The 228,798-nt window shown below is 69.1% G+C and carries 202 protein-coding genes and 9 tRNA genes (2 of these 211 running past the window's edge); 122 read left to right on the top strand and 89 right to left on the bottom strand.

Translation table 11 applies throughout. The features are described 5' to 3' along the window. The 19 genes from msbA to RAB70_RS15520 all read left to right on the top strand — a co-directional run. Positions 1–949, top strand: the 3' portion of a protein-coding gene (gene msbA, locus RAB70_RS15610; RefSeq protein WP_148828429.1) for a lipid A export permease/ATP-binding protein MsbA. 824 nt of this gene lie to the left of the window's left edge; only the last 949 of its 1,773 coding nucleotides appear in the window; its start codon lies off the left edge, out of view; it ends in the stop codon at positions 947–949. After that, complete coding sequence (lpxK, locus tag RAB70_RS15605; protein ID WP_148828428.1) at positions 946–1,980, top strand: tetraacyldisaccharide 4'-kinase; 1,035 nt, start codon at positions 946–948, stop codon at positions 1,978–1,980. The genes msbA and lpxK overlap by 4 nt, the downstream gene beginning before the upstream one ends. 518 nt (positions 1,981–2,498) lie before the next feature. Then, complete coding sequence (kdsB, locus tag RAB70_RS15600; RefSeq protein WP_148828427.1) at positions 2,499–3,275, top strand: 3-deoxy-manno-octulosonate cytidylyltransferase; 777 nt, start codon at positions 2,499–2,501, stop codon at positions 3,273–3,275. Further along, the gene (locus RAB70_RS15595; RefSeq protein WP_043095836.1) at positions 3,272–3,760 is read left to right on the top strand and encodes a low molecular weight protein-tyrosine-phosphatase; all 489 of its coding nucleotides are present in this window, start codon (positions 3,272–3,274) and stop codon (positions 3,758–3,760) included. The genes kdsB and RAB70_RS15595 overlap by 4 nt, the downstream gene beginning before the upstream one ends. Next, positions 3,757–5,178, top strand: a complete 1,422-nt coding sequence (locus RAB70_RS15590; protein WP_148828426.1) for a hypothetical protein — start codon at positions 3,757–3,759, stop codon at positions 5,176–5,178. The genes RAB70_RS15595 and RAB70_RS15590 overlap by 4 nt, the downstream gene beginning before the upstream one ends. Beyond that, positions 5,175–7,034: an excinuclease ABC subunit UvrC gene (uvrC, locus tag RAB70_RS15585; protein ID WP_148828425.1), complete on the top strand. Its 1,860-nt coding sequence runs from the start codon at positions 5,175–5,177 to the stop codon at positions 7,032–7,034. The genes RAB70_RS15590 and uvrC overlap by 4 nt, the downstream gene beginning before the upstream one ends. 9 nt (positions 7,035–7,043) lie before the next feature. Continuing rightward, the gene (gene pgsA / locus RAB70_RS15580; RefSeq protein ID WP_010342633.1) at positions 7,044–7,679 is read left to right on the top strand and encodes a CDP-diacylglycerol--glycerol-3-phosphate 3-phosphatidyltransferase; all 636 of its coding nucleotides are present in this window, start codon (positions 7,044–7,046) and stop codon (positions 7,677–7,679) included. A 36-nt stretch (positions 7,680–7,715) separates the two neighbouring features. Then, positions 7,716–7,791: transfer RNA gene (locus RAB70_RS15575), tRNA-Gly, on the top strand. Between the two features lie 524 nt (positions 7,792–8,315). Further along, positions 8,316–9,323, top strand: coding sequence for a UDP-glucuronic acid decarboxylase family protein (locus tag RAB70_RS15570; RefSeq protein ID WP_051067897.1), 1,008 nt, complete (start codon positions 8,316–8,318; stop codon positions 9,321–9,323). After that, positions 9,310–10,467: an NAD(P)-dependent oxidoreductase gene (locus RAB70_RS15565; RefSeq protein ID WP_223875492.1), complete on the top strand. Its 1,158-nt coding sequence runs from the start codon at positions 9,310–9,312 to the stop codon at positions 10,465–10,467. The genes RAB70_RS15570 and RAB70_RS15565 overlap by 14 nt, the downstream gene beginning before the upstream one ends. Next, positions 10,464–12,584: an NAD-dependent epimerase/dehydratase family protein gene (locus RAB70_RS15560; protein WP_017917318.1), complete on the top strand. Its 2,121-nt coding sequence runs from the start codon at positions 10,464–10,466 to the stop codon at positions 12,582–12,584. Before RAB70_RS15565 ends, RAB70_RS15560 begins: the two co-directional genes overlap by 4 nt. Further along, positions 12,581–13,543, top strand: a complete 963-nt coding sequence (locus RAB70_RS15555; RefSeq protein WP_017917319.1) for a zinc-binding dehydrogenase — start codon at positions 12,581–12,583, stop codon at positions 13,541–13,543. The genes RAB70_RS15560 and RAB70_RS15555 overlap by 4 nt, the downstream gene beginning before the upstream one ends. Further along, positions 13,540–14,553, top strand: a complete 1,014-nt coding sequence (locus RAB70_RS15550; protein WP_148828424.1) for a Gfo/Idh/MocA family protein — start codon at positions 13,540–13,542, stop codon at positions 14,551–14,553. Before RAB70_RS15555 ends, RAB70_RS15550 begins: the two co-directional genes overlap by 4 nt. Further along, on the top strand, positions 14,543–15,706 hold the full coding sequence (locus RAB70_RS15545; protein ID WP_148828423.1) for a glycosyltransferase family 4 protein: 1,164 nt from the start codon (positions 14,543–14,545) through the stop codon (positions 15,704–15,706). The genes RAB70_RS15550 and RAB70_RS15545 overlap by 11 nt, the downstream gene beginning before the upstream one ends. Further along, on the top strand, positions 15,703–16,827 hold the full coding sequence (locus RAB70_RS15540) for a glycosyltransferase (protein WP_148828422.1): 1,125 nt from the start codon (positions 15,703–15,705) through the stop codon (positions 16,825–16,827). Before RAB70_RS15545 ends, RAB70_RS15540 begins: the two co-directional genes overlap by 4 nt. Beyond that, positions 16,820–17,911 carry a glycosyltransferase gene (locus RAB70_RS15535; RefSeq protein ID WP_170268119.1) on the top strand — a complete coding sequence of 364 codons (1,092 nt, stop codon included), beginning with the start codon at positions 16,820–16,822 and terminating at the stop codon, positions 17,909–17,911. The genes RAB70_RS15540 and RAB70_RS15535 overlap by 8 nt, the downstream gene beginning before the upstream one ends. Further along, complete coding sequence (locus RAB70_RS15530; protein ID WP_148828421.1) at positions 17,911–19,026, top strand: glycosyltransferase; 1,116 nt, start codon at positions 17,911–17,913, stop codon at positions 19,024–19,026. The genes RAB70_RS15535 and RAB70_RS15530 overlap by 1 nt, the downstream gene beginning before the upstream one ends. After that, positions 19,013–19,285: a hypothetical protein gene (locus RAB70_RS15525; RefSeq protein WP_148828420.1), complete on the top strand. Its 273-nt coding sequence runs from the start codon at positions 19,013–19,015 to the stop codon at positions 19,283–19,285. Before RAB70_RS15530 ends, RAB70_RS15525 begins: the two co-directional genes overlap by 14 nt. 31 nt (positions 19,286–19,316) lie before the next feature. Then, the gene (locus tag RAB70_RS15520) at positions 19,317–20,096 is read left to right on the top strand and encodes a TIGR04290 family methyltransferase (protein WP_017912651.1); all 780 of its coding nucleotides are present in this window, start codon (positions 19,317–19,319) and stop codon (positions 20,094–20,096) included. 77 nt (positions 20,097–20,173) lie between these two features. Here the strand turns inward: RAB70_RS15520 and RAB70_RS15515 are convergent, their stop codons facing one another. From RAB70_RS15515 to RAB70_RS15500, 4 genes are all read right to left on the bottom strand, one after another. After that, entirely contained in the window at positions 20,174–21,505 is a 1,332-nt protein-coding gene (locus tag RAB70_RS15515; RefSeq protein WP_052250950.1) for a sigma 54-interacting transcriptional regulator, read from the bottom strand. 224 nt (positions 21,506–21,729) lie between these two features. Then, positions 21,730–22,314, bottom strand: a complete 585-nt coding sequence (locus RAB70_RS15510; RefSeq protein WP_017917329.1) for an SOS response-associated peptidase family protein — start codon at positions 22,312–22,314, stop codon at positions 21,730–21,732. A 147-nt stretch (positions 22,315–22,461) separates the two neighbouring features. Further along, on the bottom strand, positions 22,462–23,751 hold the full coding sequence (locus RAB70_RS15505) for an NRAMP family divalent metal transporter (RefSeq protein ID WP_170268118.1): 1,290 nt from the start codon (positions 23,749–23,751) through the stop codon (positions 22,462–22,464). A gap of 192 nt (positions 23,752–23,943) precedes the next feature. After that, positions 23,944–24,017, bottom strand: a tRNA-Cys gene (locus RAB70_RS15500). 385 nt (positions 24,018–24,402) lie between these two features. On the opposite strand from RAB70_RS15500, the gene RAB70_RS15495 reads away from it, so the two are divergent. Continuing rightward, positions 24,403–25,587 (top strand): hypothetical protein, encoded by a 1,185-nt coding sequence (locus tag RAB70_RS15495; RefSeq protein WP_148828419.1) that lies wholly within the window; start codon positions 24,403–24,405, stop codon positions 25,585–25,587. 156 nt (positions 25,588–25,743) lie between these two features. On the opposite strand, the gene RAB70_RS15490 is transcribed toward RAB70_RS15495, so the two are convergent. Together RAB70_RS15490 and RAB70_RS15485 are read right to left on the bottom strand one after the other, a co-directional pair. Beyond that, a complete protein-coding gene (locus tag RAB70_RS15490) occupies positions 25,744–26,085 on the bottom strand; it encodes a TonB-dependent receptor domain-containing protein (RefSeq protein WP_225851590.1) in 342 nt (113 codons plus the stop codon). Continuing rightward, complete coding sequence (locus RAB70_RS15485; protein WP_192578921.1) at positions 26,082–26,264, bottom strand: hypothetical protein; 183 nt, start codon at positions 26,262–26,264, stop codon at positions 26,082–26,084. Before RAB70_RS15485 ends, RAB70_RS15490 begins: the two co-directional genes overlap by 4 nt. Positions 26,265–26,499: 235 nt before the next feature. On the opposite strand from RAB70_RS15485, the gene RAB70_RS15480 reads away from it, so the two are divergent. Then, positions 26,500–26,964, top strand: coding sequence for an STY0301 family protein (locus tag RAB70_RS15480; RefSeq protein WP_017917332.1), 465 nt, complete (start codon positions 26,500–26,502; stop codon positions 26,962–26,964). Positions 26,965–26,973: 9 nt separating this feature from the next. Beyond that, positions 26,974–27,282, top strand: a complete 309-nt coding sequence (locus tag RAB70_RS15475) for a hypothetical protein (protein ID WP_148828416.1) — start codon at positions 26,974–26,976, stop codon at positions 27,280–27,282. Between the two features lie 345 nt (positions 27,283–27,627). Here the strand turns inward: RAB70_RS15475 and RAB70_RS15470 are convergent, their stop codons facing one another. The 3 genes from RAB70_RS15470 to RAB70_RS15460 form a co-directional block, all read right to left on the bottom strand. Then, positions 27,628–29,841: a hypothetical protein gene (locus tag RAB70_RS15470; protein WP_225851589.1), complete on the bottom strand. Its 2,214-nt coding sequence runs from the start codon at positions 29,839–29,841 to the stop codon at positions 27,628–27,630. After that, the gene (locus tag RAB70_RS15465) at positions 29,828–31,024 is read right to left on the bottom strand and encodes a DUF3142 domain-containing protein (RefSeq protein ID WP_265529445.1); all 1,197 of its coding nucleotides are present in this window, start codon (positions 31,022–31,024) and stop codon (positions 29,828–29,830) included. Before RAB70_RS15465 ends, RAB70_RS15470 begins: the two co-directional genes overlap by 14 nt. Positions 31,025–31,122: 98 nt before the next feature. Further along, positions 31,123–32,793, bottom strand: coding sequence for a hypothetical protein (locus RAB70_RS15460; protein ID WP_148828414.1), 1,671 nt, complete (start codon positions 32,791–32,793; stop codon positions 31,123–31,125). Between the two features lie 355 nt (positions 32,794–33,148). Here RAB70_RS15460 and RAB70_RS15455 point away from each other — a divergent pair, with 355 nt between their 5' ends. Beyond that, positions 33,149–33,598 carry a DUF4087 domain-containing protein gene (locus tag RAB70_RS15455; RefSeq protein WP_225851588.1) on the top strand — a complete coding sequence of 150 codons (450 nt, stop codon included), beginning with the start codon at positions 33,149–33,151 and terminating at the stop codon, positions 33,596–33,598. 145 nt (positions 33,599–33,743) lie between these two features. Here RAB70_RS15455 and RAB70_RS15450 read toward each other — a convergent pair. From RAB70_RS15450 to RAB70_RS15440, 3 genes are all read right to left on the bottom strand, one after another. After that, positions 33,744–33,819: transfer RNA gene (locus RAB70_RS15450), tRNA-Gly, on the bottom strand. A 135-nt stretch (positions 33,820–33,954) separates the two neighbouring features. Further along, on the bottom strand, positions 33,955–34,986 hold the full coding sequence (locus tag RAB70_RS15445; protein WP_148828413.1) for a 4Fe-4S dicluster domain-containing protein: 1,032 nt from the start codon (positions 34,984–34,986) through the stop codon (positions 33,955–33,957). Between the two features lie 101 nt (positions 34,987–35,087). Then, on the bottom strand, positions 35,088–35,393 hold the full coding sequence (locus tag RAB70_RS15440; protein WP_051067605.1) for a hypothetical protein: 306 nt from the start codon (positions 35,391–35,393) through the stop codon (positions 35,088–35,090). A gap of 142 nt (positions 35,394–35,535) precedes the next feature. Between RAB70_RS15440 and RAB70_RS15435 the strand changes: the two genes are divergently transcribed. Next, complete coding sequence (locus RAB70_RS15435) at positions 35,536–36,066, top strand: group III truncated hemoglobin (protein WP_017908300.1); 531 nt, start codon at positions 35,536–35,538, stop codon at positions 36,064–36,066. Between the two features lie 44 nt (positions 36,067–36,110). Next, positions 36,111–37,517 carry an oxygen-independent coproporphyrinogen III oxidase gene (gene hemN, locus RAB70_RS15430; protein WP_170268077.1) on the top strand — a complete coding sequence of 469 codons (1,407 nt, stop codon included), beginning with the start codon at positions 36,111–36,113 and terminating at the stop codon, positions 37,515–37,517. Positions 37,518–37,687: 170 nt separating this feature from the next. Here the strand turns inward: hemN and RAB70_RS15425 are convergent, their stop codons facing one another. Continuing rightward, the gene (locus RAB70_RS15425; protein WP_148828412.1) at positions 37,688–37,918 is read right to left on the bottom strand and encodes a hypothetical protein; all 231 of its coding nucleotides are present in this window, start codon (positions 37,916–37,918) and stop codon (positions 37,688–37,690) included. 309 nt (positions 37,919–38,227) lie between these two features. Continuing rightward, positions 38,228–38,314: transfer RNA gene (locus RAB70_RS15420), tRNA-Leu, on the bottom strand. Between the two features lie 190 nt (positions 38,315–38,504). On the opposite strand from RAB70_RS15420, the gene RAB70_RS15415 reads away from it, so the two are divergent. Beyond that, a complete protein-coding gene (locus RAB70_RS15415) occupies positions 38,505–39,197 on the top strand; it encodes an MtnX-like HAD-IB family phosphatase (protein WP_026143941.1) in 693 nt (230 codons plus the stop codon). A 122-nt stretch (positions 39,198–39,319) separates the two neighbouring features. Further along, positions 39,320–40,675 (top strand): aspartate aminotransferase family protein, encoded by a 1,356-nt coding sequence (locus RAB70_RS15410; protein ID WP_199286299.1) that lies wholly within the window; start codon positions 39,320–39,322, stop codon positions 40,673–40,675. A 65-nt stretch (positions 40,676–40,740) separates the two neighbouring features. Here RAB70_RS15410 and RAB70_RS15405 read toward each other — a convergent pair whose 3' ends face one another. Then, complete coding sequence (locus RAB70_RS15405; RefSeq protein WP_148828410.1) at positions 40,741–41,979, bottom strand: beta-ketoacyl synthase; 1,239 nt, start codon at positions 41,977–41,979, stop codon at positions 40,741–40,743. A gap of 6 nt (positions 41,980–41,985) precedes the next feature. Further along, positions 41,986–42,261, bottom strand: a complete 276-nt coding sequence (locus tag RAB70_RS15400) for an acyl carrier protein (RefSeq protein ID WP_010342598.1) — start codon at positions 42,259–42,261, stop codon at positions 41,986–41,988. 112 nt (positions 42,262–42,373) lie between these two features. Here RAB70_RS15400 and RAB70_RS15395 point away from each other — a divergent pair, with 112 nt between their 5' ends. Both RAB70_RS15395 and RAB70_RS15390 read left to right on the top strand, forming a co-directional pair. Next, entirely contained in the window at positions 42,374–43,441 is a 1,068-nt protein-coding gene (locus RAB70_RS15395; protein ID WP_148828409.1) for a GNAT family N-acetyltransferase, read from the top strand. Between the two features lies 1 nt (position 43,442). Continuing rightward, positions 43,443–44,321, top strand: coding sequence for an arginase family protein (locus tag RAB70_RS15390; protein ID WP_148828408.1), 879 nt, complete (start codon positions 43,443–43,445; stop codon positions 44,319–44,321). Positions 44,322–44,467: 146 nt separating this feature from the next. Here RAB70_RS15390 and RAB70_RS15385 read toward each other — a convergent pair whose 3' ends face one another. From RAB70_RS15385 to ptsP, 14 genes are all read right to left on the bottom strand, one after another. Beyond that, on the bottom strand, positions 44,468–45,721 hold the full coding sequence (locus RAB70_RS15385; RefSeq protein ID WP_148828407.1) for a DegT/DnrJ/EryC1/StrS family aminotransferase: 1,254 nt from the start codon (positions 45,719–45,721) through the stop codon (positions 44,468–44,470). After that, positions 45,711–46,109, bottom strand: a complete 399-nt coding sequence (locus tag RAB70_RS15380; RefSeq protein WP_017914161.1) for a multidrug efflux SMR transporter — start codon at positions 46,107–46,109, stop codon at positions 45,711–45,713. Before RAB70_RS15380 ends, RAB70_RS15385 begins: the two co-directional genes overlap by 11 nt. Continuing rightward, positions 46,106–46,468, bottom strand: coding sequence for an EamA family transporter (locus RAB70_RS15375; RefSeq protein WP_148828406.1), 363 nt, complete (start codon positions 46,466–46,468; stop codon positions 46,106–46,108). Before RAB70_RS15375 ends, RAB70_RS15380 begins: the two co-directional genes overlap by 4 nt. Further along, positions 46,468–47,295 (bottom strand): carboxylesterase, encoded by an 828-nt coding sequence (locus tag RAB70_RS15370; RefSeq protein WP_148828405.1) that lies wholly within the window; start codon positions 47,293–47,295, stop codon positions 46,468–46,470. The genes RAB70_RS15375 and RAB70_RS15370 overlap by 1 nt, the downstream gene beginning before the upstream one ends. A 92-nt stretch (positions 47,296–47,387) precedes the next feature. Next, positions 47,388–48,287, bottom strand: coding sequence for an HlyD family secretion protein (locus RAB70_RS15365; RefSeq protein ID WP_148828404.1), 900 nt, complete (start codon positions 48,285–48,287; stop codon positions 47,388–47,390). Continuing rightward, positions 48,284–49,048, bottom strand: coding sequence for an ABC transporter ATP-binding protein (locus tag RAB70_RS15360; RefSeq protein ID WP_017912707.1), 765 nt, complete (start codon positions 49,046–49,048; stop codon positions 48,284–48,286). Before RAB70_RS15360 ends, RAB70_RS15365 begins: the two co-directional genes overlap by 4 nt. Then, positions 49,045–50,178, bottom strand: coding sequence for an ABC transporter permease (locus tag RAB70_RS15355; protein ID WP_017910964.1), 1,134 nt, complete (start codon positions 50,176–50,178; stop codon positions 49,045–49,047). The genes RAB70_RS15360 and RAB70_RS15355 overlap by 4 nt, the downstream gene beginning before the upstream one ends. Further along, the gene (locus RAB70_RS15350) at positions 50,178–51,608 is read right to left on the bottom strand and encodes an efflux transporter outer membrane subunit (RefSeq protein WP_148828403.1); all 1,431 of its coding nucleotides are present in this window, start codon (positions 51,606–51,608) and stop codon (positions 50,178–50,180) included. Before RAB70_RS15350 ends, RAB70_RS15355 begins: the two co-directional genes overlap by 1 nt. Beyond that, the gene (locus tag RAB70_RS15345) at positions 51,605–53,029 is read right to left on the bottom strand and encodes a sensor histidine kinase (protein WP_148828402.1); all 1,425 of its coding nucleotides are present in this window, start codon (positions 53,027–53,029) and stop codon (positions 51,605–51,607) included. Before RAB70_RS15345 ends, RAB70_RS15350 begins: the two co-directional genes overlap by 4 nt. Then, entirely contained in the window at positions 53,026–53,733 is a 708-nt protein-coding gene (locus RAB70_RS15340; RefSeq protein ID WP_017908858.1) for a response regulator transcription factor, read from the bottom strand. The genes RAB70_RS15345 and RAB70_RS15340 overlap by 4 nt, the downstream gene beginning before the upstream one ends. 595 nt (positions 53,734–54,328) lie before the next feature. Continuing rightward, on the bottom strand, positions 54,329–55,597 hold the full coding sequence (locus tag RAB70_RS15335; protein WP_148828401.1) for a carbohydrate porin: 1,269 nt from the start codon (positions 55,595–55,597) through the stop codon (positions 54,329–54,331). A gap of 92 nt (positions 55,598–55,689) precedes the next feature. Continuing rightward, entirely contained in the window at positions 55,690–57,414 is a 1,725-nt protein-coding gene (locus tag RAB70_RS15330) for a PTS fructose transporter subunit IIC (RefSeq protein ID WP_148828400.1), read from the bottom strand. 55 nt (positions 57,415–57,469) lie between these two features. Next, entirely contained in the window at positions 57,470–58,423 is a 954-nt protein-coding gene (gene pfkB / locus RAB70_RS15325) for a 1-phosphofructokinase (RefSeq protein ID WP_148828399.1), read from the bottom strand. Next, entirely contained in the window at positions 58,420–60,930 is a 2,511-nt protein-coding gene (gene ptsP / locus RAB70_RS15320) for a phosphoenolpyruvate--protein phosphotransferase (RefSeq protein ID WP_148828398.1), read from the bottom strand. Before ptsP ends, pfkB begins: the two co-directional genes overlap by 4 nt. Positions 60,931–61,091: 161 nt before the next feature. Here ptsP and RAB70_RS15315 point away from each other — a divergent pair, with 161 nt between their 5' ends. Continuing rightward, positions 61,092–62,072 (top strand): LacI family DNA-binding transcriptional regulator, encoded by a 981-nt coding sequence (locus RAB70_RS15315; RefSeq protein ID WP_148828397.1) that lies wholly within the window; start codon positions 61,092–61,094, stop codon positions 62,070–62,072. A gap of 77 nt (positions 62,073–62,149) precedes the next feature. Here the strand turns inward: RAB70_RS15315 and RAB70_RS15310 are convergent, their stop codons facing one another. Both RAB70_RS15310 and RAB70_RS15305 read right to left on the bottom strand, forming a co-directional pair. Next, positions 62,150–62,326 carry a hypothetical protein gene (locus RAB70_RS15310; protein WP_010341034.1) on the bottom strand — a complete coding sequence of 59 codons (177 nt, stop codon included), beginning with the start codon at positions 62,324–62,326 and terminating at the stop codon, positions 62,150–62,152. A gap of 15 nt (positions 62,327–62,341) precedes the next feature. Then, positions 62,342–62,665 (bottom strand): transposase, encoded by a 324-nt coding sequence (locus RAB70_RS15305; RefSeq protein WP_148828396.1) that lies wholly within the window; start codon positions 62,663–62,665, stop codon positions 62,342–62,344. Between the two features lie 364 nt (positions 62,666–63,029). Between RAB70_RS15305 and RAB70_RS15300 the strand changes: the two genes are divergently transcribed. The 4 genes from RAB70_RS15300 (at position 63,030) to RAB70_RS15285 (ending at position 68,912) form a co-directional block, all read left to right on the top strand. After that, positions 63,030–64,319 carry a nucleotide sugar dehydrogenase gene (locus RAB70_RS15300; protein WP_148828395.1) on the top strand — a complete coding sequence of 430 codons (1,290 nt, stop codon included), beginning with the start codon at positions 63,030–63,032 and terminating at the stop codon, positions 64,317–64,319. Positions 64,320–64,469: 150 nt separating this feature from the next. Further along, the gene (locus RAB70_RS15295; RefSeq protein ID WP_148828394.1) at positions 64,470–66,092 is read left to right on the top strand and encodes an FMN-binding glutamate synthase family protein; all 1,623 of its coding nucleotides are present in this window, start codon (positions 64,470–64,472) and stop codon (positions 66,090–66,092) included. A 17-nt stretch (positions 66,093–66,109) separates the two neighbouring features. Further along, positions 66,110–66,586 carry a GNAT family N-acetyltransferase gene (locus RAB70_RS15290; protein WP_148828446.1) on the top strand — a complete coding sequence of 159 codons (477 nt, stop codon included), beginning with the start codon at positions 66,110–66,112 and terminating at the stop codon, positions 66,584–66,586. Positions 66,587–66,725: 139 nt separating this feature from the next. Beyond that, positions 66,726–68,912 carry a diguanylate cyclase domain-containing protein gene (locus RAB70_RS15285; RefSeq protein ID WP_148828393.1) on the top strand — a complete coding sequence of 729 codons (2,187 nt, stop codon included), beginning with the start codon at positions 66,726–66,728 and terminating at the stop codon, positions 68,910–68,912. A 31-nt stretch (positions 68,913–68,943) separates the two neighbouring features. Here RAB70_RS15285 and RAB70_RS15280 read toward each other — a convergent pair whose 3' ends face one another. From RAB70_RS15280 to RAB70_RS15270, 3 genes are all read right to left on the bottom strand, one after another. Further along, positions 68,944–70,401 carry a serine hydrolase gene (locus RAB70_RS15280; protein WP_148828392.1) on the bottom strand — a complete coding sequence of 486 codons (1,458 nt, stop codon included), beginning with the start codon at positions 70,399–70,401 and terminating at the stop codon, positions 68,944–68,946. Positions 70,402–70,541: 140 nt separating this feature from the next. Further along, the gene (locus RAB70_RS15275; RefSeq protein WP_148828445.1) at positions 70,542–71,801 is read right to left on the bottom strand and encodes a TIGR03862 family flavoprotein; all 1,260 of its coding nucleotides are present in this window, start codon (positions 71,799–71,801) and stop codon (positions 70,542–70,544) included. A 13-nt stretch (positions 71,802–71,814) separates the two neighbouring features. Then, a complete protein-coding gene (locus RAB70_RS15270) occupies positions 71,815–72,258 on the bottom strand; it encodes an FKBP-type peptidyl-prolyl cis-trans isomerase (protein WP_148828391.1) in 444 nt (147 codons plus the stop codon). 67 nt (positions 72,259–72,325) lie between these two features. On the opposite strand from RAB70_RS15270, the gene RAB70_RS15265 reads away from it, so the two are divergent. Together RAB70_RS15265 and RAB70_RS15260 are read left to right on the top strand one after the other, a co-directional pair. Further along, the gene (locus tag RAB70_RS15265) at positions 72,326–72,691 is read left to right on the top strand and encodes a DUF6164 family protein (protein ID WP_148828390.1); all 366 of its coding nucleotides are present in this window, start codon (positions 72,326–72,328) and stop codon (positions 72,689–72,691) included. 96 nt (positions 72,692–72,787) lie between these two features. Next, positions 72,788–73,525: a sulfurtransferase gene (locus RAB70_RS15260; RefSeq protein WP_148828389.1), complete on the top strand. Its 738-nt coding sequence runs from the start codon at positions 72,788–72,790 to the stop codon at positions 73,523–73,525. 119 nt (positions 73,526–73,644) lie between these two features. Here the strand turns inward: RAB70_RS15260 and RAB70_RS15255 are convergent, their stop codons facing one another. Further along, positions 73,645–74,451, bottom strand: a complete 807-nt coding sequence (locus RAB70_RS15255; RefSeq protein ID WP_265529400.1) for a glucose 1-dehydrogenase — start codon at positions 74,449–74,451, stop codon at positions 73,645–73,647. Between the two features lie 606 nt (positions 74,452–75,057). Between RAB70_RS15255 and RAB70_RS15250 the strand changes: the two genes are divergently transcribed. Then, positions 75,058–76,056, top strand: a complete 999-nt coding sequence (locus RAB70_RS15250) for an LLM class flavin-dependent oxidoreductase (protein WP_148829895.1) — start codon at positions 75,058–75,060, stop codon at positions 76,054–76,056. Between the two features lie 201 nt (positions 76,057–76,257). Further along, positions 76,258–76,446 carry a hypothetical protein gene (locus tag RAB70_RS15245; protein WP_148829894.1) on the top strand — a complete coding sequence of 63 codons (189 nt, stop codon included), beginning with the start codon at positions 76,258–76,260 and terminating at the stop codon, positions 76,444–76,446. A gap of 32 nt (positions 76,447–76,478) precedes the next feature. Here RAB70_RS15245 and RAB70_RS15240 read toward each other — a convergent pair whose 3' ends face one another. Next, the gene (locus tag RAB70_RS15240) at positions 76,479–77,141 is read right to left on the bottom strand and encodes an exopolysaccharide biosynthesis protein (RefSeq protein ID WP_148829893.1); all 663 of its coding nucleotides are present in this window, start codon (positions 77,139–77,141) and stop codon (positions 76,479–76,481) included. After that, positions 77,125–78,468, bottom strand: coding sequence for a hemolysin family protein (locus RAB70_RS15235; RefSeq protein WP_017911077.1), 1,344 nt, complete (start codon positions 78,466–78,468; stop codon positions 77,125–77,127). The genes RAB70_RS15240 and RAB70_RS15235 overlap by 17 nt, the downstream gene beginning before the upstream one ends. Before the next feature lie 258 nt (positions 78,469–78,726). On the opposite strand from RAB70_RS15235, the gene RAB70_RS15230 reads away from it, so the two are divergent. Together RAB70_RS15230 and RAB70_RS15225 are read left to right on the top strand one after the other, a co-directional pair. Further along, a complete protein-coding gene (locus tag RAB70_RS15230) occupies positions 78,727–79,353 on the top strand; it encodes a DUF47 domain-containing protein (protein WP_017911076.1) in 627 nt (208 codons plus the stop codon). Positions 79,354–79,438: 85 nt separating this feature from the next. Beyond that, positions 79,439–80,560, top strand: coding sequence for an inorganic phosphate transporter (locus tag RAB70_RS15225; RefSeq protein WP_148829892.1), 1,122 nt, complete (start codon positions 79,439–79,441; stop codon positions 80,558–80,560). Positions 80,561–80,817: 257 nt separating this feature from the next. Here the strand turns inward: RAB70_RS15225 and RAB70_RS15220 are convergent, their stop codons facing one another. After that, the gene (locus RAB70_RS15220; RefSeq protein WP_295933272.1) at positions 80,818–82,275 is read right to left on the bottom strand and encodes a S10 family peptidase; all 1,458 of its coding nucleotides are present in this window, start codon (positions 82,273–82,275) and stop codon (positions 80,818–80,820) included. A 195-nt stretch (positions 82,276–82,470) separates the two neighbouring features. Here RAB70_RS15220 and RAB70_RS15215 point away from each other — a divergent pair, with 195 nt between their 5' ends. Further along, entirely contained in the window at positions 82,471–83,289 is an 819-nt protein-coding gene (locus RAB70_RS15215; protein ID WP_225851716.1) for a CDP-diacylglycerol diphosphatase, read from the top strand. Between the two features lie 265 nt (positions 83,290–83,554). Here the strand turns inward: RAB70_RS15215 and RAB70_RS15210 are convergent, their stop codons facing one another. Beyond that, entirely contained in the window at positions 83,555–84,577 is a 1,023-nt protein-coding gene (locus RAB70_RS15210) for an IS5 family transposase (RefSeq protein WP_148829423.1), read from the bottom strand. Positions 84,578–84,785: 208 nt separating this feature from the next. Further along, positions 84,786–86,675: a DNA topoisomerase IV subunit B gene (parE, locus tag RAB70_RS15205; protein ID WP_148828203.1), complete on the bottom strand. Its 1,890-nt coding sequence runs from the start codon at positions 86,673–86,675 to the stop codon at positions 84,786–84,788. A gap of 165 nt (positions 86,676–86,840) precedes the next feature. Here parE and RAB70_RS15200 point away from each other — a divergent pair, with 165 nt between their 5' ends. The 10 genes from RAB70_RS15200 to truD all read left to right on the top strand — a co-directional run bounded on the left by RAB70_RS15200 (position 86,841) and on the right by truD (position 94,510). Continuing rightward, the gene (locus tag RAB70_RS15200; protein WP_010343426.1) at positions 86,841–87,095 is read left to right on the top strand and encodes a hypothetical protein; all 255 of its coding nucleotides are present in this window, start codon (positions 86,841–86,843) and stop codon (positions 87,093–87,095) included. Between the two features lie 137 nt (positions 87,096–87,232). After that, on the top strand, positions 87,233–88,897 hold the full coding sequence (locus RAB70_RS15195; protein WP_017912623.1) for a CTP synthase: 1,665 nt from the start codon (positions 87,233–87,235) through the stop codon (positions 88,895–88,897). Next, a complete protein-coding gene (locus RAB70_RS15190; RefSeq protein ID WP_148828202.1) occupies positions 88,894–89,181 on the top strand; it encodes a hypothetical protein in 288 nt (95 codons plus the stop codon). Before RAB70_RS15195 ends, RAB70_RS15190 begins: the two co-directional genes overlap by 4 nt. Further along, positions 89,178–90,008, top strand: a complete 831-nt coding sequence (kdsA, locus tag RAB70_RS15185; protein WP_010343429.1) for a 3-deoxy-8-phosphooctulonate synthase — start codon at positions 89,178–89,180, stop codon at positions 90,006–90,008. Before RAB70_RS15190 ends, kdsA begins: the two co-directional genes overlap by 4 nt. A gap of 85 nt (positions 90,009–90,093) precedes the next feature. After that, a complete protein-coding gene (locus RAB70_RS15180; protein WP_026143441.1) occupies positions 90,094–90,438 on the top strand; it encodes a hypothetical protein in 345 nt (114 codons plus the stop codon). Positions 90,439–90,525: 87 nt separating this feature from the next. Next, the gene (gene eno, locus RAB70_RS15175) at positions 90,526–91,818 is read left to right on the top strand and encodes a phosphopyruvate hydratase (RefSeq protein ID WP_148828201.1); all 1,293 of its coding nucleotides are present in this window, start codon (positions 90,526–90,528) and stop codon (positions 91,816–91,818) included. 3 nt (positions 91,819–91,821) lie between these two features. Continuing rightward, positions 91,822–92,184: a cell division protein FtsB gene (gene ftsB / locus RAB70_RS15170; protein ID WP_043095785.1), complete on the top strand. Its 363-nt coding sequence runs from the start codon at positions 91,822–91,824 to the stop codon at positions 92,182–92,184. Further along, positions 92,184–92,885 (top strand): 2-C-methyl-D-erythritol 4-phosphate cytidylyltransferase, encoded by a 702-nt coding sequence (gene ispD / locus RAB70_RS15165; RefSeq protein WP_148828200.1) that lies wholly within the window; start codon positions 92,184–92,186, stop codon positions 92,883–92,885. Before ftsB ends, ispD begins: the two co-directional genes overlap by 1 nt. Before the next feature lie 81 nt (positions 92,886–92,966). Beyond that, positions 92,967–93,458 carry a 2-C-methyl-D-erythritol 2,4-cyclodiphosphate synthase gene (gene ispF / locus RAB70_RS15160; RefSeq protein ID WP_148828199.1) on the top strand — a complete coding sequence of 164 codons (492 nt, stop codon included), beginning with the start codon at positions 92,967–92,969 and terminating at the stop codon, positions 93,456–93,458. Between the two features lie 44 nt (positions 93,459–93,502). Next, positions 93,503–94,510: a tRNA pseudouridine(13) synthase TruD gene (truD, locus tag RAB70_RS15155; protein ID WP_230979383.1), complete on the top strand. Its 1,008-nt coding sequence runs from the start codon at positions 93,503–93,505 to the stop codon at positions 94,508–94,510. A gap of 40 nt (positions 94,511–94,550) precedes the next feature. On the opposite strand, the gene RAB70_RS15150 is transcribed toward truD, so the two are convergent. The 5 genes from RAB70_RS15150 to RAB70_RS15130 form a co-directional block, all read right to left on the bottom strand. Beyond that, the gene (locus RAB70_RS15150; protein WP_225851571.1) at positions 94,551–96,863 is read right to left on the bottom strand and encodes a TonB-dependent receptor; all 2,313 of its coding nucleotides are present in this window, start codon (positions 96,861–96,863) and stop codon (positions 94,551–94,553) included. 176 nt (positions 96,864–97,039) lie between these two features. Continuing rightward, positions 97,040–98,008 carry a FecR domain-containing protein gene (locus tag RAB70_RS15145; protein ID WP_148828197.1) on the bottom strand — a complete coding sequence of 323 codons (969 nt, stop codon included), beginning with the start codon at positions 98,006–98,008 and terminating at the stop codon, positions 97,040–97,042. Then, positions 98,008–98,556, bottom strand: coding sequence for an RNA polymerase sigma factor (locus RAB70_RS15140; protein WP_017917498.1), 549 nt, complete (start codon positions 98,554–98,556; stop codon positions 98,008–98,010). Before RAB70_RS15140 ends, RAB70_RS15145 begins: the two co-directional genes overlap by 1 nt. 48 nt (positions 98,557–98,604) lie before the next feature. Further along, positions 98,605–99,672, bottom strand: coding sequence for a DUF535 family protein (locus tag RAB70_RS15135; RefSeq protein ID WP_148828196.1), 1,068 nt, complete (start codon positions 99,670–99,672; stop codon positions 98,605–98,607). Positions 99,673–99,996: 324 nt separating this feature from the next. Continuing rightward, positions 99,997–100,530 (bottom strand): Smr/MutS family protein, encoded by a 534-nt coding sequence (locus RAB70_RS15130; protein ID WP_017911056.1) that lies wholly within the window; start codon positions 100,528–100,530, stop codon positions 99,997–99,999. A 204-nt stretch (positions 100,531–100,734) separates the two neighbouring features. Between RAB70_RS15130 and surE the strand changes: the two genes are divergently transcribed. Genes surE through RAB70_RS15110 form a run of 4 tightly spaced genes read left to right on the top strand, consistent with a single transcriptional unit; the run spans position 100,735 to position 103,616 of the window. Next, positions 100,735–101,514 (top strand): 5'/3'-nucleotidase SurE, encoded by a 780-nt coding sequence (surE, locus tag RAB70_RS15125; protein ID WP_148828195.1) that lies wholly within the window; start codon positions 100,735–100,737, stop codon positions 101,512–101,514. Then, positions 101,511–102,188, top strand: coding sequence for a protein-L-isoaspartate(D-aspartate) O-methyltransferase (locus tag RAB70_RS15120; RefSeq protein WP_026143980.1), 678 nt, complete (start codon positions 101,511–101,513; stop codon positions 102,186–102,188). Before surE ends, RAB70_RS15120 begins: the two co-directional genes overlap by 4 nt. A gap of 19 nt (positions 102,189–102,207) precedes the next feature. Continuing rightward, the gene (locus RAB70_RS15115) at positions 102,208–102,822 is read left to right on the top strand and encodes a YqaA family protein (RefSeq protein WP_017917495.1); all 615 of its coding nucleotides are present in this window, start codon (positions 102,208–102,210) and stop codon (positions 102,820–102,822) included. Further along, on the top strand, positions 102,801–103,616 hold the full coding sequence (locus tag RAB70_RS15110) for a peptidoglycan DD-metalloendopeptidase family protein (RefSeq protein ID WP_408068841.1): 816 nt from the start codon (positions 102,801–102,803) through the stop codon (positions 103,614–103,616). The genes RAB70_RS15115 and RAB70_RS15110 overlap by 22 nt, the downstream gene beginning before the upstream one ends. A 627-nt stretch (positions 103,617–104,243) precedes the next feature. Here the strand turns inward: RAB70_RS15110 and RAB70_RS15105 are convergent. Both RAB70_RS15105 and yhbY read right to left on the bottom strand, forming a co-directional pair. Beyond that, entirely contained in the window at positions 104,244–104,618 is a 375-nt protein-coding gene (locus RAB70_RS15105) for an Mth938-like domain-containing protein (protein ID WP_017910617.1), read from the bottom strand. Positions 104,619–104,636: 18 nt separating this feature from the next. After that, on the bottom strand, positions 104,637–104,942 hold the full coding sequence (gene yhbY / locus RAB70_RS15100) for a ribosome assembly RNA-binding protein YhbY (RefSeq protein WP_010341321.1): 306 nt from the start codon (positions 104,940–104,942) through the stop codon (positions 104,637–104,639). 66 nt (positions 104,943–105,008) lie between these two features. On the opposite strand from yhbY, the gene rlmE reads away from it, so the two are divergent. From rlmE to RAB70_RS15020, 16 genes are all read left to right on the top strand, one after another. Continuing rightward, positions 105,009–105,641: a 23S rRNA (uridine(2552)-2'-O)-methyltransferase RlmE gene (gene rlmE, locus RAB70_RS15095; RefSeq protein ID WP_017910618.1), complete on the top strand. Its 633-nt coding sequence runs from the start codon at positions 105,009–105,011 to the stop codon at positions 105,639–105,641. A 71-nt stretch (positions 105,642–105,712) separates the two neighbouring features. Then, complete coding sequence (gene ftsH / locus RAB70_RS15090) at positions 105,713–107,650, top strand: ATP-dependent zinc metalloprotease FtsH (RefSeq protein WP_017910619.1); 1,938 nt, start codon at positions 105,713–105,715, stop codon at positions 107,648–107,650. A 271-nt stretch (positions 107,651–107,921) separates the two neighbouring features. Then, complete coding sequence (gene folP, locus RAB70_RS15085; protein ID WP_148828193.1) at positions 107,922–108,827, top strand: dihydropteroate synthase; 906 nt, start codon at positions 107,922–107,924, stop codon at positions 108,825–108,827. Continuing rightward, positions 108,827–109,777: a tRNA (adenosine(37)-N6)-dimethylallyltransferase MiaA gene (gene miaA / locus RAB70_RS15080; RefSeq protein WP_148828192.1), complete on the top strand. Its 951-nt coding sequence runs from the start codon at positions 108,827–108,829 to the stop codon at positions 109,775–109,777. The genes folP and miaA overlap by 1 nt, the downstream gene beginning before the upstream one ends. 119 nt (positions 109,778–109,896) lie before the next feature. Next, a complete protein-coding gene (gene hfq / locus RAB70_RS15075; RefSeq protein WP_010341316.1) occupies positions 109,897–110,172 on the top strand; it encodes an RNA chaperone Hfq in 276 nt (91 codons plus the stop codon). A gap of 26 nt (positions 110,173–110,198) precedes the next feature. After that, a complete protein-coding gene (hflX, locus tag RAB70_RS15070) occupies positions 110,199–111,524 on the top strand; it encodes a ribosome rescue GTPase HflX (protein WP_026144705.1) in 1,326 nt (441 codons plus the stop codon). Between the two features lie 166 nt (positions 111,525–111,690). After that, on the top strand, positions 111,691–112,185 hold the full coding sequence (locus RAB70_RS15065; RefSeq protein WP_017914255.1) for a CinA family protein: 495 nt from the start codon (positions 111,691–111,693) through the stop codon (positions 112,183–112,185). Between the two features lie 34 nt (positions 112,186–112,219). Next, a complete protein-coding gene (gene ubiB, locus RAB70_RS15060; protein WP_148828191.1) occupies positions 112,220–113,896 on the top strand; it encodes a 2-polyprenylphenol 6-hydroxylase in 1,677 nt (558 codons plus the stop codon). 333 nt (positions 113,897–114,229) lie between these two features. Then, positions 114,230–114,865, top strand: coding sequence for a transcriptional repressor LexA (gene lexA, locus RAB70_RS15055; RefSeq protein WP_017910626.1), 636 nt, complete (start codon positions 114,230–114,232; stop codon positions 114,863–114,865). A 196-nt stretch (positions 114,866–115,061) separates the two neighbouring features. Further along, positions 115,062–116,099, top strand: coding sequence for a recombinase RecA (gene recA / locus RAB70_RS15050; RefSeq protein WP_148828190.1), 1,038 nt, complete (start codon positions 115,062–115,064; stop codon positions 116,097–116,099). 116 nt (positions 116,100–116,215) lie between these two features. After that, positions 116,216–116,710 carry a recombination regulator RecX gene (recX, locus tag RAB70_RS15045; protein ID WP_148828189.1) on the top strand — a complete coding sequence of 165 codons (495 nt, stop codon included), beginning with the start codon at positions 116,216–116,218 and terminating at the stop codon, positions 116,708–116,710. A gap of 106 nt (positions 116,711–116,816) precedes the next feature. Next, positions 116,817–119,468: an alanine--tRNA ligase gene (gene alaS / locus RAB70_RS15040; protein WP_148828188.1), complete on the top strand. Its 2,652-nt coding sequence runs from the start codon at positions 116,817–116,819 to the stop codon at positions 119,466–119,468. A gap of 136 nt (positions 119,469–119,604) precedes the next feature. Then, a complete protein-coding gene (csrA, locus tag RAB70_RS15035) occupies positions 119,605–119,817 on the top strand; it encodes a carbon storage regulator CsrA (RefSeq protein ID WP_010341308.1) in 213 nt (70 codons plus the stop codon). 81 nt (positions 119,818–119,898) lie between these two features. Beyond that, a tRNA-Ser gene (locus tag RAB70_RS15030) sits at positions 119,899–119,991 on the top strand. A gap of 69 nt (positions 119,992–120,060) precedes the next feature. Beyond that, the gene (locus RAB70_RS15025; RefSeq protein ID WP_265529335.1) at positions 120,061–120,192 is read left to right on the top strand and encodes a DUF6538 domain-containing protein; all 132 of its coding nucleotides are present in this window, start codon (positions 120,061–120,063) and stop codon (positions 120,190–120,192) included. A gap of 611 nt (positions 120,193–120,803) precedes the next feature. Next, positions 120,804–121,358, top strand: coding sequence for a DUF3592 domain-containing protein (locus RAB70_RS15020; protein WP_225851570.1), 555 nt, complete (start codon positions 120,804–120,806; stop codon positions 121,356–121,358). A gap of 191 nt (positions 121,359–121,549) precedes the next feature. Here RAB70_RS15020 and RAB70_RS15015 read toward each other — a convergent pair whose 3' ends face one another. From RAB70_RS15015 to RAB70_RS14995, 5 genes are all read right to left on the bottom strand, one after another. Further along, a complete protein-coding gene (locus RAB70_RS15015; RefSeq protein ID WP_170268098.1) occupies positions 121,550–122,116 on the bottom strand; it encodes a hypothetical protein in 567 nt (188 codons plus the stop codon). A 563-nt stretch (positions 122,117–122,679) separates the two neighbouring features. After that, positions 122,680–122,850, bottom strand: a complete 171-nt coding sequence (locus RAB70_RS15010) for a CsbD family protein (protein WP_017914264.1) — start codon at positions 122,848–122,850, stop codon at positions 122,680–122,682. Between the two features lie 287 nt (positions 122,851–123,137). Continuing rightward, positions 123,138–123,689, bottom strand: a complete 552-nt coding sequence (locus tag RAB70_RS15005; RefSeq protein ID WP_192578918.1) for a CPBP family intramembrane glutamic endopeptidase — start codon at positions 123,687–123,689, stop codon at positions 123,138–123,140. Between the two features lie 340 nt (positions 123,690–124,029). Beyond that, positions 124,030–126,165: a glycogen debranching protein GlgX gene (gene glgX / locus RAB70_RS15000; RefSeq protein ID WP_148828185.1), complete on the bottom strand. Its 2,136-nt coding sequence runs from the start codon at positions 126,163–126,165 to the stop codon at positions 124,030–124,032. 229 nt (positions 126,166–126,394) lie between these two features. Continuing rightward, positions 126,395–127,096, bottom strand: coding sequence for a pirin family protein (locus tag RAB70_RS14995; protein WP_148828184.1), 702 nt, complete (start codon positions 127,094–127,096; stop codon positions 126,395–126,397). Between the two features lie 149 nt (positions 127,097–127,245). On the opposite strand from RAB70_RS14995, the gene RAB70_RS14990 reads away from it, so the two are divergent. From RAB70_RS14990 to RAB70_RS14980, 3 genes are all read left to right on the top strand, one after another. Further along, entirely contained in the window at positions 127,246–128,181 is a 936-nt protein-coding gene (locus tag RAB70_RS14990) for a LysR substrate-binding domain-containing protein (protein ID WP_148828183.1), read from the top strand. 140 nt (positions 128,182–128,321) lie between these two features. Next, a complete protein-coding gene (locus RAB70_RS14985; protein ID WP_148828182.1) occupies positions 128,322–129,311 on the top strand; it encodes a DedA family protein/thiosulfate sulfurtransferase GlpE in 990 nt (329 codons plus the stop codon). A 389-nt stretch (positions 129,312–129,700) separates the two neighbouring features. Further along, positions 129,701–130,495: an SDR family NAD(P)-dependent oxidoreductase gene (locus RAB70_RS14980; RefSeq protein WP_148828181.1), complete on the top strand. Its 795-nt coding sequence runs from the start codon at positions 129,701–129,703 to the stop codon at positions 130,493–130,495. Positions 130,496–130,729: 234 nt separating this feature from the next. On the opposite strand, the gene RAB70_RS14975 is transcribed toward RAB70_RS14980, so the two are convergent. From RAB70_RS14975 to RAB70_RS14935, 9 genes are all read right to left on the bottom strand, one after another. After that, positions 130,730–130,806: transfer RNA gene (locus RAB70_RS14975), tRNA-Arg, on the bottom strand. Positions 130,807–130,976: 170 nt separating this feature from the next. Further along, positions 130,977–131,053, bottom strand: a tRNA-Arg gene (locus RAB70_RS14970). A gap of 62 nt (positions 131,054–131,115) precedes the next feature. Beyond that, the gene (locus RAB70_RS14965; RefSeq protein WP_148828180.1) at positions 131,116–131,985 is read right to left on the bottom strand and encodes an alpha/beta fold hydrolase; all 870 of its coding nucleotides are present in this window, start codon (positions 131,983–131,985) and stop codon (positions 131,116–131,118) included. Then, positions 131,982–132,791: a bifunctional hydroxymethylpyrimidine kinase/phosphomethylpyrimidine kinase gene (gene thiD, locus RAB70_RS14960; RefSeq protein ID WP_148828179.1), complete on the bottom strand. Its 810-nt coding sequence runs from the start codon at positions 132,789–132,791 to the stop codon at positions 131,982–131,984. The genes RAB70_RS14965 and thiD overlap by 4 nt, the downstream gene beginning before the upstream one ends. Before the next feature lie 47 nt (positions 132,792–132,838). Continuing rightward, complete coding sequence (locus RAB70_RS14955) at positions 132,839–133,507, bottom strand: YoaK family protein (RefSeq protein ID WP_148828178.1); 669 nt, start codon at positions 133,505–133,507, stop codon at positions 132,839–132,841. Between the two features lie 84 nt (positions 133,508–133,591). Further along, positions 133,592–134,053 (bottom strand): hypothetical protein, encoded by a 462-nt coding sequence (locus RAB70_RS14950; protein ID WP_051067627.1) that lies wholly within the window; start codon positions 134,051–134,053, stop codon positions 133,592–133,594. Positions 134,054–134,082: 29 nt separating this feature from the next. Next, on the bottom strand, positions 134,083–135,483 hold the full coding sequence (locus RAB70_RS14945) for a PhoH family protein (protein WP_026144466.1): 1,401 nt from the start codon (positions 135,481–135,483) through the stop codon (positions 134,083–134,085). A gap of 82 nt (positions 135,484–135,565) precedes the next feature. Then, positions 135,566–136,045 carry a peroxiredoxin gene (locus RAB70_RS14940; RefSeq protein ID WP_148828176.1) on the bottom strand — a complete coding sequence of 160 codons (480 nt, stop codon included), beginning with the start codon at positions 136,043–136,045 and terminating at the stop codon, positions 135,566–135,568. A 65-nt stretch (positions 136,046–136,110) separates the two neighbouring features. Next, positions 136,111–136,686, bottom strand: coding sequence for a glycine cleavage system protein R (locus RAB70_RS14935; RefSeq protein ID WP_087943489.1), 576 nt, complete (start codon positions 136,684–136,686; stop codon positions 136,111–136,113). A 166-nt stretch (positions 136,687–136,852) separates the two neighbouring features. Between RAB70_RS14935 and dapA the strand changes: the two genes are divergently transcribed. Beyond that, the gene (gene dapA, locus RAB70_RS14930) at positions 136,853–137,761 is read left to right on the top strand and encodes a 4-hydroxy-tetrahydrodipicolinate synthase (RefSeq protein ID WP_148828175.1); all 909 of its coding nucleotides are present in this window, start codon (positions 136,853–136,855) and stop codon (positions 137,759–137,761) included. A 17-nt stretch (positions 137,762–137,778) separates the two neighbouring features. After that, a complete protein-coding gene (locus RAB70_RS14925; protein ID WP_048489026.1) occupies positions 137,779–138,303 on the top strand; it encodes a hypothetical protein in 525 nt (174 codons plus the stop codon). Between the two features lie 450 nt (positions 138,304–138,753). Here the strand turns inward: RAB70_RS14925 and fdxA are convergent, their stop codons facing one another. The 5 genes from fdxA to RAB70_RS14900 all read right to left on the bottom strand — a co-directional run bounded on the left by fdxA (position 138,754) and on the right by RAB70_RS14900 (position 142,768). Continuing rightward, entirely contained in the window at positions 138,754–139,077 is a 324-nt protein-coding gene (gene fdxA / locus RAB70_RS14920; RefSeq protein ID WP_017913166.1) for a ferredoxin FdxA, read from the bottom strand. 98 nt (positions 139,078–139,175) lie between these two features. Then, positions 139,176–140,075, bottom strand: coding sequence for a 2-dehydro-3-deoxygalactonokinase (locus tag RAB70_RS14915; RefSeq protein ID WP_148828174.1), 900 nt, complete (start codon positions 140,073–140,075; stop codon positions 139,176–139,178). Then, positions 140,072–140,995 carry an SMP-30/gluconolactonase/LRE family protein gene (locus tag RAB70_RS14910; protein WP_148828173.1) on the bottom strand — a complete coding sequence of 308 codons (924 nt, stop codon included), beginning with the start codon at positions 140,993–140,995 and terminating at the stop codon, positions 140,072–140,074. The genes RAB70_RS14915 and RAB70_RS14910 overlap by 4 nt, the downstream gene beginning before the upstream one ends. Before the next feature lie 4 nt (positions 140,996–140,999). Beyond that, positions 141,000–142,151: a galactonate dehydratase gene (gene dgoD / locus RAB70_RS14905; RefSeq protein ID WP_148828172.1), complete on the bottom strand. Its 1,152-nt coding sequence runs from the start codon at positions 142,149–142,151 to the stop codon at positions 141,000–141,002. Next, entirely contained in the window at positions 142,148–142,768 is a 621-nt protein-coding gene (locus RAB70_RS14900) for a 2-dehydro-3-deoxy-6-phosphogalactonate aldolase (protein ID WP_017909521.1), read from the bottom strand. The genes dgoD and RAB70_RS14900 overlap by 4 nt, the downstream gene beginning before the upstream one ends. Positions 142,769–143,050: 282 nt before the next feature. Between RAB70_RS14900 and RAB70_RS14895 the strand changes: the two genes are divergently transcribed. The 9 genes from RAB70_RS14895 to folE2 all read left to right on the top strand — a co-directional run bounded on the left by RAB70_RS14895 (position 143,051) and on the right by folE2 (position 160,408). Continuing rightward, positions 143,051–144,013, top strand: a complete 963-nt coding sequence (locus tag RAB70_RS14895) for a LysR substrate-binding domain-containing protein (protein ID WP_148828171.1) — start codon at positions 143,051–143,053, stop codon at positions 144,011–144,013. Between the two features lie 366 nt (positions 144,014–144,379). Beyond that, positions 144,380–147,238, top strand: coding sequence for a TonB-dependent receptor (locus RAB70_RS14890; protein WP_148828204.1), 2,859 nt, complete (start codon positions 144,380–144,382; stop codon positions 147,236–147,238). Positions 147,239–147,323: 85 nt separating this feature from the next. Further along, a complete protein-coding gene (locus RAB70_RS14885) occupies positions 147,324–149,258 on the top strand; it encodes a sialate O-acetylesterase (RefSeq protein WP_148828170.1) in 1,935 nt (644 codons plus the stop codon). Between the two features lie 17 nt (positions 149,259–149,275). After that, a complete protein-coding gene (locus tag RAB70_RS14880; RefSeq protein WP_148828169.1) occupies positions 149,276–150,961 on the top strand; it encodes a DUF5597 domain-containing protein in 1,686 nt (561 codons plus the stop codon). A gap of 53 nt (positions 150,962–151,014) precedes the next feature. Beyond that, positions 151,015–153,897 carry a TIM-barrel domain-containing protein gene (locus tag RAB70_RS14875; protein WP_148828168.1) on the top strand — a complete coding sequence of 961 codons (2,883 nt, stop codon included), beginning with the start codon at positions 151,015–151,017 and terminating at the stop codon, positions 153,895–153,897. A 756-nt stretch (positions 153,898–154,653) separates the two neighbouring features. Further along, positions 154,654–156,147 carry a xylulokinase gene (gene xylB / locus RAB70_RS14870; RefSeq protein ID WP_148830045.1) on the top strand — a complete coding sequence of 498 codons (1,494 nt, stop codon included), beginning with the start codon at positions 154,654–154,656 and terminating at the stop codon, positions 156,145–156,147. A 34-nt stretch (positions 156,148–156,181) separates the two neighbouring features. Then, on the top strand, positions 156,182–157,522 hold the full coding sequence (gene xylA / locus RAB70_RS14865) for a xylose isomerase (protein WP_148830044.1): 1,341 nt from the start codon (positions 156,182–156,184) through the stop codon (positions 157,520–157,522). 90 nt (positions 157,523–157,612) lie between these two features. Then, a complete protein-coding gene (locus RAB70_RS14860; RefSeq protein WP_043091887.1) occupies positions 157,613–159,040 on the top strand; it encodes a sugar porter family MFS transporter in 1,428 nt (475 codons plus the stop codon). Between the two features lie 417 nt (positions 159,041–159,457). After that, positions 159,458–160,408, top strand: coding sequence for a GTP cyclohydrolase FolE2 (gene folE2 / locus RAB70_RS14855; protein WP_192578977.1), 951 nt, complete (start codon positions 159,458–159,460; stop codon positions 160,406–160,408). Positions 160,409–160,652: 244 nt separating this feature from the next. On the opposite strand, the gene RAB70_RS14850 is transcribed toward folE2, so the two are convergent. Then, positions 160,653–160,727 (bottom strand) — tRNA-Glu (locus RAB70_RS14850). Positions 160,728–160,756: 29 nt separating this feature from the next. Between RAB70_RS14850 and pcnB the strand changes: the two genes are divergently transcribed. The 7 genes from pcnB to RAB70_RS14815 all read left to right on the top strand — a co-directional run bounded on the left by pcnB (position 160,757) and on the right by RAB70_RS14815 (position 166,993). Beyond that, complete coding sequence (gene pcnB / locus RAB70_RS14845; RefSeq protein WP_026143854.1) at positions 160,757–162,175, top strand: polynucleotide adenylyltransferase PcnB; 1,419 nt, start codon at positions 160,757–160,759, stop codon at positions 162,173–162,175. Then, positions 162,172–162,681, top strand: a complete 510-nt coding sequence (gene folK, locus RAB70_RS14840; protein WP_148829695.1) for a 2-amino-4-hydroxy-6-hydroxymethyldihydropteridine diphosphokinase — start codon at positions 162,172–162,174, stop codon at positions 162,679–162,681. Before pcnB ends, folK begins: the two co-directional genes overlap by 4 nt. 31 nt (positions 162,682–162,712) lie before the next feature. Then, entirely contained in the window at positions 162,713–163,531 is an 819-nt protein-coding gene (gene panB, locus RAB70_RS14835) for a 3-methyl-2-oxobutanoate hydroxymethyltransferase (protein ID WP_017911688.1), read from the top strand. Further along, positions 163,528–164,367, top strand: coding sequence for a pantoate--beta-alanine ligase (panC, locus tag RAB70_RS14830; RefSeq protein ID WP_148829696.1), 840 nt, complete (start codon positions 163,528–163,530; stop codon positions 164,365–164,367). The genes panB and panC overlap by 4 nt, the downstream gene beginning before the upstream one ends. A gap of 176 nt (positions 164,368–164,543) precedes the next feature. Next, positions 164,544–164,924, top strand: coding sequence for an aspartate 1-decarboxylase (gene panD, locus RAB70_RS14825; protein WP_017909999.1), 381 nt, complete (start codon positions 164,544–164,546; stop codon positions 164,922–164,924). After that, on the top strand, positions 164,921–166,435 hold the full coding sequence (gene pgi / locus RAB70_RS14820) for a glucose-6-phosphate isomerase (RefSeq protein WP_148829697.1): 1,515 nt from the start codon (positions 164,921–164,923) through the stop codon (positions 166,433–166,435). The genes panD and pgi overlap by 4 nt, the downstream gene beginning before the upstream one ends. 108 nt (positions 166,436–166,543) lie before the next feature. Beyond that, positions 166,544–166,993 (top strand): hypothetical protein, encoded by a 450-nt coding sequence (locus RAB70_RS14815; RefSeq protein WP_148829698.1) that lies wholly within the window; start codon positions 166,544–166,546, stop codon positions 166,991–166,993. On the opposite strand, the gene RAB70_RS14810 is transcribed toward RAB70_RS14815, so the two are convergent. After that, positions 166,990–168,045 carry a cytochrome-c peroxidase gene (locus RAB70_RS14810; RefSeq protein WP_192578975.1) on the bottom strand — a complete coding sequence of 352 codons (1,056 nt, stop codon included), beginning with the start codon at positions 168,043–168,045 and terminating at the stop codon, positions 166,990–166,992. The genes RAB70_RS14815 and RAB70_RS14810 overlap by 4 nt on opposite strands. Positions 168,046–168,158: 113 nt before the next feature. Here RAB70_RS14810 and RAB70_RS14805 point away from each other — a divergent pair, with 113 nt between their 5' ends. From RAB70_RS14805 to RAB70_RS14750, 12 genes are all read left to right on the top strand, one after another. Continuing rightward, on the top strand, positions 168,159–173,093 hold the full coding sequence (locus RAB70_RS14805; RefSeq protein WP_148829700.1) for an IPT/TIG domain-containing protein: 4,935 nt from the start codon (positions 168,159–168,161) through the stop codon (positions 173,091–173,093). A gap of 63 nt (positions 173,094–173,156) precedes the next feature. Next, positions 173,157–178,478, top strand: coding sequence for an RHS repeat-associated core domain-containing protein (locus RAB70_RS14800; RefSeq protein ID WP_265529294.1), 5,322 nt, complete (start codon positions 173,157–173,159; stop codon positions 178,476–178,478). A gap of 2 nt (positions 178,479–178,480) precedes the next feature. After that, entirely contained in the window at positions 178,481–178,912 is a 432-nt protein-coding gene (locus RAB70_RS14795) for a hypothetical protein (protein WP_148830103.1), read from the top strand. A 74-nt stretch (positions 178,913–178,986) separates the two neighbouring features. Then, positions 178,987–181,236, top strand: coding sequence for an RHS repeat-associated core domain-containing protein (locus RAB70_RS14790; protein ID WP_265529290.1), 2,250 nt, complete (start codon positions 178,987–178,989; stop codon positions 181,234–181,236). Continuing rightward, positions 181,233–181,733 carry a hypothetical protein gene (locus RAB70_RS14785; RefSeq protein WP_148829924.1) on the top strand — a complete coding sequence of 167 codons (501 nt, stop codon included), beginning with the start codon at positions 181,233–181,235 and terminating at the stop codon, positions 181,731–181,733. Before RAB70_RS14790 ends, RAB70_RS14785 begins: the two co-directional genes overlap by 4 nt. A gap of 284 nt (positions 181,734–182,017) precedes the next feature. Continuing rightward, complete coding sequence (locus tag RAB70_RS14780) at positions 182,018–182,224, top strand: hypothetical protein (RefSeq protein WP_148829923.1); 207 nt, start codon at positions 182,018–182,020, stop codon at positions 182,222–182,224. A 112-nt stretch (positions 182,225–182,336) separates the two neighbouring features. Then, positions 182,337–183,143, top strand: a complete 807-nt coding sequence (locus tag RAB70_RS14775; RefSeq protein ID WP_225851718.1) for an RHS repeat domain-containing protein — start codon at positions 182,337–182,339, stop codon at positions 183,141–183,143. Further along, complete coding sequence (locus tag RAB70_RS14770) at positions 183,127–183,576, top strand: hypothetical protein (RefSeq protein ID WP_148829921.1); 450 nt, start codon at positions 183,127–183,129, stop codon at positions 183,574–183,576. The genes RAB70_RS14775 and RAB70_RS14770 overlap by 17 nt, the downstream gene beginning before the upstream one ends. 1,283 nt (positions 183,577–184,859) lie before the next feature. Continuing rightward, complete coding sequence (locus RAB70_RS14765) at positions 184,860–185,069, top strand: hypothetical protein (RefSeq protein ID WP_148829920.1); 210 nt, start codon at positions 184,860–184,862, stop codon at positions 185,067–185,069. Positions 185,070–185,256: 187 nt separating this feature from the next. Next, on the top strand, positions 185,257–185,715 hold the full coding sequence (locus tag RAB70_RS14760) for a hypothetical protein (RefSeq protein WP_148829919.1): 459 nt from the start codon (positions 185,257–185,259) through the stop codon (positions 185,713–185,715). A 423-nt stretch (positions 185,716–186,138) separates the two neighbouring features. Continuing rightward, positions 186,139–188,757 (top strand): exo 1,3/1,4-beta-D-glucan glucohydrolase, encoded by a 2,619-nt coding sequence (locus tag RAB70_RS14755; RefSeq protein WP_170268171.1) that lies wholly within the window; start codon positions 186,139–186,141, stop codon positions 188,755–188,757. Positions 188,758–188,853: 96 nt separating this feature from the next. Beyond that, on the top strand, positions 188,854–190,416 hold the full coding sequence (locus RAB70_RS14750) for a sodium/sugar symporter (RefSeq protein WP_026143574.1): 1,563 nt from the start codon (positions 188,854–188,856) through the stop codon (positions 190,414–190,416). 28 nt (positions 190,417–190,444) lie between these two features. On the opposite strand, the gene RAB70_RS14745 is transcribed toward RAB70_RS14750, so the two are convergent. The 3 genes from RAB70_RS14745 to RAB70_RS14735 all read right to left on the bottom strand — a co-directional run bounded on the left by RAB70_RS14745 (position 190,445) and on the right by RAB70_RS14735 (position 194,103). Then, on the bottom strand, positions 190,445–192,238 hold the full coding sequence (locus RAB70_RS14745; protein WP_192578988.1) for a bifunctional diguanylate cyclase/phosphodiesterase: 1,794 nt from the start codon (positions 192,236–192,238) through the stop codon (positions 190,445–190,447). Positions 192,239–192,316: 78 nt separating this feature from the next. Continuing rightward, positions 192,317–192,883 carry a response regulator transcription factor gene (locus RAB70_RS14740; protein WP_017909993.1) on the bottom strand — a complete coding sequence of 189 codons (567 nt, stop codon included), beginning with the start codon at positions 192,881–192,883 and terminating at the stop codon, positions 192,317–192,319. After that, positions 192,880–194,103, bottom strand: a complete 1,224-nt coding sequence (locus RAB70_RS14735; RefSeq protein WP_043091040.1) for an ATP-binding protein — start codon at positions 194,101–194,103, stop codon at positions 192,880–192,882. The genes RAB70_RS14740 and RAB70_RS14735 overlap by 4 nt, the downstream gene beginning before the upstream one ends. 124 nt (positions 194,104–194,227) lie before the next feature. Here RAB70_RS14735 and ispG point away from each other — a divergent pair, with 124 nt between their 5' ends. Together ispG and RAB70_RS14725 are read left to right on the top strand one after the other, a co-directional pair. Further along, positions 194,228–195,493: a flavodoxin-dependent (E)-4-hydroxy-3-methylbut-2-enyl-diphosphate synthase gene (gene ispG / locus RAB70_RS14730; RefSeq protein WP_017909991.1), complete on the top strand. Its 1,266-nt coding sequence runs from the start codon at positions 194,228–194,230 to the stop codon at positions 195,491–195,493. Then, a complete protein-coding gene (locus RAB70_RS14725) occupies positions 195,474–196,184 on the top strand; it encodes a phosphatase PAP2 family protein (protein WP_148828463.1) in 711 nt (236 codons plus the stop codon). The genes ispG and RAB70_RS14725 overlap by 20 nt, the downstream gene beginning before the upstream one ends. Before the next feature lie 557 nt (positions 196,185–196,741). On the opposite strand, the gene RAB70_RS14720 is transcribed toward RAB70_RS14725, so the two are convergent. From RAB70_RS14720 to RAB70_RS14685, 8 genes are all read right to left on the bottom strand, one after another. Beyond that, the gene (locus RAB70_RS14720) at positions 196,742–197,899 is read right to left on the bottom strand and encodes a YgcG family protein (protein ID WP_148828462.1); all 1,158 of its coding nucleotides are present in this window, start codon (positions 197,897–197,899) and stop codon (positions 196,742–196,744) included. A gap of 2 nt (positions 197,900–197,901) precedes the next feature. Beyond that, positions 197,902–198,591 (bottom strand): aspartate/glutamate racemase family protein, encoded by a 690-nt coding sequence (locus RAB70_RS14715; RefSeq protein WP_017909988.1) that lies wholly within the window; start codon positions 198,589–198,591, stop codon positions 197,902–197,904. Positions 198,592–198,721: 130 nt separating this feature from the next. After that, positions 198,722–199,591, bottom strand: a complete 870-nt coding sequence (locus tag RAB70_RS14710) for a DMT family transporter (protein WP_051067887.1) — start codon at positions 199,589–199,591, stop codon at positions 198,722–198,724. Positions 199,592–199,623: 32 nt separating this feature from the next. Beyond that, complete coding sequence (gene murB / locus RAB70_RS14705; RefSeq protein WP_148828461.1) at positions 199,624–200,667, bottom strand: UDP-N-acetylmuramate dehydrogenase; 1,044 nt, start codon at positions 200,665–200,667, stop codon at positions 199,624–199,626. Beyond that, positions 200,664–201,719 (bottom strand): quinone-dependent dihydroorotate dehydrogenase, encoded by a 1,056-nt coding sequence (locus RAB70_RS14700; RefSeq protein WP_148828460.1) that lies wholly within the window; start codon positions 201,717–201,719, stop codon positions 200,664–200,666. The genes murB and RAB70_RS14700 overlap by 4 nt, the downstream gene beginning before the upstream one ends. An 8-nt stretch (positions 201,720–201,727) precedes the next feature. Then, a complete protein-coding gene (locus RAB70_RS14695) occupies positions 201,728–202,501 on the bottom strand; it encodes a class I SAM-dependent methyltransferase (RefSeq protein WP_148828459.1) in 774 nt (257 codons plus the stop codon). Then, positions 202,498–202,779: a DUF4190 domain-containing protein gene (locus RAB70_RS14690; RefSeq protein ID WP_148828458.1), complete on the bottom strand. Its 282-nt coding sequence runs from the start codon at positions 202,777–202,779 to the stop codon at positions 202,498–202,500. Before RAB70_RS14690 ends, RAB70_RS14695 begins: the two co-directional genes overlap by 4 nt. Before the next feature lie 66 nt (positions 202,780–202,845). Beyond that, on the bottom strand, positions 202,846–204,378 hold the full coding sequence (locus tag RAB70_RS14685; protein ID WP_017913404.1) for an aldehyde dehydrogenase family protein: 1,533 nt from the start codon (positions 204,376–204,378) through the stop codon (positions 202,846–202,848). 170 nt (positions 204,379–204,548) lie between these two features. Here RAB70_RS14685 and RAB70_RS14680 point away from each other — a divergent pair. From RAB70_RS14680 to RAB70_RS14665, 4 genes are all read left to right on the top strand, one after another. Then, positions 204,549–204,625 (top strand) — tRNA-Arg (locus tag RAB70_RS14680). Positions 204,626–205,041: 416 nt separating this feature from the next. Further along, a complete protein-coding gene (locus RAB70_RS14675; protein ID WP_225851595.1) occupies positions 205,042–205,374 on the top strand; it encodes a hypothetical protein in 333 nt (110 codons plus the stop codon). A gap of 463 nt (positions 205,375–205,837) precedes the next feature. Next, complete coding sequence (gene thrA, locus RAB70_RS14670; protein WP_408068840.1) at positions 205,838–208,363, top strand: bifunctional aspartate kinase/homoserine dehydrogenase I; 2,526 nt, start codon at positions 205,838–205,840, stop codon at positions 208,361–208,363. Positions 208,364–208,368: 5 nt separating this feature from the next. Continuing rightward, entirely contained in the window at positions 208,369–209,328 is a 960-nt protein-coding gene (locus RAB70_RS14665) for a homoserine kinase (RefSeq protein ID WP_170268142.1), read from the top strand. A 7-nt stretch (positions 209,329–209,335) separates the two neighbouring features. On the opposite strand, the gene RAB70_RS14660 is transcribed toward RAB70_RS14665, so the two are convergent. Continuing rightward, on the bottom strand, positions 209,336–209,545 hold the full coding sequence (locus tag RAB70_RS14660; RefSeq protein ID WP_170268141.1) for a hypothetical protein: 210 nt from the start codon (positions 209,543–209,545) through the stop codon (positions 209,336–209,338). A gap of 563 nt (positions 209,546–210,108) precedes the next feature. Here RAB70_RS14660 and thrC point away from each other — a divergent pair. Further along, positions 210,109–211,410 (top strand): threonine synthase, encoded by a 1,302-nt coding sequence (gene thrC, locus RAB70_RS14655; RefSeq protein ID WP_148830381.1) that lies wholly within the window; start codon positions 210,109–210,111, stop codon positions 211,408–211,410. A gap of 37 nt (positions 211,411–211,447) precedes the next feature. On the opposite strand, the gene RAB70_RS14650 is transcribed toward thrC, so the two are convergent. Both RAB70_RS14650 and RAB70_RS14645 read right to left on the bottom strand, forming a co-directional pair. After that, positions 211,448–211,762 (bottom strand): hypothetical protein, encoded by a 315-nt coding sequence (locus RAB70_RS14650; protein WP_148830380.1) that lies wholly within the window; start codon positions 211,760–211,762, stop codon positions 211,448–211,450. 300 nt (positions 211,763–212,062) lie between these two features. Then, the gene (locus tag RAB70_RS14645; RefSeq protein WP_017912245.1) at positions 212,063–212,818 is read right to left on the bottom strand and encodes a Crp/Fnr family transcriptional regulator; all 756 of its coding nucleotides are present in this window, start codon (positions 212,816–212,818) and stop codon (positions 212,063–212,065) included. Between the two features lie 111 nt (positions 212,819–212,929). Between RAB70_RS14645 and hisS the strand changes: the two genes are divergently transcribed. Continuing rightward, positions 212,930–214,330 carry a histidine--tRNA ligase gene (gene hisS / locus RAB70_RS14640; protein ID WP_148830379.1) on the top strand — a complete coding sequence of 467 codons (1,401 nt, stop codon included), beginning with the start codon at positions 212,930–212,932 and terminating at the stop codon, positions 214,328–214,330. Between the two features lie 117 nt (positions 214,331–214,447). Here hisS and RAB70_RS14635 read toward each other — a convergent pair whose 3' ends face one another. Then, on the bottom strand, positions 214,448–215,698 hold the full coding sequence (locus RAB70_RS14635) for a hypothetical protein (RefSeq protein WP_249042239.1): 1,251 nt from the start codon (positions 215,696–215,698) through the stop codon (positions 214,448–214,450). 189 nt (positions 215,699–215,887) lie between these two features. On the opposite strand from RAB70_RS14635, the gene RAB70_RS14630 reads away from it, so the two are divergent. The 10 genes from RAB70_RS14630 (at position 215,888) to RAB70_RS14585 (ending at position 225,006) form a co-directional block, all read left to right on the top strand. Further along, on the top strand, positions 215,888–216,214 hold the full coding sequence (locus tag RAB70_RS14630; RefSeq protein ID WP_017908286.1) for a YerC/YecD family TrpR-related protein: 327 nt from the start codon (positions 215,888–215,890) through the stop codon (positions 216,212–216,214). A 9-nt stretch (positions 216,215–216,223) separates the two neighbouring features. Then, complete coding sequence (gene hisG, locus RAB70_RS14625; RefSeq protein ID WP_017908285.1) at positions 216,224–217,138, top strand: ATP phosphoribosyltransferase; 915 nt, start codon at positions 216,224–216,226, stop codon at positions 217,136–217,138. Further along, positions 217,135–218,430 carry a histidinol dehydrogenase gene (hisD, locus tag RAB70_RS14620; protein WP_148830378.1) on the top strand — a complete coding sequence of 432 codons (1,296 nt, stop codon included), beginning with the start codon at positions 217,135–217,137 and terminating at the stop codon, positions 218,428–218,430. The genes hisG and hisD overlap by 4 nt, the downstream gene beginning before the upstream one ends. Further along, positions 218,427–219,527: a histidinol-phosphate transaminase gene (gene hisC, locus RAB70_RS14615; protein WP_148830377.1), complete on the top strand. Its 1,101-nt coding sequence runs from the start codon at positions 218,427–218,429 to the stop codon at positions 219,525–219,527. Before hisD ends, hisC begins: the two co-directional genes overlap by 4 nt. After that, positions 219,524–220,597, top strand: a complete 1,074-nt coding sequence (gene hisB / locus RAB70_RS14610) for a bifunctional histidinol-phosphatase/imidazoleglycerol-phosphate dehydratase HisB (RefSeq protein WP_148830376.1) — start codon at positions 219,524–219,526, stop codon at positions 220,595–220,597. Before hisC ends, hisB begins: the two co-directional genes overlap by 4 nt. 31 nt (positions 220,598–220,628) lie before the next feature. Next, positions 220,629–221,231: an imidazole glycerol phosphate synthase subunit HisH gene (gene hisH, locus RAB70_RS14605; RefSeq protein ID WP_148830375.1), complete on the top strand. Its 603-nt coding sequence runs from the start codon at positions 220,629–220,631 to the stop codon at positions 221,229–221,231. Continuing rightward, positions 221,228–221,962: a 1-(5-phosphoribosyl)-5-[(5-phosphoribosylamino)methylideneamino]imidazole-4-carboxamide isomerase gene (gene hisA / locus RAB70_RS14600; RefSeq protein ID WP_148830374.1), complete on the top strand. Its 735-nt coding sequence runs from the start codon at positions 221,228–221,230 to the stop codon at positions 221,960–221,962. Before hisH ends, hisA begins: the two co-directional genes overlap by 4 nt. After that, the gene (gene hisF / locus RAB70_RS14595; protein ID WP_148830373.1) at positions 221,956–222,732 is read left to right on the top strand and encodes an imidazole glycerol phosphate synthase subunit HisF; all 777 of its coding nucleotides are present in this window, start codon (positions 221,956–221,958) and stop codon (positions 222,730–222,732) included. Before hisA ends, hisF begins: the two co-directional genes overlap by 7 nt. Continuing rightward, positions 222,722–223,345 carry a bifunctional phosphoribosyl-AMP cyclohydrolase/phosphoribosyl-ATP diphosphatase HisIE gene (hisIE, locus tag RAB70_RS14590; protein WP_148830372.1) on the top strand — a complete coding sequence of 208 codons (624 nt, stop codon included), beginning with the start codon at positions 222,722–222,724 and terminating at the stop codon, positions 223,343–223,345. Before hisF ends, hisIE begins: the two co-directional genes overlap by 11 nt. Before the next feature lie 77 nt (positions 223,346–223,422). Further along, a complete protein-coding gene (locus RAB70_RS14585) occupies positions 223,423–225,006 on the top strand; it encodes a calcineurin-like phosphoesterase family protein (RefSeq protein ID WP_211352214.1) in 1,584 nt (527 codons plus the stop codon). 242 nt (positions 225,007–225,248) lie between these two features. Here RAB70_RS14585 and RAB70_RS14580 read toward each other — a convergent pair whose 3' ends face one another. The 5 genes from RAB70_RS14580 to RAB70_RS14560 all read right to left on the bottom strand — a co-directional run. Next, on the bottom strand, positions 225,249–225,770 hold the full coding sequence (locus RAB70_RS14580; RefSeq protein ID WP_225851685.1) for an STY0301 family protein: 522 nt from the start codon (positions 225,768–225,770) through the stop codon (positions 225,249–225,251). A gap of 350 nt (positions 225,771–226,120) precedes the next feature. Beyond that, complete coding sequence (locus RAB70_RS14575) at positions 226,121–227,224, bottom strand: C13 family peptidase (protein WP_408068839.1); 1,104 nt, start codon at positions 227,222–227,224, stop codon at positions 226,121–226,123. Positions 227,225–227,232: 8 nt separating this feature from the next. Further along, the gene (gene mtnC / locus RAB70_RS14570; RefSeq protein WP_148830369.1) at positions 227,233–227,931 is read right to left on the bottom strand and encodes an acireductone synthase; all 699 of its coding nucleotides are present in this window, start codon (positions 227,929–227,931) and stop codon (positions 227,233–227,235) included. Between the two features lie 3 nt (positions 227,932–227,934). Then, positions 227,935–228,501 carry an acireductone dioxygenase gene (locus tag RAB70_RS14565; protein WP_017907269.1) on the bottom strand — a complete coding sequence of 189 codons (567 nt, stop codon included), beginning with the start codon at positions 228,499–228,501 and terminating at the stop codon, positions 227,935–227,937. Between the two features lie 93 nt (positions 228,502–228,594). Next, positions 228,595–228,798, bottom strand: the final stretch of a protein-coding gene (locus RAB70_RS14560) for a methylthioribulose 1-phosphate dehydratase (RefSeq protein WP_017912143.1). 438 nt of this gene lie beyond the right edge of the window; only the last 204 of its 642 coding nucleotides appear in the window; its start codon lies beyond the right edge, outside the window; it ends in the stop codon at positions 228,595–228,597.

The raw sequence follows: 228,798 nt of genomic DNA, 5'->3' as shown, positions 1-228,798 counted from the left end.
CCACGAGGCGCTGGCCGGGCGCCTGACCGCCGGCGAGTTCGTCTCGCTGATGACCGCGATGATGGCGATCATCCCGGCGCTGAAGAACCTCACCAATGTGCAGAACATGCTGCAGCGGGGCGTCGCCTCGGCGCAGCGGCTGTTCGTGGTGCTGGATGCGCCCGAGGAACAGGACAGCGGCACCCGCCGCATCGAGCGCGCGCAGGGGCGGATCGAGTTCCGCGAGGTCACCGCCGCCTATCCGGGGCAGGCGCGGCCGGCGCTGGCCGAGGTCAGCTTCGTCGCCGAACCCGGCACCGTCACCGCCATCGTCGGCCGCTCCGGCAGCGGCAAGTCGAGCCTGGTCAAGCTGATCCCGCGCTTCTACGACCCGCAATCCGGGCAGATCCTGCTCGATGGCCACCCGCTGCAGGAGTACCGCCTGGAGGATCTGCGCCGGCAGATCGCCCTGGTCGGCCAGCAGGTGATGCTGTTCGATGGCAGCATCGCCGAGAACGTCGCCTACGGCGAGATGCGCGAGGCCGGCCCTGCGCAATTGCAGCAGGCGATCGCCGATGCCAACGCGATGGAGTTCGTCGAGCACCTGCCGGACGGCCTGCAGGCGCAGGTCGGGGCCAAGGGCGGACGCCTGTCCGGCGGTCAGCGCCAGCGCCTGGCGATCGCCCGCGCCATGCTCAAGGACGCGCCGATCCTGATCCTCGACGAAGCCACCGCGGCGCTGGACAACGAATCCGAGCGGCTGGTGCAGGACGCCTTGCACCGGCTGATGCCCGACCGCACCACGCTGGTCATCGCCCACCGCCTGTCGACCATCGAACACGCCGACCAGGTGCTGGTGATGGACCACGGCCGCATCGTCGAGCGCGGCACCCACCACGAGCTGCTGGCGCTTGGCGGGGTGTATGCGCACCTGCACAGCATGCAGTTCCGCGAAAGGCAGTTCGGATGAGCGAGCGCGGGCCGCACACCCCCGCCTATTGGTACGGCACGGGTTCGCCGCCGCTGCACGCGCGCGTGCTGACCCCGCTGTACGCGGCGGCGATCGCGCTGCGCCGCGCGCTGTACCGGCGCGGCTGGCGCAAGCGCCACAGCATCGCCGCGCCGGTGGTGGTGGTGGGCAATCTGACCGCCGGCGGCACCGGCAAGACGCCGCTGACCATCGCCCTGGTGCAGCGCCTGCGCGACGCCGGCTGGAGCCCGGGTGTAGCCAGCCGCGGTTACGGTCGCAGCCAGCCGCAGGAGCCGCGCTGGATCGAGCCGGGCACCTCGGCCGAGCAGGGCGGCGACGAGCCGGTGCTGATCGCGCGCAAGACCGGCGTGCCGGTGCGGGTGGACCGCGACCGCGTGGCCGCGGCGCGCGCGCTGCTGCAGGCCGGCTGCGACATCGTGGTCTGCGACGATGGCCTGCAGCATTACCGGCTGCAGCGCGACATCGAGATCGAGGTGGTGGACGGCCAGCGCCGCTACGGCAACGGCCGCCTGCTGCCGGCCGGGCCGCTGCGCGAGCCGGTGGCGCGCGGCAACGAATGCGATTTCCGGGTCATCAATCTGGGCCAGGCCAGCGACAGCGGCGCGCTCGAAGTCGGCTTCGGCGAATGGGCGATGCGCCTGCGCATCGACAGCGCGCAACCGTTGCGCGGCGGCCGTGCGCGGCCATTGCGCAGCTTCGCCGGCCAGCGCGTGCATGCCGTCGCCGGCATCGCCCATCCGCAGCGCTTCTTCGACATGCTGCGCGCGCAGGGCATCGGCGTGGTCCCGCATGCCTTTCCCGACCACCACCAGTACCGCGCCGCGGACCTGGCCTTCGGCAGCGAACTGCCGGTGCTGATGACCGAGAAGGACGCGGTCAAGTGCGCCGCCTTCGTCAACGACTGGTGCTTCAGCGTGCCGCTGGTCGCCGAGCTGCCGGCGGCGTTCTGGATCGGCCTGCTGGACCGGCTGGACAAGCTGCGCGGCCGCGCGGGCGGGACCGGCGACTAGGCGGGTCACCAATTCCCGAGTATGCCGCGCCGCGGTTGGCCTGCAGGAGCGCCATCGGCGCGCGTGGCGTAGCCTGGCCATTGGTCGCATCCAAGCTGCGGCCCCAGCGGTGCGTCCGCCATCTTCAGCCCCCAGGGCACTGGTGCTGCGCGCACGACGCCGTGTCATCGCTACGGGGTGAGGGGCGAACCACCTCCTCGCGCTTCCTCGCCACAGATGGGCGCCAACACGGCGCGCGTGCGGCGCGCGCGACGTGAGCGCAAGCCGCAGCACGCCGACGCTTTCCGCGCCGCGGGGCAAGGCGCGCGTGCGGTCGCCGGCCGGCGCCACCACCTGCACACCGGCGATCCCGGCGCGGTCGATACAATGACCCTCAGTGCCGTTGCGGCGTGCGGCGGCCACCGGGCCGCTGCCCGGCGCCCACCAGGCCGTTTCGGCCAACCATGCGGAGAGCTTTCGATGACGGTCTTCTCGCGATATCCCCGGCGCACGCGCGCCGCTGCCGGCGCCACCCGCGCATGAGCGCCGCCGTGCCGCCGTTCGTCGTCGCCATCCCGGCCCGCTACGCCGCCTCGCGGCTGCCGGGCAAGCCTTTGCGTGCGCTCGGCGGCGAGCCGCTGGTCCGCCACGTGGCGCGGCGTGCGCTCGCCGCCGGTGCCACGCAGGTGTGGGTAGCCGCCGACGATGCCCGCATCGCCGCCGCCGTGGCCGACCTGGACGGCGTGCATGTGGCCAATACCTCTGCCGACCACGCCTCCGGCACCGACCGCCTGGCCGAGTGCGCCGACATCGCCGGCTGGGACGATGCGACCCTGGTGGTCAATCTGCAGGGCGACGAGCCGTTCGCACCGGTCGCCGGCATCGTCGCGGTGGCCCGGACCCTGGCCGACAGCGGCGCCGAGATGGCGACCCTGGGCACGCCGGTGGACGCGGCCGAGCACCTGTTCGATCCCAACGTGGTCAAGCTGGTGCGCAGCGCCGCCGGCGATGCGCTGTACTTCAGCCGCGCGCCGATCCCCTGGCACCGCGACGCCTTCGCCTCGCAGACGCAGTTGCCGCTGCCCGGCCCGTGGCTGCGGCATATCGGCATCTACGCCTATCGCGCCGGCTTCCTGCGCCGGTTCGCGGCGATGCCGCCGGGCACGCTGGAGCGGATCGAGTCGCTGGAGCAGTTGCGGGTGCTGGAAGCCGGGTTCCGCATCGCGGTGGCGTTGTCGCCGGCGCCGTTCCCGCCGGGCGTGGACACGCCCGAGGACCTGGCGCGCGCCGAGGCCTACCTGCAGGGGCAGGCATGAAGCTGCTGCTGGTGTGCCTGGGCAACATCTGCCGTTCGCCGATGGCCGAGGGCGCGCTGCGCCACCACCTGCAGCGCTCGCCGCTGGCGAGTGTGGTGGAGGTCGACTCGGCCGGCACCGGCGACTGGCACCGCGGCGAGCCGCCGGACCGGCGCGCGGTCGCCTGCGCCGCCGCCCATGACGTGGACATCGCCGGCCTGCGCGCCCGGCAACTGCGCGACCGCGACTTTGCCGAGTTCGACTGGATCCTGTGCGCCGACGCGGCCAACCTGCGCGACGTGCGCCAGCGCGCCCCGGCGGCGGCGCACGAGCGCGTGGCGCTGTGGCTGCCGTGGGCCGGGGTGCACGGCCACCGTGAGATCCCGGATCCGTACACCGGCGGCAGCGCCCAGTTCGAGCAGGTCTGGCAACTGGTAGACGAAGCCGCCGCCGGCAGCGTGGCGCGACTGTCCGCCGACCTCGGCTCCGGCATAATCGGCCGATGAATTCCATCGCCGCCCTGGAACTCCCCGCGTCCGGCGCCTGGCTCAACGCCGAGCCGATCCGCCTGCGCGATCTGCAGGGGCGGGCGCTGGTGCTGGCCTTCGTCAATGCCGCCTCGGTGTGGTGCGCGCAGCGTCTGGCCGAACTCGGCCAGTGGCAGGCTCGCAATCCCGGACGGCTGCAGGTGATCGTGGTGCAGGTGCCGCGCTTCGACAGCGAGCGCGAGCCGCAGCGGGCGCTGAAGCTGCTGCGCAGCCAGGGCGTGTCCGCGCCGATCCTGCTCGATGCCGATTGGGCCGCCTGGCAGCGCTTCGACATCCAGGCCTGGCCGACCCTGGTGCTGATCGACGCCGGCGGCGTGGAGCGCGAGCGCCTGGTCGGGATCGGCGGCGCGGAACTGGACAAGGCGCTGCACGCGCTCTGCGCCGGGCAGCCGCTGCCGCTGGACGAGGACCTGCGCGACGCCCGCGAGACCCAGCCGGAGCCGCGCCTGCCGCTGCGCTTCCCGACCGGCCTGGCGGTGGCCGAGGATCGCCTGTACGTCGCCGACAGCGGCCATCACCGCATCCTCGAATGCAGCACCAGCGGCCGCGTGCTGCGCCAGTTCGGCATCGGCACCGCGGATTTCATCGACGGCGCGATCGGCGAGGCGGCGTTCCACCGCCCGCGCGGGCTGGCGCTGGAGCGCGGCGTGCTGTACGTGGCCGACACCGGCAACCATGCGCTGCGCCGGATCAACCTGCTCACCGGCCAGGTCGACACGCTGTGCGGCAACGGCCGCGCCGGCGAGCCGGTCGAAGGCCCGGTGGAGCAACCGCTGCTGGCGCCGCTGAACCATCCGCAGGACGTGGTGATCGCCGACAACCAGGTGCACCTGGCGATGGCCGGCGATAACCGCATCTGGAGCTACGACCTGGGCAGCCGCAGCCTGCGCTGGCGCGCCGGTGCAGGCGCGCTGGAGCTGCGCGACGGCAGCGGCCACCTGGCCGCGTTCGCGCAGCCGTGCAGCCTGGCCGCGGTGCAGCAGGTGCTGTACGTGTGCGATGCGCTGGGCTCGGCGGTGCGCTCGATGCAGTTGCGCGGCGACCTGGTGCAGACCCTGCTCGGCGGCCAGGGGCCGTGGGATTTCGGCAATGAGGACGGGCCGCGCAGCCGCGCCCGCCTGCAGTTCCCGCAGGCGATCGCGCTGAGCCCGGACGCGCCGCTGCTGTGGATCGCCGACAGCGGCAACGGCAGTCTGCGCAGCCTGCGTCTGGGCGGCGGCGAACTGTCCACCGCGGCCTTGCCGCGGCGCCTGCATGGCCCGGGCGGGTTGGCGGTGAGCGCCGGCACGGTGTGGATCGCCGAGACCGATGCGCATGCGGTGCTGCGCTACGACATCGCCAGTGGCGAACTGCACGACGTCGCGATCGGCGAATGAGCACCCCCGCATTGCCCGCGTTCGACGGCAAGGCCTTTGCCGCCAACCTCAGTACCGCGCCCGGCGTCTACCGCATGTACGCCGCCGACGACACCTTGCTCTACGTCGGAAAGGCCGGCGCGCTGCGCAAGCGCGTGTCCAGCTATTTCAGCGGCTCGCCGAAGAATGCGCGGACCATGGCCATGCTGGCGCAGGTGGCGCGCATGGACGTCACCGTCACCCGCAGCGAGGGCGAGGCGCTGCTGCTGGAAAACCAGCTGATCAAGTCGCTGTCGCCGCGCTACAACGTGTCGCTGCGCGACGACAAGAGCTATCCCTACGTGCTGCTGACCCGCGAGGAGTGGCCGCGGATCACCCTGCACCGTGGCCCGCGCGCGGTGCCCGGCCGCTATTTCGGGCCGTATCCCGGCGTCACCGCGGTGCGCGAGACGCTGAACCTGATGCACAAGCTGTTCAAGCTGCGCAGCTGCGAGGACAGCGTGTTCCGCAATCGTTCGCGGCCGTGCCTGCAGTACCAGATCGGCCGTTGCAGCGCGCCGTGCGTGGCGTTGGTGGCGGCCGACGAGTACGCCGAGGCGGTGCGCCGCTCCACGCTGTTCCTGGAAGGGCGCAGCGACCAGCTCGGCGAGGAATTGGTGCAGGCGATGCAGGCCGCCAGCGAACGTCTGGAGTTCGAACGCGCCGCGCGCCTGCGCGATCTGCTGGGCTCGCTGCGCAGCATGCAGAGCCGGCAATACGTGGACGGCCGTGCCGCCGACCTCGACGTGCTGGCCTGCGCCACCCAGGGCGCCAACGCCTGCGTGCTGCTGCTGGCGTTCCGCGACGGCCGCAACCTCGGCACCCGCGCGTTCTTCCCCAAGACCAACGGCGAGGACAGTGCCGCCGAGGTGCTGGGCGCGTTCGTGTCGCAGTACTACGTCGAGCACGCGCCGCCGCGCGAGGTGCTGCTGGACCGCGAGATTCCCGACGCCGAGCTGATCGAGGCGGCGCTGAGCTCGGCCGCCGAGCGCAAGGTGCAGCTGAAGTGGAACGTGCGCGGCGAGCGCGCCGGCTACCTGGAGCTGGCCAGCCGCAACGCCCAGGCCACCCTGGTCACCGAACTGACCAGCCGCAACGCCCAGCACGCGCGCAGCGAGGCGCTGCGCGAGATGCTCGGCCTGGCCGAGCCGGTCAAGCGGGTGGAGTGCTTCGACATCAGCCACACCATGGGCGAGGCCACGGTGGCCTCGTGCGTGGTGTTCGACGCCAGCGGCCCGGTGCGCAGCCAGTACCGGCGCTACAACATCAGCGGCATCGAGCCGGGCGACGACTACGCGGCGATGCGCCAGGCGATCGAGCGCCGCTTCCGTCGCGCCGCCGAAGGCGAGGGCAAGGGCGACGTGGTGCTGCCGGACGTGTTGCTGATCGACGGCGGCGCCGGACAGCTGGCGCAGGCCACCGGGGCGCTGGCCGACCTGGGCGTGGACGGGGTGCTGCTGATCGGCGTGGCCAAGGGCGCCGAGCGCCGCGCCGGCCACGAGACCCTGGTGATGCCGGACGGGCGCGAACTGCGCCCGGGCGCCGCTTCGCCGGCGCTGCAGTTCATCCAGCAGGTGCGCGACGAAGCCCACCGCTTCGCCATCACCGGCCACCGCGGGCGCCGCCAGAAGGCGCGCATGACCAGCAAGCTGGAGGATATCCCCGGCATCGGCCCGCGCCGCCGCGCCAGCCTGCTCAAGCACTTCGGCGGACTGGCCGGGCTCAAGTCCGCCGGCGAGGCCGAGATCGCGCGGGTGGAAGGGATCAATGACGCACTGGCTGCACGAATCTACGCTAACCTGCACGGGCTGCCGGTACCCGATCCGGCAGGCGAGTAGAGCAGCGCAATGAAGTTGACCATCCCCACCTGGCTCACGCTGCTGCGGATCGTGATGATCCCCGTGCTGGTGCTGGTGTTCTATCTGCCGTACACCTGGACCAACTTCGCCTCGGCGGCGATCTTCGGCCTGGCCGCGTTCACCGACTGGCTGGACGGCTGGGTGGCGCGGCGCTACCACCAGTACTCCGCGTTCGGTGCGTTCCTGGATCCGGTGGCCGACAAGCTGATGGTGGCGGTGGCGCTGTTCCTGATCGTGCAGGGCCACCCGACGCCGTGGATGGCGTTCTGGGCGGCGGTGATCGTCGGCCGCGAGATCGCGGTGTCGGCGCTGCGCGAATGGATGGCCGAGATCGGCCAGCGCGCCAAGGTGCGCGTGGCGATGATCGGCAAGATCAAGACCACCGCGCAGATGGTGGCGCTGCTGTGCCTGCTGTACTCGGTGATGCCCGACGGCTCGCCGCCGGAGAGCGTGTGGATGGGCCTGTTCGTCTTCCACGTCGGCGACTGGACCCTGGCGATCGCCGCGATCCTGACCCTGTTGTCGGGCATCCAGTACCTGCATGCGGCCTGGCCGAGCCTGCGCGACGACGAGCGCGCGGCGGTGGCGGAAAAGAACGCGAAAAAAATCGAAGGCAACGGTTGACAGGCTGCGTGGTCCCGGTAGAATTCGCGGCCTCAAGCGGGAATAGCTCAGTTGGTAGAGCGCAACCTTGCCAAGGTTGAGGTCGCGAGTTCGAGTCTCGTTTCCCGCTCCACATTCAGCAGTACCGACATCCAGTGCAGATGCACAGGATGTCCGAAAAAGGGCTTCGGCCCTTTTTTCATGCCCGCATGCCGGCCGAAGCCACGGCGCTCGCCTGACCCGGGGCATGGCGCATCGCCGGTGCGGATGCGCCGTCCCGATTGTCGTGCCAGCCGCGCGGAGGCGAGAACGTCCCGCCTCCCTCACTGCGGCCCCGTTGGCCGAGCATTCGCGACCGTTGCAGCATGGGCCGCGCCGCTGGCGCAGGTTACGCGCTGACGCGGCCCCAGCCCGGCAATTTTTTCCTTCGCGCCTTGCAGGCGCGCGGCTGACTTCACGTCACGCCCACGCGCGCATGCACGCATTGCGTACGCGTCGGTCACAGAACGGGACAGGCCGTCGCCGAAACGTCCGCGGCATCGCGCGCAGCGACGCCGTCCGCCGCATTGCGCTGCGGTTTCGCCGGTACTTGGCACGCGATTTGCGCTGAGTCTCCCACGCCAGGCGATGACGCCCGGCCTCTGCGAGGAGTCGATGATGGATGGCGCAATTCCTTCCCCTACCACCCAAGCGCCACCGCGCGCGTTGGTCGCCGGCGGTGCCGGCTTCGTCGGCGCGCATCTGTGCGAGCGTCTGCTGGACGACGGTTACGACGTCACCGTGCTGGACAACCTGCTGACCGGTTCGCTGGACAACATCGCGCACCTGCTGGCGCGTCCGCGTTTCCGCTTCGTCGCCCACGACGTAGTGCAGCCGTATCAGGCCAAGGTCGACTGGGTGTTCAACCTGGCCTGCTGCGCTTCGCCGGTGCATTACCAAGCGCGTCCGCTGCATACCCTGCAGACCTGCCTGGAAGGTGCGATCAACCTGTTGGAGGTGGCGCGCAGCAATGGCGCGACCATCTTCCAGGCCTCCACCAGCGAGGTCTACGGCGAGCCGGAAGTGCATCCGCAGCGCGAGGACTATCGCGGCGCGGTCAGCCCGATCGGCCCGCGCGCCTGCTACGACGAGGGCAAGCGCTGCGCCGAAGCGGCGTTCTTCGACTATCACCGCCTGTATGCCACCGACATCAAGGTCGGGCGCATCTTCAACACCTACGGGCCGCGCATGCGCAACGACGACGGCCGGGTGGTGTCCAACCTGATCGTGCAGGCGCTGCGCGGGCAACCGCTGACCCTGTACGGCGACGGCAGCCAGACCCGCTCGTTCTGCTACGTCTCCGATCTGGTCGAGGGCATCGTGCAACTGATGCGCAGCCCGCGTGGCTGGACCGGTCCGGTCAACCTCGGCAACCCGCACGAGATCACCGTGGCCGAACTGGCGCAGCGCATCCTCGCGCTGACCGGCTCGTCCTCGCGCATCGTGCGCCGGCCCATCCCCAAGGACGATCCGACCCGGCGTTGTCCGGACATCGGCCTGGCGCGGCGCGAGCTCGGCTGGGAACCGCGGGTGGCGCTGGACGAGGGCCTGCGCAGCACCATCGCCTGGTTCCAGGCGCATCTGCACGACATCCCGGACCTGGAGGTGGAACGTGACTGTGCATGAACTCAGGAGCAGCGCCAGCCGCGCGCAGGCCGGCAAGCGCGTGCTGATCACCGGTGGCGCCGGCTTCGTCGGCTCGCATCTGGCCGACGAACTGCTTGCCCACGGCTACCGGGTGCGGGTGCTGGACAACCTGTGCGCGCAGGTGCACGGCATGCAGGCCGCGCGACCGGCGTATCTCGCGGAGGACGTGGAGCTGATGGTCGGCGACGTCTGCGATCCGGTGGCGGTACGGCTTGCGCTGCGCGATGTGGACGGGGTGTTTCACCTCGCCGCGGCAGTCGGCGTCGGCCAGAGCATGTACCAGATCGCGCACTACACCCATACCAACAATCTCGGCACCGCGGTGCTGCTGGAAGCGCTGGTGGAGCGGCCGGTGCAGCGGCTGGTGGTGGCGTCGAGCATGAGCATCTACGGCGAGGGCGCCTACGTCGATGCCGACGGCACGCCGGTGCCGGTGCGCGAGCGCCCGCTGGCGCAACTGCGCCGCGCGCAGTGGGAGCCGAGCGTGGACGGGCGCCCGCTGCAGCCGGTGCCGACCGACGAACGCAAGCCGGCCGAACCTTCCTCGGTGTACGCGCTGTCCAAGCTGGACCAGGAACGCCTGTGCCTGATCGTCGGCCAGGCGTATGCGATCCCGACCACCGCGTTGCGCTTCTTCAACATCTACGGCACGCGCCAGGCGCTGTCCAATCCCTACACCGGTGTGCTGGCGATCTTCGCGGCGCGGTTGCTCAACCGCAAACCGCCGGTGATCTTCGAGGACGGTGCGCAACGCCGCGATTTCGTCCATGTCAGCGACGTCGCGCGCGCCTGCCGCCTGGCCTACGAATGCGAAAGCGCCGCCGGCCTGGCGCTCAACGTCGGCAGCGGCCAGGCGGTCAGCATCAACGAAGTGGGGCAGCGCATCGCCGCGGCGATGGGCATCGACGATCTGCCGCCGCAGGTCTCCGGCAACTACCGGGTCGGCGACATCCGCCACTGCTTCGCCGATATCGCGCTGGCCCGCGAACGCATCGGCTATGCGCCGCAGGTGGACCTGCAGCAGGGCCTGGAAGAACTGGTGGAGTGGCTGCGCGAGCAGACCGCCGCCGACGGCGTGGAGGCGGCCAATGCCGAGCTGGCGCGGCGGGGGTTGCAGGGATGAGCGCACAGGCACGCGAACGGCTGGCCGAGATCGGCCTGATCGAATGGTTGCGCATCGGCGACGAGGATGCGGTGCATGCGCTGTTGCGCGACATGCGCGAGCTCGGCGTGCGCCGGCTGCGCACCCAGTTCTCCTGGGCCGACTGGCACACCGCCGAAGGCGAGCGCTGGTACGCCTGGCTGATGCCGCTGCTGAGCGCCCACTGCGAGGTGCTGCCGTGCTTCTGCTACACCCCGCCATCGCTGGGGCTGGAGCCGCGCACGGCGTCGCCGCCGCGCGACAGCAAGGCCTTCGCCGATTTCATCGACCAGGTGGTGGGTCGCTTCGGCGCCGGCTTCGAGTGGATCGAACTGTGGAACGAGCCGAACAACCTCAACGACTGGGACTGGCACCTGGACCACGACTGGCAGCGCTTCGCCGAGATGATCGGCCAGGCCGCGCACTGGGCGCACCAGTTGGGCAAGAAGACCCTGCTCGGCGGCATGTGCCCGACCGATCCGAACTGGCTGGCGCTGATGGCGCAGCGTGGGGCGCTGGCGCACATCGACGCGGTCGGCGTGCACGGCTTTCCCGGCACCTGGGATTTCCGCCGCCGGCCGTGGGCGGAGGTGCTCGGCGACGTCCGCGCGGTGCTGGCCGCGCACGGTCTGCAGCCGCAGGTCTGGCTCAGCGAGACCGGGTATTCGACCTGGCGGCATGACGAGATCGAGCAGGTACGGCAGTTGCGCGAGACCCTGGATGCGCCGGTGGAGCGGCTGTACTGGTATGCCGCGCGCGACCTGCACGGCAGCATCAGCCACCAGGACGGTTTCCACGAGGACGAGCGCCACTATCACTTCGGCCTGCGCGACGAGCGCGGCCGCGCCAAGCTGCTGTACCGGCTGTGGGCCGAGCAGGGCTACGACGGCATCCAGGCGCTGGCGTCGCTGCACCACGAGCACGGCGCCAACCTGTCGCGCGCGCCGCGCCCGGACCTCGCGCCGGCGCCGACGGTCGCGCCACGCGCCGACGCGCACGCGCCGATCCACACCCTGCCGCGGTCGCGTGGGCAGGATGCGGTGCTGATCACCGGCGGCGCCGGCTTCATCGGCACCAATCTGGCCGCGCGCCTGCTCGACAGCGGACGCCGGGTCATCGTCTACGACAACCTGTCGCGCCCGGGCGTGGAGCACAACCTGCAGTGGCTGCGTCGCCACTATCCCGGCGAGCGTCTGCAGGTGGAAGTGGGCGACGTGCGCGATCGGCATCTGCTCGGCGATGCAGTGGCGCAGGCGGCGCAGGTGTTCCACCTGGCCGCGCAGGTGGCGGTGACCTCCAGCCTGGAGGATCCGTCGCACGACTTCGAGGTCAACCTGCGCGGCACCTTCAACGTGCTCGAGGCGATCCGCGGCGCGCGGCGCCCGCCGCCGCTGCTGTTCACCTCCACCAACAAGGTCTATGGCGCGCTGGACGACGTCGCTCTGGAAGCCGACGCGCAGCGCTACCAGCCGAGCGATCCGCTGCTGCGCGCGCGCGGCATCGACGAGCGCCGCGCGCTGGATTTCCACAGCCCCTACGGCTGCTCCAAGGGCGGTGCCGACCAGTACGTGCTGGACTATGCGCGCAGCTTCGGCCTGCAGGCGGTGGTGCTGCGGATGAGCTGCATCTACGGCCCGCACCAATGCGGCAACGAAGACCAGGGCTGGGTCGCGCATTTCCTGATCCGCGCGCTGCAGGGGCAGCCGATCACCGTATACGGCGATGGCCGCCAGGTCCGCGATCTGTTGTTCGTGGACGACCTGGTCGAGGCGTTCCTGCAATGCCAGGCGCAGATGCCGCGGCTGTCCGGGCGGGCGTTCAACATGGGCGGCGGCCCCGCCAACGCCGCCAGCCTGCGCGAGGTGCTGCGCCGGATCGAGTCGCTGGTCGGCCATCGCCTGGAACTGGCGCACGCGGCGCCGCGGGTCGGCGACCAGCGTTATTACGTCTCCGACACCCGCGCCTTCGCCGCGGCCACCGGCTGGTCACCTCGCGTCGGCGCCGAGGCCGGCATCGCCCGGCTGCACCGCTGGCTGCACACGCAGGCCGAGCGCGCCGCACCTGTTTCCCCACCGCAACGGAGGATCCACGCCGCATGAACAGCATGCATGCCGCCGTGTTCGAAGGCCCGGGCCGCATCGTCACGCAGCGCCAGTCGCGTCCCGAACCCGCCCCGCAGCAGGTGCGGGTGCGCCTGCAGGGCTGCGGCGTGTGCGCGTCCAATCTGCCGGTGTGGGCCGGCCGGCCCTGGTTCGCCTATCCGTTCGAACCCGGTGCGCCGGGCCACGAAGGCTGGGGCGAGATCGACGCGGTCGGTGCCGAGGTGCAGGGCTGGGCGCCGGGCGACCGAGTCGCGCTATTGTCCGGCCGGGCCTACGCCGAGTACGACCTGGCCGAGACCGATGCGCTGGTGCGGTTGCCGCCGGCGCTGGACGGCCGCGACCTGCCTGGCGAGCCGCTGGCCTGTGCGATGAACATCCTGCGCCGCAGCGACATCCGCCCCGGCCAGACCGTGGCGGTGGTCGGAGTGGGCTTCATCGGCGCGCTGTTGATCCAGTTGGCCACCGGCCTGGGTGCGCAGGTGATCGCGCTGTCGCGGCGCGACTACGCCCTGCAGGTCGCGCGCCAGTGCGGCGCCAGCGCCACGCTGGCCACCGAGGATCGCTACGCGGCGATCGGTGCGGTGCACGAACTCACCGGCGGCAGCGGCTGCCTGCGGGTGATCGAGGCCGCAGGCGAGCAGGTCACCCTGGATATCGCCAGCGCGCTGTGCGGCGAGGGCGGGCGCCTGGTCATCGCCGGCTACCACCAGGACGGCCCGCGCCAGGTCGACATGCAGCAGTGGAACTGGCGCGGCCTGGACGTGGTCAACGCGCACGAACGCGATCCGCGGGTGGCGTTGCGCGGCTTGCAGGAGGCGGTGGAGGCGGTCGCCGACGGGCGCCTGGATCCGTTCCCGCTGTTGACCCATCGCTACGCGCTGGACCAGTTGCCGCAGGCATTCGCGGCAATGGACGCGCGCCCGGATGGGTTCCTCAAAGCCGTGGTGCTGGCATGAACGCGTACGCGCAACCGCGCTGGCGCGCGCCACGGCTGGGCTTCCTCGGGGTCGGCTGGATCGGCCGCGCGCGCATGCGCGCCCTGGCCGACAGCGGGCTCGGCGAGGTGGTGGCGATCGCCGATGCCAGCGCGACGGCGCTGCACGACGCACGCCAAGACGCACCGGCCGCCGACCTGCTGCCCGACCTGGAGGCGCTGCTGGCGCGCGAGGACCTGGACGGCCTGGTCATCGCCACGCCCAGTGGCGCGCACGCGGCGCAGGCCGCCGCGGCCTTGCAGCGCGGCCTGGCGGTGTTCTGCCAGAAGCCGCTGACCCGCACCGCCGCCGAAGCCGAGCAGGTGCTGGCGCTGGCGCGACGCCACGACCGCCTGCTCGCGGTGGATTTCAGCTACCGCTTCGCCAAGGGCATGGCGACGCTGCGCGAGCAGATCGCGCAGGGCGCATTGGGCGAGGTGTTCGCGATCGACCTGCTGTTCCACAACGCCTACGGCCCGGACAAGGACTGGTTCTACGACATCGCCCGTTCCGGTGGCGGCTGCGTGATGGACCTGGGCATCCATCTGCTGGACCTGGCGATGTGGCTCACCGGCAGCGGCGGCCATCACGAGCTGCAGGCGGCACTGTACGCGCAAGGCCGGCCGCTGACCCGGCCGGTGCGGCAGGTGGAGGACTACGCCAGCGCGCAGTGGCGCATGGACAACGGCGCCAGCGTGCGCATGGCCTGCTCGTGGCGGCTGCCGGCCGGTTGCGACGCGGTGATCCAGGCCAACGTGTACGGCACCGGTGGCGGCGCGGCACTGCGCAATGTCGACGGCTCGTTCTTCGACTTCACCGTGGACCGCTTCGACGGCACGCGCTGCGAGCGCCTGGCTTCGCCACCGGACGCCTGGGGCGGGCGCGCCTTGCTGGACTGGGCCGAGCGCCTGGCCACCGACCCCGGTTTCGACCCGGCGGCGCTGCATCTGCTCGAGGTCGCCCGCACCGTGGACGCGCTCTATGGACGCTGAGCGCCCGCTGCGGATCCTGATGACCGCCGACACCGTCGGCGGCGTGTGGCAGTACGCGCTGAGCCTGTGCCGGGTGCTGACCGCGCAGGGCGATCGCGTGGAACTGGCGACGATGGGCGCGACCCCCACGCCGGCGCAGTGGCGCGAGGCCGCGGCGATCCAGGGACTGCGCGTGCATGCCAGCGGCTACCGGCTGCTGTGGATGGACGATCCCTGGGCCGACGTTGCCGCCGCCGGGCGCTGGCTGCAGGCACTGGCGGCGCAGGTGCGTCCGGACGTGGTGCATCTGAACGACTATGCGCACGGCGCCCTGGCGTGGCCTGCGCCGGTGCTGATGACCGCGCATTCCTGCGTCGGCTCCTGGTGGCAGGCGGTGCGCGGCGAGGCGCTGCCGCCGGAGTGGGATCACTACCGCGCGACGGTCGCTGCGGGCCTTGCGGCGGCCGATCACGTGGTCGCGCCGACCCAGGCGATGCTGGCGGCCTTGCGCGCGCAGTATCCGCTGGACGTGCCGTGCAGCGTGATCGCCAATGGCACCGCGCCGCTGTCGCGGCCGGTGCCGGCCAGCGCCAAGCGACCCCTGGTGCTGGCGGCAGGACGGCTGTGGGACGAGGCGAAGAATCTGCGGACGCTGGCCGCGGTGGCGCCGCAGCTGCCGTGGGCGCTGCGCATTGCCGGCGAAGCGGCGCATCCGGACGGCGGCACCGCGGCGATCGCGCCGGCGCTGCGGCTGGGCCAGCTGTCGCCGTCGCGCCTGCGCCGCTGGATGGCCCGCGCCAGCGTGTATGCGCTGCCGGCGCGCTACGAGCCGTTCGGGCTGTCGGCGCTGGAAGCGGCGCAGGCCGGCTGCGCCCTGGTACTGGGCGACATCCCCAGCCTGCGCGAGGTCTGGGGCGATGCGGCGCTGTACGTCGCGCCGGACGACGCACGGGCGCTGACGGCGCAGTTGCAGCGCCTGATCGGCGATCCGCTGCTGCGTCAGCGCATGGCCCGGCGCGCGGTTGCGCAGGCGCGGCACTACACCGCCACCGCCATGGCCGCGGCCTATCGCCAGCGCTATCGGGCGCTGATCGCGCATCGCGGCACGCCCCGCGTTGCCGGACGCGCCGGCCCGCCGGTCCCCTTGCTTTCCTCGATCGGAGTCGGTGCATGAAATTCGTGCTGTTCTATCACTCGCTGGTGTCGGACTGGAACCACGGCAATGCGCATTTCCTGCGCGGCATCGTCGCCGAACTGCAGGCGCGCGGGCACGCGGTGGCGGTGTACGAGCCGCACGACAGCTGGAGCCGTGCGCAACTGCAGGCGGAGGAGGGCGAAGCGCCGTTGCAGGCCTTCGCCGATGCCTTTCCGCAGCTGCGCAGCACGCGCTACGACCTGGCCACGCTGGATCTGACGCAGGTGCTGGATGGTGCCGACGTGGTGCTGGTACACGAATGGAACGCGCCGGCGCTGATCGCGCGGGTCGGCCGCGAGGCGCCTGCCGGATGTCGCGTGTTGTTCCATGACACCCACCACCGCTCGGTCAGCGCCCCCGACGAGATGGCGCAGTTCGACCTGTCCGACTACGACGGCGTACTCGCCTTCGGCGAAGCGGTGCGCCAGCAGTATCTGCGCCATGGCTGGAGCGCGCGCGTGTGGACCTGGCACGAGGCGGCGGATCTGCGCGTGTTCCAGCCGCAGCTCGGGCAGGCGCAGCAGGGCGACCTGCTGTGGATCGGCAACTGGGGCGACGACGAGCGCGCGCAGGAACTGGATACCTTCCTGATCCAGCCGGTGCGGCGCCTGCGCCTTCGCGCGCGCATCCACGGCGTGCGCTATCCGCCGCAGGCCCTGCAGGCGCTGGCCGCGGCCGGCATCGACTATGCCGGCTGGCTGCCCAACCATCGCGCGCCGCAGGCGTTCGCGCATTTCCGCGTCACCGTGCACGTGCCGCGGCGGCCCTACGTGCGCGCCTTGCCCGGCATTCCCACGATCCGCGTGTTCGAGGCGCTGGCCTGCGGCATTCCGCTGGTGTGCGCGCCGTGGGAGGACGCCGAACAGTTGTTCGCGCCCGGCCGCGATTACCTGGTGGCGCGCGACGGTGCGCAGATGCAGCGCCACCTGCACGACGTGCTGCACGACGCCGAGCTGGCCGCGGCGCTGCGCATGCACGGTCTGCACACCATCCGCACCCGCCACAGTTGCGCGCACCGCGTCGACGAACTGCTGGCGGTCCTCGCCGAACTCGACGCGCCCGCCGCGCGCCACGACCACCGGAGCCTCAGTCATGCCTAGCCCGTTGCAGATCGCCTTCTTCGGTTCCAGCCTGGTGTCCTCGTATTGGAACGGGGCGGCCACCTACTACCGCGGCCTGCTGCATGCACTGGCGCAGCGCGGCCACCGCATCCACTTCTTCGAGCCCGATGCGTTCGGGCGCCAGCAGCACCGCGACATCGACGATCCGGAGTGGGCGCAGGTCACCGTGTATCCCGGGGCCGCCGAGGCCGATGCGGCGCGCGCGCTGGAGCAGGCGCGCGGCGCCGACGTGGTGGTCAAGGCCAGCGGCGTCGGCGTGTTCGATGCGTTCCTGGAGCGCGAAGTGCTGGGCCTGCGCTCGCCGCGCACCCAGGTGCTGTTCTGGGACGTGGACGCGCCGGCGACGCTGGAGCGGGTGCAGGCCGATGCGGACGACCCGTTCCGCGCGCAGATCCCGCGCTACGACCTGGTGCTGACCTACGGCGGCGGGCCGCGCGTGGTCTCTGCCTATCGCGCACTGGGCGCGGCCGAATGCGTGCCGATCTACAACGCGCTGGACCCCTCGAGCCACCATCCGTCGCCGGCGCAGCGGGATTTTGCCGCCGACCTGGGCTTCCTCGGCAACCGCCTGCCGGACCGCGAGGCGCGGGTGCGGCAGTTCTTCCTGGAACCGGCGCGGCGCCTGCCTGACGCGAGATTCCTGCTCGGCGGCAGCGGTTGGGACGCAGACCTGCCGGACAACGTGCGCACGCTCGGCCACGTGTCCACGCGCGACCACAACGCCTTCAACTGCAGCGTGCGCATGGTGCTCAACGTCAACCGCGACAGCATGGCGCGCTTCGGCTGGTCGCCGCCGACGCGGGTGTTCGAGGCGGCCGGCGCCGGCGCCTGCCTGATCGTCGATGCCTGGGAAGGGATCGAGGCGTTCCTCGAACCGCAGCGCGAGGTGCTGGTCGCGCACGACAGCGAGCAGGTGGCGCATTACCTGCAACGCATCGACGCCGCGCAGGCGCAGGCGATTGGCGCGCGGGCACGGCAACGCCTGTTGCGCGACCACACCTACACGCACCGTGCGCGCGAGGTGGAAGCCTTGCTGGACGCGCGGCAGCGGGAGGCGGCGTGATGGCCGCGCGCGATATCGTCATCCTCGGCCTGAGCCTGCGCTCGTCCTGGGGCAACGGCCATGCCACCACCTACCGCGGACTGATCGCCGCGCTGCAGGCGCGCGGCGACCGCGTGCTGTTCCTGGAGCGCGACGTGCCTTGGTACGCCGAGCACCAGGATCCGCCGGCGCAGTTGCCGTGCGCGCCGGTGCTGTATGCCAGCCTCGAGGAACTGCAGGATCGGCACGCCGCCGCGATCGCCGCGGCGGACCTGGTGATCGTGGGTTCCTACGTGCCCAACGGCATCGCCGTGGGCACGTGGGTGCAGCAGACCGCGCGCGGCGTGGTCGCGTTCTACGACATCGACACCCCGGTGACCCTGACGGCGCTGCAGCGCGGCGACTGCGCCTACCTGTCGCCGGCGCTGATTCCGCACTATGACCTGTATCTGTCCTTCACCGGCGGCCCGACCCTGCAACGCTTGGAACGCGTCTACGGCGCGCCGCGCGCGGTGCCGCTGTACTGCGCGTTCGATCCGGAGCAATACCGGCCGCAGCCGCAGGCGCATCGTTACGACCTGGGCTACATGGGCACCTACAGCGACGACCGCCAGCCGCCGCTGGAGCGGCTGTTGCTGCAGCCGGCGCTGGCCTGGCCGCAGGGCCGCTTCGTGATCGCCGGTCCGCTGTATCCGCCGCACATCGTCTGGCCGGACAACGTGCAGCGCTGCGCGCACCTGCCGCCGGCGCAGCATATGGACTTCTACAACCAGCAGCGCTTCACCCTCAATCTGACCCGTGCCGACATGGTGCTGGCCGGCTGGTCGCCCAGCGTGCGCCTGTTCGAAGCGGCGGCCTGCGCCACGCCGATCATCTCCGATCCCTGGGAAGGCCTGGAAACGCTGTTCGCGCCTGGCAGGGAAATCCTGATCGCACGGCGTGCGGCCGACGTACTGGGCTGGCTCCGCGAGCTGCCGGAAGCGCAGCGCATGGCGATCGGCGAGGCGGGGCGCCGCCGCGTGCTCGCCGAACACACCGCCGCGCATCGCGCGCAGGCCCTGCACGATGCCCTCGACCGCGTCGCCGACGCGGCGCCATCCACCTCCGCCAGGAGATCCTCGCATGCCCTCGCATGACGCCAAGACCACCACCGATCACGACGAGATCCGCCGCTGGGCCGAGGCGCGCAGCGGCCGTCCGGCCAGCGTGCGCGGCACCGAAGCCGACGAGGATGCCGGCGTGCTGCGCATCCTGTTCCGCGACGATGCGGCGCTGGAAGAAATCAGCTGGGACGACTTCTTCGACAAGTTCGAAGAAGAAGAGCTGGCCTTCCTGTATCAGGAGAAGACCAGCGACGGCAGCCAGAGCCGCTTCTTCAAGTTCGTCAACCGCTGAGCCGCGCTCGGCGCCTTCCCGGGAGACCGCCATGCAATCCGCCGTTCCGTCCCTCGACCCGGTCGATCCGATGCAGGCGCTGGGGCCGTGGTTCCACAACCTGCACCTGCCCGATGGCCGGCAGACCCTGCCGACGCATCCGTACGGCGATTTCCCGGCCTGCAAGTGGCGGCAGATCGCGCCGCATGTCCCGGCCGATCTTCGCGGTTGGCGGGTGCTGGACATCGGCTGCAACGCCGGCTTCTACAGCTTCGAGCTGGCCAGGCGCGGCGCCGAGGTGGTGGCGATCGACATGAATCCGCACTACCTGCGGCAGGCGCAATGGGCAGCGGCGCAGTTCGGGCTGGAGCGCCACGTGCGTTTCCGGCAGATGCAGCTGTATGCGCTGGCGCGCGAAGCCGAGCAGTACGACCTGGTGTGGATGATGGGCGTGCTGTACCACCTGCGGCATCCGCTGCTGGCCCTGGACATCGTGCGTCGCCTGTGTCGCCGCATGCTGGTGTTGCAGACCATGACCATGCCCGGCGAGGAGGTCTATCCGGCGCCGCGCGACATCGGCATGCTAGAGCGCGGGCGCATGTGCGAGCCCGGCTGGCCGAAGATGGCCTTCATCGAGCATCGCCTGGCCGACGATCCCACCAACTGGTGGGCACCGAACCATGCCGGCGTGGAAGCCATGCTGCGCAGCGCGGGGTTCGCGGTGGACGCGCGCATCGCCGAGGAAACCTACCTATGCCGGCCGCAGCAGCGGCCGCCCGGCCAGGTCGCACCGATCGAAGAGGAACTGCGCGCGGCCTGCGGCCTGGACTGATCCGCCCGGCCGCGCACTGACCGCCGTGGCTGCAGATCGCCCGGCAGGGCGCGCCGCGACGGCGCGCCCTGCCGCGCTCAGTTGACGTCACGGTCGCCGCGCGACATCAGGTTGTAGATGGTACGCACGCTGATGCCCAGGCTGCGCGCCGCCGCGGACTTGTCGCCGCCGGTGATGCGCAGGGTGCGCACCAGCATCTCCTGTTCGATCTGCTTCAGCGGCGTGCCCACGCGGAACGTCACCGCGTCGCCGGTGTTGCCGCAGTGGCAAGGCACGTCTTGCGCCATGGGCACCTCGCCGTGCAGCAGCGGCTCGATGGTCACCACCTCGCCGTCGGCACGGTAATAGCCGCGCGTCACTGCGCTGGAGAGTTCGCGCACGTTGCCCGGCCAACGGTGCCGTCCCAGCACGGTCCGCGAGAACGTGTCGAACTGCTTGCTGGTCCCATAGCGACGATTGAGCGTGTCCAGCAGCGTGTCGGCGATCAGGTGCACGTCGTCGCCGCGCTCGCGCAGCGGCGGCAACTCGATGACGTACTGCGACAGCCGGTAATACAGGTCGCGGCGCAAGGTGCTGGCCTCGCCCAGCAGGTCGCGGTGGGTGGCGGCGACGATGCGCACGTCGAGGCGGACTTCCGCGTCGCTGCCGACGCGGGTGATCGCGCCGGTTTCCAGGCAACGCAGCAGGTACACCTGCAGTTCCGGCGCCATCTCGCCGATCTCGTCCAGGAACAGCGTGCCGCCCTGCGCCTGTTCGAAATAGCCGGCGTGGCGCTGGTTGGCGCCGGTGAAGCTGCCGCGCTCGTGGCCGAACAGCTGGCTGGCGAGCAGTTCCGGCGGAATCGCGCCGCAGTTCACCGCGACCAGGCGCCCGCTGCGGCCGCTGGCCTCGTGGATGGCCTTGGCCAGCAGTTCCTTGCCGGTGCCGGTTTCGCCGGCGACCAACACCGAGATGTCCAACGGCGCGACGCGGGCGATGTCGCGCTGCACGCGCGCGATCGCCGCGCATTCGCCGACCAGGCCGAAGCGTGCCATCCCGCGCCGCGGCGGCAGGCGGCACAGGATCTGATCGAGCAGGCCGTCGAACTGCGTCCACGGCAGCGGCCGCTGCAGCAGCTCCACGCTGTCGCCGGCCAGCCCGCGCCATTTCGGCATCTGCGCCTCGGTGGCCAGCAGCACCACGCGCGCGTCCGAGCGGCCGGCCAGGCCGTTGATCAGGTCCATCGCCGCGCCGCGCTCGGCGTCGCCGTCGAGCAGCAGCAGGTCGGCGCGTTGTTGCTGCAGCCAGTGCCGCGCGTGTTCGAGCGAGGGCAGGCGGGTCAGCGCCAGGCCGCGGCGCTGGGAGAAGGTGGACACATGGTCCGACAACGAACTGTTGCCATCCACGATCGCAAGCAGGGGTTTGGTCATGCGGGTTGTACTCCGCGAATCAGGTCATTCCATCGTCCTCCGCATGTGTGAGCGCAAGGCGAAAACGTCCTGATTCGAGCCCTCATCATGCTGAAGCGGATTCGGGTCGCTTCAGCAATGTGTGCAACGCGCGTGTCCATGGAGCAGCTCTGCAGCACCGCCTGTGCGCGACGCCGTATCCTGCCTGCGGCATCCGGCACATTCCCGACCGCGCGCGGCTGCGCTCAATGCATGCGCTCGGGTGGCAACGGACCGCGCAGCAGGGCATCGACGCTGACGAAGCGCCGCTGCTGCGCGACATCCAGTCGCCGCAATGCGTCCTGCCCATCCAGGTACAGCCATTCGATGACGTCGTCGGCGCCGATCAGGACCGGCACTTCGTCCGGCAGTGCGGGCACTGCAGGTGCCTCGGTGAGCAGTGAGAAGCAGGAGAGATGAAAGCCCTCCTGGGTCTGCATGCTGCTGCGCAACCCGGCGGCGAACAGCGGACCCGGGTCTTCGCAGATCCAGGGGCCGCCACGCGCGGCGTCGGCGCTGCGGAAGCCGGCGATCGGCACCAGGCAGCGCTGCGTTTCCCACACCGCGGTCTGCGCGCCCTGCCAGGCGCGTTCGCGACGTTCGCTGGTGATCAGCGGATCCTGCGGCGCATCGCGGCGCCCGAACAGGGCGCGCTCGTTGCGCACTTCGCCGCCCCACAGCACCAGGATCTGCGCTTGCTGGCCGGCAGCGATCTCGCTGGTACGTCCGGCGGTGACGGGATCCTGCACCGGCCAGGCGGGCAGGCGGGATTGCAGAAAGCTGAGGATCATCGCGGTGCGGCCGAAAGCGGATGCCTTGTGGACGCAGGACGCGTGCCAGCATCTTCTTCTTCCCTCCCAGTGCGTCGTTGCGCCCTGCGCCGCGCAGCCAGCGGCGCGCGCCAGCGAAAGTTTTTCAGTCGCGCAGCTTTTGCGCGCCTACCGCAGCAGCGTGACCAGCAGGCAGGCGCCGGCGGCGAAGGTCACCGTCACGGCGATCCAGCCGAGCGCGTTGGTGAGGCGGCTGTTGACGCGGCCGCGCATCAGCGTGCGGTCGTTGCTCATCCGCATCATCAGCAACAGCAACGGCGGGACCGTCATGCCTTGCACGATGCCAGACAGCACCAGCGCCTTCATCGGGTTGACGCCGAGGAAGTTCAGCCCCACCGCGATCGCCGTGACCAGCGCGATGGTCGCGTAGAACAGCTTCGCCTCGCGCGGCTGTGCGTGCAGGCTGCCCTTGTGGCCGATGCCCTGCACCAGGTCGTAGGCAGCGCCGGTGGTCATCACCGGGACCGCCAGGAAGCCCACCCCGACCACGCCCAGCGCGAACAGCCACTTGGCCGCGGGCCCGGCCAACGGCTCCAGCGCGGCCGCGGCCTGTGCCGCCGTGGCGATCTCGGTCTGGCCGGAGCGGTGCAGGGTGGCGGCGGTGGAGAGCAGGATGAAGTACAGGATGATGTTGGAGAACAGCATGCCCACCAGGACGTCGCGACGGGTGCGGCGCAGTTCGCCGGCGCTGGCGCCCTGGCGCGCGGCCACGCTGCGCCGTCCGGCGGCGATCTGTTCTTCCACTTCCTGGTTGGACTGCCAGGTGAAGATATAGGCCGACAACGAGGTGCCGATGCAGGCGACGATCATCGACAGATACTCCCGGCTGAACTCGGCGTACGGCACCAAGGTGCCGCGCAACACCTGGCGCAGGTCGGGGCGCGCCAGCAGCGCAGCGGCCACGTAGGCGAACAGCGCCAGCGCCAGCCAGCGGAAGATCCGTTTCAGCAGGCGGTAGGACCCGAAGAATTGCAGCAGGAAGATCGCCAGCGCCGCTGCGACCACGATCGCCGGCACCGGCAGCGGGATCAGCAGGTTCAGCGCCGCGCCGATGCCGCCGAGATTGGTCGCCGCTTCGATCACGTTGCCGGCGAAGGCGAACCCGACGGCCGGGTACAGCACCCAGCGCGGATAGCGGTCGCGGATGATCGCGAACAGCCCCTTGCCGGTCACCCGCCCCAGCTTCGCCGACAGGTAGACCACCAGGTACATCATCGGCAACAGCACCGGCGCGATCCACAGGAACGCGAAGCCGTAGCGCGCGCCGGCGCTGGCGTAGGTGCCGATGGCGGACGGATCGTCGTCGGCGGCGCCGGTGACCACGCCGGACCCCAGCAGACGGAACAGCACGCGCCGCCGGGTAGGCGCGGGCTCGGCATGCGCGGCGGGTGGGGTCATCGCGATCGGCAGGTCGGGCGGAACATCGACCCTATGCAGGCCGGTCTAAATGCGGCGTCGGCGGTACTGCGTACGCGAAGTGAAGGCGGGCAGGTGCAGCGCGATCGCGGCGCCTGCGTGGGGCAGGCGATCGCACCGCAAGCCACCAACGCAAATGGGCCGCAGCAAGCGGCCCATGGCGTCGAAACAAGATGGAGGCCTGGGTCGGAATTGAACCGGCGTACGCGGATTTGCAGTCCGCTGCATAACCACTCTGCCACCAGGCCGGTGGACTGACGTCTCGCCGCAACGCCTGTGGCGTCCGACAAAACAAAGCCCCGCTGCCGGGGCCCTTGCGGCGGGAACCGGACGATGCCTTGCGGCTCTCGTCCAACGCATTGATTCAAAAGATGTTTTTGAACCAGCCCGGCGCACAACGGACTGCATTGTGTACCAAGCTCCCCGGCTTGGCAACCCTGGATTGCGCGCGCGCAGGCGTTGCCGGGATCCTGATGCGCGTCTCGCGTGTGCATGTGGCGTCGCGTCGTCACTGGAATGCCGACCACAGCGCCACGCCAGCGGCCGTAGACAAGCGCCGCATCGTGCGGATCCACGCACGATGGGCGTGCTGCCGCGCTCTAGCATGGCGCCACACCCAAACGAGACATCGCCATGAACCGATGGACACGCTGGAGCGGGACCGCGCTGTGCCTGGCCGCGAGCGCCACCGCCGCCGCGCAGACCTGCGCGCTGCAGACGCAGACGGTGGACCTGCCGTTGGCCTCCAAGGCCACGCCCAAGTTCGCTTACCAGGTGCGGGTGCAGCTCGGCAGCGATGCCGACGGCCGCAGCAAGGGGAGTCAGGTGCTGGAGGTGGATACCGGTTCCACCGGCGTTGTGGTGCCGCTGAGCGACGCGTTGCGCAGTGCCTGGGACGCGTCCAGCACGCCCGGCCACATCTTTTACTCGAGCGACAGCAAATATCACCCCGGCAAGTACGTGGACGTGCCGATGCAACTCGGTGTCTCGCCCGACGGCAAACGCGCCGCCGCGCGGGTGGACCGCATCACCGTGCTGGCCGCGCAGTGCACCTGCGATGTCGCCAGCGTGGCCCGGCCACCCAAGCCGCTGGCACAGGTGCCGGCCACCTGCGCCGGCTACGATGGCAGCCCCGCGTTGAGCAGCAGCACCCAGGTGCTGCGCAACTGCAGCACCATCTCGCCGACCTTCGGCATGATGGGCGTGGGCTATGACCGCGTCGTCGACGCCGCGCGCAATCCGTTCCTCAACCTGGCGCAGATGCGCGCGCAGCGCATGAGCCCCGGTTACATCGTCAGTGCCAAGGGCATCACCCTGGGCGTCAGCCAGCCGGCGCTGAAGGGGTTCGCACTGGTGCCACTGCAGCGCGGCGCCGCCACCGCCGACGCGCCGGGCGACTGGCAAGCGCCCAGTGCCTGCGCCAGCTTTCCCGGCAGCGGCAGCGACTACCGCGTCTGCGGCAAGTTGCTGCCCGATACCGGCGTGTCCTACATGATGCTCAACCCGGTGGTGCCGCCCGCCACGCCCACCAGCCTGCAACAGACCGTGGAGATGGCGGGCCATCCCACGCGCGTGGTGCCGGATGCCACCCAGCTGCGGCTCGACGTCGTCGACGCGAAGGGGCAATCGGTGTTCGGTTACAGCTTTGCGGTCGGCGATGGCAAGGCGGCGACCCCGGACAGCGTGCAGTGGCGCGGTCCGCTGAAGACGCCACCTGCGCAAATCAACAGCGGCCGTCACCTGCTCGCCGCGGGCGACTACGCCTACGACGCGGCCTGCGGGCATGCGGGTTTCAGGGCGACGCAACCGGGCGATTGAGGGGCTGCGTCGCGCCCGCAGTCGCCGGTTGCCGGTGGCAGACCTGTCTGCCTGGCATGCAATGCCGCCAGCGGCACCCGAGGCGCAGCCTGCGCATCGACCTGCAGCAGACGCGGGCGCGATGGCACAGGCTGCCATCGCGCCCGCGCTGCCTCATCAGCGATACGTGGCCGTGGCCATGACGCGTCGCTGCTCGCCGTAGTAACAGTTGTCGTAGGCGTCGCAGTTGCTGAGGTAGGTCTTGTCGGCGAGATTGTGCACGTTCAAGGCCAGGCTCCAGCGGTCGCGGTCGTAGCCGAGCAGCGCGTCGAACAGGGTGAACGCCGGCACTTCGGCGCGTGCGGCGTCCAGGTCGCCACGGTTGGCGCCGGTATAGCGCGCGCCCAGGCCGAGCCGGATGCCGCTGTCGAAGCGGTAGTCGGCCCACAGTGCCGCGGCGTGGCGCGACACCGCCGACAGCGGCTTGCCTAGCTCGCGCGGGTTGCTGCTGGCGGTCACTTCCACGGTCGGTGTGCAGCTAACGTGGGTGACATCAGGCGACTCCTTCGCTGCGGCGGCGGACCGATGCGCATGCAAAACGATGTGGGCGGGATCGGTTGCCAGCGGATGCCTTCGAACGGGTTCCAGCTGGTGCTGCCCTTCACCTCGTCCAGGTAGTAGGCGTAGTTGGCGGTCATGCCGACCGGCATTTGCGGGTGATGAGGCGGGGGGGGACGCAGAGAATGGCGCCAGCGCGCGCGATGACGTCGGCTGCGCGTCGTGTCGTCGCGTTGACCTTTGGCGATGTCGGAGGCACCGTATGCGCGGCCTGGCGATGTGGCCTGCAGCAGTGGTCGGCTGTGCCGCCGGGCGTGCGAGGCGAAGGCCGAGGTCTTTGCCGGTCTCGATCCTGCAGTCGACAGGGAGCGTGTGATGGTGTCGAAGGGAATGTCTGCCACGGCGCGCTGCGCGCTGCCGCTGCTCATCGCCGTGTCCGCTGCGCCCGCCGCGGCCAGGGAGATGCTGCAGTGCCCCGAACGCCTGCGCATCGCCGAGGCACAGCTGCAGAGTCCCGACGTGCCAGCCGATGTCCGCGTCGATCTCGCCGCCGCGCCGCCGATGCGGCTGTTCTCCAGCAATGTCTATTCCGGGCCGCCGCGCGAGATGGCTGCGCTGGTGCCGAGCAACGAGGACGCGCGCCGCCCCGGCGATGCGGGCGTGTCGGTCTGGCGCTTCGATGCGCCCGATCCGCATGGCCTCTATCTGGTGTGCGGATACGGGCCTGACGGCAGGGTGCAGGTCTCGCGGCGTGTCGGCGACGTCGCGCGCTGCGAAGCGAAGCCGCTGCGTCCGAGCAGTGCCGATCCGGTTGCCGGCACCTTGTTCGTCTGCGAGTGAGGCCGCGCGATGGCAGCTGCGCGCAAGGCCGTGGCGATCGCCGCGCAGGTGCTGTCCTGGAGCGGCTATGCGTTGGGCATGCTGCTGCTGTATGCCGTGTCCGGTAGCCCGTACGCATGGGTAGACGGTGCCGATCCGCAGTTGTCCTCGGCCAACTTCCAGGACAGCGGCAACGGGCGGTTGGTTGGCCTGTGCGTGCTGGCGGTGCTGGTGCTGTTGCAGGGCGTGCACGCGCTGCTGAGCCGCCGCCGCAGCGTGCGCCTGTGCTGCCTGGTTGCGCTGGCGATCGCCTGCCTGGCCTGGTACTGCTGGAACTGAGCGCAGGCTCCAGGCCGCGTGTCTGCGGGACTGACGCAGGCACGTGAACGCCACGCGGCGCATGCTGCGAGCGATGACGTCCTTGTCGCGCGTGGTGCGGTGCTGCATCGGGAGAACGGTCGTCCAGGACGACAGAGCGGCCGGCGCCGCGTGCATCGACGCGATTCCAGCGGTAAACAGGAAAGTCCTGTTGAAGAGACGAGCGGGGGCGGCGATCCCTACCTTCGGGATTGGGGAGTCGGGATTGGGGATTGGTCGGGGCGGCGCAGTGCGGGCCTGACGGTTTCGCCGGTGGTGGCAAGCAGTGCGCTCGTGCGCGGATCGCGGCCGACCCGCGCCGCAGGCTCAGTCCTGCGGCGTTTGCGCTGCGACTGTCCGCGCCTTGCGCTGCATGCGCAGGCGCACCAGCCAGCCTGCCGCGGCCAGCAGCGCCAGGCCGGCCGCGCACAGGGCGAGCCGATGCTTGTGCACGAACTGGCGTACGGCCTGGCCGCGCTCGATCCACAGGCGCCGCCGCGCGCCCTCGAAATCCGGCGTCTCGCAGGCGCCTACGCCGAACACATAGGCCTTGCCAGGCACCGGATTGAGTGCGCCGTGCGCGACATAGCGCTGGTAGGACCGACGCGCCTGCGCGGGGTCGAGGGTGATCAGCCAGTCGGTCGCCTGGCACAGCGCGGCGGCGTAGGCCTGGCTGCGTGCGGGCAGGTCGTCGGCGGCGCGATCGGCCAGGGCGGCGGCGATCCAGCGGTAGTGGTAGCGGCGGTAAGGCTGCGCGGCGGTGGCGTTCCAGCGCTGCGCTTCGGCGGCGGCGATCAGGCCGCCGGGGCGCAGCTGCGCATGCGCCGTGGCTTCGGCATAGTTGCCTGCGTAGACCCGGTTGTCCGGCCCCAGTTCGTAGCCCAGCAGTTCCATGCCCTGGCGGCGCGCGATCAGGGCGGCCCGGTAATTGCCCTCGGCGCGGCCGATGCCGGTCCAGGCCGATGTGCCTTGCTGCCGCGCATCGCGATAGCGGCGCGCCGCCTCGCGCAATTCGGGCTGGGCGAAGTAGGGCAGCGCCGCGTCGTAACGGCCGTCGCGCATCAGCCGGCGCGCCAGCAGTTCGCGCAGTTTCAGGGCCGGCGTCCGTTCCCAATACTCCTGTGCCGCGTTCGCGGTGGACGGCGGCGTGCCGGGCACGTGGCGATCCACGTAGTCCTGCAGTTCCGGCACGGTGAGGACGCGCTCGGCGACCGCGGCGGCGTCTTCCCAGTAGAGGTCGCCGCTGCGGTACAGCTGTGCGAACGCCTCCACGTAGCTGCCGCGTTGCAGCGCCAGGATCGCCGCTTCGCCCTCGATGCGGCACTGCGGTTTGAGCGTCTCGTTGCTCCAGTCGCCATTGCGGCGCGTGCCCCAGTTCTCGTTCGGCGGAAAGCGCCGGGATGCCTGCGCGTAGGCCTGTGCGGCACGCGCGGCGTCGCCGTCGCGCAGTGCCATCTTGGCGCGCAGCCACCACGCCAGGCCGCTGTCGCTGGCATGCGCGAGCAGGCGCGCGGTGCCGGGGTAATCGCCCTGGCGATAGGCCAGCGCGGCCAGGCGGTCGGCGTCTTCCATCGGATCGCCCGCGGCGTCCTGCAACAGGTTCAGGAAGCGCGCCGAGGTCAGCACGCTGCCGGAGTCGGCATCGAAGGCGTGGCTGTCGCTGAGCAGCCGGGCGATCAACAGCCGCCGCACCGCCTGCTGTCGCAGCAGCGGCGCCAGTTCGGCATCGCTGCGGCGGGCGAGATCGGCGGCCACCTGCTTGAGCGAACTCATGCCGGTGTCCGAGCCCTGTGCCGCCTGCACCGCGTACAGGCCGATCGCGCCGTTCCAGTCGCCGCTGGCGAGCAGCAGACGCGCCTCCTCGCCGAGGCTGGCGATGCCCAGCTCCAGCGGATCGTCGAATCCGGCCAGGCGCAACGTGCGGGTCTGCTGGAAGGCCTGCCGCGCCTGCTGCCGGTACGCCTGCCGCTGCGCCACGGCATCACCGGCCAGCGCGCCGTCGGCGGCCAGCGCCAGGCTGCGTCCCAGCGAATAGGCGGCCCACGTGCTGCGCGCCCGGCGCTGTGCCTCGGGCAGGGCCAGCACCTGGCGAAAGTAGTCCGTTGCCTGTGGATAATGCCTCTGCGCGAACGCCACCGCGCCGGCGGTGTACAGGCGCAGTTCCGGTGGCAGGTCGGCGCCGTCGCGCTCGGCCTGCTGCGCGTCGTCCAGCGCGCGCAGTTGTTCGATCCGGGCGAACCGCGCGGTGCCCACTTGCCGGCGTTCGACGTCGTCGCGCTGCTGCGGGAACTGCGCGCTGGCGTCCCAGTAGCGCGGCAGGGTCGCGGTGCCGGCGCGGCCGAGGCCGTCGATCGGTGCGCCCAGGCGCTGCACTTCGCGAGCGAAGCTGCCTTCGGGTAATTGCGCCAGCGCGCCGGCACGGTCGTCGAGCAGGCGGTACGGGAACTCCGGGCCGCAGGCGCGGGCGCCGCCCAGCGGCAGCAGGAGCAGCATCAGCGCGGCGGCAAGCGTGGCCGCGGGTCGGGGATCACGGCAGGACATCGATGGCACCTGTGTGCAGGCGGCGGCAGCGGACCCAGCCGAGCGCACGGCGTTCTCCGGCGGCCAGGGGGTGGGATGCGCGAGTGCGTTCGAAGCGGGGCGACGGTGCCGGCCATTGCAGCCGGTAATCGCCGAGTGCGTCGCCGGCTTCGCAGGCGCTGCCGCGCAGGACCACGCGCTGCGGCGGCGTGGCGGCGGTCGTGCCATCGTTCGCGAGCGTCAGGTCGTAGACCGGGCCGGTGCCGCTGGCCTGCACCTGCACGGCCGCCTGCAACGGACGTCCGTGCACCACCGCCTGCAGCGTCGCCAGCGGCCAGGCGCGGCGGTCGCCCGGCAGCGGCAGGCGGAACCAGACGATGCCGGCCAGGTGTGGCGGGCGGTGGGCGCGCAGCGCATCGACGAAGGCAGCGAGCTGCTGCGGCGACACCTGCAGTTCGCGGCGTGCGCCGCTCGCCGCCAGCGGTACCTCGCTTTCGATCAGCGGTGCGGCGTCGGCGTCGGTGCCGTCGATCAGGGCGACGCCGTAGGCGGGCAGGGCCAGCCAGAACGGCGTGGCGCTGCGCTGGGCGTAACGGTCGGCCCAGCGTCGCGCCTGCACCGGATCGAACAGGCCGGCCGTCGGTGCATTCACCGCATGCACCTGCAGCACCGAGCTGTCTACCGTGCGCAGTAGCGACGTCAGCGCGGGGCTGTCCAACCAGGCGGGCAGGGCGGTGATGCTCAGCGCCAGGTCGGCCGGCAGCGCGCCGCGCAGTTGCCGCAGCAGGGCGACATAGGCGGGCAGGCGCGCGGTGGCGCAGTCGTGGTCGATCTCCACGCCGCGCAGCGCCACGCCGGCGGCGCGCCAAGTGCGCACCACGTGCAGCACCTCGGCGTCGATGCGCGTCGCGTCCAGTTGCGGCAATTGCCCGTCCAGCCGCACCACCGCGATCACCGGGCGGCCATCGGCGGCGAGCTGCCGCAGATCCACCGCGGCGGGGCCCCAGCCGGCGCGCGGATGCGCCTGCAGCGCGAGTACGCGCAACGTCGAGAAGTCCGCGCGGGTCTGTGCCAGCGCCACCGCGTGCGCGCCACTCCATTGCCGCTGCCAGACGTAGACCTGGTGTTGCAGCGGCGTCGGGGCCGATGCCGCACAGCCACCAAGCAGCAGACTCAGCCCGAGCAGCGCGCAGCGCAGCGACACGACGGCCGGGTCAGGACACGCGCGGCCACACGCGGCCGCAGCGTTGCCACTGCACCTTCGCGCGAGCAGTGTGCGAAGCGTGGCTCATGCGCTGGCGATCACGAGAACAGCCCAAACAGCCGCTTCTTCGGCTTGGCGGCCAGTTGCCGGGCCAGCTCGTAGCTCTCGCGCACGTCCGCACGTTCGTGCAGCGCCAGCGAGCGCTCGAAGGCGGCGATCGACGCGGGATAGGCACCGAGGTTCATGTGGCAATTGGCTTCCATCATGTACAGCTGCGCCGCCGAGCCGGGGTCCGCCTGCACCACGGCGTCGTCGAGCAGGGCGCGTGCCGCGTCGCAGGCCGGCAGTGCGCTGCGGTAGTCCTTGAGCACGTAATGGCAGTTGGCCTGGTAGTAGTGCGTGTAGAAGTCGTCCGTGCCGTCGCGCTGCACGGCGAGGAAGTCCTGCAGTGCGGCCTTGGCGTCGGGCAGATGGTACAGCAGCAGGTAGCCGCGTCCGTGCCGAGCGCGCTTGAGCGCCTGCAGGTCCTGCTGCTGCGTGGCCTCGGCGATCACAGAGGCGTAGGCATCGACCGCGGCCGGGTAGTCGCGCGCCTCGCCGAGTGCGCTGGCGTGCACGAACAGCGTGTCCAGGTCGTGCGGATTCGCCTCCGCTGCCGCCTGCGACAGGGCGGTATCCACATGCTCCGGCTGCAGCCGGCCCAGCGCACGCGCCGCGGTGAGACGGTGGTGCGCCTGCACCAGCGCATACATCCGCAGCAGTTCCCGATCGGCCTGGGCCTGGTCGGGCAGCGCTTCGAACTCTTCCTGCGCCGCATCGGCGATTTCCAGCACGTCGGCATGGCGGCCGACGCGGTTGAGATGGCTGCATGCCGCCTGCGCGCAATCCAGGAACAGCGGCGTGTCCAGTTCGTAGTCCATCATCAGGGTCAGCGCCATATCCGCAGCCTCGGCGCGCATGCCCTGCTGGCGATAGGCCCCGCGCAGGTTCTGGTACAGGAACTGGAACTGGCTGTGGCGCAGCCCTTCTTCGAGGATGGCCTGCGCCTGCGCGTACAGGCCCCGGTCCAGGTACAGCAGACCGAGGTTGTTGCAGCACATCGCGAAGGTATGGGGGTCGGTATTGCAGGTGGCGGCCTCGCCCAGTTCCAGGGCTTGCCGGAACAGCGTGGTGCCGTGCTCGTAGAGGGCGAACTGCACCGCGTCGACGTAGCCGGCATCGGCCGGCTCCATCCCGGCGTGTTTCCATTTGCCGATGGAGACGCCGGCGCTGTAGTAGTGGCAGGCGTTGCTGTCGCGGAAGTCCAACTGCAGCAGCTGCGGCGACTGCCCGGCAGGCAGCGATTCCATCTCGAACAGCCGGACCTGCAGGTCCACCTGCGGCTGCAGCGCGTGGGCGTTGCGGTAGGCGCTGATCGCCGATGCGGGTTCGTCCAGCCAGTAGTGCGCGCTGCCGAGCAGGCGGTGCGCCTCGGCGTCGTGCGGGACCAGGCCGATCGCGCGTCCGGCCCACTCGGCGACGGTGCGCAGCGCCTGCCGGCGGTCGCTGGTGAAGTGCGCGCTGCGGTCGAGGTAGATCAGGCACTTCAGCCGCCATGGCGCCGGGTCGCCCGGCGCGGCCTGGATCCGGGCGTCGCAGCGCTGCATCAGCACATCGAGGTCGGCCTCCTGCAGATGGTTGAGCACGGTCGTGCCGGACCACAGTCTGTACAGGCCGTCGACGTCGTCCTGGCGAAGGGCGGCCATGCCGCGTTGGATCAGGGTCTGCATGCAGCGGATGCTCTGGAAAGACGGTGCGGGACCCGGCAGCAGCGCGCGGCAGCGTCTCCCGCAGGGCGACGTTGCGGTAGATAGACGAGCCAGCTGCGGTTTTCCCTACCGCGACCGCGGTGCGCCCGGCGCCGGCGACGCTGCGTCGCCGCTACGGCGCCGCCGCCCAGAAGCGCTGCTTGTACTGCACGAACCGCTGGCGGCCGACGGTGTCGAACCAGGACAGGGCGTAGAACGGCTACACGACGGCACTACGATCGCGCGGCGGCATCGCATCGAACAGGAGAGGCGGCATCGGCGCTGTGCCTTGCCGCCTGCTGGGCCTCCCGGCAGCGCCGGCGGGCGCCGATTTGCGATGATGCCGGTCTCGTCCCTCGATCCTGATGTCATGAATCCATCGCGACCTGTTTTGCGTTTCGCCAGCGTGTTCGGTGCGGCCCTGGTTGCCATGACCGGCCTGTGCGCTGTCGCCGATGCCACGCCGCCTGCCGGTGCCGTCACGCGTTGCGGCTGGTTCGACAATCCCTCGCCAGGCAACGCCACGCTCGTGGACAAGGACGGCGAGTGGACGGTCGGCCAGCAGGGCGGGCACCAGGCCGAGGGCACATGGCCGACGTTCTCCCAGGCGCGCTGGGTGGCGACCGGGACGGGCAGCGCCGGCTACGGCTGCGCCTGCCTGAAGGTGCATGCGCGCGACGACACCCGCGAGGTGACCGCGATCGAGTCGGCGACGGCCCAGCCCTTGAAGACCTGCCGGCAGGACAAGGCACTGCGGGGCAGGGAGCCGGAGAATCCGCTGAAGTGAGAGGTTCGCTGCGCGGCGGATTGGCGGATCGGCGCTGATTCGGGCAGCGTCGCTGTCGAGTCCGCAGACCGCGAAAACGAAAAAAGGAGCCTGGGCTCCTTTTTTCGGTGGTTCACTTGCATCGTAGAAAGCAAGTGACGCTATTTGGAGCGGGAAACGAGACTCGAACTCGCGACCTCAACCTTGGCAAGGTTGCGCTCTACCAACTGAGCTATTCCCGCTTGGGAGCCGCGCATTCTACACGCCTGCCAGCAGGTGCGCTAGCCCTTCGTTGCAAAAAAATGTCCGTCGCTGCCCCAGGGGGCGGCAGCGGTTCCGCCGCGCCCAATGAGTCGCCACGGTCGACTCGGCCCGGTTCACGCCGCCAGCCACCACCACGCCAGCGACGCCGCCAGCAGCGTGGCGGCGCCGCCCAGCAGCCGCGGCCGGCGCCACCAGTGCCGCGGCTGGCGATCGATGGCATTGGCACCGGCCAGGCGCAACAGGCCGCGGGCGAAACCGTGGCGATCCATGCTGCGGTCGCAGGCCTCGACGCACGCGCCGCAGGCGGTGCAGGCGTAATGCGCACCATTGCGCGGATCGATGCCGGCCGGGCAGGCCTGTACGCAGGCGTCGCAGGCCACGCAGTCGCCGAGTTGTTCGGCGCTGAACTTGGGCAGGGTGCCGGCATACGCGGCCAGGGCCTCGCCGCGGCTGCCGCCCTGGCCGGCGAGCTGGGCGATGCTGGCGCGCACGGCATAGTCGCGGGCGGTGACGGGGTCGAGCAGGCGCCGCCCGCGCTGGGCGATGCTGCCAGTGCCGCAGGCGCGGGCGCCGCGCGGTTCGCCGCGCATCGCGTCGTAGCCGACCAGTGGCGTGTCGCGGTCGCACAGCAGCGGCTGCAGGCGCGCGTACGGGCACAGGTAGCGGCAGACCTGGCTGCGCAGGAAGCCGGCGTTGCCCCAGGTGGCCAGTGCATAGAACAGCACCCAGAACGTCTCCCCGCCGCTCCAGGCGAACGGATGCAGGCGCGCGACCAGGTCGGCGATCGGCACGAAATAGCCGACGAAGCTGACCCCGGTCCACAGCGCCACGGTCGCCCACAGCAGGTGCCGTGCCGCGGCCGGCCAGTCGGCGAAGCGCCGTTCGATCCAGGCGAAGGCATGGCTCCATACCGTCTGCGGACAGGCGAAGCCGCACCACAGGCGCCCGGCCAGCGTGGTGAGCACCGCCAGCGAGGCCGCGGCGGCGCCCAGCGCCAGCAGCAGCCAGCCGACGTCGTGCGGCCACAGGGTCCAGCCGAACACGTCGAAGCGCCGCGCCGGCAGGTCCAGCAGCAGCGCCTGTCGGCCCTGCCAGCGCAGCCACGGCAGCAGGTAGAAGGCGGCGAACAGCAGCCACAGCACCACGCGTCGGAACTGCGTGTACCGATGTGGCGGCGCCGGTCCTGCCGTGGCTGCGGGCGAGGCGACGACATGCAAGTGGATCGGGCGAGGCATCGGCAGCCGGCTCAGGACAGCGGCGCGGCGTCGCCGTGCGGCGCCGGACGCAACAGGAAGCCGGTCAGCAGGCTCGAGGCCAGCGTCGCCAGCCAGAACATGAAGAAGCCCACCGTATAGCCCAGCTCGCGGCTCAGCTGGCGGCCGGGGAAGGTGATGTCGCGCAGCGCCAGCGGATCGACCAGGGCGAAGAACAGCACGCTCATCGCGCCGGCCACCAGGAAGCTCGGCCACAGGATCACCCCCAGCCGCTGCACCAGCGGGCGTGGCGTACCGGGATCGAGCGGGTCGAGCAGCGGATCGTCGGGAGAGGCCATGACGGTGGATTCCATCGCGAAAGGAGGATGCGGCATGCGCCAAGGGGGCAGCGCCACACACGTCGCCGCGCCTGCCAGCCGCCTGGCCGCCGATCCCCCGTCGACACCGGCGTCGGCGCATGCCGCAGCGGCAGACTAGGCAGTGCCGGCCGTGCCGACATTGATCCTGATCAAGGCCGCCGCGGTGGCGGCGTGGAGACTGTCCGCGTCGAGCGACGTGGAGCGGACCATGCAGGACCAGATCGAGGGCATGCCCTTGCCGGGGCCGGACCTGTGCAGCGAGGCCGAGGTGCAGGCGCTGGTGGAGACGTTCTACCGCCGCGTGCGCGCCGACGCCGATCTGTCGGCGGTGTTCGCCGCGCGCATCGAGGACTGGGACGCGCACCAGCAGCAGCTGTGCGATTTCTGGTCGGCGATGCTGCGCGGCACCCGCCGCTTCCGCGGCGCGCCGATGCCGCGGCACATGGCCATGCGCGAACTCAGCGCACTGTTGTTCCAGCGCTGGCTGGGCCTGTTCCGCGCCACCACCGCCGAGCTGCCCAACACGCCGATGCGGCTGCTGGCCGACGACATCGCCCAGCGCATCGCCGAGACGTTCTGGCGCCGCCACCAGATGAGCTGGCGCCCGTTCGAGCCGGCATCGCCGCTGCCGCCGGCTGCGTGCGCGGATTGATCCAGGTCAAGGCGGCCGTGCCGGGCGCCGCGCATGCTCGGGGCATGGACATCCTGACCGCGCCCGATCCCTCCGCCGCCTGGACCTTCGACGCCGACCTGCTGCGCCGCTACGACCGTCCCGGCCCGCGCTACACCTCGTACCCGACCGCGCCGCATTTCCAGACCGGTTTCGGCCCGGCGCAGTTGTTCGCCGCGGTCCAGGCCAGCGATCCGCGGCGGCCGCTGTCGCTGTACGTGCACGTGCCCTTCTGCCGCAATCCCTGCTTCTACTGCGGCTGCCATCGGGTGATCACCCGCGACCCGCAGCGCGGCCGCACCTACGTGCAGCGGCTGCTGCGCGAGGCCGCGATGATGGCCGCGTGTTTCGAGGGCGAGCGCGAGGTGGTGCAACTGCACCTGGGCGGGGGTACCCCCAACTTCCTCGCTCCCGAGTTGCTGGGCGAACTGGTGCATGGCCTGCGCGGGCTGTTCCGCTTCAGCCAGGCGCCGGACCGCGAGATGTCCATCGAACTGGACCCACGCACGGTGACGCCGCAGGACATCGCCGCATTGGCCGAACTGGGCTTCAATCGCGCCAGCCTGGGCATCCAGGATTTCGACCCGCTGGTGCAGCAGGCGATCAACCGCCGCCAGGGGGTGCACGAGACCCTGGACATCCTGCGCGCCTGCCGCGTGCACGGCATGCGCTCGGTCAACGTCGACCTGATCTACGGCCTGCCGCGGCAGACCCTGGCCGGGTTCGAACAGACCCTGGAGACGGTGATCGCGGCGCGCCCGGACCGCCTGGCGGTCTATGGCTACGCGCACATGCCGCAGCTGTTCAGGGCGCAGCGGCGTATCGCCGACGCCGATTTGCCCGACGCCGAGCAGAAGCTGGCGCTGCTCGGCCTGGCGGTCAGCAGGCTCTCGGCGGCTGGCTACCAGTACATCGGCATGGACCACTTCGCGCTGCCGCAGGAAGACCTGGCGCGCGCGCAGCGGCAGGGCAGCCTGCACCGCAACTTCATGGGCTACACCACCCACGCCGACACCGACCTGCTGGGCATGGGCGTCAGCGCGATCAGCCGCATCGGCGCCAGCTACAGCCAGAACCAGCGCGACCTGCCGGCCTGGGAAGCGGCCGTGGACGCCGGCGACAGCCCGGTGTTGCGCGGCCTGCAGCTCAGCGCCGACGACGCCCTGCGCGCCGAGCTGATCCAGCAACTGATGTGCCAGGGAAGCGTGGACGTGGCGGCGGTGGCGCGGCGCCACGGCATCGACTTCGCCAGCTACTTCCGCGAGGAACTGCGCGCACTGGCGCCGCTGTGCGCGGACGGCCTGGCCGACTACCGCGACGGCGTGGTCCAGGCCACCGCGCGCGGCCGCCCGCTGCTGCGCCTGATCGCCATGTGCTTCGACCGCTACCTGCGCCAGCCCGACCAGCCGGCGCGCTACTCGCGCGCGATCTGAGCGCCGTGCGTCATGCTTGCCGTTGGCATCCCCGGTGCCGCCGTGGCGGCGGTGCCGGGGACTTTTCGGTGGCGGGGGCGCGATATCCAAGGCCATTCCGCGGGAGGGCCTGGAGATCTTGTGTCTGGCACTCCAGCTGCCCGGCGCCCGTGCGGGCGCCGGGTTCGATCTCAATCAAATGACCAGCGGATGCCCAGTTCGTCGGGATCGATATCCTTCTCTCTGAGCGCGCCGATGATGATGGACTCCAGGCTGTCGCGATCCGGTGCTCCATCCACTTCGTCCCGGATTTCCTCGCCCAGCTGTTTCTTTTCGTCGCGGGAAAGCGGGCCACTCCACGTGTCCCTGATGTATTGGGCGAACGTACGCGCGCGCTTTTCTCTCTCGTAGGTCTCGTTCACTCGCTTCTCCCCAAGCAGCCGGCGCGGCTGGTGTGGCAATGTTTCTAGCACGATGTCGTCCGGGGGCGATGCAGTGCCTGTCGCTTGCGTTCGGACAGTTTGCGGGTCATCCCACAATGGATGCGCTTTCCCGGCGCTTTCCGCCGACTGGCCGTGGGGCAAACGCTGCGCTCGGCCAGCGAACAGCCTGGGCGTCAAACACCACCGTGCATGCGGCGCATCTGTGGTGATCGGGATGATTGGCGTGCCGAGGCGGTAGAGCTGGGGGGCCGTGCCTGATGTGGCCTGTCGGTTCCGCCTGCCAATACGTGGTGCCCGGAGCCGGAATCGAACCGGCATGGGGTCGCCCCCGGCGGATTTTAAGTCCGATGCGTCTACCAGTTTCGCCATCCGGGCCTGGTAGGAGTAGGTTGCCCGATCGCGGTCGAATTGGGAACTGTGCGACCGATCCAGGCTCCTTGCGAGGAGGTGCGGTGGCGCCCGACCTACCACGCCCAATGTGAACGCTCCGCTTTCTTTCACCTCGCCGAAAGGAGTGCGAAAGACAGCGTGCCTAGGCTCTGCCCCCATCAGCCGGAGAGCCACCTTGCGCGCCCAATGGAACATCCTTTGCGATTTTGACGGTACCGTGTCCCTGCAGGACGTGACCGACAGCCTGCTCGAGCACCTCGGGCGCCCCGGTTGGCAGGAGCTGGAAGACGACTGGGTCGCCGGTCGGATCGGGGCCCGCGAGTGCATGAGCAAGCAGGTCGCGCTGCTCGACGGCGACGTCGATGCGTTGCACCGGGTGCTGGATGCGGTGCGGATCGACCCGGCCTTCGTGCGCTTCGTGGCGCTGGCCGAACGCCTGGGCATCCCGCTGAGCATCGTCAGCGACGGCCTGGACTACGGCATCGCCCGGATCCTGGCCCGCCACGGCCTGCACCACCTGCCGATCATCGCCAACCGCCTGCTGCGTACCGACGCGGGCGAATGGCGCATGGCCTCGCCGCATGCGCGCCCGGACTGCCCCAGCGGCACCTGCAAGTGCGCGGTCATGGCGCAGCAGCCGCCCGAGCGCGCCACCTTGCTGATCGGCGACGGTCGTTCCGATTTCTGCCTGGCCGGCAAGGCCGACCTGGTGTTCGCCAAGGACGGTCTGCTGCGCCATTGCCGCGCCAACGGGATCGCCCATTGCGCGATCACCGGTTTCGACGACGCCATCGCCCTGCTGCCCGACCTGGCGGTGCCGGCGACCACCACCGTGTCCTTCCCGCTTCCCGTCACCCAACGAGCCTGATCCCGATGAACCGGAATGTTTCGCTTTCCTCGCTCGCACCGCTGCATGGCGATGCCGCGCCCGATCCGGAGGCGCTGCTGCGCACCGGTGCCGACCACCAGCGCGCGCTGACCGATGCGCAGATGCTGGCCGACGAGTCCCAGTACTGCTCCTACGGCGACACCGTGCACTACAGCGAGCCGCCGCGCATCTTCGGCCGCTGCGACGGCAGCTACCTGTACGACACCGAAGACGTGCCGTACCTGGACCTGCAGATGTGGTACTCGGCGGTCAACTTCGGCTACGCCAATCCGCGCCTGAACCAGGCGCTGACCCGCCAGATCGAGACCCTGCCGCAGGTCGCCAGCCAGTACCTGCACCCGACCAAGATCGAGCTGGCCAAGACCATCGCGGTCGACGCCGAGCGCAAGTGGGGCCGCAAGGGCCGCGTGCACTTCAACGTCGGCGGCGCGCAGTCGGTGGAAGACTCGCTGAAGCTGGTGCGCAACGCCAGCGCCGGCAAGAGCCTGGTGTTCGCCTTCGAAGGCGGCTACCACGGCCGTACCCTCGGTGCCTCGGCGATCACCTCGTCGTACCGCTACCGCCGTCGCTTCGGTCATTTCGACCGCGCCCAGTTCATCGAATTCCCGTACCACTTCCGCGGCCCCAAGGGCATGTCCAAGGAAGAGTACGGCGAGCAGTGCGTGGCCAAGTTCGAGCGCCTGTTCGAGACCGAGTACAACGGCGTGTGGGATCCCAAGGCCGGGCAGTGCGAGTACGCGGCGTTCTACGTCGAGCCGATCCAGGGCACCGGCGGCTACGTGATCCCGCCGCCGAACTTCTTCACCGGCCTGAAGCGGGTGCTGGACAAGTACGGCATCCTGATGGTGGTGGACGAAATCCAGATGGGCTTCTTCCGCACCGGCAAGCTGTGGGCGATCGAGCATTTCGGCGTGACCCCGGACGTACTGGTGTTCGGCAAGGCGCTGACCAACGGCCTGAACCCGCTGGCCGGCATCTGGGCGCGCGAGGAGCTGATCAACCCGACCGTGTTCCCGCCGGGTTCGACCCACTCCACCTTCGCTTCCAACCCGCTGGGCACCGCGGTCGGCCTGGAAACCATGCGCATGCTGGCCGAGACCGACTACGAGTCGATGGTGATGGCCAAGGGCGCGCACTTCCTGGACGGCCTGCGCGACCTGCAGAAGCGCCACCCGGAAATCGGCGACGTCGACGGCCTGGGCCTGGCCCTGCGTGCGGAAATCTGCCAGGCGGACGGCTTCACGCCGAACCGCAAGCTGCTCGACACCATGGTCGACATGGGCCTGGAAGGCGAACTGCGCCACAACGGCAAGCGCATCGGCCTGATTCTGGACGTGGGCGGTTACTACAAGAACGTGATCACGCTGGCGCCGTCGCTGCACATCAGCCACGAAGAGATCGACCTGGGCCTGTCCTTGCTGGACCAGTTGCTGACCCGCGCCAAGCAGGTCGCATGAGCCGGGCGGGAGACGACGCGCGCGGTTCGCGTTGCCTCCCGCCGTTGTTTGCGGCGGCGGGCGCTTCAGCCCGCCGCGCGCAGCGCGATCACCGCATTGAGTCCGCCGAAGGCGAAGGAATTGCTCAGCACCGCCTGCACGTTGCGGGCGCGCGCCTGGTTGGGCACGTAGTCCAGATCGCATTCGGGATCGGCATCGAGGAAGTTGGCCGTGGGCGGCACCACCTGCTCGCGCAGCGCGCCGATCGCCGCCACCAGTTCCAGCGCGCCGGCCGCGCCGAGCGCATGGCCGTGCACCGCCTTGGTCGAGCTGACCGCCAGCGCCTCGGCGTGCGCACCGAACACCTGACGCAGCGCCTGGGTTTCGCAGCGGTCGTTGGCCTGCGTGCCGGTGCCGTGGGCGTTGACGTAATCGATCTGTTCCGGCGCCAGGCCGGCGTCCTGCAGCGCCAGGCGCATCGCCGTGGTGGCGCCGTCGACGCTGGGCGCGACGATGTCGCCGGCATCGGAACTCATGCCGAATCCTGCCAGTTCCGCCAGCGGCAGCGCGCCGCGGGCGGCCGCGTGCTCGGCGCTTTCCAGCACGAACATGCCGGCGCCTTCGCCCAGCACCAGGCCGCTGCGCTGCGCGCAGAACGGCCGGCAGGTGTCGTCGCTGACCACCCGCATCGCTTCCCAGGCGCGGATCAGCGCCAGGCTCAGGCAGGCTTCGCTGCCGCCGGCGATGGCCACATCGGCCAGGCCATGGCGGACCATCAGCGCGGCCTGGGCGAAGGCGTGATTGGCCGAGGCGCAGGCGCTGGAGACGGCGAAGGCCGGGCCGCGCAGGCCGAAGGCGATGCTGATCTGGCTGGCCGGCGCGTTGGCCATGCTGCGCACGATGGTCAGCGGATGCAGGCGTTCGGCCTGGTCGCGGTACAGCCGGCGCGATTGTTCGTCGCGGCTGAGTTCGGCGCCGACGCCGGTGCCGACCACCACCGCGCAGCGCGCGCCGAGCGCGGCATCGCCGTGCGGCAGGCCGGCCTGGGCGATCGCCTCGCGGGCGGCGACCAGCGCCATCTGGGTCATGCGGTCGAGTTGGCCGGGGGCGATGCCGCCGGTCTGCGTGGCATCCGGAGCGAACCCTTGCAGGGTCGCGGCCACGCGCATCTTCAACGTGCTGAGCGGATCGGGCGAGGGCAGGGCGGCGATGCCGCTGCGGCCCTCGCGCATCGCGCTCCACAGCGCCTCGGCGCCCAGGCCGAGCGCGCTGACCGCGCCCATGCCGGTGACCACGACGCGCCGCGCGTGCGGGGAGGCGCCCATGGCGCGTCAGTGCGCCGGTTGCGCCGCGCCGGCCGCCGCCTTGGCCGCCAGCGCGTCCTCGACCGCCTGCACCAGCTTGCCGAGCGAACCGTCGTCCAGGTTCGGGTCGCGCTGCGGGAAGGTGATGTCGAAGTGTTCTTCGATGTCGAACAGGATTTCGATGGCCTCGAGCGAATCCACGCCCAGGTCCTGCAGCTTGGCATCGGGGGTCAGGCGCGCCGGGTCGATCTCGCCATGCTTGGCGACGATGCTGTGGATTTGCGACTCGATGGACGGGGTCATGGCAGTGCTCCGCGAAATGAAGGGCCACCGCGCGGCGCCCGCCGCCGGTGGATCGCACGCTGCGGCCTGGGCCGCAGCATCCATTCTCCACGCTAGACGATCAATCTTGCAGATGCCTTTCGTCAACCAACTCGAGCCGCAGGCCTTGCAGCGGCAGTTCCTGCAGCACCCGCCAGCCGGTTTCCTGATCCAGCCCCTGGAGCACGGGGTGCCGGCCTTCGAGGCCGATTTCGACCTGCTCACCACCGCCGAACCCGCGCTGCGCGCGAAGGTGGCGCGGCTGCCGCTGCAGCGGCTGTGGCAGCGCCTGCTGCGGCCGCGCACCAGCTTCGTCGGCAGCACCGTCAGCGAATACGCCTGGCTGCCGCGCGCGGCCGACCCGGTGCAGTTGCCGCGGCAGTGGCGTACGCAACTGGGCCGGCGCCGCGCGCTGATGATCGTCAAGGACGTGCCGCAGCGCTCGCCGCTGCTGGATGAGGCCGACAACGCCTGGGCGCAGGCGTTCCTGGACGCCTGCGAGCGCAACGGCTACGTGCTGCTGCGCGGGCAGGCGCTGGCCTGGGTGCCGATCGACTTCGCCTCCACCGACGAGTACCTGGCGCGGCTCTCGCGCGGGCGCCGGCGCAACATCCGCCGCAAGCTGCGCTCGCGCGCCGATCTGGAGATCGAGGTGCTGCCGACCGGCCCGGCCTTCGCCGATCCGGCGCTGCGCGCGCACTGCTATGCGCTGTACCAGGAGGTGTACGCGCAGAGCGAGATCCATTTCGACCTGCTGACCGAACCGTTCTTCGACGCGCTGCTGACCGACGCCGACTCGGGCGGGCAGGTGTTCGTGTACCGGCACCAGGGCCGCATCATCGGCTGGAATCTGTGCTACGTGCACGAGGGTCGGCTGATCGACAAGTACATCGGTCTGCACTACCCGGATGCGCGCGACCACAACCTGTACGCGCTGAGCTGGATCGAGAACCTCGACTATGCCTGCCGCCATGGCCTCACCGCCTACGTCGCCGGCTGGACCGATCCGGAGGTGAAGGCCCAGCTCGGCGCCAGCTTCACCTACACCTGGCATGCGGTGTACCTGCGCAATCCGCTGCTGCGCGCCGTGCTGCGGCGGCTGCGGCCGCTGTTCGAATCCGACGACGTCGGGCCGGCCGCCGATGCCGCCGAGGAGGACTGAGATGCGCACCCCGGTCCTGCTCGATCTCGACGCTTCGCTGGGCGCAGTGCCCGACGCCGTGCGCCTGCCGTTGCGCGACTGGTGCGACGGCCTGCGCTTCGCCTGCTCGATGGCGCGGCTGCGCCGCTTCGGCGCGGCGCTGGAGCAGGCGCTGCCGGCGCAGTACGGCACCGTGCTGCTGGGCAGTGGCGATTTCCATCACCTGAGCCTGCCGTTGATCGTACGCCTGGCGCAGCGCGCGCAGGCGCCGTTGCGGGTGGTGGTGTTCGACAACCATCCGGACAACATGCGCTTCCCGTTCGGCGTGCACTGCGGCTCGTGGGTGCGCCGCATCGCCGCGCTGCCGCAGGTGGCGCAGGTCGAGGTGGCCGGCATCACCTCCGGCGACGTCGGCCCCGGCCATGCCTGGGAAAACCATCTGCTGCCGCTGTACCGCGGCAAGCTGCGCTACTGGTGCAGCGGCGTGGACGTGGGTTGGGCGCGGCGGCTGGGCCTGGGCCAGGCGGTGCGCGGTTTCGACAGCGTGAGCGCGCTGAGCGACGCGTTCGTCGAGCACCTGCGGCGCACGCCGATGCCGACCTATCTGTCGCTGGACAAGGACGTGCTGGATCCGCAGGACGTGCGCACCAACTGGGACCAGGGCCAACTGCGCATACCGCAGTTGCTGCAGGCGATCGAGGCGCTGCGCGGGCAGGTGTGCGGCAGCGACATCACCGGCGAAGTCTCGCTGGCCCATTACCCGCAATGGTGGAAGCGAAAACTGGCGGCGCTGGATGCGCAACCCGAACCGTCGCCGGCGGACCTGTCGGCGTGGCAGGCGCAGCAGCACGCGTTGAACCTGCGGCTGCTGGCGGCGCTGGATGCGGCCAGCGTCGGCTAGCGCGGCCCGTTTCTGTGGGCGCGGCTTCAACCGCGAGGGCATGACCGGTATCGCTTCTCGCGGATGAAGCCGCGCCTGCAGGATTTTGTCGTCGTTACGACCGGCGCGTTGTCATCGCGACGCTGGCGAAGTCGCACGTCGCCCGATCAAGCGCTCGGCGCAGCGGCGTGCACCAGGTCGACATCCAGCGGCGCCGGCCCGACCGCGCCGGCGCAGGCCGCCTGCAGCGTGGCCACGATGGTCTCGAAGCGCGCCTCGTCCAGCCAGGGGCTGTTGCTGATGCTCAGGCAGCGCGCGGCGAAGTCGCTGGCGTTGGGCATGGGCGTGCGTTCGACGATGCCGTCCAGGTAGTCGTAGTCGGGCAGGGCATGCACGAACGGCACCGCCACCCCGAGTCCGCGCGGCCACAGCGCATCCAGCACCGATTCGCGTGCGGCGGCATCGGGCAGCAGCACCATCAGGATCGGCCAGCTGCCCTGGGCGCCGGGGGTATCGGCGATCACGCTCAGGCCGGGGATGCTGGCCAGGCGTGCGCTGCGGCGCCGGCCCTGTTCGCGGATCTGCGCAAGAAATGCCGGCCAGCGCGCGCTGGCGCGCACGCCGACGCCTTCGCGCCAGGCGCCGACCGCGTGCTGGGCGATGGCCGTGCCGAAGCGGTCGCCGGCCGCGCCGATGCGGTCGCCGCGGCGCAGCGCGCGGCGCACCGGTGCGCCGTACGCCCAGCGCAACTGCTGCGGCCGGTACAGCGCGGCGTAGCCGAGCAGTTCCAGGCTGCGCCGCAGTTCCCAGCGCCAGTCGCGCTGGCCCAGGCGCGCGGCGGTGTCGGCCAGACTGCGCTGCAGCGGCGCATGCCGCGACATCAGCAGCCCGCCTTCGTACAGCGTGAGTCCCTTGCCGGCGGCCAGGCTGCAGAAGCCGATGTCGCCGCCGAGGCCGGCCGGGCGGCCGTCGGGATGCACGCCGCCCAGCGCCTGCGCCGCGTCCTCGATCAGCAGCGCGCCGCAGCCTTCGGCGGCGCGGCGCAGCGGCGCCAGGTCGATCAGGCGCCCGCCCAGATGGGTGGCGATGATGGCCAGGGTGTCGCTGCCGCAGCGCTGCGCCAGCTGCACCGGGTCCAGTTCCAGCGAGCCGGGCAGCAGATCGCACAGCACCAGTTGCAGGCCGCAGTGCGCCACCGCCAGCGCCACCAGTGGGCAGGTATAGGCCGACACCAGCACCTGCCGGCGCCGGTTGGCCGCGGTCAGGGTGCGCAGGGCCACGATCAGCGCGGCGGTGCCCGAGCAGGTCAGCAGCGCCTGCGGCAGGCCGAGCGCGCTGGCCAGGCGTTCGCGCGGCCGACCTGGCCACAGGTCGCCCCACTGCAGCGGCAGGCCGGCGGTCGGTGGGATTTCAGTGCGCATCGGCGGGGTCCGCGCGCTCGCCGATCGCCAGGCAGACGATGCCGCCGACGATCAGCGCCGCGCCCAGCGCCTGCAACAGGCCGATGTGTTCGTTGAACCACCAGGCCGACAGCAGCATCACGCTGACCACTTCCAGGTGCGAGGCGGCGAATGCCGGGCCGATCGGCGCGTGCTCGAGCAGCTTCATCCAGGTGAAGAAGGCGCCGATGTAGCCGAGCAGCGCCGCGTACAGCCATGGGCTGCCGAGCAGGCGCAGCACCCAGGCCAGTTCGGCCTGCGGCGGGAACGCGTGCGTGCCGGCCAGCTTGAAGCCGATCTGCGCCAGGGTGTCGAAGCTCAGCAGCAGGGCGAAGCCCACCGCGTAGCGATGCAGCGGCGGCCGGCTCATGAGCCCAGCCCCACCACCGCCACGCCGGCGCTGACCAGGCAGATGCCGGCCACCTGCATGCGCCCGAGGCGTTCGCCGAACAGCCAGCGCCCGGCCAGCATGATCGCCACGATGTTGATCGAACCCAGCAGCACGCCGCGGCCCAGCGGCACCAGCGACAGGAACGCGGTCCAGGCGAGGAATTCGAGCACATAGCAGGCCATGCCGAACCACAGCTGCGGCTGCCGCGCCATGCGCTGCCAGCGCGCCATGCCGGTGCCCTGCGGGTGGCTGGCCACGTACTTGAAGGCCAATTGGCCGGCGGTGTCGAGCGCCACCGTCGCCAGCCAGATGCCCACTACCGAGCCGGTCATCGCCATCAGGCGGCGGCCTGCTGCGGCACGCACAGGGCGGCGAAGAACTGCGCCAGGCGCGCGCCGAGCACGCGCCGTTCGCGGTCCAGGGTGATCATGTGATAGCTGTCGTGCAGCAGCAGCAGCTCCGTCGGCCCGGACACGTTGGCGATCACCAGCCGCGCATTGCGCAGGTCGGCGATGTCGTCCTCGGTCGCGTGCGCGACCAGGCATGGCGCGACGACCTTGGGCAGGTCGCGGCGCACCGCGCGCGCGAGCAGGTACATCTCGGCCAGGGCGTGCCAGGGGTTGCCAGGCAGGCCGGCGGCGCTGCTGTCGCCGCCGAGCATCGCGCTGCTGATTTGGGCGCGGATGCGCTCGTCGCGCAGGCCGTACGGCGGCTCTTCCAGGAACATGCGGCGCTTGCCGATGCCCAGGCGCTTGAACCAGGGCAGCAGGAACGCCAGCCGCGCGCGCTTGGGGATGTTCCAGCCGTCGTAGCGGAAGGTGGCGCCGAGCACGCCGACCCCGTCCACCCACTGCGGACGCTCCTGCGCCAGGCGCAGCGCCAGCACCGCGCCCATCGACAGCCCGGCCACGAACAGCCGGTCGACCTGTGGGCGCATGCGCGCGGCCGCCGCCTCGACGCTGGCGTACCAGTCGCGCCAGTTGGTGGCGAGCAGATCGTCCTCGTCGCCGCAGTGGCCGGCCAGTTGCACGCCGTGGACGCTGAAGCCTTCGCGGTTCAGGCTCCTGCCGAGCAGGCGCATTTCGCTGGGCGTGCCGGTCAGGCCGTGGATCAGCAGCACGCCATTGCGGCCGCCTTCGAAGTGGAACTCGGCAGATTGGATCATGTGAATGGGCGCGGCTGCGCAGTCTCGGCAATCCGTGCAGGGTCGCCGCTGCGCGTTTCAGCAGCCTTTCGCCGCCGCGGCGGCGTGCAAGCTCAATGCTTGGCCGCAGCCGGGTTGCGGAAGCGCACCAGCACGCGCTGGCCCAGGCGCAGGGTCGAGGGCTGGGTGAAGGCCAGCACGCAGGCCACGCTGCGGTCGTTGCCGGCGGGCGTGGCGTCGTCGTGCAACTGGGTCGGGCCGTAGGCCGGCGCCAGCCAACGCACCACCGCCTGGCCGAGCACGGTCTGGCGGCCGTCGTCGCTGATGACCTCGGCGGCCATGCCCGGGGTGACGCTGCCGGCATAGCTTTCGTTCAATTCGGCGCGGACCAGGCGCGGCGCGTCCGGCAGCAGGGTCAGCAGCGGCGCGTTGGCCTCGCTGCGCGCGCCGACCGCGGCCGACAGCTGCAGGACGCGGCCGGCGACCGGCGCCTGCAGCCGGTACTGCGCGCGCTGCAACTCTGCCGCCCGTACCTGCGCGTCGGCCAGCGCCGCGTCGCTGCGTGCGGTGTCCAGCGCGTCGGCCAGGCTCTGCACCGCGTCGCTGGCGTCGTCGGCGGTCTGCCCGTCGCCGGCGCCCAGGCGCGCAGCCTCGGCCAGCCGCCGCTGCTTCTGCTGGGCGCTTTGCAGGCGCTGCTGCAGTTGTTTCAGGTGGGTCGCCGCGGCCTGCGCGCGGGTACGGGCGATGTCCAGCTCGACCGCGGCGGCGCGGTCGTCGCCGGCGACCAGCACGGCGCCTTTCTGCACCGCGTCGCCCTCGTGCACCGGCACCTCGCGCAGGGTCGCGGCGACCGGCAGGCCGAGCTTGAGCACGCCGCCTTCCACATCGATGCGGCCGCGCGCCACCGCCAGGTAGGCCGGGGTGGCGGCCGGCGCCGGGGCCGGCGTGCGGTCCGAGGGCGCGCATGCGGCCAGCAGCAGGCTCAGCAGGGGCGCGGCGGCGAACGCTTTCATGGTGCGGGATTCCGTGAGGGCAGGGGCGAGGGCGGCGCGTTGACGCGGCGGTCGTCGAGGATGCGGCCGTCCTCCATCGACAGCACGCGGTCGGCATGGCGGATCAGGCGCGGGTCGTGGCTCACGCACAGCACCATGGTGTTGTGGCGGCGCGCGATGCGGTGCAGCAGGTCGATCACGATCTGGCCGTTGCCGGCGTCCAGCGCGCTGGTGGGTTCGTCGGCAAACAGCAGCGCCGGGTGCTTGGCCAGCGCGCGGGCGATCGCCACGCGCTGCTTCTCGCCGCCGGACAGTTCGGCCGGGCGCAGGTGCTGGCGGTGGGCGATGCCGACCTCGGCCAGCGCCTCCTCCGCACGGCTGCGCACTTCGGCCGGGGCCAGGCCCATGTACTGCAGCGGCAGCCGCACCTGGTCCAGCGCGCACAGCGCCGGGAACAGGTTGAAGCCCTGGAAGATGAAGCCGGTGTGGCGCAGCCGGAACTGCTCCAGCGCGGTGGCGCCGAGCGCACCCAGTTCCTCGCCCAGCGCCAGCACCTGGCCGGCGTCGGCGCGCTGCAGGCCGCTGAGGATCGACAGCAGGGTGCTCTTGCCGCAGCCCGACGGGCCGGAGATCAGGGTCAGCTCGCCCGGCCACACCTGCAGTTCCACGTCGCGCAGCACCGGCGTGCGCAGGCTGCCGGAGACGAAGCTCTTGCACAGTCCGCTGCCGCTGAGGGTGGCGGCGGCCGGATGCAGCGCGGCGGGGGCGACGATGCGGCTCATCGCAGCAGCAACGCCGGATCGGCGCGGCGCAGGCCGCGCAGCGCGGCCAGGGCCGAGACCACGGTCAGCAGCATCACCGCACACACGCACAGGCCCCAGCCGCTGGCGTTGAACGCCACCGGCACGTCGTGCGCGCGGGCCAGCGCGACCAGCGCCGCGCCCAGCGCGCTGGCGCCGATCAGGCCCAGCGCACCGACCCAGGCGGCCTGTTCCAGCACCACCCAGCGCAGGTTGCGCATGCTCACGCCCAGCGCGTTGAGCGTGGCGTACTCGCGCGCGGCGCCGAGCACGGTGCCGAGCAGGGTCTGGCTGGTGATGGCCACGCCGACCAGCAGCACGATGCCGCCGAGGAACAGCACGCCGGAGCCGGCGCCTGTGTCGAACATCCAGAACAGGATGCTGCGCCGGGCGAAATCGTCCGCGCTCCAGGCTTCCACGCGCGGCCGCGTGACCGCGCTGTCGATCGCCTGCGCCACCGCCTGCGGGTCGGCGCCGGGGCGCAGCCTGGCCACCATGTAGGTCGGCCAGTCCGGATGCGCAGTGTCGCTGTTGAGCGCGCGCGCGGTGTCCAGCGAGGCGAGCACGTTGACCCCGCCGAGCGCGCGCAGGCCGCGGCCGACCCCGATCACCCGCACGCGATGACCATTGATGCGCGCGCTGCTGCCGACGCCGACGCCGAGCTTGTCCAGTTCCGCGCGGTCCACCACCACGGTGTCCGGTTCGCGCAGCGCCGCGCGCAGGGCGGGGCTGAGCAGACGGGAGAACATCAGCCCGCCGTCGCGGGTGTCGATGCCGGAGATGTAGACCGACACCGCGCCGGTGTCGCCGGGGCCGCGCCAGTCGCCGTCGAACCAGATGAACGGCTCGACCTGCGCCACCCGCGGGTCCAGGTACAGCGGCGCGGCCGCGTCCGGATCGATGGCGCGGCCCTGGTCCACGCTCTGCGTGCCGGGGTAGCCCAGCCACAGGTCGGCGTCGGAGCCGGACACATAGACGCTGGCACTGCCGAAGATGCCCAGCACCAGTGCGGTCTGCAGCAGCAGCAACAGGCTGGCGAAGCCCACGGATACCACCACCGGCAGGAAGCGGCGCCACTCGTAGCGCAGGGTCTGGCGGGCCAGCGCGACCATCAGGGCTGCGCGCCTTCGTGGTTGCTGACGGCGCCGGTGCCGGGGATCGGCGCAGTGGCGCTGCCCAGTGCGGTGTGCAGGGCGACGTAGGCCAGGTCGCGCTGGCGCTGCGCTTCCAGCAGTTCCAGGGCGGCCTGGTCGCGCGCGGCCTGCTGCGTGGCCACGTCCAGGTCGCTGCCCAGGCCCAGCCGCCGGCGCTGCTGCGCGACCTCGCTGGCCTGCTGCTGTGCCTGCAGCACCTGCTGCTGGGTTTCGACGTTGCGCCGCTGCTGTTCCAGTGCGGTCAGCGCGTCCTCGACCTCGTTGACTGCCTCCAGCACGGTCTGCCGGTAGGCCAGGGTAGCCGCTTCCAGCAGGTCGCCGCGCGCCTTGGCCTTGGCATGACGGATGCCCCAGTCGAACAGCGGAATGTCGATCACCGGGCCGAACGAGGCGATACCGTGGGTGGCGGTGCGGCGATGGCTCAGCAGGGTGGTCGACCAGCGGATCGAACCGCCCAGGCCGATGCTGCCGTACTGATCGGCGCGGGCCAGATCCAGCGCGCCGGCCGCGCTCAGCACCTCGGCTTCGCGCGTGGCGATGTCCGGGCGCCGGCGCAGCAGGTCGGCCGGGACGCTGTCGACCGCGGCGATCTGCAACGCCGTCGGCGCGGCGCTGGCCGCGGCCGTGCTCCATGCCGGGTCGGGCGTGTCGCGGCCCAGCAGCACCGCCAGGCGCCGCGCGGCTGCGGCGGCGGCATCGCGCGGCTCGTCCAGGGCGGTTTGCGCCTGCAGTGCGGCGGCCTGCGCCTGCGCCGCGGAAGCCGGCGTGGCCAGATGCAGGTCGACCAGCGTCGCCTGCAGGGTCGCCTGGCGCTGGCGGGCGGCGACGACATCCTGCTGCAGCCGCTCGGCCTGCTGCGCGTGGCGCAGGTCGATCCAGTTGCGGGTCACCTCGGCGATGGTCGCCGCGCGTACCTGCGCCAGGTCGGCCTGGGCATTGTCCAGATCGCCGCGGGCCATGCGCCGGGTCGCCTCGCCGCGGCCGAACAGCGGCAACTCCCATTCCGAGTCGAGCCCGACCACCAGGAACGAGGCGCTGGCGTCGGGGTCGATCGGGTCGAGGGTGCGCGCACGCAGCTGCGGGCGTTGCGATGCGCCGGCCACGGTATCCAGGCGCCGCGCCGCGCGCAGCTTCGCCAGTGCCTGGCCGACGTTGAGATCGTCGCGCAGCGCCTGCGCGACCAGCGCGTCGAGCTGCGGATCGTGGAAGTCCTGCCACCAGGCCGTGCCGGGTGGGCGCGGGACGGCGGCCTGCGGCGTCGGGCTGCTCCATCGCGCGGGCAGCGACTGTTGCGGCAGGTCCGGCAACGGCGTGCTGGCGCAGCCGGCCAGGGCCAGCGCGGCGGCCAGCGCCAGCACGCTGGCCGGGCTGATCCGGATCCGGCTCATGCCTGCGGCTCCGCGCCGGCCGGCAGGTCCAGCTCCGCACGCAGGCCCCCCAGCGCCGAGCGCCGGTAGCGCAGCGTGGCGTGGTGGCGGGCGGCGATGTTGGCGACGATCGCCAGGCCCAGGCCGGTGCCGCCTTCGGGCGCGTCCGGGGCGCGGAAGAAGCGCTCGCCCAGGCGCGGCAGCAGGGCCTCGTCGATGCCGCTGCCGGCGTCGTCCACGGCCATGCGCACGGACAGCGGATCGCGCCGCAGGCTGACCGTGACCACACGGCCGGCGGCGTGGCGGAACGCGTTGTCCAGCAGGTTGTCGAGCAGTTCGCGCAGCGCATAGGCGTCGGCGGCGACCCAGGCCGCAGCCGCGTCGTCGTCGCCGCCGTCGTAGCCCAGGTCCACGCCGGCGTGCAGGGCGTCGGGGATGCGCTCGGCCAGCGCCTGCGGCAGCCATTGCGACAGGTCCAGCGGCAGCAGCGGGCGGATGCTCTCGCGCGGGGCCTGGGTGCGGGTCAGCGCCAGCAGCTGGGTGGAGGTGCGGGTGGCGCGGTCGGTCAGCTGGCGGATGTGCTGCAGCGCCTGCGCGGTGTCTTCCGGGCGCTGGCTGGCCTGGGCGCGCTGCACGTGCATGCTCAGCCCGGCCAGCGGCGTGCGCAGTTGGTGCGCGGCGTCGGCGAGGAAGCGTTCCTGCAGCGCCATCATGTGCTTGAGGCGGCCGAGCAGGCCGTCGATGGCCTGGGTCAGCGGCACGATCTCCACCGGGATGTCGGGACCGGACACCGGGCTGAGGTCGCGCTGGCTGTCGTCGAGCCGCCGCACCGCCGGCTCCAGCATGCGCAGGCCGACCCGCACGCCGTGCCAGACCAGCACCAGCAGCGAGCAGGTGAGCAGCAGTTCGGTCGGCAGCATCAGCACCAGGATCTCGCGGGCGCGGCGGTGACGGTCGTCCAGGGTCTCGGCCACCGACACGGTGAGCCAGTCGCCCGGCTCCAGCGCCGAAGGCAGCAACAGGCTGGCCACACGCACCGGCACGCCGTTGTCCATGCGGTCGTCGTACAGCATCACCCGGCCGACTTCGGCCGGATCCGGATGCGCCGGAATCGGCTGGGTGCTGCCGCTGATCACCCCATGGCGGCGGCTGTCGAGCTTGAAGAACACCCGGCCGTCGCTGCTGTACTCCAGCAGTTGCCGCGCCTGCAGGGTCAGCGGCATGCGCTCGCCGGGGTCGTTGACCGCATTCGCCAGGCCCTGCGTGTCCTCCTTCAGGTCCATGTCGTGGACGTGATTGGTGTACTTGAGCATCAGCAGGTAGAACAGTGCCGACACCACCAGCATCAGCAGCATGGTCGGAATCAGCAGGAACGCCAGCAGTCGCTGGCGCAGGCTGGGGTGGCGGTATGCCGGCGACTGCGCGGCCGCGGTCGCGCTCACTGCGGCATCTGTGCGTGGTCGGCGGCCGGTGAGGCGGCGCGCGACTCCTCCAGCAGATAGCCCAGGCCGCGGATGGTCCGGATGCCGACGCCCGCGCCGTGCAGCTTGCGCCGCAGGCGGTGCATGGAGATGTCCAGGCCGTTGTCGGTGATTTCGTGCTGCCAGTCGCACAGCGCTTCGGTCAGCTGGCTGCGGCTGACCACGCGCCCGCTGCGCAGCAGCAGGGTCTCCAGCAGCGCGAACTCGCGCGCGGTCAGGTCCAGCGGCTGGTCCTGCAGCCATACCCGGCGCCCGGCCAGGTTGATGCGCAGTTGCCCCAGCACCAGTTCCGGCACGCCGCCGCTGCTGCTGCGACGCAGGAGCGCGCGGGTGCGGGCGAGGAACTCGGACAGTTCGAAGGGCTTGATCAGGTAGTCGTCGGCGCCCTGGTCGAGCGCGTGGATGCGGTCTTCCACGGCATCGCGCGCCGTCACCACCAGCACCGGGATCTCGTCGCGGCGCGCGCGCAGGCGCTGCAGCACCTGTAGACCGTCGCGGCGCGGCAGGCCCAGGTCCAGTACCAGCAGTTGATAGCTTTCGCTACCGAGCGCGCGCTCGGCGGCGGCACCGTCGCCGACATGGTCCACTACGTGGCCGCACTCGGCGAGCGAGTCGCGCAATGCAACGGCAATGGACGTATCGTCTTCGGCGACCAGGATGCGCATGATGCGAAATGCTTGCAACGGGGATGTGGGAAAACCGTCGTAATCGGCGGCGGCGAAGTCACTACGTTCACATACGTCGATGTAGCTTCGATGGAGTGTGTATCCAGATTCTGCGATGCGGTGATGACCATTATCATCCATGACATCGCTGCGCGCTCGCCGGTCCTGATCCGCCGGGTAGGAAAAATCCTATAGTCGGCCGCGGCATCCGCCGATCCTCACGCCTTCGGGTCCGCGGCATCATGAACGGGTCGGCAACGTCACCGCTCCCGCGCCAGGGAGACGGCTCGCACGGAATCGAACGGATCTCGATTCGCCGGCCACGTTTCGCTCCCGCAGGCGCCGACGGATCGGCGCAGCGCCACTGCGATCGGAATCGAAGGGAAGAAAACGCACGAGGCCCCGGCATGCCGGGGCCTCGTGCGTTCAACGTGCCGTTATTGAGCGGAGATCATGTCGGCATCATGCGCCGACACGATCGGTTTGCACTGATGCTGTCAGCGCCAGACCGCGCGCCGCGTCTGCACGCAAACTTTCAGGCCGCAGTCCGCCCGCCTTTGCGAATCCCCAATCCCGACTCCCAAATCCCGGCCCCTCAGAGCGCCCAATCCAGCCGCAACCCAGCCACCAATGCATTGGGCAGGTCGCGAGTACGGGCCGGCTCGTTGAACTGGTCCGGGTGCACGATGTAGTGCAGGTTCGGGGCGATGCGCAGTTGCGGGGTGACCTGGATACCGTAGCTCAGTTCCATCATGGTCTGCGACCGGTGCGGGGTGCCGCTGCCGCCGGCTGCGGCGCGGGCCAGGCGCAAGTCTTCCAGGGCGTCGTCGCTGTAGTGTTGCTGGGTGACGACGAAGGCGATGTTGTCCTGCGGGCGGCTGGCGAAAGTGCCGCGCTGGACCAGGCCCAGTTCCAGGAAATGGTCTTCGATCAACTGTCCGGAGGTGCCCTTGAGCACCGAGCCGAACAGCACCAGCCCGCGATTGCTGTCCGGATCGGGGCGGGTGACCTGCTGTTCGAAGCGGAAGAACGCGCCGGAGCGGCCGCTGCGGGTGGCGTAGTCCAGCCCGCTCAGCCGCGCCGGGTTGCCGTTGCGGTCGTTGAGCGGATCGCGGTAGTCCGAATTGTCCTGCCAGCCGCCGAGCTCGTACATCGCCGGCAGGCGCGCGCCGCTGGCCTGGGTGTTGTAGCCGATCGCATACGGCACGATCACCCCGGTGCTGTCGTTGGTGCTCCAGTTCAGGCCGTGCTGGCCGCGTTCGGCCTGGATCGGGTTGACCTCGTAGGCGCCGACGTGGACATACACGTTCGGAGTCACCCAGGCCTTGGCATGCGCGGCCCAGCTGGACACCGGCCAGTAGGTGAAGTTGCTGGTGCGGAACACGAAGGTCGGGTTGCCGCAGGCCGAGTTGCCCTGGAAGTAGCCGCACAGCTCCGAGCCCAGGAAGTGGATGTTGGCCACGCTGCGGCCGGCCTCCAGTTCCAGGCGGTCATTGAACAGCTTCTGGTCGATGGTGAAATTGGCCAGGCGGGTGCCCTGGCCGCCGTAGATTTCCTGCACCGAGGTGCTGTTGCCGATGTTGCCGTTGGCCAGGTTGGTGCCGTGGCGGTTGATGCCGTAGACCTTCAGCGTGGCGCCGTTCCAGCCCATCAGCCGTTGCAGGTCCACGTCGGTGCCGAACATCAGCTGCCCGGCGTAGGCGCTGCCCTCATGCTTGCCGCCGTCCAGCGACACGGCGCCTTCGCCGGTGTAGGCGAGCTTGAGCTTGAAGGCGTCGCTGGCGTCCTGGGCATGGGCCAGCGGTGCGGCGAGCGCCAGCGCCAGGGTGGCCAGGGGCAGGGACGAGACGAGGGGACGGGACATGGCGGAACTCCTCAGCAGGGAAAGGCCGGCGCGCCGCCAGCGGCGACGGGGGGAGGGGCATCGCATGGCGACGCGCCGGCGCATGGACGGGATCAGGCGAGAACCGGCTTCTTCAGCACCCGCAGCGCCACCGCGGTGACCACGGTGCCGGCGAGCAGCGCCACCAGGTACATGCCCAGGTGGCTGACCGCGTTGGGGATCGGCAGCACGAACACACCGCCGTGCGGCACCTTCAGTTCTGCGCCGGCGGCCATCGAGATCGCGCCGGCCAGCGCCGAGCCGAGCATCAGCGCGGGGATGGTGCGCAGCGGGTCGCGTGCGGCGTACGGGATCGCGCCCTCGGTGACGAAGGCCAGGCCGAGCACGCCGGTGGCGGCGCTGCTGCCGCGCTCGTCCTGGGTGAAGCGGTTGCGGAACACCCAGGTGGCCAGGGCGATGCCCAGCGGCGGGGTCATGCCGGCGACCATCGCCGCGGCCATCGGCGTGTACACCTGGCTGGCGATCAGGCCGGTGGAGAAGGCATAGGCGGCCTTGTTGACCGGCCCACCCATGTCGAAGGCCATCATCGCGCCCAGCAGCAGGCCCAGCAGCACCGCACTGCTGCCCTGCATGCCGCGCAGCCATTCGGTGAGCCAGGCCAGCAGTTCGGCCACCGGCTGGCCGACCACGTAGAGCATGGCCAGGCCGACCAGCAGGGTGCCCAGCACCGGCAGGATCAGCACCGGCTTCAGGCCCTCGAGCGTGCGCGGCAGCTTGATCGCCCGGTTCAGCGCGGCCACCCCGTAGCCGGCGATGAACCCGGCGAGGATGCCGCCGATGAAGCCGGCGCCGAGGTTGGCCGCGACCATGCCGCCGATCATGCCGGGGGCGATGCCGGGGCGGTCGGCGATGGAGTAGGCGATGTAGCCGGCCAGGGCGGGCACCATCAGGGTGAAGCCGGCCTTGGCGCCGATCTGGAACAGCGACCAGGCCAGCGTGCCCTTGTGCGCGTCGTCGAAGGCGTAGATGCCGCCGAGCGCGAACGCCAGCGCGATCAGCAGGCCGCCGGCGGTGACGAACGGCAGCATGAACGACACGCCGGTCATCAGGTGCTTGTAGGGGCCGGCGGAGCGGCCGCCCTGGGCCTTGGCCGGGGCGCTGCCGCCATTGCCGGCGGCGTGCACGCTGGCCTCGGCCAGGGCCTTGCGGATCAGTGCCGGGCCATCGTTGATCGCCGGCTTGGTGCCGCTCTTGAACAGGCGCTTGCCGCCGAAGCGGCCCAGATCGACCTCGCGGTCGGCGGCGATCAGCACCAGGTCCGCGGCGGCGATCTCCTCGGCGCTGAGCGCGTCCTGCGCGCCGACCGAGCCCTGGGTTTCCACCCGGATCTGGTGGCCCAGCGCCTTGGCCGCCTGCTGCAGGCCTTCGGCGGCCATGAAGGTGTGGGCGATGCCGGTGGGGCAGGAGGTGATGGCGACGATGCGCTTGCCGGCGCCCTCGGGGCCGCCGACAGCGGCCGCGCCTGCGGTGGCGGTGGCCGCGCTCAGCAGCGGCGCCAGCACCGCGCCGGCATTGGCCAGCACCGCGTCCAGGCTGCTGCGCTGCACGCTGCGGCCGGCGAAGCGGGCGGCATCGACGTCGCTGTCGCCGACCAGCAGCAGCGGCGCGGCGGCGGGGATGGCGGCCAGGTTCAGCGGCGCGATCACGCCCTGCGGCGTGCGCACCTCGGCCTGCAGCGTCGCGCCCCGCAGCGTGGCGGCATGGCGCAGCGCTTCGGCGGCGAGGACGGCTTCGGTACTGCGATCGCCGGCGGCGATCACCACGAGGATCGGATTCATGCGGGCTCCCGATGAGCGCAAGAGGACGCGGCGCATGGCAGCGACGCGGCGGAAGTCATGCCAGGGTCTCCACGCGGACCGCGGCGGCCAGGTCGGCCAGGCGCTCGCGCGGCAGGCGGCGGGCGACGCCGCTGCCCAGGGTGGCCACGGCGAAGGCGGTGGCCTGGCGCGCGCAGGTGGCCAGGTCGGCGTCGGCACGCAAGGCCGCGACCAGGCCGGCGACCATCGCATCGCCGGCGCCGACGCTGCTGCCGCCGGTCAGCTGCGGCGGCTGCGCCAGCAGCGCCTGCTCGCCGCGCACGAACAGCGCGCCATCGCTGCCCAGCGACACCACGACCAGGCCGATGCCGCGCGCCAGCAGCGCGCGCGCGGCGCCGAGCAGCTCGGCGGTGCTCGCCAGCGGCGCGCCGGCCCATTCCTCCAGCTCGTGGCGGTTGGGCTTGATCGCGAACGGCAGTTGCGCGCGCGGCGCATCCAGGGCGGCGTGCAGCGGCGCACCGCTGGTGTCCAGCAGCACCCGCGCGCCGGCGGCGGCGGCCTGCGCCTGCAGGTGCCGCCAGGTGTCCTCGGCCAGGCCGGCCGGCAGGCTGCCGCTGAGCACCACCGGCAGGCCGGGACGCAGCAGCTCGGCCAGGCGCGCGCCGACGGTATCGAGCTGGGCCTGGTCCAGTGCCAGGCCGGGCAGGTTGATATCGGTGGTGGCGCCGCTGTCGGCGGCGACCAGCTTGAGATTGCTGCGGGTGTCGCCGGGCACGCGCAGGCAGCGATCGTCGATGCCGCGGTCGGCGAACAGGGTTTCGAACACCGGCGCATTGCCGGCGCCGAGCACGCCGAGCGCGGCGCAGTACAGGCCGGCATCGGCCAGGCAGGCGGCGACGTTGATGCCCTTGCCGCCGGCGATGGCGTGGGCGCTGCGCGCACGGTGCACCTGGCCCGGTTGCAGCCGGTCGATCGCCACGGTCAGGTCGATCGCCGGGTTCAGAGTGACGGTGACGGCATCGACGCTCATGCGTCGGCTCCGTCGAGCGCGCGCACGTCCGCCGCGCTTTCGCAGTCCAGCGCGCGCTGCGCCAGCGCCTGCAGCGCGTCCAGGCGGCTGCCGCGCAGGCGTGCCTTCACCGCGGGGATGTCGTTGGGGGTCATCGACAGCTCGTGCACGCCCAGGCCGGCCAGCAGGGCCGCGCCGAACGCATCGCCGGCCAGGCCGCCGCACACGCCGACCCAGCGGCCGTGGCGCGCCGCGCCCTCGACGGTGGTGCGGATCAGGCGCAGCACCGCCGGGTGCAGGCTGTCGGCCTCGGCGGCCAGGTCCGGGTTCTGCCGGTCGATGGCCAGGGTGTACTGGGTCAGGTCGTTGGTGCCGATCGAGAAGAAGTCCGCGTGCTTGGCCAGCGCATCGGCCTGGATCGCCGCCGCCGGCACTTCGATCATGATGCCCAGCGGCACCTCCGGCGCCTGCAGCTCCGCGCGCAGGCGCTCGCATTCGGCGCGCAGCGTCAGCAGTTCCGCCGCCGAGGTGATCATCGGGAACATGATCGCCAGGCGCGCGCCGTCCTTGGCCGCGCGGTACAGCGCGCGCAGCTGCGGTTGCAGCAGGTCGGCGCGGCGCAGCAGCAGGCGCGCGCCGCGCACGCCCAGGAACGGGTTGTCCTCGCGCGGTAGGTTCAGGTGCGCGACCTGCTTGTCGCCGCCGATGTCCAGGGCGCGCACGATCAGCGCGCGGCCGTCCAGCGCCTGCGCCATCGCCGTGTAGGTGGCGTACTGCTCGTCCTCGCTGGGGGTGCTGCCGCGCTCCAGGAACAGGAATTCGGTGCGCATCAGGCCCACGCTCTCGGCGCCCTGCGCCAGTGCCGCGGCGACCTGCTCGGGCAGGTTGACGTTGGCGCCGATCTCCAGGCGATGGCCGTCTTCGGTCTGTGCCGGCTGGTTGCGCTGCTCGGCCTCGCGCGCGCGCAGTTGCTGCTGTTCCTCGATGTAGGCGCGGGCCGAGGCCAGGTCGGCCTCCGACGGCGCCAGATATAGGCGGCCGCTGCTGCCGTCGACGATGACGGTGGCGCCGTCCTCCAGGTCCAGCAGGTCGGCGCCGCCGGCGACCAGTGCCGGCAGGCCGAGGGTGCGCGAAAGGATCGCGGTGTGCGAGGTCGGTCCGCCCACGGCGGTGGCCAGGCCTAGCACGCGCGCGGTGTCGAGGTTGGCGGTGTCCGACGGCGACAGGTCGTGGGCGAGCAGGATGCACGGGGCGGCCGGCAACTGCGCCAGGCTGCCGCCGGCCAGGCTCGGATCCAGGTGCGCCAGCACCCGGCGGCCGACGTCGCGCAGGTCGCTGGCGCGTCCGGCCAGTACCGCATTGCCCAGCGCCGAAAGCTTGTTGGCCAGGCGCTCCACCGACTGCTGCCAGGACCAGGCGACGCCGTGGCCCTCGACCATCAGTTGGCAGGCCAGGGTGATCAGGTCGGTGTCGTTGAGCAGTTCGGCCTGGGCGCGGAAGATCGCCGCATCGCCGGCGCCGAGGCGGCGCCGGGTGTCCTCCTCGATGGCCTGCAGTTGCGTGCGGGTGCGCTGCAGGGCGTCGTGCAGCAGGGCGCCGCCGTCGCTCAGCGGCACGGGCGTGTCCGCCACCGCGACGTCGTGGCCGGCCAGCTTGTGCACCACGCCGATCGCCAGGCCGGGGCTGGCGCCGATGCCGACGATGGCCGGCTGCGCCTGCGGCGGGGTCCAGCCGGCGACCGGCGCGGCGCGACGTTGCGCCGCGGCGTCGGCATCGGCCTGCTCCTGCGCGGTCAGGCCGTCGATCACGCTGCGCAGCCGTGCCAGCGCCGCGGCGGCGTCCTGGCCTTCGGCCGAAATGGTCACGGTGTCGCCGGCGTGCAGGCCCAGCTGCAGCAGCGACACCAGGTTCTTGGCGTCGCCGACCTGGTCGCCGGCGCGCACCTGGATGCGGGCCGCGAAGCCGCGCGCGGTTTCCACCCAGCGCGTGGCCGGGCGCGCGTGCAGCCCGGTGGGGTAGCGCACGGTCCAGTCGAAGCGCTCGGCCAGGTCGCTGGCCGGAGCGGCGGGCGCAGTGGCGGCCGCATCCTCGCTCAGGGCGGCGACGATCGCCTGCGGGTCGTTGCTGGCGAACAGCGCCTCCAGCTTGGGCGGATCCTGGATCAGCCGGGTCAGGCGCCGCAGCACGGTGATGTGGGTGTCGGACTGGGCGGCGATGGCGACCACCAGGTGGGTGGTCTGGCCCGGGTTCCACTCCACGCCGTCGCGCAGCTGCAGCACCGCGATGCCGTCGCGGCGCACCAGGTGGCGGTCCTCACCGGTGCAGTGCGGGATCGCCACGCCATGCCCCAGGAAGGTGTTGGCCAGCGCTTCGCGGCGCAGCATGCTGGCCTCGTAGGCCGGCGGCACGCAGCCGGCGGCGACCAGCAACTGCGCCGCCTGGGCGATCGCGTCGGCCTTGTCGTGGGCCTGGGCATCGACCCGGACCAGGTCGCTGGAAACCAGGGAGGAGGAGGGCGTCTGGGACACGCGGAGTCCTTGAAGGTGGGCGACGAGTGGGCGCAGTGTGGGAACGTTCCCAGTCAATCGTCAATGTGCAGTGCACAATTCTTTCGGAAAAGCCTGGTGCTACTATCTGGTGGCGCCACACGACAGGGGGTCGACATGGAAAACAAGCGGGAACGTTGCCAGTGAGCGTCAGCATCCACGACGTGGCGCGGGTCGCCGGCGTCTCGACCTCGACCGTGTCGCGCGCACTGGGCCACGGCCCGGTCAGCGAGGAGGTGCGGGCGCGGGTGGAAGCGGCGGTGCGCGAGACCGGCTACCGCCCCAACCTGATGGCAAGGCGGCTACGCTCGCAGCACTCCGGGGTGGTGGGGCTGATCGTCGCCGACATCCGCAATCCGTTCTTCACCGCGGCCATTCGCGCAGTCGAGGACGTGGCCTACCGCGCCGGCATGCGCGTGATCCTGTGCAATACCGACGAGGATCCGCAGCGCGAGGCGCTGTATCTGCAACTGATGCAGGAAGAGCGGGTCAGCGGGCTGATCTTCGCCCCCACCCGCACCACCCAGAGCCAACTGGGCAAGTTGAGCTTCGATCATCCGGTGGTGCTGCTGGACCGCGCCGGCAAGAGCGGCGCGCACGACAGCGTGGTGCTGGACAACGCCGCGGCGATGGCGGCGCTGGTCGATCACCTGGTCGGCCGCGGCGTGCGCCGCATCGGCGGCCTGTTCGGCAAGACCAGCAGCACTGCCGCCGAGCGTCGCGACGGCTATCTGGAGGCGATGCGCGGGCACAGGCTGACGCCCGATTACCGCGAGGTGGCACCGAGCGCGGAGGCGGCGATCGCCGAGGTCCAGGCTTGGCTGGCGCAGACGTCGCGACCGGACGCGCTGGTGGCCAGCAACAGCCTGCTGCTGATGGGCGCGCTGAAGGCCGCGCGCGCGGCCGGCCTGCGCATTCCGCAGGATCTGGCGCTGGCCGGCTTCGACAACGAAAGCTGGACCGACCTGGTCGAACCCGGCATCACCGTGATCGAACAGCCGGTGGAAGAGATGGGCCGCACCGCGATGTCGCTGCTGCTGGAGCGGATGAACGCGCCGACGCAGCCGACCCGCAAGGTGGTGCTCAGTGGCCGCTGCATCGTGCGCGGGTCGAGCCTGCGCTGACCGTCGGCGTTCGGTGCGGTTGGGCAGGGGTGCCGCTGCGGCGACCGTGGTGTGCCGCAGCGGGAGTCGTGGCGTCCTTACTCGCTGCCGTCCGGCCGCGGATAGTCGTGTTCGGGATCGGCGTGGTCGCGCTTGGGGTCGCTATCGGGTTGGTCGCGATCCTTCCACTGCGCGTCGTCGTTGTGGATCTTGTCCGGCGTGTGGCTGCGTTGCTGGGAGTCGTGGGCGTTGTCGCGGTTGGCGGGCGGGGACATGACGAACCTCCTGGATCAGGCGGCGGTGGGCGCCGGATCCGGATGGCGGTCGTGCTGCTCGGAGCCGTCCAGGCGCGCCCAGCAGGCGACGACCAGGGTTTCGGCATCGCTCCAGGCGATGCGCGGCCAGGGGTGTTCGGCGTCGTAGCGCTGACGCAGGCGCTGCAATCGCACGTCGTTGGATTCGCGCGGCAACTGCAGAAACACATCGCAGGCCATCTTGATCAGGCGCGCATGTTCGCTGAACGACTGCGACCCCAGTTTGCCCGCCGCGTGCAGCGCCTTCCAATGCGCCAATTCGGCTTCGACATCCACGAGCAGGCTCGGAGCGTGACTCACGCGAGTTCTCCTTGAGTGAGAGGAAAGAGGGAGGCGGAGGGTGCCCCCCTGGCAGCCACCGCTCCATCACCCTAGGCCGCGGTGCGTAAAGGTGAGGTGGTGCTCATGTGGTGTGCATGACAAGACGCGCGCTCACACGGCCACAAAGCGTGATGTTGGACGCCGCCTTTCACACGCAGCGTTGTGAAGGAGGCCGACGCGGCGTGTGAATGCGAGGCGCGCATCTGCGACCCTGGCGTTCCGCCGAGCCATCTGGTCCGCGCCGCTGCAGCGGCTTACCATGCACGAGGTCCGCGTCCGCGGGCACCCCGTTTCCCCCTCACGCGCCGACGGCCGCCGCCGCTGGTGCCAGCAAAGGACTGGCATGCCCGTTGCTTCCGTGCTCGATTCCGCGCCGCCGCGCATCGCCGTGATCGGCCTCGGTTATGTGGGCCTGCCGCTGGCGGTGGCGTTCGGCGCCCGCCACGACACGCTCGGCTACGACATCGATGCGCAGCGCGTGGCGCAACTGCGCGACGGGCACGACCAGACCCTGGAACTGGAGGCCGAGGAACTGCGCGCCGGCGTGCACCTGCGCTACAGCGACGACGCGGCGGCGCTGCGCGACCGCAACGTGTACATCGTCACCGTGCCGACCCCGATCGACGCGCACGAACAGCCCGACCTGCAGCCGCTGCGCCAGGCCAGCGAGTTGCTGGCCGGCGTGCTCAAGCGCGGCGACCTGGTGATCTACGAGTCCACCGTCTACCCGGGCACCACCGAGGAAGTCTGCGTGCCGCTGCTGGAGCAGGGCTCGGGATTGCGCTGCGACGTCGACTTCCATTGCGGCTACAGCCCGGAGCGGGTCAATCCCGGCGACCGCCAGCGGCGCCTGGCCGACATCCGCAAGATCACCTCGGGCTCAAACCCGGCCGCCGCCGATGCGGTGGACGCGCTGTATGCCGGCATCATCGCGGCCGGCACCTGGCGCGCGCCGTCGATCCGCGTGGCCGAGGCGGCCAAGGTGGTGGAGAACATCCAGCGCGACGTCAACATCGCCCTGGTCAACGAACTCGCCCTCATCTTCGACCGCCTCGGCATCGATACCCAGGACGTGCTGGACGCGGCCGGCACCAAGTGGAACTTCCTACCGTTCCGGCCGGGCCTGGTCGGCGGCCACTGCATCGGCGTGGATCCGTACTACCTGCTGCACAAGTCCGAGAGCGTGGGCTACCACCCGGACCTGATCCACACCGCGCGCCAGGTCAACAACCGGGTCGGCGCGCATGTCGCCGCGCGGGTGCAGGCACTGCTGGCCGGCAAGGGCGTGGCGATGGCCGATGCGTCCGTGCTGGTGCTCGGCGTCACCTTCAAGGAGAACTGCCCGGACCTGCGCAACAGCCGCGCGCTGGAGCTGGTGCAGGCGCTGGCCGCGGCCGGCGCCCGCGTCGACGCCTGCGATCCCTGGGCCGATCCGCAGGCGGCGCAGGCGCACGGCGTCGAGCTGCTGCCAGAACCGGTGCCCGGCCGCTACGACGCGGTGGTGCTGGCGGTGGCGCACGCGGCCTACCGTGACCTGGACGCGGCGCAGATCCGCGCGCTCGGCACGCCCGATCTGGTGGTCTACGACGTCAAGTCGGTGTGGCCGCGCGCGGCGGTGGACGACCGGCTGTAGCGCAGTTCTCGGGCGCGCGTACCGTCTGGTGTCACCGGTGCATTGGCATGCGCTGGCTGTACCTGCGCCAAGCGGCTCCGACGGCGGTTGCAACGCCATGGCCGCGACACCCTCTACACTCGCCGGCTTACGACGCCTGCGAGGACCGCGATGCACCGCTACCTAGCCTATATCGCCAGCTGCGTGCTGCTGGCGCTGTCCATCGCCCTGTGCGCGATCTGGCCGCTGTGGGGCTGGGGCGTGGCCGCCTTCGCGGTGCTGGCGGTGCTGGGCACCGTGGACCTGCTGCAGACCCGCAGCACCCTGCGCCGCAACTACCCGATCCTGGCGCATTTCCGCTACGGCCTGGAATCGGTCGGCCCGGAGATGCGTCAGTACTTCCTGCAGAGCGACATCGAGGAGGCGCCGTTCTCGCGGCAGCAGCGCGCCCTGGTCTACCAGCGCGCCAAGAACGTGATGGACGTGGTGCCGTTCGGCACCCAGCGCAGCACCTACGCGCCGGACTACGAATGGATCAACCATTCGCTGGCCACCAGCGAGATCGCCGACCACGACTTCCGCGTCACCATCGGCGCCGGCTGCGCGCAGCCGTACGCGGCCAGCGTGTTCAACATCTCGGCGATGAGCTTCGGCGCGCTGTCGGCCAACGCCATCCGCGCGCTCAACGCCGGCGCGCGCCAGGGCGGCTTCTACCACGACACCGGCGAGGGCTCGATCTCGCCCTACCACCGCGAGTGCGGCGGCGATCTGGTGTGGGAGATCGGCTCGGGCTACTTCGGCTGCCGCGACGAGGAGGGGCGCTTCGACCCGCAGCGCTTCGTCGCCAACGCGACGCTGGAGCAGGTCAAGATGATCGAGATCAAGCTCTCGCAGGGCGCCAAGCCGGGCCACGGCGGGGTGCTGCCGGCGGCCAAGGTCAGCGCGGAGATCGCCACCACCCGCGGCGTCGCCATGGGCCAGGACTGCGTGTCGCCGTCGCGGCATTCGGCGTTCTCCACGCCGCTGGAGCTGCTGCAGTTCGTGGCGCGGCTGCGCGAGCTGTCCGGCGGCAAGCCGACCGGTTTCAAGCTGGCCATCGGCCACCCCTGGGAGTGGTTCGCCATCGCCAAGGCGATGCAGGAAAGCGGACTGTACCCGGATTTCATCGTCGTCGACGGCGCCGAGGGCGGCACCGGCGCGGCGCCGGCGGAGTTCATCGACCACGTCGGCGTGCCGATGCACGAGGCCCTGCTGCTGGTGCACAACACCCTGGTCGGGCTGGATATCCGCGAGCGCATCAAGCTCGGCGCCGCCGGCAAGATCACCAGCGCCTTCGACATCGCGCGCACCCTGGCGCTGGGCGCGGACTGGTGCAACGCCGGGCGCGGCTTCATGTTCGCGCTGGGCTGCATCCAGTCGCTGAGCTGCCACAGCGACCGCTGCCCGACCGGCATCGCCACCCAGGACCGTCGCCGCTGGCAGCACCTGGACCCCACCGACAAGGCCACCCGGGTCGCGCACTACCACGCCAACACGCTCAAGGCGCTGCGCGAACTGCTCAGTGCCGCCGGGCTGACGCATCCGTCGCAACTGGGGCCGGAGCACATCCTGCGTCGCATCTCGCAGGTGGAGATCCGCTCGCTGGCCTCGCTGTACCGCTACCTGGAGCCGGGCGAACTGCTGCGCACCGTGCCCGACCATGCGGTCTTCCACGATTACTGGGGCGACGCGCGCAGCGATTCGTTCCAGCCACCGGAACGGATCCGCCGCCTGCGCGACAGCAAGTCGCAATGAGCACGGCGGCGTCGCCGATACGGTTGCGGCCCGGGGTGCCCGAAGACATCCCGACGCTGTGGGCGTTGCGCACCCGCTGTGTGCGCGAGGTCTGCAGCAGCCACTACCCACCGGAGGTGATCGTGCGCTGGTCCGCAGCGCCGCCGCCGGCATCGTATTGCGGTCTGGTGGCTGCGGGCGGCGCGATCGTCGCCGAGGACCGTGAAGGTCGCGTGCTCGGCTTCGGCGTCGTCGACCTGGCCGGTGCCGAGATCGACGGACTGTTCGTGGACCCGGCGCTGCGTGGCAGCGGTCTCGGCCGGCGCCTGCTGCAGGCGCTGGAGCAGCGCCTGGCGCCGTGTCCGCGCATCCATCTCGCCGCGGCGCTGAATGCGGTGGCGTTCTACCTTGCGCAGGGCTATGCCGTGGTAAGCGAGGGAAGCTACCCGCATCCCAGCGGGATCGTCCTCGATTGCGTGTTCATGGAGAAGCGCGCCGCGCCGGCGGTGCCGTGAGGTAGGCATCCCACAACCGATGCGTTCTGACGGCGGCGGGGCAGGGCGTTCGCTTTTTTGCATCGCCGCATCGGTCACGCATGCTCGCCATCGCTGCCGCCGCCCGTTATCGTGCCGGTTCCTTCTCAGCGTGCCGCGCATGAATCAGCCCTCGGTCCCCGACGTCGTTCCCGCGCCGCTGCCCGTCGACGAAGCCGAGCGCCTGCGCGCGCTGGCCGAGCTGGGGATGCTGGACACTGCACCGGAACCGGCGTTCGACGACCTGATCTGGCTGACCAGCCAGTTGTGCGAGGTGCCGATCGCGCTGATTTCGCTGATCGACGAGCGCCGGCAATGGCTCAAGGCCAGTTGCGGCCTGCCTGCCGGCACCACCGGGTATCCGCGCGAGATGGCGTTCTGCACCTATGCCTTGCTGGAGCCGCAGTTGCTGGAGGTGCCGGACGCCACGCTGGATCCGCGTTTCGCCGGCAACCCGCTGGTGTGCGGCGCGCCACACCTGCGTTTCTACGCTGGCATGCCGCTGATCGGCGACCAGGGCTACAGCTACGGCACTCTGTGCGTGATCGACATCCGTCCGCGGCAGTTGGACGCACGCCAGCGCGAAGGTCTGCAGCGCCTGGCCAGGCAGGTCACCGCGCATCTGGAGGCGCGCCGCGATGCGCGCATCGCCCACGACCAGGCCAAGACGCTGAGCCTGCTGCTGGAAACCATGCCCGACGGCGTGGTGTCGTGCCAGGCCGACGGCACGCTGGGCGAGTTCAACCAGGTGGCGCGGCAGTGGCACGGCGCCGATCCGCGCGCCTTGCCGCCCGAGCAGTGGGCGAAGTACTTCGACCTGTTCGACGCCAGCGGCCAGCGGCTGCTGACCAGTGACGAGGTGCCGCTGGTCCGTGCCTGGCGCGGCGAATCGGTGCGCGATGCGGAAATGGTGATCGCCGCCAAGGGACAACCGCCGCGCAGCGTGCTGTGCAATGCGGAACGGCTGGAGGGCCGCGATGGGCGCAGCCTGGGCGCGGTGTGCGTGATGCGCGACGTCAGCGTCGAACGCGCGGCGTCGCATGCGGCGCTGCTGGCCGGGCAGCGTTTCTCCGGCGCGTTCTCGGCGGCCGCGCACGGCATGGCGCTGGTGTCGCTGGAAGGGCACTGGCTGGACGTCAACGACGCCTTGTGCGCGATGCTCGGCTACAGCCGCGCGGAGCTGCTGGAACTGCGCTTCCAGGATTTGACCCATCCCGAGGACCTGGCCGAGGACATGGAACAGGTGGCCGCGTTGATCGCCGGCCGCCGCAGCGACTACCGCAGCGAAAAGCGCTACCGCCATCGCGACGGCCATACCGTGCGTGCGCGTCTGTCGGTGTCGCTGGTGCGCGACGAACAGCGGCGCCCGCTGCATTTCGTCACCCACATCCAGGACATCACCGAGCAGCACCTGGCCGAACACCGCCTGCGCGACAGCGAAGCGCAGCTACGCACCATCGCCGACAACGCGCCGGCGCTGATCGCCTACCTCGACCACGACCTGTGCTACCAGTTCGTCAACCGGCCGTATGCGGAGTGGTTCGGGCTGGCGCCGGAGCGCATCATCGGCCGCCGCCTGCACGAGGTGCTGGATCCGCAGCAACTGGCCCTGCTGCAACCCCACCTGCCGGCGGCGCTGCAGGGCGTGCCGGCGCAGTTCGACGCCGAGCTGTGCGATGCCACCGATGCGTTGCGGATCATGCATTTCAGCCTGATTCCAGACGTGGCCTTGGCGCCGCAGCGGATCGGCCTGCATCTGATGATCAGCGACATCACCGGGCAGACCCGGTTGGCGCGGCTGCTGGAAGAGCGCGCGCTGCGCGACGAACTGACCGGGCTGCCGAACCGCATGGCCTGGAACCAGACCCTGCGGCGGCGCATGAACGAGCGCCGTGGCCAAGGCCAGGTGGCGGTGATGTTCCTGGATCTGAACGACTTCAAGAGCGTCAACGACCGTTTCGGCCACCACGTCGGCGATGCGCTGCTGGTGCACTTCGCGCGGCTGCTGCAACGTTGCCTGCGCGGGCAGGACAGCATCGCGCGGTTGGGCGGCGACGAGTTCGTGGTGCTGCTGGAAGGCCTGGCCGACGCCAGGCGCGAAGTGCTGGCGGCCGCGGCGCGGATCATGGAGGCATGCGCGGACGGCTGCGAGGTCAGTGGTCGGCACCTGCCCTTGCAGCCGAGCATCGGCATCGCCGTGCAGGCCGGGCCCGGTTTCGATCCGGTGCTGCTCACCCAGCGCGCCGACGAGGCCATGTACGTGGCCAAGCGCGATCCGCAGGCGCGGGTGCAGATCGCAACCCTCTGAGCGCGGTCCGCCGGCGCGATGCCGGCGCTGGCTACGGTGCGGTGTCCGCGGCCACGCGCCGGAACGGATAGTGACCGCCATCGGCGTCGAGCGTGCCCTGGTCGGCATCGCCGGGCGTATCGAAGCGGATGACGATGTCCTGCGCGCTCAGGAAGAACGCGTGATCCGACGCGGGAATCAGTGGGTAGGCCTGATCCTTGCGCAGTTCCACCAGCAGGCGGTCCTGCGCTTCGCGGATCCGGAACGTGCCCAGCTCGGGGATGGCGAAGCTGCCGACGAAGCGCCGTTGCGCGGCGATGTCCACGGCGATGGCGGTACGCCGGATCGGCTGGAAGTCCGGCCAGGCATAGGCCGCGGCGACGGCGCGCACGATCTCCAGACCCAACTGGTAGCCCTGGTCGCCGTTACTCAGCACCACGGCGCCATCGCATCCTTGCGGATACACCACCAGCGTGGCCTTGTAGCCGGCGTTGGAACCGTCGTGATAGACGTACTTGCGCGCGCTGGCGCCGCCGATGTTCAGGCCCAGGCCGTAGCCGTCCCGCACCGGGGTCATCATGGCGCGGGCGCTGGCGGCGGACAGCACGCGGCCGCGGCCGGCCTGCGCAGCGCACAGTTCGATCGCATAGCGCGCCAGGTCCTGCGCGTTGGTCCACAGGCCGGCCGCGGCCAGTTCCGGGTAGGTGTGCGGGCCGCCTGCCACCGGCGCGCCATTGGCATCGTGCGGTTGCGCCGCGTGCGCCAGATCGCGTGCGGGCAGCGGTTGGCGGAAACTGCTGGCGCGCATGTGCAGCGGCGCCAGCACGCGCTGCTGCAGCAGCGTTGGAAAGTCCTGCCCGCCGACGTCGATCAGCAACTGCTGCATCACCGTGTAGCCGCCGCCCGAATAGCGGTAGCGCACCCCGACCGGCGCCTCCACCCGCACCGGCGCCGAGTTCGCGGGCGCCTGGCCGTCGAGCACCTGCTGCAGGGTGGGGACGGCGGCGCCGCGGGCGTAGCCATCGAAACCGTGAACGCTGGTGCCGGCGGTGTGCGACAGCAGTTGGCGCAGGGTCACCGGATGGTCGTGGCTGTCGGCGGAATCGGGCAGGGTCCACGAGGTCAGTCGCGCATTGACCGGGGCGTCCAGTGCCACGCGTCCGTCCTGGACCAGGGACAAGGCCGCCATTGCCGCCACCGGCTTGCTCACCGAGCCGGCCTGGAACAGGGTCCTGGCGTCGACCGCAGCGCCGCCGGTGGCGGCGACGCCATAGCCCTTGGCCCAGGCGACGCGGCCGCGATGGATCACCGCGATCGCCACGCCCGGGACGTGCAGCGCGTCCATCTGGCCGCGCAGCGACAGTTGCGCGCCTGCCTGGTTCTGGGTGACCACGGCCGGCAACAGGCCATGCTCGACCTGCCGGATCTTCGGGCTGGCGCTGGGTGCGGCGCTCGCGGCCACGACGTTGCCGGCCAGGCCGAGTGCGCATAACAGGATCGATGGACGCATGCGTCGCTCCAGGCGGGAGGTGAACTGGAACCGGGAGACAGCCGCGGTCGTCACTTCCGTGCAGGGATACGTCGTGCGGCCACGACGACGACAGGCCCGAAGGTCACTGGCCATTCCGGCCAGTCGCGTGCCGGCGCCGCTCAGCGCGTGGCGCGTTGCAGCCAGGCCACCGCGCCGCGCCCCGCGCGCACGCCGCTGGCGAAGCACGCGGTGAGCAGGTAGCCGCCGGTCGGCGCTTCCCAGTCGAGCATTTCGCCGGCGCAGAAGGTGCCGGGCAGCGCCCGCAGCATCAACTGCGCATCCAGCGCTTCCAGGCGCACTCCGCCGGCGCTGCTGATCGCCTCGGCCAGTGGGCGCGGGCGCAGCAGGGTCAGCGGCAGGCGCTTGAGCGTGGCCGCAGCCAGCGCCGGATCCTGGCCGGCCTGCTTGCCGAGGATCTCGAACAGCAGCGCCGCCTTGACCCCGTCGATGCCGGCCTGGCGGCGCAGGTGTTCGCCGAAGCTGCGGCCGCCGCGCGGCTTGCCCAGTTCGGCCTGCAGCCGCGGCAGGTCGCGGCCCGGTGCCAGGTCCAGCCACAGCGTGGCCGGGCCGTGTGCGGCGATGGAATCGCGCAGATCCGCGGCCAGCGCATAGATCAGGCTGCCTTCGATGCCGTGCTCGCCGACCACGCATTCGCCCTGCAGCGACTGCGCCTGGCCCTGCGCATCGTGCCAGTGCGCGACCACCGGCTTCAGCGGCGCGCCGGCGTGGCGTTCGCGGAAGTGCGCGCTCCAGTCCACGTCGAAGCCGCAGTTGGCCGGCTGCAGCGACGCCACCTCCACACCGCGCGCGCGCAGCGTGTCCTGCCAGGCGCCGTCGGAACCGAGTTGCGGCCAGCTGCCGCCGCCCAGCGCCAGCACGCAGGCATCGGCCTGCACGCGCTGCTCGCCGTCGGCGCCGGCGAAGCGCAGCGCGCCGTCCGCGGCCCAGCCCAGCCAGCGCTGCTGCACGTGGAAGCGCACGCCTGCGTCCTTCAGCCGCCGCACCCAGCCGCGCAGCAGCGGTGCGGCCTTGCGATCCAGCGGGAACACCCGGCCGGAGCTGCCCACATAGGTCTCCACGCCCTGCGCCTGCGCCCAGGCGCGCAGCGCGTCGGCATCGAAGTCGGCCAGCCACTCGCCGACCGCCGTCGCGCGCTCGCGATAGCGCGCGACGAAGCGCTCGAACGGATCGGAGTGGGTCAGGTTGAGGCCGCCCTTGCCGGCGATCAGGAACTTGCGTCCCACCGAGCCCTTGGCCTCGTACACATCGACCTCGGCGCCGGCGGCGCGCGCGGTCTCGGCGGCGATCAGCCCGGCCGGGCCGCCGCCGACGATGGCGAGACGGCCGCGCACCGGCGCGGCGTGCTTGCTGGCGGGCATCGGCGCAGTCGACTCAACGCGGCTGGACATCGAGCAGTTCGACCTCGAACACCAGCGAGGCGCCCGGCGGGATCACCCCGCCGGCGCCACTGGCGCCGTAGCCGTAGTCCGACGGCAGCATCAGCAGGCGCTTGCCGCCCACGCGCATGCCGACCACGCCCTCGTCCCAGCCGCGGATCACCTGGCCGGCGCCGAGCACGAAGCTGAAGGGCTGGCCGTGGTCGGCCGAGGCGTCGAACTTCTCGCCGCGCTTGTCCTTGGCGTGCTCGTCGTACAGCCAGCCGGTGTAGTGCACGGTAACGCGGCTGCCGGGGCGGGCCTCGGCGCCGTCGCCGACGCGCTCGTCGGTGGCCTGGAACGCGGCGATGCTGCCGCCGGGCGGCGGACCCGGCGGGGTGCAGCCAATCAGCAGCCACGCCGGCAACGACAGGCTCAACAGCAGCAGGATTCGGCGCATGCGGGACGTCCACGGCGGGCAGGGCGTGCAAGGGTAGCGCATCGCCGCAGCGGCTATCATGCGGTGCATGGCCAAACTGCTGCTCAATCTGCGCCACGTGCCCGACGACGAACGCGCCGACGTGTGTGCGCTGCTCGACGGCGCCGGCATCGGCTACTACGAAACCCGCGCCGGCACCTTCGGCATCTCCGCCGGTGGCATCTGGTTGCGCGAGGACGCCGAGCAGGCGCGGGCCAAGACGCTGCTGGCCGAGTACCAGGCCCAGCGCGGCGAACGCGCCCGCGCCGAGCGTGCCGCGGCGCTGCGCGACGGCAGCGCGGAGACCTTCGCCAGCCTGCTGCGGCAGCGCCCGCTGTTCGTGCTGGCGACGCTGCTGGGCATGTTGCTGGTCGCTTCGCTGGTGCTGCTGCCGTTCCTGCTGCTGCGCGGCTAGCGGCGCGTGCTGCAACACGCGTCGCCGAGGTGCCAGTGTGCGGTGGGGCGGCCGTTTCCTGCAGCGGGCATGCGTCGCAGGCTCTAAAATGCGCCGATGATCGCCAACACCGCCGCTTACCACTTCGTCGCCATCGCCGACCCCGACGCGCTCGCCGCGCAATTGCACGCCTGGGCGCAGGACGGCGACCTGCGCGGCACGGTGCTGGTGGCGGGCGAGGGCATCAACCTGTTCCTGGCCGGCACGCCGGCGGCGATCGACGGCTTCTACGCGCAGCTGCGCGCCGACCCGCGCTTCGCCGATCTGCGCGTCAAGACCAGCCCCAGTGCGCAGCAGCCGTTCGCGCGGCTGAAGGTCAAGGTCAAGCCGGAGATCATCAGCTTCCGCCGCGACGCCGCCTCGCCGCTGGAGGCGGCGCGCGCGCCGGCGGTGGCGCCGGCCACCCTGCAGCGCTGGCTGCGCCAGGGCCACGACGATGCCGGCCGGCGCGTGGTGCTGCTGGATACGCGCAATGCGCAGGAAGTGGCCTACGGCACCTTCGCCGGCGCGCTGACCCTGCCGATCGTCAAGTTCACCGAGCTGCCGGAAGCGCTGGCCCCGCATCGCGCGGCGCTGGCCGACGCCACCGTGGTCAGCTTCTGCACCGGTGGCATCCGCTGCGAGAAGGCCGCGCTGTGGATGCGCGCCGACGGCATGGACAACGTGCTGCAACTGGACGGCGGCATCCTCGGCTACTTCGAGGAGGTGGGTGGCGAAGGCTACGACGGCCGCTGCTTCGTCTTCGACGAGCGCGTGGCGCTGGATCCGCAGTTGGAGCCGATGGTGGGCGGCTGATTGCCGCGGGATTGGGGAGTCGGAATTGGGGATTGGCAAAGGCGGGTTGCTGCCAGCTATGCACGTGGCCCGTCAGGTAAGGCAACACCCGCTTTAACGAATCCCCAATCCCCACGCCCTCAGGCGTACTGCATCTTGCGCGTCATCCCGCCATCGACCACGAACTCCTGGCCGGTGATGAAGCCGGCCTGCGCCGACAGCAGATAGACCGCCAGCGCGCCGATGTCCGGTGGCTCACCGACCCGTCCGGCCGGGTGCTGCGCATGATCCTGGTGCGACAGTTTGGGCGTGCGCCGCGCATTCGGCTTGCGCCAGGCGTCGGTGGCGATCCAGCCGGGGCTGATGCAGTTGACCCGCACCGCCGGCCCGGCGCTGATCGCCAGCGCGTGGGTGAACGCCACCAGCCCGCCCTTGGACGCGGCGTAGGCCTCGGTGTCCGGTTCGGACTGCTGCGCGCGGGTGGAGGCGATGTTGACGATGGCGCCGCCGCCGCGGCTGTCGCGCAACGCCGGCAGGGCATGTTTGCTGCACAGGAACGCACCGCCCAGGCTCGCCCCCAGCCGCCGGTTCCATTCGCGCAGCGACAATTGCGCCAGCGGGCCGGTATGCGGATCGGCGATCCCGGCGTTGTTGACCAGTCCATCGATGCGGCCGAACCGGGTCAGCGCGGCATCGACGAAGCGGCGCACGCTCGCTTCGGCGGCCACGTCGACGCGACGGAACAGCAGGCGTTCGCCAACGTCCAGCTCGGCCACGCAGGCACGCCCGGCATCGGCATCGAGATCGCCGAACACGACGTTGCCGCCAGCGCCCAGCACTGCCTGCACCACGCCGCGGCCGATGCCCTGGGCGCCGCCGGTGACCAGCACCACACGGTCGCGTAAGGGCAGGGCTGGGACGGGGGCGGGCGGCGGAATCAGCGGCATGGCGGCGACCAGGAGAAAGCAGGGGGCGCCAGCGTAGCCGGCGCACCGTGCAACCGGCGTGGTAGCGCCGTAGTGGGGCTCGCCAAAGCCCCTCTCCCCTCGGGAGAGGGGTTGGGGTGAGGGTACGGCGCGCAGCGCTCGCGGGGCTTTGGCGACACGAGGCTTCGCCCGTACCCTCATCCGCCCCTTCGGGGCACCTTCTCCCGAGGGGAGAAGGGAGAAGCCAAAGCCCCTCTCCCACCGGGAGAGGGGGTGGGGTGAGGGTACGGAGCGCGCAGCGCTCGCCTGGATCTGACGATGCGAGGCTTCGCCCGTACCCTCATCCGCCCCTTCGGGGCACCTTCTCCCGGTGGGAGAAGGAAGAGCCAAAGCCCCTCTCCCACCGGGAGAGGGGTTGGGGTGAGGGTACGACCGCCAGCCAAGCATCCTGTCCACACCCACACCCACACCCACACCCACACCCACATCCACATCCACATCCACATCCACATCCACATCCACATCCACATCCACATCCAGCGCAAATCAGCGTTCCGGTCGCGCCCCCTGCAAGCGACGCCGCGCGCCCCCATCTCGTCGGCATCGCCTGCAGGAACCCGCCTCACCATGATGCCGATCTCCATCCTCGACCTCGCCCCGGTCTGCGAAGGCAGCGACACCAGCGCCGCCTTCGCCAACATGCTGGATCTGGCCCAGCACGCCGAACGCTGGGGCTACCACCGCTACTGGCTGGCCGAGCATCACAACATGCCCGGCATCGCCAGCGCCGCCACCGCGGTGTTGATCGGGCATGTGGCCGGCGGCACCAGGCGCATCCGCGTCGGCGCCGGCGGCATCATGCTGCCCAACCATGCGCCGCTACAGGTGGCCGAGCAGTTCGGCACGCTGGCCTCGCTGTATCCCGGTCGCATCGACCTGGGGCTGGGGCGCGCACCCGGCACCGACCAGGCCACGGCACGCGCGTTGCGCCGTTACTTCGACAGTGCCGACCAGTTCCCGCACGACGTGGCCGAACTGCTGCGCTATTTCGAGCCGGCAGTCGACGGACAACTGGTGCGCGCCGTGCCCGGTGCCGGCATCGAGGTACCGGTGTGGCTGCTCGGCTCCAGCCTGTTCAGCGCGCGCCTGGCCGCGGCGATGGGCCTGCCGTTCGCCTTTGCCTCGCATTTCGCCCCGGACGCGATGGACGAGGCGCTGGCGGTGTATCGCCGCGAGTTCCGCGCTTCCACGCGCCTGCAGGCGCCATACGCGGTGCTGGCCCTGAACGTGGTGGCCGCCGCGTCCACGGCCGAGGCGCGGCGTCTGTTCACCACGCAGCAGCAGAGCTTCGTCAACCTGCGCCGCGGCCGCCCCGGGCTGATTCCGCCGCCGATCGACGACATCGAAGCGTTCTGGGCGCCGCACGAGAAGCTGGGTGTGGAACGCGCACTGGCCTGCACGGTGCTGGGCGATGTCGACGCGGTCGCACACGGGCTGTCCGACTTCGTCGCGCGGCACCGCCCGGACGAGTTGCTGCTGACTGCCAATATCCACGATCACGCGGCGCGCTTGCGCTCGTTCCAACTGGCGTCGGAGGCCTGGACGCAGGTCGCCGCGGCCGCGTGATGCGCATATCTGCGCGGGTGTCTACACGCGCAGACGCGCGCGGGCGCTCATTGCCATATTTGCGTTGATGGGCATCACACCGTGCACCGCTTTCACGATGTCTTGATTTTCCCGGGTATGTCATCGTTTCGCGTCGCGCATCAGCGTGGCGTTCGGCCTCGGGACACGGCCGTACAACTGACGCGAACAGGGGGATCGGCAATGAACGCACAGCATCCGATGGCGCCGGTGCACGAATGTGGACTGGAGGCGGCCTTGCAACAGATGAGCAAATGCCTGGAGCGCCTGCGCGCCCAGACGCCGGAACGCCCGGCCAAGGGTGCGTCCGTGCGGCCGTCGCACATGCGCAACGTGTTTGCCAGCGAGACGGAACTGTACCTGGTGAAGTAAGCGGGCAGCGGGCGCCCCACTGCCGCGTGCGCTCAGCGCAGCTTGTGCATCCACTCCCGGCCCAGGTCGACCACCTGGTCCGAGGCCAATCCCAGGCTCAGCGCCACGGCGACGCTGCCCAGCCACGACAGCAGCATCAGTCCGCCGTCCCGTTCCAGCAGCGCCAGCGCGAACAGCAACAGCATCGCGCCGAAGGCGTAGTTGGTGAACGGGATCGGCAGCGACAGCAGGATCCCCAGCACGATCAGCAGCAGCCCACTGAAGGCGCGCGCCGGCAGGGTATCGACCAGCGCCGGCAGGCGCGGCTTGAGCAGTCGGTCCAGGCGTCGCAGCCACGGCGCGATGCGGCCGACGAAGCGCTGCATGGTGCGGCGGCGCGGCCCGCGCTCGCCGATGAAGCGCGGCAGCCACGGCTTGCGCAGGCCGATCAGCATCTGCAGGCCGATCAGCGTCACCAGCGGCCCGCTGATGCCGCCGGCCAGGCCCGGCACCGGCAGGAACGCCGGCAGGATCGCCACGAACAGGAACACGCCGAACGCGCTCTGCTGCAGGTCGGCGAGGATCAGCCGCAGCCGCAGGTGTTCGTCCGGGTCGCCGAGGACGAAGGTGTCGAGCAGGGTGCGGATGCCCTCGGCGCTGTAGCCGTGGTCGCCCTCGTGCGGCGCACCGCCGGGTGCGTCACCCGGTGATGTCATCGCTGTTCTCGTCCTGCAGCTTGCGCAGCAGCAGCTTGTCCACGCGCGCGCCGTCCAGGTCGACGATCTCGATGCGCCAGCCGGCCCAGTCGAAGAACTCGCCGGCGTGCGGGATGCGCCCGAAGTAGTAGATGCACAGGCCGGCCAGGGTGTTGTAGTCGCCTTCCTCGGCGCTGGGCAGCTCGGCGCCGCCCAGCAGTTCGCGCAGGTCCTCGATCGCCAGCGAACCGTCGATCAGCAGCGAGCCGTCGGCGCGGGTCACCACCAGCGCGTCCTCGTCGGCGTTGTCGGCCGACTGCAGGCGCCCGACCACCGCGCCCATCAGGTCGCTGATCGTCACCAGGCCCTGGATCTCGCCGTACTCGTCCACCACCAGGGCCATCGATTGCTGCTCTTCGCGGAAGATCTCCAGCAGCTTCATCGCGTGGGTGGACTCGGACACGAACAAGGTGTCGCGCAGGCTCTGGAACAACTGGGTGGCGTCGCCGTCCATGCGCGTGACCAGCGATTTCACCTCCAGCACGCCGGCGATGTCCTGGTCGCTGCCGCGGTACACCGGGTAGCGCGAGAACTCGTGCTCGCGCATCACCTGCAGGTTGCGCTGCGGCTCGGCGTTGGCGTCGAGCCAGGCGATGCGGTTGCGCGGGGTCATCAGGCTGTCGGCGGTGCGGTCGCCCAGGCGCATGACCCGGTTCATCATGTCGCGCTCGTGCGCGTCGATCACGCCCGCCTCGTGGCTCTCGGCCACCAGCATGCGGATTTCCTCTTCGGTCACCGAGGCCGACTCCTCCTTGCCCAGGCCGAGCAGGCGCAGCACCAGCCGGGTCGAGCGCGACAGCACCCAGACGAACGGCGCGGCGATCCGGGCCAGCCAGCCCATGGGGATGGCGACGAAGCCGGCGATGACCTCCGAACGGGTCAGGGCCAGGCGCTTGGGCACCAGTTCGCCGAAGATCAGCGTCAGGAAGGTGATCAGCACGATCGCCAGGGTCTTGCCGATCAGCGCCGACCACGGCTGCGGATCGCCGAACAGGGTGAAGTTGGCCGCCAGCGCCGGGAACAGCGCCTGCAGCTTGGCCGCGATCGCCACGCCCATGGCTTCGCCGCCGAAGGTACCGGTGAGGATGCCGATGGCGGTGATGCCGATCTGCACGGTGGACAGGAAGTGCTCGGGGTTCTCGGCCAGCGCCAGCGCCTTGGCCGCGCGCGTGCTGGACTGGGCCATCTGCTTCAGCCGGCTCTTGCGCGAGGTCATCAGCGACATCTCGGACATCGCGAAGAAACCGTTGAGCAGGATGAGGGCTGCAACGATCAACAGTTCAAGCATGCGCGCGCTCCTTGGCGCCAAGGAAAGCGGGGACATGGGCGCCGTTGCGGCGCGGGGCAGGGGGTGTGGGGTGGTCGTCCATAGGGTGCGCCCGCGAAGGGCGCGGCGGCGATGGTAACAAACCCGGGCGGGGGCCGCGTCCACGCCGCGCCGACGTCGCCAGGGCCGGCCCGGGGCCGCGACTACCCGCAGGTGTCAGCAAACAGTCATAATTCCGCCCCAGTGCCGTCCTCCCCGCGACGGCGGGAAGCGCGTTGCATGTTTTCGTTGCAGACCATCTTCGGTTCCGGCAAGCAGTTCTACACCCTGCTCGACGAGGCGGCACAGGCCGCCTACGACAGCACCAAGGCCCTGCACGCGATGATGCGCGAGTCCGACCGGCAGCCGGCGCTGGACGGCTTCAAGCTGGCGCGCCTGCGCGAGCGCGCCGCGTCCGACAAGATCGGCCAGGCGCTGGTGGACAGCTTCATGACCCCGATCGAGCGCGAGGACATCGAGGCGCTGGGCTCGGCCCTGTACAAGATCCCCAAGCAGGTGGAGAAGTTCGCCGATCGCTATTCGCTGGCGATCCAGCACCTGGAGCACATCGATTTCGCGCCGCGCTCGGCGATGCTGGAGCAGGCCGCGGCGGTGGTGGTGGAGATGGTCCACGACCTGCGCCACATGAACCTGGACCGGATGAGCGCGCTCAACGACAAGCTGCGCTCGCTGGAGAACGAGGCCGACCGGCTGATGCTGGAGCTGTACCGCGACATCTACTCCGGGCGCCTGGACAACCTGCAGATGTTCCTGCTCAAGGAGTTCTTCGAAATCCTGGAGAAGGCCATCGACCGTTGCCGCGAGGCCGGCGTGGTGGTCTACCAGATCGTGCTGAAGAACTCCTGATGGACGCGCTGCGGAGTTGCTGCCTGCGCGGCCGTGGCGCCCTGCGCGCGCCGGCCGCCGCCGCCGCGTGCGTGGAGGCGCGCCGATGCTGAGCCTGGTCCTGATCGTGATCCTGGCGGCGCTGGTGTTCGAGTTCATCAACGGCTTCCACGACACCGCCAACTCGATCGCCACGGTGGTCGCCACCAAGGTGCTCAGCCCCGGCTGGGCGGTGATGCTGGCCGCGGCGATGAACCTGGTCGGCGCGCTGACCGGCACCGCCGTGGCGATGACCATCGCCTCCGGCCTGCTCAATACCGACGTGGTCGCGGTGACCCCGCACGTGGTGCTGTGCGCGCTGCTCGGCGGCATCGTCTGGAACCTGATCACCTGGTGGAAGGGCCTGCCGTCCTCGTCCTCGCATGCGCTGATCGGCGGCCTGTGCGGCGCCGGCCTGGCCGCCGCGCACAACGACTGGGGCGCGCTGATCTGGTCGCAGAACCTCGGCGACTGGGCCAAGAACAAGGGACTGCTGTGGAAGGTGTTCGTGCCGATGGTAACCTCCCCGATCGCCGGCTTCCTGCTCGGCATCGCGGTGATGCTGTTGCTGTGGGCGGCGATCGCCGGCCTGGCCAAGCTGGGCGGCCCGCTCGGGCGGCTGGCGCGGCCGCGCTGGGTCAATGCCTTCTTCGGCAAGGCGCAGATCGCCTCGGCCGCGTACATGGGCTATGCGCACGGCCACAACGACGCGCAGAAGACCATGGGCATCATCGCCATGACCCTGATCGGCGCGCAGAGCACCGGCGCCCTGGACGACCTGCCGTCGTGGCTGGCGTTCCTGCATCCCGACGCCAGCCAGGGGCAGGGCATCGCCACCTGGATCGTGCTGACCTGCGCGGTGGTGATGGCCGCCGGCACCGCCTCCGGCGGCTGGAAGATCATCAAGACCCTGGGCCACAAGATGGTCAAGCTGCATCCGATCCATGGCTTCGCCGCGGAGACCAGCTCGGCCACGATCCTGACCCTGGCCGCGCACTTCGGCATGCCGGTGTCCACCACCCACAGCATCTCCACCGCGATCATGGGCGTGGGCTTCGCCAAGAACCCGCGCTCGCTGCGCTTCGGCGTCATCGAACGCATCGTCTGGGCCTGGATCCTGACGATCCCGGCCGCTGCCGGCGTGGCGTATCTGATTTTCCGCGGATTCGCCTTGGCTGGGTGGGTGTGAGGGAGCCGGGAATCGGGAGTGGGGAAACGGGAATCGTAAAAGCATAGATTTCCCGCGAACGGTGACGATGTCGCCCTCCGAAAGGAATCTGGATACGTCTTACGTCCTCTTGTCGCAACGAGTGTTGCCTGCGTGGCGACGTCGCGTAGCCAAGTAACTCCATCGCGATAGCACTCCCGAACCACGCAGGTCGGGGTATTGTCTCGACGACTGGGGAACCGCTTTTGCGATTCCCCATTCCCAATTCCCCATTCCCATCAATTCGCCCGATACATCGCCATCACGTCCTGCCGCAGCGCGCGCTGGCTGTCGGCGCGGTTGTAGAACATGTGGCCGCCGGGGTAGTTCTTGACCTGCACGCGGGTCGGGTCGTTGCCCATCACCGGCATCTGGTCCACGGTCAGCACCGAGCCCATGAACGGGCACGACAGGTCGTTCCAGCCGTGCACGATCAGCACGCGCAGCTTCGGGTCGATCGCCACCGACTGGCGCAGTTGCGTCACCGAACCCTTGCGCAGTTCGTCGTCCCAGTCCCACAGCCGGTTCACGTCGTAGTTCAGCGCCTCGTAGCGGGCGTCGACCTTCCAACCGACCACGCGGGTCACGAAATCGACCATCGCGGTGGTGGTGGGGGCGATGATGCTGTCCAGCAGCGGGTCGTTGGCGCGCTGCTCGGGGGCGTTGGGGAACGGGTCGAAGGCGGTGACGTTGGAGTCGTAGCGGCTGCCCAGTTCGCCCTTGTCGCGGAACACCTCGCGCAGGTAGGCCTGGGTCTCCAGGCGGCCGCCGGCGCGGCGCACGAAGGCCGGGTCCAGGCCGGTCATCGCGGTCACCTGCTGGATCATGCGGGTGGTGCCGGCCGGGTCGGAGCGGCCGCGCAGCAGCGCGGTGACGTAGTCGCCGCGGGTGTAGTCGATCACCTGGCGCATCGCTTCCGGGGTCAGCTTGCCCTCGCGTTCCAGGCGTGCGGCGGTGATCGACGGCAGGGTCAGCATCCACGGCAGCGGCGAGACGTCGCCGTTGTCGTCCAGGGTCGGGTTCAGATACGGCGAGACCAGGACCACGCCGTTCATCGCCACGCCGAGCTTGGTCTGCAGGTAGTGGGTGATGCGCGGGCCGCGGAAGCCGCCGTAGCTCTCGCCGACCAGGTACTTGCGCGACTGCAGGCGCTGGTTCTTCAGCAGCCAGTCGTAGATGGTGCGCGAGAGGTATTCGATATCGGCCTGCGGGTTGTAGAACTGCTTCTTGGCCTGCTCGTCGGGCACGCGCGAGCGGCTGAAGCCGGTGCCGACCGGGTCGATGAACACCAAGTCGGTGAAGTCCAGCCAGGTGCCGGGGTTGTCGCGCAGCTGCGCCGGTGCCGAGGCGCTGTCGCCCTCGCTGCCGAACGCCACCACCTTCGGCCCGATCGCGCCCAGGTTGAGGTACACCGAGGCCGCGCCGGGGCCGCCGTTGAGCGCGAAGGTGACCGGACGGTCCTTGCCGTCCATGGTGTAGGCGGTATAGACCACGTCGGCGACGACCTTGCCCTGCTTGTCCTTCACCGGCAGCGTGCCGACCTTGACCGTGTAGCGCAGGGTGCGGCCGTCGAGCTGGGTGGATTGGCTGGTCTGTGCGTCGGCCGGTAGCGGCGCCGGTTCGGCGGCGGCGGGCTTGTCGCCCTTGTCGGCATTGCCCGCATCGGCATCGGCGGCCAGCGCCGCGGTCATCGGCATCGCCGCCAGCAGCACGGCCAGCAGCACGGAAGGGAAGGTCGGCACGGGCGGTCGCTCGCAGGAAGGGAGCCGGCATGCTAGGCCGCGGCGTCGGCGCGGCGGATGTGCACAAAGCCATGGTCGGCGGCGGGCGCCATGCCGGTTCATCGGCACTGGCTACAATCGCCGGTCCGTCCCGTGTCCGGTCCGCTGCGCATGCCCGTCCTTCGTTTTCGCCTGCCGCTAAGCCTGTTCCTGGCGGCGTTGCTGGCCGGCTGCGCCAGCGTGCCTGCGCCGCCGTCCGTGGCCGAGTCGCCGGCGGCGCACGATCCGCATGCCCACGATCGCCAGCGCCTGTGGCGGCTGCTGAGCACGCGCTGCCTGCCGCAGGCGCGCGCCGGCGCCGATCCGGCCCCTTGCAGCGAAGTGCATGCCGAGCCCGGCCAACGCTATGTCTTGATGAAGGACCTGCGCGGCGACTACCAGTACCTGCTGATTCCGACGGTGCCGGTGAGCGGGATCGAAGATCCGCGCGCGCGTGCCGCCGGCGCGCCGAACTGGCTGGGCCTGGCCTGGCAGGCGCGCACCCGGGTCGAGCGGTTGTTGAACCGGCCGCTGCCGCGCGAACTGGCCAGCCTGACGATCAACCCGCCCTCGGCGCGTTCGCAGGACCAGTTGCATGTCCATATCGATTGCCTGGCGCCGCAGGTGCGCGACCAGTTGCAGGCGATGCAGGCGTCGATCGGCCCTACCTGGGCGCCGTTGCCGCAGCCGCTGCACGGTCACGCCTATCGGGCGATGCGCGTGGAGGGCGAAGAACTGGATGCGAATCCGCTGACGCTGCTGGCGCGCAGCCTGCCGCCGCAGCAGAGCATGGTGCACCAGACCCTGGCGGTGGTCGGCGCGGCGTTCGATGGTCGCCCGGGCTTCGTGCTGCTGGCCGCCACCGCGCTTCCCGGCGATGGGGTCGGTGCGGAGGAACTGCAGGATCACGACTGCACCGGCGTGGTACCGGCGGCGCCTGCGCGTGGCTGAGGGCCCAGGCGGCATCAATGCCGCGCAGGCAACTGACGGCATCCGCCGGTCGTGCGGCGCGCAGGCAGGGATGTTGTGGGAGGGACTTCAGTCCCGACGGCATGATGCCCCGGCATCTGCCTGCTTCGCGCGTCGCGACTGAAGGGCACCTCGAACAACCTGCCACGACCTGGAGCCAGGGGTAGCATCTGTCGCAACGGCACCAGAGCGGCGCCTGATCGTGGTGGTTGGGAGGCTGAGGTGGCCGCTGGGCTACCTCAGCCGATCACGCTGGCGCCATGGCCCGCTCCTGTAGCCGTGCCAGCCGCATCACGTTATGGCTGGCGACCTTCAGCCCGATCACCACCTTTGCCCGCGCCAAGCCGATGCAGCGTACGAACTTGCCGCCTTGTTGGGCCAAGCGCGCAAACGGGTGCTCGCCGAACACCCGATCCTTGGCAATTCGACGGTTCCGGCGCTTTGCTGCCTCGCTCAAGGGCTTGCGCGCATGCCCTTGATGTTGGATCGCGGGGCGGTAACCACGCCTTTTCAGGTCTGCTTCCCGCGCTGCATCGGCATACCCGCTATCGGCCCATACCGTGCGGCCGGTGTTGTCCGGGTCCAGCACCTGCTCGAAGTGACGGCTGTCGTGCACGTTGGCCGCGCTCACGTCGTAGCGGCGGATGAAGCCCCAGCGACGGTCCGTGCTGGCGTGCAGCTTGTAGCCGTAGAACGCCACCCCATGCTTCCTGGTCCAACGTGCCTGCATATCCTTCTGCGCACGCTTGGCATCGCTCCAGTCCTGGCCGACGTCATCGCCCTGCTTGATCTGCGCGTTCTCTTCGCGCGTGTTGCGCTGGATCGGAGCGCTGACGATGCTGGCGTCGATGATCTGACCGCCGCGGGCAATGAACCCGGCACGTTGCAATTGCTCACCGATCGCCGCGCTGATGTCGCCCATCAGATCCTTGGTCTTGAGCCGTTCGCGCCACACCCAGATCGTCTTGGCGTCGGGCACCTTGCCGCTGTGTTCCAGTCCGAGGAATTGCTGGAAGCTGCGCCGATCCAGCACCTGGTACTCCAGCGCATCGTCGGAGAGGTTGTACAACTGCTGCAACAGCAGCAGCTTGATCATCACCTGCGTCGGCCAAGCCGGACGGCCACCGCGCTTGCCAGTACCCAAGGACAGCTTCGCGTCTACGACGTGAGCAATCCCGGCAAAGTCGATATGCCGTGACAGCAGAGCCAGAGGATCGCCGATCTGCTGCCGCTTGGCTTCGCGTTCGTGGCCGGCAAACAGGCTGATCATCGTGGCGTCCTCGGCGTGTTCTCCAGACCAATGATGCCAAAGGCGGGGTTTTTAGAGGTGCCCTGAAGTCGCTCCCGCACGATGCTTTCGGGAGCACTCACAACCCGCTAGTGCAAACCCGACACGGCTCTCGCCGAGCCGGCCGGGGAAGCGGCATCTGCACGACCGCGCACGCGCTGACTGGAAGCGCCAGCGCGCGCACCCGGTCTCAGACCTCCAGCGACGCCAGGTCGCCCTTGGTCTCCAGCCACTGCTTGCGGTCGCCGGCGCGCTTCTTGGCCAGCAGCATGTCCATCAGCGAGCGGGTCTGGTCGCCGTCGTCCACGGTCAGTTGCACCAGGCGCCGGGTGTCCGGGTGGATGGTGGATTCGCGCAGCTGCTGCGGATTCATCTCGCCCAGGCCCTTGAAGCGGGTGACGCTGACCTGGCCCTTGATCTTCTCGCGTTCGATCTTGTCCAGCAGCGAGCGTTTCTCTTCCTCGTCCAGCGCGTAGAACACCTGCTTGCCCACGTCCACGCGGAACAGCGGCGGCATCGCCACGAACACGTGGCCGGCGCGCACCAGGGCGGGGAAGTGGCGCAGGAACAGCGCGGTCAGCAGGGTCGCGATGTGCAGGCCGTCGGAGTCGGCGTCGGCCAGGATCACCACCTTGCCGTAGCGCAGGCCGTCGATCTCCTCCTTGCCGGGATCGCAGCCGATCGCGATCGCCAGGTTGTGCACTTCCTCCGAGGCGAGCACGCTGCCGGAGGCCACTTCCCAGGTGTTGAGGATCTTGCCGCGCAGCGGCAGGATCGCCTGGAAATCCTTGTCGCGGGCCTGCTTGGCGCTGCCGCCCGCCGAGTCGCCCTCGACCAGGAACAGTTCGGTGCGCGAGAGGTCCTGGCTGATGCAGTCGGCCAGCTTGCCCGGCAGCGCCGGGCCCTGGGTGACCTTCTTGCGCACGATCTGCTTCTCGGTCTTCAGCCGCGCGCTGGCGCGGTCGATGGCGATCTGCGCGATGCGCGTGCCGGTCTCCACGTTCTGGTTCAGCCACAGGCTGAAGGCATCGTGCGCGGCGCCTTCGATGAAGCCGGCGGCCTGGCGCGAGGACAGGCGTTCCTTGGTCTGGCCGCTGAACTGCGGGTCGGTCATCTTCAGCGAGAGCACGAACGCCACGCGGTCCCACACGTCTTCCGGCGCCAGCTTCACGCCGCGCGGCAGCAGGTTGCGGAAATCGCAGAACTCGCGCAACGCGTCGGTGAGGCCGCTGCGCAGGCCGTTGACGTGGGTGCCGTGCTGCGCGGTGGGAATCAGGTTGACGTAGCTTTCCTGCACCAGCTCGCCTTCCACCACCCAGGCCACCGCCCAGTCGACGATCTCGCGGTCCTTCTTCAGGCTGCCGACGAACAGTTCGGCCGGCAGCAGCTCGCGCTCGGACAGCTCGCCGCGCAGGTAGTCGCGCAGGCCGTCCTCGAAGTACCAGGTGTCCTGCTCGCCGGTGGCTTCGTCGTGCAGCTTGACGGTCAGGCCGGGGCACAGCACCGCCTTGGCGCGCAGCAGGTGGCGCAGCGCGCGCACTGCGAACTTCGGCGTGTCGAAGTACTTCGGATCCGGCCAGAAGCGCAGACGCGTGCCGGTGTTCTTCTTGCCGACGCTGCCGACGATCTCCAGCTTGGAGGCGGCGTGGCCGTCGGCGAAGGCCATGCGGTACTCGTTGCCTTCGCGCTTGATGAACAGTTCCACCCGATTGGACAGCGCATTGACCACGCTGACGCCGACGCCGTGCAGGCCGCCGCTGAAGGTGTAGTTGCGGTCGCTGAACTTGCCGCCGGCATGCAGCCGGGTGAGGATCAGTTCGACGCCGGAGATCTTCTCTTCCGGATGGATGTCCACCGGCATGCCGCGGCCGTCGTCGGACACCTCGCAACTGCCGTCCTTGTACAGCGTCACCTCGATGTGCCGGGCGTGGCCGGCCAGCGCCTCGTCCACGGCGTTGTCGATGACTTCCTGGGCCAGATGGTTCGGCCGTGCGGTGTCGGTGTACATGCCGGGCCGGCGCTTGACCGGGTCCAGGCCAGAGAGAACTTCGATGTCGGCGGCGTTGTAGCGGGTATTCATGCGTCTCAGCAGGTGGCGCGAAGCAGATCCGGAAGTGTGCGGTCTGCGGCGGTTTTTTGCACGTCGCCGGTGTTCAGGGCAGGTGCGGCGGCGTCGCGCTACGCTGGCCCTGGAAAAACCGCGACGTCGCCCACATCTTCGTCGCACGTCCCAAAGGAGTCCGCCATGAACGTTCGCAAGCTGTTGACCCTGGCCGCCCTGGTCGCCGCCGCGGTGGCCGTGCCGGTCGCGATGGCCCAGGCGCAGAGCGCCGATCCGGCCGCCTCCGGTGCCGCCGCCTATGAGGCGCAGGTCGCCAAGGAAAAGGCCGAGGCCGATGCCAAGGCCAAGCGCCGCGCCGCCGCGGCCGCCGAGCACAAGGCCGGCAAGGATGCGGCCGCGCCGAAGAAGGAAGAGGAAGAGGAAGCGCGCAAGCCTTGAGTTTGCGCAGGGTTTCCTGCACACGACGCCCCGGTCGCCCGGGGCGTCGCTTTTTTATGGGGCGGCTGTTGCGCAAAAGCGCTTGGGCAAATCCGCTTCACCCGTTAAACTATGGCTTTCCGGGAGGCCTTTGAGCCATGACCCCCCTGATCTTCGTTACCGGCGGCGTAGTGTCCTCGCTTGGCAAGGGCATCGCGGCCGCTTCGCTTGCGTCCATTCTCGAAGCACGTGGCCTGTCGGTCACGATGATGAAGCTGGACCCCTACATCAACGTCGACCCGGGCACGATGAGCCCGTTCCAGCACGGCGAGGTGTACGTCACCGACGACGGCGCCGAGACCGACCTGGACCTGGGGCATTACGAGCGCTTCGTGCGCACGCGCCTGTCGCGCAAGAATTCGGTCACCACCGGGCGCATCTACGAGAACGTGATCCGCAAGGAGCGCCGCGGCGACTACCTCGGCGCCACCGTGCAGGTGATTCCGCACATCACCGACGAGATCCGTCGCTGCGTGGATGAAGCCACCGCCGGCTACGACGTGGCCCTGGTCGAGATTGGCGGCACCGTCGGCGACATCGAGTCGCTGCCGTTCCTGGAGGCGATCCGCCAGGTGCGCACCGAGCGCGGCGCCGAGAAGGCCATGTTCATGCACCTCACCCTGGTGCCGTACATCGCCGCGGCCGGCGAACTGAAGACCAAGCCGACCCAGCATTCGGTCAAGGAACTGCGCTCGATCGGCATCCAGCCGGACGTGCTGCTGTGCCGCTCGGAGCAGGCGATCCCGGATTCGGAACGGCGCAAGATCGCGCTGTTCACCAACGTCTCCGAGCGCGCGGTGATCAGCGCCGCCGACATCGACGTGCTCTATGGCATGCCGCTGGAGTTGCACCGGCAGGGTCTGGACGAGATCGTCATCGACCAGTTCAAGCTGCGCGACAAGGTCGGCGCGGCCAACCTGTCGGAGTGGGAAGCCGTGGTCGACGCGATCAAGCATCCGCTCGACGAGGTCACCATCGCCGTGGTCGGCAAGTACGTCGACCATCAGGACGCGTACAAGTCGGTCGGCGAGGCGCTCAAGCACGGCGGCCTGCGCCAGCGCACCAAGGTCAACCTGAAGTGGCTGGAAGCGCAGGACCTGGAAGGCAGCGACATGGCGGCCCTGGCCGACGTGGACGGCATCCTGGTCCCGGGCGGCTTCGGCGACCGCGGCTTCGAAGGCAAGGTGCTGACCTCGCGCTATGCGCGCCAGCACGGCGTGCCGTACTTCGGCATCTGCTACGGCATGCAGGCTGCGGTGGTCGACTATGCGCGGCATGTCGCCGGGCTGGACGCGGCCAACAGCACCGAGAACGACCGGCAGTCGCCGTACCCGGTGATCGGCCTGATCACCGAATGGCGCACCGCCACTGGCGATGTCGAGAAGCGCGACGAGAAGTCCGACCTCGGCGGCACCATGCGCCTGGGTCTGCAGGAGCAGCGGCTCAAGCCGGGCACGCTGGCGCGCGAGCTGTACGGCAAGGACGTGGTCGCCGAGCGCCATCGCCACCGTTACGAGTTCAACAACCGCTATCGCACCCAGCTCGAGGACGCCGGCCTGGTGATTGCCGCCAAGTCGATGGACGACACCCTGGTGGAGATGGTGGAGTTGCCGCGCGAGACGCATCCGTGGTTCCTGGCCTGCCAGGCGCACCCGGAATTCCTGTCCACGCCGCGCGACGGCCATCCGTTGTTCATCGGCTTCGTGCGCGCCGCGCGCGAGCGCAAGGCCGGCGGCAAGCTGCTCAAGGAAGCTAGGGCGTGACTGCGACCGGGCGCAGCAGCGAGAGTAGGGTCGCGCGCTGGTTCTTTGCGGCGGCGGTGCTGGTGTTTCCTGCGGCCTTGCTGGTCTATTTCTCCTGGCGCAGCAGCACCGGCTTGGCCGATAGCTATGGGATGGGGCTGATGTATTGCCTGATCGCGGCGGTGGGGCTAGCTGCGCCGCTGGCGCTGATCGGCGCACTCATCTGGGCTGCCGGCAGGTTCGGCGGCGGCTCCGTCCCTGCGCCCCTCCAGCGCCCCTCTGAACCTCCGGAAGGTAATCAATGAAGCTCTGTGGATTCGACGTCGGCCTGGACCAGCCGCTGTTCCTGATCGCCGGCCCGTGCGTGATCGAGTCGATGCAACTGCAGCTCGACGTCGCCGGCAGGCTCAAGGAGATCACCGGCCGGCTGGGCATCAACTTCATCTTCAAGTCCAGCTTCGACAAGGCCAACCGCACCTCCGGCACCAGCTTCCGTGGCCCCGGCCTGGAGGAAGGGCTGAAGGTGCTGGAGGCAGTGAAGACCCAGATCGGCGTGCCGGTGCTGACCGACGTGCACGAGTACACGCCGATGCACGAGGTGGCGGCGGTGGTGGACGTGCTGCAGACGCCGGCGTTCCTGGTGCGGCAGACCGATTTCATCAAGAACGTGTGCGCCGCCGGCAAGCCGGTCAACATCAAGAAGGGCCAGTTCCTGTCGCCGTGGGACATGAAGCCGGTGGTGGAGAAGGCCAAGTCCACCGGCAACGAGCAGATCATGGTCTGCGAGCGCGGCGCCAGCTTCGGCTACAACAACCTGGTCAGCGACATGCGCTCGCTGAGCGTGATGCGCGAGACCGGCTGCCCGGTGGTGTTCGATGCCACCCATTCGGTGCAGCTGCCGGGCGGGCAGGGCGGCAGTTCCGGTGGTCAGCGCGAGTTCGTGCCGGTGCTGGCGCGCGCGGCGGTGGCCGTGGGCGTGGCCGGCGTGTTCGCGGAGACCCATCCGGACCCGTCCAAGGCGCTGTCCGACGGCCCCAATGCGTGGCCGCTGGATCAGATGGAAGCGCTGCTGGAAACGCTGATGGAACTGGACGCGGTGACCAAGAAACACGGGTTCTCGCGCTTCGCGTGAGGCGTGCGCCGCCGCCGCTGCGGCTGTGCCGATCCTGGCCGGGTGCGGGCTGCCGGGTGTTCGTCGCCTTCTCGGAGCCCCGGCGATGACCGCACCCGAGCGCGCCGGCGCCTGGCCTTGGGGGCTGTGTGCCTTGTTGTTGTCGTTGCTGGCGTGGGCGGCGCTGGTCGTGGCGCTGTTCGCCTTCTCCAGTGGGATTGGCACGCCCAGCCACGGCGATCATTTCCTGGCCATGCTGTTTTGGATGGTGATCGCCCTGCTGGTAGTGGCAGTGGCTGCGGTGGGCGCGACGATCGCCGCCGCGCTGAGTTGGACGCAGCGCCGCGGCCGCCTCCTGGCCGGCATCGCCGGCGGCCTGCTGCTGGCGATGCTGGTCTTGATCCTGCTCTTCCTCAGCGGAATCCCGCTGGGCCTGATGGGCGCCGGCTGAGGCGGGATTTGGCAAGGAACCGGCGGCCGGGGATAATCAGCCGGCATTCGTTTCCGCCCCCTCTTCCTACAGGTAACCGGCCCGCCCATGAGTACGATCCGCAGCATCCACGCCCGTGAAATCCTCGACAGCCGCGGCAATCCCACGCTGGAAGCCGATGTCATCCTGGAGGACGGTTCGTTCGGTCGTGCCGCGGTACCCTCGGGCGCGTCCACCGGCACCAAGGAGGCGGTCGAGCTGCGCGACGGCGACAAGACCCGCTACCTGGGCAAGGGCGTGCGCAAGGCGGTGGAGAACGTCAACACCACCATCGCCAGCGCGCTGAAGGGCTTCGACGCCGCCGACCAGCAGGGCCTGGACCGCCGCCTGATCGACCTGGACGGCACCGAGAACAAGGGCCGCCTGGGCGCCAACGCGCTGCTCGGCGTCTCGCTGGCCAACGCCCATGCCATTGCCGCCTCGCGCAAGCAGCCGCTGTGGCAGTCGCTGGCCGCGGGCAACACCGCCAACCTGGCGCTGCCGGTGCCGATGATGAACATCATCAACGGCGGCGCGCATGCCGACAACAACGTCGATTTCCAGGAGTTCATGGTGCTGCCGGTCGGCGCCGCCTCGTTCTCCGAGGCGCTGCGCGCCGGCACCGAGATCTTCCACGCGCTGAAGTCGGTGTTGAAGGGCCACGGCCTGTCCACCGCGGTCGGCGACGAGGGCGGCTTCGCCCCGGACTTCCGCAGCAACGTCGAAGCGCTGGACACCATCCTGGAAGCGATCGGCAAGGCCGGCTACACCGCTGGCGAGGACGTGCTGCTGGGCCTGGACGTGGCCTCCAGCGAGTTCTACGACAACGGCAAGTACCACCTGGTGGGCGAGGGCAAGCGCCTGACCAGCGAGCAGTTCGTCGACTTCCTCGCCGACTGGGCCGCGCAGTATCCGATCGTCAGCATCGAGGACGGCCTGGCCGAGGACGACTGGGCCGGCTGGAAGCTGCTCACCGACCGCATCGGCAGCAAGGTGCAACTGGTCGGCGACGACCTGTTCGTGACCAACCCGAAGATCTTCAAGCAGGGCATCGAGTCCGGCACCGCCAACGCGATCCTGATCAAGGTCAACCAGATCGGCACCCTGACCGAGACCCTGGAAGCCATCGCCATGGCCGACAAGGCCGGCTATGCGGCGATCGTCTCGCACCGTTCCGGCGAGACCGAGGACACCACCATCGCCGACATCGCCGTGGCCACCACCGCCACCCAGATCAAGACCGGCTCGCTGTGCCGCAGCGATCGCGTGGCCAAGTACAACCAGCTGCTGCGCATCGAGGAAGCGCTCGGCAGCGACGCGCGCTACGCCGGGCGCGACGCGTTCGTCTCGCTCAAGCGATAAGCCGTGCGCAACTGGCGCTGGCTGCTGCTGGTGCTGGCGGGACTGCTGGCGTGGCTGCAGTACCGTTTCTGGCTCGGCCCGGGCAATTCCGGCGAAGTGCTGGTGCTCGAAAGTCAGGTCGAGCACCAGAAGCGCGACAACGAAGGTCTGCAGCAACGCAACGCCGCGCTCGCCGCCGAGGTCAAGGACCTCAAGGACGGCGAGGCGGCGATCGAGGAGCGCGCGCGTAGCGAACTGGGCATGATCAAACCGGGCGAAAAGTTCTACCGCGTGGTCGAGAACGCGCCGGTGTCGACCGCGCCGGCCGGTACGGCCGCCGGCGCGCAGCCGGCGCCTGTGACGCCGGCGCCGGGCGAGCAGCCCTGATGGCCACCGTCTGGGCCGTGGTCCCGGCGGCTGGCCGCGGCACCCGTTTCGGCAGCGCCACGCCCAAGCAATATCTGCAGGCGGGTGGGCGCCCGTTGCTGGCGCATGCGCTGGAGGCGCTGCTGGCGCATCCGGCGGTGGCCGGGGCGATGGTGGCGCTGGGCGCGGACGATGCACAGTGGCCGGGTTGGACCGAACTGGCTGGCAAGCCGGTCCTGACCTGCCTGGGCGCCGGCAGCCGTGCCGGCTCGGTGCTGGCCGCGTTGCATGCCTTGCCGGAGTCGGTGAAGGCGGACGACTTCGTGCTGGTGCACGATGCGGCGCGGCCGAATCTGGCGCTGGCCGACCTGGACCGGCTGCTGGAGGCGGGGCGCGGCGATCCGGTCGGCGCGATCCTGGCCGCGCCGGTGCGCGACACGCTCAAGCGCGCCGGCGACGACGGCGGCATCGACGGCACCGAACCGCGCGAGCGCCTGTGGCGCGCGCTGACCCCGCAACTGTTCCGGCGCATGCAACTGAGCCGGGCCCTGGAGCAGGCCGCCGCGGCCGGGGTCGAGGTCACCGACGACGCGATGGCGATGGAGTTGCTGGGGCTGCGGCCGCTGCTGGTCGAGGGCGCCGAAGACAATTTCAAGGTCACCACACCGGCCGACCTGGCGCGTTTCGAGTTCGAACTGTTCCAGCGCGCGCGGCAGTCGTGATGCGCCTGGCGTCGGATGCGGCCGCCGTGGCGCGGCGCGTGCTCCGTCCTTTTTCATTTTTCGTGGGATGTCTCCATGCCAATGTCTGAACTTCCCCGCATCCGCATCGGCCAGGGCTACGACGTCCACGCCTTCGGCGAGGGCGACCACATCATGCTCGGCGGCGTGCGCGTGGCGCACGAGCGCGGCGTACTCGCCCACAGCGACGGCGACGTGGCGATCCACGCCCTGTGCGACGCCTTGCTCGGCGCGCTGGCGCTGGGCGACATCGGCCAGCATTTCCCCCCGTCCGATCCGCGCTGGAAGGGCGCCGACAGTGCGCAGTTTCTCGATCACTGCGTCGGCCTGCTGCACGCGCGCGGCTGGCGCCTGGGCAATGCCGACATCACCGTGATCTGCGAACGGCCCAAGGTCGGCCCGCATGCGCAGGCGATGCGCGAGCGCCTGGCGGCGCTGTTGCAGGTCGAACTGGACTGCGTGAGCGTCAAGGCCACCACCAGCGAGAAGCTCGGCTTCACCGGCCGTGGCGAAGGCATCGCGGCGCAGGCCGTGGCCCTGCTGGTGGCGCTGTGAGCGAGTTGCCGCGTGCGTTCGGCGCCGCGCCGTTGCAGGCGCGCATGCGCAGCACCGCCGAGGATTTCCAGGTCGACGAGCTGCCCGCGTTCGCGCCCAGCGGCGAGGGCGAGCACCTGCTGCTGACCGTGCGCAAGCGCGGCATGAACACCGCCTTCGCCGCGCGCCGCCTGGCGCAGTGGGCCGGGGTGGCGGAACTGGCGATCGGCTACGCCGGCATGAAGGACCGCCATGCGGTCACCACCCAGCGCTTCTCGGTGCATCTGCCCAAGCGTGTGGCGCCGGCGCTGGACAGCTTGCAGGACGCGGATCTGCAGGTGCTGGAAGCGCACTGGCACAACCGCAAGCTGCCGCGTGGCGCGCTGGCCGGCAACGGCTTCGTGCTGGTGTTGCGCGAGGTGCGCGGCGAGCGCGGCGCGATCGAGACGCGGCTGGCGCAGATCGCCGCGCGCGGCATTCCCAACTGGTTCGGCGAACAGCGCTTCGGCCGCGATGGCGGCAACGTCGGCGCCGCGCTGGCGATGTTCGGCGGCCGCCGCGTGCGCCGCGAGCAGCGCTCGCTACTGCTGTCGGCGGCCCGTTCGGAGCTGTTCAACCGGGTGCTGGCCGCCCGCGTGGCCGCCGGCAACTGGGACAGCGCGCTGGACGGCGAAGTGTGGATGCTCGACGGCAGCCGCAGCGTGTTCGGTCCGGAGCCGTGGTCGGAGGCGCTGGCCGAGCGCTTGCAGCGCTTCGACATCCATCCGTCCGCGCCGCTGTGGGGCGCCGGCGAGCTGCGCAGCGCCGAGGCGGCGCGTGCGCTGGAGCTGGCGGTGCTGGACGAGGCGGTCGCGCAGCGCCTGCGCGACGGCCTGGAGCGCGAGGGCCTGAAGCAGGAGCGGCGGGCGACCCGCCTGCGCGTGGCCGACCTGCAATGGCGCTGGCTGGACGGGCAGGACGACGCGCTGGAACTGCGCTTCGCATTGCCGCCGGGCAGCTACGCCACGGCACTGCTGCACGAACTCGGCCAGGTCGAAGAGGCGCCGCAGCCGCAGGCCTCCACCGAGGCCTGAGCGCGGCCGACGCCTGCCGCGTCGGTCGCGACGACGCGCGCTAGAACCGATAGCTGCCGGTCAGCAGCAGGCTGCGGCCGTCCGGCAGCGGCACGAAGGTTTCGTCGAACTCGTCGGCGTACAGTCGCCGATCGAAGACGTTGCGCATGCCCACGGTCACGCCCCAGGTTTCGGTGCGATAGGACACGTTCGCGTCCACGCTGGCCTGCCCGGGAATCTTGAAATAGCCGCCGGCCAGGCGGCGGCCGAGGGTGTGATCGCGCGCCAGGATGCCGCCGGCCACGCCCCAGCCGCTCCAGCGGCTGTCCTGGAACTGGTAGCTGCTCCACAGGGTGAAGCGGGTGCGCGGCACGCCGAGGGTCGGCGTACCGTCGCGCCGGCCGATGCGGGCCAGCGCCAGGCTGCTGCTCAGTTCCAGGCCGGTGGCGAGGGCGCCGACGAAGTCGAGATCCAGCCCGTGGTTGCTCTGGCTGTCGATCGGTCTGGCGAAGTACGACGGATGCGCCAGCACCAGGTCGAAGCTGCGGTCGACGGTGATCTGGTAGTAGGCGGCGCTGAGCCGCGCCCGGTGCTCGAACAGATCGATCTTCGCTCCCACCTCCACCTGCCGCGACAACGCGGGCGGCAACGGCCGGCCGTTCTTGCCGAGCACGGCACTTGGCGCAAAGCCGTTCATGGTGCTGGCGTACAGCGACGCCTCCGCGGTCAGCTTGTAGACCACGCCGACGTTGGGCACCCAGCGGCGCCGGCGCAACTGGCGCAGTTTGCCCTTGGCATCGTAGCTGGAAATCTCGTACGCCGAGCGGCGCAGCGCCAGCAGTACGTCCCAGCGTTCGCCCATGCTGATCTGGTCCTGCAGCAGGATGCCGCTCCGGCTCGACCACGGGCTGCCGGGGTAATGCAGGATCCCGCGCCGCGAATGCGGCCAGTGCACCGGACCCAGCCGCTCGTCGCCGAACACGTCGTAGCGGTTGCGGTGCATGCGGATGAAGTAATCGCTGCTGCCCAGCCGCGTGCGCGTGTAATCCAGGCCCAGGGTCACGGTCTGCCGCAGCGGCCCGTCGCCGAAGCTGCCGACCAGGTCGTTCTGGATGGTGTAGTACGCCGTCGTATTGCGGTACGCCTCGGCATAGGCGCGCACGGCGCCCTTCGGCGAAGGCGACAGCATGCCCCAGTTGCGCGCGTCGATCGCCTGGGTCACGTACTGGCCGCGGCTGCGCAGTTGCCAGCGGTCGCTGAGCCGCTGATCGAACAGGTAATAGGCGCGCTGGGTGCGGTAGGCGGTGTGGTCCTGTGCGTTGCCCAGCCGCAAGCTCCTGGGCGTCATCGCCGACACGCGGTTGCGCAGCAGCAGGGCATGGTCGGCGGCAGGCTGCCGATCGGTCACGCGCTGCACGCCGAGCACCAGGCGGTTGTCGTCTCCCTGCCAGGCGATGGACGGCGCCAGGTAGGCGGCATTGCGCGGGCCGTAGCCTTGCGCCGTGGAATCGGCATGCTGGCCGGAGACGACGAGCCGATAGCTCAGCGGCGTGGCGCCGATCGGTCCGGTCGCATCGAGCCCGGCCTGCACGTCGCCGCGCTCGCCGAGGACGTAGCTCAGTTCGCGCTTCGGGGTGCGCAGCGGTTGCTTGGTGACGACGTTGATCAGTCCGCTCATGTCGCCGCCGTTGCTGTCGCCGAGGATCGATTCCGGGCCCTTGAGCACTTCGACCCGCTCCACGCCGATCATCGGCGGGTAGCCGCCGAGGCCGACGAAGCTGTTCGGCATCCCGTCGGTCATGCCGTTGCCGGTGTAGATGCCGCGGATCTTGAACAGCGGCGCGCGCAACGGATTTTCGATCTGCTGCACGCTGGCCACGTTGCGCAGGGCGTCGGCGACGGTGCGCACCTGTTGCGAGGCCAGCAGATGCGGAGCGACCACATTCACCGACTGCGGCACGGCGATGGAATCGGCGGCGTAACGCAGCGCGTCGCTGGCATAGGCTGGCACGTCGCCCATGGCGTGATCGGTCAGCGCCGCGGCGTCGACCTGTTCCAGCAGCTTGGCTGGCGCGCCGGCGCGGTGCGCATCGGCGGCATCCGCAGGATCGACCGGCGCCGTGGCGGCGGGGATGACCGCCACCGTGTTCGCATCGAGCATGCGGTACGCGAGCCCACTCGATTGCAGCAGGCGCTGCAGCGCCGCGTCCGGGGTGAACATGCCTTGCAGCCCGTCGCTGCGCATCCCGGCCAGGGTCGGGCTGGCGGTCAGCACCTGCACGTTGGCCTGCTTGCCGTACGCGATCAGCGCCGTGGACAGCGCCTGCGGCGGGATCGAGAACCCGATCTGCCGTGCGTCGGGCGCGAGTGGCACGGCGAGGGCAGGGGGGCAGGGTGCGAGCTGCAATGCCAGGCTGCCGCAGATGATCAGTCGCCTCAGCCCACGCACTGCCCGTCGCCCCCCAGCGGAAGCGCGAATTATGCCACGCGCGGCGACGTCGACGCGGGGGGCGCCCGCCGCCCCTAAGCCCGGGCGGCGCGCGGTATCGCCTAACGGCGGCTCAGCACGATCTCGTCCTTGCCCTGGCGCACCCGCAGCGGGAACACCTGCGGCAAGGCCTCGATCCACTGCGCGGTCGCTTGGGTGTCGACGGTGCCGGTGAAGCTCAGCCGCGCAAGCTCGGGGTCGGCCAGGCGCAGCGGCCGGTCGCTGTAGCGGTTGACCCGCGCGATCACCGTGTCCAGCGGCGTATCGACGAACTCCAGCCGGTGATCGCGCCACGCGGTGGCCTGCGCCACGTCGATCTGGCTGACCTGCAGCGCGGGCTTGGCCGGATCGTAGGACACGCGCTGTCCGGCCACCGCTTCCAGCCCGCCGCTGCCGTCGGCCGGCACCTGGCCGGCGCCGTAGATGCGGACCCGGCCTTCGGTGACCGCGACTTCGACGCGTTCGCCGTCGCGGCTGACGTCGAAGGCGGTGCCCACGTCCAGGATCGACACGCCGCCGGCGTCGACTACGAACGGGCGCCCGGCGTGATGCGCCACGTCGAAGAAGGCCTCGCCGGCGATCAGCTCCACGTGGCGCTGCGCGGCGCTGAAGCGGGTGCTCAACTTCGATGCGCGGCCGAGCGCGATTTTCGAGCCGTCCGACAGCACGATGTCCTGGTGGCGGCTGGTCGCGCTGCTGTAGACCTGGGTGAGCGGCGGCGGGTGCAGCTGCCGCCAGGCCAGGGCGCCGCCGAGCGCCAGCACGCCCACGCAGGCCGCGACCTGCAGCGGCCGCCAGCGCGAACGCGGCGGCGCGAACCTGCGCACCACCTCGTCCCGCGCTGCCGCATCGAGCGTCGCCAGGTCGCCGCCGAGCGCATTGATGCGTTCGAACGCCTGCAGATGCCGCGGGTCGGCCTCCGTCCAGTCCAGCCAGCGCGCCACGGTGTCCTCGTTGCTGTCGGGTTCGCGCAGCAGGGCCCACCAGCGTGCGGCGTCGTCGAGGATGTGTTGGTCGATGCCGCTGTCCATTACGGGATCTCCGCTTCGTCGAAGCGTTTGCGGCAATGCGCGAGCGCGTTGGCCACATGGTAGCGGACCATCCGTTCGCTCACGTTCATCGCCTTGGCGATCATGCCGAAGTCCTTGCCTTCGATCACGTGCAGCACGAAGGCGCGGCTGGTCTTGGCGGGAAGTTCTTGCAGCGCCCGGGTCAGCGCGCGCAGTTGCTCGCTGGCCGTGGCGTGCCGCTCGGGAACCGGCGGGAGCGGCAAGTCGTGCTCCGGCAGCTCCACCGCAGCGTTTTCGCGGACCTTGCGCATGCGCAGCCGGTCCACCGCCAGGTTCGAGGCGACATGGAACAGGTAGGCGCGCGGCGATGCCAGCGCGTCGGGACGCTCAAGCGTCACGATGCGCATGTACGCCTCCTGCGCCACGTCCTGCGCGTCCGCCATCGAGCCGAGCTTGCAGTGCAGGAAGGCGAGCAGGGCGCGGTGATGTTCCTTGAACAGCGCGTCGACCTGGTGCGCAGGCGCCTGCTCCGGCGACGGCGCGCCCTCGGTGTGCTCGGCCCGGCTCACGACTGCTGATGCTCCTGGAGGGAAGCGGCCGCGGCAGTATAGCCAGGCTCACTGGCCGCCACGCGACGCAGCACCGCAAGCGGCCGGCAGCGCCGCGGCCAGCAAGCCTTCCGCATGCGTCCGCAACGCCTCGCGGCGGCGAAACGCCGAGCGGTGCTGGCTGGGTACGTCCGCCACGCTCTTGCGTGCCGGGGTCAGCGGCAGCGCGAACCAGCCATCGACGATGGGTGTACCGCCCTGCTCGATCCAGAACGCGTCGTAGTCGGACAGGAACACGTCTCGCTTGCGCTGCAGCGGATGCGCGCCATTGCAGACGGCGCGGATCGCGTGCGCGCCGAGGCGCTCGGCGAAGGTGCAGGCCAGGGACAGCATCAGTTGCTTGGGCCGCAGCCCGTGCATCTGCTTGGTCAGCGCGCGCACCACGTCGCGGGCGTCGGCACCCTTGGGGCCCTGCAGGCAACCGATCAGTACCGTCGGATGGGCGTCGTCGCCGGTCACGGTCAGCACCAGGCGATACAGTTCGCGTCCCGCCGCGTCGCTGAGCTGCAACCAGAGCTCGCCTTCGCAGCTCATCGGCGCCGGCGGCAGCAGCGACAGCGTCAGCAGGCTGCCATCGTGCAGCGGCAGCGTCCCCAGGTCCGCCTGGCCTTGACGGTAGATGGCGTCGAACAACGCGGCCGGCAGGCGCTCGAGCATCAGGCGATAGTGCTGCCGGAGGTGACGCAGCCGCGCCTTGCTGCTCCAGCGGGTGTTCACGAAACGATGCAGGTGGCGCTCGAGCAGGCGCGGATCGCGCTCGGCGTAGCCGCGCATCCGCGGGTCGCGGCACAGTGCGTCGAGGAAACGCAGATGCGCGGCAGGCATGCGCAGCGAACGCAGCAGGTACTTTGCCGCCTTGATCCCGCGCTGCAGGCGGTTGCCGTGCCAGTCCGTGCGCCGCTGGAACGAGGCCAGGAACAGCGGCCACCACCGTGACGGTGCGGCATCGGCGCTCGGCCGGGGCGGCGGCGCAGGCCGGGCCAGGCGGGTCGGCGCCGTTTCGAACGCTGCGGCGCTCGCGGAAACGTCCACCAGATCAGTGGGTTGCAGGAAGAATTCGGTGGTCGCTTCGGTCACGTTCGGCTCGCAGAGGGACGGTGCTCTCTGACAAGACGTTTCAAGGGGCGAAAATTGAAATGGGTCCGCACGCGCGGTGCTCGGCCGCGTCCGCGGCGTCCCGGCCTGGCCGGATCTGCGTCATGCAGGCAGCGGGCGGGCGCGATAGCCGCGACGGGCGTTCCCGTTCACGCCGGCCGCGGTGAAGCCGCTCTTGCTCGCGAATGACAGATCAGTGGGCGATGCCGGATTCGGCGGCGCCACGATCCGGCGCCCTCCACCTCGGCCAGTGCACAGATTCCCGATGGGGCACGCGAGCCGCGGTGCCCGCGGCTGCGGCGCCGCTCAGCGCCGCGCCAGCAGCACCAGCATCGCGCCGGTGCCGCCTTGCGCGGTCGGCGCCGAATGGAAGGCCAGCACGTCGTTGCGCTGGCGCAGCAGGCGGTCCACCAGGTTCTTCAGCAGCGGCACGCCGCCCGATTGCAGGCCCTTGCCGTGCACGATCCGCACGCAGCCGAACTCGTGCGCGTGCGCCTCGGCCAGGAACTGGCGCAGCAGCGTCTCGGCCTGCGCCGCAGTGGCACCGTGCAGGTCCAGTTCGTCCTGGGCCGAGAACTGGCCTTTGCGCAGGCGCTGGAACACCCGCGCCGGCAGGTGCTCGCGGCGGTAGCTGGCCACGTCGCCGGCTTCCAGTGGCGTGCTCTGCCGCAGCAATTGCTGGAACTCTCCCTGCGCCTCGGCGTCGTCGCGTTCGGCCATGCGCGCGCGCGGCTTGGGGCGCGGCTTGGCATTGGCCGGCGGCGTCGCGTTGAGCGGGGCCACCTTGCCGATGGCCGCGCGGAACAGCGCGGCGGGATCTTCGTCGTCGGAATGCGCCATGCGTACAGCTTAGAGCGTGCGGCGCGGTTTGAGGTGAGTGCGGCGTCGCCGGCAGCGTCTGGCGTGCGGACCACTGCGCTGCGGTCGCACGACGCGACGCCGCTCCAGTGCGCGGCGCGATGGCCGTCACCGCGGTCGTCGTCGCGCTGTCAGCGACCTGGCAGGGCGCATCCGGTATCATGCCCCCGGTTTTCGAGGAGCACCATGCGCGTATTAGTGAGCAACGACGACGGCGTCGACGCCCCCGGCATCCGCATGCTGGCCGAGCAGTTGCGCGGCGCCGGCCACGAGGTGACGGTGGTCGCACCCGACCGCGACCGGTCCGGCGCCAGCAATTCGCTGACCCTGGATCTGCCGATCCGGCTCAAGCGCATCGACCACTACACCTGCAGCGTCGCCGGCACGCCCACCGACTGCGTGCATCTGGCGCTCACCGGCATGCTGGAGTTCGACCCGGACATTGTGGTCTCCGGCATCAACAATTCCGCCAATCTCGGCGACGACGTGATCTATTCCGGTACCGTCTCGGCGGCGATGGAAGGCCGCTTCCTCGGCCTGCCCGCGGTGGCGGTGTCGCTGGTCAGTCACAACCACGATCCCAGGCATTTCCAGACCGCCGCACGCGCCGCGGTGGAGATCGTGGCCCAGCTCAAGGCCGATCCGCTGCCGGCCGACACCATCCTCAACGTCAACGTGCCCGACCTGCCGTGGCAGGAGATCAAGGGCTTCGAGGTCACCCGGCTCGGCAACCGCCACCGCTCCGAACCGTGCCTGCCGCAGACCGACCCGCGCGGCGGCACCGTGTACTGGATCGGCCCGGCCGGGCGCGAGCAGGGCGCCGGTCCCGGTACCGACTTCCACGCGGTACGCACCGGCTTCATCTCGATCACCCCGATCCAGGTCGATCTGACCCGCTATCAGGCATTGGAAAAGGTCGCCAGCTGGGTCGGCGGCCTGACCGCCGCGCTGGGCCGCCCGGCATGACCCCGCGGTTGCGCCTGCAGCCGGAAGCGATCGGCATCGGCATGACCTCGCAGCGCGTGCGCGACCGCCTGGTCGAGCGCCTGCGCGAGGCCGGCATCCGCGACGAGAGCGTGCTCAACGCGGTGCGTACCGTGCCGCGGCATCTGTTCATCGACGAGGCGCTGGCCTCGCGCGCCTACGAGGACACCGCACTGCCGATCGGCCACGGCCAGACCATCTCGCAACCGTGGGTGGTGGCACGCATGACCGAAACGGTGCTGGAAGCGGCGCCGAAGAAGGTGCTGGAAGTCGGTACCGGCTCCGGCTACCAGGCGGCCATCCTGGCCGCGCTGGGTCTGGAAGTGCATACCGTCGAGCGCATCGGCGATCTGCTGCGGCAGGCGCGCAAGCGTTTCCGCCAGCTCGGCATGAACGTGCGCAGCAAGCACGACGACGGCCGCATCGGCTGGCCCGAGCATGGCCCGTTCGACGCGATCGTGGTGACGGCGGCGGCGCCGGCGCTGGTCGACGCACTGATCGAACAACTGGCCCCGGGCGGCTGCCTGGTGGCGCCGGTCGGTGGCCCGTCCGCGCAATCGCTGATCCGCCTGCGCCGCGCCGCCGACGGCCAGATCGAACAAGACGTCCTGGCGCCGGTGACCTTCGTCCCGTTGCTGTCGGGCATGCTGGATTGACTTCCCGGAGCCGCACTGGATGAAGATTTTCGGGCCGTTGTACGAACGCGCCATCGCCTGGTCGCGGCATCGCCGCGCGCCGGCCCTGCTCACCGGTCTCAGTTTCGCCGAGGCCATCGTGTTCCCGGTGCCGCCGGAAGTGATGCTGGCGCCGATGTCGCTGGCACAGCCGCGGCGCGCGCTGTGGTTCGCCACGTTGAGCCTGCTCGGCTCCCTGGCTGGCGCGGTGATCGGTTACCTGCTCGGCCATTTCGCCTTCGCCGCGGTGCAGCCGCTGATCGAATGGCTCGGTTGGACGCAGAAGATCGACGCGCAGGTGAACCACTTGCGCGAGGTCATCGCCGAGTCGCCGTGGCGTGCGTTCTGGCTGCTGGTGCTGGCCGGCTTCACCCCGATCCCGCTGAAGATATTCACCTGGGCCTCAGGCATCGTCGGGGTGCCGCTGCTACCGTTCCTGGCGAGCATGCTGGTGGGACGCGGCAAGCGCGTGTACCTGGTGGCCGGGGCGATCCGACTCGGCGGGCCGCGTGCGGAAGCCGCGTTGCGCCGCTGGATCGAGCCGCTCGGCTGGGTCGCCTCGGCGATCCTGGCGCTGCTGGTGGTGTGGGTCATATGGAGAGCGAAGGTCGGATGAGCGTGGATCGGGTGATGCGGAACGGCCTGCGTTGCGGCCTGGGGGTGCTGGTGGCGGTGGCGCTCGGCGCCTGCAGCAGCGCCACGGTGGTGCGCACGCCGGGCGGCGCGCCGGTGCGCGGCACCGCTGCTGCCTCGGCGCCTCGCGTGTCCGTGCCCAAGCCCGGGATCAGCGCCACCGTTCGGCGCGGCGACACGCTGTACGCGATCGCCCGCGCCAACAACATCACCCCGCAGGACCTGGCCGGTTGGAACGGCCTGCAGCCGCCGTACACCATCTATCCGGGGCAGTCGCTGAAGCTGTATCCGCCGGGTGGGGCAGTCGCCGTGCGGCCCGGTAGCGGCCCGGTGACGCCGCCCGCCTCCGGTGCCGGCGCCGCCGCTCGGCCGCCGTCCGTTCCGGTGCCGGCGCCGGTCAGCAGCGGTTTCCCCTGGCGCTGGCCGGCCGATGGCGTGGTGGTCAGCCGCTTCGTCGGCGGCGAGGCGACCAAGCAGGGCATCGACATCGGCGGCAGCAACGGCGAGGCCGTGCGCGCCGCGGCGGACGGCGTGGTGGTCTACTCCGGCGCCGGCCTGGTCGGCTACGGCGAACTGATCATCGTCAAGCACAACGAACAGTGGCTGTCGGCCTACGGCCACAACCGCAAGCGCCTGGTCAACGAGGGCCAGAACGTCAAGGCTGGCCAGCAGATCGCCGAAATGGGCCACAGCGGCGCGGCGCGCGACATGCTGCACTTCGAGATCCGCTACAACGGCAAGCCGGTCGACCCACTGCTGTATCTGCCCCCGAAGTAATCGGTTGCGTCGTCGCGCGGGCGGATCTCCGGCCCGGCGCAGCGCGCCGGGCGTTCGCCATCGGCGCGGCCCAGTGGGCCGCAAGCGCCGCCGGCTCACCCGCTACAACGGCAAGCCGGTCGACCCACTGCTGTATCTGCCGCCGAAGTAACCGGTTGCGTCGTTACGCGGGCGGATCCCCGGCCCGGCGCAGCGCGCCGGGCGTTCGCCATCGGCGCGTCCCAGTGGGCCGCAAGCGCCGCCGGCTCACCCGCTACAACGGCAAGCCGGTCGACCCACTGCTGTATCTGCCGCCGAAGTAACCGGTTGCGTCGTTGCGCGGGCGGATCCCCGGCCCGGCGCAGCGCGCCGGGCGTTCGCCAACGGCGCGGCCCAGTGGGCCGCAAGCGCCGCCGGCTCACACGGGGTGTCACCGTGCACGCATTCTTTTGTGGGAGGGGCTTCAGCCCCGACGCGCTGTGCTCGCATCGCGCGGCAGACGCCGCGCAGGGATCTGCAAGAGACGACAGGAACGACAGGCGTCCTCTCTGCCTCGATCGCATGTTGTCCGCGGCGCGGCCAGGCCGTGGTTGAGGCCGCTCAGGTCAACGATCAGGAGGTCGCAGTGCCCGGCCCGCGACGCCTGGCTCAGCCTTCGAGCAGAAACCCCACCGCCACGCGCCGGCCTTCGGCGGCCAGCACGTTGTAGGTGCGCGCAGCAGCGGCATTGTTCATCACCTCGATGCCGATGCCGCGGGTCAGGAACAGCGCCATCACCGCCGCGGCGGGAAACACCTGGCGTTCGCCGGTGCCGAGGATGACCAGGGCCGGGTTGAGCTCCAGCAGCGGCTGCAGATGTTGCGGCTGCAGGTCGCCGGCCGGCGGGGCCTGCCAGTCCTCGACCAGGGTGTCCGGCGCGAGGACAAAGCTGCGGGTCAGCAGCCGGTCGTTCACCTTGGCCTGGCGGCCGTCGGCCATGCGCAGGGCATAGGCGTAGTCGGGCAGGTCCTGGGTCAGTTGCATGAGGTCACCGGAGCGCGCTCAGGCGCGCGGCAGCACGATCTGCCGGTCTTCCTTGGCCGGGCGATACAGGATCGCGGTATGGCCGATGCGCTGCACCAGCACGCTGTGCGACTGCTCCACCAGGCTGCCGATGGCGGCGTCGCGGGCCTCGCGGTCGTCGCCGCCAACCTTCACCTTGACCAGTTCGTGGCGCTCCAGCACCTCGTCCAGTTCGGCCAGGAAGGCCGGGGTGACGCCCTTGCTGCCGATCTGCAGCAGGGGTTTGAGGTCGTGGGCCAGGCCGCGCAGGAAGCGGTTCTGGGCCGAGGTCAGGCTGATCGACATGCAGGTGGGAGCAGGGTTGGCAAGGGCGATCAGGGTATCATGGCCGCCCCTCCCGACCGTGCGTCCATGGCCACCCGCAGCAAAAGCAGCCAACGCTGGCTCCGCGAACATTTCGCCGACCCCTTCGTGAAGAAGGCCCAGGCCGAAGGCATGCGCTCGCGCGCCGCTTATAAGCTGGAGGAACTGCTGCAGCGCGACAGGCTCCTCAAGCCGGACATGGTGGTGGTCGATCTCGGCGCCGCGCCGGGCGGCTGGTCGCAGCAGGTGCGCAAGTCGATGGGCGACCGCGGTCGGGTGCTGGCCCTGGACATCCTGGAGATGCCGCCGCTGGCCGGCGTGGAGTTCCTTCACGGTGACTTCAGGGAGGACGCGGTGCTATCGCAATTCGAGGCCATGCTGGGCGATACCCCGGTGGACCTTGTGCTGTCGGATATGGCCCCCAATAAAAGCGGAATGGATGCGGTCGACCAGCCGCGGATGATGCATCTGGCGGAATTGGCGATGGCGTTCGCCGACAGCCACCTGAAGCCGAACGGCGCGTTCCTGATCAAGCTGTTCCAGGGCGTGGGGTTCGACGACTACATCCGCGACATGCGCCGCCGCTATGAGAAGGTGACCATCCGCAAGCCGGCCGCGTCGCGCAAGCGCTCGCCGGAGGTCTACGCCCTCGGACAGGGCAAGCGCGCCCAGATCAAGTAAGCTGAACGCAAGGCTGAATCCGCAATGCCACGCATCGAGACAGAGTTGAAGGGACACCGGAGCCAATGAGGATGAACGACTTGACCAAGAATCTGCTGTTGTGGGTAGTCGTTGCCGTCGTGCTGATGGTGGTGTTCCAGAGCTTCTCGCCGCGGCTCGCCGGCGGCGCGGGCACCGACAACGTGACCTACTCCCAGTTCCTGAAGGACGTGGACGCCGGGCGGGTGAAGTCGGTCGATTTCACCGACGCCACCAACCTGTCGGTCAACGCGATCCGCTTCAAGCGCGCCGACGGCAGCGAGGGCTCGGTGTACGGCCCGAGCGACGGCAAGCTGATCGACGTGCTGTACAGCAAGAACGTGGACATCACCCGGCAGAAGCCCGACAACGGTCCGGGCTTCTGGTCGCTGGTGCTGAACTTCCTGCCGGTCATCCTGATCATCGGCTTCTGGCTGTTCATCATGCGCCAGATGCAGGGCGGCGGCGGTGGCGCCAAGGGCGCGATGTCCTTCGGCAAGTCGCGCGCCAAGCTGCAGGGCGAGGACCAGATCAAGATCACCTTCGCCGACGTCGCCGGCTGCGACGAGGCCAAGGAAGAGGTCGGCGAACTGGTCGACTTCCTGCGCGATCCGACCAAGTTCACCAAGCTCGGCGGCAAGATCCCGCGCGGCGTGCTGATGGTCGGCCCGCCGGGCACGGGCAAGACCCTGCTGGCCAAGGCCATCGCCGGCGAGGCCAAGGTGCCGTTCTTCAGCATCTCCGGTTCGGACTTCGTGGAAATGTTCGTCGGCGTCGGCGCCAGCCGCGTGCGCGACATGTTCGAGCAGGCCAAGAAGCATGCGCCGTGCATCATCTTCATCGACGAAATCGATGCGGTCGGCCGCCATCGCGGCGCCGGCCTGGGCGGCGGTCACGACGAGCGCGAGCAGACCCTCAACCAGCTGCTGGTGGAGATGGACGGCTTCGAGGGCGGCGAGGGCGTGATCGTGATCGCCGCGACCAACCGTCCGGACGTGCTGGATCCGGCGCTGCTGCGCCCGGGCCGCTTCGACCGCCAGGTGGTGGTGGGCCTGCCGGACGTGCGCGGCCGCGAGCAGATCCTCAAGGTGCACATGCGCAAGCTGCCGCTGGCCGACGACATCGAGCCGATGGTGATCGCACGCGGCACGCCGGGCTTCTCCGGCGCCGACCTGGCCAATCTGTGCAACGAGGCGGCCCTGTTCGCCGCGCGCGAGTCGGTCAAGGAAGTGCGCATGGATCATTTCGACCGTGCCCGCGACAAGATCCTGATGGGCGCCGAGCGTCGTTCGATGGCCATGAGCGAGGACGAGAAGACGCTCACCGCCTACCACGAAGCCGGCCACGCCATCGTCGGCCGCCTGGTGCCCGAGCACGACCCGGTCTACAAGGTCACGATCATCCCGCGCGGCCGCGCGCTGGGCGTGACCATGTATCTGCCGGAAGGCGACAAGTACTCGATGAACCGTGTGGCGATCGAGTCGCAGTTGTGCTCGCTGTACGGCGGCCGCGTGGCCGAGGAACTGATCTTCGGTACCGACAAGGTCACCACCGGCGCGTCCAACGACATCGAGCGCGCGACCAAGATGGCGCGCAACATGGTCACCAAGTGGGGCCTGTCCGACGAGCTGGGGCCGATCGCCTACGGCGAGGAGGACGATGAAGTGTTCCTGGGCCGTTCGGTGACCCAGCACAAGAGCGTCTCCGACGACACCGCGCGGCGCATCGACGAAGTGGTGCGGTCGATCCTCGACAAGGCGTATGCGAAGACCACGCAGATCCTCACCGAGAATCTGGACAAGCTGCACACCATGTCGCAGCTGCTGCTGCAGTACGAGACCATCGACGCGCCGCAGATCGAGGCGATCATGGAAGGTCGCGATCCGCCGCCGCCGATGGGCTGGAACAAGTCCGGCAAGGACGGCGGCAACAACGACAAGGGCAATTCGCGTCCGCTGCCGCCGATCGCCGGGCCTGCCGAGCAGGTGTAAGCGCAGGAGCGCCCTTCAAGCGTCGAAAAGCCAGGGAGCGATCCCTGGCTTTTTTGTTGGCGGCGGTGCGGGGCCGGTCGCATCGTCCGATGTCGACTCGCCGCCTGCGTGCGCGTGGGCGACAATGGCACTGCGCTGGCTGCCGCGTCGATGCGGTGTGCGGCGGAAACGTCGCGCACGCCGCTGCCGCCATGCGTGTGTCGCGGATGCCGCATGGCGCTGCGCAGCGCCATTCCGCCGCCGGCCACGGCCACTACCAGGAGACTCACCGATGTTCGACACCTCGCCCAGCCTGCAGTGCGGCGCCCACCGGCTGCTGCTCGATCGCCCGCGGGTGATGGGCATCGTCAATGTCACCCCGGATTCGTTCTCCGACGGGGGCGCGCACGCCAGCGTGGACGCGGCGGTGGCGCACGGCCTGCGTCTGGCCGAGGAGGGCGCCGACGTGCTGGACATCGGCGGCGAGTCGACCCGTCCGGGCGCGATGCCGGTGCCGGTGGAAGAAGAACTGCGGCGGGTGATTCCGGTGATCGAGCGGCTGGCTGCGCAGACCGCGCTGCCGCTGAGCGTGGACACCTTCAAGCCGGAGGTGATGCGCGCCGCGGTCGTGGCGGGCGCCGGCATGATCAACGACGTGCAGGCCCTGCGCCAGCCCGGCGCGCTGGACGCTGCCGCGGAACTGGGGGTGCCGGTGGTGCTGATGCACATGCCCGCCGACGCCTATGCCGCCGGCAGCGCGCCCGGCTACGACGACGTGGTCGGCGAGGTGCACCGGTTCCTGGCCGAGCGCATCTTCGCTGCGGAGATGGCCGGCATCGACAAGCGACGCATCCTGGTCGACCCGGGCTTCGGCTTCGGCAAGAGCACCGCCGACAACCTGCAGTTGCTGGCCCAGTTGGCGCGGCTGGTCGAGCTGGGCGTGCCGGTGCTGGCCGGCTTGTCGCGCAAGCGCAGCATCGGCGAGCTGACCGGGCGCGAGGTGCCGGAGCAGCGGGTGGCCGGCTCGGTCGCCGCGCATCTGCTGGCTGCACAGCGCGGTGCCGCGCTGCTGCGCGTGCACGACGTCGCTGCCACCGTCGACGCGCTGAAGGTCTGGCAGGCGCTGCAGGCCGTGCCGTTGCCGCGCGCCGCCACAGCGTCGGCCGCGGCGACGATCCGCTGGCCGGACGAGGACTGATGGCGGCCGACCGGCGCCCGCGCGCGATCGCACTGATGGGCCCGACCGCCTCGGGCAAGACCGCCGCGGCGATTGCCCTGGCCGAACGCTGCGGCGGCGAGATCGTCAGCGTCGATTCGGCGCTGGTCTACCGTGGCCTGGACATCGGCGCGGCCAAGCCCGATGCCGCCGAGCGCGGGCGGGTGCCGCACCATCTGCTGGACCTGCGCGATCCCTGGCAGACGTATTCGGCGGCCGAATTCGCCGCCGACGCGCGCGCCGCGCTGGAGGCGATCGTCGCCCGCGGCCGCCTGCCGATCCTGGCCGGCGGCACCGGCCTGTACTTCCAGGCGCTGCTGGAAGGGTTGGCGCCGATGCCGGCGGCCGACCCGCAATTGCGCGCGGCGCTGACCGCGCAGGCGCAGGCCGAGGGCTGGGCGGCGCTGCACGCGGAACTGCAGCGGATCGATCCGTTGGCCGCGCAGCGCATCCGCCCCGGCGACGCGCAGCGCATCCAGCGTGCGCTGGAGGTGTACCGGCTCAGCGGCCGGCCGATCAGTGCCTGGCAGGCGGATCCGGGTCCGCCGCGGCTGCCGCTGCGGGTGCTGAAGCTGGTGCTGGCGCCGGCCGAGCGCAGCGTGCTGCACGGGCGCATCGAGGCCCGCTTCGATGCGATGCTGGGGCAGGGCTTCCTCGACGAAGTGCGCGCCTTGCGTGCGCTGCCCGGGATGCAGGCGGTGGCGCAGCCGCTGGCGCTGCCGGCGGTGCGCGCGGTCGGCTACCGCCAGGCCTGGGAGTACCTGGACGGCGTCGGCGATGCGGCGGACTTCCGCGTCCGCGCCATCGCCGCCACCCGGCAGCTGGCCAAGCGCCAGCTCACCTGGCTGCGCGGCGAGCAGGATGCCCGCTGGTTCGACCCGGCGCGCGACGCCGGGCGCCTGCAGGCGGCCCTGGACGCCTTCCTCGGCTGATCGGGCGCGCCGCCGCGCTGTGCTGGCGCCCGCGGTTGTGTAACATCGACGTTCCGGACCACGGCAGGGGAGCTGCAGTGCCGTCCCGGACAATAAAAACAATAATTTGGGAGTGAAGCATGTCCAAGGGGCAATCCTTGCAGGATCCTTTCCTCAACGCGTTGCGTCGCGAACGGGTGCCTGTCTCGGTGTATCTGGTCAACGGCATCAAGCTGCAGGGCACGATCGAGTCGTTCGATCAGTTCGTGGTCCTGCTGCGCAATACCGTCAGCCAGATGGTCTACAAACACGCCATTTCCACCGTGGTGCCGGCGCGCAACGTGCGCGTGGGACCGGGCGGCGGCTATGTGCAGCAGAACGAAGGTGGCAGTGCGGGTGATGATGAAGTCGAGTAGTAACGTAACGAAGTGCGGAGCCGCGGGTGTTTGATCGGTCCCGCCGCGGCGAACATGCACTGCTGATCCAGCCCTACGCGGGCGGTCCGTTGGAAGACGATGTGCTGGAGGAGTTCGCCGACCTGGCGCGCTCGGCCGGTGCCAGCATCGCCGCCACCGTGACCGCGCGCATCGACAAGCCGAGTCCGGCGACGCTGATCGGCAGCGGCAAGCTGGAAGAGGTCAAGGCCGCCGCCGACGCCAGCGGTGCCGACCTGGTTCTGGTCAACCACGCGCTCAGCCCCGGCCAGGAGCGCAACCTGGAGAAATACCTGGAGCGGCGCGTGATCGACCGCACCGGGCTGATCCTGGACATCTTCGCCCAGCGCGCGCGCAGCCACGAAGGCAAGCTGCAGGTCGAACTGGCCCAGTTGCGGCACATGGCCACCCGGCTGGTGCGCGGCTGGACCCACCTGGAGCGCCAGCGCGGCGGTTCGATCGGCCTGCGCGGCCCCGGCGAAACCCAGCTGGAAACCGATCGCCGCCTGCTGCAGAAGCGTGTGGAGCAGTTGCAGAAGCGGCTGGAGAAGGTCGAGGTGCAACACACCCAGATGCGCCGCGCGCGGGTGCGCAGCGAGCTGCCGCGGATCGCGGTGGTGGGCTACACCAACGCCGGCAAGTCGACCCTGTTCAACGCGCTGACCGGCGCCGAAGCCTACGCCGCCGACCAGTTGTTCGCGACCCTGGACCCGACCGTGCGGCGCATCGCGCTGCCCGGCGGCAACGCGATGCTGGCCGATACCGTCGGCTTCGTGCGCAACCTGCCGCATGAGCTGGTGGCGGCGTTCCGCTCGACCCTGTCCGAGGCGCGCGAGGCCGATCTGCTGCTGCACGTGGTCGACGCCGCCGATCCGCTGCGCGAGGAGCGCATCGCCCAGGTCGACGAGGTGCTGCACGCGGTCGGCGCCGGCGAACTGCCGCAGTTGCTGGTGTTCAACAAGATCGACCGCATCGAGGGCGCCGAGGTGCGTCACGATGCGCAGGACGGCGTGCCGGACACGGCGCGGCGCGAGCGGGTGTGGATCTCCGCGCGCGACGGGCGCGGCCTGGACCTGCTGCAGCACGTGCTCGGCCAGCGCCTGGGCCTGCGCCACGTGCAGGGCAGCCTGCGCCTGCCGCCGAGTGCCGGGCGCCTGCGTTCGCAGCTGCATCAGTTGCAGGTGATCCGCAGCGAGCAGGCCGACGAGGAGGGCTGGCTGCTGCAGGTGGACATCCCGATCACCGAGGCCGAGCGCCTGGCCGCCACGGCCGACGGCGCGCCGATCCGCGCGCTGCTGCCGCCGCGCGAGCAGGAGGAGTGGCAGCAGCGCTGAGTGCCGCGTCGACGCCGGCGTCGGCACGCTCGACGCCGATGGGCGGGCCGGCGTGGTCGCGGCCCATGCGCCGCGTTGGCTGACGGCCGGCCATCCGCCGGCACGCGCAGGCGCGACAGCCACGGCGAATTGGGCTACAAAGCGCACTGGTTTCCCGAGCTGTGCCATGACGCTTCCCACCGATTCGGATCTGCTGCAACAGGCCACCGCGCTCAGCGATCGCTTGCGCACCGCGCGCGAGCGCCTGGTCACCGCCGAAAGCTGCAGCGGCGGCTGGATCGCCAAGGTGATGACCGACGTCGCCGGGTCTTCGGCCTGGTTCGACTGCGGCATCGTCGCCTACAGCTACGAGGCCAAGCAGGCCTTGCTGGGCGTGCGTCCGCAGACGCTGGAGCATCATGGCGCGGTCAGCCGGGAGACGGTGATCGAGATGGTGTCCGGGGCGCTGGTCAATTCCGGCGCCAGCGTCGCGGTCGCGGTGACCGGCATCGCCGGGCCGGGCGGCGGCTCGGCGGACAAGCCGGTCGGCAGCGTCTGGCTGGGCTGGAAGCGCCGCGGCGGCTATGCCAGCGCGCAATTGTTCCAGTTCCCGGGCGACCGCGACGCGGTGCGCCGGCAGACCGTGGCGGCGGCCCTGCGCGGCCTGGACGCGTTGCTGTGATCGTGGCCGCGCGCCTTCCCCGAGGATGAGCGCGATGTGGGAGGCGTTGAGCACCGTCCGCGACCTGGGACGCCTGCAGGAAATCGCCTCGGTGCTGATCCGCTATGGGTTCGGCGACGTGGTCCGGCGCATCGGCATGGCCGACGTGCTGGAGCGCGCCGGGCGCCTGCTGCACTGGCACAACGCCGAGGAGATGCTGCGCATGTCGGCCCCGCAACGGGTACGGCGCGCCCTGCAGGACCTCGGCCCGACCTTCGTCAAGCTCGGCCAGGTGCTGGCCACGCGCGTGGACCTGCTGCCGCCGGAGTGGATCGACGAACTGGGCGAACTGCAGAACGCCGCGCCGGCGCTGGACTACCCGCAGATCCTGCCGCAGCTGATCGAGGCGCTCGGCGAGGCGCCGACGGCGATCTTCGCCGAGGTCGAGGAAACCCCGCTGGCCGCCGCCTCGCTGGCGCAGACCCATCGCGCCCGGCTGCACGACGGCACCGCCGTGGTGATCAAGGTGCGCCGCCCCGGCATCCGCGAGGTGATCGAGGCCGACCTGCGATTGCTGGCGCGGCTGGCGGAGATCGTCGAAGCGCGCGCGCCGGACCTGAAGCGCTATCACCCGGCCGCGGTGGTGCACCAGTTCACCCTATCGCTGCGCCGCGAGCTGGATTTCGCCGGCGAGTGCCGCAATGCCGAGCGCATCGCGGCCAACTTCCAGGGACACGACGAGATCGTGATCCCGCGGGTGCACTGGCAATGGACCTGCGAAACGCTCAATGTGCAGGACTTCGTCGACGGCATCGGCGGCCGCGACCTGGCCGCGGTCGACGCCGCCGGCCTGGACCGTCGCCAACTGGCGCGCACCGGCGCCGACATCGTGCTGAAGATGGTGCTGGAGGACGGCTGTTTCCACGCCGATCCGCATCCGGGCAACATCTTCTACCTGCCCGGCGAGCGCATCGCGGTGATCGACTTCGGCATGGTCGGGCGCATTTCCGAACAGCGCCGCTACCAGGTGGTGCAACTGCTGCACGGGCTGGTCACCCAGGACGCCGAGGCGGTCGCCGACATCCTGCTGGAGTGGACCGACGGCGAAGTCGAGGTCGACGAGGCGCGCCTGCACCTGGAGATCGCCGCCTTCGTCGACCAGTACCGCGGCGTGCCGCTGAAGGACCTGCGGGTCGGCGCGATGCTCGGCGACGTCACCGCGCTGCTGCGCCAGCACGCGCTGGCCTTGCCGGCCGACCTGGCGCTGATGATCAAGACCTTCCTGACCCTGGAAGGGGTCGGGCGCCAGCTCGATCCGGATTTCGACATGGCCGGCGCCGCCGCCCCGTACCTGGAGCGGGTGATGCTGCAGCGGTTCGCGCCGCGGGCGATGGCCAGGCGCGGCCGCCGCACCGTGCTGGGCGCGCTGGAACTGCTCGGCGACCTGCCGCGCGACACGCGCCGGCTGCTGCAGGCGGCACGGCGCGGGCGCCTGCAGTTGAACGTGGAGACCGGCTCGCTGAAGGGCTTCGGCGACCAGGTCAACCGCGCCGCCAACCGCCTGACCATGGGCATCGTCACCGCCGCGCTGATCATCGGCTCGTCGATCGTGATGAACAGCGTCGGCGGCATCTCCAGCCGCTGGCTGTTGGCGATCGGCGTCTGCGGCTTCGTCGGCGCGGCACTGTCGGGGGTGTGGATCCTGTTCTCGATCTGGCGCAGCGGGCGCTGAGCGCGGCGCATGCTCTCGAGCACGGTTCGCCGGAAGCTGCGGCGGCTGGTCCGCAGGCAGCGCCCCGCTTCACAGGCGTGTCGGCGCGCACGCGATCCCTTGGTAGGAGGGGCTTCAGCCCCGACGCGATGCACTCGGATCCCCCGGTACACATCGCACTGACGCTGTGCGGGGTCCCAAAAGGCCTCCAGGATCAGAAGCCTCGCGCCTGCCGACGACGGCATTGCGGGCGGTCGCGCGGAGCATCCATCACTGGCGGCAGCGAAGCGCGCCGGCACTCCAGACCCACGCGCCAGTTGCTCGCCAGCTAATTTAGTAGTATTACTACTAACCATGGACCTGACCGAAACCCAGCAGGCGATCCTCGACCTGATCGCCGAGCGCATCGAACACGATGGCGTGCCGCCGTCGCAGACCGAGATTGCCCGTGCCTTCGGCTTCAAAGGCGTGCGCGCGGCCCAGTACCACCTGGAAGCGCTCGAACAGGCCGGCGCGATCCGCCGGGTGCCCGGGCAGGCGCGCGGCATCCGCCTGCTGGGTGGGGCGGCCGCTCCGGCCCCCGCGCCGCAGGTGGACAGCGCCGACGTGCTGCGCCTGCCAGTACTCGGACGCGTCGCCGCCGGCCTGCCGATCGGCGCGGACATCGGCTCCGACGACTTCGTGGTGCTGGACCGGGTGTTCTTTTCGCCGGCACCCGATTACCTGCTGAAGGTGCAGGGCGACTCCATGCGCGACGAAGGCATCTTCGACGGCGACCTGATCGGCGTGCACCGCACCCGCGATGCCCGCTCCGGGCAGATCGTGGTGGCGCGCATCGACGAGGAGATCACGGTCAAGCTGCTGAAGATCGGCAAGGACCGCATCCGCCTGCTCCCGCGCAACCCGGACTACGCACCGATCGAGGTGCTGCCGGACCAGGAGTTCGCCATCGAAGGCCTGTACTGCGGCCTGCTGCGCCCCAACCGCTGATGCCGCGCGTGGAGCAGGGCATGCACTACAGCGCCGGCCGGACTTTTCCGACCCCGGATATCGCCATTCGCCGCTGCCGTCGCCCGGTCCGGACGAATTATTTTCATCTCGCCACGCACTGTCTCAGTCCGTGCGATACCAGGCCCTTACATTGACCTCACTCCGCAAATCCTCCTCACCTTCCAAGGACACCACAATGGACGAGAACAAGAAGCGCGCGCTTGCTGCCGCCCTGAGCCAGATCGAGAAGCAGTTCGGCAAGGGCTCGGTGATGCGGATGGGCGATCGCGTCATCGAAGCGGTGGAAGTGATTCCGACCGGCTCGCTGATGCTGGACATCGCACTGGGCATCGGCGGCCTGCCGAAGGGCCGCGTGGTCGAGATCTACGGTCCGGAATCCTCGGGCAAGACCACCCTGACCCTGCAGGCCATCGCGCAGTGCCAGAAGAACGGCGGCACCGCCGCGTTCATCGATGCCGAGCACGCGCTGGACCCGATCTACGCCGCCAAGCTGGGTGTCAACGTCGACGAGCTGCTGCTGTCGCAGCCGGACACCGGCGAGCAGGCGCTGGAAATCGCCGACATGCTGGTGCGCTCGGGCTCGGTGGACATCGTGGTGGTCGACTCGGTCGCCGCGCTGACCCCCAAGGCCGAAATCGAAGGCGAGATGGGCGACCAGTTGCCGGGCCTGCAGGCGCGCCTGATGAGCCAGGCGCTGCGCAAGCTCACCGGCAACATCAAGCGCTCCAACACCCTGGTGGTGTTCATCAACCAGTTGCGCATGAAGATTGGCGTGATGATGCCGGGCCAGAGCCCGGAAACCACCACCGGTGGCAACGCGCTGAAGTTCTACGCCTCGGTGCGCCTGGACATCCGCCGCATCGGCGCGATCAAGAAGGGCGACGAGATCATCGGCAACCAGACCAAGATCAAGGTCGTCAAGAACAAGCTGGCGCCGCCGTTCAAGCAGGTCGTCACCGAAATCCTCTACGGCGAGGGCATCAGCCGCGAGGGCGAACTGATCGACATGGGCGTGGAAGCCAAGCTGGTCGAGAAGGCCGGCGCCTGGTACAGCTACGGCAGCGAGCGCATCGGCCAGGGCAAGGACAACGCCCGCGGTTACCTGCGCGACAACCCGCAGGTCGCGACCAAGCTGGAAAGCGAGCTGCGCGAGAAGTTCCAGCCCACGGAAATCGCCCCGAGCGAGGCCGAGGCGGAAGACGACGACGCGTAATGGTTTTCTGCCGGGGGAGCGGTGGAGTCAGTGCCGCTCGTCTCCCTCGGCAGTCTTGAGCAAGCCAGGAGGGCGCGCGCCAGGGACGGCGCATTTTGAATGGGGTGGCATCGCCCATGAGCGACGAACGGGCACAAGAAGCACCACGTCGGCGTCGCCGGCAACCGGAACAGACGCCGCTGCAGAAGGCGCTGGGTCTGCTGGTGCGGCGCGAGCATTCGCGCAAGGAGCTGACCCGCAAGCTGCGTGCGCGTGGCGTGGAAGCCGACGCCGCCGCGGAGGCAGTGGAACGCCTGAGCGGCGAGGGCTGGCAGGACGACGGGCGCTTTGCCGAACTGCTGGTGCGCAGCCGCGCCGGGGCAGGGTATGGCCCGCTGCATATCCGTGCCGAGCTTGGGACCCACGGCCTGGACAGTGAGGCCATCGCCACCGCGATGGGGGCCTTCGAGGGCGACTGGACCGAAAACGCGCGCGATCTGGTCCGGCGCCGCTTCGGTACTGCCGGGGCGATGGACCTGCCGCAGCAGCGCAAGGCCGCCGATCTGCTGGCGCGGCGTGGTTTCGATGGGGACAGCATCCGCGCCGCGGTGCGCGACGCTGCGGAGGACTGAGCGGGCCGGGCCTGCTACCCTTGGCGAGTTGTCTTGTCCGGTTTCCGTGGCGCCCTCATCTAGGAGGGAGCGCCAGGACGCCCGTCCGCTCGTCTATAGCCAGCCCATGAACGCACCCGCCAAATTCTCCACCTCCCAGATCCGCAGCGACTTCCTCGACTTCTTCAAGGGCAAGGGCCATACCATCGTGCCGTCCGCACCGCTGGTGCCCGGCAACGATCCGACGCTGCTGTTCACCAATTCCGGCATGGTGCAGTTCAAGGACGTGTTCCTCGGCGCCGAGAAGCGCAGCTACGTGCGCGCGGCGGACGTGCAGCGCTGCCTGCGCGCCGGCGGCAAGCACAACGACCTCGATTCGGTCGGCTACACCGCGCGCCATCACACCTTCTTCGAGATGCTCGGCAATTGGTCGTTCGGCGACTACTTCAAGAAGGATGCCATCGCCTGGGCCTGGGAGCTGCTGACCCAGGTCTGGAAGCTGCCGGCCGAGCGCCTGCTGGTCACCGTCTACCACACCGACGACGAGGCCTACGCCTTGTGGCGCGACATGATCGGCGTGCCCGCCGAGCGCATCGTGCGCATCGGCGACAACAAGGGCGCGCCCTACGCCTCGGACAACTTCTGGCAGATGGCCGACACCGGTCCCTGCGGCCCATGCACCGAGATCTTCTACGACCACGGCGCGCACATCGCCGGCGGTCCGCCGGGGTCGCCCGACGAGGATGGCGATCGCTTCATCGAGATCTGGAACCTGGTGTTCATGCAGTTCGATCGTCAGCCCGACGGCACCTTGGTGCCGCTGCCGGCCCCCTGCGTGGACACCGGCATGGGCCTGGAGCGCTTGGCAGCGATCCTGCAGCACGTGCACACCAACTACGAGATCGACCTGTTCCAGACGCTGATCCGCAAGGCCTCCGAGCTGACCGGCACCGCCGACCTGGAGAACAAGTCGCTGCGCGTGATCGCCGACCACATCCGCGCCTGCGCGTTCCTGATCGTCGACGGCGTGCTGCCGTCCAACGAAGGTCGCGGCTACGTGCTGCGCCGGATCATCCGCCGCGCCCTGCGCCATGGCTGGATGCTCGGCGTGCGCCAGCCGTTCTTCAGCAAGCTGGTGCCGACCCTGGTGGAACTGATGGGCGAGGCCTATCCGGAACTGACCGCCGCCCAGGACACCGTGCTGCGCGCCCTGCAGGCCGAGGAAGAGCGCTTCGCCGAAACCCTCGATGCCGGCATGAAGATCTTCGAGGACGTCGCCGCCAAGGCGCAGGGCGGGATGATCGCCGGCGAGGACGCCTTCCGCCTGTACGACACCTACGGCTTCCCGCTGGACCTGACCCAGGACATCGCCCGCGAGCGCGATCTGCGCGTGGACGAGCAGGGCTTCGAGACGGCGATGGACGAGCAGCGTCGGCGCGCGCGCGAAGCCGGCAAGTTCGGCGGCGGCGTGCAGCTGCCGGCCGACCTGGTGGCGACGCTGGCCCCGACCGCGTTCCTGGGGTACGACAGCCTGCAGGCCGACGGCCTGCGCGTGGTCGCCCTGCTCAAGGACGGTCGCCCGGTGCAGTCCGCCCAGGCCGGCGACGCGGTGATCGTACTGACCGACAAGACCCCGTTCTATGCCGAATCCGGCGGCCAGGTCGGCGATCTCGGCACACTCACTGCCGCCGGCATCCGGGTGACGGTCACAGACACGCAGAAGTTCGCCGGCCAGTTCCATGGCCACGTCGGCACCCTGGAAGAAGGCAGCCTGAAGCTCGGCGACGTGCTCGCCGGTGAGGTCGATGCCGAGCGCCGCGGCGCCACCATCCTCAATCACTCGGCGACGCACCTGCTGCATGCGGCCCTGCGCGAGGTACTGGGCACCCACGTCCAGCAGAAGGGCTCGCTGGTGGCGCCGGATCGGCTGCGCTTCGACTTCTCACACTTCCAGCCGATCGGGGCCGAGGAACTGGCGCTGATCGAGCGCAAGGTCAACCAGCAGGTCCGCGCCAACAACGCCGCCGAAGTGCACCAGATGGGCATGCAGGAAGCGCTGGACTTCGGCGCGATGGCGCTGTTCGGCGAAAAGTATGGCGAGCGCGTGCGCGTGCTCAAGATGGGCGACTACTCCACCGAACTGTGCGGTGGCACGCACGTCGGCCGGACCGGCGACATCGGCCTGTTCAAGATCACCAGCGAAGGCGGCGTCTCCGCCGGCGTGCGCCGCATCGAGGCGGTGACCGGGCAGGGCGCGCTGGACTACGTGGCGGCCGAGGAGGCCCGGCTGCGCGAGGCGGCCGACCTGGTCGGCGGCAACAGCCACGACGTGGTCGACAAGATCCGCCAGCTTGGCGACCGCTACAAGCGCCTGGAGCGGGAGCTGGAGGCGCTGAAGGCCAAGCTGGCGTCCGGCGCCACGGCCGACCTGGCCGGATCGGCGGTCGACGTGGCCGGTGTGAAGGTCCTCGCCGTCCGACTGGAAGGCTTCGATGCCAAGGCCCTGCGCGAGGCGATGGACCGTCTGAAGCAGCAACTGGGCGATAGCGTGATCGTGTTGGCCGGCGCAAGCGAGGGCAAGGTCGCCCTGGTCGCCGGCGTGAACGGCAGCCCAATGGGACGGGTCAAGGCCGGGGAACTGTTGAGCCATATCGCCGGTCAGATTTCGGGCAAGGGCGGCGGCCGCCCGGACCTCGCCCAGGGTGGTGGCGAGGACGGGCCCGCCCTTGCCCCCGCACTCGCCGGCGTCCCCGCCTGGGTCAAGCAACATCTCCCCTGAACATCCGAACGCCGCGCCTTGCTGGCAGGGCGCGGCTTCCCGTAACATCACCCTTCTTTTCACTTTCATTATGGGGCGTGCCGCAGCGCGGGCGCCGTGCCGGTGAGACCCACCGGTTCCCTGGAGAATTCAAAAAATGTTGATCCTGACTCGCCGGGTAGGCGAAACCTTGATGATCGGCGATTCGGTCACCGTGACGGTGCTTGGGGTCAAGGGCAATCAAGTGCGTATCGGCATCACCGCGCCGAAGGACGTTGCGGTGCATCGCGAAGAGATCTACCAGCGCATCCAGCGCGGCGACGAGCCGAACTCCCACGGCGGCGGTCACGGCGATCAATCTGCCGATTGATGCGTCGAAAGGGTTTACCTGAGACCCCACAACCCGGTATTCTTCGCGCCCGGTCGCGGAATATCCGCAGCGCAGAAATCCGGAGTGATGCCCGAGTGGCTGAAGGGGCTCCCCTGCTAAGGGAGTATAGGGTCAAAAGCTCTATCGAGGGTTCGAATCCCTCTCACTCCGCCAGTGTCAAGGAAACGCCCGCAAATCAACGATTTGTGGGCGTTTTTCTTTTCAGCCATCTTGGACACTCGCTTGGACACTTCCATGCGAGTCGCGCACTACCTGACGTGCGGCGAGACCGGCCGCTACTACGTTCGTCTGCGCGTTCCTGCTGACCTGCAGAAACAGTTCGAGCGCAAAGTCTTCAGTGCAGCACTGAAGTGATGTGCAATGGCTTCGTGCAGCTCCAGCGATGTCATGCTTGCCTCCGCGCGTCAGCATGGTGGCACGTGAGCGCTGACGCACCTTGCAGGAGTTCGAGCAGACGGTATCGCGCATGTCTGCGCTCAAGGAGCCGGTGACGAGCGTAGCGGCCTTGACGTGTTGCATGACGAAGCTTGGAGCCTGTTGCTGCGTTCAAGCTTCCCGTGGGCACCCGCCGTGGGCCGTGGAGGATGAAGGCGAGGGCCATCGCTGCCACGCAATGTCATCAATCGCGTAGAGCCAAATCCTGTTTCAGGCAGCGCGGCAGCCATCCTGCCGGTATCGATCGGCCGTCTCTCCGCGGTGTGCCCTTGTTGACGATGTCGCAAGTCAGGTCGCGCTACTGCGTTTGCTTTCCGAGTTCATCTGGACACGCGCGATGACAGTGGCAAGTGTGTGCTGTAGTGCTGCTTCATGTCGCTTTCCAGCGACGCATTGGGGCTACTCATCTTCCGCCCGTCGCGTGTCGCGGTTGCAGGCTTCGCTCAGCAAAGGTTGACGCGACGCCTCATTGGGATCGAAGTGCTTGAGCCAGGAGACAGGACGCCTACGGTGTCATTGAGTTGCAGGGGATGGGCGATCCATCGATTGATTCCCATGCGCTGTCACGAAAAAATGTGCGTCGTCGCTGGATCGCGACGTTTCCTTTTTGCTCCGGTATCGAGATGCAGTCACACAAGATCCGCTTCATCATCATCGCGTTGCTTTGCCTTGGCGTCACGATCGCCAGCGTTGTCACGTTTTTCAGCAGGCCTGCGGCAGTGCCGACACATTTGGCTGAAGCCGATGGGACGGTCGAAAAGGTCGACGCAACGCAGCGAAAGGGACGGCTTCAAAGCGTCAACTTCACCCTTGCGACCGGAGGCGATGCATTCGAGTACTCCAGTGTGCTGCCTGGCATCGATGCGCTGTGGGGGCGTCTCAAGGTGGGATCGCCGGTTCACGTCACCTTCGACGATGCGGACAGCAAGCGATCCATCTGGGGAATGCGCTTGGGCGATGACGTGGTCGTCACGCCTGAGCAGGCGCTCCATGCGCGGCGCAAGAATGGCCAGATTGGTGCCATGATCGGACTGATTGCTTTGCTTGGAGCGGGATACTTTCTGCATCGTGCTCGCAAGGCGTAGAAAGGCGGCCCTGACAGTCTCGGCGCCGCAGCGGCGCGCCGCCGAGTCTTGATCTGCCAACAAGAAAGACAAGCTGGACCAGTGGTCTTCGGCAAGAAACACGTTTTGCCGTGTTTCTGTTGCGGGCGGGCACAGGGAGCGGCCGCCTGACGCCCGAAATGGCATTGGTGGCGCATGACACAGCGCTGATTTCAGCTGTCCGTGTCGAGGGTCATCATGATGTGGATGATTCTTCCATGTTCAAGCTGAAACGAGAGGCGCTTGTTTTTGGTCTCATAGGAGCGCCAGTGCTGGCCATCGCTGTCATCCGTCGTGCCTTGGCCATAGGTGTCGATCAGCACATTCTGCGTGTCGCCGATCGCGATACCTCTGGCCGTTTTGACCGTGGATGCATTGATGGTGATCTGCGCAATGACGTAGCTGTCGATGTCGCGTTGCTGTTTTTGCCAGGAGAGGTTCGCCGTATAGATGTCAAACCCGGCATAGCGATGCTGGTAGTACTTGTAGCTTGTCTCCCCGGCGGGCACGTCTCCTACAAAACTCTCGCTGATCTGGGTGCCTGCCTGCGTCCTGGTTTGCTCGCTCCAGCGTTCACCCAGGGCGAAAGAGTGGTTGTTGATGGCTACGGCGAAGTCGCTTTCGGTCATTTCGACAGGTGCCGCGCGAGCTGCTGCCGCAGCAGTCATATCCGCCTGGGCGGCAGGAAGCAGCAGGAGAAGCAAGAACGCTGCTCTTCTGGGGGAGGTAATCGTGTGCATCGATGCTTTCAGTGGGGGCGGAAATATCAGGGGCGTGTTCGTGGTCGGGAGCCTGTACACATCCGGGGGTTGTCAGATCACACAGTGTGTTGCGCATCGGCGAGTTTGTCGCGATGTAGGCGTAACGTGAGTGTCAGTATGGTGGGATGCATCGAGCGGAGCCATCGCTTCCGGACTGGCATGCGCCAAGCGACGTCAGGGTGGTGCCTGCGCAACAATTCGGCGTCGATCTGATCGGGCGTGTAATTGACTGTGTGCGGGTCGATCCGAGTCCACGGTGCGCAGCGCATCGGGTCGTTTGGGATGCGCCTGGCAGCGCTGTCGGCAAACCGCTCTTGGATGTGCCGTGTTCGATCGCCTTGCTGTCTAGGACTGGTGCCGTGGCAGCTTGTTGAGCGCTGTACTGCGTCTCGCTACTCCAGTCCACCCGTCGGTCATTGCGGAGGCCTGTGTGCACGCCGTTGAGCTGCGCATCAGGAGAATCGACAGCGAGTCGGCGAGGTGCAGGTCGCTTGCAACAACTCCCCTGCCATTGGCGGCAGGGGAGCACGAGAATCTGGAACTCAGCCGCGCGCGTGGTCGCGCGCCTTGCCCACTTCACTCTGTACCTTGCCGGCGTTCTTCTGCATCTTGCCTTCGACTTCCTTCAGCTTGTTGCCGGTGACCTTGCCGGCGACTTCCTTGATGGTGCCCTTGATCTGGTTCTTGGCGCCTTCGGTGCGATTCTTGTCCATCGTTGACTCCGCAGTAGGGATGCCCTCAAGTGGGCATCGCCAAACTGCGCGCGAGCCGGTGGCGTGCAAGTGAAAATTGAGCGGGCGTGCTCTCCATCATTTAGGTAGCGGACGGGTTGTATGCCGAAGCCTGTAGCGGCGATCGCGCGTCCCGTTCGGGCTGAGTGCGCTTGGTGCTTTTACAGCGGGAACACGCGCGCCGCGACATGTCCTTCGTCTGTCTGCTGGCGGCGACGGCGTGGTGCGCATAGGTGCGCCGAGTGGCGACTCTCGACTGCGCTGCCCGCTCAGTACCAGCCCAGATACAGGGTAGTCACACCCCAGGTGTCGATCAGGCCGTGGGCGAGGATCATGGCCCACAGGTTGCGTCTGGAGCGCAGATAGGCATAGCCGAACATCGTGCCGACCACGCCGGTCAGCAGGATGCCGGAGGCGCCTTGCGCGGCGTGCATCAGGCCGAACACCACACCACCGGCCAGTGCGGCGATCCAGCGGCCGCCGCGCAGACGGCCCAGCAGCGCATCGAGCTGGTGCATGAGGAAGGCGCGGAACACCAGTTCTTCGCCGAGCGCCGCGCTCAGCCACGCCGCGCCGATCAGATGGGTCGTCGCCTGGACGTTGCCCTTGAGCGCGCCGTAGGCGCTGTAGTCGGTCTTGTGTCCGGTGATGGTGTCGATCAGCGGTTGCAGCACCGGTGTGATGAAGCCCACGGTCAACAACACGAGCAACGCTGTCCAGCCGATCACGGACGCCAGGCGCGGGCGTGCGACGCCGCACGCCGTGGAGGAACGCGTCTCGACCCAGACCAAACAAAGACCGAGCAGGCCGACCAAGGGCATGCGCCACGGAAACGGGAGCCATGCATAGGACGCCAGCGCGAGGACCGCGGCGCTGAGCGCGATGCGCAGCAGCGGGTGACGCATGAAGGAGGTGTAAGACGTGGCGTGGGTGTTGCCTTGCGCGGAGTGCTGCATGCCTGACCTGGAAGGAAGCGGGCATTCAGCCTAGCGAGCATGCGCCATCGAGCACTGTGCCAAAGGCCATGTAGACCAATGCAATGCGGCGCGTCGTAGAGAGCGTGCAGATGCCAGCATCGCGCGTCGCCCGCGGCAAGCGCTGGCGACGTAATGCAGGCGCGGACGCGTCAGTCCGCGCGCAATCCGAAGTGGCGAGTGGCGACTATGCGCCCGCCGTCTGGCACTCGAACACGCTGATGCTGCGCGGCGGCGCCAGGAACTCGCTGGCGCCGGCCGGCATGCTGTCGACCTGCAGCGCATCGTCGGTGGACAGCACCAGCTTCCAGTGCAATTCCTCTTCCGAGGACGGCAGCACGAAGCTCACGCCCTCGTGGTAGGCGTTGATGACGATCAGCAAGGTGTCGTCGTTGGCCAGCTCCCTGACGCCGGATGTTTGCGCCTTGCCTTCCAGCAACAGCCCGACCGAGCGTGCGCCGGCATCGGTCCAGTGCGCATCGTCCATCTCGGTGCCACCGGGGTTGAGCCAGGTGAGGTCGCGAACGCCGGCTTCTTCGTTGTACTGGCCGTTGAGAAAGCGGCCACGGGTCAGGATCGGGTAACGCTGGCGCAGCGCGCTCAGCGCCTTGACGAACGCGGTCAGGCGGCCCTCGGTGGGGTCGCGCTCCCAGTCGATCCAGGTGATCTCGTTGTCCTGGCAGTAGGTGTTGTTGTTGCCGCCCTGGGTCTGCGCGCGTTCGTCGCCGGCCAGCAGCATCGGCGTGCCCTGCGCGAGTAGCAGCGTGGCCAGCAGATTCTTCATCTGCCGCTCGCGCAGTTGCAGGATGCCGGCGTCGTCGGTCTCGCCTTCGGCGCCGTAGTTGCAGGAGCTGTCGTGGTCCGAGCCGTCGCGGTTGTCCTCGCCGTTGGCCGCGTTGTGCTTTTCGTTGTAGCTGACCAGGTCTTGCAGGGTGAAGCCGTCGTGTGCGGTGATGAAGTTCACCGAGGCCCACGGTCGGCGCCCGCGGCGATCGAACAGGTCGGCCGAACCAGTGAAGCGCGTGGCGAATTCGGCCAGCTTGCCTTCGTCGCCCTTCCAGAACGCGCGGGCGTTGTCGCGGAACTTGTCGTTCCATTCCGACCAGCCGGGCGGGAAGTGGCCGACCTGGTAGCCGCCCGGGCCGCAGTCCCATGGCTCGGCGATCAGCTTGACCTGCGACAGCAGCGGATCCTGGTTGCAGGCGTCGAGGAAACCGCCGCGCTGGTCGAAGCCGGTGGGTTCGCGGCCGAGGATGGTGGCCAGATCGAAACGGAAGCCGTCCACGTGCATCTCGCCGGCCCAGTAGCGCAGCGAGTCGTTGACGAACTGGATCACCCGCGAGTTGCTCAGGTTGAGCGTGTTGCCGGTGCCGGTGTCGTTGATGTAGTAGCGCTTGTCCTCGGCCAGCCGGTAGTAGCTGGCGTTGTCGATGCCGCGGAAGGAGAGGGTGGGGCCCAGCTCGCTGCCTTCTGCGGTGTGGTTGTAGACCACGTCGAGGATCACCTCCAGGCCCTGGCGGTGCACCGCCTTGACCATGTCGCGGAACTCGTCGCGGTGGCCGCTGGCCAGGTAGCGCGACTTGATCGCGAAGAAGCCCAGCGTGTTGTAGCCCCAATAGTTGCGCAGGTCCTTGTCGAGCAGGTGTTGGTCGTCGAGGTAAGCGTGGACCGGCAGCAGTTCCACCGCGCTGACGCCCAGTTCCTTGATGTAGCGCAGCACCGGCTCCTGGGCCAGCCCGGCGCAGGTGCCGCGCACCTCGTCCGGCACCTGCGGGTGGCGCATGGTGTAGCCGCGCACGTGGGTCTCGTAGACCAGGGTCTCGCTCCACGGCGTCATCAGGCGCTGGTCGTCCTCCCAGTCGTAGGTGTCCTCGACCACGACGCACTTGGGCATGAACGGCGCGCTGTCGCGCTCGTCGAAACTGAGGTCGCCGTCCGGGTGGCCGACCGTGTAGCCGTACAGTTCGTCGGCCCAGATCAGGTCGCCCTCGAGTTCGCGCGCGTACGGGTCCAGCAGCAGTTTGTTGGGATTGAAGCGGTGGCCTTCGCTGGGTTCATAGGGGCCATGCACGCGATAGCCATAGCGCTGGCCGGGCTTCACGTCGGGCAGGTAGCCGTGCCAGATTTCGTTGGTGTATTCGGGCAGGTCCAGGCGCGTTTCGGTGCCGGCGTCGTCGAACAGGCACAGTTCCACGCGCGTGGCGTGCGCCGAGAACAGCGCGAAGTTGGTGCCCTGGCCGTCGAACACGGCGCCGCGGGGGAAGGGGCGCCCTTCGCGGATGCGCGAGGGGGTGGCATAGGCGGCGCTGGTCGGGTGGCGCATCGGCAGGCTCTCGGCCGGCACGCCGGCAGTAGGGGAGGGAGAGCGGAAGCATTGACGCGGAGGCCGTGCAGGACGCGTTACGGGGTGCCGAGGATGGCGTGAGGATGCGGGCATTACCGCGAATGCAGCGACCTACGCAGCGACGCCGTGGCGCCGCTGCGTGGGCGGATTTCGCGAGACCGTCGCGGCCCGGTCCAGTGGGCCGCGGGCGCGACCTGGCCTGACCTGCTCAGCGCGGCAGGTCGAACAGCAGGAACTCGCTGTCCTGGGCATCGGCGAACTGCAGGCTGGCCTCGTCGACCGCCTGGACCGCGTCGCCGGCCTGCAGGGTCTGTCCATTGACGCTCAGCGTGCCGCGCACCACCTGCACGTAGGCGCCGCGCCCGGCCGCCAGCGGGTAGTCCAGGCGCGCATCACCGTCGAGGATGGAGGCGTAGATGCGCGCGTCCTGATGGATGCGCACCGCACCGTCCTCGCCCTGCGGGGCGGCGATCAGGCGCAGCTGGCCGCGCTTGCTGTCGGGGGCGAAGTGCTTCTCCTCGTAGCCCGGATCGATCCCGGCGCGCTCGGGCATCACCCAGATCTGCAGGAAGTGCACCGGCTCACTGGCGGAGTGGTTGAACTCGCTGTGGGTGACGCCGGAGCCGGCGCTCATGCGCTGCACGTCGCCGTAGCGCAGCACCGAACCGTTGCCCATGCTGTCCTTGTGCTCCAGCGCGCCCTCGACCACGTAGGACAGGATCTCCATGTCGCGATGGGCGTGGGTGCCGAAGCCCTGGCCCGGCTGCACGCGGTCCTCGTTGATCACCCGCAGCGGCCCGAAGCCCATGTGGCGCGGGTCGTGGTAGTGGCCGAAGGAGAAGGTATGGCGCGAGGACAGCCAGCCGTGTTCGGCGCGGCCACGGGTGTTGGCGGGGCGGATCTGCAGCATGGGAGGCTCCTTGGTGGCGTTGATGTGCAAGTGGATCGAAAGCGCCGGTCGGCATGATTTCGCGAGAGCTCCGGCTTGGAAACAAGTATCGGTGCTGTCGCCGGGTTTGAAAAACGGATAGATTCGGCATCCATCATCGAAAAATTCGAATGCTCAAGCTCAGCCTCGATGCCCTGCAGATCCTCGACGCCATCGACCGTCGCGGCTCGTTCTCGGCCGCCGGCAAGGCGCTGCACAAGGTGCCGTCGACCATCTCCTATACCGTCGCCAAGCTGGAGGAGGACCTGGGCGTGCAACTGTTCGAGCGGATCGGGCCGAAGGCGGTGCCGACCGCCGCGGGGGCCGAACTGCTGCGCGAAGGCCGTCACCTGCTGCGCGCCGCTGGCGACCTGGAACTGCGCGTGCGCCGCGTGGCCTCCGGCTGGGAGACCGAGTTCGCGCTGGGCCTGGATGCGGTGTTCGCGCCGGAATGCCTGGCGCAGGACATGGCGGCGTTCTATGCGGTTGCCGACCAGACCCGGCTGCGGGTGGTGCAGGAATCGCTGTCCGGCACCTGGGAGGCGCTGCTGGACCGGCGGGTGGATCTGCTGGTCGGGGCGGCCGGCGAAGGGCCCAGCGGCGGCGGCTACGTGACCGAGCCGCTGGGCACGCTGCCGTTCGTGTTCGCGGTCGCGCCCAATCACCCGCTGGCGCAGGCGCCGGAACCGCTCAGCCGCAGCCAGCTGAGCGCGCATCGCGCGATCGCGGTGGCGGATTCGGCACGGCGTTTGCTGCCGCGCACGGTCGGGCTGCTGTTCGGCCAGGACGCGCTGACCGTGCCGGACATGCGCAGCAAGTACCGGCTGCAACTGGCCGGGCTCGGCTTCGGCTTCCTGCCCGAGCCCTATGCGCGCGCCGCGCTGGCGCGCGGCACGCTGGTGCGCAAGGCCGTGGAGGAGCCGAAGCCGGACGAGGTGTTCCAGCTGGCCTGGCGCAGCGGCGAGGAGGGCGCGGCGCTGGCCTGGTGGCGTGCACGCATGCGCCAGCCGGGCGTGTTCGCGGCATGGCTGGCGCAGATGGCGGCGCGGCTGGGCGAGGGCGTGTGAGGCACGTCGGGACACCGGCGACGCGTGCTGCAGGGCGACGATGGATGGGTCTGTTCCGCCGGTGATGCCCTGCTGCCTGCGCGCGCGGTGGGCGACGGGAGGATAATGCGCGGCATCTTCTTCTTTCCGCCCGCCACGCCATGCAGGACCTGATTGCGCGCTACGGACTCGGGCTGGTCTTCGTCAACGTCCTGGCCTTGTCGCTGGGCCTGCCGGTGCCGGCGCTGCCCACGTTGATCCTGGTCGGGGCGACCTATGCGCTGCTCGATGGCGCGGCGATGTGGAGTGCGTTGCTGGGCGCCTTGTCGGTGTCGATCGCGGCGAGCTTGCTCGGCGATCTGCTGTGGTTCGGCGCCGGCCGCCGCTACGGCAATCGCACGCTGCAGTCGCTGTGCCGGCTGTCGCTGTCGCGCGACACCTGCATGAAGCGCACCGAACGCTTCTATGCGCGCTGGGGCGTGCGCGTGCTGGCGGTGGCCAAGTTCGTGCCGGGCCTGTCGATGGTGTCGGTGCCGATGGCCGGCGCGATGCGTGTGCGCCCTGTGGCCTTCCTGCGCTACGACGCGCTGGGCGCGGCCTTGTGGGCGGGTGTCGGGTTGTTGCTGGGGCTGTGCTTCGCCGACCAGGTGCAGGACTTGCTGGACTGGCTGAGCCTGCTCGGCAGGCGCGCGGCGCTGCTGCTGGCCGGTCTGCTGGCGCTGTACGTCGGCTACCGCGCCTGGCGCCGGCAGTCGCTGCGCAAGGCGATGGAGATGCAGCGTATCGACGTCGATGAACTGCACGCGCTGTTGCAGGGCGAGGCGCCGCCGCTGCTGCTGGACATTCGCGCTCCCGGCTATCGCACGCTGGAGCCGTTCGCCATTCCCGGTGCGCTGGAAGTGGACGATCGCCAGGTCGACGCGCTCGTCGCGCGCTTGCCGCGCGACCGCAGGATCGTCATCTACTGCGCCTGCCCGAACGAGGTGTCGGCCGCGATCCTAGCCAAGCGTCTGCGCCAGCACGCATTCGAAGGCGTGCTGCCGCTGCGGGGCGGGCTGGATGCGTGGCGTGCGGCGGGCCATCCGCTGGTCGCGCTGGACGCTGCGGCTGCCGTGGCGCCGCCGCCGAAGGGCGACACGATCGCGGCGTGAGTCGGTGTGGCGGAGGCGTCATGCCTGTCGATGGCGCCTGCGATGCACAGCCGTGCGTGCGCGCCGGCTGATGCAGGCGGGTGCGTTGTCCGTGCGCGCGCGCGGGCGGCTGTGCGCGGCGAGGCAAGTTGTGCCGTCATGCGCTTGATCCTGTTGCCTGCGCCGTCTGCGCCTCGCTGATGCGGCGACCTGCTGCAATGGGCGAGGTTCACGTCGTGACGTTCACTTGCCGTTCCTTGCCTTGCGGTTGGAGTCGCACATGATGAATCGACACAACGAATCGACAGAGCGACCGGCGCGGCCAGCGTGTGTCTGCGGCGACGACCTCGTAGGGCGTGCGCCGAAGCGGATCCTCACCCTCATTCTCGCCCCCATCCTTGGAGACAGCCATGCACATCGATCTATCCGGTAAAACCGCCCTCGTCACCGGCTCCACCGCCGGCATCGGTTTCGGCATCGCCAAGGGCCTGGCCGCGGCGGGCGCCGAGGTCGCGCTGAACGGCCGCGACCAGGCCCGCACCGATGCCGCTGTGGCTGCCCTCAAGCGCGACGTCGCCAATGCCCGCGTGCGGGCCGTAGTGGGCGACGTGGCGACCGCGGCCGGCTGCGAGGCGATCGTCGTGGCGCTTCCTGCCGTCGACATCCTGGTCAACAACGCCGGCATCTTCGGCATGCAGGACTTCTTCGACACGCCCGACGCGGAATGGGAGCGCTTCCTGGCGGTGAACGTGCTGTCCGGTGTGCGGCTTTCCCGCGCGTATCTGCCGGCGATGGCGGACAAGGGGTGGGGGCGTGTGCTCTTCGTCTCCTCCGAGTCCGGGCTCAACATTCCCGTCGAGATGATTCACTACGGCGTGACCAAGACCGCCGATCTCGCCCTGTCGCGCGGGCTGGCCAAGCGCATGGCCGGCACCGGCGTCACCGTGAATGCCATCCTGCCCGGGCCGACGCTGACGGAAGGCGTCGCCGCCATGTTGTCCGACCAGGTGAAACAGTCCGGCAAACCTCTGGACGAGGTGGCTGCCGACTTCGTCAAGGCGCATCGCGCCAGCTCGATCATCCGCCGCGCCGCGACGGTGGAAGAGGTCGCCAATCTCTGCGTGTACGTCGCCTCGCCGCAAGCGTCCGCGACCACCGGTGCGGCGCTGCGCGTCGATGGCGGCGTGGTGGATACCATCGCCTGAGCCGGGCAGGGGTCTCTGCATTCGCGTACGCGAGGCCGAGGCGGCGCGCGCCGCCGCCGCCTCGCAATGTCTGGCGGATCGCCGGCGCTGGAGTTGAAGTGCCGATGCGCGAGGCGGTGCCGTGATCGGCACATCTTCCGTGTGCATGCGTCACTCGTCGTTGCGCGCGTCGTGCAATCGGAATCACGCAGGCAAAAAAAACGACAAGCGCTGGCTTGTCGTTTTTGATCTGACTGGTGCGCCCGGAGAGATTCGAACTCCCGACCGCCTGGTTCGTAGCCAGGTACTCTATCCAACTGAGCTACGGGCGCGTTGTCAGGCGCGGGATTATTCACGAGTTGCGGCGATTCGTCTACACCTGCGTGTCGTCGGCATGACGAATCGCGAACGAGTGCGCTCCCGGAGCGGTCTCGATGCGATCGCCTCGCCGCGGCAGGGCAAAAAAAAACGACAAGCGGTGGCTTGTCGTTTTTCATCTGACTGGTGCGCCCGGAGAGATTCGAACTCCCGACCGCCTGGTTCGTAGCCAGGTACTCTATCCAACTGAGCTACGGGCGCGTCGTCAGGAGCGGAATTATGCGGGAGTCGATCGGGCCCGTCAATGCTCTTTCCGAAAAATTTCACCGATCCCCGGCCAGCAACGCCGCGGCCACCGCCGCAGGCCGCTTCATCCAGGCGAAATGGTCGGCGGCCACGCCCAGTTGCGTGGCGTCCAGGCAGCGGATCTGCGGCGCCGGCGTGGCCAGCTTGTCGAGCAGACCGCGCAGCGAACTCTCCGGCGCCAGCCAGTCGTCCTGCAGCACCACGCCACGCGCCGGCAGCGTCAGATGCGCCAGTTGCGCCTCCAGGTCGATCGCCAGGCCGGCCGCGGCGTAGCGGCCGCTACGGCCCACGTGCGCCCAATCGGCGATCAGGCCGCGCGCTTCGGTGCCGCCAAAGCCCAGGCGGCGTCCATGCAGCACGCCTTGCCGCTGCGCCAGCCACGGCAGCAGGCGGTACGCCAACGGCAGCAGATAGCCGCGCGGCGCGGGAAAACGGCGCCAGTACGGCGTGCCGCTGGCGACCAGCCACAGCGCGGCGAAGGCCTGCGGCTGCAGGCTGGCGTAGCAGCAGGCGAGCTGTCCACCGAGGCTGTGGCCGCCGACGAGCAGCGGTGCCGCGATCCCGCACCCGGCGATCGCCGCTTGGCTGGCGGGCAGATCCAGGTGCAGCAGAGCGCGATAGCCCCAGTCGCATTGCCGGGACGGCCGCAGCGTGCTGCTGCCGTTGCCGCGCCATTCGTGCAGGAACACCGCGACGCCGTGCGCGGCCAGCGCTTCGGCGAACGGCAGGTAATGGCGCGCGGCCACGCCCAGCGCCGGCAGCCACAGCAGCGCCTGCCGCGGCGCGTCGGGAACGCGCGCCAGCAAGCTCCAGCGATGGCCGTCGGCCGCGGCGACGGGCAGGGCGTGCTCGGCGATCGCGGACGCGGCGATGGGCGCGGCGCTCATGGGCCGCGGGCTGCGCCGAAGTGGTCCAGCACCGCCACGTCGCTGCGGCCGGGCCGGTAACTGCCGCGCAATGCGCGCGCTACGTAGTCGATCGCCGCTTCGCAAGCGGCCGGCAAGGCCAGGCCCTGGCACAGCTGTGCGGCGATCGCCGCGGCCAGGGTGCAGCCGGTGCCGTGCGCATCCAGCGGCAGACGCGCATGGCTGAACTCGCTGCGGCTGACGCCGTCGTCGTAGCGGTCGATCACCCGCTGGCCTTCCTGCAGGTGGCCGCCCTTGAGCAGCACCGCCTGCGCGCCCGCCTCCAGCAGCGCGGCGGTGGCGCGCTCGGCGTCGTCGGCGGTGTCGATCGGGCGGCCGAGCAGCAACTGCGCTTCCGGCACGTTCGGCGTCACCAGCGTCGCCAGCGGCAGCAGGCGCTTGCGCAGCGCGTCCAGGGCATCGTCCTGCAGCAGCTTGGCGCCGCTGGTGGCCACCATCACCGGGTCCAGCACCACCCACGGTGGGCGATATTCTTCCAGCGCATCGGCGACCAGGTGGATCACCTCGGCGTTGGCGAGCATGCCGAGCTTGACCGCGCCGATGTCGAAGTCGGCGAAGCAGGCATCGATCTGTGCGCGCAGGAACGACAGCGGCGGCACGTGTACCGCGGTGACGCCGCGGGTGTGCTGTGCGGTCAGCGCGGCGGCCGCCGCCAGCCCGTGCACGCGGTGCGCGGCGAAGGTCTTGAGATCCGCCTGGATGCCGGCGCCGCCGCCGGAATCGGTGCCGGCGATGCTCAGTGCGGAGACGACGGTGGGTTCGCTCATGCGCCGATTGTGCAGGGCCGGCGCGGGTTATGCACTCGGCCGCGCCTTCAGCGCTCGCGGCTGCGGTAGTGCGCCTGCAGCGCGTACAGCGTACCGACCGTGCCGGTCAGCAGGGCGGGGCCGAGCAGGGCGTCGAAGCCGACCTGCCGGTAGGCCCAGGCGCCGAGCACGCCGCCGCACAGGAAGCCGCCGATGATCAGCAGGCTCAGGCGGATGCGCCGACGCGGCAGCGGCAGTCCGCGCAGCGCCTGGCCCAGGCCGATGCCCAGATCGGTGAACATGCCGGTGAGGTGGGTGGTGCGCACCACTGCGCCGCTGTAGATGGTGGTGGTGGCGTTCTGCAGGCCGCAGGCGATCGCGGCGAGCACGGCGCCGGCGAGTTGCTGCTGCTTGAACGCCTGCATCGCCGCCAGCAGCAGCAGCGCCTCCAGCGCCAGCGCCACGCCGTAGCGGCGGCCCAGGCGCAGGCGGCTGTCCTGCACGATGAAGCCGCCGAGCATCGATCCGCCGAGGAACGCCAGCACTACGCCGACCAGTTGCGCGATCGCGCGCGCGTCGCCATCGGCCAGCGCCGCGCCGAGCAGGGTAGTGGTGCCGGTGAGGTGGGTGACCGCCTGATGTTCGAAGCCGAGATAGCCGACCACGTTGACCATGCCGGCGACCGCGGCCAGCGTGCCCGCGAAGGCCCAGGCCCAGCGGGGCAGTTCCAGGTTCATGCCGCGCGCGATGCGGCCGCGGCGCGGCGACCGCGGTGCGCGGCCGCCCCGGCACGCCGCCAGTGGCACCTGACCGCAGCCATCTCAACGTGCGCCGTTGACCGCGATCTCGGAGAAGCGGGCGCTCGCCGGGTCGTAGACCGCGCCCCAGAAACGGTTGCCGCCGCCGCAGGCCTTGACCGCGTCGACCGTGGGGTCGCGCTCGCTGCTGTCGTCCGGCGCGAAGGCGTTGACGTAGATCGCCTGCTTGCCGCGGTACAGGATGCCGACGTACTGGCGATCGGACGCGCTGGGGTCGGCGATCTGCGGCTGCAGTTGCGCCAGATGCGCTTCCAGTTGCGCGATCTGTTCCGGGGTCGGAATCCAGTAGCCGGTGACCGCGCCGTCCTGGCGCGCCGGGCTGTCGCGCGAGCAGGTGTCCAGCACCTGCGTCGCGGTGCTGTTGCGGGTGACGATCCACGACTGCCCGGCCTTGACCGCGGTCGGCACCATGGCCGGCCCGCGCGCGGTGGCGCAGGCGCCGAGCAGGGCCATGGCCAGCGCCATGCCTGCCAGGCGCACGCCGGCCGCCGCGTTCACAGGACCTCCGAGGCGTAGTCGGCCAGGCGCGAGCGCTCGCCGCGGCGCAGGGTGATGTGCGCGCTGTGCGGCCAGGCCTTGAAGCGGTCCACCGCGTAGGTCAGGCCGGAGGTGGTCTCGGTCAGGTACGGCGTGTCGATCTGTTCGACGTTGCCCAGGCACACGATCTTGGTGCCGGGGCCGGCACGGGTGATCAGCGTCTTCATCTGCTTCGGCGTCAGGTTCTGCGCCTCGTCCAGAATCAGGTAGCGCGACAGGAAGGTGCGCCCGCGCATGAAGTTCATCGAGCGGATCTTGATGCGGCTGGCGAGCAGGTCGTTGGTGGCCTGGCGGCCCCAGGTGCCGCCTTCCTGGGTGTGGGTGAGCACTTCCAGGTTGTCGGTGAGCGCGCCCATCCACGGCGTCATCTTCTCTTCTTCGGTGCCGGGCAGGAAGCCGATGTCCTCGCCGACGCTGACCGTGGCGCGGGTCATGATGATCTCGCGGTAGCGCTGCTGGTCCATGGTCTGCGCCAGGCCCGCGGCCAGCGCCAGCAGGGTCTTGCCGGTGCCGGCGGTGCCGAGCAGGGTGACGAAGTCGATTTCCGGGTCCATCAGCGCGTTGAGCGCGAAGTTCTGCTCGCGGTTGCGCGCGGCGATGCCCCACACCGCGTGCTGGCCGCTGCGGAAGTCGTCGACCAGCGCCAGCGTCGCCTTGCGCTCGGCGTTGACCTTGACCACGCGCAGTTCCACTTCGTCCTCGCCCGGCAGGTACAGGTACTGGTTCGGATACCAGTCCTCGTCGGCGGCCAGGGCGATCTCGTAGCAAGTGCGGCCCTTGTCGCTCCAACTACGCAGGTCCTGGTTGTGCTTCTGCCAGAAATCTTCCGGCAGTTCGATCGCGCCGGTGTAGAGCAGGCTGAAATCGTCGAGCGCGCGGTCGTTCTCGTAGTCCTCGGCGACCAGGCCGCTGATCGCGGCCTTGATGCGCAGGTTGATGTCCTTGGACACCAGGATCACCGGGATTTCCGGCTGCTCCTCGCGCAGCGCCAGCACCGCGGCCAGGATCTTGTTGTCCGGGGCCACGCTGCCGAAGCTGCGCCCCGGCTCGACCGGGCGCACCTGGAAGTACAGCCGGCCGATGGCGCCGGTGCTCTTGAGCTGGATGCCCTGCGGATGGCTGAGCGGAATGCCGGATTCGATCTGCTCGGCGCCGGCGCCCTCGATCAGCTCGTTGAGGAAACGGCTGACCTGGCGCGCGTTGCGGCTGACTTCGGACATGCCCTTCTTGGCATTGTCCAGTTCCTCGATCACCTGCATCGGCAGGAACACGTCGTGTTCCTCGAACTTGAACAGCGCGGTCGGATCGTGCATCAGCACGTTGGTATCCAGCACGTAGATGCGCTTGCCTCGGGTCATCATGGATTCCTGAAAGAGGAGCAGGGACGCGCCATCGCTGCCTGCGGGGCAGGGCGATGCGGGGTGCGGGAAACGGCGGTGATCACTGCTGGGCGGCGGCCTGCAGTGTGTCGAGCACGGCCTGGGCGTGGCCGGGAACCTTGACCTTGCGCCAGCTGCGGACCAGCTGGCCGGTCGGCGAGAGCAGGAAGGTGCTGCGCTCGATGCCCAGCACCTGGCGGCCGTACATGTTCTTTTCCTTGATCACGTCGAAGGCGCGGCACAGCGCCTCGTCGGCATCGCTGACCAGGGCGAAGCGGAAGCCCTGCTTGGCGCAGAAGTTGTCGTGTGACTTCACTGAGTCGCGCGACACGCCGAGCACAGTGGCGCCAGCCTGCTCGAACTGCGGCAGCAGTGCGTTGAACTCGACGCCTTCGGTGGTGCAGCCGGGCGTGCTGTCCTTCGGGTAGAAATACAGCACCAGCCAGCGGCCGGCGTAATCGCCGAGCGTGGCGCTGGCGCCGCCTGACAGCGCCAGCGGCAAGGCCAGCGTGGTGCGGTCCAGGGTGTCGCCGTCCTTCATGGGGTGTCCTCCGCGTGCATCGCCATCATCTGCGTTCGATTGCGTCGGTGTCCAGCGCGGCGCACTCAGAACTTCATCGGATCCATGATCGCGTCCAGGTTGAGGTGGTCGCAGAACTCGAGGAAGTCGTCGCGCAGCGCGGCGATGTGCATGTTCGCCGGCACCCCGATCGTCACCTGCGCCGAGAACATCTCCGCGCCGGTCTGCATGGCGCGGTAGCGCGTGCTCTGCAGGTTTTCGATGGTGATGCCCTGGCGGTCGAAGAAGTCGGCCAGCTGGAACAGGATGCCCGGTTTGTCGGCGGCGATGACTTCGACGATGTACGGCAGCAGATTGGACTGCGCCTGCTTGGCGCCGGTGCGGTACCACACCAGCTTCATGCCTTCCTCGCGGTCGAGGCGGGTGAGCATGGCTTCGAGCTTGGCCACCGAATCCCACGAGCCGGTCGCCAGCGCGGTCACCGACACGTCGCGGCCGACCGTGGCCAGGCGCGCATCGACGAGATTGCAGCCGCTGTCGGCGATGCGACGCGTCACCGGCAACAAGGGCGACTCCGGATGCGTCGTGTAGGCGTTGATCAGGAGGTGGTTTTCGGTCGGCGCGGGCCGGGGCGTGGTGTCGGTCAAAGGGGCTTCCGGCATTGCGTAAGGCTGAACGGCATCCGGGCGGTCGCCCGGCATGGTGTGCAGCATACTTGCCCGCGCTTTCGGGCCGCAAGTAACATGCGGAGCGACCCTGCCCCGCGTGCGGGGCCGACCCGTCCGCGCAGCCTGCGCGGCCCTCTTCTCCCAGCGAGCACCCGGCATCTTGTCCCTCTCCGGCATCATCACCGCCCTGGCCACGCCCTTCCAGGGCAATGGCGACCTCGACCTCGACGCCTGGCAGCGGCTGCTCAAACGCCAGCTCGACGGCGGCGTGCAGGGGCTGGTGGTGGCGGGATCGACCGGCGAGGCGGCTACGCTGCTGGACGAGGAGTACGACCGGATCCTGCGCGAGGCGGTGCAGACGATCGACGGGCGCGTACCGGTGCTGGCCGGGACCGGCCTGTCCGGCACCGCCAAGACCGTGGCGCTGACCCAGCGCGCCGCCGCCGGTGGCGCGCAGTACGCGCTGGTGGTGACGCCGCCGTACGTGCGTCCGACCCAGGCCGGCTTGATCGCGCACTACACCCAGGTCGCCGAGCAGGGCGGCCTGCCGGTGGTGCTGTACAACGTGCCCGGCCGCACCGGCTGCGACCTGCTGCCGGAGACCGTGGCGCACCTGGCGCAGCATCCGAACATCGTCGGCATCAAGGAAGCCGTGAGCGACCCGCAGCGCATCGCCGCGCTCGCCGCCCTGCGCAGCGATCGCTTTGCCGTGTTCAGCGGCGACGACGGCAGCGCCGCGCAGGCGATGCTGGCCGGCTATGACGGGCTGATCTCGGTCGCCTCCAATGCCTTGCCGCGCGCTTACCGGCGCCTTTGCGACCTGGCGCGTGCGCGCCAGGCCGAGCCGGCACAGGCCTGGGACGCGCGGCTGCAGCCGTTCCATGCGTTCTGCGGCATCGAATCCAACCCGATCCCGGTCAAGGCGCTGCTGCAGCGCGCCGGGATCGGCCAGGGCCTGCGGCTGCCGCTGCTGCCGCTGTCCGCGGCGCACCATGCCACGGCCGACCGACTTGCCGCCGACGCTGCCGCGTTGGAAGACCTATCCAGCCGCGAAACGCTCGCGGCCTGACTCCAGGAGATTGATTGATGCGTGCTTCCGTTCCCTACGTCCGCGTGCTGTCGGCCGCCGTGCTGGCGACCACCCTGGTCGCGGCCACCAGCGGTTGCAGCTGGTTCCACAAGGGCAAGCCGCGCGGCGACTACGCGCTGGCGCCCGACATGCGTCCGCTGGAAGTACCGCCGGATCTGACCTCGCCCGATACCTCGGCGGCGATGAAGGTGCCGGCGCTGGCCTCGGCGCAGCGTCCTGCTGCCCCGGCCGGTCAGGCCCCGGCGGCCTCGAACAGCGGCTTCGTGGTGCCGGGCGCGCGCGACCAGGTGTTCGGCCAGGTCGGCGACGCGCTGGGCGGCATCGAAGGCGTCACCATCGCCAGCCGCGCGCAGCTGCTGGGCTCCTACGACGTGGCCTACGAAGGCAGCAACTTCCTGGTGCGCGTGGTGGCGGTGGATGCCGGCGTCTACGTCTCGGCGGTGGACCCGCGCGGCCTGCCGGCCACCGGCGAAGCGCCGGTCAAGCTGATCGCCGCGCTGAAGGCCAAGCTGGGTCACTGAGCCGAGCCGGTGTGGTCCGGCGCCTGCGCCGGATCTGCTGCAGAACGCGAAACGGGCGCCCAGTGCGCCCGTTTTCGTTCGGCAAGAACACTGCGCTGCTTCTTTGTGGATGCAAGGAGCGGCGTTGGCCGCGATGGGCTCTGCGAGATGCGCGTGGCGTCTGATTCAAACAAGGCAATAAGAGCCGCTCCTTGCTTCTGCGCGCCGTACCCTCACCCCAACCCCTCTCCCGAGGGGAGAGGGGCTTCGGCTTCTTCCTTCTCCCCTCGGGAGAAGGTGCCCCGAAGGGGCGGATGAGGGTGCGGGAGAAGCCTCGTGTCCTACGAGGTGTAACCGGGTGGTCCGGTCGAGCGGCGGCAACGCGAGTTGTCAGAGGCGCCCTGAAGCCGCAGCTTGTCTCTGGTTTTGTAAGGTCTGGCGGGCAGTGCCCGGGCAGAATCCGCGGCGCAGTTACTTCTGCAGCAGCGGCAGCTTGTTCGGCTTGCCGTCCCACTCGGCGGCGTCGGGTAGCGGTTCCTGGCGCGTGGTCAGCACCGGCCAGGCCTTGGCCAGTTCCGCGTTGAGCGCGACGAAGCTTTCCTGGCCGGCGGGCACGTCGTCTTCGGGATAGATGGCGTTGGCCGGGCATTCCGGCTCGCACAGCGTGCAGTCGATGCACTCGTCCGGATCGATCACCAGGAAGTTCGGGCCGGCGTGGAAGCAATCCACGGGGCACACTTCCACGCAGTCGGTGTATTTGCACTTGATGCAGTTTTCGGTGACGACGAAAGGCATGGCGGGATCCGGCGATTAACCCAGTAATTCTAATGCAAAGCGGCCGCCGCCGCCGTGTGTGCGGGGCAGCGGGGCAGGAGACGGGCGGCGCGCGCGGCTCAGCCGGCCAGGCCGCCGTGCTGCTGCGCCAGCCGATACAGGCCGCGTGCGGCCAGGTCCTCCGGATGGGTGCGCACGCGGCTGCCGAGCGCGGCCAGCGCATGCGCGTAGCGCGCCAGCAGGCCGCTGCCGCCGACCAGGTGCACCACCGGCGGCAAGGCGGGGTGCGCGCGCAGTTCGTGGCCGATCAGCAGGCCGGACAGGTAGGACGGTGCCGCGGCGGCGCTCAGGCGTTCGAACAGGCCCAGGCTGCGCACGCCGAACAGATGGTGCAGCAGGCCGCCGGGTTCGCCGCTGCGCTGCACGCCGGCATCGAACGCGGCCGCATCGAAGACGCCGTCGTCGGCGTCCATCAGCCGCGCCAGCAGGCTGTGCGTGCGCAGCAGCGCGTACAACTCGCCGGTCATCATCGTCGCCAGCGAGGCGATGCGCCCATCCTGCAGGGTCACCCACTTGCTGTGGGTGCCGGGCAGGCAGACGTGGTGGATCTCGGTCGTCGGCGGTTCCTGCGCGAGCAACGCGAGCAGGCCGATCAGCTGCGTCTCCTCGCCGCGCATCACGTCCGGCACGGCGTCGGCGTCGCTGGCCACGCCGGGTACGAACCACAGCGTGCGGCCGGGCAGGGCCGGATCCTGTAGCGGCTGCATCGCCGCGGCCAGGGCGGCAGCGTCGGCCGGGCAGGGCGCGTACGGCAGTTCGATCCAGCCGTTGCGGCTACCGATCATCCCGCACAGGACGATGTCGCCGTCCCAGCCGTCGATCAGGGTGGCCAGGGTCGCGGCGAAGCGGCCCTGGCAGGCGGCGATGCCCTGGTCGCTGCGGCGCTGGTCGAGAATGCAGCCGTCGGCGTCGAGCCGATAGCCGCGCAGGCTGCTGGTTCCCCAATCGACGACGATCATGCGCTGGCGATGCGTCCTTCGGGCAGGCCGGCGATGCCGACCGCAGCCACGTACACGCCGCCGGCCTGCGGCGTGCGTGCCAGTTCGTCCTCGCTGTGATCCTGCCGCGAGGTGCTCAGGTACAACGTGCCGCCATCGGCGCCGCCCAGGGCGGGGCAGGTGGGATGCTTGACCGGCAGGGCGACGCGGCGCTCGACGCTGCCGTCGGGGCGGTAGCGCACCACCTGCCAGGCGCGCCATTGCGCGTTCCACAGGTGGCCTTCGGCGTCGACGATGGCACCGTCCGGCTCGGCGCCGGCATGGTCCAGTTCGGCGAACACGCGGCTGTTGGCGGTGTGCGCGCTGTCCGGGTCGTAGTCGCAGCACAGGATGCGCGGCTGCACCGAGTCGCAGTAGTACAGGGTGCGGCCGTCGGCGCTGAAGCAGATCGCGTTGGGAATGGCCACGCCCGGCAACGGCAGGCGGCGCAGGCCGTGGCGCGCCGACCACTGGTAGAAGCTGCCGACCGGCGCCTGGTCCTCGCGCTCGCTCATGGTGCCGAACACGAAGTTGCCGTGGCGGTCGGCGCGGCCGTCGTTGCTGCGGGTGTCGTCGCGTTCCGGCTCCACGTCCGCCAGGTGCTGCAGCGGCAGCGCGCTGTCGGCCTCGGCGGCGGCATCCGGATCGGCGGCGTACACGCCCTTGGCCAGCGCCAGCAGCAGGCGGCCGTCGTCGAACAGGCCCAGGCAGCCGGGACGATCGGGCAGGTCCCAATGCCGGCTGACGTTGCTGGCGGGATTGTGGCGCCACAGGCGGCGGCCGCTGATGTCGACCCAGAACAGCACGCCGCGGCGCTCGCACCACAGCATGCCCTCACCATGCGCACAGCGGCTGTCCACCGCCAGCGTGGCGGTGTGGCGGGGCGGAAGAGAGGTGTTCATCGGCTCACCACTCGGCGATGCTGCCGTCGGCGTGACGCCAGATGGGGTTGTGCCAGTCGGGTGGGTTGGCGTTGGCATGGCGCAGGCGCTCCTCGTCGATCTCCACGCCGAGGCCCGGTTTGGGCAATGCGGCGATGCTGCCGCCATTGTCGCAGGCGAAGTCGTCCTTGTTGAGCACGTAGTCGAGCAGGTCGGCGCCTTCGTTGTAGTGGATGCCGATGCTCTGTTCCTGCAGCACCGCGTTGTGCGAGACGAAATCCACCTGCAGGCAGGCGGCCAGCGCCACCGGGCCGAGCGGGCAGTGCGGCGCCAGGCCGACCTCGTAGGCCTCGGCCATGCTGGCGATCTTCAGGCATTCGGTGATGCCGCCGGCGTGCGAGAGGTCCGGCTGCAGCAGCGAGAGGCCGCCGGCCTGCAGCACCGGCTTGAAGTCGAAGCGCGAGAACATGCGCTCGCCGGCCGCCAGCGGGATCGGCGTGGACGCGGCCAGCCGCGGGTAGTACTCGGCCTGCTCGGGCAGCACCGGCTCCTCGACGAACAGCGGCTTGAACGGCTCCAGTTCGCGCAGCAGCACCCGCGCCATCGGCGCGGCAACGCGGCCGTGGAAGTCGATGCCGAAGTCGATGGCGGTGCCGAACGCCTCGCGGATCTGCGCCACCTTGGCCACCGCCGCATCCACCGCGCGCGGGCCGTCGATCAGCTTCATTTCCTCGGTGCCGTTGAACTTGAAGGTGTCGAAGCCGAGGTCGCGGTAGCCCTGGATCTGCGCGATGGTCGCTGCCGGGCGGTCGCCGCCGACCCAGCGGTAGGTCTTCATGCGGTCGCGCACGCGCCCGCCGAGCAGTTCGTACACCGGCACGCACAGTGCCTTGCCCTTGATGTCCCACAGCGCCTGGTCGATGCCGGCGATGGCGCTCATCAGGATCGGGCCGCCCCGGTAGAAGCCGCCGCGGTAGAGCATCTGCCAGATGTCGTTGATCCGCGCCGGGTCCTTGCCGATCAGGCTGTCGCCGAGTTCGCGCACCGCGGCCTCGACGCTGCGCGCGCGGCCTTCGATGACCGGCTCGCCCCAGCCGGTGATGCCCTCGTCGGTCTCGATCTTCAGGAACAGCCAGCGCGGCGCGGCGTGGTAGGTGGTGAGGCGGACGATCTTCATGCGCGGTCCAGATAGGCGTGGCGGAAGGCGGCGGCGTGCGCCTGGGTCTGTGTCAGCGACTGGCCGGGGCGGTACAGCTCGCCGCCGATGCCGGCACCGATCGCGCCCGCGCCGAGGTAGTCGTGCAGGGTCTCGGTGTTGACGCCGCCGACCACGAACAGCGGCACCTGCGCCGGCAGCACCGCGCGCAGGGCGCGCACGTGGCCGGGGCCGTAGGTGGCGGCGGGGAACAGCTTGAGCATCTGCGCGCCGGCATCCAGCGCGTCGAACGCCTCGGTGGCGGTGGCGAAGCCGGCCACCACCTGCAGGCCGCGCGCCACCGCGTGGCGGATCACCGGCGGGCGCGTGTTGGGGGTGACGATGAAGCGCGCGCCCAGATCGGCCAGGGCGTCGACGTCGCCGATCTGCAGCACGGTGCCGCCGCCGATCCAGCAGCGCTGCCCGAACGCCTGCGCGGCCGGGCCGATGCTGTCGGCCCAGCGCGGCGAGTTGAGCGGGATCTCGATCGCGTCGTAGCCGGCATCGGCCAGCGCCCCGACGTGCGCCAGCGCGTCCTCGGGGGTGAGACCGCGCAGGATCGCGATCAGCGGGAGTCGGAACGGGGAGGCGGCGGACATCGGAATACCTGGCAGAAACGACGGTGACGGAGGCGCCCGGCCAGCGCGGCGCAGCGGCGGGACCGGGCGGCGGGAGGCCACGGTCCGCGCCCGTGCGTCGGCGCGCTGGCGCCAAGCCGGCGGCATCCGCCGCGGCAGGCCGGTGCCCGACGACGGCGACGCCAGCGGGGGCGCGATGGGTCGTAGCCTGCGCGCGTGAGCTATGCTCTGCAAATGAAATTTTAGGCATATTCTATTCCGCCGCCGAATAGGCGGTTTCGCCTTCCAGGACGCCTGCCCACGATGAATGCTTCCGCCAACCCCTGGTTCAACGCCGCGCGCCTGAAGACCCGGCATCTGTTGTTGCTGCTGCAGTTGCACGAGCACCGTTCGGTGCTGCGCGCGGCCGAGGCGGCCAGCATGACCCAGCCGGCGGCGTCCAAGCTGCTGGCGGAAATGGAGGACCTACTGGGGGTGAAGCTGTTCGAGCGCCACGCGCGCGGGGTCGAGCCGACGTGGTACGGGCAGGTGCTGATCCGCCGCGCGCGCGCGGCGATGTCGGAGATCGGCCGCGCCCAGGAAGAGATCGCCGCACTGTGCGAAGGGCGCATGGGCCAGGTCTCGATCGGCACCGTGGTCAATCCGGGTACCAACTTGGTGCCGCAGGCCATCGCCGAGGTCAAGCGCGAGTTCCCCGGCATCCTGGTGCGGGTGGAGATGGACTACAGCCGGCCGCTGGTGGCCAAGCTGCTCGATGGTCAGCTCGACATCGTGATCGGGCGCATCCTCGGGCCCTATGGCGCCGAGGCGCTGGAGTTCGAGCCGCTGGCCGACGAGCCGCACTCGGTGATCGCGCGCGCCGGCCACCCGCTGTCCACCCGCGCCGACCTGCGCCATGCCGACCTGGCCCGCTACGGCTGGGTGCTGCCGCCGGCCGACAGCGTGCTGCGTGCGCGCCTGGACGCGATGTTCCTGGAGCACGCGGTGCCGGCGCCGCAGAACGTCATCGAGACCTCGTCGCTGCCGGTGATGACCAGCCTGCTGCGCGGCAGCGACCTGCTGGCCGCGCTGCCGGCCGAGGCGGTGGCGCCGTATGTACAGGCCAAGCTGCTGACCGTGTTGCCGATCACGCTGGGCGTGCGCATGGAATCGTTCGGCATCGTGCGCCGCCGCGACTATCTGTTGCCGCCTGGCGCCGAACGCGTGTTGCTGGCGTTGCGCAATGCGGCCAAGCGGCTGTATCCCGAGCGCGCGGCGAGCGCTTGAATGCCGTCGCAGGCGCTGCCATGTCGTAGACGGACGATTTCGTAGACATGCCGTGGTGCGCGTCCCGCTAGTCTTGAATCGCATAGCTGGACGGGAATTTTTCATTTGCTTCACGCGAATGTCATTTCTAGTCTCGGCCGATCGCGGTAGCGACCGGCCTGCCACTCTGCGCAGCGGCGCCATCCGATACGGCAGCGGCTGAGACCGACGCCGTCACAACTCGCAGGACGGCGCCCTGGTGCGACCGTCGCCCGTGTCTGTGTGCATGTCTCCTGGGAGGGAAACAGCATGGCATCGCAGCATTCTTGTGGTCCGGCTCTGCCGACCGCAGCGTCACGTCGTCCCCGTGTTTTGCCGCATTCGCTCATCGCGCTGAGCATCGGCCTGCTGCTCAGCGCACAGGCACTGGCGCAGGAGGCGGAGTCTGCGAGCGCACCGCCTGCCGCGCGCAAGAAGGGCGACCCGGTGACCCAGCTCGATGCGGTCGAGGTCAAGGGCGTGCGCGGCAGCCTGATCAAGTCGCAGTCGATCAAGCACGATGCCGAGCAGATCGTCGATTCGGTCAGCGCCGAGGACATCGGCGCGCTGCCGGACCGCAGCGTCACCGAGACCCTGCAGCGGGTCAGCGGCGTGACCATCGATCACTTCATGGCGCGCAACGACCCGGACCACTTCTCGGCCGAAGGCAGTGGGGTGATGATCCGTGGCATGACCCAGGTGCGCGGCGAACTCAACGGTCGCGACAGCTTCAGCGCCGCCAGCGGACGCGGGCTCAGCTTCGAGGACGTGCCGGCCGAACTGATGGCCGGCGTGGACGTGTACAAGAATCCCTCGGCGGAGATCATCGAAGGCGGCCTCGGCGGCACGGTCAACCTGCGCACGCGCATGCCGTTCGACCAGCCCGGCCGCGTGATCGGCTTCACTGCCGACGTCAACTACGGCGACCTGAGCAAGACCTACAAGCCGTCGGGCTCGTTCCTGTTCAGCGATCGCTGGAATACCGGCCTGGGCGAAATGGGCTTCATGCTCGATGTGGCGCACTCGGAGCTGGCCACGCGCAGCGACGGCATCCAGGTGGAACCGTTCGTGCGCCGCACCGATCCCGCGCTGCTGGCCGGCACCAGCTTCGACAAGGTGTACGTGCCCGGTGGCGTCAACTGGCGGCAGCTGGCGTTCGAACGCAAGCGCAAGGGCGTGGCGGCCGCCTTCCAGTGGCGGCCCAGCGATGCCACCGACCTCTACGTGCAATACCTGCGCTCGTCCTACGACATGAATTGGCAGGAGCGCGCTGCGTTCTTCAACGACGACACCAACGCCATCGCGCCGGCGCCGGGCACCACCTTCACCTACGACGACGCAGGCCGTTTCGTCAGCGGCTCGCCGGCGTCCAGTTCCTGGCGCGGCAACGTCACCGGCAACGACGGCGTGCGCTTCTACACCGACAACCGCTACGCCCGGCAGAGCACCACCACCTCCGATCTGTCCGGCGGCTTCACCCATCGTTTGACCGACCGGCTGACCGTGCGCGGCGACATGCAACTGGTGCAGTCGCAGAGCGACACCCTGGATTTCACCCTGTTCAGTTCGATCTATCTGCCGGGCCTGACCTTCGACCTCAGCGGCAAGTATCCCGCAGTGACCCTGGCCGACCCGAGCTACACCGCCGACCCCTCCAACTACTTCTGGAGCGCGGCGATGGATCACCTGGCCAAGAACCGCGGCCGCGAACTGGCCACGCGCTTCGACCTGGAGTACAGCTACGACGACAACCCGTGGCTGCGCACCTTCCGTGTCGGCATCCGCGCCACCGACCGCACCCAGACCAACAAGAATTCCGGCTACAACTGGGGCGTGATCAGCGACAACTGGGCGACCATCCCCGGCGCCGCCACCGGCCTGGCCGACCTGGCCAGCTACATGACCGCGTCCTCGTCGCTGTATTCCTTTTCGAACCTGCTGCGCGGCAAGGTGCGCGTGCCCAACAACCTGTATTTCCCGCGCAACAGCGCGGTCAAGGACTACGCCGGCACCTCGGCGCTGATCGAGCAGATCGTCGCACTGCGCGGTTATGGCTGGGCGCCGGACCAGTATCAGTTGCAGGACACCAACCGCCAGTTCGAACGCACCCAGGCCGCGTACATGGTGATGTACTTCGGCAACGACACCGCGCTGGGCGTGCCGGTGGACGGCAACATCGGCGTGCGGGTGGTGCAGACCAGGACCGAGGCCTCGGGCTACGGCCAGTATCCGGACCTGTCCGCCACCTCGGCCTCGGACGCGCTCAAGGCCCAGTATTACGGGCAGTACTTCCCGAACGACGCGCGCGGCAGCTACACCGACGTGCTGCCGAGCCTGAACCTGCGCTTCAAGTTCTCCGATGCGCTGCAGTTGCGCCTGGCCGCGTCCAAGGCGATGGCGCGGCCGGACTACACCCAGTTGCAGCCATATCTGCTGCTCACCGCCACCGTCAACGACGACGGCTCGCTGAAGGACTGGACCGGCTCCGCCGGCAATCCCAACCTCAAGCCGATGAAGGCCGACCAGTACGACGCCGCGCTGGAGTGGTACTTCGACAGCAGCGACATGATGTACGTGACGCTGTTCTACAAGAGCGTCAAGGACTACTTCTCCAACCAGACCGTCACCGAAAACTATGGCGGCCAGGATTTCCTGGTGACGCGTCCGTACAACATGGACAAGGGCCGCATCCGCGGCTTCGAGTACGGTTACACGCAGTTCTTCGATTCGCTGCCGGGCTGGATGAGTGGCTTCGGCGTCAATGCCAACTTCACCTTCGTCGACAGCAGCGGCGGCGTGAACACGGCCACCGATCCCTACACCAAGACCACCGTGACCGGCGTGGCGCTGCCGCTGGAAGGCCTGTCGCGGCGCAGCTACAACCTCGCCGGCATCTACGAGAAGGGTCCGCTGTCGGTGCGCCTGGCCTACAACTGGCGTTCGCGCTATCTGCTGACCGCCAGCGACGTGTCGACCAAGCTGCCCACCTGGTCGGACGACTACGGCCAGCTCGACGGCTCGGTGTTCTACCGGTTCACGCCGCACCTGCAACTGGGCATCCAGGCCAACAACATCACCAACGCGGAGACCAAGGTGCTGATGGGGCCGACCTCCTACAGCGATGGCGAGGTCGACCGGCATCTGTACACGCGCAGCTGGTTCGTCAACGATCGTCGCTACTCGCTGGTGCTGCGCGCCAACTGGTAGGCGCGCAGCAATCTCCGGCGCGCGGTCCGCCTGCGGCGAGGCGGATGGCTGCCGCCGGTTTTTCCTCCCGACACAGGAACCGCTCATGGCAAGACCGCTGCATCCCACCGTTCGCCTGGCGCTGCTGGCGCTGGCGTTCGCGTCATGGCCGGCCGCGGCGGAACTGCAACTGCCGTTGCTGTTCGCCGACGGCGCCGTCCTGCAGCGCGATGCACCGATTCCGGTCTGGGGTTGGGCTACGCCTGGCGCACGCATCCAGGCGCGCCTGGACGGTGCCAGCGCCAGCGCGGTCGCGGGCCGCGATGGTCGCTGGCAACTGCAGTTGCCGGTGCATGCGGCCGGTGGCCCGTACGTGCTGGAGGTGCAGGGCGACGGCAGCCAACGCCGCATCGGCGACGTGCTGATCGGCGACGTGTGGCTGGCCAGCGGCCAGTCCAACATGGAGTGGCCGCTGGCGCAGGCGCGCGACGGCGCACGCGAAGTGGCGGCGGCCACGGATCCGCAACTGCGCAACTTCAAGGTGCCCAAGGCCTGGTCGGCGCAGCCGCAGCCACGGCTGCCCGGCGGCAGTTGGGTTGCGGCGACGCCCGCCACCGCCGGCGCATTCTCGGCGGTGGCGTATTTCTTCGCGCGCGACCTGCGCCAGCACACCGGCGTGCCGATCGGCATCATCGACAGCACCTGGGGCGGCAGTGCGATCGAGGCCTGGATGGACGCGGCCTCGCCGGGCGTGGACGCGGCGCAGGTGCGCACGCGCATCGCGCAGATGCAGGCCAAGGACGCACAGGACCTCGGCGAGACCCGGCGGCGCGTGGCGCGCTGGCCACAGCCGACCACCGCGGATGCGGATGCCGGCTGGGCCGCTGCCGATCTGGACGACCGCGACTGGGACCGCCAGCCGCTGCCGGGGCTGTGGGAACAGCATGGCTACGTCGGCATGGACGGCGTCGCTTGGTATCGCACCACCTTTACCCTCAGTGCAGCCGAAGCCAAGACCGGCGCCGTCGTGGGCATCGGCCCGGCCGACGATGCCGACACCACCTACGTCAACGGCGTGGAGGTCGGCCACACCGAAGGGCGCTACACCGAGCCGCGCCGCTACCGCGTGCCGCCGGCAGCGCTGCGCGCCGGCGTCAACCACATCGCGATCCGCATCCTGGATACCGGCGGCTTCGGCGGCATTCCCGGCGATGCGACGGCGTTCTTCGTGCAGCCCGACGGTGGCCAGCTGCGTTCGCTGGCCGGCGACTGGCAGTTCCGCCCAGGTCAGGTCACGTTGGCCGCCAACGACGACAAGAACCAGGTGCCGACGCTGCTGTACAACGCGATGATCCATCCCTTGCAGCCGTTCCCGGTCAAGGGCGTGATCTGGTACCAGGGCGAGAGCAACGCCTACCCGTATGGCGCGCTGCGCTACCGCGAGCAGTTCGCCTCGCTGATCGGGCGCTGGCGGCAGGAGCGCGGACAGCCGCAGCTGCCGTTCCTGTGGGTGCAACTGGCCAACTGGAAGGCGGGCAACGACCAGGGCGACCTGAGTCCGTGGGCGCAACTGCGCGAATCGCAGACCAGGACGCTGGCGCTGCCGGCCACCGGGCAGGCGGTGACCATCGACATCGGCACGCCGGACAACATCCATCCCCCCAACAAGCAGGACGTGGGGCATCGCCTGGCGCTGGTCGCACGCCACGTGGCCTACGGCGAAACCCTGGTCTACAGCGCGCCGATGTTCGCGCGCGCCACGTTCGCCGATGGCCAGGCGCAGGTGATGTTCGACCTGATGGGCAGCACCCTGGCGGTGCGTGGCGGCGGTACTGTGCTGCGTGGCTTCGCCCTGGCCGGCGCCGATCGCCGCTTCCATCCGGCGCAGGCACGGATCGAGGGCGACCAGGTGGTGGTCCGCAGCGACGAGGTGCCGCAGCCGCAGGCAGTGCGCTACGCCTGGAGCGAAAACCCCGAGGACGCCAACCTGGTCAGCCGCGAGCAGTTGCCGGTGGGCCCGTTCCGCAGCGACGACTGGTGAGGCTGGGCGCCGGCCACATGCGGAGAATCGGATCGCCGTCGCGCGCGTTGCGCACCGCATGGCGGCTGCCGGTCCTGCTGTCGCTGCTGCTGAGCGGCTGCCAGGCCGCGCCGGATGCACCGTCGGCGGAGACGCACACGCCCGCTGCCGCGACATCGGCGCCGGCCCAGGCACCGATCCCGCGCCTGGTCAGCAACGACGGCCGCCACGCGCTGTTGGTCGACGGCGCGCCGTTCCTGATCCTCGGCGCGCAGGTCAACAACTCCAGCAACTATCCGGCGGCGCTGGCGCAGGTGTGGCCGGCGATCCGCGCGCTGGGACCGAACACGGTGCAGGTGCCGATCGCCTGGGAACAGGTGGAGCCGGAAGAGGGGCAGTTCGATTTTTCCTTCGTCGACACTCTTTTGGCGCAGGCGCGCACGCAGCGGGTGCGGCTGGTGCTGCTGTGGTTCGGCACCTGGAAGAACAATGGCCCCAACTACACGCCGCACTGGGTCAAGACCGACGATGCGCGCTTCCCGCGCGTGGTCACGCGCGACGGGCGACGCCTGGGTTCGCTGTCGCCGCTGGCGCCGGCCACGCTGCAGGCCGACCGCACCGCCTTCGTTGCCTTCATGCGGCATCTGCGCCAGGCCGATCCGCAGCGCACCGTGATCATGGTGCAGGCCGAGAACGAGCCGGGCACCTACGGCAGTGCGCGCGACTTCTCGCCGATGGCGCAGCGCGTGTTCGACGGCCCGGTGCCACAGGCGTTGCTGCAGCGGCTCGGCAAGTCGCCGGGCAGCTGGGCGCAGGTGTTCGGCGCCGAGGCCGACGAGATCTTCCATGCCTGGCACATCGCGCACTTCATCGACCGTATCGCCGAGGCCGGCAAGGCCGCGTATCCCTTGCCGATCTACGTCAATGCGGCGTTGCGCGGCCCGTTCAATCCGGGCCAGCCCGGGCAGTACGCCAGCGGCGGCCCCACCGACAACGTGCTGGACGTGTGGAAGGCGGCGGCACCGCACATCGACCTGCTGGCGCCGGACATCTACATGCCCGAGTACCCGCTGTACACCACGGTGCTGCAGCGCTACGCGCGCCCCGACAACGCGCTGTTCGTCGCCGAGACCGGCAACCGCCCCGAGTACGCGCGCTACCTGTATCCGGCGCTGGGCCACGACGGCATCGGCTGGTCGACCTTCGGCATCGACTACAGCGGCTATTCCAACGATCCGCTCGGTGCCAAGCGCGTGGATGCGCAGGCGCTGGCGCCGTTCGCGCTGGGCTATCGCGCGGTGGGCATGGGCATGCGCGTGTTCGCCCGCGCCGCGGCCGCCGGCAAGCTGCACGGCACCGCCGAGGCGCCGGGCCATGCGGTGCAGGAACTGCCGCTCAACGCGCGCTGGAGCGCCACCGTCACCTACGGCGTGCCGCAGTTCTGGTTCCAGGGCGAGCCGCCCGGCAATCCCGCGCCGATCGGCGCGGCGCTGATCGCCGAACTCGGCCCGGATACCTTCCTGATCACCGCCCAGCATGCGCGGGTGACCCTGCATCCGGCCAGCGCCACGACCGCCAACATGCTCTACGACCGGGTGGAGGAGGGTGTGTACGACGGCGAGCAGTGGCGGTTCCGGCGCAACTGGAACGGCGACCAGACCGATTACGGACTCAACTTTTCCGACGTGCCGCAATTGCTGCGCGTCACCCTGGCGACTTATTGACCATGCGGCGGCGCCAGACGCGCCATGCCGCGTGACTTTCCAAGGGAGTGACCATGCACCACGCCAACCGTTGCCTGCCGCCTTCGTTGCCACGCCTGTTGGCGCTGGCGTTGCTCGCGGTCGCCGCGTCCGCCGCCGCGCAGCAGGTGACCCGCGATGCCGATGGCGTCACCGTGCATCCCAGCGGCAAGGGCGCCGCGCCGGTACGCCTGCAGGTGATCGACCGCGGCATCGTCCGGGTCAGTGCCGATCCGACCGGCGCATTCCAGCGCACACCCAGCCTGATGCGGGTGCCGGTGCAGGGCGACACCGGCTTTACGCTGGAGCAACACGGCGACACGGTGCAGCTCAAGACCGCGCGGATGACCGCGCAGGTCTCCACCGTCGACGGCCATGTCGGCTTCAGCGATGCGCAGGGCACGCCGCTGCTGGCGGAAGTGGCGGGCGGGCGCAGCTTCGCGCCGTTGCAGGTCGAGGGCCGCCACTACCTGAGCGTGCGCCAGCGCTTCGTCTCGCCGCCCGACGAGGCCTTCTACGGGTTCGGCCAGCACCAGCAGGGCTGGATGAACCAGAAGGGCCACGACATCGAACTGCTGCAGAGCAATCTCGACATGGCGGTGCCGTTTCTGGTCTCCAGTCGCAACTACGGGATCCTGTGGGACAACAACGCGATCACCCGCTTCGGCGATCCGCGCGGGCTGCAGCCGCTGCCGGCGACGCTGCGCCTGTACGACGCGCAGGGCAAGCCTGGTGCGCTCACCGCGCATTACGCGATCGACGGCAAGCCGGTGCTGGAGCGTCGCGAAGCCGACATCGACTATCAGTACATCAAGGACCTGGCGAAATTCCCCGCCGCGGCCAAGCCCGGCGACAAGCGTCGCATCCAGGTGCGCTGGGAAGGCCAGATCGAGGCCGAACGCAGCGGCACGCATACTTTCTCGCTCTACGCCAGCGAGTACGCCAGGCTGTGGGTCGACGGCAAGCTGCTGGTCGACCGCTGGCGGCAGAACTGGAACCCCTGGCACCACGAGTTCGCGCTGCAGTTGCAGCCCGGCCAGAGGCATTCCCTCAAGGTCGAGTGGGACCTGATCGATCCCAGCTACATCGCGCTGCTGCATCGCGACCCGCTGCCGGCGGCCGAAACCGGCGACCTGTCGCTATGGTCGGAAGCGGGGCAGATGATCGACTACTACGTCGTCGCCGGCGACAACGCCGACCAGGTCATCGCCGGCTACCGCACGCTCACCGGCAAGGCCGTGTTGCTGCCGAAGTGGGCCTACGGCTTCTGGCAGAGCCGCGAGCGCTACAAGACCCAGGACGAACTGCTCGGCGTGCTGGCCGAGTACCGCCGGCGGCAGTTGCCGATCGACAACATCGTGCTCGACTGGTCGTACTGGCCGGAGAACGCCTGGGGCTCGCACGCTTTCGACCGCGCGCGCTTTCCGGATCCGGACGGCATGGTCAAGGCGGTGCACGCCAGCCACGCGCAGCTGATGATCTCGGTCTGGCCGAAGTTCTACCCGAGCACGGACCACTACAAGGAACTGGACGCGGCCGGGCACATCTACCGGCGCAATGTCGAGGTGGGCGAACTGGACTGGATCGGCAAGGGCTACACCAACGCCTTCTACGATCCGTACGCGGCCGATGCGCAGGCGATCTACTGGCGGCAGATCGACGAAACACTCAACCGCAAGGGCATCGATGCCTGGTGGCTGGATGCCGACGAACCCGACGTGCACTCCAACCTGGACATCGCCGAGCGCAAGGCGCGCACCACCCCGACCGCGCTGGGGCCGTCCACCGAGTTCTTTAATTCCTATCCGCTGCCGCACACCCACGGCGTCTATGCCGGCGACCGCGCCGCCGACGGCAAGCGCGTGTTCATCCTCTCGCGCAAGGGCTACGCCGGCATCCAGCGCAATGCCGTGGCGGTGTGGAGCGGCGATATCGCCTCGCGCTGGGAGGACATGCGCGAGCAGATCTCCGCCGGCGTCAATCTGTCGATGTCGGGCCTGCCGAACTGGACCTTCGACATCGGCGGCTTCGCCGTGGAGAAGCGCTACGAACGCCAGGACCCGGCGCACATGCCCGAGTGGCGCGAACTCAACACGCGCTGGTTCCAGTTCGGCGCCTTCGTGCCGCTGTTCCGTTCGCACGGCCAGTTTCCGTACCGCGAGATCTGGAACATCGCGCCGGAAGGCACGCCGTACTACGCCAGCATGGCCTACTACAGCCGCCTGCGCTACGCGCTGCTGCCCTACATCTACACGCTCGCCGGCGACACCTATCACCACGACGGGGTGATGATGCGCGGCCTGCCGATGGACTTCCCGCACGACCCCAAGGTCGCCGACATCGACGACGAGTACCTGTTCGGCCCGGCGTTCCTGGTCGCGCCGGTGACCCGCTTCGGTGCGACCTCGCGCCAGGTCTACCTGCCGGCGGGCACCGACTGGATCGACTTCAACAGTGGCGCGCGCCACGCCGGCGGCCAGACCATCGACGCCGCCGCGCCGCTGCAGCGCATACCGCTGTTCGTGCGCGCCGGCGCCATCGTGCCGATGACCCGCGTGCAGCAGTACGTCGACCAGATCCCGGATGCACCGCTGACCGTGGTGGTCTATACCGGCGCCGACGGCCGCTTCTCGCTGTACGAGGACGACGGCACCGGCTACGGCTACGAGCAGGGCGAGTTCAGCCGCATCCCGCTGCAGTGGGACCAGGCCAGCGGCGTGCTGCGCATCGGCGCGCGCGAGGGGCGCTGGCCGGGCATGCAGGACCGGCGCACCATCCATGTGCGCTTCGTCGATGGCCCACGCGACGATGCCGGCGCACTCGAACCCGCGGCCGACGCCAGCGTGGAGTACCGCGGCCAACCCCTGGAGGTGCCGCGCAAGCGGACCGGCCATGCCGTCGAGGCGCGGGCTGGATGAGCCTGGCGCGAGATGTCGCCAATGTCAGTTGCCGCGTGCTGGCGGTCATGGCGTGCCGACTGGGGCGCGATGCAGCGAAACATGCGCGCTACGCCCGTACCCTCATCCGCCCCTGCGGGGCACCTTCCCCCAAAAAAGGGGGCCATGGTCCCGACGGGAGAAGGAAGGCGAGTTCGCAAGCGACGGTACGACCCAGGTGACGGCAAAGAAGCGGCAGCGGCGCGCTTAAGCCCCTCTCCCCTCGGGAGAGGGGTTGGGGTGAGGGTACGGAGCGCAGGGCTTCATCCGCTCCCTGGGGTACTTCCCCGAAGAGGGCCATGGTCCAGGGGGAGAAGGGATGCATCGAATGCGCTCCGCTGCAACGTGCTCACGCCTTGCGCGCAGGTTTGATGCGGTGCACCAAGATGGTGCCGTGTGTAGACACCTCCTGCGCAGAGTCGAGACCGCGCCAGTCGTCATCGTGTCGCGCATGCGACGGGCCGTCCCTGCATGCAATGACATCCGTTGGCTCGATCCTTGTCCTGCTTCTGCATGCGTTGACCGTGAATTGGCTGCAGAGCGGCTGGAACCGGTGCGTGCGTACGCCATCGCCCGGGACGCGCTGGCAGCGCGCGGCACCCGGCGTCATCATGCGCCGCTGCGTGATGCGTGCAGTGCGCACTACACTCGGCGACACGGCGAGTGGTCCCCGCACGCCGGCCTTTCTTCTGGAGCGATGATGGAACTGGGTGTGTGCACGATGTGGCGGGTAGGGCAATGAGTCTGTACATCGGCCTGGACGTGGGCACGCAGAGCGTCAAGCTGCTCGCCTACGATGCCGACAGCCAGCAGGTGGTGGCCACCCACGGCCACGCGCTGGACCTGATCAGCCGCGACGACGGCACCCGCGAGCAGCAGGCGCAGTGGTGGATCGACGGCATCGTCGCCTGTTTCGCCGCACTCAGCGCCCAACAGCGTGCGCAGGTGCGGGCCATCGCGGTGTCCGGGCAGCAGCACGGCTTCGTGCCGCTGGACGCGCAGGGCCAGGTCACCGCGCCGGTGAAGCTGTGGTGCGACACCAGCAGCCAGCGCGAGTGCGAAGAGATCATGGAGGCGGTCGGCGGCGCGCAGCGCTGCGTGGAACTGGCCGGCAATCCGATCCTGGCCGGCTACACCGCCTCCAAGCTGCCATGGACGCGCAAGCATCGTCCCGATGCCTACGCGGCGATGACGACGGTGCTGCTGCCGCACGACTACGTCAATTTCTGGCTCACCGGCGAGTGCTACGCCGAAGTCGGCGACGCCTCCGGCAGCGGCTGGCTGGACGTGCGCACCCGGCAATGGTCGGCGCCGCTGCTGCAGGCGATCGATCCGCAGCGCGACCTGGCCGCGGCGCTGCCGCCGCTGGTGCCGACCGAGACCAGTTTCCTTCTCTCCGCCGCCGCGGCGCAGACGCTGGGCCTGCCGCGCGAGGTCCGCGTGGCCACCGGCGGCGGCGACAACATGATGGCGGCGATCGGCACCGGCAACGTGGTGCCGGGACGCCTGAGCATGAGCCTGGGCACCTCGGGCACCCTGTTCGCCTACGCCGAGCGCCCGGTGGTCGACCCGGACGCACGCTGGGCCGCGTTCTGCTCTTCCAGCGGCGGCTGGTTGCCGCTGATCTGCACCATGAACTGCACGGTGGCCACCGAGACCATCGCGCGTCTGTTCGGCATCAAGACCGGGCAGGGCGAGGCCTTGCTCGCGGCCACGGCGCCCGGCGCCGACGGACTGGTGCTGCTGCCGTTCTTCAACGGCGAACGCACCCCGAACCTGCCGGCCGCGCGCGGCTGCCTGACCGGCATGGACCTGCACAACACCACGCCGGCGCATTTTTATCGCGCGGCGATGGAGGGCGCCAGCTACAGCCTGCGCAACGGCTTCGACGCCTTCGTCGATGCCGGGCTGCAGTTCGATGCGATCTCCCTCACCGGCGGCGGCAGCAACAGCGCCGGCTGGCGCCAGCTCATCGCCGATCTGTTCGGCTTGCCGGTGCACGTGCCGGCGCAGGCCGAGGGCGCGGCATTCGGCGCCGCGCTGCAGGCGCTGTGGGCCGACGGCTGGGCGCAGGGCGACCGCGCCAGCCTGGCCGAGGTGGTGCTGCAGCACCAGCAGGACGACGCGACGCGCTCGGCGCAGCCGGACGCGCAGTGCGGCGCGCAGTACCAGGCGCACTACCAGAGCTTCCAGCGGCATCTGCAGGCCATCGGCCCGCTGTACGCCGCGTGATTCCCTTTCCCCCGCAACGCACCAGGACTTCGTGATGAGTACTTCCGTCTACACCGGCGCCAAGGAGTTTTTCCCGGGCATCGGCCGCATCCCGTTCGAAGGCAAGGCCTCGGATAACCTGCTGGCGTTCAAGGTCTACGACGCCGGCAAGCGCATCGGCGACAAGACCATGGCCGAGCACCTGCGCTTCGCCGTGGCCTACTGGCACAGCTTCTGCGGCAACGGCGCCGATCCGTTCGGCCCCGGCACCCGCGCCTATCCCTGGGACGCCGGCAGCGATGCGCTGGGCCGCGCCGAGGCCAAGGCCGATGCGGCGTTCGAGTTCTTCACCAAGCTCGGCGTGCCGTACTACTGCTTCCACGACGTGGACCTTGCGCCGGACGCCGAGGACGTCGGCCAGTACGAAAAGAACCTCAAGCACATGGTCGGCATCGCCAGGCAGCGCCAGGCCGACACCGGGGTCAAGCTGCTGTGGGGCACCGCCAACCTGTTCTCGCACCCGCGCTACATGAACGGTGCGGCGACCAACCCGGACTTCGACGTGGTCGCGCGCGCGGCGGTGCAGGTCAAGGCCGCGCTGGAGGCGACGGTGGAACTGGGCGGCGAGAACTACGTGTTCTGGGGCGGCCGCGAAGGCTACGCCTGCCTGCACAACACGCAGATGCGACGCGAGCAGGAGCACCTGGCGCGATTCCTGACCCTGGCCCGCGACTATGGGCGCAGCATCGGCTTCAAGGGCAATTTCCTGATCGAGCCCAAGCCGATGGAGCCGATGAAGCACCAGTACGACTTCGACAGCGCCACTGTGGTCGGCTTCCTGCGCCAGCATGGGCTGGACAAGGATTTCAAGCTCAACATCGAGGCCAATCACGCCACCCTGTCCGGGCACAGCTTCGAGCACGACCTGCAGGTGGCCAGCGACGCCGGCCTGCTCGGCAGCATCGACGCCAACCGCGGCAATCCGCAGAACGGCTGGGACACCGACCAGTTCCCGGTCGATCTCTACGACACCGTGGGCGCGATGCTGGTGGTGCTGCGGCAGGGCGGGCTGGCCCCGGGCGGGCTCAACTTCGACGCCAAGGTGCGCCGCGAGTCGTCCGATCCGCAGGACCTGTTCATCGCCCACATCGGCGGTATGGACGCGTTCGCGCGCGGCCTGGAAGTCGCCCACGCGCTGCTCACCGCCTCGCCGCTGGAGCAGTGGCGCCGCGAGCGCTACGCCAGCTTCGACAGCGGTGCCGGTGCGGCCTTCGCCGCCGGCAACAGCACGCTGGCCGACCTCGCCACGCATGCCGCGCAGGCCGGCGAGCCGACCCAGCGCAGCGGCCGCCAGGAAGCCTACGAGAACCTGATCAACCAGTACCTGCTGCGCTGAACCGGTGTGCGGCGGCGGCCCGGTGCCGCCGCCGCGCATGCTGCTCCCGCGCGCCGGCCGTCTCCCTCTTGCACGCCACCAGGTGAACCCATGTCCAGTGTTCCGATCGATCGCCACGCCGACGCCGGCGAGAACACCCGCCTCATCATCCTGATCAGTTGCGTCGCCACCATCGGCGGCTTCCTGTTCGGTTTCGACAGCGGCGTCATCAACGGTACCGTCGATGGCCTCAAGCAGACCTTCCAGTCCAGTTCCGCCGGCACTGGCTTCGAGGTCGCCTCGATGCTGCTGGGCTGCGCGATCGGTGCGTTCCTGGCCGGTTCGCTGGCCGATCGCTGGGGCCGGCGCACGGTGCTGATCGTCTCGGCGGCGCTGTTCCTGCTGTCGGCGTTGGGCGCCGGCGCGGCGCACAACTCGGCGGTGTTCGTGCTGGCGCGGATGATGGGCGGTTTCGCGGTGGGCGCGGCCAGCGTGATGTCGCCGGCCTACATCGCCGAGGTCGCCTCGGCGCGCTACCGCGGGCGCCTGGCCACGGTGCAGCAGATCGCCATCATCGGCGGGTTGTTCTGCGCCTTCCTCAGCAACTATCTGCTGGCCAAGGCCGCCGGCGCGTCCACCGAGGCGCTGTGGCTGGGCCAGCCGGCCTGGCGCTGGATGTTCTGGATGCAGGCGCTGCCGTCCACCGCGTTCCTGCTGCTGTTGCTGGCGATTCCGGAGAGCCCGCGCTTCCTGGTGGTGCAGGGTCGCCGCGAGCAGGCGCTGGCGGTGCTGACCCGGCTGTACGGCGCCAACACGGCGCAGACCAAGCTGACCGAAATCTCCGCCTCGCTGTCGGCCGACCAGCACACGCCGCGGCTGTCGGACCTGGTCAGCAAGGTCACCGGCAAGATCCGCCCGATCGTGTGGATCGGCATCGGCCTGGCCACCTTCCAGCAACTGGTCGGCATCAACGTGGTGTTCTACTACGGCGCGGTGCTGTGGCAGGCGGTGGGTTTCTCCGAGAGCGATGCGTTGTTGATCAACGTGCTGTCCGGTGCGTTGAGCATCGGTGCCTGCCTGATCACCGTGGTGTTGATCGACCGGGTCGGGCGCAAGCCGCTGTTGTGGATCGGCTCGGCCGGCATGGCGGTGTCGCTGGCGCTGGTCACCATCGCCTTCGCCAGCGCCTCGCTGGATGCGGCCGGCAAGCTGGCGCTGTCGCCGGGCATGGGCCGGCTGGCGTTGATCGCCGCCAACGTCTACGTGGTCTTCTTCAACATGTCCTGGGGCCCGGTGATGTGGGTGATGCTGGGCGAGATGTTCCCCAACCAGATCCGCGGCTCCGGCCTGGCGGTGGCCGGCGCGGCGCAGTGGATGTCCAACTTCGCCATCACCGTGACCTTCCCGGTCCTGCTCGGCAGCATCGGCCTGGCCGGCGCCTACGGCATCTACACCGTCGCCGCGTTCCTGTCGGTGTTCTTCGTGCTGCGCTACGTGTACGAGACCAAGGGCAAGGAACTGGAACAGATGCAGGGCTGAGGCTGAGGCGCACGCGCGTGCCATCGTTGGATCGGTGTGTCTGTAGCCGAGCGGCTGAAGGTATTGCCGGATCGGTGGTGGCGCTGCGCGTGTCGTACCCTCACCCCAACCCCTCTCCCGGTGGGAGAGGGGCTTTGGACTTTCCCTTCTCCCGCCGGGACCATGCTCCCTTTTCGGGGGAAGGTGCGCCGCGGGTGCGGATGAGGGGCCGGGCGAATCCTTGCTGGCAGGTCCGCGCAGCCCATAGACGTTCATTGATTCCTCCCGGCGATGGTGCTGGGTACCCCAACGGCTGAGGTGTGAGATGGGTGGTCCCGTGGGTGCATGCTTCATGTGTTACTTTATAACAATTGCTACTTTGACTTCCTCGCCGTCCCTCGCTCCCTTGCCGCTCCCGTCGATCCGATGAACCTGCAGATCTCCCCGCCGTTGCCCGATGTCGCCGCCGACGAACCTTCGCAGATCGCCGCTCCCCTGAACTGGGTGGGCATGGACGGCATCGCGCTGCCGATCTGCCTGGAGGCGGGCCAGGGCGCGATGCCCGCTCACGTGCCGGCGCAGGCCGCGCTCGCCGTCGACCTGCCGTCGGCGCAGGTCAAGGGCATTCATATGTCGCGGCTGTACCGCCTGCTCGACGAGTGCGCGCAGCAGCCGCTGTCGCCGTCGCGGCTGTCGCAGTTGCTGCGGGCGATGGTGCATAGCCATGCCGACTGCGCCTCGACCGCGGCGCGGGTGTCGCTACGCCTGGAACTGCTGCGTCGCAGCCCGGCACTGCGCAGCCCGGGGCTGGCCGGATGGCGGGCGTATCCGCTGCGGATCGACGCCGAGCTGCGTGGTGGCGTGGTCCGGCTCGGACTCGGCGTGGATCTGCTGTATTCCTCGACCTGCCCGTGTTCGGCGGCGCTGGCGCGGCAACTGCTCAGCGAGGCCTTCGTGCAGCAGCACCCGGAACAGGCCTCGCTATCGCGGGAGGCGGTGGCGGACTGGCTGCTCCGGCACGGCAGTCACGCCACCCCGCATAGCCAGCGCAGCGTGGCCTCGGTGCGGGTCGGCGTGTCGGCGCGCGCGGTGCGCTTCGACGCGGAGGGCGTGATCGCGCTCGCCGAGCAGGCCCTGGCCACGCCGGTGCAGGCGGCGGTGCGCCGTGCCGACGAACAGGCGTTCGCGCGCCGCAACGGCGAAAACCTGATGTACGTGGAGGACGCCGCGCGCCGCTTGCAGCAGGCGCTGGGTGCGCGCTACGCCGAGGTGCAGGTACAGGTGCGGCATCTGGAGAGCCTGCATGCGCACGATGCGGTGGCGGAGACCGCATCGGCGCCGGTGGCGGTCATGGCCGGGGAGGCCGCCCCTGACTTGGCGCAGGCCTGACCGCGGCCTGCGGGTGGTCGGTACGTGCGCACTGATGCCGACCGGATCGCGCACGTCGCCCGGGCCGCCTCGGCGTTCCGGGTAGGCTTGGATCGGCGTGCCGGCGTCTGCAGCCGTCTGGCCGATGGCGATCGACACCCGCGCAACCAGGAGTGAGACGCGACGGGCCGTGGCCGGTGCCCAAACGCAAAAAACCCCGCCAAGGCGGGGTTTTTGCTATGTCGCGCTGCAGCCGAGGCGAGGATGGCGCTCCCTAGGGGACTCGAACCCCTGTTTTAGCCTTGAGAGGGCCACGTCCTAACCACTAGACGAAGGGAGCGTTGGTCGCGTCGATTGCAGCGCGCTAGTATATGGGTCTCGCCGCCCTTCGGCAATCCCGCAACCCGATACGGAAGCGCCATCATCAATCCGCCAGTTCCATCGCCATTCACCCTGCGCGCGATCCCGCGCGACCAGCACCCCATTTCGCGCAAGGACATCAGCCCCAACGCCCTGCGCGTGCTGTACCGGCTGCGCGAGGCCGGCTTCGGCGCCTACCTGGTCGGCGGCGCGGTCCGCGACCTGCTGGTCCAGGTCCAGCCCAAGGACTTCGACGTCGCCACCGACGCCACCCCCGAGCAGGTCAAGCAGCTGTTCCGCAACTGCCGCCTGATCGGCCGCCGCTTCCGCCTGGCGCACGTGGTCTACGGCCGCGAGATCATCGAGGTCGCCACCTTCCGAGCCAATGTCGACGACGGCAGCGGCGACCGCGAGGTGGACAACGGCCGCCTGGTCCGCGACAACGTCTACGGCAGCATCGAGGACGATGCGGTGCGCCGCGACTTCACCTGCAACGCCTTGTACTACGCTATCGAGGACTTCTCGGTGCGGGACTACGTCGGCGGCTTCGAGGATGTGCAGGCGCGGCTGATGAAGCTGATCGGCGATCCCGAGCAGCGCTACCGCGAAGACCCGGTGCGCATGCTGCGTGCGGTGCGCCTGGCGGCCAAGCTCGATTTCGAGATCGAGGCCGGTACCGCCGAGCCGATCCCGCGCTTGGCCGGGCTGCTGGCCGAGGCCGCGCCGGCGCGGCTGTTCGAGGAAGTGCTCAAGCTGTTCCTGTCCGGCCATGGCGTGGCCAGCTTCGAGGGCCTGGAGCGGCACGGCCTGCTCGCCGCGCTGTTCCCGGAGAGCGCGGCGGCGCTGCGCTCCAACCGCAGCGGCGCGCTGCGGCGGATGCTGATCGAAGGCCTGCGCAACACCGACAACCGCGTCGCCAACGACGAGCCGGTGTCGCCGGCGTTCCTGTTCGCGCTGCTGCTGTGGCCGGCCTACTGCCGCGCGTTGATGACCCTGCAGAAACAGGGCATGCAGATGGAGGAGGCGCAACGCCGCGCCGCCGACCGGGTGACCTTGCACCAACTCAGCACCGTGGCGCTGCCGCGGCGTTTCTCGCTGCCGATGCAGGAGATCTGGCTGCTGCAGTCGCGCTTCACCTCGCGCCAGCGCAAGCGGGTAGTGCGCACGCTGTCGCATCCGCGCTTCCGCGCTGCGTTCGATTTCCTGATCGTGCGCCAGTCCGCGTCGGACGAGCATGCGGCCGACATCGCCTACTGGCGCGAACTGCAGCAGCAGCCCGGCTACGCGCCGCCGCCGCGCGGCTTCGATCCGGAGGTGGACTACGCCGGCGACGAGCTGGCGTTCGCGCCGCCGGCCGACAGCGAAGAGACCCCCAAGCGCCGCCGGCGCCGGCGCCGCCGCCCGGACGCCGCTACGCCCGTCGAGTGAGCGCCGCGACACCGGCGCCGGTCCGGGCCTGCATCGGCCTGGGCGGCAACCTTGGCGACGCCGCGGCGACCCTGCGCGCGGCCCTGGCCGCGCTCGACACGCTGCCGCAGACCCGCCTGCTGCGTGCTTCGCAGTTGTACCGCAGCCCGGCCTGGGGCCGCGAGGACCAGCCGGACTTCATCAATGCCGCGGCGCTGGTGAGCACCACGCTGCCGGCGCCGGAGCTGCTGCAGGCGCTGCTGGACCTGGAACAGCGCCACGGCCGCCAGCGCCTGCCCGGCGAACGTTGGGGCCCGCGTACGCTGGACCTGGACCTGCTGCTGTATGCCGAGGCGGTGATCGACCTGCCGGGGTTGCAGGTGCCGCACCCGTTCCTGCACCAGCGTGCGTTCGTGCTGCTGCCGCTGGCCGAGATCGCCGCCGACGCGGTCATTCCGGGCCATGGAACGGTGCGTGACGCACGCGACCGCATCGAAACCGGCGGGATCGTGCCAATCGGTAGATAATGCTCGGCTCATTACCGCAGCACATGAGCTTATGAGCAGTCACGCCGACAGCAAGCCCTGGACCGTTCCCGCCCTGGCCGAGGCCAAGCGCCGCCAGCAGAAGCTGGTGATGCTGACCGCCTACGACGCCGGCTTCGCGCGAACCTTCGACGCCAACGGCGTGGACCTGATCCTGATCGGCGATTCGCTGGGCATGGTGGTGCAGGGCCACGATTCGACCCTGCCGGTGAGCGTGGACGACATCGCCTACCACACCGCCGCGGTGGCGCGTGTGCTGCAACGCGCGCTGCTGGTGGCCGACCTGCCGTTCCAGTCCGATGCCACCCCCGAGCGCGCCTTGGACGCGTCGACCCGGTTGCTGCAGGCCGGTGCGGAGATGGTCAAGCTCGAGGGCGCCGGGCACAAGCTGGAGGTGATCCGCTTCCTCAGCGAACGCGACATCCCGGTGTGCTCGCATCTGGGCCTGACCCCGCAGTCGGTGCTGACCTTCGGCGGCTACAAGATCCAGGGCCGCGAAGAGGCTGCCGCGGCCAAACTGCTCGCCGACGCCAAGGCGGTCGCCGCGGCCGGCGCCGCGCTGCTGGTGCTGGAATGCGTGCCGTCGCCGCTGGCCGCGCGCATCACCGCCGAGATCGACATCCCCACCATCGGCATCGGCGCCGGCCCCGAGTGCGACGGCCAGGTGCTGGTGATGCACGACTTCCTCGGCCTGGACAGCGGCCACCGCCGCCCGCGCTTCGTCAAGGATTTCCTGGCCGAAGGCGGTTCCATCGCCGGTGCCGCCCGCGCCTACGCCGACGCGGTCCGCGCCGGCACCTTCCCCGACGCCGAACACGCCTACGCCAAATGATCGAGACCGTCACCGACCTGGCGCGACTGCGCGCCATCGTTTCCGGCTGGAAGCGGCAGGGCCTGCGCGTGGCCTTCGTGCCGACCATGGGCAACCTGCACGCCGGGCATTTCTCGCTGGTGATGCTGGCGCGGCAGTACGCCGACCGCGTGGTCTCCAGCGTCTTCGTCAATCCGACCCAGTTCGGCCCGAACGAGGACTTCACCCGCTACCCGCGCACCCCGGAAGCCGACACCAGCGGCCTGGAGGGCGCCGGCTGCGACGTGCTGTGGCTGCCGACGGTGGAAAGCATGTATCCGCTGGGCGTGGAGCTGGCGCTGCGCATGCACACCCCGGGCGTCAGCGAGGTGCTGGAAGGCGCCTGCCGGCCCGGCCATTTCGACGGCGTCTGCACCGTGGTCGCGCGCCTGTTCAACCAGGTGCAGCCGGACCTGGCCGCGTTCGGCAAGAAGGACTACCAGCAACTGGCGGTGATCCGGCAGATGGTCGCCGACCTGGCGTTCCCGATCGAGATCCTGGGCGGCGGCATCGTACGCGAGGCCGACGGCCTGGCGATGAGTTCGCGCAACCAGTACCTGTCGGCGGAGGAGCGGCCGCGCGCGGCGCAGATCCACCGCACCCTGCGGGCGATGCGCGAGGCCCACCTGGCTGGGCGCCCGCGCGCCGAGGTGGAGGCGGCGGCGACCGCGCAGCTGCAGGCGGCCGGTTTCGAGGTCGACTACAGCGTGCTGCGCACGCCCGACCTGAGCGAGCCGCAGGATGGCACCGGCCCGCGCGTGGCGCTGATCGCCGCGCGCCTGGGCCGCACCCGCCTGATCGACAACCTGGAATTCTGAGCGCGGCAGGCCGCGGTACCGTCGTCGTAGGCGCGGCTTCAGCCGCGACCGGGCTTTCCCGCGATCGCCGGTCGCGGCTGAAGCCGCTCCTGCGACGGTTTGAGGCCGCCCCTCACCACCGCCATCTAACCCTCGGCTGCTAAACTGCGCGTCTTTCCTGACCGCAGTCCCGTGCCATGCAACTGAGCCTGTTGAAGACCAAGATCCACCGCGCCACCGTCACCCATTCCGAGCTGAACTACGAAGGCTCGATCGCCATCGACGGGCTGCTGCTGGACGCGACCGGCATCCGCGAATTCGAGCAGGTGCACATCTGGGACGTCACCAACGGCGCGCGCTTCAGCACCTACGCGATCCGCGCCGACGAGGGCAGCGGCATCATCTCGCTCAACGGCGGCGCCGCGCGCCACGTGCAGGTCGGCGACCTGATCATCATTGCTGCCTTCGCCGGCATGAGCGAAGAGGAAGCTGCGCGTTTCCAGCCGACCCTGGTCTACGTGGACGGCGCCAACAAGATCACCCACACCAACACCACCATCCCAAAGCAGGCCGCATGACACAGTCCACCGGTTTCGACGCACTGCATTCCCACGCCCAGCGCCTGCGCGGGGCGCGCCTTCCCGACCTGCTGGCGGCCGAACCCGGCCGTGCCGAGACGTTGGCGTTGCAGGTCGGACCGCTGTACTTCAATTTCGCCCGGCAGAAATACGACCGCGCCGCGCTCGACGCGCTGCTGGCGCTGGCTGCCGAACACGACCTGGCCGGCGCCTTCCAGCGCCTGTTCCGTGGCGAGACGGTCAATGTCACCGAAGGCCGCGCCGCGCTGCACACCGCGCTGCGCGGCAACCTCACCGACGCACCTGTGGCCAGCCAGGCCCACGCCAGCGCGCGCGAGGTGCAGCAGCGCATGCGCGCGCTGATCGACGCCCTGGCGCAGACCGAGGTCACCGACATCGTCAGCGTCGGCATCGGCGGCTCCGATCTCGGCCCGCGCCTGGTTGCCGACGCGCTGCGTCCGATCACCGGCGCGCGCTTCCGCGTGCACTTCGTCTCCAACGTGGACGGCGCGGCGATGCAGCGCACCCTGGCCACGCTGGATCCGGCGCGTACCGCCGGCGTGCTGATCTCCAAGACCTTCGGTACCCAGGAAACCCTGCTCAACGGCCAGATCCTGCGCGACTGGCTGGGCGGCAGCGAGCGCCTGTACGCGGTCAGCGCCAACCCCGAGCGCGCCGCCAAGGCCTTCGACATCGCCGCCGGCCGCGTGCTGCCGATGTGGGACTGGGTGGGTGGCCGCTATTCGCTGTGGTCGGCGGTGGGCTTCCCGATCGCGCTGGCGATCGGCGCCGACGCCTTCGAACAGCTGCTGGAAGGCGCTGCGCAGTTCGACGACCACGCCCTGAACGTGCCGCTGGAGCGCAACGTGGCCGTGCTGCATGGCCTGACCACGCTGTGGAACCGCAACCTGCTCGGCTACGCGACGCAGGCGGTGATGACCTACGACCAGCGCCTGGCGCTGCTGCCGGCCTACCTGCAGCAGCTGGTGATGGAGAGCCTGGGCAAGCGCGTGCGCCTGGACGGCAGCCCGGTCGAGGCCGACACCGTGCCGGTGTGGTGGGGCGGCGCCGGCACCGACGTGCAGCACAGCTTCTTCCAGGCGCTGCACCAGGGCACCAGCATCGTCCCGGCCGACTTCATCGGCTGCATCCGCAACGACGACCCGTACACCGTCAACCACCAGGCGCTGCTGGCCAACCTGCTGGCGCAGACCGAAGCGCTGGCGAACGGGCAGGGCAGCGACGATCCGGCCCGCGACTACCCGGGCGGCCGCCCGAGCACGCTGATCCTGCTCGACGCGCTGACCCCGCAGGCGCTGGGCGCGCTGATCGCGATGTACGAGCACAGCGTGTACGTGCAGTCGGTGGTCTGGGGCATCAACGCCTTCGACCAGTTCGGCGTGGAACTGGGCAAGCAGCTGGCGAGCCAGCTGCTGCCGGCGCTGCAGGGCCAGTCCACCGAGATCGCCGACCCGGTGACGCGCGCGGTGCTGGGGCGGTTGCAGGGCTGACGCGAAGCGAAGCGCACGGGGCCGTTCGCCACCGTGCGTTCGCGAGGAACGATGCGGCCTGCGGGCGTGCATCGCAATGGCAATCTCCGGTCCAGGAAGGAAGCAGGGATGATGAACGCGAAAAGGATGGTGTGTTGGATGTTGTTGCCGGCGGTGCTGAGCCTGGGGGCGTGCCAGCGGCAGGCACCGGAGCAGAACCCGGCCACGGCGTCGCAACCGCTGCACGTCGTCGAGGTCCGGATCGGCGCCATGCGCGACGGAAGGCCTGTGCCGCAGACCAGCGATGCGCCGATCCTGGTCAACGTGGCCCTGCGCGGCGCTGCCCAGGGACAGGTCCTGAAAGCGCGCTTGCTGGACCTGCGCGATGGTCGCCAGGTCGGGCTGGTGGAGCGCGCCATGACCCGCTCCGATCAGCTCCAGTCGCTGCGTTTCGACAACGCGGCCGGCTGGCCTCCGGGGCGTTACATGCTGGAGGTGACGCTCGATGGCAAGCTCGCCTCGCAGCAGGACGTCGATGTGATGGAGCCGGCGAACAGCGCGCCGCGTACGGGCTCCTAGCGCGGCGCGGCGCCCGTACTGGACAGCGCCTGCAGGAACAGCACCAGCTTGTGCTTCTCCTCCGCGGTCAGACTGATCGGTCGATTGCGGGCGAGGTTGCGATAGTAGACCTCATGTTCCACCGCCGCCGGCAGATCGGCGATGCTGCCGTCGTGCATATAGGGCGCAGTATCGGCGACCGTCCGTAGCGACGGGGTGCGGAAGGCGCCCAGATCCTGCGGCGCCCGCGTCACCGCAAAGCGGCCCAGTTCCGCCACTCGAACGTCGGAGAGGATGGAATCGCCCAGGCTCCTGCCTTCGCGCTTCTGTCGCTCCAGTACGTCGAGCAGGGCGGCGACGTTGCCGGCGACCTGGTTGAAACCGATGCCGGCGTGATGGAAGCGCTGATCGCTCGTGGTCGCAGGCGTGCCGTCCAGCCGGTGGCAATCGACGCAGCCGGCCTTGCCGGAAAACAGCGCCAATCCCTCGCGTTCGTCCTCGCTCAGCGATGCGCGCGCGCCATGCGTCGTCCGGTACGTCTCGTAGCGCGTGGGCGGCGCCGGCAAGGCGCGGATGTAGGTGGCGAGCGCGGCTGCCACGACCTGGATGTCGCCGTCGTCCTCGCCGGCGGCTGCATGCAACAGTGACGCGTAGCGCGGGTCGCGGGCGAGGTGGGCCAGCACGTCCTGCCGATCGGCCAGGCCCATCTCGCGTGGGTTGGTCAATGGTTGCAGGACCGCCTCTTCCAGTGTCGCTGCGCGTCCGTCCCAGAAAAAGTGGGTCATGAAGCGGCTGTCGAGCAGGCTGGGCGCGTTGCGTGTGCCGTGTTGGCCGCCCGTCCCGGTGGACACCGCGGCACCGTCGGTATAGGCCAACTCGGCGCGATGGCAGCTTGCGCAACTGGTCTTGCCATCCGCGCTGAGCCGCATGTCGTGGAACAGCGCCTGGCCAAGCGCGATCCGCGCTGCCGCCGTGTCGTGCTGATCGCCACCACACCCGGTCAGCACCAGGACCAGGGCGGCCGACCACAGGCGCATGCAGATGACGATGTGATGACGCCAGTTCCTTGGCATGACGCTGTTGACTCCTGTCTCCACTGTCGGATATCTATATCCAGGCTGAATGCACGAAGCAAGGTCAGCATACGGACAGCAGGCCATCGTGGCCAGTCTTCAGGGATGAACGCATGGAACGTCGCGGCGCAGGGATGGGCTCGGTCGTGGGTTTGCTGAAGCGGGCGGCGCACGTGCCCGCGCGCGGTTGGCGGCGCATCGTGGGCAGAACGGTGGCGGCCTTTTTGCTCACCCTTCTGGCCTGCACGTCTGGTGCCACCTCCTACGTCTACGACGCGCAGGGGCGTCTGGTCGCGGTCAGCAACGATGCCGGTGCCAGTGCCCGCTATCGCTACGACACGATGGGCAATATCGTCGCCGTCGAACGCGTCTCCAGCGGAACCCTGGCGGTGCTGGGCTTCAGTCCGGGGCGCGGTGCGGCGGGCGATCGCGTGCTGATCCAGGGGCAGGGATTTTCCACCGCTGCTTCCTCCAACAGCGTGGCTTTCAATGGGCAGGCGGCCACGGTGGTGGCTGCCAGCGCACGCGAGTTGACCGTGCTCGTGCCTGCCAACGCCAGTACCGGCCCGATCTCCGTGACCGTGGCTGGACAGAGCGCGAGCAGTGCGCAGCAGTTCGTGGTCGATGCCAACCTCCGTCAGCCGACCATCACCGGCATATCGCCGTTGATCGCCAGCGCCGGTACGGCGATCACCGTCGACGGACAGAACCTGGTCCCGGTCGCCGGGCAGACCACGGCGAAGCTGGATCGCAAGACCGCGGTGCTGTCGAGCGCCACCGGCACGCGCCTGGTCTTTCCGGTGCCGGGCAGGAGCGGCAGCGGACCGGTGACCGTGACCACGCCCTACGGCAGCGCCACCAGCAGCCAGGATGTGCTGGTGGTGCCAAGCAGTGTGTCGTCCGTCGGCATCGCCAGCGTCACGCGCCTGACCCTGGACGCCGCCGCGGTCGACGTCGCGGTCGCCAACGCGGGTGGGTCCGCCGCGGTCCTGTTCACCGGCATGGCCGGCGATTACCTCAGCGCGCAATTTCAGTCGCTGGGGTCCACGACGTTGAACTATCTGGTGTTCGGCACCGATAACGTGGAGATCGCCAGTGGACTGGTGAATGCGAACCAGCCCACCCTGCATCTGCCGCGGTTGAAGGTGGGCGGCACCTACCTGTTGCTGCTCACACCCAGTACTTCCTCCGCCAGCTGGAAGATGGGAGTGGAGCATGCCGGGAGGCTTGCGCTGGACGGCGCCGAAACCAGTGTCGCCACGTCGATCGCCGCGCAATCGAAGCGTTACACCTTCCTGGCCCAGGCCGGGAGCAGGCTGGGCCTGGGGCTGACCGAGCAGTCGCCGGTCGGCAGCGGGTGGGGAACAGCTTTGGCGCAGGTCTTCGACGCCGACGGCGTCAATCTGGGCTATCAGTACTGCAATCAGGCCAACAACGGTTGCGCACTCAACATCGCCGCGCCCAGGACCGGCGTGTATCAGGTGCTGCTGACGCCCGGTACGAGCGGCGCACGCACAATGCGCCTGAATCTGTTGCTCTCATCGGATCTGGTGCAGGCGTTGCCGAAGGACCAGGATGTGGTCGTGGAGACACAGCGTAGAGGCCAGAATCTGCGTTTGTCGTTCGAGGCCGCGGCGGGCGAGGCGTTCGCGTTGCAAGTCGCCGGCCAGACCACCGCGCCCGCCGGCCGCGATGTTTACTACCGCGTTTACGCGCCTGATGGCACCAGTGTTGCCTCGATGGCGGTGCGCGCCGCAGGTACCACCTACGTGACGGCGAAGACCAGCGGCACCTATCAGGTGCTGGTGGATCCCGGATTCGGAGAAACCGTGCGGTTGCAGACGCGGCTCAGCACCGGAGACGCAGGTGGTGGCGGTAGTGGGATCGATGGCGCCACCGGCGCATTCGCAACGCAACTGCCGGGCGACAGCGTGTACTTCACCTTTACCGCGACCGCCGGGCAGAGCCTGGGGCTCGGCATCAGCGAGCTGCAGTCCAACGAAAGCGGCCCGCTCAACGTCACGATCTATGGCCCTTCAGGCACGCCGATGGCCGGTGCCGCCTGCGAGGTGGCCAACGACGGCTGTGATGTGAATCTGCCGGAACTGGCGGCGGGACGTTATGGCGTCCTGGTCGCCCCTGCCACGACGACGCAGACGATGCGCTTCAAGGCGACCCTGTCCACCGACCTGGCGCTTTCCTTGACGCGGGATGCGGTCAGCCAGGTCGGCATCGGCCGGCGCGGGCAGAACGCAGTGCTGTCGTTCCAGGCGGGTGCCGGCGACGCATTGGCACTGCAGGTGTCGGAGCAGACCACGACGCCGGCGAACGGCGTGGTGTACTACCGCGTGTACCGGCCCGATGGCACGGCGTTGTCGTCGATGGCGGTGTCTGGCTCGGGCACCCTGACGATGAATACGCCTATCGCCGGGACTTACCGACTGTTCGTGGATCCGCGCTATGGCGCCACCGTGGCCGCCAAGGTGCTGGTGACGACCGGGAGTGCGGGTGGGCTGCAACTGGATGGCAGCAGCGGCGAGTACAGCGCCGCCGCCGGTCAAAGCGTGTTCTTCAGCTTCAGCGCAGCGGCCTCGCAGAACCTGGGATTGGGCATCGGCGATCTGAACCTGAGCAGCGGGACCTATGTCAACGTCAAGATCGCCAATCCCAACGGTTCCACGCTCACGACCGCGACCTGCTATGCCGCCAATGGCTGCGCCTTCAATCTGCTCAACCTCGCCGCGGGCAACTATGGCGTGACCGTGAGTCCGCAATCTGGCTCCCAGAGCATGGCGTTCAAGGCGACCCTCTCCACGGAGGTCGCCGGCTTCCTGCAGAGGGATGCATTGAGTTCCGTGAACATCTCGCGCTATGCCCAGAATGCGCGCCTGACGTTCGCCGGGACCGCCGGCGAGAGCCTGGCTTTGCTCGTCGCTGACGCTGCGACCAGGCCGACAGGCCGCGACGTGGTTTATGCGGTGTATCGGCCGAACGGCGCGTTGTGGAAGGACGTGACGGCCAGCGGCAACGTCATTCTGGCCCTGCCCAATCTCCCGGAGACGGGGAGCTATCGGGTGTTCGTCGATCCGGCGGGCGGCGCGTTGTGGTCGGCCCGGTTGAAACTCTCCACGGGACAGGACGGCAATGTCGAACTGGACGGCGCAGGTGGCAGCTACCAGACGCCTGCAGGGCAGGGCGTGCATTTCTCCATCGATACCCAGGCCGGCCAAAATCTGGGGCTGGGGATCACCGACATCGCGGTGAATTCGGGCAGTTACTTCAATATCGCCGTCTACAGTCCGAGCGGCACGACCTTGTACAGCGGCATCTGCTACGCCGAAGACGGATGTTCGTTGCCGCTGAGGAACACCTTGGCGGGACGCTACAGCGTGGTGGCGACACCGACCTCGGCGAGCCAGGCGATCAAGTTCCGCGCAGTGCTGTCGTCCGAGTTGCTGGATCAGCTGACCCGCGATCAGCCCTTGCATCTGGCGCTGGCCCGGTATGGGCAGAATGCGCGGCTCCGCTTCCAGGCGCAGGCAGGCGAGTCGTTGATGCTGCTGGTCGCGGCGCAGACGACACTACCCGCCGGTCGCGATGTGGTGTATCGCGTGCTACGGCCGGATGGTGCTGTCTGGAAGACGGCGACCATCAAGGTGGGCGATGCCATCAATCTGATCAATATTCCAACGTCTGGCGAGTATGCAATCCAGGTCGAGAGCCGGACAGGAAGCCCGCTGGAAGCGGACATCATCCTGTCCTCGGGCGTCGCGCTGCCGATCGACGGCGCTCCTGCGCATGTCGTGACCCGGTTGCCTGCGCAGTACAAGCACTTTTCTTTCGTCGCCAGTCAGGGGCAGAACCTGGGACTGGGCATCAGCGGCATCCAGGTCGTCGGTCCCGGCGCGCAGCGCGTCGTCGCTACTCTCTACAAGGCCGATGGCAGCACATTGGCAAGCAGTTACTGCGATGTCGAACGTGGCGGCTGCGATTTCGATCTCGCCAATCTGGCGGCAGGTAAGTACGCGCTCTTGATCGGCCAGGGCGACGATCAGGCGGCGACCTATGACGTGACGCTGTCTAGCGATCTGCCCCTGAACCTGCAGCGCGACACGCCGCTGGCCGTTTCCGTTGCCCGGCGCGGACAGAATGCGCGGCTGCGTTTCCAGGGGCAGGCGGGCGACAAACTCGCCGTGCTGGTGCAGAACCAGGCGACCACGCCCGCGGATGGCACCAGCTATTACAGTGTCTACCAGCCGAATGGCACTCTGCTCACGTCCGGATCGACGCGTACCGGTACTGCGATCGGCCTGGGCAGCCTGCCGACCACCGGTCAGTACAGCGTGGTGGTCGATCCGCAGTATGGGCAGACGATCGACACCACCGTCACCTTGTCCACCGGCACCCCGGTGGCCGTGGATGGTAGTCGCTCGTTCGCTGCGGGCACGCCCGGCGCAGGTATCTACTTCTGGTTCGATGCTCAAGCCGGGCAGAAGCTCGATATCGGTCTCAATCAGATCGCATTGTCCGGCAGCGGGTTCGGTTGGGTTTATGTAACGCTTTATCGTCCGGACGGCAGCAAGGTCGTCTCCAATACGAATTGCTTCCGCACCTACGGCTGCGGATTCTCCATCGACGCCGCGCAAGCTGGACGCTATGGCGTCGTGGTGGTCCCTTCGACGGAAGACCAGAGCTTCTCCCTGACCGCCTCGGTGTCCAGCACCGTTGTCGGCACCTTGGCGTGGGGTGTCCCGCAGTCGATCGCGCTGGACAGGCACGGCAAGACCGCCACGCTGTCCTTCAGCGGCACGGCAGGGCAGGGCGTACTGATGCGGGTGGTCAATCAGACGACCACGCCGGTCGGTCGGCCGGTGACCTACGCGCTGTACCGGCCGGACGGGCAGTTCTACAGATCGTTCAGCGCAAGCACCGGCAGCAGCGACCTGAGTTTCCCGGCGCTGCCGACGAGCGGCACCTATCGATTGCGGATCGTGCCCGAGGACGGTGTCACCGCAGCGATGGACATCACGTTGGACAGTACACCCTAGAACACCGGCGCGGTTCCGTCGAACGGACGCAGAACGGAAGCAGGCATGGAGCGGAGCGAGCATATGACGTGGTTCAACAGCGCATGGAAAAGCGTGATCCTGGGTGGGCTGCTGGGCGCGCTGGCGTCGACGGCCGCCTCCCAACAGTTGGTCTGGTCGACGGCGGCCATGCCGGCCGTCGGCATTGGCGCTGCTCCTGCAGTGCTCGGGCAGTGGCATGCGACCACATTGGCCGATGGCAGCGAGCTGGCGCTGGCGCCCGACGGGCGCTTTCTGCGCCATCGCGTGCCCGGTCAGCGTGCGCGCGAGATCGCGCTGCCATCGGTACGCATCGATGCCAGCGTCACCTTGCTGCCGAGCGGGCGCGTGCTGGTCTGGGGCGGCCGCGATGCTAAGGGCCGGCTGCAGGACGGCGGCGCGTGGTTCGATCCGGCAAGCGCCTCCGTGCAGCCGGCCACGGGGCTGAGCCTGCGTGCGCGCTATGGGCACACCGCCACGGTACTGACCGATGGTCGCCTCCTGCTCGCCGGCGGCACTGGCGATGGCGCCGGTGCGCAGGTGTGGGACGAAGCCAGCGATCGGGCGATCACCCTGCCTGCGGATCTGCCGGGCGGCGGCAACGCAAGCTCGCGCCTGCTGGCCGATGGCCGTGTGGCGTTGCCGTCGTCGCGGAACGCCCAGCGCATCGCCAGCGATGCCGTGTTCGATCCGCTCGCGGGTGCGTTTCTTCCGTATGCGGCCAGCATCGCCGATACGCCAGGCGCGCCACGGCTCGCCGGCAGCGTGCCGGTGCAGGGGGCAGCCGGCGTCGCGCCGACCGCGCGGCTCGCGCTGCGCTTCTCGCGTCCGCTGCACATGCCCACGTTGTCCGCGCGCACCGTCACCCTGGTCGGTCCGGAGGGGCGCGTCGCGGTACGCATCGCGCCTGTGGAGCAGGGGCGTCTGCTGTTCGTGCAGCCGCGTCAGGCCTTGTTCCCGGATTCCCGCTACACCCTGATGGTCGACGGTGCGCGCGGCGCATCGGGCGATGCCGTGCCGTTGATCGCCCTGGATTTCCGCACCGCCGCCTACGACAGCAACGGACAGCCGGTGGCGCACGCAGCGGCCGCGCCGGCAGAGGCGGGCGCTGCACCCAGCGTGCAGATGACCGATGCAGGCACGCCGGCGTCCTGTGCCAATGACGGTGTGCCGTGCCGCGCGCACGGCCTGTTGGTGGACGGCGTCTGGTACCCGGGACAGGACAATACCGACAGCCGCTGGCGCATCTATGGCGCCTCGCAACAGCCGGAACATAACGCCCGCATTGCGCGGATCGCCGCGACCTTCCACGTGACGATGGTGCGCGGGCGTGTGGTGCGGGTCGACCAGCAACCCGTGGCCGGGGTCGAGGTCAGCATCGGCAAGGAGCGCGCGCTTACCGACAAGAACGGCTGGTTCACCCTGTTCGATGTGCCGGCGGGGCATCAGGAACTCTACGTCGACGGCAGCACCGCCAACACGGCCGGCGCCGAATACGGTCAATTCGTCGTCGGCGCCGAAGTCGCCGCCGGCCGATTGAACGAACTCGGCTATCTGCTGCATCTGCCACGCATCGCCGCGCGCGACAAGATCAGGATCCCGTCGCCGACCGTCCAGGACATGGTCGTTGGTCACCCGGACATTCCCGGCCTGCAATTGCGCATTCCCAAGGGCACCGTCGTGCTGGACCGCAAGGGCCGCCTGGTGACCGAACTGGCGATCGTGCCGACGCCTGTCAATCGCGCGCCGTTCCCGGTCACCGAAAACCATCCGATGGCGTTCACGGTCGAGCCGGGCGGCGCGCAGATCCGCGGACTCGACCCCGGCGCCAACAACGGCATTCAGGTCTACTACCCCAACTACGACGGCTACGCTGCGGGTACCCAGGCCAATTTCTGGATGTACGACCCGCGCGATGGCTGGCGCGTCTACGGCAAGGGCACCGTTTCGGCCGACGGCAAGCATTTCGTTCCCGAGCCTGGCGTCGCCTTGCACCAGACCATGGGCGGCATGTACAGCGTGCCCAGCAACGACCCGCCCAGCGAGGCCGGGTTGCCGCCGGATGGGCATTGCTGCGGAACCCCGGGTAGCGGCGGCGTCGCCAATGCGGCCGATCCCATCGACCTGAAGACCGGCGAATTCGTCCATTCGGAAACCGACCTGCAGATCGCCGATGTGACGGCGCTGAGCCTGTCGCGCAGCTACCGTCCCCATGACATGAAGCAGCGCGAGTTCGGCATCGGCACCGCGTCCAACTGGGGCTACTACCTGCACAACCCAGGGGGCACCTACGATTCGCTCGATCTGGTGCTGCCGACTGGCGCTTATATCCGCTTCGATCGGGCCTCTGGTTCCGGCCCGCGTGGCGAGTGGCGCCAAGCCGGTTCGACCACGCAGTATGCCGGTGCCGTGCTGCAATCGGTCTACGATCCGGACCCGCTGCAGCCCTGGGGCCGCGGCTTCCGCATCACCCTGCGCGACGGCAGTCGCATGCAGTTCTCCAGCTACATGGACACCCGCCTGCGCTGGCTGGAAGACCGCTACGGTAACCGCACCACGCTGCTCTACGATGCCGGCCTGGTCGCGCGCATCGTGTCGCCGAGCGGGCGCTATATCGGCCTGGAGTACGACACTCGCAATCGCATCGCGGCCGCCACCGACAACGCCGGCAATCGCTGGACCTATGCCTACGACAGCAATGGCTTGCTCGCCACGGTGGGATATCCGGATGGCGGCAGCAAGGCATATGCGTATCAGACCAGGACCCAGAACAACGCACTCGCGCAGCATCGGATGCAGTCCATCACCGACGCGCGCGGCAAGCGCGTCCTGCTCAACGAGTTCGAGGTCGTCAACGGCGTGTCCACCGGCAGGGTCGTCAAGCAGACCCAGGCCGATGGCGGCATCTTCGTCATCGACTATGCGCATGTCGATGGCGGCACCACTGGTGTGCTCGTCACCAGTCCGGACGGCAGCAAACGCCGCGTCGTCTTCGACGGCAACAGCGCCTATCCGAAGACCGACATCCTGGCCTATGGCACCGACAAGCAACAGACGTACAGCTTCGAGCGCAACGCCTACGGGCAGGTCACCGCCAGTATCGACCCGCTCGGCCGTCGCACCGAGTATCGCTACGACGCGGGCGGACGACCGCTGCAGGTCACGCTGCTGGCGGGCACCACACAGGCGCGCGTGTCCAGCCTCAGCTACACCAGTGACGGCGACCTGCAATCGGCGACGGATCCGCTAGGGCGGGTCACGCGCCTGGACTACGGCGCCAACCGCTGCCTGACCGCGGTCACCGACCCTGGCGGCCGCACGGCGCGCTTCGCCTGCGATGGCGCGGGCCTGCCGTTGAGCGCGACCAATGCGATCGGCCAGACGATCGCTTTTCAGTACGCTGGCTACGATCTGGCCGGCATGGTCGATCCCCTGGGGCGCAGCACGCGCTTCCAGTACGACAGCCTCGGCAGGGTAACCGGCAGCCGCGACGACCTGGGCAACGCCACGCGCCAGGAATACGACGCGCTTGGCCGTGTCAGCAAGGCCTACGACGCCGCCGGCAACGTGACCGAGTTCGGCTACGACAAGAACGGCAACGTCGTGGCGATCCTGCTGCCGCACGGCAACGGCATCACCTATACCTACGACGAGCGCAACCGTCCGCTGACCCGTACCGACGCACTGGGCCAGTCCGAGACATGGACCTACGACACCATGGACCGGGTCGCCAGCTACACCGATCGCAAGGGCCAGAAAAAGACCTTCACCTACGACGTGCTTGGGCGCCTGTCGGTGGTCACCGAGGCCGACGGGCGCACCCAGACCTTCACCTACGACGCCGGCAATCGCCGTGTCGCGCTGATGGATTCGGCAGCGGGCACCCTGAGCTGGGACTACGACCTGTTCGACCAGGTCACCAAGGCTATCACTCCGCAAGGCAACATCGTCTACGAATACGACGCCGCGGGCCGCCGCACCAAGATGATCGCGGCCAACCAGGCGGCACTGGAATACCGCTACGACGCCGTCGACCGTCTGCGCAGCTTGCTGCAGGGGAGCGAGACCGTGGCGTTCGATTACGACGCCGCCGATCGCCTCACCGAGACCACGCTGCCCAACGGAGTCAAGACCGGGTACGCCTACAACACCGCCAACCAGACCACCGGCATCGCCTGGCTCAAGCCGGACGGCACGGCCCTGGGCGAGATCGGCTACGGCTACGACCAGGTCGGCCGCCTGGTGGCGCAGACCGGCAGCTTCGCCCCGCAGGCGCTGCCGGCGGCCCGCAGCGGCAGCTTCGACGACAACAACCGGCAAACCCAGGCCGATGGCCAGACGCTCAGTTACGACACCAACGGCAACCTGCTCTCCGATGGCGTACGCACCTACGTCTGGAACGCACGCGACCAGTTGGTCGAAATCAAACAGGGAACGGCGAGCATCGCCAGCTTCGGCTACGACCCGCTGGGTCGAAGAGTGAGCAAGACCGAAGGCGGGCAGACGATCAGCTATCTGTACGATGGGCTGGACGCGGTGCAGGAAACCCAAGGTGGCACCGTCAACCCGATCCTGACCGGGCTTGGCATCGACAAACGCTACGCACGCAACGACGCTAGCGGCCGTACTTACTACCTAACCGACTCGCTAGGCAGCACGCGCCTGCTTACTGATTCCGAAGGCAAGGTTGTGCAGCGCTACGACTATGACTCGTATGGTAGTACGGCGCATAGCAGTGCCGGGTTCAACAACCCATACCAGTACACCGGACGGGAGAAGGACCAGAGTGGTCTGTACTATTACCGGGCGAGGTACTATCAGCCGAATTTGGCACGATTTATCAGTGAGGATCCGATCGGGCTGGCTGGTGGCATAAATAGCTATGCTTATGTTGCTGGCAGTCCTGTTTTACAGGTTGATCCATTGGGACTTGCAACGGTTGTTTTTCTTTCTGGGAGCATTGATAGTAATCCATTTGGACATATTGCTGTTGCTACAACAGGGGCGGGTATTTACAGTTATGGTACTGTTGATCCCTATGGCGGCAGTGTCGGTGCTTATTTGAAGTCCCAGTTAAAAGATAGGTTCGTGGAGGCTGTGGTGATAAATACTACGCCACTGCAGGAGGCTCTTATAAGACGCTCCATGGAGAAGAATGTGGGGAATTATTCGGTTTTCTCACACAATTGTTCCACCGCGGTTGGTGACGCATTACGATCTTCTGGACTCAATGTCGGGCTGGATTCATCTATTCTTCCTGGACGAACTTTTCAGGATGTCTTGTCATTGCCTGGTGCGAAGTATCTTGTTATCCCGAAAGGGGCTTCTATTCCAGCTGAGCTCAAGCAATTTGATAAGGTTAATTAAGTATGTTTAAAAATACAAAGAAAATATTCGCTTTTAGTTTTTTTATTATTTCTGCTATTGTTTTTATTGTGATTTATAGGTGGATTTTATTTATAGATTCTGGTGAGCTTGGCGAAAAGGATGTGCTTTCTTCGCTTCAGCAGGTTGAGTTAAAACATAGAGTTTGGAGTGACAAAAGTTCGCCGATTTTGTTGGGCAATGTCTCGCCTAAGGGTTATAGTTTTATTGGACTTCCTACTTATGATCCTGATTTTCCCCGAGTTTGGATCGTGCTCAATCAAGGGGCGAATGATCATCGCGTAAGGATGGTTCCAGATAATATGAGATTTTATGTTTCATGTAATTATTTGGGGAAGTTGAGGTTATTGAAAAAAGTGGATAAATATGTTCTGGTTTTTCTAGAGAGAAATTGTGTGCGTGACACCGCGGGATGAGTCTGAATCTGTAAATTGAACTGTGTACTGCTAGTTGACACGCTACCGGCTCTGATCGGTGAGGGGGCAGACGAGTGGAAGGCTCCGGCTACACCAGCGACGGCGACCTGCAATCGGCGACGGATCCGCTAGGGCGGGTCACGCGCCTGGACTACGGCGCCAACCGCTGCCTGACCGCGGTCACCGACCCTGGCGGCCGCACGGCGCGCTTCGCCTGCGATGGCGCGGGCCTGCCGTTGAGCGCGACCAATGCGATCGGCCAGACGATCGCTTTTCAGTACGCTGGCTACGATCTGGCCGGCATGGTCGATCCCCTGGGGCGCAGCACGCGCTTCCAGTACGACAGCCTCGGCAGGGTAACCGGCAGCCGCGACGACCTGGGCAACGCCACGCGCCAGGAATACGACGCGCTTGGCCGTGTCAGCAAGGCCTACGACGCCGCCGGCAACGTGACCGAGTTCGGCTACGACAAGAACGGCAACGTCGTGGCGATCCTGCTGCCGCACGGCAACGGCATCACCTATACCTACGACGAGCGCAACCGTCCGCTGACCCGTACCGACGCACTGGGCCAGTCCGAGACATGGACCTACGACACCATGGACCGGGTCGCCAGCTACACCGATCGCAAGGGCCAGAAAAAGACCTTCACCTACGACGTGCTTGGGCGCCTGTCGGTGGTCACCGAGGCCGACGGGCGCACCCAGACCTTCACCTACGACGCCGGCAATCGCCGTGTCGCGCTGATGGATTCGGCAGCGGGCACCCTGAGCTGGGACTACGACCTGTTCGACCAGGTCACCAAGGCTATCACTCCGCAAGGCAACATCGTCTACGAATACGACGCCGCGGGCCGCCGCACCAAGATGATCGCGGCCAACCAGGCGGCACTGGAATACCGCTACGACGCCGTCGACCGCCTGCGCAGCTTGCTGCAGGGGAGCGAGACCGTGGCGTTCGATTACGACGCCGCCGATCGCCTCACCGAGACCACGCTGCCCAACGGAGTCAAGACCGGGTACGCCTACAACACCGCCAACCAGACCACCGGCATCGCCTGGCTCAAACCGGACGGCACGGCCCTGGGCGAGATCGGCTACGGCTACGACCAGGTCGGCCGCCTGGTGGCGCAGACCGGTAGCTTCGCCCCGCAGGCGCTGCCGGCGGCCCGCAGCGGCAGCTTCGACGACAACAACCGGCAAACCCAGGCCGACGGCCAGACGCTCAGCTACGACGCCAACGGCAACCTGCTCTCCGATGGCGTACGCACCTACGTCTGGAACGCACGCGACCAGTTGGTCGAAATCAAACAGGGAACGGCGAGCATCGCCAGTTTCGGCTACGACCCGCTGGGCCGAAGAGTGAGCAAGACCGAAGGCGGGCAGACGATCAGCTATCTGTACGATGGGCTGGACGCGGTGCAGGAAACCCAGGGCGGCACCGTCAACCCGATCCTGACCGGGCTTGGCATCGACGAACGTTATGCGCGCAACGAAGCCAGCGGACGTGCGTACTTCCTGACAGACGCCCTTGGCAGCACCCGCGCACTTACCAACGCCAGCGGTGCCTTGATCCAGCGCTACGACTACACGCCTTACGGACAGACCAGTCAAGCCAGCGCAGGGACCAGCAACCCGTATCAGTACACGGGGCGGGAGCGGGATGCGAGTGGGCTTTATTACTACCGGGCGCGGTACTACCAGCCGGGTATGGGGCGATTTGCTAGTGAGGATCCGATCGGATTGAGTGGCGGAGCCAATGTGTACGCTTATGTGGGTGGTAACCCCATGTCTTATATCGATCCTTATGGACTATGGGCCTGGGGCGATGAGCTTCCGCAGGGGCTAGTAGATTTTTCGGCCGGGATGGGTGATACGTTATCCTTCGGGTTGACAAATTCCGTGCGCGATATGATGGGAACCAATGGGGCTGTTAATCAGTGCTCAGGGCAATACAGTGCCGGTGAATGGAGCGGGATTGGTGTGAGTTTGACTTTTGGCGGCGCTCATCTGGGCAGAAATGCAGTTAACCAAGGGGCAAAAGGTCTCGAGAGGCTGATTTTCGATAAAAGAACTTGGGGTAGCGTGCAGCGTACTTGGAGTAGAAGCGTGGGAGGTTATCGTGGACGTTTTGAGCTGCATCATTGGTTCACTCCCCGATCTGCTGGTGGGTCGAATGCCGGTTGGAATTACTTGCCTGTCTCTGGGCGACTAAATAACCTCATGTCGAATGGTGGGATTGCGTACAACATTTTTAAATTTACCACGTTAGGGATTTATGGCGCTGTTCCAATGGCGATGATGAATGGATGCGAGTGCAAATGAAGATTACGATGCGAGACAGGAATTTATCTATATCTATTGCTTTTCTTGTTTTGGCCGGCGCATGTATTTTTGCTGGCTATAGAATCTGGTTGCTTTTTTCTGCATTGAGTTTTTTTTACTTCCTGTCCAGCTTCTCTCCTGAAGTAACTAGTCGCATATCCTCTGAGGTCAACGACTTTGGAAGGCTGGGTGATTATAATGTGGAGGATGAGTTGTGTTATGGAATGTACATATGTTTAAATTCAAATCCTATTTTTATTAATATAAGGAGGGATGATTTTTTGCAGAAACGTGAAAATTATGCAAAATATTTATATGAAAATAGTGGTAATTTAGAGAGAAATTTAAATAAATTCATTGCGATAAATCCTGATTTTTCATCCAGATGTATAAACTCATTAGGGTTGCATTCCTTGGAGATGCCTGAGAAGCAGGCTGAGGTCTTCTGGGATCCAGAAGGCTATTCCAAAATACGAGACTTGGAGTTTTTCAAGTAAATCTTGGTGGATTTTTGGTTTTTGTTATGGATGATTATTTGCGATGAATCGGAATTGCGAAATTTACAGCGGCGGCATTTTGATCCGCCAAGGGTTTTTGGGAGGCATCAACTCTTGAGAGGCGAGTCTGTAAATTGATATGTTTAACTGCTCATTGGCACGCTGCCGGCTCCTAACGGTGAGGGTTGCTACAGAATCGGAGCTAAAAATCTCCGTTTGGGGGATAGACGGTACTCCAGCCACTATGGCTATCAATAGTTGTTGCGGCTGGGGAGGATAGGTGTATGAAAATTGATGTTAGAATAAAGCAATCAGAAATTCGTGTTCGTAGTGGCATTAAGCTTGTTTTTTTTATCGCCGTCACGGCGTCTGTTGCTTGGGTTATGGATGTTTTATGGTTGGCAAAAATTCTTATCTTTTTTGTTTTGTTTTTCTTTGTCGTTACATTATTTGAATATTGGAATGCCTGGCGACTTAAGAGGAAGCTGTAATATTTATTAATCGACAGCACCAACAGACAGCTTCAACGACAACCAGTGCCAGACCCAGGCCGATGGCCAGACGCTCAGCTACGACGCCAACGGCAACCTGCTCTCCGACGGCGTGTGTACCTACATCTGGAACGCACATGAGCAATTGGTCGAGATCAAACAGGGAACGGCGAGCATCGCCAGTTTTGGCTATGACCCGCTTGGTCGAAGAGTGAGCAAGACCGAAGGCGGGCAGACCGTCAGCTACATGTACGACGGGCTGGACGCCGTCCAGGAGACCCAGGGCGGCGCCGTCAATCCGATCCTGACCGGGCTGGGCATCGATGAGCGCTGTGCGCGTAATGAAGCCAGCGGACGGGCGTACTTCCTGAGCGATGCGCTTGGCAGTACGCGTGCACTCACCAACGCCAGCGGTGCCTTGATCCAGCGCTACGACTACACCCCTTACGGACAGACCAGTCAAGCCAGCGCTGGGGCCAGCAACCCCTATCAGTACACGGGGCGGGAGCGGGATGCGAGCGGGTTTTATTACTACCGGGCGCGGTACTATCGGTCAGAGTTGGGGCACTTTGTTAGTGAGGACCCCATCGGGTTGGCCGGTGGAGCAAATGCATATTCCTACGTCCATGGTTCCCCATTGATGTATGGAGATCCTTTAGGTCTTTTTGATTTGCCATCAATTCCCCAGCCGGTAGTAGATGCGGTAGCAGGTTTTGGCGACTCGTTGTCATTTGGGTTGACGAACTACATCCGGGATCAATGGGGTATTAATGGCGCAGTTGAAAAAAGTAGCGCCGACATAATTGCTGGTGCAGGAAGAACGAGCATTTGGTGGACATCCCTTTTAGTAGGAGGCGGCTTAGTGGGTTCGGCAACGCGCGCAGGAAGAATTGGAGGTAATTGTGGTTGTGGCCAATAAAATACTGGTTCGTCGCTATAGGGTTTACGATCCGCTAGAGCAGGATGTCTTTGTCTATGGCGGTGGGGAGTTAAATTTTTTTTCATCTGGTGATAAGAGATTGAATGTGGCGGGTTGGCTTGTTGATTGGGAGAAAATATTGCGTGGCCCAAAGCGCATAATATTTTTTGAAGATGATGGATTTAAATTTATCGACGTTGGTGGATTGGTTTTTAAAATTGGGTGTGGAGTTGAGGTGCATTGCGTTCGAAATATCTTTGTTTCAAAATTGAGTGTTCTTAATAACGGCATACTGGCTGCATCTGTCACATACCTAACTCCTTGGTGGCGACTAATTTTTGATGATGGTAGTCACGCGGATTTGCAATTTCCTTTGGAGTATTTCTCTAAGTTATGGAATGATAATATTTTCATATTTAATGAGGTTGGTTAGTTTTGGGTGATAAGCGGATGTGAGTGTGGATAAAGATGTGGTGTGAGGCGGGGCTTCTTCTATGGCTGTTGCTCTTCTTGTTTTGGTGGGTTTGTTTTTTTGCTGAATAGGATTTAGTTATTTTTCTGCATTGAGTTTTTTGCTTTTTTCCACTGGCTCTCCCGGGATGATGGTTGCCAATCATCTGAGGTCAATAACTTTGGAATGTTGGGTGATTTTGATGCGGATGATGAGTTCGGACGGCACGGCCCTGGGCGAGATCGGCTACGGCTACGACTAGGTCGGCCGCCTGATTGCGCAGAAAGCAAGAGGGATGCAAGGACGACGAGCCTGTAATTCTAAAGGCATGCAATACTGGCGCGGATCCTGAGTTGCCGGGTATGGTCAATGTTATGACAGGTCTATCCAAAATTAGAGGTACGGAAGTTGATGCACCTACGAGGTCCGTCTGGTATACATCTAGAGGTTCGCTGGCGACTCCCTACGGACATAAAGGCGATATCCACGGCCCTATGGATTTAAATGATCCAGGTGAATATAGGAGTGTAAGGCCATGATGTTGAGGGCTGGGATTGTGGTTTTTCTTATACTCTTGGTTTCATGTGAAAGATCCGATCGCCGTAAGGATAATGTGGTTCCCGTGTCAGGGGATGGGAGTTGCAGAAAATTTGATGTTGTTTCCAGTCGTTCAAAGGCGGAAAGCGGAGAACTTATGGCAATTAGAGGTATGCGCGACTATTACCTTGATTGCGTGTTGCACAATAATGGTCCTGAGGCCTTGCATTGGGGTAGGTTGGCTGCTGATAAGGGCAACATTCAAGACAAGGAAACTTACGAGAGCTTGAAGATGACATTTGTACCAAAAGATAGTGTGCGTAATTTTTTAATCCTGAGGTGGTATTGGTAAATGGGATTTTTATTGCATTGATGGACATCCGGTTGATCACATTTCAGTGGTCTATATCTTCGGCCACGACCAGTGGGGGCGGAAAAATCCGAAAATTTCAAAGGTGGCAGACAATGAACAGTACGCGCGCATTAACCCGTGTCAATGGCCTTGATCCAGCAATATGACTTATGTCCTTACGGATGGACAAACCAAACAAGTGCGGGGGCGAGACACCCTTATCAGCACACGGAGCCGAAGCAGGATGCGGGTGAGCTCTATACCATCGGGTGCGGTACTACCCTACAGATTCGGGGCGTTTTATTAGTGGGGATCCAGTATGCGTCAGCTTCGGATTTAGGGCTATTGGTGGTAGTGCCGCTGTGGAGGATAGGGGATGAGAATTGAGGTTCGCATAAGACAATCAGAGATTCGCTTTCGTAGTGGAATTAAGCTTATTTTGTTTGTTGCTGTTGCGGCATCTATCGCATGGATTATAAATGTATTGTGGCTGGCGAAGCTTCTTCTTTTTTTTGCTTTGTTTTTTTCTGTCGTTACAGTATTTGAATTTTTTAATGCTTGGCGGCTTAGGAAAAGGCTGCAATGATTATTGGCTGCTCGTGTATATCGAGCTCGGCATGCATGAGCTCTGTACGTGCAATAAATCTAGTGGGTATGTGTCCGGCGAGATTGATTTTGGCTTTGCTGAGGCGGCCCAGGGAATGAGGCGGTCAGTATCGTCCTTTCTGGGATTGAAGGTGTATAGGTCATGAATAAATTCGATTTTTACATTTATGCGCGCCGTTGATTTCCTCTCGGTTTATGGCGCAAGCACATTCTCCGCTCTGTGCTACGGTGTTTTTGATGCAGCTTCCTTGCAGGGAGCATATGCAACGCTGAAGCGGGATATCAGTTCGCGGAGCGAAGCGTCCGTTTACAGGATGCTTGGCGACGATTGGCCGAACGGCGTATTGCTCCTCGAGACGGTCGTGGCTGCTCCGGATGCGATCTCTGCAGAAATTCATCGGGCCTTGGCAAGCATGTTCGATGCGGAGGGCTGCAGGTTCTCCCTGTGCATGTATGGCGGGGCTTTTAATCGCTATGAAAGTTTGTTTTCTCCAGATTTTTTCGATCAGGTGTATGCGTTCGCGTTCCGCAGGAACGACCATGTCGTCAATCTCGATGCGTCATTGCTTGCCTCCGGGCAATGGAAGGACATTATCGCTGCCTGTCGACTGAGAGCCTCGATCTAGGAGGAATGGTCCTTGTGCCGGCGGGCCTGTGGCGAACGACTCCGTCTCGGTTCGACATTGATTGCCTACCAGACGTCACCGTCACGGATTCGGCCATGCTCCATGACGGGGTAAGAAGGCCATCGAACTGGCAAGCTATCAGGTGCGTCATCTGCCCGTATGCGGTCCCAGATCTGCGCAGTGTGCAATGTCGGTTCTACTGCGATGCAGCAAAATCTCCGCAGCGACGCTGCCTATGCTGGTGAAGCAAGACAAGTCCATGCCAGTCACCCCAAGCAAACCCGGTATTCCATCGCTATAGCGTCAGCCGATATCCGTGCGGCATCGAGGCATACCTCGCGCCGCGGTTGACAGGCTTGGGGCGATTCGGGAAGCGTAGGCGCCGGCCGCACCTCGGCGTGTGCGGTCCGGCCGCGACATGGCATGCGTTCGCCGTTCCTGGGAGGGAGTCTCTTGCACACACAGACCGCTGGCGCGCGCGCGCCGCTTCGCACGGCGCTGGCCGCGGCCGCTGCGCTTGGCCTGCTGGCGTTGGCCGCCGCCGTTCCCGGTCGCTCCGTGCCGGTCGCACCGGCGGCCGCGCCGCCGCCGCCGATCCATCCGGACCGGTGGCCGTCGCCGGCCTGGCCGTTGAAGGAGGATCCGGCGCTGGAGGCGCGCATCACCAAGCTGATGGCGCAGATGTCGGTGGAGCAGAAGGTCGGGCAGACCGTGCAGGGCGACATCGGCAGCATGACCCCGGAGGACGCGCGCAAGTACCACATCGGCTCGGTGCTGGCTGGCGGCAATTCCGATCCCGGCGGCAAGTACGACGCCAGCCCGGCGCAGTGGCTGGCGCTGGCCGATGCCTATTACACGGCGTCGATGCAAACCGACGGCGCCGGCCCGGCGATCCCGATCATCTTCGGCATCGACGCGGTGCACGGTCAGAGCAACATCGTCGGCGCCACGCTGTTCCCGCACAACATCGGCCTGGGCGCGACCCGCGACCCGGAGCTGATGCGCAAGATCGGCGAGATCACTGCCGCCGAGACCCGTACCACCGGCATGGAGTGGACCTTCGCCCCGACCGTGGCGGTGCCGCAGGACGACCGCTGGGGCCGCACTTACGAAGGCTATTCGGAGTCGCCCGAGGTGGTGGCCAGCTTCGCCGGCAAGGTGGTCGAGGGGCTGCAGGGCGTGCCCGGCACGCCGGGTTTCCTGGACGGGTCGCACGTGATCTCCTCGGTCAAGCACTTCCTCGGCGATGGCGGCACCACCGACGGCAAGGACCAGGGCGATACCCGGATCAGCGAGCAGCAGCTGCGCGACATCCACGGCGCCGGCTATCCGCCGGCGATCGCCGCGGGGGCGCAAACGGTGATGGCCTCGTTCAACAGCGTCAACGGGGTCAAGATGCACGGCAACACGGTCATGCTCACCGACGTGCTGAAGGGGCAGATGCATTTCGGCGGCTTCGTGGTCGGCGACTGGAACGGCCACGGCCAGGTGCCCGGCTGCCGCAACGACGATTGCCCGGCCGCGTTCAACGCCGGCGTGGACATGCTGATGGCGCCGGACAGCTGGAAGGGCGTCTACGAGAACGCGCTGAAGGCGGTGAAGTCGGGGCAGATCCCGATGACGCGGCTGGACGATGCGGTGCGGCGCATCCTGCGGGTCAAGCTGCGCCTGGGCCTGTTCGAGGCCGGCAAGCCGTCGCAGCGTCCGCTCGGCGGCAAGTTCGAGCTGCTCGGCGCGCCCGAACACCGCGCGGTGGCGCGGCAGGCGGTGCGCGAATCGCTGGTGCTGCTGAAGAACCAGGGGCAGCTGTTGCCGCTGAAGCCGCAGCTCAAGCTGCTGGTGGCCGGCGACGGCGCCAACGACATGGGCAGGCAGGCCGGCGGCTGGACCCTCAACTGGCAGGGCACCGGCACCAAGCGCGCCGACTACCCCAACGGCACCACCATCTGGGAAGGCCTGCAGCAGCAGGTCGGCGCCGCCGGCGGCAGCGCCGAACTGGCGGTGGACGGCAAGTTCGCGACCAAGCCGGACGTGGCGGTGGTGGTGTTCGGCGAGCATCCCTATGCCGAGTTCCAGGGCGACATCGCCACGCTGCTGTACAAGCCCGGCGACGACAGCGACTTGGAACTCATCAAGTCGCTCAAGGCCCAGGGCATTCCGGTGGTGGCGGTGTTCCTGAGCGGGCGGCCGCTGTGGGTGAACCGCGAGATCAACGCCGCCGACGCCTTCGTCGCGGCCTGGTTGCCGGGTTCGGAAGGCGCCGGCATCGCCGACGTGCTGCTGCGCAAGGCGGACGGCAGCGTGCAGTACGACTTCCACGGCAAGCTGAGCTTCTCCTGGCCGCGCACCGCGGTGCAGTTCGCCAACAACGTCGGGCAGAAGAACTACAGCCCGCAGTTCGCTTTCGGCTACGGCCTCACCTACGAGGACAAGGGCGATCTGAGCCGGCTGTCCGAGGTGTCGGGCGTGTCCGGCGCGCAGGCGGTGGGCGGGGTGTACCTGGACCGCGGCAAGCCGGCGGCGGGCATCAACCTGATCCTGTTCGGCGGCACGCAGGCCAATCTGCCGGCGGCGACCTTCCCGGCGGCACTGGCCGACGGATCGCTGAAGGTCACCGCGATCGACCACAAGGCGCAGGAGGATGCGCGCCGCTTCGTCTGGTCCGGCAGCGGCAAGTCCGGCTTGGCGCTGGTGTTGCCCAAGCCGCTGGACGTCTCGCGCGAGAGCAATGGCGACGTGCAACTGATCCTGACGTTGAAGGTGGACGCGGCGCCCAGCGCAGCCGCGCGCATCGGCGTGGCCTGCGGCCACGACTGCGGCGCGCGCGTGGATCTGGGCAAGGCCTTGGCTGCGCTGCCCAAGGGCGAGTGGCGCACCCTAGGCGTGCCGCTGAAGTGCTTCGCGGTGGCCGGCGCCGACCTGACCCGGCTTGAGCGCCTGCCCTTGATCGAGAGCGACGGCACGCTGGATCTGTCGCTGTCGCGGATCGCGCTGGGCAGCAGCAACGACGCGCAGAGCGTGGTCGACTGCCCGCTGCATTGAGCGGCGGCGAACGGTTTTCTTGAACGAGCGGCGCCGCCCACGCGGGCGGCGTCATGGACAACGGTGCGACAGGGCTGCGGCCCGTAGGAGAAGGCAGTGGGGTTGGCGACGTTGGATGTGGCGATCGTGGTGGTCTACCTGGCGGGCATCTTCCTGCTCGCGCAATGGGTCTCGCGGGAGAAGGCCGGGCACCGCAAGAGTGCCGAGGACTACTTCCTGGCCAGCAAGACCCTGCCGTGGTGGGCGATCGGCGCCTCGCTGATCGCGGCGAACATCTCCGCCGAGCAGATCATCGGCATGGCCGGCTCCGGCTACGCGATCGGCCTGGCGATCGCCTCCTACGAGTGGATGGCGGCGCTGACCCTGTTGATCGTCGGCAAGTTCTTCCTGCCGATCTTCCTGCGCAACGGCATCTACACCATGCCGCAGTTCCTGGAGCAGCGTTACGGCAAGTGGATCCGCACGCTGATGGCGGTGTTCTGGCTGCTGCTGTACGTGTTCGTCAACCTGACCTCGATCCTGTGGCTGGGCTCGATCGCGGTGAGCCAGGTCACCGGCATGGATCAGACCCTGGCGCTGGCGCTGATCGGCGTGTTCGCGCTGGTGTACCAGCTGTACGGCGGGCTGAAGGCGGTGGCGCTGACCGACATCGTCCAAGTCACCCTGCTGGTGCTGGGCGGTCTGCTGGTCGCCGGACTGACCCTCTCGCGGATCGGCGACGGCGCCGGCGTGCTCGCCGGCTTCCGCCACCTGTGGAACGCGCACCCCGAGCACTTCCACATGATCCTGTCCAAGGACAACCCGTTCTACAAGGACCTGCCGGGCCTGAGCGTGCTGCTCGGCGGCCTGTGGGTGATGAACATCAGCTACTGGGGCTTCAACCAGTACATCATCCAGCGTGCGCTGGCGGCCAAGAACATCGGCGAGGCGCAGAAGGGCATGGTGTTCGCCGCGTTCCTGAAGCTGCTGATGCCGGTGGTGGTGGTGGTGCCGGGCATCGCCGCGGTGGTGCTGGCGCCGGACCTGGCCAAGCCCGACCAGGCCTATCCGACCATGATGCAGTTGCTGCCCAGCGGCATCCTCGGCCTGGTGTTCGCCGCGCTGGTGGCGGCGATCGTGGCCTCGCTGGCGTCCAAGATCAATTCGGTGGCGACCATCTTCACCCTGGACTTCTACGCCAAGTTCCGCCCGCAGGCCGACCAGCCGCAACTGGTGCGGGTCGGCCGCGTGGCCGCGGTGACCTCGGTGCTGATCGGCATCCTCACCGCGCGGCCGCTGCTGGGCAATTTCGACCAGGGCTTCCAGTTCATCCAGGAATTCACCGGCTTCTTCACCCCGGGCGTGGTGGTGATCTTCATGCTCGGACTGTTCTGGAAGCGCGCCAACGAGGCCGGCGCGCTGACCGCGGCGATCGGCTCGGTGCTGCTGTCGTTCGCGCTGAAGAAGCTGTGGCCGGAACTGCCGTTCATGGACCGCATCGGCCTGGTGTTCGTGCTGTCGCTGGTGGCGGCGGTGCTGGTGTCGCTGCTGACCCCGCAGGCGCCGGCGCGCGACCTGATCCGCACCGACGACGTGCGCTACGGCACCACGCTGGGCTTCAAGCTCGGCGCCGCGGCGGTGATCGCGATCCTGGTGGCGTTGTACGCGGTGTTCTGGTGAGCCACGGGCCGGCCGTGGCGCGGCACGCTCAGGCGTCGTCGCCCTGCCACGGCTCGGCCAGCCAGGCGTCGAGCGCCTCGGCCGGCATCGGCCGCGCGATCCAGTAGCCCTGGCCTTCGTCGCAGCCCCAATCGCGCAGCATCCGGTACACGGTTGCGCTCTCGATGCCTTCGGCCACCACCTGCTGGCCGAAGTCGTGGCCGAGATGGATCATCGACGGCACCAGCATGCCGTCGCTGCGGCTGCCGGGCAGGGTGCGGATGAACGACTGGTCGATCTTCAGTGCGCTGGCCGGAATGTTCTTGAGATAGCCGAGGTTGCTGTAGCCGGTGCCGAAGTCGTCGATGGCGATCTTCACCCCGAGCGCGCTGATCTGCTGCAGTTGTTCGGCCACCCGCTGCGGATCGCGGATCATCGCGCTCTCGGTGAATTCGATCTCCAGTGCGCCGGGCGCCAGCGCATGCTGCTGCAGCAGCGCCTGCAGCCGGGCGATGAAGTCGGCCTGTTCCAGGTCCACCGCCGACACGTTCAGTGAGACGCTGAAGCGATAGCCGCGCTGCTGCCACAGCGCCGCCTGGGCGATGCCGGTGCGCAGCACCCAGGCGGTGATGCGGCTCATCAGTGCGGTCTTTTCCGCCAGCGGGATGAAGTCGTTCGGCGCCACCGTGCCCAGCAGCGGATGCTGCCAGCGCAGCAGCGCTTCCACGCCCACGCATTCGCCGCTGCGCAGGCTCACCCGTGGCTGGTAGTGCAGGCTCAGCTGGCCGCGCGCCTCCAGCGCTTCGGGCAAGGCGGCCAGGATCCGGAACGCATTGCGCTGGTTGGCGTCATGGTTGCGCTCGTACAGGCTCCAGCGCTGCCCACGCTGGCGCGCCATGTCCACCGCGGTGGTCAGCGAGCGCACCGTGTGATTGGCGCTCAGCGCCCCGTCCAGGCGCACCGCGCCCAGCGAGGGGCTGGCCGCATGCGGAATGCCCTGGTGGTCGATCGCCGCGGCGAAGGCGTCGCAGAGGTGCTCGCACCAGTACTCCAGATGCGCCGCGTCGCTGCCTTCCATGATGAACACGAAGGTGGTGGTGTCGATGCGGTACAGCGGCAGGTTGCCCAGCGCCTTGCGCAGGCGGTCGCGGGTGGCCAGCAGGTAGCCCTCGGCGTACTCCCAGCCCAGCGCCTTGACCATGTCGCGGAAATAGTCGATGCCGCACACGTCGATCGCCACTGCGGTGTCGTGGTGGTCGGCGGTCTGCAGCGACAGCCACATGGTCAGGTCGTCGTTGAAGCGGCTGCGGTTGGGCAGGCCGGTCAGCGCATCGACGAAGCCGCTGTTGCGCAGGGTGTCGATGCGCACCATCAGCAGGTCGCGCAGGTCCTGCAGGGTGCGGCGCGCGACCTCGTCGAACTCATGGCGCGGCTCGCTGTCGATCACGCACAGCGTACCCAGGCTGGCGCCGTCGGCCATCAGCAGCGGCGCGCCGGCGTAGAAGCGGATGAACGGCGGGCCGGTGACCAGCGGGTTGTCGCGGAAACGCGGATCCTGGCGGGCATCGGGCACCACCATCAGTTCCGGGCTGTGGATCGCATAGGCGCAGAACGCCTGGCTGCGCGGCGTCTGCGGAACCTCCAGGCCGACCCGGGACTTGAACCACTGGCGCTGTTCGTCGATCAGCGAGACCAGCGCGATCGGCACCCGCAGGTAGCGGGACGCCAACTGTGTGACCAGATCGAAGACCTGGTCGGCCGGCGTGTCCAGCAGACACAGCTGGCGCAGGGCGCTGAGCCGTTGCGGCTCGTCCAGCAAGGCGGGTGGGGGAGACTTCAGCATGCCGGGTTATCGGCCCGGTACCAGGGGACTTGAGCGCCGGCCGGAAGAGCGGTTCAGGCCACCGCCGCGCCGCCCGCCTCAGCGTGGCGGATCGCGCTGCGGGCTGGGCCGCTTGGCCAGCTTGCGCTGCAGCGAGCGGCGGTGCATGCCGAGCAGGCGCGCGGCGGCGGAGACGTTGCCGCCGGTCTCGTGCATGGCCTGCTGGATGTGCTCCCACTGCAGGCGGCTGAGCGGGGTCATCGCGTCCGGCACGTCGCTGCCGTCCTCGTCGTCGTCCTCCTCGGCCTCCAGGCCGATCGCGCGCAGGATCATCGGCACCGTGGCCGGCTTGGGCAGGTAGTCGTCGGCGCCGAGCTTGATCGCCTCCACCGCGGTGGCGATGCTGGCGTAGCCGGTGACCAGCAGGATGCGCATGTCGGCGCGGATCGCGCGCAGCGGCTGGATCAGCGCCAGCCCGGATTCGTCGCCGAGCTTGAGGTCGATCAGTGCGTAGTCCGGCGGCGCCTCGGCGGCCAGCGCCAGTGCGGCGGCGGCGCTGTCGGCGGTGCGCGTCTCCAGGCCGCGGCGGGCGAGGGTGCGCTGCAGGGTGCGCAGGTACAGCGGATCGTCGTCGACCAGCAGGCCCAGCGGGGTGTCGGTGTTCATGCGGAGGTCTCCAGGGCGAGCAGCGGCAGGCGGAAGCCGACCCGGGCGCCGTGGTCCGGCGCCGGCTCGGTCCACAACTCGCCGCCCAGGCGTTCGATGGTCGCATGCGACAGCGCCAGGCCCACGCCCATGCTCTCGGGCTTGCCGCTGCGGAACAAGGTGGCCGGCAGGCCGACCTGGTTGGCGTCGAAGCCGCCGCCGTAGTCGCGCACCTCGCCGACCAGTTCGCTGCCGGTGACCCGCACATTCAGGTCCACCTGTGGGTGGCCGGCGCGTTCGCCGGCGTCGGCGGCGTTGTTCAGCAATACCTGCAGCAGATGGCCGATGGCGCTTTCCATCCGCAACTGCAGCGGCGCGTCGTCGTTGCGGCGCAGCCGCACGGTCGGCCGCACCAGTTGCCACTGGTGCAGTACCTGCGCCAGCGACACCGTCTGCCCGCCGGCGCGCTGCGCCGGTGCGGCCAGCGCCAGCACCCGTTCGCGGCACTGCACCAGCAGTTCGCGCAGGGTGTCCAGGTCTTCGCGCAGTTCCGGCTGGGTGCTCTGTTCGGCGATGTCGTCGGTGAGCAGGGTCATCGTCGCCAGCGGCGTGTTCAGCTCGTGCGCCACCGACGCGGCATGGGTGGCCAGGGCGACGATGCCCTCGTTGCGGGTGAAGCGCTCGCGCAGCAGCGCCAGCTCGCGTTCGCGCTCGCGCATGGCCATCGCCAGGCGGGTGGAGAACACCAGCACGACCACGGTGGACAGCAGGAAGTTGGCGGCCATGCCCCAGCGCTGCAGGTCCAGCGCCTGGTAGGGGCCGTGCGGCAGCGGCAGGCCGAACAGCGCGCTGACCGCATAGCCGGCCACGCAGGCCAGCGCCACCGCCAGCGCCCAGCGCAGCGGCAGGGCCAGCACCGCCAGCGCGATCAGCACCAGGAACAGCGAGCCGAAGGCGTTGCCGATGCCGCCGCTCCAGCCGACCATCCAGGTCAGCACGGTCACATCGACCAGGATGTGGCCGAAGGCGGTGGCCGGCGCGGCCGAGTCGGCATGGCGCAGGCGCAACTGCGCGTACAGGTTGAACAGCGCCAGCACGGCCACGCCGGCCCACAGCGGCGCCTGCGGCAGCGGCAACTGCAGCGGCCAGGTCGCCACCAGGATCGTCGCGGCCTGGCCGGCGGTGGCCAGCCAGCGCAGGCTGCACAGGGTGCGCAGGAAGGAGGCGTCGGTGGAATCCATGCTGCGCATCGTATGCGCTGGACCCGGGGGCTGCCTGCGACAAACCGTCGCAGCGGTGCCGCCTGGCTGAATCGGCGGTGCCGGCGCGTGCGGCAGGAGCGGCCGCGCAGGCTAAAATGGGCGCATGTACGATGCCGTCAGCCGCCCCACGCCTCCCGCCGATGCCGCGCCCTGGGCGCGCCGTCTCACCCAGCCGGTCCGCATCGGCGGCGTCACCATGGGCGGCGGCAAGCCGGTGGTGGTGCAGTCGATGACCAATACCGACACCGCCGACGTCGCCTCCTCGGTCAAGCAGGTGGCCGAACTGTGGCGCGCCGGCTCGGAACTGGTGCGCCTGACCGTCAACAATCCCGAGTCGGCCGCGGCGATCCCGCGCATCGTCGACAAGCTGCGGATGATGGGCATCGAGGTGCCGCTGATCGGCGACTTCCACTACAACGGCCACCAACTGCTGGCGGCGGAGCCGGCCTGTGCCGAGGCGCTGGCCAAGTACCGGATCAATCCCGGCAACGTCGGCTTCGGCAAGAAGAAGGACACCCAGTTCGCGCAGCTGATCGAGTTCGCGCTCAAATACGACAAGCCGGTGCGCATCGGCGCCAACTGGGGTTCGCTGGACCAGGCCCTGGCGGCGCAACTGATGGACGAGAACTCGCGGCGCGAGGTGCCGTGGGATGCCGGCCGGGTGCTGCGCGAGGCGTTGATCCGCTCGGCGCTGGATTCGGCCGAGCGCGCGGTGGAGCTGGGCCTGGGCCGCGACCGTATCGTGCTCAGCTGCAAGGTCAGCGGCGTGCAGGAGCTGATCGCGGTGTACCGCGACCTGGCGCAGCGCTCGGACTTCGCCCTGCACCTGGGCCTGACCGAGGCCGGCATCGGCAGCAAGGGCATCGTCGCCTCCAGCGCGGCGCTGGCGGTGCTGCTGCAGGAAGGCATCGGCGACACCATCCGCATCTCGCTGACCCCGGAGCCGGGGCAGTCGCGCACGCAGGAAGTGATCGTCGCCCAGGAACTGCTGCAGACCACCGGCCAGCGCGCCTTCACTCCGCTGGTCACCGCCTGCCCGGGCTGTGGCCGCACCACCTCCGAGTTCTTCCAGGAGCTGGCCAAGGTGGTGCAGAACCACGTCCGCGCGAAGATGCCGGAGTGGAAGGTGACCCATCCCGGCGCCGAGAGCATGACCCTGGCGGTGATGGGCTGCGTGGTCAACGGGCCGGGCGAGTCGCGCCACGCCAACATCGGCATCTCGCTGCCGGGCACCGGCGAAGCGCCGGCCGCGCCGGTGTTCATCGACGGCGAGAAGAAGGTGACCCTGCGTGGCGAGAACATCGCCCACGAGTTCGTGGCGTTGATCGACGAGTACGTCGAACGCACCTATGTCCGCCGCACCGGGTGAGTCCGCCGCCGAAGCGGCCGGCCTGCGCCGCTGGCTGCGGCTCAATGCCTGGCGCGTGGTGCTGCTGTTCGCCGGAGTCCTGCTGCCATTGGGCGTGTTCGTGGCCCTCGCCGACGAAGTGCATGCGCTGGAAGACCTGTATTTCGACGAGCCGCTGCTGTGGAGCATGCGCGGCCTGACCAGCCCGGGTTGGGACCGCTTCTTCACCGTGGTCACCGAGGTCGGCTATCAGTACGGCGTGATCCCGCTGGATACCTTGATCGTGCTGGTGCTGCTGGGCCTGCGCCGCTGGCGCGAGGCGCTGTTCGCCGCGTTGTCCTTCATTGGCTCGGCGCTGTTGAACATGGGCGCCAAGCAGTTCTTCCAGCGCGACCGGCCCAGCCTGTGGGAGTCGATCGCGCCCGAGCACCACACCTTCAGTTTCCCCAGCGGCCACGCGATGGGCTCGATGACCCTGGCGGCGGTGCTGATCGCGCTGAGCTGGCGCACCCGCTGGCGCTGGCCGGTACTGTGGCTGGCCGGCAGCTTCACCCTGCTGGTCGGGGTGTCGCGGGTGTACCTGGGCGTGCATTACCCCTCGGACATCCTCGGCGGCTGGAGCGCGGCGCTGGTGTGGGTGGTGGGGCTGTACCTGCTGCTGTTCCGCGGTGAGCGCCGGCCGCGCTGGCGCGCGCGGCGCGCGTTGGCATGATTTCCAGTACGCGGCCAATCCACACTGCTGGCGCTCGCTGTGCCGTCGCCTCCAAAACCTGCGAAGGATGAATACATGACCAGATCCGAGCGAGCGTGTCAGATTTGGGCAGTGCTGGCGTGGGCGGCACGCCATCGCCAGTCTTTAACCTACTCCCAGTTGGCCGCACTCACGGGCGCACATCGCGCGGGTCTCGGTCAGCTACTTGAGCCTATTCAGTCGTATTGCTTGCTAAATCAGCTGCCCCCGCTCACAGCGATAGTCGTACAGCAGGAGTCGGGTTTGCCGGGAAGCGGCTTTATTGGGGCCACTGCAGAAGAGTTGGGTAGGGCGCAAATGGCGGTTTTCGGATGTGACTGGCTCGCGCATGGCAATCCTCAGCCTGAAAGGTTCGAAGCTGCTGTTCGCGAACGTCCGTCCAATGGAGAGAATTGATTTCTTCCGCCTCATGGTGCGGGCAGCGCTTTATGTAAGTGCAAAGCGGCCCACTCACTATTTGTAAAACGGGAAAAGTATTTCCTCTGCTGATGTTGCTCGAGCGTTCGCTGCAGTCTCCGCTACCAGCTCGAACTGGCGCCGCCGCCGCCGGAGCTGCCGCCGCCGGAGGAGGAGTCGCTGCTGGAACTGGAGGACGACGAGGATGAGGACGATGCCGCGGACTCGGCCGCGGCGCGCTCCCTGGCGGCTTGGGCGGCATGGTAGCTGGCGGTGTAGGCGAACACGCCGGGCGCGGTCTCGGCGATATGGCCCTTGCGGATCAGCGCGTTGCGCCGCCGTGTGAGCGCCTGCAGGAAGCGGCTGTAGCGCTGCGGCGAGCGGTAGCGCTGCGCGGCGATGGCCAGGGTCAGTACCAGGATCAGCAGTTCCAGCGCCAGGAAGATCACCGTCATCGTCATCGACCTGGCCGACAGCAGCACCACGAAGATGCCGGGGTTGGCGCTCAGGAACAGGCGGATGAACCACGCCCAGAAACCGCCGCGCGCGGTGTCCTGGACCAGTTCCTCGGGCTTGTCCGACAGGCGCGGATGCCGCCGAAGCAGACGCCTGCGCAGATAGCCGGTCCAGGCCTGGCGCAGCGGCAGCAGCAGCCACACCAGCGCCAGCAGGCCCGCCCAGGCGACGGCGCCGCGCTGCCAGTGCATGCCGTCGTCGGCCGCTTGCGCCAGTTCGGCGACGGCGGCGGGATCCTGCGCGGCGGCGCGGCCCATGAAGTCGAACGCGGCGACGATCGCATCGGCGGTATCGCCCTGGCGCAGGCGCGGCGCCAGGTAATCGTCCAGCGCGTGCCGGGCGACCACGTCGGGCAGCGCGCCCTCCAGGCCGTAGCCGACTTCGAAGCGCGAACGTCGGTCCTGCATCGCCAGCACCAGCAGCAGGCCGTTGTCGCTGCCTTGCCGGCCGAGCCGCCAAGTGCGGAAGGCGCGCTCGGCCAGAGCCTCGATCGGTTCGTCCTGCAGCGACGGCACGATGTAGACCGCGCCCCAGATGTGCTGGCGTTCGCGCAGGCGCTGCAGTGCCGCGTTGATCCGCTGGGTGTCGTCCGCACTGAGCGTGCCGGCGGGGTCGACCACGTTCGGCGTGTAGGGCGGAATGGCGACGGCGCAGCGGCCGAGCGCCGGCCACAGCAGCAACGCCAGCACCAGCAGGGCGCTCAGCCGGAACGGCGTCCAGCCGCGCGGAACGCTGGCGGCGGCATGTGCGGCCTGGCTGCGCATCGCTAGGCCAGGCTGTACAGGGCGGCGGCTCGCGCGTGCAGCGCGGTCGTGTCGAACAGCGGCACCGCCGCGTCGGCAGGGCCGACCAGCAATCCGATCTCGGTGCAGCCCAGGATCACCGCCTCCGCGCCTTGCGCCTGCAGGCCTGCGATCACCTCGCGGTAGCGCAGCCGCGACGGCGCCTGCACCACGCCCTGGCACAGTTCCTCGTAGATGATGCGGTGCACGTCCTCGCGCGCCGGCGCATCCGGGATCAGCACGTCGAAGCCGCGCCGTTGCAGCCGTTCGCGGTAGAACGCCTGCTCCATGGTGAAGCGCGTGCCGAGCAGGCCGACGCGGACGATGCCGGCGGCCTGCAACGCATCGGCGGTGGCATCGGCGATGTGCAGCAGCGGCAACGGGACCGCGGCGGCGATCGCGTCGGCGACGCAGTGCATGGTGTTGGTGCACAGCACCAGGAAATCGGCGCCGCCGGCCTGCAGCGCGCGCGCCGAGGCCGCCAGCGCGGCACCGGCCGCGTCCCAGTCGCCGTCGCGCTGGTACTGCGCGATCTCGTGGAAGTCCACGCTGTGCAGCAGCAGCTTGGCCGAATGCAGTCCGCCCCGTTGTGCGCGCACGGTCTCGTTGATGTGCCGGTAATAGGGCAGGGTGGATTCCCAGCTCATGCCGCCGATCATGCCGATCGTCTTCATCGTGAGTCGCTTGCCGCCGTGTCGAGTGCGCGAGGATGGTAGCGGCACCGGCCGCGTGCGGCGACCGCGCGCTGTGCCTGTGTCGGCGATCGTCGGGACGCCGCGGCGCGACGCGGCGTTACGCGCACCGCTAGGCGTCCAGGGTCGGCGGCGTGCCGGCCCCGGCGCGCGCCGCACGCCGTGCCAGCACCGCCTCGCGGTGGGCGATGTAGGCGTTGGCGCCGAGGATCACCAGCGCGCCCAGCACGGTGCCGCCGTCCGGCGTCTCGTCGAACAGCCACCAGCCGAACAGCGCCACCAGCGGCAGCTGGGTGAAGCTGATCGGGGTCAGTGCGGAGACCTCGCCGAGGCGCAGCGCATGCGTCCACAGCAACTGGCCGAGGGTGCCGAACAGGCCGGTGGCCAGCAGCCACAGCCAGTCGATGCCGTGCGGCCAGCGCCACACGAACAGCGCCGGCAGCAGCGACATCGGCACCCAGAACGCGTAGGTGTAGAACACCACCGTGTTGGCGGCGTCGACCCGCGCCAGTTGCTTGATCTGGATCGCGACCAGGGCGCTCATTACCGCGGCCAGTACCGCCACCAGGGTGCCGGGGCTGAACGCGGCGGCGCCGGGACGCACGATCAGCAGTACCCCGACGAAGCCGCACAGCACCGCCAGCCAGCGCCGCAGGCGCACCGTCTCGCCCAGCCACAGGGCGGCGGCCAGGGTCGCGAACAGCGGGGTGGAGTAGGACAGTGCGATCGCCTGCGACAGCGGCAGATGCCCGATCGCCCAGAACCCGGCGAGCATCGACACCAGGCCGATCGCGGTGCGCAGCAGGTAACGCGGCAGTTGCGCGGTGCGTGGCAGTGGCCGGCCCGGCCGCAGCAGCATCGGCAACAGGAACAGCAGGCCGAACAGGTTGCGGAAGAAGGCGATCTGCAGCGTGGACAGCTGCGCCGAGGCCAACCGGATCGCGACGACCATCAGCCCGAAGGCCATCGTACTGGCCAGCATCAGCAGCGCCGCGCGCAGCGGCGTGGGCGCGGCTACCACTGTGCGCCGACGATGCGCGGCTCCGGCTCCAGGATGACGCCGAAGCGCTCGCTCACCGAAGCGGTGATGCGCCGCGCCAGTTCCAGCAGCTCGGCACCGCTGGCCTGGCCGTGGTTGACCAGCACCAGCGCGTGCGCGGCGGACACGCCGGCGTCGCCGTCGCGGTAGCCTTTCCAGCCGCAGGCCTCGATCAGCCACGCCGCCGACAGCTTGCGCTGGCTGTCGTCGTCGCCGGGAAACACCGGCAGTGCCGGGTGTTCGTGCTGCAGCGCCAGTGCCTGTTCCAGCGGCAGCAGCGGGTTCTTGAAGAAGCTGCCGGCGTTGCCGAGCACGTCCGGGTCGGGCAGCTTGCGCCGGCGGATGTTGATCACCGCCTGGGCCACGTCGGGCGCGCCGGGCGTGGCGATGCCCATCGCCTGCAGTTCCTCGCCGATGCCGGCGTAGTCCAGGCGCAGCGCATGCAGCCGCGGCAGGTTGAACTCCACCGCGGCGATCAGGTAGCGGTCGGGCTGACGCTTGAACAGACTGTCGCGGTAGCCGAACTCGCAGGCGGCCGCGTCCAGCCGCACGAAGCGCGCGTCGGCGCGGTCGTAGACCTCGACCACGTGCACGAACTCGCCCATCTGCGCGCCGTAGGCGCCGATGTTCTGGATCGGCGCGGCGCCGACCGTGCCGGGGATCAGCGCCAGGTTCTCCAGGCCTGACAAACCTTGCACCAGCGACCACATCACCAGCTCGTGCCAGCCCACGCCGGCGCCGGCGCGGACGATGGCGTAGTCGGCGCGGTGCTCCAGGGTGTCGATGCTGCGGTTGGCGAAGCACAGCACCACGCCCGGCGCATCGCCGGCGAACAGCATGTTGCTGCCGCTGCCCAGCGGCAGCAGCGCGGCGCCGGCCAGCTCCGGCGCCAGCAGCGCCTCGGGCAGCGCCTCGGGCGCGAAGATCTGCAGCAGCCACGGCGCCTGCGCGGCGACGTGGAAGGTGTTGAGCGCCTGCAGCGGCGCCTGCGCGGTGAGCGACCAGGCCGTCGTGCTCATGGGACGACCACGTCCCCGCGGCTGGGCGCTTCGCGGCGCCGGCGCATCGCCTCCACGCACTCGCCGATCAGCTCCGGCCCGCGGAACACCAGGCCGCTGTAGCACTGCACCAGGGCGGCCCCGGCGGCCATCTTCGCCACCGCGTCGGCACCGGAGAGGATGCCGCCGACGCCGATCAGCGGGATGCTCTCGGGCAGGCGCGCGCGCAAGCGGCGCAGCACCAGCGTGGACTGGCCCAGCAGCGGCGCGCCGGACAGGCCGCCGCTTTCGCCGCCCAGCGGTTCGTGTTCCAGGCCGGGGCGGGCGACGGTGGTATTGGTGGCGATCACCCCGTCCACCTGCAGGTCCGACAGCACCCGCGCCGCCGCGTCGATGTCGCTGTCGCTCAGGTCCGGCGCCACCTTGACCAGCATCGGCACGCGCTTGCCGTGGCGCGCCGCCAGCGCTTCCTGCGCCTCGCGCAGGCGCGCGATCAGCTGCCGCAGCGCCTGTTCCTCCTGCAGCTCGCGCAGGCCGGCGGTGTTGGGCGAGGAGATGTTGACGGTGACGTAGTCGGACAGCGCATAGACCTTCTCCAGGCAATGCAGGTAGTCGGACGCGGCGTCCTCGTTCGGGGTGTCCTTGTTCTTGCCGATGTTGATGCCGAGCAGGCCGCGCCGGCGCCGCGCGCGCTCGACGTTGCGCACCAGCGCATCCACGCCCAGGTTGTTGAAGCCCATGCGGTTGATCACCGCCTGCTGCCGCGGCAGCCGGAACATGCGCGGCTGCGGATTGCCGGCCTGCGCGCGCGGGGTGACCGTGCCGATCTCGACGAAGCCGAAGCCCAGCGCCAGCAGCGCGTCGATGTGCTCGCCGTTCTTGTCCAGGCCCGCGGCCAGTCCGACCGGATTGGGAAACTCCAGGCCGAAGGCGCGCGTGGGCATCGGTGCGATCGTGCGCGCCAGCAACGGATTGGTGCCGGTGCGGTAGGCCAGTTCGATCGCGCGCAGGCCCAGGGCGTGGGCGCGCTCGGCATCGAAGGCGAACAGGAACGGTCGGGCGAGGGAGTACATGGCGTGGCTCAGTTCAGCGTCCCGGCGAAGGCGCGGGTGCGGTAATGGAACGCGACGACGCCGTCGCGCTGGTGCCGGTCGAACAGCGCGCGCAACGCGTCCAGCATCGGCGCATGCCGCGGGTGGCCGGGCAGCGGCGCGTAGGAGGAGGACAGCAGGCGTCCGCGCAGCGCCTCGAAATCCATGCGCTGCGCGTTGGGGAACTGCGCGGTGCCGCGCAGGCCGGCGCCGAACCAGCGCTGCATGGTGGCATCGTCGTGGTAGCGCTCGGCCACCGCGCTGTAGTCGGTGCCGTACTCCAGCAGCAACTGCTCGTAGCCTTCCAGGAACGGCGTGGCGTCGAGCAGGCGCGAGTTCCAGTACACCAGCGCCAACCCGCCCGGACGCAGCACGCGTGCCCATTCGCGGCGCACCGCCTCCAGGTCGAACCAGTGGAAGGCCTGCGCGGCGCTGACCAGGTCGACGCTGGCATCGGCCAGGGTGGTGGCCTCGGCGCTGCCGTCGATGGCGCGGAAGCCCGGCAGGTCCTGCAGCAGCGCCATTGCGGCCTCGCGCATCGCCGCGTTCGGCTCCACGGCCAGGGCCGGATGCCCGGCCTGCAGGAACAGGCGCGTGGAAATGCCGGTGCCGGCGCCGATGTCGGCGACCAGCGCATCGCGCGCCACGCCCAGCTCGCCGTGCACCCAGTCCAGCAGCGCCGCCGGATAGCTGGGGCGGTAGCGCACGTAATCGGCGACGCGGTCGCTGAAGCGTTCCCGCGGCGCGGCGGCGTCCCGGCTCACGAATGGGTGCTGGCGAACCAGGCCAGCCCGCCGAAGAACAGCACGAAGGCCAGTACCGCCAGCACGGCCAGCACCACTGCGGCCCAGCCCAGGATCAGCCCGCCCACCGCCAGGCCATCGCCCTGGAAGCGCTGCGGCTGGCGGCGGATCTCCGCCCGGGCCAGATGCCCGGTGATGATCGCGCCGAGGCTGCCCAGCACCGGCATCAGGGTCCAGCCGAGGATCCCGGCGACCAGGCTGACCACCGCCAGGGAATTGGTCTCGCGCACCTGACTCATCGCTGTCGCTCCTTGCAGAAGGAAAGGGGCGGCGGCCGCAGGGTGCGGGCCGCCGCGCTCGCCGCGTTACAGATCGAACTTGATGCCCTGCGCCAGCGGCAGCGAATCGGAGTAGTTGATCGTGTTGGTCTGCCGGCGCATGTACACCTTCCACGCGTCCGAACCGGACTCGCGGCCGCCGCCGGTGTCCTTCTCGCCGCCGAAGGCGCCGCCGATCTCGGCGCCGGAGGTGCCGATGTTGACGTTGGCGATGCCGCAGTCGCTGCCGGCCGCGGACAGGAACTTCTCCGCCGCCTTCAGGTTCTGGGTGAAGATCGACGAGGACAGGCCCTGCGGCACGCCGTTCTGCATGTCGATGGCCTCGTCCAGGGTGCTGTACTTCATCACGTACAGGATCGGCGCGAAGGTTTCGTGCTGGACCACTTCGTCGCTGTTCTTCAGGCCGGTGACGATGGCCGGCAGCACGAAGTTGCCCGGGCGGTCCAGCGCGGTGCCGCCGGTCTCGATGGTGCCGCCGGCGGCCTTGGCCTTGGCGATCGAGTCCAGGAACTGCTCGACCGCGCCGCGGCTGTTCAGCGGGCCCATCAGGTTGGCCGGGTCGGTGGGGTCGCCGATCTTGCCTTCGACCTGCTTGTAGGCCTTGACCAGGGTGGCCAGCACGGTGTCGTAGATCGATTCGTGCACGATCAGCCGGCGCGTGGTGGTGCAGCGCTGGCCGGCGGTGCCGACGGCGCCGAACACGATGCCGGGCACCGCCAGCTTCAGGTCGGCGCTCTCGTCGAGGATGATCGCGTTGTTGCCGCCCAGCTCCAGCAGGCAGCGGCCCAGCCGGCGCGCGCACTTCTCGGCGACGACGCGGCCGACCTGGGTGGAGCCGGTGAAGCTGATCAGCGGGATGCGGGTGTCCTCGACCAGGCGCTCGGACAGGGCCACGCCGGCGTCGTTGATCAGGAAGAAGATGTCCGGGAAGCCGGCGTCGCGCAGCGCCTCGTTGCAGATCTTCATCGACGCGATCGCGGTCAGCGGGGTCTTGTTGGACGGCTTCCAGATGCAGATGTCGCCGCAGATCGCCGCCAGGAACGCGTTCCAGCTCCACACCGCGACCGGGAAGTTGAACGCGCTGATGATGCCGACCAGGCCCAGCGGCTGGTACTGCTCGTACATGCGGTGGCCGGGGCGCTCCGAATGCAGGGTGTAGCCGTACAGCATGCGGCTCTGGCCGACCGCGAAATCGGCGATGTCGATCATCTCCTGCACTTCGCCATCGCCTTCCGGCTTGCTCTTGCCCATTTCCAGCGCGACCAGCGAGCCCAGTGCGTCCTTGTGCTTGCGCAGCGCTTCGCCGCACAGCCGCACCGCTTCGCCGCGGCGCGGCGCCGGGGTGGTGCGCCAGACCTTGAACGCGGCCTGGGCGCGGGCGATCACCGTTTCGTAGTCCTGCTCGGTGGTGGCCTGGACGTCGGCGATGATGTCGTTGCTCGACGGGTTGAGCGGCTGCAGCACGCCGGCGCCGGTGGCGCTGGACCACTCGCCATTGCCGAGATAGGTGCCGGAGTTGGTGGCGGCGAGGCCGAGCGCCTTGAGCAGGTCAGCGGACATGGAATCTCCTGGGTTCGTTGCGACAGGGAAGGCGACCGCAGGCGGGGGACGCGGGACGCGCAGCCGGCAATTTTAGCAGACCGGACGCATCCGGCCGCCGCCGCTGGCGGGGGCGGCTGGCGAGCGCAAAAAACGCGTGGGCAATGCCGTAGAATCCCCGCCAGGCCAATGGCCCCGTAGCTCAGCTGGATAGAGCGGTCCCCTCCTAAGGGACAGGTCGTGCGTTCGAATCGCGCCGGGGTCACCATTTCGTGCATGCCGTCCGCCGCGGCCGCGCCGCCGCCAGCGGCCATCGCGCTGCCTGCCCATGCCTCCTGCGCAGCGGCCGCGATGGTGAGTCGCGCGGTGTCCGATCTGTCTGCAATAACGTCCTCTACACCTTGTACCGACGCGGCCTGAGCATCGTCCTGCGTAGGCTGCGTCCGTCGGCCACTGCGCTTGGCGGCGATTCGCGCCGCGAACTCTAGTTATTGCAGTGCCGATGGACGACGAGGACGAAGTCGCCTCTGCCACGTCCGCCACAAGCGTCCCGACCGCAACTCCGTGCGGCGGGACGATCGCCGCCGCGCATCGGCGGTCCTGATCGCCTCGGGCCTGGCGTGATCGCCGGCTTGCCGGCACGCCCGCAGCGATTCCCACCCCTATGCGAAGCAGGAGTCACAGATGAAAACAGCAATGAAGATGGTCCTGGTCGGTTCGATGCTGGCTGCGCTCGCGGCCTGCAAGCGCGACGGCGACCAACCGGCCACCGATCCGAATGCGGCCAACCCGCCCGCAGCGGCCGACGGCAGCCCGGCAGGCGGCAGCACCGCCCCGGCCGGCACCACCAGCGGCGATGCCAGCGGCACCGCGACCGGGCAGGGCACGATGCAGGGCCAGGACGCGTCGCAGGGCGTACCGCCGACCACGACGTCTCCGACCAGCCCGACGACCCCCCAGGATCCTGCCAACCCGGATCCGCAGCAGCAGCCGCCGACCGATCAGAAGCAGCAGTAAGGGTTGCGCAAAACGCGCGGCGCCGGCGGCGTCGCGCGTTCGCTGCGTGTCGACGCTCAGGCCTGCTTGGACGGCGTTGCGTGTCGCCCGGCGCGCCCTGCTTGGTGGCCTTAACGTGGTGTTTCCTGGCTTGGCGCGATAGTCACTTTTGCAACCGTTTGCCAGGGCCGCAGCGCCGATGCTGCGGTTGCACACGCGGCGCTTGACAGCGCCCCGGCGCATGATGTCCTCTTGCGTCCATGCCTCTGGTCTTCGCCTCCATCGCCATCTCGCTTCCGCGCTCGCTTCGGCACGCGGCGGGCGCTGCTGCGGGCATTACCACCGGTATTACCACCCTCACCATTCGCCCGGTGCGGCCCGTCGTCTTCGTCTGATCGTCGAACACCACGGCCCCGCACCCGGATCAGGATGCGGGGGAATCCCTCAGCCTGATGCGAGCGGGGCCTCCACTCCGAGGTCTTCCATGTCGCCCCCCGCCGTCGCTCCTGCTGTCGCCGCTTCGCCTGATTCCGCCGTCGATCCCGCGCTCGCCGCCGCCACTGTCGTGCACAAGTTTGGCGGCACCTCGGTGGCCGATGCCGAACGCTACCGTCATGTCGCGCAACTGCTGTTGGCGCGCCCGGAACGTCTCCAGGTCACCGTCGTCTCGGCGATGAAGGGCGTCACCGATGCGTTGATCGGCCTGGCCGAACTGGCCGCGCACGGCCACGGCGACTGGCGCGAGCGCTGGCACGAAACCCGTGCCCGCCATCGCGCCGCCGCCGTGGCCTTGCTCGGCGAACATGCCGGCGCCACGGTCGAATGGCTGGACGCGCGCTTCGAGCACCTGGCCGAGATCCTCGTCGCGCTGGCGGTGATCGGCGAACTGCCGCGGGAAGTGCTGGACCGCGTGCAGGGGTTGGGCGAGGTGTACTCGGCGCAGTTGCTGGGCGACCACCTGCGTGCGTTGGGCGAGGAGTGCGCGGTGCTGGATGCGCGCGAGGTCTTGGTGGTCGACCGCGGCGAACTGGGCGTGGACGTGGACTGGTCCGCCAGCGCGCAGCGCCTGGCGCAATGGCGCGCGGAGCACCCGCAGCCGCGCATCGTGGTCACCGGCTTCGTCGCCCGCGACCGCGCTGGCCGCATCACCACCCTCGGCCGCAACGGCAGCGACTACTCCGGCGCGATCTTCGCCGCGCTGTTCGACGCCGCCGAGCTGCACATCTGGACCGACGTCGACGGCGTGCTTTCGGCGGACCCGCGGGTCGTGCCCGAAGCGGTGCAACTGGAAACGCTCAGCTACGACGAAGCCTGCGAGCTGGCCTATTTCGGCGCCAAGGTGGTGCACCCGCAGACCATGTCGCCAGCGATCGAGCGCGGCCTGCCGATCATCATCCGCAACACCTTCCAGCCCGAGCACCCGGGCACCCGCATCACCGCCAGCAGCGCCACCAGCGGCCCGATCAAGGGGCTGACCCTGAGCCCGGACCTGGCCGTGCTCAACCTCGAAGGCACCGGCCTGATCGGCGTGCCCGGCACCGCCGAGCGCGTGTTCGCCGCACTGCGCAACGCGCGGGTGTCGGTGGTGATGATCTCGCAAGGGTCGTCCGAACATTCCATCTGCTGCGTGGTGCGCCAGAACGAGGCCGAACGTGCGCGCGACGCGGTGCTCTCCGCGTTCGCCCACGAACTGGTGGTGGGCCAGGTGCAGCGCGTGCAGTTGACCACCGGCATCAGCGTGCTGGCCGCGGTCGGCGACGGCATGACCGGGCAGCCCGGCGTGGCCGCGCGGCTGTTCGAGTCGTTGGGCCGCGCCCAGGTCAACATCCTGGCGATCGCGCAGGGCTCGTCCGAGCGCAACATCTCGGTGGCCATCGACAGCGCGCACGCGACCAAGGCGCTGCGCGCCGCGCATGCCGGCTTCTGGCTGTCGCCGCAGACCTTCTCGGTCGGCGTGATCGGGCCGGGCAACGTCGGTGCGGCGCTGCTGGACCAGTTGCGCGCCGCGCAGCCGCAACTGCTGGCCAAGGCCAACCTCGACCTGCGCCTGCGCGCGGTCGCCTCGCGCAGCACGATGCGCCTGGAGCCGCGCGCCTTCGCCGGCGACTGGCGGCAGGCGCTGGCCGCCGGCCAGCAGCCGACCGACCTGGACGCGTTCACCGCGCACCTGCTGTCGGCGCATCTGCCGCATGCGGTGATCATCGACTGCAGCGGCAGCGCCGACGTCGCCGACCGCTACGCCGGCTGGCTGGCCGCCGGCATCCACGTGGTGACCCCGAACAAACAGGCCGGCGCCGGGCCGCTGCCGCGCTTCCACGCCATCCGCGCCGCGGCCGCCGCCAGCGGCGCGCGCTTCCGCTACGAGGCCACGGTCGGTGCCGGCCTGCCGGTGATCACCACCTTGCGCGACCTGGTCGATACCGGCGACGCCGTTACCGCGATCGAAGGCATCTTCTCCGGCACCCTGGCCTGGCTGTTCAACAAGTACGACGGCAGCGTGCCGTTCGCGCAACTGGTGGCCGAGGCGCGCGGCATGGGCTACACCGAGCCGGACCCGCGCGACGACCTGTCCGGCACCGACGTGGCGCGCAAACTCGTCATCCTGGCACGCGAGGCAGGGCACGAACTGAGCCTGGAGGACGTGGCGGTGGAAAGCCTGGTGCCGGAAGCGTTGCGCCAGGCCAGCGTGGACGATTTCATGGCGCGCCTGCACGAGGTCGATGCGGTGTTCGCGCAGCGCCTGCAGGCGGCCAGGGCGCGCGGCTGCGTGCTGCGCTACGTGGCGCGGCTGGCGCCGGGCCATGCGCCCAGCGTGGGCCTGGTGGAACTGCCGGCCGACCATGCCTTCGCCAACCTGCGCCTGACCGACAACGTGGTGCAGTTCACCACCCGCCGCTACTGCAACAATCCGCTGGTGGTGCAGGGGCCGGGCGCCGGCCCGGAAGTGACCGCCGCCGGCGTGTTCGCCGACCTGCTGCGGGTCGCGGCGGGCGAGGGCGCGCGCCTGTGAGCCGGATGCAGACGCTGGCAGCGAGCGCCGTCGGCACGGCCGCGCTGCCGACGCAGGCGCGCGCGTTCGCGCCGGCCTCGGTGGCCAACGTGGCGGTGGGCTTCGACCTGCTGGGCTATGCGGTGGAAGGTGTCGGCGACACGGTGACGGTGCGACGCATCGACGCGCCGGAGGTGCGTATTGCCGCGATCCGTGGCACCACCGTGGCCTTGCCCTTGGAGGCCGCACGCAACACCGCCGGTGCCGCGTTGATGTCGCTGCGCGAGGCGTTGGCGCTGCCGTTCGGTTTCGAACTGGAGATCGACAAGGGCATCCCGCTCAGCTCCGGCATGGGCGGCTCGGCCGCCTCGTGCGTGGCCGCGCTGGTGGCGGCCAATGCCTTGCTTGCCGCGCCGCTGTCGCGCGATGGACTGTATGGCTACGCGCTGGATGGCGAGGCGGTGGCCAGCGGCAGCCGCCACGGCGACAACCTCGGCCCGATGCTGTTGGGCGGGCTAGTGTTGTCGACCCTGGAGCGGCTGGTGCCGGTGCCGGTGCCGAGCGGCTGGCACAGCCTGCTGGTGCACCCGGACGCGACGCTGGAGACGCGCCACGCGCGCGCGGCGTTGGCCGGGGAGTACCGGCTCGGCGAGTTCGTGGCGCAGAGCGCGAACCTGGCGTTGGTGCTGGCGGGCTGTCATGCCGGCGACGAGTCCCTGGTGCGCGCCGGCCTGCGCGACGTGCTGATCGAGCCGCGCCGCGCGCCGCTGATCGTCGGCTTCGACGCGGCCAAGGCGGCGGCGCTGGCGGCGGGGGCGATGGGTGCGGGCATTTCCGGCGCTGGTCCGAGTGTGTTCGCCTGGTTCGCCAGCCGTGCCGAGGCCGAGGCCGCGGCACCGGCGGTGCAGGCGGCCTTTGCGGACGCTGGTTTTGGTAGCCAGCACTGGGTGTCGCCGTTGCAGTGTCCGGGTGCGGCGTTGCTGTAGCCACTTATCAGAGCGGTGCGTTGTCGGCGCCGCTGTTGCTAGTGTCGTTGCTGTTGCTGTTGCTGTTGCCGATTTCGAATTTGCTTTTGTTGTCGCTGTCGCTGTTGCTCTGGTCGTTGCTTTGCTTTTGCTTTGTTGTTGCTGTTGCTGTTGCCGTACCGGGTTCCCTTCCGAAGCGGCGGCCATCGCGGGGAAATACCCGAAGGGCGGCGTACATGGATGTACGCCGTCCGCGGCAGGGGCAGGATGCCCCTTCCGCGGATCCCCGTGATGGACGCGGACCCGGAGCGCGCAGCGCGGAGGGCGCGAGGCAGGGCGCGCTTTCTTTTGGTTACCTTTTCTTTGCGCGAGCAAAGAAAAGTAACTCGCCCACAAGGGCGAAAGCCTTTGCTGTTGCTGATGCTTTTGCTGTTAAAGCTCTAAAGCTTGAAGCAACAGCAACAGCTTTCGCCTGTCGGCGAGTCACTTTTCTTTGCTTGTGCAAAGAAAAGTAACCAAAAGAAAGCACACCCCGCAGCGCGCCCTCCGCGCTAACGCGCTCCGGGTCCGCAGCCACGACGGGCATTTTTCGACGGCACATCCATGTGCCGGCGAAAAACGACGCGCATCCTGCGCGTCGCCCTTCGGGTATTCGCCCGCCGCGGCTGCCGCGCCGAGGGGCCCCCGGTAAAGCAGAAGCGCAACAGCCAAAGCAAGAGCAAGAGCCAAAAGCTAACGCAAGAGCCAAAGCCAGAGCCAGAAATGCCAGTGCGACCGAATTCCCCTGCCACCGGAACCACCATGAACTTCATCTCCACCCGTAACGCCGCTCCTGCCGTCTCGCTCAGCCAGGCCATCGCCGCCGGGCTCGCCCCCGATGGCGGCCTGTACGTCCCCGAGCGCCTGCCCACCGCCCGCGACCTGCGCGCCGGTGCCAGCCTCGCCGAGACCGCCGCGGACCTGCTGGCGCCGTTCTTCGATGGCGACGCTCTGGCTGCGGAACTGCCGGCCATCTGCGCGGAGGCCTTCGACTTCGCCGCGCCGCTGCAGCCGCTGGCCACGCCCGGCGACCACGCGCTGGAGCTGTTCCATGGGCCGACCGCTGCGTTCAAGGACTTCGGCGCGCGCTTCCTGGCCGCCTGCCTGACCCGGCTGCGGCGGGGTGCGGAAACGCCGTTGACCATCCTCGTCGCCACCTCCGGCGATACGGGGGCCGCGGTCGCGGCCGCGTTCCATCGCCAGCCCGGGCTGCGCGTGGTGGTGCTGTATCCGGACGGGCGCGTGTCGCCGCGGCAGGCGCACCAACTCGGCTGCTTCGGCGACAACATCCAGGCGCTGCGCGTGGCCGGCTCGTTCGACGATTGCCAGGCGCTGGTGAAGCAGGCCCTGAACGACGCCGACCTGCAGGCGCAGGCGCCGCTGAGTTCGGCCAACAGCATCAGCCTGGGGCGCTTGCTGCCGCAGATGAGCTACTACGCGCATGCAGCCCTGCAGCACCATGCCGCGCATGCGCAGCCGCTGAATTTGGTGGTGCCCACCGGCAACCTGGGCAATGCGCTGGCCGCGATCCTGGCGCGCGCGCTGGGCGTGCCGCTGGGCCGGATCGTGCTGGCCACCAACGCCAACCGCGTGCTGCCGGACTTCTTCGCCGGCGCCGACTACGCACCGCAGCCCAGCGTGGCGACCCTGGCCAATGCGATGGACGTCGGCGCGCCGAGCAATGTCGAGCGCCTGCGCTGGCTGTACCAGGGCGACGACGCCACGCTGCGCACCCAGTTCCAGGCGTACTCGGTGGACGATACGCAGATCCGCCAGACCATCGGCGAGCGCTTCCGCCGCTACGGCGAGGTGCATTGCCCGCACACCGCCACCGCGCTGCACGTGCTGCAGCAACTGCGTGCCGAGGGCGCGGAGGCGGACGCCGGCGATTGGGCGGTGGCGGCTACCGCGCATCCGGCCAAGTTCGAAGGGGTGGTGGAGCCGCTGATCGGGCAGCCGGTGGCGGTGCCGCCGGCCTTGGCGGCGCTGCTGCAGCGGCCGGCGCAGGCCGAGCCGATCGCGCCGGACTACGCGGCGCTGCGCGCGCGGCTGCTGGCCGGCTGAGCAGCGCAGGCCGCGGCGCGCGAGCGCGCCCGACGGCTCAGTCGGACGGCTGCAACCGCTGCCAGGCGGCCAGGACGATGCCGCGGACCTGCAGCCAGTCCAGGCGCGAGCGCGGGTGGTCGCGCAGGAACACGTCGCGCAATTGCGCGACCACCTCTTCCACGCGCTGGCCGTGGTACTTGAGGTAGGCGTCGTAGGCCAGCTTCAGCGCCGGCTCGTAGTCGTGGAACGTGTAACCGGGCTGATGGAAGGGGCTGTGTGCGTGATGCGCCTTCCAGAACTCCAGTTCGCGCTCGCGGTCCAGCATCACGCAGGCGCGCGAGGCGTGTTGCATCTCGATGGCGACGGCCATGTTGGCCCTCCGAGTGGTCCCCCCCACCGGCACCGCGGCGGCGCCGCAGGTGTGTTGCGCACGCAGTCTATCCCGGTCGGGCGTCGCCGCCGCGATGGCCGGCTGAAGCGTTCAGAGCTGGCGGTGCGGCAGTGCTGCACGCCGCGGCAAACCGGTGATCGGTTGGCCGCCGGCGGGCGCTGCACGGTTGTCCACACGCGATGTGGAGCGTTGCTCTGGAATCCTGTGGATAAGTGGCCAGGCACCGCATGGCGTCGGTGCCTGGAGCCGCGTGGCGAAAAAATCGCCACGCCGGTCCGCTCAGTCTTCGTCCGACGCCAGCCGGTGCAGTGCGGCGAAGTCGCGAATCTCCACCACATGCAGTTGCGGCAGCGCGATCAGGCCCTGCTGGCGCAGCTTGGTGAAGGTACGGCTGACCGTCTCCATGGTCAGGCCGAGATGGTCGGCGATGTCGCCGCGGCCCATCGGCAGCACCACCTTGTTGCCGGCATCGCCCTGGCGCGCCGCGCGGGCCGCCAGCTTGAGCAGGAAGTCGGCCAGTTTCTCGGCCGGCTGCAGCCGCGCCAGCGACAGCGCCGCGTCCTGCGCCGCATCCAGCTCCAGGCAGGCGCGTTGCAGCAGCTTGCGCTCCAGGTGCGGGAACTGCGTGCGCAACTGCTGCATCTGCGCCACCGGCACCCGGCACACCCGGCTGTCGGCGATGGCTTCGATATCGTGGCGGTGCCTGGCCGATTCGCTCAGGCCGACGTAGTCGCCGGGCAGGACGAAACCGGCCACCTGGCGGCGTCCGTCGGCAAGGGTGCGGACCAGGCGCAGCGCGCCGGCGGTGACGGTGTAGACCGCCTGTCGTGCCTCGCCGGTGCGCGCCAGAGTGGCGCCGGCGGCGTAGTGCAGCGAGGTCGTGGCCCGTTCCAGCGCCTGCACCTCGTCGCAGGCCAGCGCCGAGCAGATCGCCAGGTGGCGGACCGCGCAATGCAGGCATTCGTTGCCGCGCGGTTCGCGCGGGGCGGACGCGTCGGCGTAGGGCAGGGCGAATCCGGAAGGAGGCCTGTTCATGGGCGGGGCAGCGGCTTCGGCACCGGCGAATGATACGCCGATGCGGCCGCGCGTGGCCGGTGCGGCTAGAATTGGCGTCCCGCTCGCCCCCGAATCGCAGGAGTTCCGCACGTGATCAAGCCCCGTACGCCGCCCGGCATCATGGAATTGCTGCCACGCGAGCAGATCGCGTTCCAGCGCATGCTGGACGTCATCCGCCGCAATTACGAGCGGTTCGGGTTCCTGCCGGTGGAGACGCCGGTGTTCGAGCTGTCCGACGTGCTGCTGACCAAGTCCGGCGGTGAGACCGAGCGCCAGGTGTACTTCGTGCAGTCCACCGGTGCGCTGGCCAATGCCGCGGCCGAGCGCGGCGAGGGCGGGCTGCCGGAGCTGGCGCTGCGCTTCGACCTGACCGTGCCGCTGGCCCGCTACGTGGCCGAGCACGAACACGAGCTGAGCTTCCCGTTCCGGCGCTACCAGATGCAGCGCGTGTACCGCGGCGAACGCGCCCAGCGCGGCCGCTTCCGCGAGTTCTACCAGTGCGACATCGACGTGATCGGCAAGGATGCGCTGAGCATCCGTTACGACGCCGAGGTGCTGGCGGTGATCCACGCGGTGTTCGCCGAGCTGGGCATCGGCGATTTCGCGGTGCAGTTGAACAACCGCAAGCTGATGCGCGGTTTCTTCGAGAGCCTGGGCGTGGCCGAGGGCGAGCGCCAGCTCGCGGTGCTGCGCGAGGTCGACAAGCTGGACAAGCGTGGCGCCGACTACGTGCGCGAGACGCTGGCCGGCGAAGCCTTCGGCATTCCCGCCGAGCAGGTGCAGCGCATCCTCGACTTCGTCGCGGTGCGCTCCAGCGGCCACGACGATGCGTTGGCGCGGCTGCAGGCGCTGGAGGCCGATGCGGCGTCCAGTGCGATCCTGCGCGAGGGCGTGGCCGAACTGCGCGAGGTGCTGGCCCTGGTCAAGGCGCTGGGCGTGCCGGAGACCGCGTACTGCCTCAATTTCTCCATCGCCCGCGGCCTGGACTACTACACCGGCACCGTCTACGAGACCTTGCTGACCGACTACCCGCAGATCGGCTCGATCTGCTCGGGCGGCCGCTACGAGGACCTGGCCAGCCACTACAGCAAGTCCAAACTGCCCGGCGTGGGCATCTCCATCGGCCTGACCCGGCTGTTCTGGCAGTTGCGCGAGGCCGGCCTGATCGACGGCATCGCCTCCAGCAGCGTGCAGGCCATGGTGGCGCTGATGGACGAGGCCAAGCTGGACGACGCGCTGGACATCGCGCGGCGCCTACGCGCCGGCGGCATCAACACCGAAGTGCAGATGGAGCCGAAGAAGATCGGCAAGCAGTTCCAGTACGCGGCCCGTGCCGGCACCCGCTTTGTGGTGCTGGCCGGCGACGACGAACTGGCGCGCGGGGTGGTCGCGGTCAAGGACCTGCTGCGCGAGCAGCAGTTCGAGATCGCCCGCGACGAACTGGCCAGCACGCTGCAGGTGGAGCTGGAGCAGGCCAAGGTGATGGCCTGAGTCTGGTGGCGGCGGCCGGCGACGGCCGCCGCGCTGTGCGAGATCTGCGTGGGAGCGGCTTCAGCCGCGACCTGCATGGCCGGTGATCCCGGCCACGGTTGATCCCAAAAACGCAGGCTACAGCAGGCCGGCACCCTGCAGCATCGCCTTGAGTGCACGCCGCTGCTCGCCATCGTCCGCTGGCCAGCCCTGCACTTGCGCGACGACCTTGCCGTCGCGCACCAGGAAGAACGTCGGCATGCGCCACTCGCGCGGCAACAGTGGCCATTCCTCCACGTCGTAGAGCGGATGCAGCGGTGTCTGCGGCTGCGCCTGGTTCCAGGCGCGCAGCGCCTCCAGGTCCTCGCTGCCGGGCGGCAGGGTCAGCCACAGTGCATGGCGGCGGAACGCCGGACCCAGTTCGGGATCGGCGGCGATGGCGCGTGCTGCGTCGGCGGCAAAATGGCAGCCGGCGGTGACCAGGATCTGCGGTGGCCCCAGATCGATCCGCTGCCGGTGTAGCGTGCGCCCATCGGGTTCCAGCGACCACAGCGTCGGCCCCTGCGCCGCCGCGCCCAGGCGGTCCTCGAAGCGCAGCCAATGCGGCCAGTCGGCGCTGCCGCCATCGGCCAGCAGGCGCCGTGCGTCTTCCACACGATGCGCGAGCAGCAGCGCGTTGCCGGCGTCGTCCACCTGCGCCGCGCTGGCCTGGCCGCGGCGCCGCAACTGCGCCAACACCTGCAGTTGCGTGTCCAGCCCCGCCGGGGTGGGGCGCAGCGCGTAGGTCGCGACGACGGCCCGATACAGAAGATCCAGCGCGGTCGCGTCCGATCGCGCGATGGCGGCGGGGTCGAATGCTTCGGGCAGGGCGCTGCGCACTGCGGGCCAGGGATCGCGTCCAGTGCGACCGAGGCCGTCCAGATTCCGGTTGTAGCCGTTGTAGCGACGCTCCAGGTCGCCGATCGCGGCGGTGGGCTCGTTGGCGCGCGGTTGCGTCGCCCAGTGCGGCAAGCTTTCCGCGTAGCGCTCGACCCCGAACAGCGCCAGCAGCGCCCGGCCCTGCGTGCGGGTCAACTGCGGCAGGTCCTGCGTATCGAATCCACCCAGGCCATTGCGGCCGAACACGAGACCGTCGAGGAAGCGTTCGCGGGCGCCGGGCGTGAGCGCGTCCAGCGGCGTGCGCTGGCCTGCATGGGCGCGCAGGTAGGCGGCGAGCTGGGTGCTGGAGCGGATCGGCAGTTGCTCCACAGTGGCCGCGGTGTGGGCGTTTGCGGCCCCCTGGGTGGGAGGCGCCGGCGGCGGCTGCGCCGCCGCCGGCGTCGCCATGCACAGGGCAAGGGCGGCAAAACACGCAGTGCGCATGCGGTACTCCAGAGCGGCGGCGGTCATCGCCGATCCTAGCGGCCGCCGGGCGATCCTTCCATCCGCCACAGGAGGCGTCTGTGCGCAGTGTGAGGCAGGATCGCGGCAACGCACAGGGCGCCAGAGCGCGCAACAGGATGGCCCGGAGGCTGAACGCCAGGCCGCCGCGGCCCGCGCAAACTTGACCTTGTAATAGCGTGCTATTACATTAGCGCAATGAAACAACGTCCCGTCCCAGCAGAAGACCGCGACAGCGACGCCTCGTTCAAGGCGTTGGCGCGCACCCTGGCCCAGCTCGGCAAGCCGCAGGAAGTGGCGGCGTTCCTGCAGGACCTGTGCACGCCGGCCGAGCTGGAGGCGATGGCGGACCGCTGGCGGGTGGTGCCGCTGCTGCTCAAGGGCGTGCCGTACCGCGAGATCCATGACCTGACCCAGGTCAGCGTCACCACCATCGGCCGTGTCGCACGGACCCTGGAATACGGCGCCGGCGGCTATGCCGCGGCGCTGCGCCGGCAGACGGCGCGCCCCTCCGATTCCCACTGAGATGTCCTGATGAGTGCTTCCCTGGCAGCACCGGCCCGCGACCGGCTGCGTATCGCGATCCAGAAGAGTGGCCGCCTGGCCGAGCCGGCCCGTGCGGTGCTGGCCGCCTGCGGGCTGAGCTGGCGCGAGAGCCGCGACAAGCTGTTCTGCTACGGCGAATCGTTGCCGGTCGACCTGCTGCTGGTGCGCGACGACGATATTCCCGGGCTGATCGCCGACGGCGTGTGCGACTTCGGCATCGTCGGCCGCAACGAACTCGAGGAGCAGGCCGGCGAGCGCCGCCGCAACGGCCTGCCCGAGGCCTATCGTGCCCTGCGCGGGCTCAACTTCGGGCAGTGCCGGCTGATGCTGGCGGTGCCGGACAGTTGGGAGTGGAGCGGCCCGCAGCAGGTGCAGGGGCTGCGCATCGCCACCAGCTATCCGGCGGTGCTGGCCGACTGGCTGGACGCGCGTGGCATCGCCGCGCAGGTGGTGGAGCTGTCCGGTTCGGTGGAGATCGCGCCGCGCCTGGGCACCGCCGACCTGATCTGCGATCTGGTCTCCAGCGGCGCCACCCTGGCCGCCAACCAGCTCAAGCCGGTGGAGACGCTGCTGGAGAGCGAGGCGGTGCTGGCCGGCCCGGTGCGCGAACCGGCCGACGCACGCGCCGGCCTGGCGGCGATGCTGCTGCGCCGGCTCGACGGCGTGCTCAAGCTGCGCGACAGCAAGCTGCTGATGTTCCGCGCCGCGCGCGAGCGCGTCGCCGACCTGGCGCGGTTGCTGCCCGACGCCGAACCGCTGGTGCAACTGCCCGGCGATGCCGATGGCCCGCTGCAGCTGCAGACCATGTGCCACGGTGCGATCACCTGGCAGCGCATGGAGGAACTGGAGCGCGCGGGCGCGCAAGGCTTGATGGTGTTGACGGTGGAGCGGTCGCTGGCATGAATCGTTTGGAATGGAGCGCGCTGGACGCGCAGGAACGCACCCAGGCGCTGACCCGGCCGGTGCAGCGCGTGGCCGAGCAGACCCGCAACGCGGTGGCGCAGGTGCTCAATGAGGTGCGCAGCCGCGGCGACGGCGCGCTGCGCGAGCTCACCGCGCGTTTCGACGGCGTGGTGCTGGAGACCTTCGAAGTGAGCGCCGCCGAGTTCGCCGCCGCCGAAGCGGCGGTGCCGGCGCCGCTGCGTGCGGCGATGACCGAGGCGGCCGCACGGATCGACACCTTCCACCGTGCCGGCATGGCGCAGCCGTATGCGGTCGAGACCGCGCCGGGTGTGGTCTGCGAGCGCGTGGTGCGGCCAATCGGCCGGGTCGGCCTGTACGTGCCGGCCGGCAGCGCGCCGCTGCCGTCGACGGCGCTGATGCTGTGTGTGCCGGCGGCGCTGGCCGGCTGCCGCGAGGTGGTGCTGTGCACGCCACCGCGCGCCGACGGCTCGGCCGATCCGGCGGTGCTGGTCGCGGCGACGCTGTGCGGCGTGGACCGGGTGTTCAAGCTCGGCGGTGCCCAGGCGATCGCGGCGATGGGCTTCGGCACCGAAAGCGTGCCGTCCTGCGACAAGCTGTTCGGCCCGGGCAACAGCTACGTCACCGAGGCCAAGCAGCAAATCGCGCAGGCCGGCGCGGCGGCGATCGACATGCCGGCCGGGCCGTCCGAGGTGCTGGTGATCGCCGACGCCGGCGCCGATGCCGCCTTCGTGGCCGCCGACCTGCTGTCGCAGGCCGAGCACGGCCCCGACTCGCAGGTATTGCTGCTGTCCGACAGCGCCGTGCTGATCGAGGCGGTCGAGAACGAACTGGAGCGGCAGCTGGCGACGCTGCCGCGCGCGGCGATCGCCCGGCAGGCGCTGGCCGCGTCGCGGCTGATCCGCGTCGACACGCTGGAGGATGCGTTCGCCATCAGCAACCGCTACGCCCCGGAACACCTGATCCTGGCGCTGCGCGCGCCGCGCGACTGGCTGGACCGGGTCGAGGCCGCCGGCTCGGTGTTCCTGGGCGACTACACTCCAGAGGCGCTGGGCGACTACTGCAGCGGCACCAACCACGTGCTGCCGACCAGCGGCGCGGCGCGTGCCTACAGCGGCGTGAGCGTGGCCAGCTTCCAGAACTTCGTCAGCGTGCAGAGCGCCAGTGCCGCCGGCATCGCCGCGATCGGCGGTTGCGCGGTGTTGATGGCGCGCGCCGAAGGCCTGGACGCGCACGCCAACGCGGTGGCGCTGCGCATGGAGAAGGCGGCATGAGCCAGACTCCAGACGCACGCGCCGTGCTGGCGCTGGTCCGCCCGGACCTGCGCGAGTTCGCCGGCTATTCGTCCGCGCGCAGCAGTGCGCTGCAGGGCGAGATCTGGCTCAATGCCAACGAGTCGGCCTGGGCCAACGCCGCCGATGGCGACGCCGGCAATCGCCGCTATCCCGACCCGCAGCCGCCGGCGCTGCGCGCCGCGTTGGCGCAGCTGTACGCCTGCGCCCCGGAACAACTGCTGCTCGGCCGTGGCAGCGATGAGGCCATCGACCTGCTGCTGCGCGCCCTGTGCGAGCCGGGCCGCGACGCCATCGTCATCACCCCGCCGGTGTTCGGCATGTACGCGGTGTGCGCGCGGCTGCAGAACGCGCGCGTGGTCGAGGTGCCGCTGCGCGATACCGCCGAGGGCCTGCTGACCGACGTGGACGCGGTGGTGGACGCCGCATTGAGCCAGATGGCCAAGCTGGTGTTCCTGTGTTCGCCGGGCAACCCCGGCGGTGCGGCGATCGCCCTGGCCGACATCGATCGCGCCGCCGAGCGTCTGCAAGGACGTGCGGTGCTGGTGGTGGACGAAGCCTATGGCGAGTTTTCCGACGAAGCCTCGGCCACCAGCTTGCTTGCGCGCCATGCCAACCTGGCGGTGCTGCGCACGCTGTCCAAGGCGCACGCCCTGGCGGCGGCGCGGATCGGCTGCGTGATCGCCGATCCAGCGCTGATCGCGGTGCTGCGCCGCTGCCAGGCGCCGTATCCGATTCCGGCGCCGTGCACGCAGCTGGCGCTGGCCGCGCTGCAGCCCGAACCGCTTCGGCAGACCGCGGCGCGGGTGCAGGAGGTGCGGGCCGAGCGCACGCGCATGCAGGCGGCGCTGGCGGCACTGCCCGGCGTGCGTCAGGTGTATCCGTCGCAGGGCAATTTCCTGCTGCTGCGCTTCGACGACGCCGAGGGCGCGTTCCAGGCGCTGCTGGCGGCCGGGGTGGTGGTGCGCGACCAGCGCGCCGCGCCGGGCCTGGGCGATGCGCTGCGCATCACTTTGGGCACGCCGGCGCAGAACCAGCGCGTGCTCGGCGCCTTGCAGGCATGGAGGGCGGCGGCATGACCCCGATCCTGTTCGTGGACCGCGATGGCACCCTGATCGAGGAGCCGGCCGATTTCCAGATCGACGCCTACGAGAAGCTGCGCTTCGTGCAGGGCGTGATCCCGGCGATGCTCAAACTGCGCGACGCCGGCTACCAGTTCGTCATCGTCACCAACCAGGACGGCCTCGGCAGCGAGGCCTACCCGCAGGCCGCCTTCGACGGGCCCAACGACCTGATGCTGCAGATCTTCGCCAGCCAGGGCATCGTGTTCCGCGAGGTGCTGGTCGACCGCAGCTGGCCGGCCGACAATGCGCCCACGCGCAAGCCCGGCATCGGCCTGATGCTGCCGTACCTGCAGGACCGCAGCATCGACTGGGCGCGCTCGGCGATGGTCGGCGACCGCATCACCGACATCCAGTTCGCCGAGAACCTGCGCATCCGCGGCTTCCAGTTGCGCACTGCGCAGTTCGGCGGCGAGTGGGACTGGGCCGGCATCGCCCACGAACTGGCCGATGCGCCGCGGCGGGCGCGGGTGCAGCGCGACACCAAGGAAACCCGCATCGCGGTGGAACTCGACCTGGACCTGGCGCGCGATCCGCACTGCGCCACCGGTCTGCCGTTCTTCGACCACATGCTCGAGCAGATCGGCAAGCACGGCGGTCTCGCCCTGGACGTGCGCGCCGAGGGCGACCTGCATATCGACGAACACCACACCATCGAGGACACCGGCCTGGCCCTTGGGCAGGCATTGCGCCAGGCGCTGGGCGACAAGCGCGGCATCGGCCGCTACGGCTTCACCCTGCCGATGGACGAGACCCTGGCCAGCGCCGCGCTGGACTTCAGCGGGCGCCCGTACTTCGTGTTCGAAGGCGAGTTCAAGCGCGAGCGGGTCGGCGACATGCCCACCGAACTGGTGCCGCACTTCTTCCGCTCGCTGTGCGATGCGGCCGGGCTGAACCTGCACCTGAGCGTGCGCGGCGACAACGACCACCACAAGGTCGAGGCCTGCTTCAAGGCGCTGGCCCGCGCCTTGCGCCAGGCGCTGAAGCGCGAGGGTGCGGCGCTGCCCTCGACCAAGGGCGTGCTGTGAACCGGCGCGTCGTGGACACGCGGAGGCTGCGATGAGCACGGTGGCCTTGATCGACGCCGGCGGCGCCAACCTCGGTTCGGTGCGCTATGCGCTGCAGCGGCTCGGTGTGGAGCCGCGGCTGGTGCGCGACGCGGCCGGTCTGCAGGGCGCGGAGCGGGTGATCCTGCCGGGCGTGGGGGCGGCACCGCATGCGATGGCGCGGCTGCGCGAGCAGGGCCTGCTCGAGCCACTGCGCGCGCTACAGGTGCCGCTGATCGGCATCTGCCTGGGCATGCAATTGTTGTTCGAGCATTCCGAGGAAGGCGATGTCGATTGCCTGGGCCTGCTGACCGGCGTGGTCCGGCGCATGCCGCCGGCGCTGGGCATCCGCGTGCCGCACATGGGCTGGAACCGGCTGCTGCCGCTGCGGCCGTCGTCGCTGCTGGCGGGCGTGCCGGATGGCGCCAGCGCCTATTTCGTGCACGGTTATGCCGCGCCGGTCACCGCCGACACCGTCGCCGCCTGCGATCATGGCGGCCTGTTCACCGCGGTGGTGCAGCATGGTCGCCGCTGCGGCGCGCAATTCCATCCCGAGCGCTCCGCCGACACCGGCGCGCGCATCCTGCGCAACTTCCTCGAGACCGATTTCCCATGAGCTTCGTCGTCTATCCCGCCCTGGACATCCGCGACGGCCGCGTGGTGCGGTTGGCGCAGGGCGACTACGCCCGCGAGACCCACTACGGCGACGATCCGTTGCGCCGCGCGCAGGCCTTCGCCGAGGCCGGCGCGCAGTGGATGCACCTGGTCGACCTGGATGCGGCCCGCGCCGGCGGCTATACCCTGGCACCGCTGCTGCAGCGGATCCGCAACGAGACCGGGCTGCAGGTGCAGACCGGCGGCGGCGTGCGCTCGCGCGCCGACGTGCAGCGCCTGCTCGATGCCGGCGCCAGCCGCGTGGTGATCGGCTCGCTGGCGGTACGCGACCGCGAGTCGGTGCTGGAGTGGCTGGCCGAATTCGGTCCCGAGCGCATCACCGTGGCGCTGGACAGCCGCCAGGACGCGCACGGCGTCTGGCGCCTACCGGTGCACGGCTGGACCGAGACCTCGTCGCTGAGCCTGGATACGCTGGCCGGCGAGTACGCCACGGCCGGGCTGGTGCATCTGCTGTGCACCGACATCGCCCGCGACGGCATGCTGTCCGGGCCGAATCTAGCCTTGTACGCGCACCTGCGGCAGCTCGCGCCGGCGTTGGCGGTGCAGGCCTCCGGCGGCATCCGCAACGCTGCCGACGTGCGCGGCGCGCGCGAGGCCGGCTGCGCCGGCGCGGTGCTCGGCAAGGCCTTGCTGGAAGGGCGGCTGCGCTTGGACGAGGCGCTGGCATGCTGAGCCGGCGCATCATCCCGTGCCTGGACGTGCGCGAGGGACGCGTGGTCAAGGGCGTCAAGTTCCGCGACCACGTGGACATGGGCGATATCGCCGAGCTGGCGCTGCGCTACCGCGACCAGGGCGCCGACGAACTGGTGTTCTACGACATCGGCGCCAGTCCGGAAGGGCGCTCGGTGGACTACGCCTGGGTCGAGAAGGTGGCGCGGTTGCTGGACATCCCGTTCTGCGTGGCCGGCGGCATCCGCGACGTCGCCACCGCGCGCGCGGTGCTGCACGCCGGCGCCGACAAGATCTCGATCAATTCGCCGGCACTGGAGCGGCCGGCGCTGATCGCCGAGCTGGCCGAGGCGTTCGGCGTGCAGTGCGTGGTGGTCGGCATCGATTCGATCCGCGAGGACGACGGCCAGTGGCGCGTGCGCCGCTTCACCGGCGACCCCAGCAAGACCCAGGCGCTGCGCATGCGCACCCTGGACTGGGTGGTGGAGGCGCAGCGCCTGGGCGCCGGCGAGATCGTGCTCAACTGCATGGACAACGACGGCGTGCGCCGCGGCTACGACATCGCCCAACTGCACGAGGTGCGCGCCCTGTGCAAGGTACCGCTGGTGGCGTCCGGCGGCGCCGGCGAGATGCAGCACTTCGCCGACGTGTTCGAGCGTGCCGACGTCGATGGCGCGCTGGCCGCCAGCGTTTTCCATAGCGGCGCGATCGCCATTCCCGAACTCAAGCGCTTCCTGCGCCAACGACAGATCGAGGTGCGCGATGGCGCATGAACATTCCCACGGCGCGGACGCCGCCGACGCGGCGCTGGACTGGGGCAAGGGCGATGGCCTGCTGCCGGTGGTGGTGCAGGACGCCGCCACGTTGCGCGTGCTGATGCTGGGCTATATGAACCAGGAGGCGCTGGCGCAGACGCTCCGCAGCGGCCAGGTCACCTTCTACAGCCGCAGCAAGCAGCGCCTGTGGACCAAGGGCGAAAGCTCCGGCAACGTGCTGGACGTGGTGGCGATCGACACCGATTGCGACCGCGACACCCTGCTGGTGCTGGCGCATCCGCGCGGGCCGACCTGCCACCTGGGCCGCGACAGCTGTTTCCCGCAGGCGCCGGGCCAGTTCCTGGGTGCCCTCGATCGGCTGGTCGCGCAACGCGAGCGCGAACGGCCTGCGGGCAGCTACACCACGCAGCTGTTCGAGAAAGGCACGCGGCGCATCGCGCAGAAGGTGGGCGAGGAGGGCGTGGAGACCGCACTGGCCGGCGTCGCCCAGGGCGACGAGGAACTGCTCGGCGAGTCCGCCGATCTGCTCTACCACCTGACCGTGCTGCTGCGCGCACGCGGCCTGGGCCTGGCCGACGCGGTGGCCGTGCTGGAAGCGCGGCACCGCTGAGTCTGTCCGGCGCGGTCATCGCCGTGTCGATGTCGTTGGCTACAATCGGGGGCCCTCGGCTTCTCCGGATGTTCCGCATGCTGCGCACCGTCGTCCTTGCCTGCCTGTTGGCCGCCGCCGCTCCCGCCGTGGCGCAGACCGCGACGATCAGCGGCAGCGTCTACCAGGAACGCGATAACGCCCCGGGCCGCGGCCCGGGCGATGCCGGCATCGCCGGCGTGCAGGTGTCCGACGGCGTGCACATCGTCCGCACCGACGCGCAGGGCCGCTACCGCCTGCAGGTGGAGCCCGGCCGCACGGTGTTCGTGATCAAGCCCGATGGCTACAGCTTCGCCAGCGCCGGCAACGGCCTGCCGGACTACTGGCGGCACTACGCGCCCGCCGGCTCGCCCACGCTCAAGTATCCGGGCATCGCGCCCACCCGCGGCGCCACCGACCACTGGGACTTCGCGTTGCGCGCGCAGCCCAAGGCCGACAGCACCGAGGTGCTGGTGTTCGCCGATACCCAGACCGCGTCGATGACCGATGTCGGCTACTACGCCCGCGACATCGTCGCGCCCTTGCGCGGCAAGACCCACGCGCGCATCGGCACCACCCTGGGCGACGTGGTCAGCGACGACCTGTCGCTGTATCCGGCGCTGAATGCGGAAACCGCCAAGCTCGGCGTGCCGTGGTTCCACGTGCCCGGCAACCACGACCTCAACTTCGACGCGACCGACGACGTCGATTCGCTGTCGAGCTGGCGTGCGGTCTACGGTCCCGACACCTACGCGGTGGAAGAGGGCGGCGCCAGCTTCGTGTTCCTGGACGATGTGGTCTACCAGCCGACGCAGCAGCCCAAGTACATCGGCGGCCTGCGCGCGGACCAGTTCGCGTTCCTGCAGGCCTACCTGGCCAGCGTGCCCAAGGATCGACTGGTGGTGCTGGGCCTGCACATCCCGCTGTTCGATGCGGCGCCCGGCAAGGAGACCTTCCGCCATGCCGACCGCGCGCGGCTGTTCGCGCTGCTGCAGGCGTTCCCGCATGTGCTGGTGCTCAGCGGCCACAGCCACACCCAACGCCACTATTACCACGGTGCCGACGAGGGCTGGCACGGCGCGCAGCCGCTGCACGAATACAACGTCGGCGCGGCCTGCGGCGCGTTCTGGTCCGGGGTCAAGGATGCCGAGGGCATTCCCGCCGCGACCATGGCCGACGGCACCCCGAACGGCTATGCACTGCTGACCGTGCGCCGCGACGGCGGCTATGCGCTGGCCTACCACGCCGCGCGTGCCGCCGACGACACCCAGATCGGCCTGCATGCGCCGAAGGTATTGCGCCGCGGTGCCTATCCGGCCTGGGGCGTGTACGCGAACGTGTACATGGGCGAGGACGACACGCGCGTCGAGTACCGCGTGGACGACGGCGCCTGGAAGCCGATGCAGCGGGTCGAACAGCCGGACCCGGCTCTGCTCGCCGAGAACGCGCGCGACGATGCCGCCGACGCGTTGCGCGGCTACGATCGGTCGCCGGAAGCGATTCCGTCGCAACACCTGTGGCGCGGCGCCTTGCCGACCGATCTGAGCGTGGGTGCGCACCGCATCGAGGTCCGCGCTTTCGACCGCTGGCGCGGCGAGCAGCACGCCAGCGGCAGCTATCGATTGCAGGACGCCTCTCCCTGATCGCGCCGCGGTTGCGACGCTGGCGTCGCGTCCCGGCGACGCCAGGTCAGCCGCGATCTAGGTTTTTTTGATCGCCGTCCTGGGCGGTGCCCGGCGCACGCGGGCGCTGGGCGAAGTGGGACCGGCTGTTGTCGTTGTCGTTGTCGTTGGCGATGACGCCGATGAGCTGATCGGCGCCGGCATTGGCGAATGTGCCGCCGTTTGTCCAGTTCGGCGCGCCGTCCCAGGAGCCGTGCCAGCTTTCATCTGCAAGTTACCTGAAGGACATTCTTTGCATTGATTGAGTAACTGCACTGCTCCACGCGGTTCGCCAGTTTTACGTCATGCGTTTGCTTGTCCGCGTACCTGCAGCGTACGGTGACGAATCGGCCCTCATCGTAGATGTAGCCCAGAACCCAATGGCCGTATCGCTCCTTTGCCACGTCGGGCTCAAGCGCTGCGAGATCCTGTGGTTCTCCATCGAATGCATCGATGGAGCGAAGTGGCTGATCCTGTCGAATGGGGCAGACTGAAGGCGCGGCGAGCACGGTACTCCAGGCAAAAAGGCAAAGTAGAAGAGCGGCAATTTGCTTGCTCAATGGCATAGACGTTGTTTCCATTGTTTGCAGCTCGTATCTGCGCTGCCGTGCCTGCGGATCCGTCAGTATCAAGTCGGGCGCGGCGAAGACCCATTCTTCATCGGATACGTCGGTTGGCGTGGTGGCTTCATCGCCTACGATAGCCGCATCAACTCCAAGTTCATAACACGCTCTAGGCTTGGCCATTGCTGAGAACAGCTACATCATCGACCTGCTGAGACGGTTGTGGACCATCGCTGCGGCGCGGTCCGGCGTACTACCGGTCTGGAGTCGGCATGAAACAAAAAAACCTCCATGAAGGAGGCCTATAAACGAGAGGATCCTGGCTGGCGAGCGAAGGCTGGCGGGCGGATCGGTGCGCAGCTGGCTGGCGAAAGGCTGGCGGGCTTGCTGCGGGCGCAGTGTAACGGCTGCACGCGATCGGCGATCGAATGCGAATTACTCTCATCTATGGGGTTGCTGCGGACTCCTGCTCCAGGCCCCGGGCGCATCGAGCGTTGGGGTCTTACGTGCGGTGCTCGACGGAGCAGGGCGACTCACTGCGTGGGAGTGGCAGTCGATGGCGGTCGCGCCGGTTTTGCGCGCGTCGGGGGAGCAGTGGTTTGCGTGGTCCCGGGCGCGTGGTCCGGTTCGCCATCGGCCGCAGTCGCTGCGTCGTCCGCATCGGGTTCCGGATACGGATAGGGCGGTGCGGCGGCGTTCGGCAACTGCGCGCGCCAGTGCTGCAGCCACGCGCCGATGCGCGCGCCCACGTACAGCTGCGGATACGACGGCGCCTCGCCTTCGGCCTGCTCGCGTGCGCTGATCTCGGCACTGGCCAGGCGATAGCTGTCGACCAGATCGGTGGTGCGCGCCAGCGCGTCGATCAACCAGGCGCGGCCGAAATAGGTGGCGCTGGCGGTGTTGCCGCAGCCGAACGAGGGCCGGTCGCGACGGGCGGCGGTGATGACCAGGGTGTCGGCGCTCTTCAGCGCCGGCACGAAGCCGCCGGAGTAGCAGGCCGAAATCACGATGATGCGGTTGCGGATGCCGGCGTCGTCGAGCAGGCGGCGCAGTTCCTGCGGGGTGATGGTGTCGTACTCGGCATCCTCGCCGGGGCCGAACTGCAGATACAGCTCGTGCTGGTCGGTACCGTGGCTGGTCAGGAACAGCAGCAGCGCGTCCTCGCGCTTGTCCATCAGCTTGCCGATGCGGTCCAGCGTATCGGCCAGGTTGTCGTACGAGGCCTGCGGCGCGTAGGCGTGCGCGCCGAGATTGTTGCCGTGGTTGATCAGGGTGGCGATGCGCCCGGCCGCGCCAAAGCGCTGCGCGAACATCTGCCGCAGGTACAGCACTTCGTTGCGGAACACGTCCTCGCTGGCGTCGCCGGCGAAGCCGACCACGTACAGGTCGGGGACGCCCGGGCGCTGCGCCTGCAGCGATCCCAGCGCCAGGCGCAGCTGCGCCTGGTCGACCGGATCCTGCGCCGCCTCGTCCTGCGCGGTGTCGGCCGTGCCGGCCGGCGTGGCGCCGGCATCGGAATGGCAGGCGGGCAGCGCCAGCGCCAGCAGCGCGGCGGGCAGCAGTCGGCCGCGCACCACGGCAAGCGGGCGCCGCATCGCCGCCAGGGCGGCCATCAAGCCAGCGACAGGCCTGCGCATGCGCGGGCTCAGAAGCCCAGGTCGGCGAAGCTCTCCGCGCGGCGGTGGCCGTTGCAGGCCTCGCCCTGGCGCGGTTGCGGGTAATCGTCGCGGCGGTCGATCAGCACCGTGTCCAAGCCGGCGGCGCGGGCCGCATCCAGTTCGGCGACCACGTCGGACAGGAATACGATCTGCGCCGGCGCCACCCCGATCGCCTCGGCGATGCGCGCGTAGCTGGGTTGCTCGCGCTTGCCGCCGATCTCGGTATCGAACCAGCCGGAGAACAGCGCGCGAAGGTCGCCGGCGTCGCTATGGCCGAAGAACAGCTTCTGCGCCGGTACAGAGCCGGACGAATACACGTACAGCGCGCGGCCGTCGGCATGCCAGCGGCGCAGCGCCGGCGCGGCATCGGGATAGATGTGCGCGGTGAAGTCGGCATCGCGGTAGCCGGCTTCCCAGATCATGCCCTGCAGCGCCTTCAGCGCGGTGTGCTTGCGGTCCTCGTCGATCCAGCCCTGCAGGGTCTCCACGATCACCGCATCGGTGCAGATGCCGCCGCATTCGCTGGCGACGGCATCCAGCCATTGCCGCACCTGCGGCTGCCGGCCGTGCTCGCGCACGAAGCCGGGCAGGGCGCGGCGCGCATAGGGGAACAGCACGTCCTTGACGAAGGAGATGCTGCTGGTGGTGCCTTCGATGTCGGTGAGTACGACGCGCGGATCGGTCATCGCTCAGTGCGCCTCGCCACGCAGCTTCGCCTCGTAGCGCGGGAAGCGCTGGGCGATGTCGGTGCCGGTGAAGTGGCCGACCCAGCCATCCGGCTCGGTGAAGAAGCGGATCGCGACGAAGCGCGGCTCCGGGCCCATGTCGAACCAGTGGTGGGTGCCGTCGGGCACGGCGATCAGGTCGTCCTGCACGCACTCGATCTCGTAGACCTTGCCGTCCACATGCAGGGTGAACAGGCCGGAGCCGGCGACGAAGAAGCGCACCTCGTCTTCCTTGTGGAAGTGCTCGTCGAGGAACTTCTTGCGCATCTCCTCGCGCTGCGGGTTGTCCGGGGCAATGCTGACCACGTCCACGGTCTTGAAGCCGTTGGCGGCGACCAGGCGGTCGATGTCGGCCTTGTAGGCGGCCATGACCGCGTCCGGCGAGGCGCCGGGCTCGATCGGCTGGTTGGCCTGCCAGCGCTCGAAGGTGACGCCGATCTTGCGCAGTTCGGCGGCGATCGCGTCGCCATCGCGGCTGTCGAACAGCGGCGCGTCGGGAGTGGTGTCGGCGAAGATGCGGAGTCGGCTCATGGCGGCGGGCGAAAGCGGAGTGGGGACGAAAAGGGTAGCAGGTGCGCGGCCGGCGGCCGTTGCGGCGCTGGAACGCTGTCGCGCCGCGGCGGATCAGCCGGCGGCGCGCAGTTTGCGCAGCTCCAGCTCGCAGTGCAGCAGGAACTCGAAGGCTTCGAGGTGGCGGCGCGCTTCGGCCATGTCGCGGCCCCAGGCGTACAGGCCGTGGCCGTCGATCAGGTAGCCCCACAGCGGCGTGCGATCGAGCAGGGCGTCGACCTGCGCGGCCAGCACGGTCATGTCCTGGGTGTTGGCGAA

This window comes from Xanthomonas sontii, assembly GCF_040529055.1.
In the GTDB taxonomy this organism is placed as follows: Bacteria; Pseudomonadota; Gammaproteobacteria; order Xanthomonadales; family Xanthomonadaceae; genus Xanthomonas_A; species Xanthomonas_A sontii.
Note: the sequence above shows the minus strand (reverse complement) of the source record. Positions and strands in the feature narration are given on the sequence as shown.

Coding starts and splice junctions, on each gene's coding strand:
- lpxK (WP_148828428.1), top strand. CDS start 946: ATGAGCGAGCGCGGGCCGCACACCCCCGCCTATTGGTACGGCACGGGT.
- kdsB (WP_148828427.1), top strand. CDS start 2,499: ATGAGCGCCGCCGTGCCGCCGTTCGTCGTCGCCATCCCGGCCCGCTAC.
- RAB70_RS15595 (WP_043095836.1), top strand. CDS start 3,272: ATGAAGCTGCTGCTGGTGTGCCTGGGCAACATCTGCCGTTCGCCGATG.
- RAB70_RS15590 (WP_148828426.1), top strand. CDS start 3,757: ATGAATTCCATCGCCGCCCTGGAACTCCCCGCGTCCGGCGCCTGGCTC.
- uvrC (WP_148828425.1), top strand. CDS start 5,175: ATGAGCACCCCCGCATTGCCCGCGTTCGACGGCAAGGCCTTTGCCGCC.
- pgsA (WP_010342633.1), top strand. CDS start 7,044: ATGAAGTTGACCATCCCCACCTGGCTCACGCTGCTGCGGATCGTGATG.
- RAB70_RS15570 (WP_051067897.1), top strand. CDS start 8,316: ATGGATGGCGCAATTCCTTCCCCTACCACCCAAGCGCCACCGCGCGCG.
- RAB70_RS15560 (WP_017917318.1), top strand. CDS start 10,464: ATGAGCGCACAGGCACGCGAACGGCTGGCCGAGATCGGCCTGATCGAA.
- RAB70_RS15555 (WP_017917319.1), top strand. CDS start 12,581: ATGAACAGCATGCATGCCGCCGTGTTCGAAGGCCCGGGCCGCATCGTC.
- RAB70_RS15550 (WP_148828424.1), top strand. CDS start 13,540: ATGAACGCGTACGCGCAACCGCGCTGGCGCGCGCCACGGCTGGGCTTC.
- RAB70_RS15545 (WP_148828423.1), top strand. CDS start 14,543: ATGGACGCTGAGCGCCCGCTGCGGATCCTGATGACCGCCGACACCGTC.
- RAB70_RS15540 (WP_148828422.1), top strand. CDS start 15,703: ATGAAATTCGTGCTGTTCTATCACTCGCTGGTGTCGGACTGGAACCAC.
- RAB70_RS15535 (WP_170268119.1), top strand. CDS start 16,820: ATGCCTAGCCCGTTGCAGATCGCCTTCTTCGGTTCCAGCCTGGTGTCC.
- RAB70_RS15530 (WP_148828421.1), top strand. CDS start 17,911: ATGGCCGCGCGCGATATCGTCATCCTCGGCCTGAGCCTGCGCTCGTCC.
- RAB70_RS15525 (WP_148828420.1), top strand. CDS start 19,013: ATGCCCTCGCATGACGCCAAGACCACCACCGATCACGACGAGATCCGC.
- RAB70_RS15520 (WP_017912651.1), top strand. CDS start 19,317: ATGCAATCCGCCGTTCCGTCCCTCGACCCGGTCGATCCGATGCAGGCG.
- RAB70_RS15515 (WP_052250950.1), bottom strand. CDS start 21,505: ATGACCAAACCCCTGCTTGCGATCGTGGATGGCAACAGTTCGTTGTCG.
- RAB70_RS15510 (WP_017917329.1), bottom strand. CDS start 22,314: ATGATCCTCAGCTTTCTGCAATCCCGCCTGCCCGCCTGGCCGGTGCAG.
- RAB70_RS15505 (WP_170268118.1), bottom strand. CDS start 23,751: ATGACCCCACCCGCCGCGCATGCCGAGCCCGCGCCTACCCGGCGGCGC.
- RAB70_RS15495 (WP_148828419.1), top strand. CDS start 24,403: ATGAACCGATGGACACGCTGGAGCGGGACCGCGCTGTGCCTGGCCGCG.
- RAB70_RS15485 (WP_192578921.1), bottom strand. CDS start 26,264: ATGACCGCCAACTACGCCTACTACCTGGACGAGGTGAAGGGCAGCACC.
- RAB70_RS15480 (WP_017917332.1), top strand. CDS start 26,500: ATGGTGTCGAAGGGAATGTCTGCCACGGCGCGCTGCGCGCTGCCGCTG.
- RAB70_RS15475 (WP_148828416.1), top strand. CDS start 26,974: ATGGCAGCTGCGCGCAAGGCCGTGGCGATCGCCGCGCAGGTGCTGTCC.
- RAB70_RS15470 (WP_225851589.1), bottom strand. CDS start 29,841: ATGTCCTGCCGTGATCCCCGACCCGCGGCCACGCTTGCCGCCGCGCTG.
- RAB70_RS15460 (WP_148828414.1), bottom strand. CDS start 32,793: ATGCAGACCCTGATCCAACGCGGCATGGCCGCCCTTCGCCAGGACGAC.
- RAB70_RS15455 (WP_225851588.1), top strand. CDS start 33,149: ATGATGCCGGTCTCGTCCCTCGATCCTGATGTCATGAATCCATCGCGA.
- RAB70_RS15440 (WP_051067605.1), bottom strand. CDS start 35,393: ATGGCCTCTCCCGACGATCCGCTGCTCGACCCGCTCGATCCCGGTACG.
- hemN (WP_170268077.1), top strand. CDS start 36,111: ATGGACATCCTGACCGCGCCCGATCCCTCCGCCGCCTGGACCTTCGAC.
- RAB70_RS15410 (WP_199286299.1), top strand. CDS start 39,320: ATGCTGGCCGACGAGTCCCAGTACTGCTCCTACGGCGACACCGTGCAC.
- RAB70_RS15405 (WP_148828410.1), bottom strand. CDS start 41,979: ATGGGCGCCTCCCCGCACGCGCGGCGCGTCGTGGTCACCGGCATGGGC.
- RAB70_RS15400 (WP_010342598.1), bottom strand. CDS start 42,261: ATGACCCCGTCCATCGAGTCGCAAATCCACAGCATCGTCGCCAAGCAT.
- RAB70_RS15395 (WP_148828409.1), top strand. CDS start 42,374: ATGCCTTTCGTCAACCAACTCGAGCCGCAGGCCTTGCAGCGGCAGTTC.
- RAB70_RS15390 (WP_148828408.1), top strand. CDS start 43,443: ATGCGCACCCCGGTCCTGCTCGATCTCGACGCTTCGCTGGGCGCAGTG.
- RAB70_RS15385 (WP_148828407.1), bottom strand. CDS start 45,721: ATGCGCACTGAAATCCCACCGACCGCCGGCCTGCCGCTGCAGTGGGGC.
- RAB70_RS15380 (WP_017914161.1), bottom strand. CDS start 46,109: ATGAGCCGGCCGCCGCTGCATCGCTACGCGGTGGGCTTCGCCCTGCTG.
- RAB70_RS15375 (WP_148828406.1), bottom strand. CDS start 46,468: ATGGCGATGACCGGCTCGGTAGTGGGCATCTGGCTGGCGACGGTGGCG.
- RAB70_RS15370 (WP_148828405.1), bottom strand. CDS start 47,295: ATGATCCAATCTGCCGAGTTCCACTTCGAAGGCGGCCGCAATGGCGTG.
- RAB70_RS15365 (WP_148828404.1), bottom strand. CDS start 48,287: ATGAAAGCGTTCGCCGCCGCGCCCCTGCTGAGCCTGCTGCTGGCCGCA.
- RAB70_RS15360 (WP_017912707.1), bottom strand. CDS start 49,048: ATGAGCCGCATCGTCGCCCCCGCCGCGCTGCATCCGGCCGCCGCCACC.
- RAB70_RS15355 (WP_017910964.1), bottom strand. CDS start 50,178: ATGGTCGCGCTGGCCCGCCAGACCCTGCGCTACGAGTGGCGCCGCTTC.
- RAB70_RS15350 (WP_148828403.1), bottom strand. CDS start 51,608: ATGAGCCGGATCCGGATCAGCCCGGCCAGCGTGCTGGCGCTGGCCGCC.
- RAB70_RS15340 (WP_017908858.1), bottom strand. CDS start 53,733: ATGCGCATCCTGGTCGCCGAAGACGATACGTCCATTGCCGTTGCATTG.
- RAB70_RS15335 (WP_148828401.1), bottom strand. CDS start 55,597: ATGTCCCGTCCCCTCGTCTCGTCCCTGCCCCTGGCCACCCTGGCGCTG.
- RAB70_RS15330 (WP_148828400.1), bottom strand. CDS start 57,414: ATGAATCCGATCCTCGTGGTGATCGCCGCCGGCGATCGCAGTACCGAA.
- pfkB (WP_148828399.1), bottom strand. CDS start 58,423: ATGAGCGTCGATGCCGTCACCGTCACTCTGAACCCGGCGATCGACCTG.
- RAB70_RS15310 (WP_010341034.1), bottom strand. CDS start 62,326: ATGTCCCCGCCCGCCAACCGCGACAACGCCCACGACTCCCAGCAACGC.
- RAB70_RS15300 (WP_148828395.1), top strand. CDS start 63,030: ATGCCCGTTGCTTCCGTGCTCGATTCCGCGCCGCCGCGCATCGCCGTG.
- RAB70_RS15295 (WP_148828394.1), top strand. CDS start 64,470: ATGCACCGCTACCTAGCCTATATCGCCAGCTGCGTGCTGCTGGCGCTG.
- RAB70_RS15285 (WP_148828393.1), top strand. CDS start 66,726: ATGAATCAGCCCTCGGTCCCCGACGTCGTTCCCGCGCCGCTGCCCGTC.
- RAB70_RS15280 (WP_148828392.1), bottom strand. CDS start 70,401: ATGCGTCCATCGATCCTGTTATGCGCACTCGGCCTGGCCGGCAACGTC.
- RAB70_RS15275 (WP_148828445.1), bottom strand. CDS start 71,801: ATGCCCGCCAGCAAGCACGCCGCGCCGGTGCGCGGCCGTCTCGCCATC.
- RAB70_RS15270 (WP_148828391.1), bottom strand. CDS start 72,258: ATGCGCCGAATCCTGCTGCTGTTGAGCCTGTCGTTGCCGGCGTGGCTG.
- RAB70_RS15265 (WP_148828390.1), top strand. CDS start 72,326: ATGGCCAAACTGCTGCTCAATCTGCGCCACGTGCCCGACGACGAACGC.
- RAB70_RS15260 (WP_148828389.1), top strand. CDS start 72,788: ATGATCGCCAACACCGCCGCTTACCACTTCGTCGCCATCGCCGACCCC.
- RAB70_RS15255 (WP_265529400.1), bottom strand. CDS start 74,451: ATGCCGCTGATTCCGCCGCCCGCCCCCGTCCCAGCCCTGCCCTTACGC.
- RAB70_RS15250 (WP_148829895.1), top strand. CDS start 75,058: ATGATGCCGATCTCCATCCTCGACCTCGCCCCGGTCTGCGAAGGCAGC.
- RAB70_RS15245 (WP_148829894.1), top strand. CDS start 76,258: ATGAACGCACAGCATCCGATGGCGCCGGTGCACGAATGTGGACTGGAG.
- RAB70_RS15240 (WP_148829893.1), bottom strand. CDS start 77,141: ATGACATCACCGGGTGACGCACCCGGCGGTGCGCCGCACGAGGGCGAC.
- RAB70_RS15235 (WP_017911077.1), bottom strand. CDS start 78,468: ATGCTTGAACTGTTGATCGTTGCAGCCCTCATCCTGCTCAACGGTTTC.
- RAB70_RS15230 (WP_017911076.1), top strand. CDS start 78,727: ATGTTTTCGTTGCAGACCATCTTCGGTTCCGGCAAGCAGTTCTACACC.
- RAB70_RS15225 (WP_148829892.1), top strand. CDS start 79,439: ATGCTGAGCCTGGTCCTGATCGTGATCCTGGCGGCGCTGGTGTTCGAG.
- RAB70_RS15220 (WP_295933272.1), bottom strand. CDS start 82,275: ATGCCGATGACCGCGGCGCTGGCCGCCGATGCCGATGCGGGCAATGCC.
- RAB70_RS15215 (WP_225851716.1), top strand. CDS start 82,471: ATGCCCGTCCTTCGTTTTCGCCTGCCGCTAAGCCTGTTCCTGGCGGCG.
- RAB70_RS15210 (WP_148829423.1), bottom strand. CDS start 84,577: ATGATCAGCCTGTTTGCCGGCCACGAACGCGAAGCCAAGCGGCAGCAG.
- parE (WP_148828203.1), bottom strand. CDS start 86,675: ATGAATACCCGCTACAACGCCGCCGACATCGAAGTTCTCTCTGGCCTG.
- RAB70_RS15200 (WP_010343426.1), top strand. CDS start 86,841: ATGAACGTTCGCAAGCTGTTGACCCTGGCCGCCCTGGTCGCCGCCGCG.
- RAB70_RS15195 (WP_017912623.1), top strand. CDS start 87,233: ATGACCCCCCTGATCTTCGTTACCGGCGGCGTAGTGTCCTCGCTTGGC.
- kdsA (WP_010343429.1), top strand. CDS start 89,178: ATGAAGCTCTGTGGATTCGACGTCGGCCTGGACCAGCCGCTGTTCCTG.
- RAB70_RS15180 (WP_026143441.1), top strand. CDS start 90,094: ATGACCGCACCCGAGCGCGCCGGCGCCTGGCCTTGGGGGCTGTGTGCC.
- eno (WP_148828201.1), top strand. CDS start 90,526: ATGAGTACGATCCGCAGCATCCACGCCCGTGAAATCCTCGACAGCCGC.
- ispD (WP_148828200.1), top strand. CDS start 92,184: ATGGCCACCGTCTGGGCCGTGGTCCCGGCGGCTGGCCGCGGCACCCGT.
- ispF (WP_148828199.1), top strand. CDS start 92,967: ATGTCTGAACTTCCCCGCATCCGCATCGGCCAGGGCTACGACGTCCAC.
- truD (WP_230979383.1), top strand. CDS start 93,503: ATGCGCAGCACCGCCGAGGATTTCCAGGTCGACGAGCTGCCCGCGTTC.
- RAB70_RS15145 (WP_148828197.1), bottom strand. CDS start 98,008: ATGGACAGCGGCATCGACCAACACATCCTCGACGACGCCGCACGCTGG.
- RAB70_RS15130 (WP_017911056.1), bottom strand. CDS start 100,530: ATGGCGCATTCCGACGACGAAGATCCCGCCGCGCTGTTCCGCGCGGCC.
- surE (WP_148828195.1), top strand. CDS start 100,735: ATGCGCGTATTAGTGAGCAACGACGACGGCGTCGACGCCCCCGGCATC.
- RAB70_RS15120 (WP_026143980.1), top strand. CDS start 101,511: ATGACCCCGCGGTTGCGCCTGCAGCCGGAAGCGATCGGCATCGGCATG.
- RAB70_RS15115 (WP_017917495.1), top strand. CDS start 102,208: ATGAAGATTTTCGGGCCGTTGTACGAACGCGCCATCGCCTGGTCGCGG.
- RAB70_RS15110 (WP_408068841.1), top strand. CDS start 102,801: ATGGAGAGCGAAGGTCGGATGAGCGTGGATCGGGTGATGCGGAACGGC.
- RAB70_RS15105 (WP_017910617.1), bottom strand. CDS start 104,618: ATGCAACTGACCCAGGACCTGCCCGACTACGCCTATGCCCTGCGCATG.
- yhbY (WP_010341321.1), bottom strand. CDS start 104,942: ATGTCGATCAGCCTGACCTCGGCCCAGAACCGCTTCCTGCGCGGCCTG.
- rlmE (WP_017910618.1), top strand. CDS start 105,009: ATGGCCACCCGCAGCAAAAGCAGCCAACGCTGGCTCCGCGAACATTTC.
- ftsH (WP_017910619.1), top strand. CDS start 105,713: ATGAACGACTTGACCAAGAATCTGCTGTTGTGGGTAGTCGTTGCCGTC.
- folP (WP_148828193.1), top strand. CDS start 107,922: ATGTTCGACACCTCGCCCAGCCTGCAGTGCGGCGCCCACCGGCTGCTG.
- miaA (WP_148828192.1), top strand. CDS start 108,827: ATGGCGGCCGACCGGCGCCCGCGCGCGATCGCACTGATGGGCCCGACC.
- hfq (WP_010341316.1), top strand. CDS start 109,897: ATGTCCAAGGGGCAATCCTTGCAGGATCCTTTCCTCAACGCGTTGCGT.
- RAB70_RS15065 (WP_017914255.1), top strand. CDS start 111,691: ATGACGCTTCCCACCGATTCGGATCTGCTGCAACAGGCCACCGCGCTC.
- ubiB (WP_148828191.1), top strand. CDS start 112,220: ATGTGGGAGGCGTTGAGCACCGTCCGCGACCTGGGACGCCTGCAGGAA.
- lexA (WP_017910626.1), top strand. CDS start 114,230: ATGGACCTGACCGAAACCCAGCAGGCGATCCTCGACCTGATCGCCGAG.
- recA (WP_148828190.1), top strand. CDS start 115,062: ATGGACGAGAACAAGAAGCGCGCGCTTGCTGCCGCCCTGAGCCAGATC.
- recX (WP_148828189.1), top strand. CDS start 116,216: ATGAGCGACGAACGGGCACAAGAAGCACCACGTCGGCGTCGCCGGCAA.
- alaS (WP_148828188.1), top strand. CDS start 116,817: ATGAACGCACCCGCCAAATTCTCCACCTCCCAGATCCGCAGCGACTTC.
- csrA (WP_010341308.1), top strand. CDS start 119,605: ATGTTGATCCTGACTCGCCGGGTAGGCGAAACCTTGATGATCGGCGAT.
- RAB70_RS15020 (WP_225851570.1), top strand. CDS start 120,804: ATGGGCGATCCATCGATTGATTCCCATGCGCTGTCACGAAAAAATGTG.
- RAB70_RS15015 (WP_170268098.1), bottom strand. CDS start 122,116: ATGCACACGATTACCTCCCCCAGAAGAGCAGCGTTCTTGCTTCTCCTG.
- RAB70_RS15010 (WP_017914264.1), bottom strand. CDS start 122,850: ATGGACAAGAATCGCACCGAAGGCGCCAAGAACCAGATCAAGGGCACC.
- RAB70_RS15005 (WP_192578918.1), bottom strand. CDS start 123,689: ATGCCCTTGGTCGGCCTGCTCGGTCTTTGTTTGGTCTGGGTCGAGACG.
- glgX (WP_148828185.1), bottom strand. CDS start 126,165: ATGCGCCACCCGACCAGCGCCGCCTATGCCACCCCCTCGCGCATCCGC.
- RAB70_RS14995 (WP_148828184.1), bottom strand. CDS start 127,096: ATGCTGCAGATCCGCCCCGCCAACACCCGTGGCCGCGCCGAACACGGC.
- RAB70_RS14990 (WP_148828183.1), top strand. CDS start 127,246: ATGCTCAAGCTCAGCCTCGATGCCCTGCAGATCCTCGACGCCATCGAC.
- RAB70_RS14985 (WP_148828182.1), top strand. CDS start 128,322: ATGCAGGACCTGATTGCGCGCTACGGACTCGGGCTGGTCTTCGTCAAC.
- RAB70_RS14980 (WP_148828181.1), top strand. CDS start 129,701: ATGCACATCGATCTATCCGGTAAAACCGCCCTCGTCACCGGCTCCACC.
- RAB70_RS14965 (WP_148828180.1), bottom strand. CDS start 131,985: ATGAGCGCCGCGCCCATCGCCGCGTCCGCGATCGCCGAGCACGCCCTG.
- thiD (WP_148828179.1), bottom strand. CDS start 132,791: ATGAGCGAACCCACCGTCGTCTCCGCACTGAGCATCGCCGGCACCGAT.
- RAB70_RS14955 (WP_148828178.1), bottom strand. CDS start 133,507: ATGAACCTGGAACTGCCCCGCTGGGCCTGGGCCTTCGCGGGCACGCTG.
- RAB70_RS14950 (WP_051067627.1), bottom strand. CDS start 134,053: ATGGCGCTGGCCATGGCCCTGCTCGGCGCCTGCGCCACCGCGCGCGGG.
- RAB70_RS14945 (WP_026144466.1), bottom strand. CDS start 135,483: ATGACCCGAGGCAAGCGCATCTACGTGCTGGATACCAACGTGCTGATG.
- RAB70_RS14940 (WP_148828176.1), bottom strand. CDS start 136,045: ATGAAGGACGGCGACACCCTGGACCGCACCACGCTGGCCTTGCCGCTG.
- RAB70_RS14935 (WP_087943489.1), bottom strand. CDS start 136,686: ATGCCGGAAGCCCCTTTGACCGACACCACGCCCCGGCCCGCGCCGACC.
- RAB70_RS14925 (WP_048489026.1), top strand. CDS start 137,779: ATGCGTGCTTCCGTTCCCTACGTCCGCGTGCTGTCGGCCGCCGTGCTG.
- fdxA (WP_017913166.1), bottom strand. CDS start 139,077: ATGCCTTTCGTCGTCACCGAAAACTGCATCAAGTGCAAATACACCGAC.
- RAB70_RS14915 (WP_148828174.1), bottom strand. CDS start 140,075: ATGATCGTCGTCGATTGGGGAACCAGCAGCCTGCGCGGCTATCGGCTC.
- RAB70_RS14910 (WP_148828173.1), bottom strand. CDS start 140,995: ATGAACACCTCTCTTCCGCCCCGCCACACCGCCACGCTGGCGGTGGAC.
- dgoD (WP_148828172.1), bottom strand. CDS start 142,151: ATGAAGATCGTCCGCCTCACCACCTACCACGCCGCGCCGCGCTGGCTG.
- RAB70_RS14900 (WP_017909521.1), bottom strand. CDS start 142,768: ATGTCCGCCGCCTCCCCGTTCCGACTCCCGCTGATCGCGATCCTGCGC.
- RAB70_RS14895 (WP_148828171.1), top strand. CDS start 143,051: ATGAATGCTTCCGCCAACCCCTGGTTCAACGCCGCGCGCCTGAAGACC.
- RAB70_RS14885 (WP_148828170.1), top strand. CDS start 147,324: ATGGCAAGACCGCTGCATCCCACCGTTCGCCTGGCGCTGCTGGCGCTG.
- RAB70_RS14880 (WP_148828169.1), top strand. CDS start 149,276: ATGCGGAGAATCGGATCGCCGTCGCGCGCGTTGCGCACCGCATGGCGG.
- RAB70_RS14875 (WP_148828168.1), top strand. CDS start 151,015: ATGCACCACGCCAACCGTTGCCTGCCGCCTTCGTTGCCACGCCTGTTG.
- xylB (WP_148830045.1), top strand. CDS start 154,654: ATGAGTCTGTACATCGGCCTGGACGTGGGCACGCAGAGCGTCAAGCTG.
- xylA (WP_148830044.1), top strand. CDS start 156,182: ATGAGTACTTCCGTCTACACCGGCGCCAAGGAGTTTTTCCCGGGCATC.
- RAB70_RS14860 (WP_043091887.1), top strand. CDS start 157,613: ATGTCCAGTGTTCCGATCGATCGCCACGCCGACGCCGGCGAGAACACC.
- panB (WP_017911688.1), top strand. CDS start 162,713: ATGAGCAGTCACGCCGACAGCAAGCCCTGGACCGTTCCCGCCCTGGCC.
- panC (WP_148829696.1), top strand. CDS start 163,528: ATGATCGAGACCGTCACCGACCTGGCGCGACTGCGCGCCATCGTTTCC.
- panD (WP_017909999.1), top strand. CDS start 164,544: ATGCAACTGAGCCTGTTGAAGACCAAGATCCACCGCGCCACCGTCACC.
- pgi (WP_148829697.1), top strand. CDS start 164,921: ATGACACAGTCCACCGGTTTCGACGCACTGCATTCCCACGCCCAGCGC.
- RAB70_RS14815 (WP_148829698.1), top strand. CDS start 166,544: ATGATGAACGCGAAAAGGATGGTGTGTTGGATGTTGTTGCCGGCGGTG.
- RAB70_RS14810 (WP_192578975.1), bottom strand. CDS start 168,045: ATGCCAAGGAACTGGCGTCATCACATCGTCATCTGCATGCGCCTGTGG.
- RAB70_RS14805 (WP_148829700.1), top strand. CDS start 168,159: ATGGAACGTCGCGGCGCAGGGATGGGCTCGGTCGTGGGTTTGCTGAAG.
- RAB70_RS14800 (WP_265529294.1), top strand. CDS start 173,157: ATGACGTGGTTCAACAGCGCATGGAAAAGCGTGATCCTGGGTGGGCTG.
- RAB70_RS14795 (WP_148830103.1), top strand. CDS start 178,481: ATGTTTAAAAATACAAAGAAAATATTCGCTTTTAGTTTTTTTATTATT.
- RAB70_RS14785 (WP_148829924.1), top strand. CDS start 181,233: ATGAAGATTACGATGCGAGACAGGAATTTATCTATATCTATTGCTTTT.
- RAB70_RS14780 (WP_148829923.1), top strand. CDS start 182,018: ATGAAAATTGATGTTAGAATAAAGCAATCAGAAATTCGTGTTCGTAGT.
- RAB70_RS14765 (WP_148829920.1), top strand. CDS start 184,860: ATGAGAATTGAGGTTCGCATAAGACAATCAGAGATTCGCTTTCGTAGT.
- RAB70_RS14760 (WP_148829919.1), top strand. CDS start 185,257: ATGCGCGCCGTTGATTTCCTCTCGGTTTATGGCGCAAGCACATTCTCC.
- RAB70_RS14755 (WP_170268171.1), top strand. CDS start 186,139: ATGCGTTCGCCGTTCCTGGGAGGGAGTCTCTTGCACACACAGACCGCT.
- RAB70_RS14745 (WP_192578988.1), bottom strand. CDS start 192,238: ATGCTGAAGTCTCCCCCACCCGCCTTGCTGGACGAGCCGCAACGGCTC.
- RAB70_RS14740 (WP_017909993.1), bottom strand. CDS start 192,883: ATGAACACCGACACCCCGCTGGGCCTGCTGGTCGACGACGATCCGCTG.
- RAB70_RS14735 (WP_043091040.1), bottom strand. CDS start 194,103: ATGGATTCCACCGACGCCTCCTTCCTGCGCACCCTGTGCAGCCTGCGC.
- ispG (WP_017909991.1), top strand. CDS start 194,228: ATGTACGATGCCGTCAGCCGCCCCACGCCTCCCGCCGATGCCGCGCCC.
- RAB70_RS14725 (WP_148828463.1), top strand. CDS start 195,474: ATGTCCGCCGCACCGGGTGAGTCCGCCGCCGAAGCGGCCGGCCTGCGC.
- RAB70_RS14720 (WP_148828462.1), bottom strand. CDS start 197,899: ATGCGCAGCCAGGCCGCACATGCCGCCGCCAGCGTTCCGCGCGGCTGG.
- RAB70_RS14715 (WP_017909988.1), bottom strand. CDS start 198,591: ATGAAGACGATCGGCATGATCGGCGGCATGAGCTGGGAATCCACCCTG.
- RAB70_RS14710 (WP_051067887.1), bottom strand. CDS start 199,591: ATGCTGGCCAGTACGATGGCCTTCGGGCTGATGGTCGTCGCGATCCGG.
- murB (WP_148828461.1), bottom strand. CDS start 200,667: ATGAGCACGACGGCCTGGTCGCTCACCGCGCAGGCGCCGCTGCAGGCG.
- RAB70_RS14700 (WP_148828460.1), bottom strand. CDS start 201,719: ATGTACTCCCTCGCCCGACCGTTCCTGTTCGCCTTCGATGCCGAGCGC.
- RAB70_RS14690 (WP_148828458.1), bottom strand. CDS start 202,779: ATGAGTCAGGTGCGCGAGACCAATTCCCTGGCGGTGGTCAGCCTGGTC.
- RAB70_RS14685 (WP_017913404.1), bottom strand. CDS start 204,378: ATGTCCGCTGACCTGCTCAAGGCGCTCGGCCTCGCCGCCACCAACTCC.
- RAB70_RS14675 (WP_225851595.1), top strand. CDS start 205,042: ATGAAAACAGCAATGAAGATGGTCCTGGTCGGTTCGATGCTGGCTGCG.
- thrA (WP_408068840.1), top strand. CDS start 205,838: ATGTCGCCCCCCGCCGTCGCTCCTGCTGTCGCCGCTTCGCCTGATTCC.
- RAB70_RS14665 (WP_170268142.1), top strand. CDS start 208,369: ATGCAGACGCTGGCAGCGAGCGCCGTCGGCACGGCCGCGCTGCCGACG.
- RAB70_RS14660 (WP_170268141.1), bottom strand. CDS start 209,545: ATGTACGCCGCCCTTCGGGTATTTCCCCGCGATGGCCGCCGCTTCGGA.
- thrC (WP_148830381.1), top strand. CDS start 210,109: ATGAACTTCATCTCCACCCGTAACGCCGCTCCTGCCGTCTCGCTCAGC.
- RAB70_RS14650 (WP_148830380.1), bottom strand. CDS start 211,762: ATGGCCGTCGCCATCGAGATGCAACACGCCTCGCGCGCCTGCGTGATG.
- RAB70_RS14645 (WP_017912245.1), bottom strand. CDS start 212,818: ATGAACAGGCCTCCTTCCGGATTCGCCCTGCCCTACGCCGACGCGTCC.
- RAB70_RS14635 (WP_249042239.1), bottom strand. CDS start 215,698: ATGACCGCCGCCGCTCTGGAGTACCGCATGCGCACTGCGTGTTTTGCC.
- RAB70_RS14630 (WP_017908286.1), top strand. CDS start 215,888: ATGAAACAACGTCCCGTCCCAGCAGAAGACCGCGACAGCGACGCCTCG.
- hisG (WP_017908285.1), top strand. CDS start 216,224: ATGAGTGCTTCCCTGGCAGCACCGGCCCGCGACCGGCTGCGTATCGCG.
- hisD (WP_148830378.1), top strand. CDS start 217,135: ATGAATCGTTTGGAATGGAGCGCGCTGGACGCGCAGGAACGCACCCAG.
- hisC (WP_148830377.1), top strand. CDS start 218,427: ATGAGCCAGACTCCAGACGCACGCGCCGTGCTGGCGCTGGTCCGCCCG.
- hisB (WP_148830376.1), top strand. CDS start 219,524: ATGACCCCGATCCTGTTCGTGGACCGCGATGGCACCCTGATCGAGGAG.
- hisH (WP_148830375.1), top strand. CDS start 220,629: ATGAGCACGGTGGCCTTGATCGACGCCGGCGGCGCCAACCTCGGTTCG.
- hisA (WP_148830374.1), top strand. CDS start 221,228: ATGAGCTTCGTCGTCTATCCCGCCCTGGACATCCGCGACGGCCGCGTG.
- hisF (WP_148830373.1), top strand. CDS start 221,956: ATGCTGAGCCGGCGCATCATCCCGTGCCTGGACGTGCGCGAGGGACGC.
- hisIE (WP_148830372.1), top strand. CDS start 222,722: ATGGCGCATGAACATTCCCACGGCGCGGACGCCGCCGACGCGGCGCTG.
- RAB70_RS14585 (WP_211352214.1), top strand. CDS start 223,423: ATGCTGCGCACCGTCGTCCTTGCCTGCCTGTTGGCCGCCGCCGCTCCC.
- RAB70_RS14580 (WP_225851685.1), bottom strand. CDS start 225,770: ATGGCCAAGCCTAGAGCGTGTTATGAACTTGGAGTTGATGCGGCTATC.
- RAB70_RS14575 (WP_408068839.1), bottom strand. CDS start 227,224: ATGCGCAGGCCTGTCGCTGGCTTGATGGCCGCCCTGGCGGCGATGCGG.
- mtnC (WP_148830369.1), bottom strand. CDS start 227,931: ATGACCGATCCGCGCGTCGTACTCACCGACATCGAAGGCACCACCAGC.
- RAB70_RS14565 (WP_017907269.1), bottom strand. CDS start 228,501: ATGAGCCGACTCCGCATCTTCGCCGACACCACTCCCGACGCGCCGCTG.